The sequence below is a fragment of the Kribbella pratensis genome (genome assembly GCF_004366075.1).
Classification (GTDB): Bacteria; Actinomycetota; Actinomycetes; order Propionibacteriales; family Kribbellaceae; genus Kribbella; species Kribbella pratensis.
In genome coordinates, this window is the sequence record NZ_SODU01000003.1 from 1,127,540 (window position 1) to 1,353,090 (window position 225,551).

221 protein-coding genes, 4 tRNA genes and 1 pseudogene (2 of these 226 running past the window's edge) are annotated in these 225,551 nt (G+C 68.4%); 73 read left to right on the top strand and 153 right to left on the bottom strand.

Annotation, left to right across the window (positions count from 1 at the left end; translation table 11 throughout):
* From EV137_RS29670 to EV137_RS29730, 13 genes are all read right to left on the bottom strand, one after another.
* Positions 1-141, bottom strand: partial view of an MCE family protein gene (locus EV137_RS29670; protein ID WP_133789423.1) — the beginning only. The gene continues 873 nt to the left of window position 1, outside the view; 141 of the gene's 1,014 nt are visible here — the first part of the coding sequence; the start codon lies at positions 139-141; its stop codon lies beyond the left edge, outside the window.
* On the bottom strand, positions 138-1,169 hold the full coding sequence (locus tag EV137_RS29675) for an MCE family protein (protein ID WP_134131565.1): 1,032 nt from the start codon (positions 1,167-1,169) through the stop codon (positions 138-140). Before EV137_RS29675 ends, EV137_RS29670 begins: the two co-directional genes overlap by 4 nt.
* The gene (locus EV137_RS29680) at positions 1,166-2,494 is read right to left on the bottom strand and encodes an MCE family protein (RefSeq protein ID WP_238175627.1); all 1,329 of its coding nucleotides are present in this window, start codon (positions 2,492-2,494) and stop codon (positions 1,166-1,168) included. The genes EV137_RS29675 and EV137_RS29680 overlap by 4 nt, the downstream gene beginning before the upstream one ends.
* On the bottom strand, positions 2,491-3,321 hold the full coding sequence (locus tag EV137_RS29685) for an MlaE family ABC transporter permease (RefSeq protein ID WP_134008508.1): 831 nt from the start codon (positions 3,319-3,321) through the stop codon (positions 2,491-2,493). Before EV137_RS29685 ends, EV137_RS29680 begins: the two co-directional genes overlap by 4 nt.
* 1 nt (position 3,322) lies before the next feature.
* On the bottom strand, positions 3,323-4,096 hold the full coding sequence (locus tag EV137_RS29690; protein ID WP_130384661.1) for an MlaE family ABC transporter permease: 774 nt from the start codon (positions 4,094-4,096) through the stop codon (positions 3,323-3,325).
* Positions 4,097-4,211: 115 nt separating this feature from the next.
* Positions 4,212-5,159 carry an ABC transporter ATP-binding protein gene (locus EV137_RS29695; protein WP_133789426.1) on the bottom strand — a complete coding sequence of 316 codons (948 nt, stop codon included), beginning with the start codon at positions 5,157-5,159 and terminating at the stop codon, positions 4,212-4,214.
* A 223-nt stretch (positions 5,160-5,382) separates the two neighbouring features.
* Positions 5,383-5,769, bottom strand: a complete 387-nt coding sequence (gene rplL / locus EV137_RS29700; RefSeq protein ID WP_133789427.1) for a 50S ribosomal protein L7/L12 — start codon at positions 5,767-5,769, stop codon at positions 5,383-5,385.
* Between the two features lie 64 nt (positions 5,770-5,833).
* Entirely contained in the window at positions 5,834-6,454 is a 621-nt protein-coding gene (rplJ, locus tag EV137_RS29705; RefSeq protein ID WP_134008501.1) for a 50S ribosomal protein L10, read from the bottom strand.
* A gap of 231 nt (positions 6,455-6,685) precedes the next feature.
* A complete protein-coding gene (locus tag EV137_RS29710) occupies positions 6,686-7,870 on the bottom strand; it encodes an MFS transporter (protein WP_134131566.1) in 1,185 nt (394 codons plus the stop codon).
* On the bottom strand, positions 7,870-8,679 hold the full coding sequence (locus EV137_RS29715) for an IclR family transcriptional regulator (RefSeq protein WP_134131567.1): 810 nt from the start codon (positions 8,677-8,679) through the stop codon (positions 7,870-7,872). The genes EV137_RS29710 and EV137_RS29715 overlap by 1 nt, the downstream gene beginning before the upstream one ends.
* A gap of 147 nt (positions 8,680-8,826) precedes the next feature.
* Positions 8,827-9,231: a RidA family protein gene (locus tag EV137_RS29720; RefSeq protein ID WP_134008487.1), complete on the bottom strand. Its 405-nt coding sequence runs from the start codon at positions 9,229-9,231 to the stop codon at positions 8,827-8,829.
* 15 nt (positions 9,232-9,246) lie between these two features.
* Positions 9,247-9,981 carry an IclR family transcriptional regulator gene (locus EV137_RS29725; protein ID WP_134008484.1) on the bottom strand — a complete coding sequence of 245 codons (735 nt, stop codon included), beginning with the start codon at positions 9,979-9,981 and terminating at the stop codon, positions 9,247-9,249.
* Entirely contained in the window at positions 9,978-10,952 is a 975-nt protein-coding gene (locus tag EV137_RS29730; RefSeq protein WP_134131568.1) for a sugar kinase, read from the bottom strand. The genes EV137_RS29725 and EV137_RS29730 overlap by 4 nt, the downstream gene beginning before the upstream one ends.
* Positions 10,953-11,096: 144 nt before the next feature.
* Between EV137_RS29730 and EV137_RS29735 the strand changes: the two genes are divergently transcribed.
* The 4 genes from EV137_RS29735 to EV137_RS29750 all read left to right on the top strand — a co-directional run bounded on the left by EV137_RS29735 (position 11,097) and on the right by EV137_RS29750 (position 15,263).
* Positions 11,097-12,401: a type III PLP-dependent enzyme domain-containing protein gene (locus tag EV137_RS29735; protein WP_134131569.1), complete on the top strand. Its 1,305-nt coding sequence runs from the start codon at positions 11,097-11,099 to the stop codon at positions 12,399-12,401.
* Position 12,402: 1 nt separating this feature from the next.
* Complete coding sequence (locus tag EV137_RS29740; protein ID WP_134131570.1) at positions 12,403-14,007, top strand: N-acyl-D-amino-acid deacylase family protein; 1,605 nt, start codon at positions 12,403-12,405, stop codon at positions 14,005-14,007.
* Positions 14,004-14,636 (top strand): bifunctional 4-hydroxy-2-oxoglutarate aldolase/2-dehydro-3-deoxy-phosphogluconate aldolase, encoded by a 633-nt coding sequence (locus tag EV137_RS29745; protein WP_134131571.1) that lies wholly within the window; start codon positions 14,004-14,006, stop codon positions 14,634-14,636. Before EV137_RS29740 ends, EV137_RS29745 begins: the two co-directional genes overlap by 4 nt.
* Before the next feature lie 63 nt (positions 14,637-14,699).
* The gene (locus EV137_RS29750; protein ID WP_134131572.1) at positions 14,700-15,263 is read left to right on the top strand and encodes an RNA-binding protein; all 564 of its coding nucleotides are present in this window, start codon (positions 14,700-14,702) and stop codon (positions 15,261-15,263) included.
* Here the strand turns inward: EV137_RS29750 and EV137_RS29755 are convergent.
* From EV137_RS29755 to EV137_RS29765, 3 genes are read right to left on the bottom strand one after another with little or no spacing between them, the layout of a single operon-like run.
* Complete coding sequence (locus tag EV137_RS29755; RefSeq protein WP_134131573.1) at positions 15,250-15,942, bottom strand: DUF4097 family beta strand repeat-containing protein; 693 nt, start codon at positions 15,940-15,942, stop codon at positions 15,250-15,252. The two genes, EV137_RS29750 and EV137_RS29755, sit on opposite strands and share 14 nt — an antisense overlap.
* A complete protein-coding gene (locus EV137_RS29760) occupies positions 15,942-16,586 on the bottom strand; it encodes a response regulator transcription factor (RefSeq protein ID WP_134131574.1) in 645 nt (214 codons plus the stop codon). Before EV137_RS29760 ends, EV137_RS29755 begins: the two co-directional genes overlap by 1 nt.
* Before the next feature lie 58 nt (positions 16,587-16,644).
* Entirely contained in the window at positions 16,645-17,922 is a 1,278-nt protein-coding gene (locus tag EV137_RS29765; RefSeq protein WP_134131575.1) for a sensor histidine kinase, read from the bottom strand.
* Between the two features lie 166 nt (positions 17,923-18,088).
* Here EV137_RS29765 and EV137_RS29770 point away from each other — a divergent pair, with 166 nt between their 5' ends.
* The gene (locus EV137_RS29770; RefSeq protein WP_134131576.1) at positions 18,089-18,643 is read left to right on the top strand and encodes a hypothetical protein; all 555 of its coding nucleotides are present in this window, start codon (positions 18,089-18,091) and stop codon (positions 18,641-18,643) included.
* Here the strand turns inward: EV137_RS29770 and srmL are convergent.
* Positions 18,598-19,716, bottom strand: a complete 1,119-nt coding sequence (srmL, locus tag EV137_RS29775) for a PheS-related mystery ligase SrmL (protein WP_134131577.1) — start codon at positions 19,714-19,716, stop codon at positions 18,598-18,600. The two genes, EV137_RS29770 and srmL, sit on opposite strands and share 46 nt — an antisense overlap.
* A 226-nt stretch (positions 19,717-19,942) precedes the next feature.
* On the opposite strand from srmL, the gene EV137_RS29780 reads away from it, so the two are divergent.
* A complete protein-coding gene (locus EV137_RS29780) occupies positions 19,943-20,974 on the top strand; it encodes an alpha-hydroxy acid oxidase (RefSeq protein WP_134131578.1) in 1,032 nt (343 codons plus the stop codon).
* A gap of 20 nt (positions 20,975-20,994) precedes the next feature.
* Positions 20,995-21,828, top strand: coding sequence for a methionyl-tRNA formyltransferase (locus EV137_RS29785; RefSeq protein ID WP_134131579.1), 834 nt, complete (start codon positions 20,995-20,997; stop codon positions 21,826-21,828).
* Between the two features lie 439 nt (positions 21,829-22,267).
* Here the strand turns inward: EV137_RS29785 and rplA are convergent, their stop codons facing one another.
* From rplA to EV137_RS29810, 5 genes are all read right to left on the bottom strand, one after another.
* Positions 22,268-22,990: a 50S ribosomal protein L1 gene (gene rplA / locus EV137_RS29790; RefSeq protein ID WP_134008448.1), complete on the bottom strand. Its 723-nt coding sequence runs from the start codon at positions 22,988-22,990 to the stop codon at positions 22,268-22,270.
* Positions 22,991-23,064: 74 nt separating this feature from the next.
* Positions 23,065-23,496, bottom strand: coding sequence for a 50S ribosomal protein L11 (rplK, locus tag EV137_RS29795; RefSeq protein ID WP_132319511.1), 432 nt, complete (start codon positions 23,494-23,496; stop codon positions 23,065-23,067).
* Positions 23,497-23,508: 12 nt separating this feature from the next.
* Entirely contained in the window at positions 23,509-24,411 is a 903-nt protein-coding gene (gene nusG, locus EV137_RS41575; protein WP_375372045.1) for a transcription termination/antitermination protein NusG, read from the bottom strand.
* 355 nt (positions 24,412-24,766) lie between these two features.
* Complete coding sequence (secE, locus tag EV137_RS29805; RefSeq protein WP_134008442.1) at positions 24,767-25,009, bottom strand: preprotein translocase subunit SecE; 243 nt, start codon at positions 25,007-25,009, stop codon at positions 24,767-24,769.
* Positions 25,010-25,064: 55 nt separating this feature from the next.
* Positions 25,065-25,137, bottom strand: a tRNA-Trp gene (locus tag EV137_RS29810).
* 290 nt (positions 25,138-25,427) lie between these two features.
* On the opposite strand from EV137_RS29810, the gene EV137_RS29815 reads away from it, so the two are divergent.
* From EV137_RS29815 to EV137_RS29830, 4 genes are all read left to right on the top strand, one after another.
* On the top strand, positions 25,428-26,621 hold the full coding sequence (locus tag EV137_RS29815) for a pyridoxal phosphate-dependent aminotransferase (protein ID WP_134131580.1): 1,194 nt from the start codon (positions 25,428-25,430) through the stop codon (positions 26,619-26,621).
* Positions 26,622-26,658: 37 nt separating this feature from the next.
* Positions 26,659-27,693 carry an adenosine deaminase gene (locus EV137_RS29820; protein WP_134131581.1) on the top strand — a complete coding sequence of 345 codons (1,035 nt, stop codon included), beginning with the start codon at positions 26,659-26,661 and terminating at the stop codon, positions 27,691-27,693.
* Positions 27,660-28,259: a histidine phosphatase family protein gene (locus EV137_RS29825; RefSeq protein WP_134131582.1), complete on the top strand. Its 600-nt coding sequence runs from the start codon at positions 27,660-27,662 to the stop codon at positions 28,257-28,259. Before EV137_RS29820 ends, EV137_RS29825 begins: the two co-directional genes overlap by 34 nt.
* Before the next feature lie 63 nt (positions 28,260-28,322).
* Complete coding sequence (locus EV137_RS29830; RefSeq protein WP_134131583.1) at positions 28,323-29,693, top strand: TrpB-like pyridoxal phosphate-dependent enzyme; 1,371 nt, start codon at positions 28,323-28,325, stop codon at positions 29,691-29,693.
* A 3-nt stretch (positions 29,694-29,696) separates the two neighbouring features.
* Here EV137_RS29830 and EV137_RS29835 read toward each other — a convergent pair whose 3' ends face one another.
* Positions 29,697-30,200 carry a hypothetical protein gene (locus EV137_RS29835; protein WP_134008427.1) on the bottom strand — a complete coding sequence of 168 codons (504 nt, stop codon included), beginning with the start codon at positions 30,198-30,200 and terminating at the stop codon, positions 29,697-29,699.
* 439 nt (positions 30,201-30,639) lie between these two features.
* Between EV137_RS29835 and EV137_RS29840 the strand changes: the two genes are divergently transcribed.
* The 3 genes from EV137_RS29840 to EV137_RS29850 are packed head-to-tail and all read left to right on the top strand — an operon-like array spanning position 30,640 to position 33,265.
* On the top strand, positions 30,640-31,986 hold the full coding sequence (locus EV137_RS29840; protein ID WP_134131584.1) for an NsdA family TPR-like regulatory protein: 1,347 nt from the start codon (positions 30,640-30,642) through the stop codon (positions 31,984-31,986).
* A complete protein-coding gene (locus tag EV137_RS29845; RefSeq protein ID WP_134008421.1) occupies positions 31,983-32,621 on the top strand; it encodes a 2'-5' RNA ligase family protein in 639 nt (212 codons plus the stop codon). Before EV137_RS29840 ends, EV137_RS29845 begins: the two co-directional genes overlap by 4 nt.
* Positions 32,618-33,265, top strand: coding sequence for a MarR family transcriptional regulator (locus tag EV137_RS29850; protein WP_134131585.1), 648 nt, complete (start codon positions 32,618-32,620; stop codon positions 33,263-33,265). The genes EV137_RS29845 and EV137_RS29850 overlap by 4 nt, the downstream gene beginning before the upstream one ends.
* Here the strand turns inward: EV137_RS29850 and EV137_RS29855 are convergent.
* From EV137_RS29855 to EV137_RS29900, 10 genes are all read right to left on the bottom strand, one after another.
* Positions 33,259-35,481 carry an FAD-dependent oxidoreductase gene (locus EV137_RS29855; protein WP_134131586.1) on the bottom strand — a complete coding sequence of 741 codons (2,223 nt, stop codon included), beginning with the start codon at positions 35,479-35,481 and terminating at the stop codon, positions 33,259-33,261. The two genes, EV137_RS29850 and EV137_RS29855, sit on opposite strands and share 7 nt — an antisense overlap.
* Positions 35,482-35,492: 11 nt before the next feature.
* Positions 35,493-36,368, bottom strand: a complete 876-nt coding sequence (locus EV137_RS29860; RefSeq protein ID WP_238175628.1) for a MurR/RpiR family transcriptional regulator — start codon at positions 36,366-36,368, stop codon at positions 35,493-35,495.
* 22 nt (positions 36,369-36,390) lie between these two features.
* Positions 36,391-37,767 (bottom strand): hypothetical protein, encoded by a 1,377-nt coding sequence (locus EV137_RS29865; RefSeq protein WP_166680043.1) that lies wholly within the window; start codon positions 37,765-37,767, stop codon positions 36,391-36,393.
* Positions 37,767-38,591 (bottom strand): carbohydrate ABC transporter permease, encoded by an 825-nt coding sequence (locus EV137_RS29870; RefSeq protein WP_133789456.1) that lies wholly within the window; start codon positions 38,589-38,591, stop codon positions 37,767-37,769. Before EV137_RS29870 ends, EV137_RS29865 begins: the two co-directional genes overlap by 1 nt.
* Positions 38,584-39,402 (bottom strand): carbohydrate ABC transporter permease, encoded by an 819-nt coding sequence (locus EV137_RS29875; protein WP_238175629.1) that lies wholly within the window; start codon positions 39,400-39,402, stop codon positions 38,584-38,586. Before EV137_RS29875 ends, EV137_RS29870 begins: the two co-directional genes overlap by 8 nt.
* A gap of 114 nt (positions 39,403-39,516) precedes the next feature.
* Positions 39,517-40,776, bottom strand: a complete 1,260-nt coding sequence (locus EV137_RS29880; RefSeq protein WP_238175630.1) for an ABC transporter substrate-binding protein — start codon at positions 40,774-40,776, stop codon at positions 39,517-39,519.
* 214 nt (positions 40,777-40,990) lie between these two features.
* Entirely contained in the window at positions 40,991-41,842 is an 852-nt protein-coding gene (locus EV137_RS29885; RefSeq protein WP_134131590.1) for a type IV toxin-antitoxin system AbiEi family antitoxin domain-containing protein, read from the bottom strand.
* Positions 41,843-41,984: 142 nt separating this feature from the next.
* Positions 41,985-43,010, bottom strand: a complete 1,026-nt coding sequence (locus EV137_RS29890) for a UDP-N-acetylmuramate dehydrogenase (protein WP_134131591.1) — start codon at positions 43,008-43,010, stop codon at positions 41,985-41,987.
* Entirely contained in the window at positions 43,007-43,408 is a 402-nt protein-coding gene (locus tag EV137_RS29895; protein WP_134131592.1) for a MaoC family dehydratase, read from the bottom strand. The genes EV137_RS29890 and EV137_RS29895 overlap by 4 nt, the downstream gene beginning before the upstream one ends.
* Positions 43,405-43,827 carry an FAS1-like dehydratase domain-containing protein gene (locus EV137_RS29900; protein ID WP_134131593.1) on the bottom strand — a complete coding sequence of 141 codons (423 nt, stop codon included), beginning with the start codon at positions 43,825-43,827 and terminating at the stop codon, positions 43,405-43,407. The genes EV137_RS29895 and EV137_RS29900 overlap by 4 nt, the downstream gene beginning before the upstream one ends.
* A 72-nt stretch (positions 43,828-43,899) precedes the next feature.
* Here EV137_RS29900 and EV137_RS29905 point away from each other — a divergent pair, with 72 nt between their 5' ends.
* Entirely contained in the window at positions 43,900-44,598 is a 699-nt protein-coding gene (locus EV137_RS29905) for a hypothetical protein (protein ID WP_238175631.1), read from the top strand.
* Between the two features lie 106 nt (positions 44,599-44,704).
* On the opposite strand, the gene rpmG is transcribed toward EV137_RS29905, so the two are convergent.
* The 4 genes from rpmG to EV137_RS29925 form a co-directional block, all read right to left on the bottom strand.
* The gene (rpmG, locus tag EV137_RS29910; protein WP_130384703.1) at positions 44,705-44,872 is read right to left on the bottom strand and encodes a 50S ribosomal protein L33; all 168 of its coding nucleotides are present in this window, start codon (positions 44,870-44,872) and stop codon (positions 44,705-44,707) included.
* A gap of 66 nt (positions 44,873-44,938) precedes the next feature.
* Positions 44,939-45,012, bottom strand: a tRNA-Met gene (locus EV137_RS29915).
* 44 nt (positions 45,013-45,056) lie between these two features.
* Positions 45,057-45,129 (bottom strand) — tRNA-Thr (locus EV137_RS29920).
* A gap of 123 nt (positions 45,130-45,252) precedes the next feature.
* Positions 45,253-46,194, bottom strand: a complete 942-nt coding sequence (locus EV137_RS29925) for an NAD-dependent epimerase/dehydratase family protein (RefSeq protein ID WP_134131594.1) — start codon at positions 46,192-46,194, stop codon at positions 45,253-45,255.
* 121 nt (positions 46,195-46,315) lie between these two features.
* Here EV137_RS29925 and EV137_RS29930 point away from each other — a divergent pair, with 121 nt between their 5' ends.
* Positions 46,316-46,948: a DUF899 family protein gene (locus EV137_RS29930; protein ID WP_134008387.1), complete on the top strand. Its 633-nt coding sequence runs from the start codon at positions 46,316-46,318 to the stop codon at positions 46,946-46,948.
* 7 nt (positions 46,949-46,955) lie between these two features.
* Here the strand turns inward: EV137_RS29930 and EV137_RS29935 are convergent, their stop codons facing one another.
* The 12 genes from EV137_RS29935 to EV137_RS42080 form a co-directional block, all read right to left on the bottom strand.
* Positions 46,956-47,999 (bottom strand): LLM class flavin-dependent oxidoreductase, encoded by a 1,044-nt coding sequence (locus EV137_RS29935; protein WP_134131595.1) that lies wholly within the window; start codon positions 47,997-47,999, stop codon positions 46,956-46,958.
* A 7-nt stretch (positions 48,000-48,006) separates the two neighbouring features.
* A complete protein-coding gene (locus EV137_RS29940; RefSeq protein WP_134131596.1) occupies positions 48,007-48,783 on the bottom strand; it encodes a DUF1684 domain-containing protein in 777 nt (258 codons plus the stop codon).
* Positions 48,780-49,880, bottom strand: a complete 1,101-nt coding sequence (locus EV137_RS29945) for an LLM class flavin-dependent oxidoreductase (RefSeq protein WP_134131597.1) — start codon at positions 49,878-49,880, stop codon at positions 48,780-48,782. The genes EV137_RS29940 and EV137_RS29945 overlap by 4 nt, the downstream gene beginning before the upstream one ends.
* A complete protein-coding gene (locus tag EV137_RS29950) occupies positions 49,870-51,807 on the bottom strand; it encodes an FAD/NAD(P)-binding protein (protein WP_134131598.1) in 1,938 nt (645 codons plus the stop codon). Before EV137_RS29950 ends, EV137_RS29945 begins: the two co-directional genes overlap by 11 nt.
* Positions 51,804-53,120, bottom strand: coding sequence for an NtaA/DmoA family FMN-dependent monooxygenase (locus EV137_RS29955; RefSeq protein ID WP_134131599.1), 1,317 nt, complete (start codon positions 53,118-53,120; stop codon positions 51,804-51,806). The genes EV137_RS29950 and EV137_RS29955 overlap by 4 nt, the downstream gene beginning before the upstream one ends.
* Entirely contained in the window at positions 53,117-54,196 is a 1,080-nt protein-coding gene (locus tag EV137_RS29960) for an LLM class flavin-dependent oxidoreductase (RefSeq protein ID WP_134131600.1), read from the bottom strand. The genes EV137_RS29955 and EV137_RS29960 overlap by 4 nt, the downstream gene beginning before the upstream one ends.
* A complete protein-coding gene (ssuE, locus tag EV137_RS41870; protein WP_134131601.1) occupies positions 54,193-55,248 on the bottom strand; it encodes an NADPH-dependent FMN reductase in 1,056 nt (351 codons plus the stop codon). The genes EV137_RS29960 and ssuE overlap by 4 nt, the downstream gene beginning before the upstream one ends.
* A 9-nt stretch (positions 55,249-55,257) precedes the next feature.
* On the bottom strand, positions 55,258-56,211 hold the full coding sequence (locus EV137_RS29970) for an ABC transporter substrate-binding protein (RefSeq protein WP_134008366.1): 954 nt from the start codon (positions 56,209-56,211) through the stop codon (positions 55,258-55,260).
* 9 nt (positions 56,212-56,220) lie between these two features.
* Positions 56,221-57,153, bottom strand: coding sequence for an ABC transporter substrate-binding protein (locus EV137_RS29975; protein ID WP_134008363.1), 933 nt, complete (start codon positions 57,151-57,153; stop codon positions 56,221-56,223).
* A complete protein-coding gene (locus tag EV137_RS29980; protein WP_134008360.1) occupies positions 57,153-57,905 on the bottom strand; it encodes an amino acid ABC transporter ATP-binding protein in 753 nt (250 codons plus the stop codon). The genes EV137_RS29975 and EV137_RS29980 overlap by 1 nt, the downstream gene beginning before the upstream one ends.
* Positions 57,902-58,795 carry an amino acid ABC transporter permease gene (locus EV137_RS29985; RefSeq protein ID WP_131335244.1) on the bottom strand — a complete coding sequence of 298 codons (894 nt, stop codon included), beginning with the start codon at positions 58,793-58,795 and terminating at the stop codon, positions 57,902-57,904. Before EV137_RS29985 ends, EV137_RS29980 begins: the two co-directional genes overlap by 4 nt.
* A gap of 113 nt (positions 58,796-58,908) precedes the next feature.
* Positions 58,909-58,983, bottom strand: a complete 75-nt coding sequence (locus EV137_RS42080) for a putative leader peptide (protein WP_355483003.1) — start codon at positions 58,981-58,983, stop codon at positions 58,909-58,911.
* A gap of 406 nt (positions 58,984-59,389) precedes the next feature.
* Here EV137_RS42080 and EV137_RS29990 point away from each other — a divergent pair, with 406 nt between their 5' ends.
* On the top strand, positions 59,390-60,241 hold the full coding sequence (locus tag EV137_RS29990; RefSeq protein WP_134131977.1) for a M23 family metallopeptidase: 852 nt from the start codon (positions 59,390-59,392) through the stop codon (positions 60,239-60,241).
* Positions 60,242-60,246: 5 nt separating this feature from the next.
* Here EV137_RS29990 and EV137_RS29995 read toward each other — a convergent pair whose 3' ends face one another.
* Positions 60,247-60,756, bottom strand: coding sequence for a GNAT family N-acetyltransferase (locus tag EV137_RS29995; protein ID WP_134008354.1), 510 nt, complete (start codon positions 60,754-60,756; stop codon positions 60,247-60,249).
* A 121-nt stretch (positions 60,757-60,877) separates the two neighbouring features.
* Between EV137_RS29995 and EV137_RS30000 the strand changes: the two genes are divergently transcribed.
* The gene (locus EV137_RS30000; protein WP_134131602.1) at positions 60,878-61,534 is read left to right on the top strand and encodes a M15 family metallopeptidase; all 657 of its coding nucleotides are present in this window, start codon (positions 60,878-60,880) and stop codon (positions 61,532-61,534) included.
* On the opposite strand, the gene EV137_RS30005 is transcribed toward EV137_RS30000, so the two are convergent.
* Complete coding sequence (locus EV137_RS30005) at positions 61,531-62,052, bottom strand: arsinothricin resistance N-acetyltransferase ArsN1 family B (protein ID WP_134008348.1); 522 nt, start codon at positions 62,050-62,052, stop codon at positions 61,531-61,533. The genes EV137_RS30000 and EV137_RS30005 overlap by 4 nt on opposite strands.
* A 42-nt stretch (positions 62,053-62,094) precedes the next feature.
* Between EV137_RS30005 and EV137_RS30010 the strand changes: the two genes are divergently transcribed.
* Positions 62,095-62,655 (top strand): helix-turn-helix domain-containing protein, encoded by a 561-nt coding sequence (locus EV137_RS30010; protein ID WP_166680044.1) that lies wholly within the window; start codon positions 62,095-62,097, stop codon positions 62,653-62,655.
* On the opposite strand, the gene EV137_RS30015 is transcribed toward EV137_RS30010, so the two are convergent.
* Together EV137_RS30015 and EV137_RS30020 are read right to left on the bottom strand one after the other, a co-directional pair.
* Positions 62,622-64,133 carry an FAD-dependent monooxygenase gene (locus EV137_RS30015; RefSeq protein WP_134131603.1) on the bottom strand — a complete coding sequence of 504 codons (1,512 nt, stop codon included), beginning with the start codon at positions 64,131-64,133 and terminating at the stop codon, positions 62,622-62,624. The genes EV137_RS30010 and EV137_RS30015 overlap by 34 nt on opposite strands.
* A gap of 64 nt (positions 64,134-64,197) precedes the next feature.
* Positions 64,198-64,806, bottom strand: a complete 609-nt coding sequence (locus EV137_RS30020) for an acyl-CoA-like ligand-binding transcription factor (RefSeq protein WP_134008326.1) — start codon at positions 64,804-64,806, stop codon at positions 64,198-64,200.
* Positions 64,807-65,025: 219 nt separating this feature from the next.
* On the opposite strand from EV137_RS30020, the gene EV137_RS30025 reads away from it, so the two are divergent.
* The gene (locus EV137_RS30025) at positions 65,026-66,234 is read left to right on the top strand and encodes a TerC/Alx family metal homeostasis membrane protein (protein ID WP_134131604.1); all 1,209 of its coding nucleotides are present in this window, start codon (positions 65,026-65,028) and stop codon (positions 66,232-66,234) included.
* Positions 66,235-66,342: 108 nt separating this feature from the next.
* Here the strand turns inward: EV137_RS30025 and EV137_RS30030 are convergent, their stop codons facing one another.
* Genes EV137_RS30030 through EV137_RS30045 form a run of 4 tightly spaced genes read right to left on the bottom strand, consistent with a single transcriptional unit; the run spans position 66,343 to position 71,292 of the window.
* Positions 66,343-67,173, bottom strand: a complete 831-nt coding sequence (locus EV137_RS30030) for a carbohydrate ABC transporter permease (RefSeq protein WP_134131605.1) — start codon at positions 67,171-67,173, stop codon at positions 66,343-66,345.
* A gap of 2 nt (positions 67,174-67,175) precedes the next feature.
* Positions 67,176-68,126: a carbohydrate ABC transporter permease gene (locus EV137_RS30035; RefSeq protein WP_134008317.1), complete on the bottom strand. Its 951-nt coding sequence runs from the start codon at positions 68,124-68,126 to the stop codon at positions 67,176-67,178.
* A complete protein-coding gene (locus EV137_RS30040; protein WP_202871195.1) occupies positions 68,123-69,487 on the bottom strand; it encodes an extracellular solute-binding protein in 1,365 nt (454 codons plus the stop codon). The genes EV137_RS30035 and EV137_RS30040 overlap by 4 nt, the downstream gene beginning before the upstream one ends.
* On the bottom strand, positions 69,436-71,292 hold the full coding sequence (locus tag EV137_RS30045; protein ID WP_134131606.1) for a glycoside hydrolase family 127 protein: 1,857 nt from the start codon (positions 71,290-71,292) through the stop codon (positions 69,436-69,438). The genes EV137_RS30040 and EV137_RS30045 overlap by 52 nt, the downstream gene beginning before the upstream one ends.
* Before the next feature lie 157 nt (positions 71,293-71,449).
* Between EV137_RS30045 and EV137_RS30050 the strand changes: the two genes are divergently transcribed.
* Positions 71,450-72,448: a LacI family DNA-binding transcriptional regulator gene (locus EV137_RS30050; protein WP_134131607.1), complete on the top strand. Its 999-nt coding sequence runs from the start codon at positions 71,450-71,452 to the stop codon at positions 72,446-72,448.
* Between the two features lie 84 nt (positions 72,449-72,532).
* Positions 72,533-73,750, top strand: coding sequence for a hypothetical protein (locus EV137_RS30055; RefSeq protein WP_134131608.1), 1,218 nt, complete (start codon positions 72,533-72,535; stop codon positions 73,748-73,750).
* Here the strand turns inward: EV137_RS30055 and EV137_RS30060 are convergent.
* From EV137_RS30060 to EV137_RS30110, 11 genes are all read right to left on the bottom strand, one after another.
* A complete protein-coding gene (locus tag EV137_RS30060; RefSeq protein ID WP_134131609.1) occupies positions 73,713-74,693 on the bottom strand; it encodes an acetylxylan esterase in 981 nt (326 codons plus the stop codon). The genes EV137_RS30055 and EV137_RS30060 overlap by 38 nt on opposite strands.
* Positions 74,694-74,719: 26 nt before the next feature.
* Positions 74,720-77,029, bottom strand: a complete 2,310-nt coding sequence (locus EV137_RS30065; RefSeq protein ID WP_134131610.1) for a polysaccharide lyase 8 family protein — start codon at positions 77,027-77,029, stop codon at positions 74,720-74,722.
* Between the two features lie 10 nt (positions 77,030-77,039).
* Complete coding sequence (locus EV137_RS30070) at positions 77,040-77,876, bottom strand: GDSL-type esterase/lipase family protein (protein WP_202871196.1); 837 nt, start codon at positions 77,874-77,876, stop codon at positions 77,040-77,042.
* A gap of 449 nt (positions 77,877-78,325) precedes the next feature.
* On the bottom strand, positions 78,326-79,378 hold the full coding sequence (locus EV137_RS30075) for a DUF1565 domain-containing protein (RefSeq protein WP_134131612.1): 1,053 nt from the start codon (positions 79,376-79,378) through the stop codon (positions 78,326-78,328).
* 47 nt (positions 79,379-79,425) lie between these two features.
* A complete protein-coding gene (locus EV137_RS30080; protein ID WP_202871197.1) occupies positions 79,426-79,917 on the bottom strand; it encodes a hypothetical protein in 492 nt (163 codons plus the stop codon).
* Positions 79,918-80,075: 158 nt separating this feature from the next.
* Entirely contained in the window at positions 80,076-82,055 is a 1,980-nt protein-coding gene (locus EV137_RS30085) for a heparinase II/III family protein (RefSeq protein ID WP_134131614.1), read from the bottom strand.
* The gene (locus EV137_RS30090) at positions 82,055-83,815 is read right to left on the bottom strand and encodes a heparinase II/III domain-containing protein (RefSeq protein ID WP_134131615.1); all 1,761 of its coding nucleotides are present in this window, start codon (positions 83,813-83,815) and stop codon (positions 82,055-82,057) included. Before EV137_RS30090 ends, EV137_RS30085 begins: the two co-directional genes overlap by 1 nt.
* Positions 83,803-84,567, bottom strand: coding sequence for an SDR family NAD(P)-dependent oxidoreductase (locus EV137_RS30095; protein ID WP_134131616.1), 765 nt, complete (start codon positions 84,565-84,567; stop codon positions 83,803-83,805). The genes EV137_RS30090 and EV137_RS30095 overlap by 13 nt, the downstream gene beginning before the upstream one ends.
* 35 nt (positions 84,568-84,602) lie before the next feature.
* Positions 84,603-85,484, bottom strand: coding sequence for a carbohydrate ABC transporter permease (locus EV137_RS30100; protein WP_238175632.1), 882 nt, complete (start codon positions 85,482-85,484; stop codon positions 84,603-84,605).
* The gene (locus EV137_RS30105; RefSeq protein WP_202871198.1) at positions 85,471-86,424 is read right to left on the bottom strand and encodes a carbohydrate ABC transporter permease; all 954 of its coding nucleotides are present in this window, start codon (positions 86,422-86,424) and stop codon (positions 85,471-85,473) included. The genes EV137_RS30100 and EV137_RS30105 overlap by 14 nt, the downstream gene beginning before the upstream one ends.
* A complete protein-coding gene (locus tag EV137_RS30110; RefSeq protein ID WP_134131617.1) occupies positions 86,421-87,707 on the bottom strand; it encodes an extracellular solute-binding protein in 1,287 nt (428 codons plus the stop codon). Before EV137_RS30110 ends, EV137_RS30105 begins: the two co-directional genes overlap by 4 nt.
* Before the next feature lie 249 nt (positions 87,708-87,956).
* Between EV137_RS30110 and EV137_RS30115 the strand changes: the two genes are divergently transcribed.
* Both EV137_RS30115 and EV137_RS30120 read left to right on the top strand, forming a co-directional pair.
* Positions 87,957-88,997, top strand: a complete 1,041-nt coding sequence (locus EV137_RS30115) for a LacI family DNA-binding transcriptional regulator (RefSeq protein ID WP_134131979.1) — start codon at positions 87,957-87,959, stop codon at positions 88,995-88,997.
* 124 nt (positions 88,998-89,121) lie between these two features.
* Entirely contained in the window at positions 89,122-89,928 is an 807-nt protein-coding gene (locus EV137_RS30120; RefSeq protein WP_134131618.1) for a TrmH family RNA methyltransferase, read from the top strand.
* Between the two features lie 208 nt (positions 89,929-90,136).
* Here the strand turns inward: EV137_RS30120 and EV137_RS30125 are convergent, their stop codons facing one another.
* Positions 90,137-90,931 (bottom strand): methyltransferase domain-containing protein, encoded by a 795-nt coding sequence (locus EV137_RS30125; protein ID WP_134131619.1) that lies wholly within the window; start codon positions 90,929-90,931, stop codon positions 90,137-90,139.
* 169 nt (positions 90,932-91,100) lie between these two features.
* On the opposite strand from EV137_RS30125, the gene EV137_RS30130 reads away from it, so the two are divergent.
* Both EV137_RS30130 and EV137_RS30135 read left to right on the top strand, forming a co-directional pair.
* On the top strand, positions 91,101-91,397 hold the full coding sequence (locus EV137_RS30130) for a putative quinol monooxygenase (RefSeq protein ID WP_134131620.1): 297 nt from the start codon (positions 91,101-91,103) through the stop codon (positions 91,395-91,397).
* Positions 91,394-92,134 carry an isocitrate lyase/PEP mutase family protein gene (locus EV137_RS30135; protein ID WP_134131621.1) on the top strand — a complete coding sequence of 247 codons (741 nt, stop codon included), beginning with the start codon at positions 91,394-91,396 and terminating at the stop codon, positions 92,132-92,134. The genes EV137_RS30130 and EV137_RS30135 overlap by 4 nt, the downstream gene beginning before the upstream one ends.
* Positions 92,135-92,138: 4 nt before the next feature.
* Here EV137_RS30135 and EV137_RS30140 read toward each other — a convergent pair whose 3' ends face one another.
* Entirely contained in the window at positions 92,139-93,401 is a 1,263-nt protein-coding gene (locus tag EV137_RS30140) for an AlkA N-terminal domain-containing protein (RefSeq protein WP_134131622.1), read from the bottom strand.
* A gap of 82 nt (positions 93,402-93,483) precedes the next feature.
* Between EV137_RS30140 and EV137_RS30145 the strand changes: the two genes are divergently transcribed.
* On the top strand, positions 93,484-94,023 hold the full coding sequence (locus EV137_RS30145; RefSeq protein ID WP_238175633.1) for a P-loop nucleotide/nucleoside kinase family protein: 540 nt from the start codon (positions 93,484-93,486) through the stop codon (positions 94,021-94,023).
* Between the two features lie 108 nt (positions 94,024-94,131).
* Positions 94,132-94,815 (top strand): RraA family protein, encoded by a 684-nt coding sequence (locus EV137_RS30150; RefSeq protein WP_134131623.1) that lies wholly within the window; start codon positions 94,132-94,134, stop codon positions 94,813-94,815.
* Positions 94,816-94,941: 126 nt separating this feature from the next.
* Here the strand turns inward: EV137_RS30150 and EV137_RS30155 are convergent, their stop codons facing one another.
* Positions 94,942-95,826, bottom strand: a complete 885-nt coding sequence (locus EV137_RS30155) for an LLM class flavin-dependent oxidoreductase (RefSeq protein WP_134131624.1) — start codon at positions 95,824-95,826, stop codon at positions 94,942-94,944.
* 92 nt (positions 95,827-95,918) lie between these two features.
* Here EV137_RS30155 and EV137_RS30160 point away from each other — a divergent pair, with 92 nt between their 5' ends.
* Both EV137_RS30160 and EV137_RS30165 read left to right on the top strand, forming a co-directional pair.
* Positions 95,919-96,344 carry a MarR family winged helix-turn-helix transcriptional regulator gene (locus EV137_RS30160; RefSeq protein ID WP_134131625.1) on the top strand — a complete coding sequence of 142 codons (426 nt, stop codon included), beginning with the start codon at positions 95,919-95,921 and terminating at the stop codon, positions 96,342-96,344.
* Complete coding sequence (locus EV137_RS30165; protein WP_134131626.1) at positions 96,341-97,027, top strand: alpha/beta fold hydrolase; 687 nt, start codon at positions 96,341-96,343, stop codon at positions 97,025-97,027. Before EV137_RS30160 ends, EV137_RS30165 begins: the two co-directional genes overlap by 4 nt.
* A 7-nt stretch (positions 97,028-97,034) precedes the next feature.
* Here EV137_RS30165 and EV137_RS30170 read toward each other — a convergent pair whose 3' ends face one another.
* From EV137_RS30170 to EV137_RS30190, 5 genes are all read right to left on the bottom strand, one after another.
* On the bottom strand, positions 97,035-97,553 hold the full coding sequence (locus EV137_RS30170; protein WP_134131627.1) for a YciI family protein: 519 nt from the start codon (positions 97,551-97,553) through the stop codon (positions 97,035-97,037).
* An 81-nt stretch (positions 97,554-97,634) separates the two neighbouring features.
* Entirely contained in the window at positions 97,635-98,726 is a 1,092-nt protein-coding gene (locus EV137_RS30175; RefSeq protein WP_134131628.1) for a hypothetical protein, read from the bottom strand.
* Positions 98,727-98,791: 65 nt separating this feature from the next.
* A complete protein-coding gene (locus EV137_RS30180) occupies positions 98,792-100,984 on the bottom strand; it encodes an outer membrane protein assembly factor BamB family protein (protein ID WP_134131629.1) in 2,193 nt (730 codons plus the stop codon).
* A gap of 53 nt (positions 100,985-101,037) precedes the next feature.
* Positions 101,038-101,664: a potassium channel family protein gene (locus EV137_RS30185; RefSeq protein WP_202876347.1), complete on the bottom strand. Its 627-nt coding sequence runs from the start codon at positions 101,662-101,664 to the stop codon at positions 101,038-101,040.
* Between the two features lie 634 nt (positions 101,665-102,298).
* Positions 102,299-102,381, bottom strand: a tRNA-Tyr gene (locus EV137_RS30190).
* Between the two features lie 82 nt (positions 102,382-102,463).
* Between EV137_RS30190 and EV137_RS30195 the strand changes: the two genes are divergently transcribed.
* Positions 102,464-102,955, top strand: a complete 492-nt coding sequence (locus EV137_RS30195; protein ID WP_134008190.1) for a YajQ family cyclic di-GMP-binding protein — start codon at positions 102,464-102,466, stop codon at positions 102,953-102,955.
* Here the strand turns inward: EV137_RS30195 and EV137_RS30200 are convergent.
* Positions 102,942-103,400, bottom strand: coding sequence for a DUF6882 domain-containing protein (locus EV137_RS30200; RefSeq protein ID WP_134131631.1), 459 nt, complete (start codon positions 103,398-103,400; stop codon positions 102,942-102,944). The two genes, EV137_RS30195 and EV137_RS30200, sit on opposite strands and share 14 nt — an antisense overlap.
* A gap of 81 nt (positions 103,401-103,481) precedes the next feature.
* Here EV137_RS30200 and EV137_RS30205 point away from each other — a divergent pair, with 81 nt between their 5' ends.
* Positions 103,482-104,417: a phosphotransferase enzyme family protein gene (locus EV137_RS30205; RefSeq protein WP_166680045.1), complete on the top strand. Its 936-nt coding sequence runs from the start codon at positions 103,482-103,484 to the stop codon at positions 104,415-104,417.
* A gap of 24 nt (positions 104,418-104,441) precedes the next feature.
* Here the strand turns inward: EV137_RS30205 and EV137_RS30210 are convergent, their stop codons facing one another.
* Entirely contained in the window at positions 104,442-105,176 is a 735-nt protein-coding gene (locus EV137_RS30210; protein ID WP_134008182.1) for a hypothetical protein, read from the bottom strand.
* Between the two features lie 150 nt (positions 105,177-105,326).
* A complete protein-coding gene (locus EV137_RS30215) occupies positions 105,327-106,082 on the bottom strand; it encodes an AraC family transcriptional regulator (RefSeq protein WP_134131633.1) in 756 nt (251 codons plus the stop codon).
* Between the two features lie 101 nt (positions 106,083-106,183).
* Between EV137_RS30215 and EV137_RS30220 the strand changes: the two genes are divergently transcribed.
* Positions 106,184-107,050: a phytanoyl-CoA dioxygenase family protein gene (locus tag EV137_RS30220; protein ID WP_202871200.1), complete on the top strand. Its 867-nt coding sequence runs from the start codon at positions 106,184-106,186 to the stop codon at positions 107,048-107,050.
* The gene (locus tag EV137_RS30225; RefSeq protein ID WP_134008176.1) at positions 107,047-107,343 is read left to right on the top strand and encodes a hypothetical protein; all 297 of its coding nucleotides are present in this window, start codon (positions 107,047-107,049) and stop codon (positions 107,341-107,343) included. Before EV137_RS30220 ends, EV137_RS30225 begins: the two co-directional genes overlap by 4 nt.
* 3 nt (positions 107,344-107,346) lie before the next feature.
* On the opposite strand, the gene EV137_RS30230 is transcribed toward EV137_RS30225, so the two are convergent.
* Both EV137_RS30230 and EV137_RS30235 read right to left on the bottom strand, forming a co-directional pair.
* Positions 107,347-108,360, bottom strand: coding sequence for a lactonase family protein (locus EV137_RS30230; RefSeq protein WP_134131634.1), 1,014 nt, complete (start codon positions 108,358-108,360; stop codon positions 107,347-107,349).
* A 27-nt stretch (positions 108,361-108,387) separates the two neighbouring features.
* The gene (locus EV137_RS30235) at positions 108,388-108,891 is read right to left on the bottom strand and encodes a GNAT family N-acetyltransferase (RefSeq protein WP_166680046.1); all 504 of its coding nucleotides are present in this window, start codon (positions 108,889-108,891) and stop codon (positions 108,388-108,390) included.
* Between the two features lie 19 nt (positions 108,892-108,910).
* Between EV137_RS30235 and EV137_RS30240 the strand changes: the two genes are divergently transcribed.
* On the top strand, positions 108,911-109,762 hold the full coding sequence (locus EV137_RS30240) for an arylamine N-acetyltransferase family protein (RefSeq protein ID WP_166680047.1): 852 nt from the start codon (positions 108,911-108,913) through the stop codon (positions 109,760-109,762).
* Here the strand turns inward: EV137_RS30240 and EV137_RS30245 are convergent.
* The 15 genes and pseudogenes from EV137_RS30245 to EV137_RS30315 form a co-directional block, all read right to left on the bottom strand.
* Positions 109,749-110,198, bottom strand: a complete 450-nt coding sequence (locus EV137_RS30245; protein ID WP_134131637.1) for a hypothetical protein — start codon at positions 110,196-110,198, stop codon at positions 109,749-109,751. The genes EV137_RS30240 and EV137_RS30245 overlap by 14 nt on opposite strands.
* A 54-nt stretch (positions 110,199-110,252) precedes the next feature.
* Positions 110,253-111,704, bottom strand: a complete 1,452-nt coding sequence (locus EV137_RS30250; protein ID WP_134131638.1) for an NADH-quinone oxidoreductase subunit N — start codon at positions 111,702-111,704, stop codon at positions 110,253-110,255.
* Positions 111,701-113,203 carry a complex I subunit 4 family protein gene (locus EV137_RS30255; RefSeq protein ID WP_134008158.1) on the bottom strand — a complete coding sequence of 501 codons (1,503 nt, stop codon included), beginning with the start codon at positions 113,201-113,203 and terminating at the stop codon, positions 111,701-111,703. Before EV137_RS30255 ends, EV137_RS30250 begins: the two co-directional genes overlap by 4 nt.
* On the bottom strand, positions 113,200-114,963 hold the full coding sequence (locus EV137_RS30260) for an NADH-quinone oxidoreductase subunit 5 family protein (protein ID WP_134131639.1): 1,764 nt from the start codon (positions 114,961-114,963) through the stop codon (positions 113,200-113,202). Before EV137_RS30260 ends, EV137_RS30255 begins: the two co-directional genes overlap by 4 nt.
* Complete coding sequence (nuoK, locus tag EV137_RS30265; protein ID WP_130384764.1) at positions 114,960-115,268, bottom strand: NADH-quinone oxidoreductase subunit NuoK; 309 nt, start codon at positions 115,266-115,268, stop codon at positions 114,960-114,962. Before nuoK (EV137_RS30265) ends, EV137_RS30260 begins: the two co-directional genes overlap by 4 nt.
* A 2-nt stretch (positions 115,269-115,270) precedes the next feature.
* The gene (locus EV137_RS30270) at positions 115,271-115,765 is read right to left on the bottom strand and encodes an NADH-quinone oxidoreductase subunit J family protein (protein WP_134008152.1); all 495 of its coding nucleotides are present in this window, start codon (positions 115,763-115,765) and stop codon (positions 115,271-115,273) included.
* A 158-nt stretch (positions 115,766-115,923) separates the two neighbouring features.
* Positions 115,924-116,139: pseudogene (locus EV137_RS41590) on the bottom strand (4Fe-4S binding protein); the annotation flags it as partial.
* A gap of 181 nt (positions 116,140-116,320) precedes the next feature.
* Positions 116,321-117,073 (bottom strand): methylenetetrahydrofolate reductase, encoded by a 753-nt coding sequence (locus tag EV137_RS30280; RefSeq protein WP_238175635.1) that lies wholly within the window; start codon positions 117,071-117,073, stop codon positions 116,321-116,323.
* 38 nt (positions 117,074-117,111) lie between these two features.
* Positions 117,112-118,308, bottom strand: a complete 1,197-nt coding sequence (locus tag EV137_RS30285) for an RNA polymerase sigma factor (protein ID WP_134131642.1) — start codon at positions 118,306-118,308, stop codon at positions 117,112-117,114.
* Positions 118,305-118,646, bottom strand: coding sequence for a YciI family protein (locus EV137_RS30290; protein ID WP_134131643.1), 342 nt, complete (start codon positions 118,644-118,646; stop codon positions 118,305-118,307). The genes EV137_RS30285 and EV137_RS30290 overlap by 4 nt, the downstream gene beginning before the upstream one ends.
* 34 nt (positions 118,647-118,680) lie before the next feature.
* Positions 118,681-119,637, bottom strand: coding sequence for a prenyltransferase/squalene oxidase repeat-containing protein (locus EV137_RS30295; protein ID WP_134131644.1), 957 nt, complete (start codon positions 119,635-119,637; stop codon positions 118,681-118,683).
* Positions 119,634-124,283, bottom strand: coding sequence for an excinuclease ABC subunit UvrA (locus EV137_RS30300; protein ID WP_134131645.1), 4,650 nt, complete (start codon positions 124,281-124,283; stop codon positions 119,634-119,636). Before EV137_RS30300 ends, EV137_RS30295 begins: the two co-directional genes overlap by 4 nt.
* Positions 124,284-124,298: 15 nt before the next feature.
* The gene (locus EV137_RS30305) at positions 124,299-125,375 is read right to left on the bottom strand and encodes a phosphotransferase enzyme family protein (protein ID WP_166680048.1); all 1,077 of its coding nucleotides are present in this window, start codon (positions 125,373-125,375) and stop codon (positions 124,299-124,301) included.
* Between the two features lie 209 nt (positions 125,376-125,584).
* Entirely contained in the window at positions 125,585-126,793 is a 1,209-nt protein-coding gene (locus tag EV137_RS30310) for a sensor histidine kinase (RefSeq protein WP_238175637.1), read from the bottom strand.
* Complete coding sequence (locus tag EV137_RS30315; protein WP_130384769.1) at positions 126,790-127,446, bottom strand: response regulator transcription factor; 657 nt, start codon at positions 127,444-127,446, stop codon at positions 126,790-126,792. The genes EV137_RS30310 and EV137_RS30315 overlap by 4 nt, the downstream gene beginning before the upstream one ends.
* A 106-nt stretch (positions 127,447-127,552) precedes the next feature.
* Between EV137_RS30315 and EV137_RS30320 the strand changes: the two genes are divergently transcribed.
* Genes EV137_RS30320 through EV137_RS30335 form a run of 4 tightly spaced genes read left to right on the top strand, consistent with a single transcriptional unit; the run spans position 127,553 to position 131,077 of the window.
* On the top strand, positions 127,553-128,062 hold the full coding sequence (locus EV137_RS30320) for a hypothetical protein (protein WP_134008131.1): 510 nt from the start codon (positions 127,553-127,555) through the stop codon (positions 128,060-128,062).
* Entirely contained in the window at positions 128,062-129,114 is a 1,053-nt protein-coding gene (locus EV137_RS30325) for a peptidoglycan-binding protein (RefSeq protein WP_134131647.1), read from the top strand. The genes EV137_RS30320 and EV137_RS30325 overlap by 1 nt, the downstream gene beginning before the upstream one ends.
* Positions 129,111-129,776, top strand: coding sequence for an ABC transporter ATP-binding protein (locus EV137_RS30330; protein WP_134131648.1), 666 nt, complete (start codon positions 129,111-129,113; stop codon positions 129,774-129,776). The genes EV137_RS30325 and EV137_RS30330 overlap by 4 nt, the downstream gene beginning before the upstream one ends.
* Positions 129,773-131,077, top strand: coding sequence for an ABC transporter permease (locus tag EV137_RS30335; protein ID WP_255517854.1), 1,305 nt, complete (start codon positions 129,773-129,775; stop codon positions 131,075-131,077). The genes EV137_RS30330 and EV137_RS30335 overlap by 4 nt, the downstream gene beginning before the upstream one ends.
* Here the strand turns inward: EV137_RS30335 and EV137_RS30340 are convergent.
* A complete protein-coding gene (locus EV137_RS30340; RefSeq protein WP_238175638.1) occupies positions 131,074-132,021 on the bottom strand; it encodes a complex I subunit 1/NuoH family protein in 948 nt (315 codons plus the stop codon). The two genes, EV137_RS30335 and EV137_RS30340, sit on opposite strands and share 4 nt — an antisense overlap.
* 62 nt (positions 132,022-132,083) lie before the next feature.
* On the opposite strand from EV137_RS30340, the gene EV137_RS30345 reads away from it, so the two are divergent.
* Positions 132,084-133,268, top strand: a complete 1,185-nt coding sequence (locus EV137_RS30345) for an NAD(P)H-binding protein (protein WP_134131650.1) — start codon at positions 132,084-132,086, stop codon at positions 133,266-133,268.
* 31 nt (positions 133,269-133,299) lie between these two features.
* Positions 133,300-133,440, top strand: a complete 141-nt coding sequence (locus EV137_RS40795) for a hypothetical protein (protein WP_166680049.1) — start codon at positions 133,300-133,302, stop codon at positions 133,438-133,440.
* On the opposite strand, the gene EV137_RS30350 is transcribed toward EV137_RS40795, so the two are convergent.
* The 3 genes from EV137_RS30350 to EV137_RS30360 are packed head-to-tail and all read right to left on the bottom strand — an operon-like array spanning position 133,435 to position 135,661.
* Entirely contained in the window at positions 133,435-134,361 is a 927-nt protein-coding gene (locus EV137_RS30350; protein ID WP_238175640.1) for a GNAT family N-acetyltransferase, read from the bottom strand. The genes EV137_RS40795 and EV137_RS30350 overlap by 6 nt on opposite strands.
* Entirely contained in the window at positions 134,358-135,128 is a 771-nt protein-coding gene (locus EV137_RS30355) for an NADH-quinone oxidoreductase subunit C (RefSeq protein ID WP_134131651.1), read from the bottom strand. The genes EV137_RS30350 and EV137_RS30355 overlap by 4 nt, the downstream gene beginning before the upstream one ends.
* Positions 135,125-135,661: an NADH-quinone oxidoreductase subunit B gene (locus EV137_RS30360; protein WP_133789680.1), complete on the bottom strand. Its 537-nt coding sequence runs from the start codon at positions 135,659-135,661 to the stop codon at positions 135,125-135,127. Before EV137_RS30360 ends, EV137_RS30355 begins: the two co-directional genes overlap by 4 nt.
* Positions 135,662-135,791: 130 nt before the next feature.
* Here EV137_RS30360 and EV137_RS30365 point away from each other — a divergent pair, with 130 nt between their 5' ends.
* From EV137_RS30365 to EV137_RS41875, 7 genes are all read left to right on the top strand, one after another.
* Entirely contained in the window at positions 135,792-137,243 is a 1,452-nt protein-coding gene (locus tag EV137_RS30365; RefSeq protein WP_202871201.1) for a purine-cytosine permease family protein, read from the top strand.
* Entirely contained in the window at positions 137,243-137,758 is a 516-nt protein-coding gene (locus EV137_RS30370) for a cysteine hydrolase family protein (protein ID WP_134131652.1), read from the top strand. Before EV137_RS30365 ends, EV137_RS30370 begins: the two co-directional genes overlap by 1 nt.
* The gene (locus EV137_RS30375; protein ID WP_134008117.1) at positions 137,758-138,465 is read left to right on the top strand and encodes a GntR family transcriptional regulator; all 708 of its coding nucleotides are present in this window, start codon (positions 137,758-137,760) and stop codon (positions 138,463-138,465) included. Before EV137_RS30370 ends, EV137_RS30375 begins: the two co-directional genes overlap by 1 nt.
* Before the next feature lie 472 nt (positions 138,466-138,937).
* Positions 138,938-139,096, top strand: a complete 159-nt coding sequence (locus EV137_RS40800) for a hypothetical protein (RefSeq protein WP_166680050.1) — start codon at positions 138,938-138,940, stop codon at positions 139,094-139,096.
* A 215-nt stretch (positions 139,097-139,311) separates the two neighbouring features.
* The gene (locus EV137_RS41800) at positions 139,312-139,440 is read left to right on the top strand and encodes a hypothetical protein (RefSeq protein ID WP_255512288.1); all 129 of its coding nucleotides are present in this window, start codon (positions 139,312-139,314) and stop codon (positions 139,438-139,440) included.
* A gap of 13 nt (positions 139,441-139,453) precedes the next feature.
* Positions 139,454-139,618, top strand: coding sequence for a hypothetical protein (locus EV137_RS40805; RefSeq protein WP_166680051.1), 165 nt, complete (start codon positions 139,454-139,456; stop codon positions 139,616-139,618).
* A 104-nt stretch (positions 139,619-139,722) separates the two neighbouring features.
* Positions 139,723-142,662 carry a helix-turn-helix transcriptional regulator gene (locus EV137_RS41875; RefSeq protein ID WP_305000164.1) on the top strand — a complete coding sequence of 980 codons (2,940 nt, stop codon included), beginning with the start codon at positions 139,723-139,725 and terminating at the stop codon, positions 142,660-142,662.
* 4 nt (positions 142,663-142,666) lie between these two features.
* Here the strand turns inward: EV137_RS41875 and EV137_RS30385 are convergent, their stop codons facing one another.
* The 5 genes from EV137_RS30385 to EV137_RS30405 form a co-directional block, all read right to left on the bottom strand.
* Positions 142,667-142,894 (bottom strand): hypothetical protein, encoded by a 228-nt coding sequence (locus EV137_RS30385; protein WP_134008115.1) that lies wholly within the window; start codon positions 142,892-142,894, stop codon positions 142,667-142,669.
* Positions 142,895-143,076: 182 nt separating this feature from the next.
* Positions 143,077-144,426 carry a serine hydrolase domain-containing protein gene (locus tag EV137_RS30390; protein WP_134131653.1) on the bottom strand — a complete coding sequence of 450 codons (1,350 nt, stop codon included), beginning with the start codon at positions 144,424-144,426 and terminating at the stop codon, positions 143,077-143,079.
* 4 nt (positions 144,427-144,430) lie between these two features.
* Positions 144,431-145,447, bottom strand: coding sequence for a dipeptidase (locus EV137_RS30395; protein ID WP_134131654.1), 1,017 nt, complete (start codon positions 145,445-145,447; stop codon positions 144,431-144,433).
* A gap of 37 nt (positions 145,448-145,484) precedes the next feature.
* Positions 145,485-145,841, bottom strand: coding sequence for an NADH-quinone oxidoreductase subunit A (locus EV137_RS30400; RefSeq protein WP_131286606.1), 357 nt, complete (start codon positions 145,839-145,841; stop codon positions 145,485-145,487).
* Between the two features lie 10 nt (positions 145,842-145,851).
* Positions 145,852-146,625 (bottom strand): hypothetical protein, encoded by a 774-nt coding sequence (locus EV137_RS30405; protein ID WP_134131655.1) that lies wholly within the window; start codon positions 146,623-146,625, stop codon positions 145,852-145,854.
* Between the two features lie 268 nt (positions 146,626-146,893).
* On the opposite strand from EV137_RS30405, the gene EV137_RS30410 reads away from it, so the two are divergent.
* The 4 genes from EV137_RS30410 (at position 146,894) to EV137_RS30425 (ending at position 151,405) form a co-directional block, all read left to right on the top strand.
* Positions 146,894-148,870 carry a 2-oxoacid:acceptor oxidoreductase subunit alpha gene (locus tag EV137_RS30410; protein WP_238175641.1) on the top strand — a complete coding sequence of 659 codons (1,977 nt, stop codon included), beginning with the start codon at positions 146,894-146,896 and terminating at the stop codon, positions 148,868-148,870.
* On the top strand, positions 148,867-149,946 hold the full coding sequence (locus EV137_RS30415) for a 2-oxoacid:ferredoxin oxidoreductase subunit beta (protein ID WP_133789562.1): 1,080 nt from the start codon (positions 148,867-148,869) through the stop codon (positions 149,944-149,946). Before EV137_RS30410 ends, EV137_RS30415 begins: the two co-directional genes overlap by 4 nt.
* A gap of 20 nt (positions 149,947-149,966) precedes the next feature.
* Positions 149,967-150,938: a GlxA family transcriptional regulator gene (locus EV137_RS30420; protein ID WP_134131656.1), complete on the top strand. Its 972-nt coding sequence runs from the start codon at positions 149,967-149,969 to the stop codon at positions 150,936-150,938.
* Between the two features lie 89 nt (positions 150,939-151,027).
* Positions 151,028-151,405 (top strand): DUF805 domain-containing protein, encoded by a 378-nt coding sequence (locus EV137_RS30425; protein ID WP_134008103.1) that lies wholly within the window; start codon positions 151,028-151,030, stop codon positions 151,403-151,405.
* Between the two features lie 21 nt (positions 151,406-151,426).
* On the opposite strand, the gene EV137_RS30430 is transcribed toward EV137_RS30425, so the two are convergent.
* The 3 genes from EV137_RS30430 to EV137_RS30435 all read right to left on the bottom strand — a co-directional run bounded on the left by EV137_RS30430 (position 151,427) and on the right by EV137_RS30435 (position 153,639).
* Positions 151,427-152,104, bottom strand: coding sequence for an HAD family hydrolase (locus EV137_RS30430; RefSeq protein WP_238175642.1), 678 nt, complete (start codon positions 152,102-152,104; stop codon positions 151,427-151,429).
* The gene (locus EV137_RS40810) at positions 152,071-152,223 is read right to left on the bottom strand and encodes a hypothetical protein (RefSeq protein WP_166680052.1); all 153 of its coding nucleotides are present in this window, start codon (positions 152,221-152,223) and stop codon (positions 152,071-152,073) included. The genes EV137_RS30430 and EV137_RS40810 overlap by 34 nt, the downstream gene beginning before the upstream one ends.
* A 264-nt stretch (positions 152,224-152,487) precedes the next feature.
* A complete protein-coding gene (locus EV137_RS30435) occupies positions 152,488-153,639 on the bottom strand; it encodes an alpha-hydroxy-acid oxidizing protein (RefSeq protein ID WP_134131658.1) in 1,152 nt (383 codons plus the stop codon).
* Between the two features lie 68 nt (positions 153,640-153,707).
* On the opposite strand from EV137_RS30435, the gene EV137_RS30440 reads away from it, so the two are divergent.
* Positions 153,708-154,898, top strand: coding sequence for an MFS transporter (locus EV137_RS30440; protein WP_238175643.1), 1,191 nt, complete (start codon positions 153,708-153,710; stop codon positions 154,896-154,898).
* Positions 154,899-154,933: 35 nt separating this feature from the next.
* Complete coding sequence (locus EV137_RS30445) at positions 154,934-156,181, top strand: DUF445 domain-containing protein (protein ID WP_134131660.1); 1,248 nt, start codon at positions 154,934-154,936, stop codon at positions 156,179-156,181.
* Between the two features lie 103 nt (positions 156,182-156,284).
* Here EV137_RS30445 and EV137_RS30450 read toward each other — a convergent pair whose 3' ends face one another.
* Positions 156,285-157,031, bottom strand: a complete 747-nt coding sequence (locus EV137_RS30450) for a D-Ala-D-Ala carboxypeptidase family metallohydrolase (RefSeq protein WP_134008093.1) — start codon at positions 157,029-157,031, stop codon at positions 156,285-156,287.
* 153 nt (positions 157,032-157,184) lie between these two features.
* Between EV137_RS30450 and EV137_RS30455 the strand changes: the two genes are divergently transcribed.
* Complete coding sequence (locus EV137_RS30455; RefSeq protein WP_311136387.1) at positions 157,185-157,721, top strand: SigE family RNA polymerase sigma factor; 537 nt, start codon at positions 157,185-157,187, stop codon at positions 157,719-157,721.
* Entirely contained in the window at positions 157,721-159,145 is a 1,425-nt protein-coding gene (locus EV137_RS30460; protein WP_134131661.1) for a hypothetical protein, read from the top strand. The genes EV137_RS30455 and EV137_RS30460 overlap by 1 nt, the downstream gene beginning before the upstream one ends.
* A gap of 15 nt (positions 159,146-159,160) precedes the next feature.
* Here the strand turns inward: EV137_RS30460 and EV137_RS30465 are convergent, their stop codons facing one another.
* Complete coding sequence (locus EV137_RS30465) at positions 159,161-159,913, bottom strand: sugar phosphate isomerase/epimerase family protein (protein ID WP_134131662.1); 753 nt, start codon at positions 159,911-159,913, stop codon at positions 159,161-159,163.
* A gap of 63 nt (positions 159,914-159,976) precedes the next feature.
* Complete coding sequence (locus EV137_RS30470; protein ID WP_134131663.1) at positions 159,977-160,552, bottom strand: hypothetical protein; 576 nt, start codon at positions 160,550-160,552, stop codon at positions 159,977-159,979.
* Positions 160,553-160,671: 119 nt separating this feature from the next.
* Between EV137_RS30470 and rarD the strand changes: the two genes are divergently transcribed.
* The 3 genes from rarD (at position 160,672) to qcrB (ending at position 165,247) form a co-directional block, all read left to right on the top strand.
* The gene (gene rarD, locus EV137_RS30475) at positions 160,672-161,589 is read left to right on the top strand and encodes an EamA family transporter RarD (RefSeq protein WP_134008085.1); all 918 of its coding nucleotides are present in this window, start codon (positions 160,672-160,674) and stop codon (positions 161,587-161,589) included.
* Positions 161,590-161,642: 53 nt separating this feature from the next.
* Positions 161,643-163,697 (top strand): PhoX family protein, encoded by a 2,055-nt coding sequence (locus tag EV137_RS30480; protein ID WP_134131664.1) that lies wholly within the window; start codon positions 161,643-161,645, stop codon positions 163,695-163,697.
* A 242-nt stretch (positions 163,698-163,939) separates the two neighbouring features.
* Positions 163,940-165,247: a cytochrome bc1 complex cytochrome b subunit gene (gene qcrB, locus EV137_RS30485; protein ID WP_134131665.1), complete on the top strand. Its 1,308-nt coding sequence runs from the start codon at positions 163,940-163,942 to the stop codon at positions 165,245-165,247.
* On the opposite strand, the gene EV137_RS30490 is transcribed toward qcrB, so the two are convergent.
* The 22 genes from EV137_RS30490 to EV137_RS30590 form a co-directional block, all read right to left on the bottom strand.
* Positions 165,234-166,355, bottom strand: coding sequence for an XdhC family protein (locus tag EV137_RS30490; RefSeq protein ID WP_134131666.1), 1,122 nt, complete (start codon positions 166,353-166,355; stop codon positions 165,234-165,236). The genes qcrB and EV137_RS30490 overlap by 14 nt on opposite strands.
* Entirely contained in the window at positions 166,348-166,830 is a 483-nt protein-coding gene (locus EV137_RS30495; RefSeq protein ID WP_134008077.1) for a (2Fe-2S)-binding protein, read from the bottom strand. Before EV137_RS30495 ends, EV137_RS30490 begins: the two co-directional genes overlap by 8 nt.
* Positions 166,831-166,837: 7 nt before the next feature.
* Complete coding sequence (locus tag EV137_RS41605) at positions 166,838-167,044, bottom strand: hypothetical protein (protein WP_238175644.1); 207 nt, start codon at positions 167,042-167,044, stop codon at positions 166,838-166,840.
* A gap of 2 nt (positions 167,045-167,046) precedes the next feature.
* Complete coding sequence (locus tag EV137_RS30500; RefSeq protein WP_238175645.1) at positions 167,047-169,167, bottom strand: molybdopterin cofactor-binding domain-containing protein; 2,121 nt, start codon at positions 169,165-169,167, stop codon at positions 167,047-167,049.
* 148 nt (positions 169,168-169,315) lie between these two features.
* Entirely contained in the window at positions 169,316-170,524 is a 1,209-nt protein-coding gene (locus EV137_RS30505) for a PucR family transcriptional regulator (RefSeq protein WP_134131667.1), read from the bottom strand.
* Positions 170,525-170,571: 47 nt separating this feature from the next.
* The gene (locus tag EV137_RS30510; protein WP_134008070.1) at positions 170,572-171,594 is read right to left on the bottom strand and encodes a polyprenyl synthetase family protein; all 1,023 of its coding nucleotides are present in this window, start codon (positions 171,592-171,594) and stop codon (positions 170,572-170,574) included.
* A complete protein-coding gene (gene nuoN, locus EV137_RS30515; protein ID WP_134131988.1) occupies positions 171,591-173,171 on the bottom strand; it encodes an NADH-quinone oxidoreductase subunit NuoN in 1,581 nt (526 codons plus the stop codon). Before nuoN ends, EV137_RS30510 begins: the two co-directional genes overlap by 4 nt.
* A 5-nt stretch (positions 173,172-173,176) precedes the next feature.
* A complete protein-coding gene (locus EV137_RS30520; protein ID WP_134131668.1) occupies positions 173,177-174,700 on the bottom strand; it encodes an NADH-quinone oxidoreductase subunit M in 1,524 nt (507 codons plus the stop codon).
* A complete protein-coding gene (gene nuoL, locus EV137_RS30525) occupies positions 174,697-176,565 on the bottom strand; it encodes an NADH-quinone oxidoreductase subunit L (protein WP_134008066.1) in 1,869 nt (622 codons plus the stop codon). The genes EV137_RS30520 and nuoL overlap by 4 nt, the downstream gene beginning before the upstream one ends.
* Positions 176,566-176,576: 11 nt before the next feature.
* The gene (gene nuoK, locus EV137_RS30530; RefSeq protein ID WP_130384807.1) at positions 176,577-176,876 is read right to left on the bottom strand and encodes an NADH-quinone oxidoreductase subunit NuoK; all 300 of its coding nucleotides are present in this window, start codon (positions 176,874-176,876) and stop codon (positions 176,577-176,579) included.
* Positions 176,873-177,712, bottom strand: coding sequence for an NADH-quinone oxidoreductase subunit J (locus EV137_RS30535; protein ID WP_134131669.1), 840 nt, complete (start codon positions 177,710-177,712; stop codon positions 176,873-176,875). The genes nuoK (EV137_RS30530) and EV137_RS30535 overlap by 4 nt, the downstream gene beginning before the upstream one ends.
* A complete protein-coding gene (gene nuoI / locus EV137_RS30540) occupies positions 177,709-178,257 on the bottom strand; it encodes an NADH-quinone oxidoreductase subunit NuoI (protein WP_134008062.1) in 549 nt (182 codons plus the stop codon). Before nuoI ends, EV137_RS30535 begins: the two co-directional genes overlap by 4 nt.
* Positions 178,250-179,557: an NADH-quinone oxidoreductase subunit NuoH gene (gene nuoH, locus EV137_RS30545; protein WP_134008060.1), complete on the bottom strand. Its 1,308-nt coding sequence runs from the start codon at positions 179,555-179,557 to the stop codon at positions 178,250-178,252. Before nuoH ends, nuoI begins: the two co-directional genes overlap by 8 nt.
* Entirely contained in the window at positions 179,554-181,983 is a 2,430-nt protein-coding gene (locus EV137_RS30550) for an NADH-quinone oxidoreductase subunit G (RefSeq protein WP_134131670.1), read from the bottom strand. Before EV137_RS30550 ends, nuoH begins: the two co-directional genes overlap by 4 nt.
* Positions 181,980-183,290, bottom strand: a complete 1,311-nt coding sequence (gene nuoF, locus EV137_RS30555) for an NADH-quinone oxidoreductase subunit NuoF (protein WP_134131671.1) — start codon at positions 183,288-183,290, stop codon at positions 181,980-181,982. Before nuoF ends, EV137_RS30550 begins: the two co-directional genes overlap by 4 nt.
* Positions 183,291-183,292: 2 nt before the next feature.
* Entirely contained in the window at positions 183,293-184,021 is a 729-nt protein-coding gene (gene nuoE, locus EV137_RS30560; RefSeq protein WP_238175647.1) for an NADH-quinone oxidoreductase subunit NuoE, read from the bottom strand.
* Positions 184,022-185,359, bottom strand: a complete 1,338-nt coding sequence (locus EV137_RS30565) for an NADH-quinone oxidoreductase subunit D (protein ID WP_134008054.1) — start codon at positions 185,357-185,359, stop codon at positions 184,022-184,024. It lies immediately after the preceding gene.
* Positions 185,359-186,066, bottom strand: a complete 708-nt coding sequence (locus tag EV137_RS30570; protein ID WP_134008052.1) for an NADH-quinone oxidoreductase subunit C — start codon at positions 186,064-186,066, stop codon at positions 185,359-185,361. The genes EV137_RS30565 and EV137_RS30570 overlap by 1 nt, the downstream gene beginning before the upstream one ends.
* Before the next feature lie 73 nt (positions 186,067-186,139).
* Positions 186,140-186,694, bottom strand: coding sequence for a NuoB/complex I 20 kDa subunit family protein (locus EV137_RS30575; RefSeq protein ID WP_131286677.1), 555 nt, complete (start codon positions 186,692-186,694; stop codon positions 186,140-186,142).
* A gap of 1 nt (position 186,695) precedes the next feature.
* The gene (locus EV137_RS30580; RefSeq protein ID WP_133789593.1) at positions 186,696-187,055 is read right to left on the bottom strand and encodes an NADH-quinone oxidoreductase subunit A; all 360 of its coding nucleotides are present in this window, start codon (positions 187,053-187,055) and stop codon (positions 186,696-186,698) included.
* Positions 187,056-187,141: 86 nt separating this feature from the next.
* Positions 187,142-188,455 carry a geranylgeranyl reductase family protein gene (locus EV137_RS30585; RefSeq protein WP_134009108.1) on the bottom strand — a complete coding sequence of 438 codons (1,314 nt, stop codon included), beginning with the start codon at positions 188,453-188,455 and terminating at the stop codon, positions 187,142-187,144.
* Positions 188,456-188,608: 153 nt separating this feature from the next.
* Entirely contained in the window at positions 188,609-189,307 is a 699-nt protein-coding gene (locus EV137_RS30590; RefSeq protein ID WP_134008050.1) for a demethylmenaquinone methyltransferase, read from the bottom strand.
* A gap of 59 nt (positions 189,308-189,366) precedes the next feature.
* Between EV137_RS30590 and EV137_RS30595 the strand changes: the two genes are divergently transcribed.
* Positions 189,367-190,647 (top strand): isochorismate synthase, encoded by a 1,281-nt coding sequence (locus EV137_RS30595; RefSeq protein WP_134131672.1) that lies wholly within the window; start codon positions 189,367-189,369, stop codon positions 190,645-190,647.
* A 2-nt stretch (positions 190,648-190,649) separates the two neighbouring features.
* A complete protein-coding gene (locus EV137_RS30600) occupies positions 190,650-191,264 on the top strand; it encodes an MBL fold metallo-hydrolase (RefSeq protein WP_134131673.1) in 615 nt (204 codons plus the stop codon).
* Here the strand turns inward: EV137_RS30600 and EV137_RS30605 are convergent.
* The gene (locus EV137_RS30605) at positions 191,257-192,078 is read right to left on the bottom strand and encodes a GNAT family N-acetyltransferase (protein ID WP_134131674.1); all 822 of its coding nucleotides are present in this window, start codon (positions 192,076-192,078) and stop codon (positions 191,257-191,259) included. The genes EV137_RS30600 and EV137_RS30605 overlap by 8 nt on opposite strands.
* Before the next feature lie 56 nt (positions 192,079-192,134).
* On the opposite strand from EV137_RS30605, the gene EV137_RS30610 reads away from it, so the two are divergent.
* From EV137_RS30610 to mptB, 4 genes are all read left to right on the top strand, one after another.
* On the top strand, positions 192,135-192,764 hold the full coding sequence (locus EV137_RS30610) for a PadR family transcriptional regulator (protein ID WP_134131675.1): 630 nt from the start codon (positions 192,135-192,137) through the stop codon (positions 192,762-192,764).
* 160 nt (positions 192,765-192,924) lie between these two features.
* Entirely contained in the window at positions 192,925-193,914 is a 990-nt protein-coding gene (locus EV137_RS30615) for an ABC transporter ATP-binding protein (protein ID WP_134008041.1), read from the top strand.
* Entirely contained in the window at positions 193,911-194,675 is a 765-nt protein-coding gene (locus EV137_RS30620) for an ABC transporter permease (protein ID WP_134008039.1), read from the top strand. Before EV137_RS30615 ends, EV137_RS30620 begins: the two co-directional genes overlap by 4 nt.
* A 40-nt stretch (positions 194,676-194,715) precedes the next feature.
* Positions 194,716-196,119, top strand: coding sequence for a polyprenol phosphomannose-dependent alpha 1,6 mannosyltransferase MptB (gene mptB, locus EV137_RS30625; RefSeq protein WP_134131676.1), 1,404 nt, complete (start codon positions 194,716-194,718; stop codon positions 196,117-196,119).
* 5 nt (positions 196,120-196,124) lie between these two features.
* Here mptB and menD read toward each other — a convergent pair whose 3' ends face one another.
* Genes menD through menE form a run of 3 tightly spaced genes read right to left on the bottom strand, consistent with a single transcriptional unit; the run spans position 196,125 to position 199,776 of the window.
* On the bottom strand, positions 196,125-197,765 hold the full coding sequence (gene menD / locus EV137_RS30630) for a 2-succinyl-5-enolpyruvyl-6-hydroxy-3-cyclohexene-1-carboxylic-acid synthase (RefSeq protein ID WP_134008035.1): 1,641 nt from the start codon (positions 197,763-197,765) through the stop codon (positions 196,125-196,127).
* Complete coding sequence (locus EV137_RS30635) at positions 197,762-198,688, bottom strand: o-succinylbenzoate synthase (RefSeq protein ID WP_238175650.1); 927 nt, start codon at positions 198,686-198,688, stop codon at positions 197,762-197,764. The genes menD and EV137_RS30635 overlap by 4 nt, the downstream gene beginning before the upstream one ends.
* Positions 198,685-199,776, bottom strand: a complete 1,092-nt coding sequence (gene menE, locus EV137_RS30640; RefSeq protein WP_134131678.1) for an o-succinylbenzoate--CoA ligase — start codon at positions 199,774-199,776, stop codon at positions 198,685-198,687. The genes EV137_RS30635 and menE overlap by 4 nt, the downstream gene beginning before the upstream one ends.
* Positions 199,777-199,838: 62 nt before the next feature.
* Between menE and EV137_RS30645 the strand changes: the two genes are divergently transcribed.
* The gene (locus EV137_RS30645) at positions 199,839-200,711 is read left to right on the top strand and encodes a 1,4-dihydroxy-2-naphthoate polyprenyltransferase (protein ID WP_134131679.1); all 873 of its coding nucleotides are present in this window, start codon (positions 199,839-199,841) and stop codon (positions 200,709-200,711) included.
* 27 nt (positions 200,712-200,738) lie between these two features.
* Here EV137_RS30645 and EV137_RS30650 read toward each other — a convergent pair whose 3' ends face one another.
* The 3 genes from EV137_RS30650 to EV137_RS30660 are packed head-to-tail and all read right to left on the bottom strand — an operon-like array spanning position 200,739 to position 202,047.
* Positions 200,739-201,167 carry a DUF3237 domain-containing protein gene (locus EV137_RS30650; RefSeq protein ID WP_134131680.1) on the bottom strand — a complete coding sequence of 143 codons (429 nt, stop codon included), beginning with the start codon at positions 201,165-201,167 and terminating at the stop codon, positions 200,739-200,741.
* A gap of 42 nt (positions 201,168-201,209) precedes the next feature.
* Positions 201,210-201,389, bottom strand: coding sequence for a hypothetical protein (locus tag EV137_RS30655; RefSeq protein ID WP_134131681.1), 180 nt, complete (start codon positions 201,387-201,389; stop codon positions 201,210-201,212).
* A 52-nt stretch (positions 201,390-201,441) separates the two neighbouring features.
* Positions 201,442-202,047 carry a TetR/AcrR family transcriptional regulator gene (locus EV137_RS30660; protein WP_134008023.1) on the bottom strand — a complete coding sequence of 202 codons (606 nt, stop codon included), beginning with the start codon at positions 202,045-202,047 and terminating at the stop codon, positions 201,442-201,444.
* 111 nt (positions 202,048-202,158) lie between these two features.
* Here EV137_RS30660 and EV137_RS30665 point away from each other — a divergent pair, with 111 nt between their 5' ends.
* Positions 202,159-203,133, top strand: coding sequence for an NADPH:quinone oxidoreductase family protein (locus tag EV137_RS30665; protein WP_134131682.1), 975 nt, complete (start codon positions 202,159-202,161; stop codon positions 203,131-203,133).
* 80 nt (positions 203,134-203,213) lie between these two features.
* Here the strand turns inward: EV137_RS30665 and cds1 are convergent, their stop codons facing one another.
* Positions 203,214-204,332, bottom strand: coding sequence for an L-cysteine desulfhydrase Cds1 (cds1, locus tag EV137_RS30670; RefSeq protein ID WP_134131683.1), 1,119 nt, complete (start codon positions 204,330-204,332; stop codon positions 203,214-203,216).
* 82 nt (positions 204,333-204,414) lie between these two features.
* Between cds1 and EV137_RS30675 the strand changes: the two genes are divergently transcribed.
* The 4 genes from EV137_RS30675 to EV137_RS30690 are packed head-to-tail and all read left to right on the top strand — an operon-like array spanning position 204,415 to position 206,624.
* Complete coding sequence (locus tag EV137_RS30675) at positions 204,415-204,780, top strand: hypothetical protein (protein WP_134131684.1); 366 nt, start codon at positions 204,415-204,417, stop codon at positions 204,778-204,780.
* Complete coding sequence (locus EV137_RS30680; protein ID WP_134131685.1) at positions 204,777-205,088, top strand: hypothetical protein; 312 nt, start codon at positions 204,777-204,779, stop codon at positions 205,086-205,088. The genes EV137_RS30675 and EV137_RS30680 overlap by 4 nt, the downstream gene beginning before the upstream one ends.
* Before the next feature lie 34 nt (positions 205,089-205,122).
* Positions 205,123-206,142: a M48 family metallopeptidase gene (locus EV137_RS30685; protein WP_134008013.1), complete on the top strand. Its 1,020-nt coding sequence runs from the start codon at positions 205,123-205,125 to the stop codon at positions 206,140-206,142.
* Complete coding sequence (locus EV137_RS30690; RefSeq protein WP_134008011.1) at positions 206,142-206,624, top strand: GNAT family N-acetyltransferase; 483 nt, start codon at positions 206,142-206,144, stop codon at positions 206,622-206,624. Before EV137_RS30685 ends, EV137_RS30690 begins: the two co-directional genes overlap by 1 nt.
* Before the next feature lie 60 nt (positions 206,625-206,684).
* Here EV137_RS30690 and EV137_RS30695 read toward each other — a convergent pair whose 3' ends face one another.
* The 9 genes from EV137_RS30695 to hemL all read right to left on the bottom strand — a co-directional run bounded on the left by EV137_RS30695 (position 206,685) and on the right by hemL (position 215,230).
* Positions 206,685-208,244 carry an MFS transporter gene (locus tag EV137_RS30695; protein ID WP_134008010.1) on the bottom strand — a complete coding sequence of 520 codons (1,560 nt, stop codon included), beginning with the start codon at positions 208,242-208,244 and terminating at the stop codon, positions 206,685-206,687.
* Positions 208,245-208,304: 60 nt separating this feature from the next.
* Complete coding sequence (locus EV137_RS30700; RefSeq protein WP_238175651.1) at positions 208,305-208,907, bottom strand: TetR-like C-terminal domain-containing protein; 603 nt, start codon at positions 208,905-208,907, stop codon at positions 208,305-208,307.
* A gap of 173 nt (positions 208,908-209,080) precedes the next feature.
* The gene (locus EV137_RS30705) at positions 209,081-209,332 is read right to left on the bottom strand and encodes a DUF4229 domain-containing protein (RefSeq protein WP_133789614.1); all 252 of its coding nucleotides are present in this window, start codon (positions 209,330-209,332) and stop codon (positions 209,081-209,083) included.
* 1 nt (position 209,333) lies between these two features.
* Complete coding sequence (gene ccsB, locus EV137_RS30710; RefSeq protein ID WP_134131686.1) at positions 209,334-210,344, bottom strand: c-type cytochrome biogenesis protein CcsB; 1,011 nt, start codon at positions 210,342-210,344, stop codon at positions 209,334-209,336.
* Complete coding sequence (gene resB / locus EV137_RS30715; RefSeq protein WP_134131687.1) at positions 210,341-211,927, bottom strand: cytochrome c biogenesis protein ResB; 1,587 nt, start codon at positions 211,925-211,927, stop codon at positions 210,341-210,343. The genes ccsB and resB overlap by 4 nt, the downstream gene beginning before the upstream one ends.
* Positions 211,927-212,670: a cytochrome c biogenesis CcdA family protein gene (locus EV137_RS30720; RefSeq protein ID WP_133789617.1), complete on the bottom strand. Its 744-nt coding sequence runs from the start codon at positions 212,668-212,670 to the stop codon at positions 211,927-211,929. Before EV137_RS30720 ends, resB begins: the two co-directional genes overlap by 1 nt.
* A gap of 4 nt (positions 212,671-212,674) precedes the next feature.
* The gene (locus EV137_RS30725) at positions 212,675-213,235 is read right to left on the bottom strand and encodes a TlpA family protein disulfide reductase (RefSeq protein WP_134131688.1); all 561 of its coding nucleotides are present in this window, start codon (positions 213,233-213,235) and stop codon (positions 212,675-212,677) included.
* Positions 213,235-213,858, bottom strand: a complete 624-nt coding sequence (locus EV137_RS30730) for a histidine phosphatase family protein (RefSeq protein ID WP_238175711.1) — start codon at positions 213,856-213,858, stop codon at positions 213,235-213,237. The genes EV137_RS30725 and EV137_RS30730 overlap by 1 nt, the downstream gene beginning before the upstream one ends.
* A 37-nt stretch (positions 213,859-213,895) precedes the next feature.
* Positions 213,896-215,230 carry a glutamate-1-semialdehyde 2,1-aminomutase gene (gene hemL / locus EV137_RS30735; protein ID WP_134131689.1) on the bottom strand — a complete coding sequence of 445 codons (1,335 nt, stop codon included), beginning with the start codon at positions 215,228-215,230 and terminating at the stop codon, positions 213,896-213,898.
* Positions 215,231-215,486: 256 nt separating this feature from the next.
* Between hemL and EV137_RS30740 the strand changes: the two genes are divergently transcribed.
* Positions 215,487-216,857: a lytic transglycosylase domain-containing protein gene (locus tag EV137_RS30740; protein ID WP_134131690.1), complete on the top strand. Its 1,371-nt coding sequence runs from the start codon at positions 215,487-215,489 to the stop codon at positions 216,855-216,857.
* A 103-nt stretch (positions 216,858-216,960) separates the two neighbouring features.
* Here EV137_RS30740 and EV137_RS30745 read toward each other — a convergent pair whose 3' ends face one another.
* The 3 genes from EV137_RS30745 to EV137_RS30755 all read right to left on the bottom strand — a co-directional run bounded on the left by EV137_RS30745 (position 216,961) and on the right by EV137_RS30755 (position 223,740).
* The gene (locus tag EV137_RS30745) at positions 216,961-220,626 is read right to left on the bottom strand and encodes a S8 family peptidase (RefSeq protein ID WP_134131691.1); all 3,666 of its coding nucleotides are present in this window, start codon (positions 220,624-220,626) and stop codon (positions 216,961-216,963) included.
* Positions 220,627-220,850: 224 nt separating this feature from the next.
* The gene (locus tag EV137_RS30750) at positions 220,851-221,813 is read right to left on the bottom strand and encodes an LLM class F420-dependent oxidoreductase (protein ID WP_134131692.1); all 963 of its coding nucleotides are present in this window, start codon (positions 221,811-221,813) and stop codon (positions 220,851-220,853) included.
* A gap of 82 nt (positions 221,814-221,895) precedes the next feature.
* Positions 221,896-223,740 (bottom strand): S8/S53 family peptidase, encoded by a 1,845-nt coding sequence (locus EV137_RS30755; protein ID WP_166680053.1) that lies wholly within the window; start codon positions 223,738-223,740, stop codon positions 221,896-221,898.
* Between the two features lie 531 nt (positions 223,741-224,271).
* On the opposite strand from EV137_RS30755, the gene EV137_RS30760 reads away from it, so the two are divergent.
* On the top strand, positions 224,272-225,551 hold the beginning of the coding sequence (locus EV137_RS30760; protein ID WP_238175652.1) for a glycoside hydrolase family 3 N-terminal domain-containing protein. It continues 1,840 nt past the right edge of the window; 1,280 of the gene's 3,120 nt are visible here — the first part of the coding sequence; its start codon is at positions 224,272-224,274; its stop codon lies off the right edge, out of view.

Here is a 225,551-nt window from a genome sequence, read left to right on the forward strand (position 1 = left end):
GGAGAACTGCGCGGAGTACTTCGTCCCGCCGCCGATCAGCGGCAGGTCCTGCGCCTTGAACGCGGCCAGCATGATCAGCCCGATCACGGTCAGGCCGACCACACCGATGGTGACCTGGTTCTGTTCCCGGAAAGGCTTCACTTCTTACACCTCGCCGAATTGAGGTCGTAGGCGACCGGGATGCGGGTTCCGGTGGGCAGGGTGACGTTGCCGTCGAAGTTGCACAGGTAGAAGTTGAACCAGGAGCCGTACGACGCGGTGCGGGTCATCGTGTTCAGCTTCTCCGGCATGAACTGCAGGGTCTTCACCCAGATCGACTGGGTGTCGTCCAGCGTCGTGGCGACGGCGCGCAGCTTGTCCAGGTCGGCCTTGATCGGCACCCGGGTCTGCTGCAGCAGGCCGGCGGTCTTGGTGTTCAGCGAGTTGATCGAGGTCAGCGAGCTGAGGATCGGGTTGATGTCCTGGCTCAGGCCGGTGATGAACTGCTGCAGGTTGACCAGCAGCTGGGAGAAGTTCGCCTGCCGCTGGGAGACGATCTGCAGCGTCGAGGTCAGGTTCGTGATCAGGTCGCCGATCACCTGGTCGGCGTCGGCCAGCGTGGTGGTCAGCGACGCGGTCTTGGCCAGCAGCGACTCGATCGTGCCGCCCTCACCCTGCAGCACCTTGATCACCTCGAACGCGAACTGGTTCACGTCCGCCGGGGTGAGCGCGGTGAACAGCGGCTTGAAGCCGTTGAACAGCACCGACAGGTCGAGCGCCGGCGTCGTGCGTTCCTTCGGGATGACGCCGTTCTTCTTCAGCCGGTCGCCGCCGCCGATGCCGTCGGTGAGCGCGACGTACCGGTTGCCGACCAGGTTGCGGTAGCGCAGCGTCGCATGCGTCGAGGTGTCGATCACCTGGTCGGAGTCGACGCTGAACGTCACCATCGCCAACGTGTTCTGGTACAGGGCGATCTTGTCGACCTGCCCGACCTTCACCCCGGCGATCCGGACGTCGTCGCCCTGGTTCAGCCCGACTGCGTCGGTGAAGACCGCGCGGTACTTGGTCGTCGGGTTGAAGCTGATGTTCCCGATCGTCACCGCCAGGAGCGCGGTCGCGACGGTCGTGACCACCACGAAGATCCCGAGCCGCACGGTGTCGAACGTGGTCTTCCGGTCGAAGAAGCTCATTTGAGGTTCACCTGCCCTCCCCTGAGGAGGGGGCCGACCATCAGGGTGGTCAGGTCCGGTACGTCGTTCGCGGCGACGCCCATCTCCGGGCCGACGACCGAGTCGATCACCTTCTGCTCGGCCGGCGATCCGACGCCCTGGGTGTCCATCGCGAACCCGGGCATCGCGCGGTTCAGTTTGAGGTCGAGCGGGAAGCGCTGGTTCTTGTTGTGGTCGCCGATCACGCCGTCGTCACCGGTGACGTAGGGCGCCGGGTTCTCCTGGTTGTACGGGCCGGGCTTCTCGCCGGGGACGCTGTAGTTCTTCCCCACGCAGGTCGGGCCGCGGTGGTCCTTGTACACCGGCTTCTCGTTCGGCTCGTAGGGCGTCGGCTGGTTGGTGATCAGCTCGAGGTTGATGTTCAGCCGGCCGTCGCGGAACGTGTCGTTCAGGATCGGGGCGGTCTCGGTCATCACCTGGAGGAAGCACGGCACCTCGGGCGAGTACTTCTCGAGCAGGTCCAGCACCGGGCGGCTGACCTGGCCGAGCCGGATCACCCGGTCCTCGTTGGCCTTCAGGAACGTGTCTCCGGTCGTTGACAGGTTCTGCACGTCCACGAAGAACTGCTGCAGCTGCTTCTGCTTCTCCACGACCGTGTTGCCCGTGATCGTCAGGTTCCGTAGCGCGCGGACCAGGTCCGGCGTCGCGTCGCCGTAGATGTCCGAGACCTGGGTCAGCTTGGCGAGCGCGTCCATCAGCTTCGGGACGTGCGGATTCAGCTTCTTCAGGTACCCGTCGAGCTGCGTGAGGGTGCCGGCGATCTCGGCGCCGCGGCCCTCGAGCGCGGTCGCGAGGGTGTTCAGCGTGGCGTTCAGGTCGGCCGGGTCGACCGCCTGGAGCAGCGGCAGCGCATCGTTGAGCACCTTCTCGATCTCGATGCCGACCGCGGTCTTGTCCCGGCTGATCACGTCACCGGCCTTGATGGGCCGTCCCTCCGGTCCCTGCGGCGGGACCAGCGCGACGTACTTCTCGCCGAACAGGGTCTTCGGCAGGATCCGGGCGCTGACCGCGCTCGAGATCTCGGCGACCTGGTCCGGCTTGAGCGCCAGATTGACGGTCGCCTCGTCGCCGTCGGTGGAGACCCCGCGGACCTCGCCGACGATGATGCCGCGCAGCTTCACGTCCGCGTGCTCGTTGAGCTGCAGGCCGATGTGGCTGGTCTTGAGCTCGACGTTCACGGTCTTGGTGAAGACCTTGGCGTAGAACGCGTAGGTCAGCCACAGCAGGAACACCAGTACGCCGATGAACGCGACGCCCAGCACCTTGTGCGAGATGAGTCTGGTCATCCGGCCAACCTCACCGTGGTCGTCGTACCCCAGATGGCCATCGACAGCAGCAGGTCGACGACGTTGATCACGACGATGGACGTCCGTACGGCGCGACCGACAGCGACGCCCACACCGGCCGGACCGCCACTCGCGTGGTAGCCGTGGTAGCAGTGCACCAGGATCACCAGGACCGAGAACACCAGCACCTTGCCGAACGACCAGAGCACGTCTCCGGGTGGCAGGAACAGGTGGAAGTAGTGGTCGTACGTGCCCGTACTCTGTCCGTAGAACGTGGTGACGGTGAGTCTGGTCGCGAAGTACGACGAGAGCAGGCCGACGACGTACAGCGGGATCACCGCGATCAGGCCGGCGATGATCCGGGTGGTGACCAGGAACGGCAGCGACGGGATCGCCATCACCTCGAGGGCGTCGATCTCCTCGCTGATCCGCATCGCGCCGAGCTGCGCGGTGAAACCGCAGCCGACGGTCGCGGCGAGCGCGATCCCGGCGATCAGCGGGCCGATCTCGCGGGTGTTGATGTACGCCGACACGAAGCCGGCGAAGGCCGACGTACCGATCTGGTTCAGCGCCGAGTAGCCCTGCAGGCCCACCTCGGTGCCGGTGAAGAACGCCAGGAACGTGATCACGCCGACGGTGCCGCCGATCACGGCCAGCGCGCCGGAGCCGAGCGTGACCTCGGCGAGCAGCCGGAGGATCTCCTTGCGGTACCGCGTGACGGACTTGCCGGACCAGGCGAGCGCCTTGATGTAGAAGGCGAGCTGCTCACCGAGGTGGTCGAGCGAGTTCAGGGGCTTCTTGACCAGCACGTCCATGAGGGCCGACATCTCAGGCCCCCTTCGGCGGAACGAGCTGGAAGTAGATCGCGGTCATCGAGAAGTTCGCGACGAACAGCAGCATGAACGTGATGACGACCGACTGGTTCACCGCGTCGCCGACGCCCTTCGGGCCGCCGCCCGCGTTACAGCCCTTGTACGACGCGACGACCGCGGCGATGAACCCGAAGACCAGTGCCTTCGCCTGCCCCTGCCACAGGTCTGGCAGGTGAGCGAGCGCGGTGAAGCTCGCGATGTAGCTACCTGGGGTGCCGTCCTGGAGGACGACGTTGAAGACGTAACCGCCCATCACGCCGACCACGCTGACGAACCCGTTCAGGAAGAACGCGACCAGCATCGTCGCCAGCACCCGCGGTACGACGAGACGCTGGATCGGGTCGATGCCCAGCACCATCATCGCGTCCAGCTCTTCGCGGATCTTCCGCGAGCCGAGGTCCGCGCAGATCGCCGAGCCGCCGGCCCCGGCGATCAGCAGCGCGGTCGCGATCGGCGAAGCCTCCCGTACGACGGCCAGCACCGCGGCGGAACCGGTGAAGGCCTGCGCGCCGAACTGCTTGATCAGGCCGCCGACCTGCAGCGCGATCACCGCGCCGAACGGGATCGCGACCAGCGCGGTCGGGATGATCGTCACACTCGCCACGAACCAGGCCTGCTGAAGGAACTCCTTCACCTGGAACGGCCGCCGGAACGTCGCCCGTCCGGTGTCGAGAGCAAAAGCGAACAGCGACCCGGCTTGCTTCAGCGGGGCGGTCGCAGAAACGGTCACGGGGCCTCCCGCCCTGGACTGAGGAGCGGAGGGAGCGAAGCGACCGGAGCGACGAGGGAAGGGCGGGAGGCAAAGCCCCGTGACCCGCCGCGCGGCAGCGCGGCATTCAGCACTGTCACCTGGCCCCCACTGTCGAGGTGGCGAACGAGCCAGGTGGTGGGGTGACGCCGTGTTCGCGGCACCAGGCGCCGGGCTCGCGCTGGGTCGGCCGGAGCATGCCGCTGCTGGGCAGCTGCTGGATCGGGATCGGCGGCAGCGGCGGCAGCTCCTGGCCGGCCTCGGCGGCCAGCTCGTCGGCGTCCTTCTCCTCGGACATGCCGATCGGACCGACCATCTGCGCGTTCAGGAACTGGCGGACCACCGGTTCCTCACTGGACAGCAGCATCTCCCGCGGCCCGAACATGGCCAGGTGCCGGTGGTAGAGCATGCCGATGTTGTCCGGCACGGTGCGCGCGGTGTTGACGTCGTGGGTGACGATCAGGAACGTCGGGCTGAACGCCTCGTTCAGGTCGATCATCACCTGGTTCAGGAACGACGTACGGACCGGGTCCAGGCCGGAGTCGGGCTCGTCGACCAGGAGGATCTGCGGGTCCAGCACCAGCGCGCGGGCCAGGCCGGCTCTTTTGCGCATACCGCCGGAGATCTCACCGGGCAGCTTCTTCTCCGCGCCCACCAGGCCGACCATCTCCATCTTCTCCATCACGATGGAGCGGATGTCGGACTCGGACTTCTTGGTGTGCTCGCGGAGCGGGAACGCGACGTTGTCGTACAGGTTCATCGAGCCGAACATCGCGCCGTCCTGGAACAGCACGCCGAACAGCCGCCGTACCTCGTACAGCTCGCGCTCGCTGCAGGTGGCGATGTCGGTGCCCTCGATGTACACGTGGCCCCGGTCGGGCTTGAGCAGGCCGATCAGCGTCTTCAGGAACACGGACTTGCCGGTACCGGACGGGCCGAGCATCACGCAGATCTCACCGGCGGGCAGCGTCAGGGACACGTCGCCCCAGATGAGCTGGCTGCCGAACGATTTGGTGAGACCTTCGACGCGGACTTCTACGCCCACCGGCCCTCCTCACGGGAATGTCTGCTGGTCCCCGACCGACGACGTTCTGCCGTCCCAACGACGGGGCAGTGGCCTAGGTTACGCACGAGTACGGTTTTGCGTAACCCCTGAAAGTCAAGCGGATGAGATCCTAGCGATCCGACATGCCAGAAGGGCGGCCCCCTTGCGGGGACCGCCCTTCTCTACACATTCGTTACGTCCCGTCAGCGGAACGTAACGGAGGTCACTTGAGCGTGACGGTGGCGCCGGCGCCCTCGAGGGCCTCCTTGGCCTTCTCCGCGGCAGCCTTGTCGACCTTCTCCAGGATGGCCTTGGGGGCCGACTCGACGAGGTCCTTGGCCTCCTTCAGGCCGAGGCTCGTGAGACCGCGCACCTCCTTGATGACCTGGATCTTCTTGTCGCCGGCCGACTCGAGGACGACGTCGAACTCGTCCTGCTCCGCGGCCTCTTCGGCAGCGGCAGCCGGGGCGCCCGGAGCAGCGGCAACGGCAACCGGGGCGGCGGCGGTGACGCCGAACTCCTCCTCGAAAGCCTTAACGAACTCCGACAGCTCCAGCAGGGTCAGTTCCTTGAACTGGCCGAGGAGCTCTTCGGTGCTGAGCTTCGCCATGGTGGCGGTCCTTCCTGACAAATGGTGCTTGGTGATCACTGATGGGGTGTTGCGGTGAGATGCCTCAGCTGTCAGCTGCGGCGGTCTCCTCGGTGCTCGCCTCGGCAGGTGCCTCGACCGTGTCCTGGACGGTGTCCTGGACGTCCGCCACTGCGTCCTGCGCAGGGGCCTCGGCCGGCAACTTGTCCTGCAGCGCCGCGAACAGGCGCGCGGCCTGCGACAGCGGAGCAGCGAACAGCGACACCGCTTGCTGCGGGGCCGCCTTCATCGCACCTGCGAGCTTCGCGAGGAGGACCTCACGCGACTCCAGGTCAGCGAGCTTGTTGATCTCGTCAGAGCCGAGTGCCTTACCGTCCAGCACTCCACCCTTGATGACGAGCAGGGGGTTCGCCTTGGCGAAGTCACGCAGACCCTTGGCCGCAACCACCGGGTCGCCCTTGATGAAGGCGATTGCCGAGGGGCCTTCGAGCAGCGAGTCGAACGAGTCGACTCCCGCATCCTTGGCCGCGATCTTGGTCAGCGTGTTCTTCACCACGGCGTAGTTCACGTCGTCACCGAGCGAAACTCGCAATTGCTTGAGCTGCGCAACGGTGAGACCGCGGTACTCGGTCAGCACGGCGCCGTTGGAGCTACGGAACTCGTCCGTCAGCTCCGCGACAGCGGCTGCCTTGTCCGGCCTCGCCATGGGGGTCTCCTTCTTTCGGCTTCCTTGCCTGAGACCCCTGACATTGGCAGTACCCATCAAAAGAAAAGCGCCCCTGCGCAGGCGCAAGGGCGTGAACGTACTGATGTCACTATCCAAGTCACCTGCGCGGGCCGCCCACCTGAGTGGGACCTTCAGCTACCTAGGGCAGCAACCAGCGGTCTTCGGCTCCTTAACAGTATCAACGTCTAGCTTGGCGACCAAATCGGTTGTTCAAGCAGGCTGTTCTGCTCTCGGATGCGGTGGGATCCAGCGGTGCATCGCCGTCGCGGCGGCCCACCCTGTCCCCGCCATGATCATGATCGCCGGCGCCAGTCCGAGGGTCGCGGTCGCGCCCGCGAGCAGCAGGGGTCCGGCGCCGTTGCCGGTGTCCGCGAAGAGGCGGAAGGCGCCGAGGAACTGGGCTCGTCCGACCGGCGGTGAGGCGTCCGCGCCGAGGGTCATGATGACTCCGGCGCCCAGGCCGTTCCCGATCCCCATCAGCAGCGCGATCGCGGTCAGTGTCGCCGTGGTGTGCGTCAACGGGAGCAGCAGATGCGCCAGCCCCAGCACAATCATCGACGGTACGGCGACCCACTTGCGACCGAGGCGGTCCATCACCGAACCGGCCGGATAGAACAGCAACATGTCCACCGCACCGGACAGTCCGAAGATGATGCTGGTGGTCTGCGGATCCAGTCCGATGTGCAGCGCCCACAGCGGGATCACCACCTGCCGCGAGGCTCGCACCGCCCCGACGAGCAACGCTCCGACACCGAGAGTCCGCAGTACGGGGAAGTGGTCGCGGATGACACCCCAGGTCGACTGTGCCGCGATCGGCCCCCTCCCGCGCCGGTTGGCGACGTCCGGCAGGCTCACCAGGACCGCGCAGGCAAGTACGGCGGCCACCAGGTGCACCCAGTACGCGCCGTCCGTACCGAGGAACTTCATGGCGCCCGCACCGAGGAACGGACCGATGAACGAGCCGATGCGTTGTACGCCGCCGAGTGTGGATAGCGCGCGGGCCCGTAGCTCGATCGGTACGGCTTCACTCAGGTAGGCCTGTCGGGCGAGGCCCCAGACCGCACCTGCCAGTCCGGTGCAGCCGATGGCGATGGCCAGACCCCAGACCGTTGGGACCACCAGACAGGCTGCCAGTGCAAGCGCTACGAGGACGGTGGCGGACAGCATCGCGCTGCGCTCGCCAATGCGGTTTGTGAGGGCACCAGCTGGGATGTCACCGATCACCTGGCCCAGGCCGGCTGCACCAACGACCAGACCGGCTACAGCGACCGAAGCGCCCAGATGCGTGGCCGACAGCGCTACGACGGGTGCGATCGCACCTTGGCCGATTCCGTACAGCAGAGCGGGCAGATAGACCGCAGGTGCGATTTTCCAGAGGCTCCGGGCCTGTGACATCACCGGCCGCCGGCCAGCGCCGTACTGCGGTCCCGGGCGACCGGGGTGGCCCCCAGCAACTCCGACACCGACCAGGCACCTTCGGCGACCCTCATCCCGAACTCCTCCATCCGCTCGACCGGCATCCGCATCTCGGGGCCGGAGACACTCAGACAACCGGCGACCTCGCCGGAGTAGCCGAACACCGGCGCCGCAACGCTGCAGATCCCGGGCGTCCGCTCGGTCCGGGACATCGCATACCCGCGCCGGCGGATCGCCGCGAACTGCTCGGCGAGCACCTCCGGGTCGGTGATGGTCGCGGGCTGCACCCGTTCGAGCGGGCCTTTCAGGACCTCCTGCTGCCGCTCGAACGGCAAGAAAGCCAGCAGCGCCTTCCCCGGCGCACCTAGTGGCAGCGCGACCGGCAGGCCGAACTCCGTGTAGGTACGGCGCAACTGGTGATGGCTCTCGACCTGGTCGAGGACGACGCGCTGCCCCGACGGGAGCAACTCGTGCACGGCCGCGGTCTCCCCTGTGTCATCGCGGAGTGCACGCAGCACCGGCAGGGCAGCGTCGCGCAAGCCGGCCGGAATCCCGCCGCTGTGCGCCAGTTGCACGACCAGCGGGCCGATCGCATACCGCCGGTGGGCGGTCTGCCGGACGAGCCCGTTCTCCTGCATGGCGAGCAGCAGCCGGTGCACAGTGCTCGTGGACAGGCCGGTCGCCCGCGCCAGGTCACTGATGCCGAGGTCCGGCGTCCGCGCGTCGAAGCACCGGAGGATCGCCACAGCGCGGTCGATCGACTGCACCGAACCCCGCGCTTCCTGCATGGTGAAACCATATCCCGCGATACGGGAAAGCTGTCGAGGCAGTGTCCAGCCGATGAGCATCCCTGCTGGTGGGACCGCGGCCCGGACCAGCAGGCCGTCAACGACGAGCCACTGATCCGGGTGCCGGCTTCAGAACCAGCCCAGGAATTAGCTCAGGACAGCCAGCGCGTCGATCTCGACGAGCATGTCCGGCAGCGGCAGGCCGGTGAAGACGGTGGTCCGCGACGGCAGGACGCCGCTCGGCGTACGGGTCGACACGAACTCGGCGTACGCCTCGTTCATCGCGGCGAAGTCCTCGCGCTGGGTGAGGTAGACGCGCAGCATCACCACGTCGTCGATGCTCCCGCCGCCGGCCTTGAGGATCGCCTCGATGTTCTGCAGGACCCGCGTGGTCTGGCCCTTCACGTCACCCTTGAACACGAAGTCGCCGCTGGCCGGGTCGACCGAGCCCTGGCCGGACACCTGCAGGATGTTGCCCTTGCGGACGCCCTGCGAGAACACCGGCATCGGCGGCGGCGCGTCGGTGGTGGAGACTGCGGTCTTGTCGGACATCAGGTCTGACACCTCTCAGTTGTAGTCGGCACTGATCGCATTCGCGGTGGCGAGCAACTCAGGCAGCAGCTCGAGCACCTGGTCATAGTTCAGCAGTACGTCGGGCACCGACAACGACACGGCCCCGACAACGCGGCCGGTGCTGTCACTCAACGGCGCACCGATGCAGTTGATGAACGACTCGTGCTCTGCCTTGTCCTGAGCCCAGCCACGCTCTTTGGTCAGCTGCAGTTCGTCCCGCAACCGGTCCGCGTCAGTAATGGTGTTCGGCGTGTACACCTTGTAGTCCAGCGTGGCGAGCACCGCCTCCCGCTGCCGCTTCGGCTGCGCAGCCAGCAGCACCTTGCCAACCGCTGTGCAGTGCAGAGCCGCCGGTACGCCGACCTGCGAGTACATGCGCACCGAGCGCACACTGTCGAGCTTGTCGACGTAGATCACCTCACCGTTCTCCCAGGCCGCCAGGTGAACCGTCTGGCCGGTCTTCTGGTTCAGCTCACGCAGATGCGGTGCAGCAACCTGCCGTACGACGTGTTGCTCGCGCGCCACGTCCGCGAGCGCGAACAGCCGCGAACCCAGGCGGTAGCGATGCGCCGAGTCACGCCGTACGAACCGCTCTGCCTCCATGGTGCGCAGGAGACGCAGCACTGTCGTCTTGTGCACACCCAGCTCGGTCGCGAGCTGGTCAAGCGACCGCTCCCCCTCGCCGAGGCTCTTGAGGATCTGCAACGCCCTGCCGAGGCTTTGACTCATGCCGCACCGATCTTCGTAGCCGCCCACTCCTCGTCTGATGCTTTGAGGAGTCGCTCGCGCACCTCTCGCGCTGGCGGCGGTGCATGGTCTTCTGGAGCCGTCAGAACTGCAGCAGCGTTCAGATGCCCCAGCCGCAGCCGCTGCGTCATCGGCAGGTCCTGCAGCGTCGCGGCCAGGAAGCCTGCGGCAAACGCATCACCAGCACCGACTGTCTCCACTACGTCCACGGTGAGCGCTGGAACCTCAGTACGACCACCTGGCTCCAGCACCATCGCTCGGTGCGCGTCGTCCTTCACAACCAGGACAGGTGTTCCGAGTCGCTCGTAGAGCTCGTCCGGGTCCCCAGTGCCTGCAAAGACCTCTGCCTCATCAGCACCGATCAGCACGATGTCGGCCGCCTTCAGCAACCGCCACAACGGCTCGGGGTCCCTGTCGCGCCACAGCGCCGGCCGCCAGTTCAGGTCGACGCTGAGCAGGAATTCACGCGGTTCGGTCGCCAGCCGCTCCAGCATCGCCGCGCTGGTCGTGGAGATCGCTGCAGTGATGCCGGTCGTGTGAACGAGCTTGGCCCGCTTGAGTCGCCCGCTGACCTCTGGCCGGTCCAGGAACTCGGGGTTCATAGCCGCTGCCGCCGAACCGGTCCGGTAGTAGTGCATCCGGGAGCGCCCGTCCTCCGACTCCTTCACGTAGAGCGCGGTCGGCCGGACCGGGTCCAGCTCGACGCCCCCGACGTCGACACCCCGCGCCTGCAGATCCCGCAGTACGTGCTGGCCGAAGCCGTCGTCCCCGAGCCGCGAGATCCACCCCGTCGGTACGCCGAGCGCCGCCAGCCCACCGGCCACGTTGCACTCCGCCCCGCCGACCGACCGCCGGAACGTCTCCATGTCCTTGAGAGGTCCCGGCCCGCCCGCCAGCATGATCATCGCCTCACCCAGGCAGATCGCGTCCGTCTCAGGGAGCGGTTCGGGCATCGGCACTCCTTGGCGGCGGGGTGATGGGATAGGCGTGCGTCGGACAGGCGTGCGTTGACGCGACTTCGGGCGCGATGCTACAACCGACGAGTCAGAATGCGCAATGAGCGTTGCGTATTCTGCAATCCCAACCCAGGGGGTCACATGCCTGCTTACGATGCCGACACCGTCGCCGCGCTCGCCGATCAGCAGGTGAGCTGGCAGGACAAGGCCCTGCCGCCCGCCTTCTGGGGCCGTACCGTCGCGGAGGTGCTGGCCGACAAGCCCCGGCTTTCCCAGCTCCCCACTCCGCTGATGACGCTGTCGGCCCCGGGCCTGCGACACAACGTCGACACCCTCGCCACCTGGTGCACCCGGCACGGCGTGGAGCTCGCACCGCACGGCAAGACCACGATGGCGCCCGCCCTCTGGGCGATGCAGCTGGATGCCGGCGCCTGGGCGATCACGCTGGCCAACGGGTTCCAGCTCGGTGTCGCTCGGGCGTACGGCGTACAGCGCGTGCTGATCGCGAACGCGGTGATCTCACCCCTCCAGCTGCGCTGGATCGCCGACGAACTCGCGGCCGACCCGGCGTTCGAGGTGATGGTGTGGGCCGACTCGGTCCGTACCGTCGAGCAGATGGAGGCCGCGCGCTCGGCGTACGTCGGCGCGGACGCGCGACCGCTCGACGTGATGGTCGAGGTCGGCGGCATCGGCGGCCGTACTGGCGCCCGGGATCTCGAGACCGCGCTGGCCGTGGGCAACGCGATCGCCGACGCGTCGACCCTGCGCCTCGTCGGCGTGGCCGGGTACGAGGGCGCGATCGGGCACGGCGTCGACGAGGCCAACCTCGAGGAGGTCCGCGCGTACCTGCGGGACCTGGCGGCCGTTCATCACCGGCTGCGGTCTTTGTACGACGAGGACGTCGTACCGGTGGTCAGCGCGGGCGGGAGCCAGTACTTCGAGCAGGTCGCGAAGGTGCTCGCCTCCGAGGCAGGCGAAGGCGCCCGGGTGGTACTGCGCTCCGGCGCGTACATCACCCACGACGACGGCCTCTACCGTCGGGTGTCGCCGCTCGGCGAGCATCCGCGGACGGACGGCGAGCAGCTCGTGCCGGCAATGCACGGGTGGATGCGGATCACGTCGCAGCCCGAGCCGGGACTGGCGATCTTCGACGGCGGACGCCGCGACTTCCCGTTCGACCAGGACTATCCCGAGCCGCAGCTGATCCGGCCGCGGTCGGACGGGTCGCCGATCCTGCCGGCCACCGGGATGAAGGTGACGAACCTCAACGACCAGCACGGCTACCTGCAGTTCGGCGACGACCAGGACGTGGTGATCGGCGACGAGCTGCGGGTCGGCCTGTCACACCCCTGCACGGCCTTCGACAAATGGGGCCTGATCCCGGTCGTCGACGACCCGGACGCCGCAGATCCCGTGATCGTCGACCTGATCCGAACGTTCTTCTGACATGAGAGATGTCTTGATCACCGGGGCGCTGGTCGTCGACGGGTCCGGGGCGCCGGGGTACCACGCGGACGTCGCGGTCGACGCCGGGCGGATTGTGGCTATCGGCAACGACCTCCCGGCCGCGCGCCGGACGATCGACGCGGACGGGCTGGTGCTGTCGCCCGGTTTCATCGACATGCACTCGCACTCGGACCTGCAGATCCTGGTCAACCCTGACCACACCGCCAAGGTCAGCCAGGGCGTCACGCTCGAGGTCCTAGGTCAGGACGGCCTGTCCTTCGCCCCGATCGACGATCCGACGCGGGCCGTCGTACGCCGCCAGATCGCCGGCTGGAACGGGGAACCGGACGACTTCGACTTCTCGTGGTCGACGGTCGCCGGGTACCTCGACCGCCTCGACCAGGGGATCGCCTGCAACGCGGCGTACCTGGTCCCGCAGGGCACGCTCCGCCTGATGGTTGTTGGCACCTCCAACCGTCCCGCGACCGTTGACGAGCTCGCGCGGATGAAGCAACTGCTCGCCGACGGACTGCGCGACGGCGCGGTCGGGATGAGCAGCGGACTCACCTACACGCCCGGCATGTTCGCCGGCACCGACGAGCTGGTCGAGCTGTGCGAGGTCGTCGCGTCGTACGGCGGCTACTATGCCCCGCATCAGCGCTCGTACGGCAAGGGGGCCCTCGAGGCGTACGCCGAGATGGTCGACGTGGCCCGCCGCTCCGGGTGTGCGCTGCACCTGACCCACGCGGTGATGAACTTCGCCCCGAACGCCGGCCGAGGCTCCGAGCTGGTCGAGATGATCGACAAGGCGCTCGCGTCTGGGGTCGACGTCACCACCGACACCTATCCGTACCTGCCGGGCGCCACCACCCTGGCGGCGATCCTGCCGAGCTGGACGGCCGAGGGCGGACCGGACGCGCTGCTCGCCCGGCTCCGCGATCCGTCCGCGCGGGAGCGCATCACCTACGAACTGGAGCAGGTCGGGTCCGACGGCTGCCACGGCTGCGTGGTGGAGTGGGACACGATCGAGATCGGCGGCGTGCGCAACCCGGCCCTGTCCGACGCGGTCGGCAACACCGTCGCAGCCCTTGCGGCCCGTACCGGCAAGCCGGCCTCGGAGGTCTTCTTCGAGATCCTGCTCGCCGACGACCTCGCGACCTCGATCCTGCAGCACGTCGGCCACGAGGAGAACGTGCGCGCCATCATGCGGCACCCGTCGCACACGGGCGGCTCGGACGGCATCCTGGTCGGCGGCAAACCGCACCCGCGGTCGTGGGGCACGTTCCCGCGGTACCTCGCCCGCTACGTCCGCGAGCTCGGCGTACTCGACCTCGCCGACTGCATCCACCACCTCACCGGCCGCCCCGCCCGTCGTCTCCGGCTCCCGGACCGCGGGCTGATCCGCGAGGGGTACGCCGCCGACCTCGTCATCTTCGACCCCGCCACGGTCCAGGACACCGCTACGTTCCCCGAACCTCGCCGGCAAGCCACAGGCATCCCGTACGTCTTCGTCAACGGCATCCCAGTCATCGACGACTCGCAGCGAACGCCCACACGCCCCGGCCGCGCCATTCGCCGTACCTCAGCTGAAAGGAATTTGTCGTGAACACCCTGGAGCTGCTCCGAGCCGATCGGGTTCTGACTGTCGTCCGCGCCCCGGAGATCTCGGACGCCCGCGACCTCTGCGCCGCGTTGGTTGCCGGCGGCATCCACGTCGTCGAGCTCACCTACACCACCCCGGATCTCCCCCGGCACTTGGAACGCGCGGCCTCCACCGCGGCCGAGACCGGCGCGGTCGTCGGCGCCGGCACCGTTCAGACCGGCGACCAGGCCACCCAGGCGATCAACGCCGGCGCCCAGTTCCTCGTCACCCCCGGCCAAGGCCCCGAGGCGGCTGCGATCGCCGAGGCCGCGCGGATGGCCGGGATCCCCGTCGTACTCGGCGCCTTCACCCCGTCCGAGGTGATGACCGCGATCGCCCTCGGCTCGGCCGCGGTGAAGATCTTCCCCGCCCACCAACTGGGCCCGAAGTACTTCAAGGACCTCAACGGCCCGTTCCCCGGCGTACCGCTGATCCCGTCCGGCGGCGTCAACGCCACCAACGCTCACGACTTCCTGGCCGCCGGCGCCCTGGCCGTCAGCGCCGGCACCGATGTCGTCTCCCCCGCCGACGTAGCGTCCGCCAATTGGCCCGCCATCACCACCAAGGCCAAGACGTTCTGCGCAGCGCTGTAGCTGCTTGTGGCATCAGTCTGCCACCTTCGTACAGCGAGCCGTGGGTCTGCCTAGGCTGAACAGATGCCCGATACAGCACCACCTGAGGACGCCGCGTCGACAGACGCCCCGCGTACACGTCACCGCGCCCGTCTCGTCGTCGCCGGTAGCGTCGCGCTGGTGCTGCTACTGACCGCAGGCATCAGTACGTGGTTCCTGGTGATCAGGCCGCGTCAGCTGGTCGAGGTTCACGACGACACCGGGCGCATCTCGGTCCGGGTGCCGCGAGCGTGGACCAAGGAGGTCGAGGGTCGGGCTCCGAAGCAATGGGCCGCTTACCTGTACCTCGGCACATGGGAAGACTCGCCTCTCAAGGTGGCCGTGTACAACGGGCCAGGCACCGTCGACGCCGGAGAACAGTGCGGCAAAGCCGCAGAGCCTCTGGACGGCAACACACCGGCCGCTCGGACCCGGATCTGGGCATACCCCGACTGTCCGGAGGGCCAGGTGAGCATGCTCATGCAGAAGACCTTCGAGAGCGGGGCCACCGGGATCGTGCAGGTCCGCGCCGACGACGAGCGAACCGCCCAACAGGTCCTCGACTCTGTCCAGGTCGACTGGGTCGGCGGACGGCCTACTGGACGGTGATGCTGCCGTAGCTGGTCCGTAGGTAGAGGCGATTCGAGGAACTGGAGTCGTTCGGTACGTCGACCTGGGTGGACCCTTGGGCCGCGAGCGCATCGATCGCGTACGTCGCCGTACGCGGAAGCTGCACCATCAGAGAACCGTCGCTGGCCGTGGCGTTGACCTGATCCGGCGCGCTGTCGAAGAGCATGTCGATCGAGCCGTGCACCGCGTCCACCGAAACCCGCGGGCTCCGCACGCGGGTCAGGGTGACCGAAGCATCGGTCGCTTCCACCGTCAATGGCGAAGCAACGCCGGTCGCAGTCATCGACGTACCGTCGGCCTTCGCGTGGACGGCGGCCGCACTTGGCACCTCCACGGTCAGCTCGACCTCGCAGTGCACGTCGGGACAGGTCGTCTCGACGTCCAGCACTCCGCCCACCGTCGACACTCTTACGGCGGGCTTCGCGACGGCATACGTCCCGTCGACCGTCACGTGCACCTGTCCGTCGGCGCTCGCCAGCAACTGCATCGCGACAGCCGACACCACCTTCACCCCTTGCGGTCCGGGCTTGAACGAGGCCGAGTATTCGTAGGGCAGCTTGCCCCGGATCAACGACACGGTCACCGCCCCGGCCGTGATCACCAGCACCAGCACCGGCACCAGACCGATGATCAGCATCCTCCGCTGCGCGGTCGTCATCACGTGTCCAGGTACTTGAGCACGGCGAGCACCCGTCGGTGCTCGCCGTCGGTCGGGGACAACCGGAGCTTCAGGAAGATGTTGCTGATGTGCTTCTCCACGGCGCCTTCACCGACGACGAGTGCCTGGGCGATCCCGGCGTTCGACTTTCCTTCCGCCATGGCCCGGAGAACGTCCTGTTCCCGCGGGCTCAGCACCGCGAGCGGATCCTCCTTCCGCGATCGCACCAGAAGTTGCGAGATCACCTCCGGATCCAGCGCAGCGCCACCGCCCGCGACCCGGCGCAGCCCCTCGATGAACTGATCCACATCCGCCACGCGGTCCTTGAGCAGGTACCCGACACCGCCCGGGTTCCCACCGATCAGTTCACTCGCGTAGCGCTCCTCGACGTACTGCGACAGCACCAGTACGCCGACCTCGGCGTACTGGTCGCGGATCACCAACGCCGCCCGCAGTCCCTCATCGGTGAACGTCGGCGGCATCCGTACGTCGACCACACAGACGTCCGGCCGATGCGCCTCGACCGCCTTCAGCAGCGCGTCCCCGTCCCCGACTGCCGCGACCACCGCGCAGTCCTGCTCCTCCAGCAATCGCACGATGCCCTCACGCAGCAGCACCGAGTCCTCGGCGATCACCACCCGCATCCGCTCAGTCTCCTCAACCGCCGCTCTTTCGGGCACCGTGTTTTCAGGCACCGTGTTTTCAACCACAGGGCACCTCCGCGATCAGCGTGGTCCCGCCACCCGGTGGACTGTCCACCGTGAGCCATCCGTCAACGCCCGCCACCCGATCGGTCAGCCCGCGCAGCCCGGTGCCCTTGGACGGATCGGCGCCACCTTGCCCGTCGTCCCGCACCTCGACCCGCAGTACGTCGCCCCTCCGCACCACCGATACCTTCACGTGCGCCGCCTCTGCATGTTTGGCTACGTTGGTCAGCGCCTCCGTCACGACGAAGTACGCGATCGACTCGATCGTCAGCGACGGCCGGGAATGTATGGCGAGCCTCAGGTGGACCGGCACCGGTGATCGGACCGCCACCGCCGACAGTGCCGCGTCCAGACCGCGATCGGTCAGCACCGGCGGGTGCAGTCCTCGAGTCAGGTCGCGGAGCTCGGCGATCGCCTGCATCGCCTCCGAATGCGCCTCCTCGATCAACGCGCGCACCGCGGGCTCCTTGCTTCCCAGGCGATTCTTGGCACGGCCGAGCGTCATCGCCAGTGACACGAGCCGCTGCTGGGCGCCGTCGTGCAGGTCGCGCTCCATCCGCCGCCGCTCGGCCTCAACGGAGTCGACGACCTGCTGCCGGCTCGTCACCAGCTGCGTGACGCGCTCTGCCAGGGCACCGCTCTCGGACCGGCCGAGCAACCGCCGCGCGAGCTCAGCGTCCAGCGCCGACGCCAGCCGCATCAGCCATGGCGACACCACAAGCAGGAACACGGCCGCGACGATCGCCACCATCGAAGCGGTCTTGACCGAGTCGATCACGAACGGCCCGAGCTGCGCCTGCGCGGCGGCGAACCGGTCGTAGTACAGCGGCAATGCGATCAGCACCGGGGGCACCGACCACGCAGCCGCGATGAGCCCCAGCCAAACGATTGCCAGCGGCAACAGCAGCAGGTAGTACAGGAACTGATGCCACATCCCGCGGTCGGTCACCGCGAGGCGCGCGTCGGCGACCCGTGATCCGCCCGGCGGCGGTGGGATCAACGGCGGGATGACCTGCCCGCGAGTGATCCGTGCCCGCGCTCGTTCCCATCCGGCCACCCGGTACACGAACCGGTTCGCGCCGGCGCTCAGCGGAATCCCGACGTACCCGACGGGCCAAGCCAGCAAGGCGACCAGAACCGCGGCCAGCACCACCAGTCCGGAGGTGAGCACCACGATGGCGTCGCCCAGGATGTGGATGGTTGCCAACCACAAGTACGGCGAGCGCCAGAGTCGCCAGGGCGTCCGGGGAACCGGATTCGCAGCAACCGTCATCCGGACCACCTCCCCGTGTCAGCGCCTGCTTGCCGTCACAACTTACGTCGTCGGCCCAGGCGGGCGGCATGAGGACAACCCACGGACCCGGCCGGGGGTTATCCCTACCCCTGTTCGTGGGCTGGCCGGACTGTGCTGAGTGCCCGCCGCCGGAATCCTCGAAGGCATGACGACGACAGCGATCAACGGCGATCTCAGCCGGGCAATCGACGGGAAACTCGGTGACGCGATCGACGACCGCGTGGCGGACGCGCTCGACGACTACATCGCCGAGGGGCGCCTGGACGGCAGGATCCGCGCCCGCCGCTCACCCGGAGGACTGGCCGCGCTGGTCGCCGCCGGGGTCGCGGCAGTGCTGCTTCCTTGGTGCCTGATTCTCGCGGCCACGCTGCCGAGCACCTATCAGGCGGGCCACTGGAAGCTCACCTGGATCGGCCTCGACTGCGGCACCGCGATCGCCGCCGGTCTCACGGCGTACCTGCTGCACACACGCAACAGATACGCCGCTCTGACCGCGATGGCCGCCGGGACGCTACTCACGGCCGACGCCTGGTTCGACGTGAGTACGGCGGCGGCCGGGTTCGACCGCACCCTCTCGGTGACCGAGGCGCTCCTGCTGGAGCTGCCGCTCGCGGTCTGCGCCTTCGTGGTCGCCGCCCGCGAGCTCCGACGGGTCTATCCGATGAGCTCGAGCACAGGACCCTCATGCAGCGCGCGGTAGACCTTGTCGCGCAAGGCATTCGCCTCCGCGTCGGTGAGCGTGCGGTCCACCGGCCGCAGGACCAGCCTGACCAGGAGGTTCCGTTGACCGGGAGTCATCTGGAGACGCTCACGGGCCTTCGTCGGCAAGTCGTCGTACGACGTTTCGCCCAGCACCTCCAGCGACTCCGCGGCATCGGCGTCCGGGCCGAGCGCGGCACGCACCTTGTCACCGAGAACCTCCGCCGACACGTCCGCCGACTCGTCGACAACGACGGACAGGTCACGACGGACCGGCGGCATCGACGAGACCGCCTTGTACGGCGCGAGATCCAGCATCTGACCCGCCACCCGCGGATCCGTCGAGCGGAGCAGGCGGATGTCACGGATCCCCTTGCGGAGCATCATCAGCCGATCCAGGCCGGGGCCCATCGCGAGACCGGTCCAGCTGTCGTCGAGGCCGGCCATGCGAAGCACGTGCGGCGCTGCGACCCCGCATTCACCGATCTCGATCCACTGATCGTCCAGCAGAACATCGATCTGCCGGCCGTGGATCGTGTACGGGTGGACGGCCGGCACGGTGCGATAGGTCTGGCCGGGCAGGACGGTGTCGACCAGACGGGCGATCATGTCCTCCAGCTCCGGTTCGCCGAGCGTCACGTTGCGGCTGACCCGCCACAGATCGAGCTGATGCGGCGTACCGGTGTGCTGCCAGTCGACCGAGTCCCGGCGGTAACAGATGCCCGCGCAGATCATCAGCACATCGGACGACTCCGAACCGGCGAGCTCACGGAGCGCGGGCGGAATCATCGCCGACGTGTGACTTCGCAGCACCTCGGTCTCGGACACGTAGCGCGTGTAGCGCGCCTCCCGGGTCACCGCGTCGGCGGCGTACCCGAGGTTGTCGTAATTGTCGGCCATCGGTACGACGGGATGGTCGCGACGGGTCCAGATCTCGGTGTACGGCCAGGCGGCGCCGAGCGCCGTACGGATCGAATCCACGACGAGCTGGACGGCGTGCGGGCCCTGGGCCGGGTCGGTGAGATCGCGCAGCGCGAGGGCAGAGTGCAGTTCTTCAACAGTGAGGACAGGCATGAGTTTCTCTCCAGGATGACGGTCTCGACGGGGGTCCACCCCGGTCGGCCGCGGTCACCTCAGGAGAGAGCGCAGCAGCAGCTCACCCCGTCGGCACCGTCGTGCCGGCCGGGGCGCAGAAATCGCTGCCCGTACTGCGTCATGTCGTCCACTGTACCGTCCGGCCACCACCCTGCGCCGCGAAATTCGGTCCGCTGCGGAACCACCGGGTGCGACGATGGGCCGCATGCGATGGATCGACACCCTGGAAGACGCGGCCGCCGAGAAGCTGCCGGAGGCCGTGCATCGCTACTTCCGGCAGGGCTCGGCCGGTGGGGTCAGCGTCGCCGAGGCGACCTCGGCGTGGTCGGCGTACCGGTTCCGTCCGCACGTGCTGAACGACGTGTCCACCGTCGACCTGAGTACGACGGTGCTCGGCACCCCCGTCGACGCGCCCATCCTGGTCGCCCCGTCGACGATGCAGCGGATGGCCGACCCGGATGGCGAGCTCGCGATGGCGCGCGGCGTCGGGGCGGCGAAGTCGGTCGTCGGTGTCTCCAGCAACGCCGGTACGTCGTTCGCCGACCTCGGGGCGACCGGCGTTCCGTGGTGGCTGCAGATCTACATCGTGCGGAACCGCGAGATCACCGTCCAAATGCTCGACGCCGCCGTCGAGGCCGGGGCGCGGGCGGTCGTGCTGACCGTCGACACACCCGTGGTCGGCCGGAAGGAAGACGATGGCGAGACGGTCTGGGACGTGGCGCAACCCGGACAGTTCCTGGCCAACCTGCCCGTCGGCGAGTGGACCGACGACGACCTCGCGAAGGCCGACGACCTGACTCCCGACGTGATCGGCTGGCTCGCCGAACGCAGCGGCCTGCCCGTGGTGGTGAAGGGCGTCCTCCGCGGCGACGACGCCAAGCGCTGCGCGGACGCGGGCGCCGCCGGCATCATCGTCTCGAACCACGGCGGCCGTCAGCTCGACGGCTCGATCGCTACGGCGCAGGCGCTGCCCGAGGTTGCCGAAGCCGTCGCGGGAAGCAACCTCGAGGTGTACGTCGACGGCGGCATCCGCCGTGGCGAGCATGTCCTCGCGGCCCTGGCCCTCGGCGCCAGGGCTGTGTTCGTCGGCCGTCCCGCGCTGTGGGCCCTGACCGTCGGCTCGTCCGACGGCGTCACCCGGCTGCTGACCGACCTCGGCACCGAACTCGACCACACCCTGCGGCTGGTCGGCGTCTCCACGCCGTCGTCGCTGACACCGGACCTCGTCGCGCACTGACCACCTGGGGAAACAGGAGCTTGCGGATCGTCGGCCTGAACGCGTTCCTGCCGGGATTCCGGCTCGTGCACGAGTTCGCCGAACGGAACGGACACGAACTGGTGCTGGTCGCGACGCTGCCGGAAACCAGCAGGTACGGCGCCTCCGACCCGATGGTCGCGGGTCTGCCGGACGACCTGAACGTGCTGATCACCCGCAAACTCCGGACCGTCGCCGCGCCGGTGATCGCCGCGCTCCGGCCGGACGTGATCATCTCGGCCGCGTTCCCCCGCCTGATCCCGGACGAGATCCTCGAAATCCCGGCGTACGGCGCTGTCAACTGCCACCCGTCACCGCTGCCGGCCGGACGCGGGCCGACACCGCAGCGGCTGATCTACGAAGGTGACGAGCGGGTCGGAGCGACCGTGCACCGGACAGCGGCGGAGTTCGACACCGGCGCGATCCTCGCCCAGCGGATCGTGCCACTGCCCGAGGACCTGAACGGCTCCGGGCTGATGCAGTGCTGGCGGACGCTGCTGAGCGAATGCCTGGACGAGGCGGTTCCCAAACTCGTCGCCGGCGATCCCGGTCAACCGCAGGACCCGGCGTACGCCTCCGACGCGCCGCTCTTCACCGAGGACGAACGACTCCTCGACCTCACCGAACCGTCCCGCGTGATCCGCCGCAAGGCCGCCGCCCTCAACGTCACCGCACCCACCGCCCAGGTCGAACTGGACGGCACCACCCACCTCATCACCCGAACCGACCCGGCCACCCACCACAGCACCGCCGCCCCAGGCACCATCCTCGAAAAACACCCCAACGGCTGGACCATCCAAACCGCAGACCACCCCCTCCGCCTGACCCACGCCTGACCCACGCCTGATCCGACGCACCCCCTCGACCGACAGACCGCGGTCACCCCGTGGTCCTCGAGTCGTGGACCACGGCGACCAAACGCACATCCACGGATCAGTCACTAGGAGCGGTTAGCCCCTCGCGTGCAGGGGTCTCCCCTCGCGTATCAGTAGAGAACCCACAACGCGAGGGGATAACCCGTCGTCAACTCGACGGGCGGTAGCTCACGAGCCGGGGAGTGGGCACAGACGCGTGACTGGAGATAGGTGCTGGTGACCGGGGACAGGCAATAGCAGGTGCCGACTCACCATTACCTGTTGCACGACTCCGGATCGGACTCATCACCATCCGTACGTCGGACAGGACAGCCGAATGACCCGTCTCGGGCGACAGAGACAGCAAGCCCCCGGGACCAGTTCAGGTCCCGGGGGCTTTCTGTTGATGAGGTGTAGAGGATCAGGCCTCGACCGCGTCCTCGGTGAGGTTGCGGCTCAGGTTGGGGTCAACCTGGACGCCCGGCCCCATCGTGGTCGAGAAGACCGTCTTCTTGATGTAGCGGCCCTTCGAGCTGGCCGGCTTCAACCGGAGGATCTCCTCGAGCGCGGCGCTGTAGTTCTCCACCAGCTGGGCCTCGTCGAACGACGCCTTGCCGATGATGAAGTGCAGGTTCGCGTGCCGGTCGACCCGGAACTCGATCTTGCCGCCCTTGATGTCGTTCACGGCCTTGACCACGTCCGGGGTCACCGTGCCGGTCTTCGGGTTCGGCATCAGACCACGCGGGCCGAGAACCCGGCCGAGGCGGCCGACCTTGCCCATCAGGTCAGGGGTGGCGACGACCGCGTCGAAGTCGAGCCAGCCGTCGGTCACCTTCTTGATCAGGTCGTCGTCGCCCACGAAGTCGGCGCCGGCGGCCTTCGCGGCCTCGGCCTTCTCACCGGTGGCGAAGACGAGGACCCGTGCCGTCTTGCCGGTACCGTGCGGAAGGTTGACGGTGCCACGCACCATCTGGTCGGCCTTGCGAGGGTCGACCCCGAGACGCATCGCGACGTCCACGGTGGAGTTGAACTTCTTGCTGCCGGCCGCTTCCTTGGCGAGCTTGATCGCCTCGAGCGGCGTGTACAGGTGATCGAAGTCGATCTTCTCTGCGGCGGCGCGGTAAGCCTTGCTGCGCTGTGCCATGACTGGTTCCTCTCTGGGGTGTGGTCTCCGGGCGGCGCTTCGCCCTGCCACTACTACGTGTGAAGTGGTACTGCTCAGCCGTCGACGGTGACGCCCATGGAGCGCGCCGTACCCTCGATGATCTTCATCGCCGCGTCGATGTCGCGGGCGTTCAGATCCGGCATCTTGGTGGTGGCGATCTCGCGGACCTGGTCCTTGGTGATCTTGCCGACCTTGTCGCGCTGCGGGACGGCCGAGCCCTTCTGCAGACCGGCGGCCTTCTTGATCATCTCCGGCGCCGGCGGCGTCTTGGTGATGAAGGTGAAGGAACGGTCCTCGTAGATGGTGATCTCGACCGGCACCACGTTGCCACGCATGGATTCCGTCTGGGCGTTGTACGCCTTGCAGAACTCCATGATGTTGACGCCGTGCGGACCGAGCGCGGTACCGACCGGCGGGGCCGGCGTCGCTGCACCGGCCTGGAGCTGCACCTTGACCAGGGCAGCGATCTTCTTCTTGGGAGGCATTCTGTCGGGTCCTTAGACTTTCTGGATCTGGTTGAAGCTGAGTTCCACCGGGGTCTCCCGGCCGAAGATCTCCACCAGGGCCTTGATCCGCTGGGCCTCGGCATTGATCTCCGTGACTGTGGCGTGCAGGGTCGCGAACGGCCCGTCGACCACCATGACCGAGTCGCCCACACCGAAGTCGGCGACCTCGACCTTCTTCTTCGCCGCGGTCTTGGCGGGTGCGGCGCCGGCTTCGGCTGCCGCCGCCTCGGCTGCCGCCACGACAGCCGGAGCGAGCATCTTCTCGACCTCTTCGAGGCTGAGCGGGACCGGCTTCTGGCTGTTCCCGACGAAGCCGGTCACCGACGGCGTGTGCCGCACGGTCGACCAGGACTCGTCGGTCAGGTCCATCCGGACCAGCACGTAGCCGGGGAGGACGGTGCGCTTCACCATCCGGCGCTGACCGTTCTTGATCTCGGCGACCTCTTCGGTCGGCACGATGATCTCGAAGATGTAGTCCTCCATGTTCAGGGAGTTGATCCGGTTCTCTAGGTTGCCCTTGACCCGGTTCTCCATCCCTGAGTACGTGTGTACGACGTACCAGTCGCCGATCTGCGAACGCAGCCGGCTGCGCAGCTCCTCAAGCGGGTCGCCCGGCTCTTCAGGCTCCGCCTCCTCGGCCTCCGCGTCGTCCTCGTCGTCGTCCGTCGCGGCGGCGGCCGCAGCCGGCGCGTCCACGTCGGCGTCGTCGGACTCGTCGTCACCGGACTCGTCGTCACCGCTGGAGAAGACCACCTCGTCAGCCGCGGCAGGCACCTCGGCGGTGGTCGGCCGAGCGGTCTCGGCGGTCTCGTCGGCCAACTCCTCGGCGGCGTCCTCGACGTCGTCCTCGGTCACGAACTCGGCGGCCTCGGAATCGTCGGCCGCCGGGACCACTACCACCGGCTCGTCGTCGGACGTGTCGGTGTCCGCCCGCGGCGTCTCCGCCTCGTCGTCGGCGGAGTACTCGTCGTCGTCCACATCGTCCTCGTCCTCGCCGGCGTCGTCGTCGTCGAGGCCCGCGAACGGGTCGTCGTCGTCATCGTCGTCAGCGAACAGATCGTCATCGGTGGCGGTCTCGTCGAAGTCGAGATCGAGGTCGGCGTCGGATACGTCGAACTCGTCCTCGTGGTCGAGGACCTCGTCGTCGCGCTCGGACACGTCGTACTCCGTCATCTGTGGATCGGGGTCTTGTTCTGCTTCGGGTCGGGTCAGGAGCCCGGGACCTACGGTCGGATCGTGGTGGGCAGCCTCAGCCGAAGATCTTGAACATCGCCCAGCCGAAGGCGAGGTCGAGGACCGAGACGATCGCGATGACGAACACCACGAAGGTCAGAACGACCACGAAGTAGGTGGAGAGCTGCTTGCGGGTCGGCCAGACGACCTTGCGGAGCTCGGCGACCACCTCGCGGTAGAAGCGCAGCAGGCCGCGGCGCTGCTTCCCTTCCGCAGGCTTGCCGGCGCCGGACGGTGCCGGGGTGCGCGTCTCCGTCACGACCTACCTCTTTCGCTAGCGGCGGCCTGACCGGCCCTGCGCCGGTCAGGATTTGCAGGGCACGAGGGACTTGAACCCCCAACCTTCGGTTTTGGAGACCGATGCTCTGCCAGTTGAGCTAGTGCCCTCTGCAATCCATCCGGACGCCGCGTCGGACCTGATCTCGGGCATGCCGGATCAGGGCCACCAACGCCCGGACCTAGAGAAGTGTACGGGGTTCGAGCCACCTGGTCGAACTCAGCCTCTCGGCAACAGTTCGGCCTGGCCCTGCCCGCACGACCCCTGGTTGGGCGCCGCACCGCGGACAGAACCATACAGCCTCCAGTAGGTCTGAACGGACGGTGCCCCCGGCGCGTTCCCCGCCCACCCCGTGAAACCCGGGAGCACCGCCGTACGGCGTGGTGCCAGGATGGGCCGCATGGGTTCCAGGATCTCGGCGCGGATCGGCGCCATCAGTGAATCGGCGACGCTGGCGGTCGACGCCAAGGCGAAAGCACTCAAGGCAGCCGGGCGCCCGGTGATCGGGTTCGGCGCCGGCGAGCCGGACTTCCCGACGCCGGACTACATCGTCGAGGCGGCGGTCGCGGCCGCGCGGGATCCGAGGAATCACCGGTACAGCCCCGCGGGTGGCCTGCCGGAGCTCAAGCAGGCGATCGCGGACAAGACCAAGCGGGACTCGGGGTACGAGATCGAGGCCTCCCAGGTCCTGGTCACGAACGGCGGCAAGCACGCGGTCTACAACGCGTTCGCGACGCTGCTCGACCCGGGTGACGAGGTGCTGCTGCCGGCGCCCTACTGGACGACGTACCCGGAGACGATCCGGCTGGCCGGCGGTGTACCGGTCGAGGTGCTCGCCGCCGAGTCGCAGAACTACTGCGTCACCGTCGAGCAGTTGGAGGCGGCCCGGACCTCGAAGACCAAGGCTCTCCTGTTCTGTTCACCGTCGAACCCGACCGGTGCGGTCGACAGCCCGGAGGCGATCGAGGCGATCGGTCGCTGGGCGCTCGAGCACGACCTGTGGGTCATCACGGACGAGATCTACGAGCACCTGACGTACGGCGACGTACGGGCGACCTCGATCCCGGTCGCCGTACCGGAGCTGGCCGACAAGACCGTCGTACTGAACGGTGTCGCCAAGACGTACGCGATGACCGGCTGGCGGGTCGGCTGGATGATCGGGCCGAAAGACGTCATCAAGGCCGCGACGAACCTGCAGTCGCACCAGACCTCGAACGTCTGCAACATCGCCCAGCGGGCCGCACTCGCCGCGGTGTCCGGCGACCTGAGCGCGGTCGACGAGATGAAGGTCGCGTTCGACCGGCGCCGCCGCACCATGGTCCGGATGCTCAACGAGATCCCCGGCATCGAGTGCCCCGAGCCGACCGGCGCGTTCTACGCGTACCCGTCGGTCAAGGGCGTGTTCGGCAAACAGATCAACGGACGTACGGCGACCACGTCCGCCGAGCTGGCCGATCTGATTCTGGACGAGGTCGAGGTGGCGGTCGTGCCGGGTGAGGCGTTCGGGGCGCCCGGGTACCTGCGGCTGTCGTACGCGCTGGGAGACGACGACCTGGCCGAGGGCCTCGGCCGGATTGCCAAATTGCTGAGCTGATTTCGCGGGGCGGGTAGGGGATCGGTAACCTTCGGTAATGACGCAGCGGGATCTGCGGGTGCTGCCGAAAACACACCTGCATCTGCACTTCTCCGGGTCGATGCGGCACCTCACGCTGGTCGAGCTGGCGGACAAGCACGGCGTGCGGCTGCCGGACGCGCTGCGGACCGATTGGCCGCCGGAGCTGTCGGCGGCGGACGAGCGTGGCTGGTTCCGGTTCCAGCGGCTGTACGACATCGCCCGCTCGGTGCTGCGGACGGAGGACGACGTACGGCGTCTGGTCCGTGAGGCGGCCGAGGACGACCGGGCGGACGGCTCGCGCTGGCTGGAGATCCAGGTGGACCCGTCCGGGTACGCGAGCCGCTTCCACGGCATCACCGAGTTCACCGACCTGGTGCTGGACGCAGCCCGCGACGCGTCGGCGTCGACGGGGATCGCCGTCCAGGTCATCATCGCGGCCAACCGGACCCGGCATCCGCTCGACGCCCGCACGCTGGCACGGCTGGCCTCGCAGTACGTCGGACGTGGCGTGGTCGGGTTCGGCCTGTCGAACGACGAACGACGCGGTACGACGTCCGAGTTCGAACCGGCCTTCCGGATCGCCCGCCACGCCGGGCTGCTCGCGGCGCCGCACGGTGGCGAGCTGTGTGGTCCGGCGACTGTTCGGACCTGTCTGGACGAGCTGGGCGCGGGCCGCATCGGCCACGGTGTCCGCTCCGTCGAGGACCCTGACCTCCTGAAGCGCGTCGTCGACGCGCAGATCGCGTTGGAGGTCTGCCCCGCGTCCAACGTCTCGCTCGGCGTCTACCGGCGTGCTGAGGACGTCCCGCTCCGCAAGCTCTACGAGGCAGGTGCCCGGATCGCGCTCGGCGCGGACGATCCGCTGCTCTTCGGCTCCCGCCTGGCCGAACAGTACGAAACCGCCCGCATCGTCCACGGCTTCACCGACCCCGAACTGGCCGACCTCGCCCGCAGCTCGGTCGTCGCCTCCACCGCCCCACCCGAGGTCCAGAAAACCCTCCTCACCGAAATCGACGAATGGCTGGGAACCCCCGCCACAGTCCCGGCCTGACCTACCTGGCCCGCCACGGCCAAACCGAGTGGAACGTCGCCGGCCGCCGGCAAGGGCGTCTCGACTCGCCACTCACTCCGCTCGGCCTCGAACAGGCCCACCGGAACGCCCAGTTGCTGGCCGGCGAAGGTATCGACGCGATCTTCGCCAGCCCCCTCGATCGAGCACGGCGTACGGCCTCGATCATCGCTTCTGAGCTCGGTCTGACCGTCGAAGTTGTCGACGACCTGGCCGAGATCGACCACGGGTTGTGGTCGGGTCTGGAGTCGGGACAGATCGACGCGCGGTGGCCGGGGCAGCGGGATGCGCGGGAGCGGGAGAAGTACACCTATCGGTTTCCGGAGGGTGAGAGCTACGCGGACGGCGAGGTGCGCGCCGGACGGGTGCTGGAGGAGGTCGGACGGAGCGGCGTACGGCGGCCTTTGTTGGTGTCGCACGAGATGATCGGGCGGATGCTGCTGCGACGGCTCGGCGTACCGGATGCGCTCGGTACACGGCAGCCGTCCGATGTCGTCTACCGTGTGCGCGCCGGTGGGGTGCTGGAGGGGTTGTCGAGTTCCGGATAACTGCTGGTTGCGTTCCGGTTCAGGTCATTGTCCGGGGGGCGGCTCGGGCCTAACTTTGCGTGCATGACGCCGACGAAGATCCTGCTGCCAGAGGAAGAGCTGCCGACCCGTTGGTACAACGTGCTGCACGACCTGCCGACGCCTCCGCCGCCGGTGCTGCATCCGGGTACAGGGCAACCGATCGGGCCGGACGATCTCACGCCACTGTTCCCGATGGACCTGATCCTGCAGGAGGTCTCACAGGAGCAGTACGTCGACATTCCGGGTGAGGTGCTCGATGTCTACCGGCTGTGGCGGCCCAGTCCGTTGTATCGCGCGCACCGGCTGGAGAAGGCGCTCGATACGCCGGCCCGGATCTATTACAAGTACGAAGGCGTCTCGCCGGCGGGATCACACAAGCCGAACACGGCGGTCCCCCAGGCGTACTACAACGCGAAGTCCGGCGTCCGGAAGCTCACGACCGAGACTGGGGCCGGCCAGTGGGGTACGGCGCTCGCGTTCGCCTGCGCGCAGTACGGCTTGGAGTGCGAGGTCTGGCAGGTGCGGGCGTCGTACGACCAGAAGCCGTACCGGCGGACGATGATGCAGGTGTTCGGGGCGACCGTGCACCCGAGTCCGTCCGACCTGACCGAGGCCGGGCGGAAGATCCTCGCCGGTGACCCCGACTCCACCGGCTCGCTCGGGATCGCGATCAGCGAGGCGGTCGAGGCCGCCGTGCAGGATCCCGAGGTGCACTACGCGCTCGGCTCGGTGCTCAACCACGTGCTGATGCACCAGACCATCATCGGCGAAGAGGCGCTGATGCAGCTCGCGATGGTGGGCGAGACCCCCGACCTGATCGTCGGCTGCACCGGCGGCGGATCGAACTTCGGCGGCCTGGCGTTCCCGTTCCTGCGGGAGAAATGGGCCGGCCGGATGTCCCCGATCGTGCGCGCGGTCGAGCCGGCCGCGTGCCCGTCACTCACCCAGGGCACGTATGCGTACGACTTCGGCGACACCATCGGGATGACGCCATTGATGAAGATGCACACGCTGGGCCACGACTTCATCCCCGATCCGATCCACGCGGGCGGCCTGCGGTACCACGGCATGAGCCCGCTGATCAGCCATCTCTACGAGACCGGCGAGATCGAGGCGGTCGCCAAACCACAGTCCGAGTGCTTCGCCGCCGGGGTGCAGTTCGCGCGGACCGAAGGCATCGTCCCCGCGCCCGAGCCCACCCATGCGCTCGCGGCCGCCGTCGAGGAAGCCCAACGCTGCAAGGAGTCCGGCGAGGAGAAGGTCATCCTCACCGCCCTCTGCGGCCACGGTCACCTCGACCTCGCCGCGTACGACGCCTACCTGTCCAACGCCATCATCGACCGCACCTGGGAGGACTCCGAGATCCAGTCAGCAGTCGCCGAAGCACTGACCCATCTGCCGGCGATGGGCTGACCCTCAGCGGCCGCCGCGCTTCCACCACGGCTTGGGCCGCTTCGCCACCGCGGTGAGCCATTCCTCCGGGATGGCCCACCCGCGGGAGGTCAGCGCGTCGAAGTACTGCACCTTCAGGCTGTCCGGCAGCCAGTACGTCGCCTTGTGGCGGCCGGACGCCTCGAAGTACGTCGTACGTTGGCGACGGCTCCACACTGTCGCCTGACTCGAACTGTAGGCGAGGCGTACGTAATCCCAGCGCGCCTGTTCGTCGTCCATGTCGAAGGCGCGCTCGACGGCGCGCGCCTTGCCCTGTGGCTCCTGCTCGATCTCGTCGATCAGCTTCTGCACGACAAGGCGATCGTCGGTGAGCTCCGTCGGTAGCTGTAGTCCCACCGGATCCAGCACCACCGCACCCAACCGCGGCCGCGCCACCTCCAGGAACACCTCGAGCAGCGCGAGCCCTTCCTCCGCCCGCCCGAACCGCTCCAGCTCGGCATGCAACGTCGTCACGGCTTCCTCGGGCATCCCACAACTTTAGAGGTCTCGCGAGTAGGTGGCGCCGTCGCGAGCGTCGTCCAGCGGAGTGCTGGGCAAGGCGGAGGAGGGAGGCAGGACGGAGTCCTGTCGACCGACGACAACGCCGCCCAGTGCCCGCGGGGCGGCGCGTAGCAGGCGCCACCTACTCGCGAGACCTCTTAGAGGGCCACCTACTCGCGGGACCTCTTAGAGGTCCATCGTCGAGGGGCTGCCCCTATCTGCCCCGGGATGCCCCACCTTCCTCACGCTCAGCAACCGTCAACGCGCGCCGAAATCACCGTCGATTCGTCGCCGCGGACCATCCACGGCGGTCGAGAACCCCTTTTTCCACAGGGATTCGGGGCAGATCGGGGCAGCCTGGGGCAGATCGTCCACAGGACCCGATTTCGCCGTCGCAGAGGGTGTTCGGCGTCTTACAGTTACCGCCATGTCAGGGCCGAACGAGTTTCTCCGCGAGGCGCGGGAACGCACCCCCTCACGGCGCGCGCCGGGTGAACACATGTCCCGGAGCGAGCTGGCCGACACCATCTGCGCGTGGCTCTGGGACACGACCGAGATCAAGTACGAGCTCGACGGCCACTACATCGCCAAGCTGGAACGCGGCGCGGTCCGCTGGCCCGGCGCGGCGTACCGCTCCGGCCTGCGCCACGTGCTCGGCGTTGCCTCCGACAACGACCTCGGCTTCTTCCCGCCCTCCGGCGTCTCCCTGACCGAGCCGGAGCTGGCACCGCCGGCGTCGATGGCCGGCCACGACGACGACCTGGTCAACGCGGGCGATGAGTCGATCGCATTGCTGTCGTTCGCCGAGGAGTCGAACGTCGGCGAGCTCACCGTCGAACAGTTGCAGGCCGACATCGAGCGGATCGCGCAGTCCTACCTGCGGACGCCGATCCGGCCGCTGTTCGCGAAGAACCGCGCGATCCGCGACCGCGCCTTCGGGCTGCTGGCCGGCAACCAGTCGCCGCGCCAGTCCCGTGACCTGTACGCGGCCGCCGGCTGGGCGATCACGCTGCTCGCCTGGATGTCGGTCGATCTCGGCCGGCCGGATATCGCCGAGGGTCATACCCGGACGGCGTGGGCCTGCGCCGAGGCCGCGGATCACGACGTACTGCGGGGCTGGATCCGCGCCACCCAGCACACCGCCGCGTTCTGGCAGGAGGACTTCGCCCGCGCGGCGGCGTACGCCGAGGACGGCCTGCGGTACAACGCCGGCACGGCCAGACTCTTCCTCGCCAGCGCCGCCTCCGTCGACCACGCCCGCGCCGGACGCACGGACAAGGCCCGTGACCTCCTCGACGTCGCCCGAACCCTCGCCGTCCGCCCCGCCGATTCGGAACCAGGCGGCGTCCTGCTCTGTACGCCGGAACGCGCCGAAGGACTGTGGGCGGACACGCACCTGGCGTTCGGCGACGCCCAGCGCACCGCGGATCACGCCGACCACAGCATCGCCCTGTTCGAGGCCGTCCCGTACGCACTCCGGAACGCCGGCTCCGAACGGATGGCCCGCCTCCAGCAGGCCAAGGCGCGGCTGCTCCTCGGACACCTCGACGGTGCGATCGAGGCGGTGGACCCGGTGCTGGAGCTCCAGCCGGAGTACCGCGTGCGCCCGCTGATCCAGCGCGTCGCGGAGGTCGCCGCCCTGACAGCGCCGTACGCGCGCAGCCCGAAGGGCCGGATGCTGCGGGACCGGATCGCCGAGTTCACCCAGCAGCCAGGACTGCCGACGCGCCTGACCACCCCGAACCGACGACGCGTGATCGAGGAGCACACATGATCAAGGAAGTCCGCGATCACTGGTACTGGCGCCCGAACTGGCGGCCCGGGCGATCGTTCTACACATGGCACGTCGTCTTCCCGAACGACGCCGTGCTGACCGACGTGCACGCGGCGTACCGGCGGCTGGTCGATTCGCTGCCCGGGATTACGCCGGTACCGGTCCAATGGCTGCACCTCACGTTGCAGGGCATCGGGTTCGCCGACAAGGTTCCGCAGTCGGACCTCGACCCGATCATCGACGCGGCGCAGCGCCGACTCGAGTACTTCCGGCCGTTCGAGATCAAGCTCGGCCCCGCGGTCGTCGACGCCGAGAGCCTGCAGCTCCCGGTCTCCCCCGTCGACCGCCTGCGCCGTCTGCGGGCACAGCTCCGTGCCGCGATCACCGACGTCTGGGGCAGTGACTCCGTGCCCGCACTGCCCGAGCTCGACCCACACGTCTCACTCGGCTACTGGAACCAGCCTGCCCCTGCCGAGCCGCTCCGCCAACGCGTCAACGCTCTGGCCGGGGGCGTCGCCAGAACCGAGATCAGCCGCGTGAGCCTCATCAACCTCAACCGCGATCACCACCAGTACGAGTGGACCACCTACGCAACCCTCCAGCTCGGAGCCCGGCCGAGCGGAGCGAACCCATGAGCGCAACCACAACCAGCCCATTGGCCGGTGACGCCGCCTCACTGATCATCCGCGCGCTCCTGGACTTCCGCAGCCTCTGGACCACCCATGACCTCGTGACGACCACCGGCGTTCCCGCACAGACCATCCGGCGGGTGGTCAACCGGCTCGAGCGCGAAGAACTCGTAGAGCGTCAGGCGCCCGGAGTCATCGCCGTACCGAGCTGGCTCACTCTGCTCCGCCGCTGGAACGAGGAGGTCCGCTTCAGCCGCGACGTCCGTGTGACGTACTGGCGCAGCAAGCACGGCGCCCAGCCGCTCCTGGACCGCGTCGCAGCCACACCAGTTCGTCACGCGGTCAGCGGCGCGCATGCGGCACGGGTGTGGGTGCCAGAGACACCGGCCGGCCCGACCGTGATCTACACCCCCGATGCGCGAGCTGCGGCCACGGTGTGGGAGCTCGTGCCGGCCAGGGGCAGGGCCATCATCCTGGCCGAGCCTTCCGGGGATGTGGTGTACACCCGCTCCCGGAAGACCGACAGCGGCATCCGGCTCGCCGCACCCGCACAAGTCCTCGCAGACCTACTGACGGGTGCAGCGTCGGCCGGTGCGGCTGAGCCTCTGACGCACTGGATGCTGGAGCACGAACTCGAGTGGCGTTACTGAGCCGACGAGTAGGCGCGGATGGAGACGACATGCGCTCGTGGGGCGCCGTTGGTGCGTCGGGTCGTGAGGCGGAGCTGGGTAACTCGGGTGGGGGTCTCCAAACGGTGGTGCTGTGTGCGATGGTGGTTGTCGGTGACCTTGGCGACCTGCTGCCACGGGCCGTCGCCGTTGCGGACCTCCACGTTGTAGTCCGCCACGAGCGTGGGGAGCGACTCGAACGGCGTGCGGTGATGGTGGAGGTTGATGAGGTCCTCTTGGACGTCCGCGTCCAGGACGACGACGATCTCGGACAGGTCGACCGGCTCGGGCCAGGCGAGTTCGAGCCAGGGCTCGGAGTCCCAGGCGAGATCTTCCGACGACCAGAGGTTCGGGCCGCCGTACGGGCGGGAGTAGCCGCCGATCACCTTCTCGGGTGCGTACGCCGCGGTCTCGCCGAGGCGGATGCAGAGGCCGCCGCGGGGCAGGATGTGTTTCCAGGCACGGAACTGCTCCGTCCACTGCTCGTCGGGCGCCGGATCGTGATGGGCGAAGTGAACCGTGCCGGGGAGTCCCGTCGCAGCAGTGTGTACGGAGATGTCCGGTGTGCTGCGCAGTATGACGAACGCGTTGGACGGAGCGGACGGACGCCAGGCCAACGGGACGTGGATCCAGCGCTTCTCGCCGGGCGGCACCTTGACGGTGCAGGAGTCGACGAGCTTGGCCGGGAGGTAGTTCTGCGCCTTGACCGGGTCGTGGAGCTCGACGGTCAGGGAGCCTCCCGTCGAGTCGACGAGTAACTCGAAACCGTCGAGCGCGGGGTCGATCGGGATGACCATTCCGAGGTCTGTGGTCAGCGGCAGCGTTCCGGACGAGACCTCGAGGGCCGGTCGGGTCAGGGTGGAGGACGCGGTGACGGTCGCCGACAATGCAGCGTTTTCCGGATCGTCGTCGATGACGCCCAGAACCGACGAGTCGGCGCGGGTCAGCGCGTGCTTCATCAGGCCGAACCGGTCGTGCGCCAGCTCGCGTGGCGTCAACCCGTTGCGCAGGGCAACAGCTGCGCCGATGCCGGCTGCTTCACCCAGCAACGCACAGGTCGCCATCACCCGCGTCGTACCGAATGCGACATGGCTCGCACTGATGTTCCGTCCCGCCATCCACAGATTCCGGACGTTCCGTGAGTACAGGGAACGCAGCGGAATGTGGTAGTTGCCGGCCGGATGCCAGTGCTTCGATCCGCGTTCGACCGCGTACACGCCACCGGGCGGGTGCAGGTCGATCGACCAGCCGCCGAAGGCCACGCGGTCGTCGAACTCCGTCTGGTCGAGCACGTCGTGCTGAGTCAGCACGTGGTCGCCGAGGAACCGCCGGTACTCACGTTTTCCGGGTACCGACCCGATCCACTCCAGGGTCAGGTTGTCCGCGTCGAACTGCCCCGAGTTCTTGATGTAGTCCCAGATCCCGTACACCACGGCCTGCAGTTCGTCGCGGATCGCCTCGTTGTCGTCGACGACGTCCAGCTCACCGCCCCACTCGATCCACCAGAACGCGCACCCGTTCATATCGGTCCGGATCACGCGACGTTCCGGAATCGCGGTTTCCGTGACGTCCCGGGCGAACGACGGCGGCACGAACCGCACCGGTTCCCCGGCGTCCTTGCTGTAGAAGAGGATCGTGCTGCCGAGCGTGTTCGAGTCCGGTACGTCGGGAGCCCACGACTCGTCGTACTCCGAACGCGGCTCCCGCCCGGTCCGGTACTCCGCTCCCGCGAGGACGCCGACCAGGCCGTCGCCCGAGCAGTCCACGAACGCCGGGCTGACGAACCGGATCTCCTTCTCGGACCCCATCTGCCACCCGGTCACCGACCGGATCTCGCCGTCCGCGGCCTCCACGGTCCGGACGTCGGTGTTCAGGTACAGCGTTATCCGCGGCTCGGCGCGGACCGCCTCCAGCAGCACGAGATCCCAGTAGTACGGGTTTCCGAGCGGATTCCGGAACTGGTTCTCGACGAGCAGCTCACCCATGATGCCGGTCTCGCGGGCGAAGCTCTGGACGCCGTGTGCGGTCGCCCCGCACACCCACACCCGCACCTCGCTGGACGAGTTGCCGCCGAGCACCGGCCGGTTCTGCACCAGCGCCACGGTGCTCCCCTGCCGCGCGGCGCCGATCGCCGCGCAGATCCCGGCGAGCCCGCCGCCGACGACGGTCAGATCGGACTGGACCTCGAGCTGCTGCATGCACAAGCCTTTCAGGTATCTCGCTGTACGACGGGCTGCCCCGGCCCGTTCGGATGATGTGCGGTCAGGTGATCGGGCACCCGCTGCGCGACCAGGACGAACAGCAGGCCGGCCGTCAGTACGTCGCTCGCGCGGCCGGCGAAGAACTCGGTCCAGTTCGCGCCGTTCGGCGTACCGGTGTCGAGGGTGACGTCGGCGATCCGGCCGATCGGCGCGTCCGGCATCCCGGTGATCGCGACCGTGAGCGCGCCCTCCTCGCGGGCGCGCTTGATGAAGTCGAGCGTGGTCGCATCGGTGCCGGACCGCGTCACCGTCAGCGCGACATCGCCCTCGCCGAGTAAGCCGGCGCCGATCTGCGACGACTGCGGACCGTCGAAGAACCAAACCGGGATCCCGATCCGCAGCAGCCGGATGTACAGCTCGCGGGCCGGGATCGCGTCGCCCCACTCGCCGTAGATGTGGGTCCGCCGGGCGCCGGCGATCGCGTCCGCGACCCGGGTGGCCGCGGTCAGATCGATCGCGGCCAACGCGTTCCGCAGCGCGTTCGCCTGCGTCGACGCGAGCACGTTCAGCACCTGCTCGGGCGGATCCGCCGGGCCGATCGCCATACCGATGTCGCTCGCCCACCCGGCCTCCAGACCGCGGCCGACCTCCATCGCCAGCGCGGCCCGCAGCGCGGGGTACCCGGCGTACCCGAGATGGGTCGACAGCCGGGTGACCGTCGCGGCCGAGGTCTGCGCGGCCCCGGCCAGCTTCGTGATCGAACCGCGCGCGACCTCGTCCGGGTTCGCCAGGATGTGTTCGGCGACCCGCTGCATCGCACCGTTCAGCTCGGGCAGGGCCCGCTTGACGAGCTGCAACGGACTCGGACTGCCGGCTCGTTCCATCGAGGAATCCATTCCGTGATCATCACGTATAGACGAACTGGGCACTCGCGACGCCGTCGGCATCACTCACCACCCGTACCCAGTGCGCACTGAACCCGGGCGGGAAAACGGGTGACCGGATCTGCCCCGGCTCGACCGTCAACGTCTCCACCGCGCCGAACCGGCCGTGCCCGTGGAAGTCGATCTCGACCGTGATCGCCAGCGGGGTGTCGGAGAAGTTCTCCAGGTGCAGACACTTTCCGTCGAAGCCCGTCATCAGGTACGGATCGGACGGAACGCCGGCGGAAACCGTTGTCTCCCACCACGGCCCACCCCACCCGGCCGGCTTTCCGAAACTCCACAGGTCGTCGGTCTTCCCGAACCACAGCCCGGACTGCGGCTCGGCCGTCGTCGGGTTGAGCCCGTGGCTCGGTGAAGCGTTGTCCGCACCCGCCACGAGCATCCCGCGCCACGAGCAGAAGTCGCCCAGGACCCACAGGTGCGTCGAGATCGGACGGACACCCCAGATCCGGCCGCCGTACGCCCACGGCGACACCTCGTAGAACATCCCGTGGTGGTCCATCAGCAGCCGCTCGTGCTCGACCTCGCGGATCCGCGGCCACTCGGTCTGCCACTTGTGGTCGAAGCAGTGCGACGCCTTCGGCAGCCGGTACCGGGTCCACTGCTGGTCGGCCTCGGTGAACACCTCGAGGATCGCCGACGCCCGGTCCCACCCGGTCGCGAAGATCGTCCCGCCGAACTCGTGCCGTCCGCCGATCGCGGTGAACGGATCGTCCCGCAGGATCTTCCACGACGTGCCGTCGTACTCGGCCAGCCGGCCGCGTGACCGCTCGCCGGCCCACTCCGGCTCGGCGTACTCGTTGGAGCACACCACGAGCCGGCCGAAACTCGTGTAGCAGTCCTTGTAGTGGACCTTCATCTCGCCGTCGGTCCCGAGCTCGTCGTTGAGATCGAAGAGCTGCGTGCACTCGTACGTCGTGATGTCGAGCTCGAACAGCTCGCCCTCCATCGCGAGCACGTACACGTGCGTGTCCGGTTTCGTCAGGTGCCGCGACGTACCGCAGACCCGCAACGGCTGCAGCTCCGGGATCGTCACGATCTTGTGGTCGGCGGAAATCACGTGCGGCCCGAGGACCAGCTTCGACGTCGGAAAATGCACGAAACGGTTGGTGTACGTTCCGTCCACGCCGAGAGTTTCCGGAACGATTTCCATCGACAGGTCGGCGTCGACCCGGCGCAGGCTGACGCCCGCACCGGACCGCGCCTTGTGGGAGTTGTAGTTCTGGACGTAGAGCTTCCCGTTCCACGGCATCAGCGAACCGATACCGAGCTCGCTGCGCGGCGGCCCGAAGTCGCCGATCTGCGCGAGATGCGGAAAGACACCTGAAACGTTCTGCATCATTTGATCCCTGTATGAGTCATGGCGGCGATGAAGCGGCGTTGCAGGACGACGAACACGATCAGCACCGGCACGATCGAGATCACCGAGGCGGCCATCGTCAGGCCGGGCGCGATCTGGCCCTGTTCGTCGACGAAGTTCGTCAGGCTGAGCGGCAGCGTGTACCGGTCCGGGTTGCTGATCAGCACCAGCGGCGTCTCGTAGTCGTTCCAGGACCAGACGAACGCGAGGATGCCGAGCGCGCTCATCACCGGCGTTGCCAACGGCAAGTAGATCCGGGTGAACACCCGCCACTCGTTGGCGCCGTCCATCCGCGCGGCCTCGGCGAACTCCGCCGGCTGGCTGACGAAGAACTGGCGCATCAGGAATGTTCCGAGCACGGTGAACATCCCCGGCAGGATCAGCGCCCAGAGCGTGTCGTACAGCCCGAGTTTCTGGAAGTAGATGAACCGCGGAACGAGCAGCAGTTGGGCCGGAATGATCGCCGTCGCCAGGTACAGCAGGAACAGCTTGTCCCGGCCCTTGAACGACATCCGGGCGAACGCGTAGCCGGCCATCGTCGCCGTGATCAGCTCTCCCGCGACCCGCAGCAGCGCCACGAACACCGAGCGGCCGAACGCCGGAAGGACCGAGGTCGCCCCGCTCAGGACTGTGCTGAAGTTGTCCCACTGGAACGGGTCCGGGATCCACTGCATCGGGATCTTGTAGGCGTCCACGTCCGGCTTCAGCGCGGTCGAGATCATCCACGCGAACGGTGCCAGGAAAGCGATGGCGAGGATCCACAGCGGCACGCCCCAGATCCATTTGCTGTACTTGTTAGTCATTGAGGGCCCTCCCTCGCTGCGCCCGCCAGGTGAGCAGGGTCAGGACGAGTACGCCGACGAACGTCACCAGGCCGATCGCCGACGCGTAACCGAACCGGTAGAACTGGAAACCGGTCTGGTACATGTAGTACGAGATCGTGGTGGTCGCGTCGCCCGGACCACCCGCGGTGATCAAGGCGATCAGGCCGAAGCCCTGCGACGCCCCGATGATCAGCGTGACCAGCAGGAAGATCGTTGTCGGCAGCAACGACGGCCAGGTGATCACACGGAACTTCGACCACGCGGAAGCACCGTCGATGTCGGCCGCTTCGTACAACTGCCGCGGCGCGTCCTGCAGCGCGGACAGGTAGATCAGCGAGCAGTACCCGACGCCGCCCCAGACCGCCATCACGATCAGTGCCGGCAGCGCCCAGTGCGAGGACGCGAACCACCCCGGCTGGAGCCCGAACGCGTCGAGGACCTGGTTCACCAGACCGGCCTTCGGGTTCATCAGCATCAACCAGGTCATGCCGATCGCGACCACGTTGACGATGTACGGCAGGAAGAAGATCGCCCGGAGCACGGCGCGGCCTGGGAGCGGACGGTTGAGCGCGATCCCGAGCGCGAGTCCGAGGACGACGGTGAGCGGGACCGACACCACGACGTACACGAGTGTCAGGCCGATCGCGTGCCAGAACCCGGGGTCCCGGGCGATCGCGACGAAGTTGTCGATGCCGTTGAAGGTGATGCCACCGAGGCCGGACACCAGGTTCCAGTCCGTGAAGGCGAGCACGACGACGCTGATCAGGGGAATCAACGTGAACGCGATCACGCCGAGCAGGTTCGGGGCGATGAACAGGAACCCGATCCAGCCGGACGGACGGATCCCGGAGCCCTGCTCGGTCCGGGCCTCGGTGCCGGCCGCGACGACCGTGGCGGCTGGCCATCAGGGCCTCCTCTCGTTACGGGCGATCGCGGCGTCGGCGAGCCGCCGTACCTCACGGATCGCGACGCCGGGGTCCTTCTCGCCGAGGCAGCAGAGGTCGCGCTGCTGCTTCACCGCCAGGGAAATCTCCGGAAATCCGGTCAGCCGGGTGTCGGTCGCGAGCTTCGGATCGGACGCCAGGACGACGCGCCGGAACGAGTCGAGGTCGAAGTACTTCTCCGGCTCTTTTCCGAGCATTCCGGAAACGATCTGCTCGTCGGTGACGTTGCCGAGCGCCGGCATCTTGCCGCCCTTGAGCATCGGCGTCGCGCCCTCGGTCAGCCAGAACTTCACGAACGCCCAGGCCGCCTCGAACTTCGGCGACTTCGGGTTGACCATGATGAAGTTGCTGAACGATCCGCCGTTCCAGTTCTGGCCGTCGACGGTCGGCGACGGCGCGAACGCGACCTTGAAGTCGTGCGGGTACTTCTTCGCGTCGTACAGGTAGCGCAGGTTGAACGGTGCGGTCGACCAGAGGTGGAACTCCTCGCCGAGGAACGAGTTCTGCTGGTACGCGTCAAGATGCCGGGACAGCACCTCGGTCCACGGGAACGCCGTACCTTCCGCGATCATCTCGCGGCCGAGGCGGAAGCCCTGCTCGAAGTGCGGATCGCCGAAGTTCGAGCGGTTTCCGTCGTACCAGTAGTTCGGCCCGAGGGCGATCCGGGCGACGTCGGGCAGCGTGTACGTGCCGACCGTCTTGTCCGTCGTCAGCTTCTTCGCCGTCGCGCGGAACTCGTCGATCGTCCACGACTGCGGGAGCTCGACCTTGGCCTGCTGCCGGAGCTTCTCGTTGAACAGCACGAAGAACGGCTCCCGCGCGGTGGCGAGCGCCTTGACCTTGCCGTTGTCGATGTACGACCGCGGCTGCTCGGTGTCGAGGAACACCTGCAGGTCCGGGTCCGCCTTCACGCGATCGGTCAGGTCCGCCGCCAGTCCGGACCCGGCCCGCAACGCCATCGCACCCTGCGAGTACGTGAAGTACACGTCGATGTCGACGCCGCCCTGGAGGGCGGTGTCGAGCTTGAGGTTGCCGCGGTCGTCGTTCACGAACCGCGTGTAGTTCACCTTGTACTGCGGAAACTTCTCCTGGAACGCCTTCACCACATCAGCCGGCCCGGATGCCGCCGGCACCCCGCCCCACACCTGCAGAGCCCCCGACCGCCCACCGTCACCACCGGAACACCCCGGCACCACAGCAGCCGCCAGCCCTGCCCCCACCCCGGCCAACACCTCCCGCCGAGAAAATCCTTTACGCCTCACAACCCACCTCCCACCAGATTGCGCAAAAGATTAGCGACCCCAGCCCCTCCTGCCTACCCCCAACGCAAATCTTTTTCAGAACCGCTAACGACAGGAGGTAGTAGCTCCTGCCCGCCACCGACGCCCGCTCTCCAGCGCAGCTCGGCCAGCTCCACAGGCGTACCTCCTGTCGTTAGCGCCCCACGAGCGCGGCGCGAACGGTCTCAATCACCCAGACCGGATCCCCGATCACCTGCTGATAGGTGAACCGCAGCACCAACCAGCCGGCGGCAACCAGGTCGTCGTACCGCCGGCAATCCGCAGCGAACGCACCAGGCGACCCGTGGAACTCGTAGCCCTCAGCCTCCAGCGCGATCCGCGCGGCCCGATGCCCGAGATCGACCCGAACCCGGATACCGCCTGCGTACACAACGACCTGCGGCTCGAAGTCCTCGATCCCAGCGCCGATCAGCAGGCTCCGCAACATCGACTCCAGGAAACTCTCGGACCGCGTGATGGCTGTGGCGGCGACCCGAACCGCGTTCGGACGACCCGGTCCACGCATCGCCTCGGCCGCAGCTTCCAACTCTTCCTTCGCCAGCCTGCCAGTGGCCAACGCCGCGTCAGCTACCGCGAGAGCCTCGCCGAACGGCAGGAGTCGTGAACAATCGAGGACCGTTCGCAGCAGGCCCGTCAGCCGAGCATCTCGCTCCTCGTGCGAGACCGCTGCCCAGTGCAGCTCAGCCGGGCGGCCCGGCCGCGGCCTGCGGTGAGCAGGAACCGTGACGTGCGGCTTCTCCGGTCGTACGAGCAGCGGCAGTCCCCAAGCCGTTGCGGCGCTTGTATAGGAAACGACACCGTCGTACGCGATCGCAGCAAGTCGGTCCGCTCCGAGACTCGGCAGACCGTAGACCCCGCGTGCAAGCCGCTCGACCTCGCCTCGCTGCATCGCCGCTTTCAAGGCCCCAGGCGAGACCAGGCCGACCAGCTGCGCGGCTGTCGCACAGCCGCCGAGCCGGGCCAGGATCTCGGCGACAACGGTCACCCATCGATACTGCGGGATTCGCGGCGACTGGCGCGGAAGTTGTCCACAGGCCCGCTAACGACAGGAGGTAGTCGCCTCGGTGACGACCCGGCACGCTCAGCCGATCGGTGCGGATCGGCTCGACGGGCAGTACGTCCTGTCGTTAGAGGGTGCAGTTCACCAGTACAGGCTCGTTGACCAGGGTGATGTTGAAGGATTGCTGTACTTGGGTGCGGACGTGGCTGGCCAGGGTCAGGAGTTCCTTGGCGGTGGCTTGGCCTCGGTTGGTGAGGGCCAGGGTGTGTTTGGTGGAGACGGCGGCGTTGCCGATGGTGAAGCCCTTGGAGACGCCGGCCTGTTCGATGAGCCAGGCGGCGCTGGTCTTGACACGGCCGTCAGGCTGCGGCCACTGGGGAGCGCCGGCCGGGACCTCGGCGGGGGTGTCGAGGATGGGGTTGGTGAAGAAGGAGCCTGCGCTCCAGGTGTCGTGGTCGGCGGGATCGAGGACCATGCCTTTGCTGCGGCGCAGGCCGAGGACGGCGTCCCGGACCTCGGTCATCGGCGCGCGCGAACCCGGCTCGACGTCGAGCACCCGGGCAAGTTCGGCGTACCCGACCGGCGCGGACAGATCGCCCAGCGGCAACTGGAAGGTGACCTCGAGTACGACGTACCGCGACGGGTCGGCCTTGAACCGCGAATTGCGGTAACTGAACCCGCAGTCCCCCGCGAAGATCGTCTCGACCTTGCCGACGACGCGGTCCCACACGCGCACGGATGCGACTGTCTCCGCGACCTCGTGACCGTACGCCCCGACGTTCTGCACCGGCGTCGACCCGGCGAGCCCGGGGATGCCGGACATCGACTCGAGCCCGCTCCACTCCTCCGCGATCGCGCGCTGTACGACGTCGTCCCAGTCCTCCCCGGCCGCGATGTGCACCATCGCCCCGGAGCACATGTCCGCGTCGACGCGGATGCCGGACGTCGCGATCTTCACCACGGTCCCGCGGAACCCGTCGTCCCCGATCACCACATTGCTGCCGCCCGAGAGCAGCAGCACCGGCTCCCCGGCCGCGTCGGCGTCCCGGACCGCGGTGATCAGGTCGTCCTCGGTACTGACCTCGACGAACTTGTCGGCCAACCCACCGATCCGCAGTGTGGTGTAGTCGGCCAGCGACACATGCGTACTCACCGGACCCGCACGACCGCCCTGGCCCGGCCGAGCACTTTCTCCTCGCCGGCTACCGCCGTGATGTCGATCTCCGCCAGTCCGTCCGCGACCTTGTCGACCTTGGCGGAAAACGTCACACTTGCGCCCTTGTCGTCATCCGGTACGACGACCGGCTTGGTGAACCGTACGCCGTACTCCACCAGGTCGGCCGGATCGTCGAGCCAGTCCGTGACGACGCGTGCCGCGGACGCCATCGTGAGCATCCCGTGCGCGATCACGCCGGGCAGGCCGAGGGCCACGGCCATCCGGTCGTTCCAGTGGATCGGGTTGAAGTCCCCGCTGGCCCCGGCGTACCGGACCAGGTCCTCGCGCCGCAGCGTGACGGTCAACGGCGGCAGCTCGGTCCCTACCTCGATCATGCGTCCGCCCGGTTGTGCGAGAGGGTCGACGTCGCGGTGGCGATCGGTTCGCCGTCGACGGTGGTCAGGGTGGTCTCGTACATGATCACCTCGACGGGACCGGCCTTGCGCACGGTGGTGATGGTGGCGGTCGCGGCGATCTCGTCGCCGGCCTTGATCGGGCGGGTGTAGCTGAACTTCTGCGCGCCGTGCACGATCCGATCCAGGCGCAGGCCGAGCTCCTCGTCGTTCAGCAGCTCCTCGAGTGCGCGGCTGCCGACCATGAACGCGAACGTCGGCGGCGCGATCGCGTCGTCGCCCCGGTACGCCGGGTTACGGTCGCCGATCGCGTCGGCGAACTCCCGGATCTTCTCCCGGCCGACCTGGTAGGACTCGGCGGCCGCGTAACTCCGGCCGACCATCGTGGCGTCGATCGTCATATCCGCTAACCCTACTGGCAGACTGTGACGCGGGTTTCCGCCGCCCACCGATTGTGACGGAGAAGGTTGAACGTGACGGCAGTGGCGGCGCTGGCGAAGTACGCGCCTCGGTACCGGCTGGAGATCGGCGAGCCGGAGGGCTCCGAGTGGCTGCGGGTGGACCGGATCCTGGAGCCTGGCAGTCCCGAGCTGACCGAGTTGCTCAAGCGGGACGACGAGGCCAGTTGCCACCGTACGGCGCACGCGAACGCGCTCAGCATGATGTCGTTCTACGCCGGCCGCGCGCCCGCGACCGCACTCCTGCTCTGGGCGCTGGAGGGCCGCGTCCTCGACATCCGCCCCCAGAACCTGTGGGTCCGACCGCACGACGGGCACGGCATCGCCTCAGTCGCCGTACGCTCTGCCGGCTTCCTCCCCGGTGGGATGGAGACGCTGTACGACGTGGTGCTGCGCCAGCACCTGCTGCCACTCGCCGAAGGAGCTGCACCACCGGACACGGGCCGGGCTGCGGCAGGTGTACGGCGGGGTTGCGGCGGGCGTCGCGATGGGATTCTGTGCCGCAACGCGCGAGGACGTCACGGTGGACCCGACGTACCTGCTCGAGCGTTGGCAAACGTTCATCGCGAAGGCACCGGGCGGGCTCGCGCGGCTCGGCGAGGTGGAGGTAGCGGCCGGGAAGCTCGTCTATCTGCGGAACACGTGCTGTCTGTATTACACGAGCGAGGTCGGCAACGGCAGGCTCTGCGGGTCCTGCTGTCTCACTCCCCGTGACGAGCGTCTCACGGCGTACGAGGGCGGCCGCCCGATTCTGACTGTCTGAGGGAACGGCAAAGGGCCGCTTCGGTAGTCCGAAGCGGCCCTTGCGAAGAACCTGAGGTCAGCGGGTCTCGCGGTGGTCCGTGTGGTCGTTGCACCGGTGGCAGTACTTCTTCAGCTCAAGACGATCCGGGTCGTTACGCCGGTTCTTCTTGGTGATGTAGTTCCGCTCCTTGCAGACCGTGCACGCCAGGGTGATCTTCGGGCGAATGTCGGTTGACTTGGCCACTGCTGCCTCTTCTGTCAGGAGTGCGCAACTGAGGTGATCGCACTCTCGAGATACTGCCTTGCCAGGTAGCGGGGGCGGGAGTCGAACCCGCGACACCACGATTATGAGCCGTGTGCTCTAACCACCTGAGCTACCCCGCCGGGTGAGTTCGTCATCCCACCCGGAGGTGGGATGCCGTTCTCAGAGCCCCTTTACGGAATCGAACCGTAGACCTTCTCCTTACCATGGAGACGCTCTGCCGACTGAGCTAAAGGGGCGGGCCGAGGAGAGAGATTACACGGTCTGCCGCCCCGATGTGAAATCGAGCCGACCGCACCTTGCAGGCCCCTCAGTCCGTCCCGGAAAGCATACCGGGTCCGGCAGAGTGCTCTTGACCATTTTCAGTCCAGTACGGCGTCGTCCTCGGAGAAGTCGTCCGCAGCGTCCGCCGGCGGATGCGCGAGATGCCACCGAACCGACGCGCGGAGCGTCTCGGCCGGATCCACCGGAGTCCAGCCGAGCACCGTACGCGCCTTCCACGGGTCCATCAGCAGGTGCTGGTCGATCGCGCCTGTGAGCGACAGATCCGACGGCAGCAGGTCGTCCCGCACCCGCACGAGCTCCGTGTCCTCGGCCCCCGCCGCCGCCAGGATCTGTTCGGCGAACAGCCGGTACGGCGCGGTCGCCGGCTCCACCACGTTGAAGGCACCGGGGAAGTCACCACCCAGCGCCAAGGACACTGCGGCTGCGACGTCACCGACGTACACACGGCTGAAGAGGAACTGCCCGGAACCGACCGGGATCCGGCGCCTCCCGGCCCGGACTCGCCGCAGGACGAACTCGAAGCGCCGCTGATAGTCGTGCTCGCCGTACACGGCCCCGAGCCGCAGCACGGTCGCGCCCCGCGGGAGATACCGCTCCTCCACCTCCAGGTTCTCGTACTCCGGCCCGTCGACGAAACGGCGGTCCCGCAGCGGTGATTCCTCGGTCAGCGGCAGCGCGTCCGTCGTACGGTCCGAGTGCAGACCGTCGTACGCGCGGTAGACGTCGCAGCTGGAGATGGCGACGAGCTTCACGGACGGTCCGACCGCGCCGAGGGCCGCGTCGGCGGCCGCCGCGTTCATGCCCGAGATGTCGACGAGCGCCTCGGGATCGAACGGTTTCAGCGCGGCAGCCAACGCCGCACCGTCGTGACGGTCGACGTGCGCGTGCTCGACCGGCACCAGATCGTCGGGCTCATGGTCGCCGCGATGCACCACCAGCAGCGTGTGCGCCTCCGCAGCCAGCCGCTCGACGACGGCCCGGCCGATGAACCGGGTCCCACCCAAGATCGCGATCCGCATGAGCACAGTCCTACCGGTGCGGGCGCCCGGGTCCTAGATTCGTCTGCGCCCGGCAGAAAGCGGATGTCGAGAACCGCCGCACGGCTTCGTCCCGCTGGCAGAACCTACGAGAGGAGCACAGATGTCCGAGACAGCGATGCCGCCGGTGGTGCCGGCCGAGGAATGGGCTGCGGCCCGCGCCGAGCTGCTGGTCGCCGAGAAGGAGGCTACGCGCGCCCTGGACCGGATCGCGGCCCAGCGGCGACGGCTGCCGATGGTGCGGTTCGGCGAGTACACATTCACGGCTGCCGACGGGCCGGTCACGCTGCGGGAGCTCTTCGGTGAGCACCGCCAGCTCGCGCTGTACCAGTTCATGAACGTCGGTCCGGACGCGTTCTGCGGCGGCTGCACGTACTTCACCAAGAACGTCGCCAACCTCGCCGGCCTGGCGCGGAACGACATCGCGTGGGCGACCGTTTCCGACATGCCGATCGAGCAGATGGCCGGGTACTGGAAGGAGATGGGCTGGGAGCACATCCCGTTCGCGTCCTCGGCAGGTACGACGTTTTCCGCCGACTGCGGCGTCGGCGGCGGCTTCCTGCTGAGCATGTTCCTGCGCGACGGCGACAACGTTTTCCGCACCTACACGACCGGCCAGCGCGGCGTCGACCGGCTGCTCTTCAGCACCAACGTTTCCGACCTCGCCGTGTACGGCCGCCAGGAGGAGTGGGAGGACTCCCCGGCAGGCTGGCCGCAAGCTCCGACGTACGGCTAGAGGTGCCCTAGGCCCAGACGCGGCTCGGGTACGACGTTCGCAGTACCGGCATGACCTCTGTGACGAAGGTCTCGACGGACTCCCGGTTGTCCTCCTCCGGGAGTCCCGGGACCTCCAGGGAAATGCCGGAAAGCTCGTGCCCGAACGCGTCCTGGTATCGGCCGAACTTGTCGATCACCTGTTCCGGTGACCCGACCAGCACCGATCCGCCGTCGAGGAACTCCTCGAGCGTCCGGAACGGCAGCTGGTTGTGCCGGGCGCCGGGCGAATCCATGAACGCGTCGAAGATCGGCCGGTACCCCTCGACCGCTTCCTGCGACGTTTTCTTCACGTACAGCCCGTTGAACCCGGCGCCCACCACGGCCGCCGCCGGGTCCCGTCCGTACGCCTCCCAACGCTCCCGGTAGTGCCGGATCAGCCCGGCGTACTTCTCCAGCGGATGGAAGCCGTTCGCCGAGAACAAGGGGTCACCCCAGCGCGCCGCCAGCTCGGTGGACTCCGTCGACGACGCCGACCCGTGCCACAGCGGGATGCCGTCCGGTCGGTACGGCCGCGGCTGCGTGGTCGCGTCCGTCAGCGCCGGGCGGTAGCGCCCCGACCAGGAAACTCCGGTTTCCCGGAGCAGCCGCCGGAGCAGCTCGTACTTCTCCCGGTTGCGGTCCCACTGCCCGTCCAGCTCGTACCCGAACAGCGCGTTCTGTTCCGGGTCGTTTCCCTTCCCGATGATGATGTCGAGCCGTCCACCCGACAGCTGGTCGAGCGTCGCGTAGTCCTCCGCCACCCGCACCGGGTCCAGTAGCGACAGCACCGTCACCGTGGTCAGCAGCCGGATCCGCGAGGTCACCGCCGCGATGTAGGACAGCACGACCGGCGGCGACGACGAGATGAACCGTTGCGCGTGCCGCTCCCCGACGCCGTACGCGTCGAAGCCCAGCTCCTCCGCCCACTGCGCCTGCTGTACGACGCGCCGGAACCGCTCGGACGGCGTGAGCTGCACGCCGCTGATCGGGTCCGGCGAGTTGTCGATCAATGTGTAGGTACAGAACTTCACCCCAAGGTCACCGCACCTTCTTCTCGCCCGCGGTCACCGGCAGACCGAGGCGATTGCCGGGCACCGGCGCCGGGCAGGTCCCGTACGCCGTGAACGCGAACGGCAGGTTGACGGTTCGGTTGAAGTCGATCCGCACCGACCCGTCCCGCTCGACCGGCCCGGTCGTCACCGTCCGCCAGGGCGCCGTCTCCTCACCGTTCGTCTTGTCGTGGAACGAGAGGTTGAGCCGGCTGTCACTCGCAGCGGTCGCGACAAGCTCGTACGCCGTGCTGCCCAACGCCACATGCACCGTGCCGACCGCGGTGATGTGCTGACGCAGGTCGTCGCGCGCCGTCGACACCTCCACCCGCTGCGCCTTCGCGTACGGGCTGAAGTACCCGGTGACCGCCCAGGCGTCGTCGATCGGGTACGTCGGAACGCCCTTGAAGCCCTTCCGCGTCGCCGCGTCTGGATCCCGTTGCCGCACGGCGTACCGGCCGCCGCGGAGAACGAGTTCCGCCAGACGGTTTCCGTGCAACAACCAGCTGAGAGAGCCGGCTTCCGGAACGCTGGCGGAAACCGTTCCATGTACTGGCTCTCCGCCAGCCGTCAGTTCGCCGGAGGCCGTTACGTGAGCCTGCTCGTCCGCCCACCACTTTCCGGCCAGACCGTCGATCGCAGTGGGCGTGGCCGACAGCCAGTTGAACGCGACGACGGAGAGCCAACCGTAGTCGGTGTCCAGGTCGCGCTCCCGCGCCGCATGCCAGGTCTGCCAGTCCTGCTCGAGATCGGAAACAACAGTCATGACGCTTTCCTTTGTTCGCGGTGGGCTACCTCGGAGCGGACCAGCGGGATCACGTACCGGCCGAAGTCGATCGCGTCGTCGTAGATGTCGTAACCGCGCGCGGAGAAGATCCGGATCCCGAGGTCGTAGTAGTCGAGCAGCGCCGCAGCGACGGTCTCCGGCGTTCCGACCAGTGCCGTGGAGTTTCCGCCGCCACCGGTCAGGCCGGTCGGCGCCGTCCAGAGCGCACGGTCGTGACGCTCGCCGGCCGCGACCGCCTTCAGCAACCGCTGCGATCCGGCGTTTTCCGGCGTCTTCGACCGCAGCCGGGTGCTGGCCAGGACCCGGCCGGCCTGCACGTCCTTGATCCGGCCGAGAATGCGTTCCGCCTTCTCCCAGGCGAGTTCCTCGGTCGGTGCCAGGATCGGCCGGAACGCGATCTGGATCGTCGGCCGGTCCGTCCGCCCTGCGCGCGCCGCCGCGGCGTCGATGGTCTCGAGCTGCTCCCGGGTTCCGGCCAACGGTTCGCCCCAGAGCGCGAAGATGTCCGCTTCGGCCGCGCCGACCGCGTACGCCGCCGCGGACGAGCCACCGAACGAGATCCGCGGCCGCGGCTGCTGCACCGGTTTGATGTCGGCGAGGAACTGCTCGAACCGGTAATGCTTTCCGTCGAAGTCGAACCGGGTGTCAGACGTCCACGCCTGCTTGAGGATCTGGATGAACTCGGCGGTTCGCCCGTACCGGTCGTCCTTGGCCAGGAAGTCACCCTCGGCGGCCTGGTCCGCGGTCGACCCGCCGGTGATCACGTGCACCTCGAACCGGCCGCCGCTGAGGTGGTCCAGAGTCGCAAACGTTTTCGCGGTCAGCGTCGGGTAGGCGACATTCGGCCGGTGGGCGACGACCAGGTTGATCCGCTCCGTACGGCCGGCGACGTACGCCGCAACCTGGGCCGGGTCGGGTGAGCCCGAGTGGTAGGCGAACAGGATGCGGTCCCACCCGTTGTCCTCGTGGGCACGGGCGAGTTTGCTGGTGTAGTCCAGGTCCAGCGGGCCGCCGATTCGGGGCGTCACCTCGCTGGCCGGGTTGGTTCCGGCGATGCCGAGGAACTCAACTGGCATGGCGTTCTTCCTTCCGTACGGTAGGTGCGAGCAGCGTGAGCAGGTCCCTTGCGACGGCGTCGTTCTGCCGGAAGCCGGGACCGTTGAAATGCGGCCGGGAGAAACCCGACGAGCCGGCCGATCCGGAAACGGACGGCCCGAGCAGAAACAGCGTTTCCTGGATGGACCCGTCGGAACGGATCGCGCGGCACCGCGAGTCCGCCTTCAGCTGACCGCCGCCGAGACTGGTTCCGTCGGCCGCGAACAGTTCGTCCGCCGCCAGCGCTCCCGAGTCCAGCAGACCGCGCAGCAACGGATCGGCGGTCGCGAGTACGTCGGGACGCGGCAACCGGGCCTCGACGAAGGCGCGCGCCCGGATCTCACCCGCCACAGCAGGGCTCGTGGCAACGAACTGATCGTTGTCGATGGCAACCTCGAGATCCGGTCCGGCGAACCGGACGATGCCGGCCCGGTGGAGCGCGAGCAGTTCCTCGAGCCGCCGTGGCGGCGGTCCACTCGCCACGAACGAGAAGAACCCGTGCCACTCGCTCTCCACCCGCCGCACCCGGTCCTCGTCGGACAACTGCCCGTCGGTGATCGCCCGCGACAACACGCTGTAGATACTCAGCAGCGCGTTGAAGACCGCCAGATCCGCCGAGTACGCCGGATCCGCCCGCCGGAGCAGATCGTTCTCGATGAGTTCGGTGAGGAACCGTTCGAACCCGTCCCGATCCTCGAAGAACCGCCCGGCCAACGGCCGGTCCACCTCGTGCCGGACGAACCAGTCGGCAGGGTCCGGAACACCGGCACGAACGGCGGCTTCGAACTCCGCATCCGCCACCGCCCCGGATCCCGCATCGCGCCCCGGGACGGCGTTGAGGCTCGCGCCGGGCAACCAGGCGTCGAGCGTTTCGGCGAACCGCTTCCACGGCCACCTGGTCCTTTCGGGATGCGCTGTGAACAGCTGCTGGTAATGCGCGTAGGCCAGTTCTTTCTCGATCAACGGCGCCACGTCGCGGTCGAAGTCGAGAACGCCTTCGCCAAGCGCCTTCTTCGTCAGGTAGCGCGTCGGGACCGGCCTCGTTCCCGGGACGGTGTAGCCGAGCTTCGAGTGGTACGGGACGCCGCGGCGCGAACCGACGTACAGGATCGGTTCGTCGCCGGACGGGTGGTAGCTGAGCAGGCCGTCGGACTCGTCGTACCAGCCGCCGCGGCCCTCGGTGAGCAGCACCATCAGGTCGACGAAGGCCTGCCCGAATCCGCGGACGATGACCGGTGCCTGCGGCCACAGCCCGTCCAGGTCGACATCGGCGGTGTACCCCGGCGGGATGTAGGTGAGTCCGGCGTCGGCGGCCTGTGCGGCCCATGCGGATTCCGATGCCGTGGGCAACCGGTCCAGGTAGCCGAGCGCGAGAACCACCGCGTCGGCCGCGATCTCCCGTCCGGACCCGAGGATCACCCGCTGGTCCGCAGTGAGCTCGACGGCTCGCTCCCGATGGGTGACGACGGTCGCGGGGAGATCGCGGACGACGCGCTCCCACACCCACGCCAGGTACTCCGCCTGCACCAGACGCGGTGGGAAGGCAAGAGGGCCGGGAGGTTCGAGCCCGGCCTTCTCGAGGATCACCGCGCCCTCGCCGGCGACCCAGGTGGCGAGGTCCGGCCCCGGCACGATCGGGCCCTCGCAGTCGACCGACTCGTCGGTGAAGATAGTGACGTCGGACGTCATCGAGTTCATCCACAGCAGCCGCGACTGATCGCGCCGCCAGATCCGCCCGCCTCCGGCCGGAAACGGATCCACCACGTGAATCTCGACGCGGCGGCCACCGAGCAACTCGTCGGCACTGGCCGCGAACCGCTCCAGCAACCCGACCGTCCGCGGGCCACCACCCACGAACACCACAGTCGCCGGCGCCTCCTTCCACGGATGCAGATCGGACACGGTCATAGCTGCAGTCCTAGGTGGTCGCGGAGGGTTGTGCCGGTGTATTCCGGGCGGAAGACGCCGCGTTCGCGGAGCAGGGGGACGACTCGGTCGACGAAGTCGTCGAGGCCGGACGGGGTGAGGTGCGGAACGAGTACGAAACCGTCGGCGGCGTTTTCCTGGACGTGCCGGTTGACGGCTTCCGCGACCGAGGTGGGTGAACCGACGAACGTCTGCCGGTTCTGCTGGTTGATGACGGTCTGCCGCAGCGACCAGCCGTGCGCCTCCGCCTGCGCCCGCCACTCGGAAACGATCGGAAACGGATCGTTGTACCCGACCCGCCCCTGCGTCACCGACGACCCGACGACCGGGTCCTCGGCCGGCAGCGGACCGTCCGGGTCGTAGGCCGAGAGATCGCGGCCCCAGAGCAGTTCGGCCAACACCAACGCGGTCGGACCGGAAACCTGCTGCTCCCGGATGTACGCCGCTTTCTCGATCGCGTCGGCGTCCGTGTCCGCGACCACGACCGTCACCGCGGGCATGATCTTCAGCGACTCGTCGGTCCGCCCGTACTTCGCCAGCCGCGCCTTCACGTCCTTGTAGAAGGTCTGCCCGCCCTCGAACGTCCCGTGCCGGCTGAAGATCACGTCCGCGCTCGACGCCGCGAACTCGCGCCCCTCGTCGCTGTCACCGGCCTGGATGATCACCGGCCGGCCCTGCGGCGACGGCGGCAGACCGAACCGCCCGCGGATGGTGAAGTGCGCGCCGTCGTCCGCGAAGGCCCCAGCGCCTTCGCGGGCGAACGCACCCGCCGCCTGGTCCAGGACGAGGTCGTCCCCGTTCCAGGAGTCCCAGAGTTTCCGCACGATCCGGAGCGATTCCTGCGCGCGGACGTACCGGTCGCCCTTGTCGAGGTACCCGCCGCGGCGGAAGTTCTCGCCGGTGAACGCGTCCCACGACGTCACGACGTTCCAGGCCGCGCGGCCGTTGGAGACGTGGTCGAGGGTCGAGAGTCGTTTCGCCAGTTCGTACGGCTCGTTGAAGGTCGAGTTGACGGTCGCGGCCAGGCCGAGGTGTGTCGTGACCGCCGCCAGCGCGCTGAGCACGGTCAGCGACTCGGGCCGCCCGACGACATCCAGGTCGTGGATCCTTCCCTTCACCTCACGCAGCCGCAGCCCCTCGGCCAGGAAGAAGAAGTCGAAGGTCCCACGTTCCGCAGTTTCCGCAAGTTGCCGGAACGATCCGAAATCGATCTGCGACCCGGACGCGGGGTCCGACCAGACGGTCGTGTTGTTCACGCCCGGAAAGTGCGCGGCAAGATGGATCTGCTTGGTCATCGCACACTCCTCGCGTACCTGTTCACCGGCCGCCGCAACCCGAGCCGCCCGCGCAAACTCCCGCCCCGCTGTCCGGACCCGGCCAGGCCGCGTTCCCGCAGCACCGGCAGCAACTGCTCCGCGATCAACGGCACATCGAGCTCGAGCGACGCGGGCCGAAGCTGTACGCCGTCAACGCCCACCGCCGCCCATTCCTCTATCGACGAGGCGAGCCGCTCGACACCGTCGACGTGCGGCCGAACCTCGGCAGACACGAGAACCAGCGGGCCGACCACCTGGTCCGACGTCAAAGTCACACTCGGACCGGCGAGCGTCACACTGCGACGAGCGTTTTCCCGCAGCTCCAGCACCTGATCCGACAGGACGCCGGAATCCGGCAGGAAGACGAGTTCCGCATCAGCGGCCGCCTCCAGCGCCTCCGGCGTACTGACCCGGATCGCGGTGATCGGGTGTCCCTGTGGCGGCCGCGGGACGATCGACGGGCCTTTGACACTGAACGTCGGCGACTCGAAGTCGACGTAGTGCAGCTTCTCCCGGTCGACGAATCGCCCGGTGGCAGCGTCGCGGATGATCGCGTCGTCCTCCCACGAGTCCCACAGGCGACGCCCGGCGTCGACGACGTACCGCGCCTCCCTCCACGTCTCGGCAGCCGGCGCCGGCTCGCGCCGCCCGATCACCGCGGCCGCCTCGGCCGACGTCGAGACCTCAGCGATCCAGCCGGCCCGACCACCCGAGATGTGGTCAAGCGTCGCGACCGAGGCCTGCACATGGAACGGCTCCGTGTGAGTGACGGTGATCGTCGGCAGCAACCCGATCCGTTGTGTCACCGGCGCGACCCGCGCGGCCAGCCCGAGCGCATCCAGCCGGACACTCACCCGATCGGGTACGTCGTCCGGCGCCTCGAGCGCATCCACGAACGTCGCGAGGTCGACCCCCGCCGCCTCCGCCCGCTGCGCTGCCCGTACGGCGAGCTCACCGGTCAGAATCGCCCGCGGATCGACCTCCGGACCACGCCACGCCCCGGGATCCCCACCCGCGCCATCGATCTCGATCGCCGTGATGAACCCGTGGCTCATGACGCCACCTTCAATGCCACAGGGAGGTCCTTGCTGAACGGCAGCGGACCGATCGACTCGGGATCGGCCTCGGTGTCGAACTGCGGCTCGAATCCGACCGACAGATACAACCCGGCCGCCTCCGGCTGCCGCGGCCCCGTCGTCAGATACAGCCGCCGGTACCCGAGATCGAGCGCCGCCGACTCCAGCTCCGCGAGCACACGACGACCCAAGCCCTGCCGGCGATGCAGGTGCGACGTCCACATCCGCTTCACCTCGGCGGTCTCGTCGTCGTACCGACGGATCGCGCCCCCGGCAACCGTCTGCCCGCCGTACCGCAGCAGCACGAACGCGCCGCCGCGCTCGACGTGAAAGTCCGACGGCGGTACTTCGGTCAGCTGCGTGTTCTCGTTCGTACGCCCGTACCGCGTGCTGTACTCGACGACCAGATCCGCCAGCAACGGCGCCGCCTCGGGATCCTCCGGCCGCGCCCGGATCGCCTCCACCGCGGCGATCTGCACCGGCGTACTCTCCACCGGCTGCTCGCCCTCGACGGTCGCGAGGAACGCCTCCGTCACCTGATACAGCGGCACCGATGCCACCGGATCGAGCAGCAGCCCGCCGCCGTCGTACAGCTGGACGTGCGACGACAGTACGAACCACCCCTGCCCGATCGCACCCGCGCCGAGGCTGGTGAGCACCGGTCGGAGCGCGTAGTCGATCACCAGCACATGCGCCGGCGTACCGCCCGTTGCCAACGGCAACACCGTCTTGCCCTTCAACGCGTACTGCGGCAGCAGATCCAGGAACACCTTCAGCAAACCGGAGTACGCCGCCTTGTAGACCGGGGTCGTGACCACGACCGCATCCGCGTTCTCGAGCACCGAAGCCGCTGCGGAAATCGCTGGATCGTCGGCCTGACCGCGCAACAACGGCTCGGCCGGAAGATCGCGCAAGACGATCGGCGTGACGGTGTGGCCGTGGCTGATCAGGCGCTTGGTGACATAGTCGAGAACCGCGTCGGTCCGCGACGGGACCGATGGGCTGCTGGAGATCGTTGCAATGGTCGCCATTGAGTTCTCCTATTTCTTCGGCAGACCGGGCGGGTTGATCAAGGACTTCGGGACGGCCTCGGCCTGCAGGCCCCACTTGGCCAGCACCTTCGCGTAACTGCCGTCCGCGATCGCCGCGTTCAGCGCGTCCGCGAGCGGCTTGACGAGCCCGTTGTCCTTCTTCGTCGTGATTCCGACCAGACCCTGCACGGGATAACTGGACGAGACGGTGCCGACGATCTCGGTCTTGTGCTGGGTCGCGACGTGGTACGACGCGTTCGGGTTCGGGCCGAGGTACAGGTCGATCCGGCCGGACTGCAGCGCGAGGTAGGTGTCCGCGGCCTGCTGGTAGTACTTGAGGTTCGCGGGTTTCCGGCCGGCCGCGACGTTCTGCTTGTTCCAGTCGACCAGGATCGCTTCCTGAAGCGTTCCGGAACCGACCGCGACGTTCTTTCCGGAGATGTCCGCCGGGCCGGTGATCTTCAGCCCCGAGCCGACCTTCGCCTCGAACGCGTGCAGCCCGAGCCGGTACGTCGCGAAGTCGTACTTCTCCTTGCGCAGTTCGGAAACTCCGATGTTCGAGATTCCGACCTGGTATTTCCCGGAGTCCAGCCCGAGGAACAGGTTCTCCCAGCTCGTCGTGTCGATCTGGGCCTGCAGCCCGAGGACGCTCGCGACCAGGTGGGCGACGTCGATCTCGACCCCGATCGGGGTCTTGTTGTCGTCGGCCGTGAACCCGAGCGGCGGCAGTCCGCCACCGGCCGAGCCGTTCCCGACCACCAGTTTCCCGGACTCCCGCACCGAGGCCGGCAACTCGGCCGCGATGCTGTCCACCTTCGCCGAGGTGATGTGCTGCTGGTTCGCCGAGGTGTCGAACGAAACCACCGAGGGATCACTGCTCTTGGCGGACTCCGCCTGCGGATCGGCACACGCGGCCGCCGCCAGCAGAACTACCCCGAGCACCAAGCTCCAACGTTTTCTCATCTGTTGTCCTCAGCTCGTCAGGGGAAGGCCGGGCGGGTTGATCTCGGACTTGGCGACCGCCTCGGTCGACACGTTCCAGCGGTCCAGGACCTTCGCGTAGCTGCCGTCCGCGATCACGCCGTCGATCGCCGTCTGGTAGGCCTTCACCAGGCCGCTGTCCTTCTTGGTGGTGGCCGCGATCAGGCCCTGCAGCGTCGGCCCGGCGCCGGAAAATTTGCCGATCGTCTCTGTCTCGCCGGACGTCTTCACGTGGTAGGCGATCGACGGGTTCGGCCCGAGGTATCCGTCGATCCGGCCGGAGCTCAGCGCCAGATACGTGTCGGTGTTCTTCTGGAAATACTTGATCGTTGCCGCCGGCAACCCGGCTTTGACGTTCGCCTCGTTCCAGTCGACCAGGATCTTCTCCTGGTTCGTCCCCGAGCCGACCGCAATCGTTTTCCCGGCGATGTCCTTCGCACCGGTGACTCGCCAGGTCCCGCCCTTCTTCGCCTCGAACGCGATGTCGTCCTTGCGGTACGTCGCGAAGTCGTACTTCTGCTTGCGCTTCTCCGTCACGGTGATGTTCGAGAAGCCCACGTCGTACTTGGCCGAGTCGAGGCCGACGAAGAGGTTCTCCCAGCTGGTCACCTCGATCTTCGGCTGCAGCCCGAGCGCCTGGGCGACCAGGTAGGCGATGTCCACCTCCAGCCCGATCGGCGTCTTGTTGTCGTCGGCGTAGAAGCCGAGCGGCACGCTGCCGCTGCCGAAGCCGGCGCCGACGACCAACGTGCCGCGGTCGCGGACCTTGGCCGGCAGTAACGCGGCAGCGGCGTCGTTGCGAGTGGTGGTCACCCGGTTCTGCTCGGCGGAGGTGTTGACCCCGGTATCCGAGGCAGCTGTGGCATCAGCGCCACAGCCGGCCAGCGTGAGCAGCGCAAGGGAGAGGACAAGAAGTCGTTTCATCACAGCACCTTCGAGATGAACGCACGGGTGCGCTCGTGGACGGGGTTGTCGAGCACTTCGCGCGGTGGACCCGATTCGACGATCCGGCCGCCATCGATGAAGACCACCGTGTCCGCGATCTCCCGGGCGAAGCCGATCTCGTGGGTGACGACGACCATCGTGGAGCCATCGCGCGCGAGCTCCTTGATCACGTCGAGGACCTCGCCGACGAGCTCCGGGTCCAGCGCGCTGGTCGGCTCGTCGAACAGCAGGACCTTCGGTTTCAGCGCCAGCGCGCGAGCGATCGCGACACGTTGCTGCTGACCGCCCGACAGCTGCCGCGGGTAGGCGTCGGCCTTCTCACCGACGCCGACGCGCTCCAGCAGCTCGCGCGCGAACGGCTCGACCTCGCTGCGCTTGCGGCGCTGCGCGGACACCGGCGCCTCGACGACGTTCTGCAGCGCAGTGAGATGCCCGAAAAGGTTGAAGTTCTGGAACACGAACCCGACCTGCGACCGCTGCCGCAGGATGTCGCGCTCCCGCAGCTCGTGCAGCTTGTCGCCGCGGCGTCGGTACCCGATCAGCTCGCCGTCGATCCGGATCAGCCCGCGATCCACCTTCTCCAGATGGTTGATCGACCGCAGCAGCGTCGACTTCCCCGATCCGGACGGGCCGAGGATCACGGTGACGGCGCCGGCCTGGACCTCAAGGTCGATCCCCTTCAGTACTTCGAGGTCGCCGAAGTTCTTGTGCACACCCTTCACGTCGATCATCGCGTCGTACCTCGCGCGAAGCGGCGTTCCACGTAGTACTGCACGATCGACAGCAGTGTGGTCAGGACGATGTACCAGACCGTGGCGACCATCAGCAGCGGTACGACGCGGCTGTTCCGGCCGTAGATCACCTGCACCTGGTAGAAGAGCTCCGGGATCGCCATCACCGAGACGATCGAGGTGCCCTTGAACAGGCTGATCACCTCGTTCGCGCCGTTCGGCAGGATCGAGCGCATCGCCTGCGGCAGCACGATCCGGAAGAACTGCCGCCGTTTCGGAATCCCCAGTGCGGCGGCGGCTTCGGTCTGGCCGGCGTCGACGGAAATGATTCCACCCCGGATGATTTCCGCGGCGTACGCCGCCTGATGCAGAGCCAGCCCCAGTACGGCGGCGCCGAGCGGACCGAACAGGTTGTTCGTACTGAAGTGCACGAACTCCGGGCCGAACGGGATGCCCAGGCTGAGCTCCTGGTAGAGGTAGGCGATGTTGAACCAGAACAGCAGCTGCACGATCAACGGGATCGAGCGGAACGCCCAGATGTAGCCCCAGGCAACTACTTGCAGGAACGGGCTGCCGGACAGCCGCATCGACGCGAGGACGGCGCCGAGCACGAACCCGAGCACCGTGCCGTACACCGTCAGCTGCACGGTCACCCAGAGCGCCGAGAAGACGGTCCTGGTGGCGAAGAACTGGAAGAACGTCGGCCAGTCCCAGCCCGGATTCGTGGCCAGTCCGTGCACGAACATCGCGAGCAGGACGAGGACGACCCCGACGCCGACCCAGCGCCACGGATGTCGCCGGGCGACGACGGTCAGATCGGCTTCGAGCGGTACTGCGGTCGCCGGCGGTCCGGTCGTACCGGACGCAGACGTGACTGAAGTGGTGGACACGATGACACTCCCTGGCGGTGGGCAGGCTTCGCGGGCCCTGCGACGGCGGAGGGCGGCAGCGGGCAGCAGGCGTCCTGAACCGGACGCCTTGACAGGACGTGAGGAGACTCAGGTCAGCGCAGACAGAGGGCGCTGGAGACCCGGAGGAGATCGATGTGGAGGCGGTAGTACGGCGGCTTGCGCGTCATTCCCGTCTCCTCTCGTCGGTCGTGTCATTTCAGTATGGGACGCGGTTGAAAGATTAGTAAGTCGATCGACAAAGCTCTCAATATATGGACGGCTTATACCGGTCCAGAGGGCCTGCTCGACGCCGATCGCCAGGTGATTCGCGTCACAGGCGCGGCGACTTTCTTGCCCAGCCGGTTCACGCCTGAGCATGCACCGGACGGCAGGATGCCCTCACCGAGCGTGTTCGATTTTGTTGAGCGCTCCGCAATCCGTGTTTGAGGCGCCGTGACCTCCTCGTTATGGTCATTCAGTCGCCGTACCCCTCAACGGCGAATACCCCTCCCTGGAAGGCTTCTCGTGCCCACTCACCAAGACGCGCCGCAAACAGAGCGGCAGGCGTCCAGCCGCCCGGCTGCTCCGCGCCGGGTGGCAAAGCACCGCTCCTCCCGCCGCAACGCGACCCGCCGTACCCAGCTGATCGGCCTGACCGCCGCCTTGGCCGCCGCGGCCGGGACCACGACCGTCGGGCTCAGCTCGTCCGCGACCGGTCCGGCCACCGCATCCGGAAGCACCGGCCTGAGCCCCTCACAGGCCGACGCTCTGACTGCCGCCCGGGTCGACCGGCGCGACCTCGGGTCCCGGGACGCGTCCCGGATCGACCTGTCGCTCGCGTCGACCCGGAAGGCGGCGGCCGAGACCGCCGCGAAGCAGCGGGCCGCACGCCTGGCCGCGCACGCGGCACTGACGCAGCGCCGGGCGCTTGCGCTGGCAGCCGCGAAGGCAGCCGCCGCGAAGAAGGCCGAGGCGAACGCCAAGGCCCTCGCCGCCGCGAAGAAGGAAGCCCTCGCCAAGGCAGCGGCGATCAAGGCGGCCGCGACCCCGAAGATCGTGCTGCCGACCACCGGCTACCACCTGACCGCCCGCTTCAACCAGGCCGGCGGCCGCTGGGCCCACAACCACACCGGTCTCGACTTCGCGGCCCCGATGGGTACGCCGGTCCGCTCGGTGATGGCCGGTGAGGTCATCCAGGCCGACTTCGAAGGCGCGTACGGCCGTCAGGTGAAAGTGCGGCACGCCGACGGCACCGTCACGTCGTACAGCCACATGTCCGAGTTCGACGTCTCCGTCGGCGACTCGGTCGAGGCAGGCACGATGGTCGGCCGCATCGGCATGACCGGCAACACCACCGGCCCCCACGTCCACTTCGAGGTCCTCCCCCACGGCGGCGACCCCATCGACCCCGAACCCTGGCTCCGCGACCACGGCCTCACCCCGTAAGACCCCTACAAGGTCTTGGCCATGTCGAGGGCGGCTATGTAGGTGCCCTCGATGAGGAATTCGTTGGGGTGGGTGCCTTCCAGGACGTAGCCGTGGCGTTCGTACAGGCGGCGGGCGGCGGTGTTGGTGCTGTGGACGTGCAGGCTGATCTTGCGCGCGCCGCGGCGGCGCCCCTCGGCGGTGGCGGCGTCCAGGAGGGCGGACGCGACGCCCAGGCGGCGCGCCTCGTGGGCGACCGCGAGGCCGTTGATCGACAGTACGCCGGAACCCTCGGGGAACGGGTACTTGTCCTGCAGGCGCAAGTACCCGACCACGGCGCCCTCGTGCTCCGCGACCAGATGCGCCTCCGGCCCGCTCCGGCTGAAGAACGTGTCCTGCAGCGTGTCCTGGTAGGACGGGAATCCCGACGACGCGTCCCACGCACTCCGCTCGATCGCGAGCAGCGCCGTGTCGTCCTCCTCGACGGCACGTCGTACCGTCACCTGCTGGTCGCCTGATCGGCGGTCGTCACTCACCGCACCATCCTCGCCCGCCGGGTGGGCCAACTGCCTGCGGGGTCAGGTTCCGGGACCGATATCGAAAACATATCGGAAATCGCAGACGCTGCCGCAACATCGCCTTGGATGAACTGTCGGCATGCTGACCAATCACCTGAGGCGCGATCGTCGGCTCGCCGGATCCGGCCGTCTGGCGATCGTTGCCGCCGTCATCAGTCTCGCGCTGACCTCGTGTACAGCGGTTTCCGCGCAGGACGATTCGTCACCGTCGAGTACCGGGTCGAACACGGGGTCGAGCACGGGGTCGAGCACCGGGTCGACCTCCGGCCGGCCGTCGAAGTCCGGCTCGACCAAGAGCGGACCGCCCGGCGCGGCGGACGGCGTCCTGCCCGACCACACCTCGGCGTACGACACCAGCCTGCCCGGGGTCACCAAGCTCGATCCCGCCCTCCGTGAGGCCGTCCAGGAGGCCGAGACCGCGATGAAGGCGGACGGCATCAGGATGCAGGTCACGACGGGCTGGCGCAGCAAGAAGTACCAGGAAGAGCTGATGGAGAAGGCGATCCGCAAGTACGGCAGCAAGAAGAAGGCCAAGGAGTACGTCGCCGACCCGGACGAATCGCACCACGTCACCGGCCACGCCGTCGACATCGGCCCCACCGACGCCGACTACTGGCTGATCCGCCACGGCAACCGCTACGGCCTCTGCCAAACCCTCTCCAACGAGATCTGGCACTTCGAGCTGGTCACCACTCCGGGCGGGACCTGCCCACCCATGACCGACCCGAAGGGCTAGCGGGGTTCTTCGGGGGGATCGGGGAGTTTGGCGAGGGGGCGCTGGGACCAGGCGACGTCATGCCAGGCGTCGAGTTTCCAGCCGATTTCGCGATAGGTGCCGATCGGGTCGAAGCCGAGGGACTTGTGCAGGGCCTCGCTGGCCGGGTTGGGCAGCGTGACACCGGCGACGGCGGTGCGGAAACCGCGTTCTGACAGGCGCTCGAACAGGGCGTTGTAGAGCGTTCGGCCGGCGCCGGTGCGGTGGTGGCTGGGGGCAACATAAACGCTGACCTCACAGGACCAGCGGTACGCCGGGCGCGGCTTCATCGGGCCGCCGTACGCATATCCGACGACCTGGCCGTCGTCTTCGAGAACCAGCCACGCGTGGGTGGACTGGGCCTTGGCAATCCGCTCGGCCATCTCCTCGACCGTCGGCGGATCGAGCTCGAACGTGATCGACGTACCGGTGACGTAGGGCGCGTAGATCGCCGCGCAGGCCTCGGCGTCGGCAGCCGAGGCGTCTCTGACCTGAACCATGACACGATAGTAGCCACAACTGCCGCTATAGTGGCAAGCGTGATGGATGAACTGTCTCGGTCCTTGGCCGCGACCGTGCAGCAGGCGCGGGTCGCGCAGGACCTGTCCGTGAACGCGCTCGCCGAGCGGTCGGGGGTTTCGCGCGCGATGATCGGGAAGATCGAGCGGGGCGAGGCGCAGCCCACCGCCGTACTGCTGGGGAAGCTGTCCGGTGCGCTCGGCATGACATTGTCCGAGCTCGTCGCCCGCGCGGAGAACACCGGTGAGCTGCTCCGTCGAGCACACGACCAGCCGGTCTGGACCGACCCGGTCACCGGGTACCGCCGACGCGCGGTGTCCCCGGTGACCGATGGGCCATTGGAACTGGTGGAGGTGGAACTGCCTCCCGGGGCGTCGGTCTCGTACCCGGCCGACGCCTACATCTTCAAGTACCAGCAGTTGTGGATCCTCGACGGACGGCTGCGCTTTCACGAAGGATCACAGGTTCACGAACTACATGCCGGCGACTGCCTGCAACTCGGCCCACCTCTGCCGACGACCTTCCACAATCCGGGTACGGCGGTGTGCCGTTACCTGGTCGCGCTGGTCAAGGGGCGCGGCTGAAACCACTGCGCCACCGCGTCACGCAGCCCTTCACGTTCCGCGACGCCGTCCTGCTCGGCGGCCCAGGCGACGTAGCCGTCCGGCCTGATCAGCACGGCGATCGGAGCCTCGCCCCGACCGGTGACCACCTCGATCGGATCCGCCACGAGGTCGGCGAACGAGGCATCGGGGGTGAGGTCGACGAGGAGCGGGCGAGCCGACCTCATCAGCTCGGCCAGCCGCTTGGAGCCGATCGTCAGATCGGGCGCCCAGCGGCCGACGAGGGGGTGCGAACCCTCGTGGTACTTGATGTCCGCGCCGGAAATCAGTTCCGCAACTCGCTGCACGTTTCGCGGATCGGTCAGAAACTCGCCGAACAGTTTCCGCAACGCCGTCACCTGCTCACCTGGTGCGATCAGCGCGGACTGTGCCTGCGTGTGCATCACGACCCGCTCCCCCACCGGCCGACGCTCGGACTCGTACGTGTCGAGCAGCCCCGGCGGCGCCCAGCCCTGCACCTCCGCCGCCAGTTTCCACCCGAGGTTGACCGCATCCTGCAACCCGAGGTTCAGCCCCGGACCGCCGATCGCGGAGTGCACGTGCGCGGCGTCGCCGACCAGTAACACCCGTCCGGAACGGAAACTCGACGCCAGCCGGCTGTTCCCGCCGACCACGCGCCGGAGCTGCCGAACACCCTCACCCGTTGGCTCGACCAACGGCAGGTGAACGCCGAGCACCCGATCGGCGCTCTCCTGCAACTCCTGGAAAGTCACCTCACCCTCCGGCGGCGTGTCCCACTCTCCCGTGCTGATCGCGGGCAGCCGATTCGGAAACGGCGCCCAGACGAACAGGCCACGTTCAGTCCGCTGGTGCAGGAACGGCGGCACTACGCCGTACCCAGGGACCTTCAGCAGCCCGTTCTCGATGTACTCGGGCGGCACCGCAGCGCTTCCGGTCCGGGACACCATCGAGTCGTTGGTGACGCCAGGAAAGTCGATTCCGGCGAATTTCCGTGTCGGGCTGTGGCCGCCGTCGGCGCCGACCAGATAGCCGGCCCGCAGTTCGTACTCGCCATCCGGTCCGGATAGCGACACGGTGACGCCGTCCGCGTCCTGTGTGAACCCGGTCAGCTCGTGACCACGCCGGATCTCGACGCCGAGTTCCAGGGCTCGCTCCTGCAGAACCTCCTCGATGCGCACCTGAGGAACCTGCAGCAGATAGACCGGGTTCTCCTCGAGTACGTCGAGCGGCAACGGCATCGCGCCGAACACGAATCCAGGAGCCGGCTGCGGCGGACCCGGCGTACCGCTCAAGCGCTCGTAGAGTCCGCGCCGGTCGAGCATTCTGATGACCTGGCCGACCAGGCCGTTGGCACGCGGTACCGTGCTGCGTTCCGGGAGTTTCTCCAGCACGATCGGCCGGACTCCGGCCAGCATGAGTTCACTGGCGAGCATGAGGCCGTTCGGTCCGGCTCCGGCGATGACAACTTCTGCGTCCATAATTCCCCTCCACTTGGGCGTGACTGACCGCCCCGGCGACTCACCGGGGTCTGTTCTAGGGCTGCTATTCGGGGACGGGCAGGCCGGCTTCGACCTGGTCGAGCGCCGACGACAGCAGGTCGGCGATCGAGCGCGGCGGATCGGCCCGCAGCCACTCCGCCATCACGACCGCGCGGGTCGCGCCGATCACCTCGGCGACGAGTCGCGGGTACATCCCCGAGGTCCCGGTCCGGTCGGCGACCGCGGCCGCCAGTTCTTCACCGACGCGGGCGTACGCGCGCGCGATCGCGCCCTGCAGAGCCGGCTCGTTCATCATCAAGCGGATGCCGGTGAGCCACTGCTCGTCCGGCGGCCGCCGTCCGCCGTGGCCTTCCTCGCCGAGGGCGAAGTGCTTCTCGATCGCTGCCCGGATCGCGACCCACAACGGCTCGTCGGCCGGCCGCGCCCGGAGCTCCTCGGCGATCCGCAGGCTGCGGTCCACCTCGCGCGCGGCGATCGCGTCGGCCTTGCTGTCGAAGTAGTTGCGGAACGTCCGCAGCGAGACACCGGCCTCGGCGGCGATGTCCTCGATCCGTACGTTGCCGTACCCGCGCTCGACGGCGAGCCGGACCGCCGCCCAGCTCAACGCGATCCGCGTCTCCTGCTTCTTCCGCTCCCGCAACCCTCCGGCCATGCCTCGACCGTAACAGAACTTGCCCAAAGAGCAAAGATGCCTTTTAGGCAATTTCCTCCGACTTGCTGAGACCACGAGCAGGCCATGGTTGGGTAACCCCATGACGGTGCTGATGCCACGCCTCCGGCGCGGCGGGTCATGGGGCCGTAACTCCCGTCCTTCCCTCGTCGCTCCGGTCGCTTCGCTCCCTCCACTCCTCAGTCCAGGACGGGAGGCCCCATGACCGTGTCCCCGCTGGTCTGGGTGTTGACGCTGCTGGCGATCGTCGGCCTGCTGCTGTTCGACTACTTCTTCCATGTGCGATCGGCGCACGTCCCGACCCTGCGCGAGGCCGCCGTCTGGTCCGCGCTGTACGTCGGGATCGCGGTGCTGTTCGGACTCGGCACGCTCGTCCTCGGCGGCGGCGACATGGGCTCGGAGTACTTCGCCGGGTACATCACGGAGAAAGCGCTGTCGGTCGACAACCTCTTCGTGTTCCTGATCATCATGACCGGCTTCCGGGTGCCCCGGGAGAACCAGCAGAAGGTCCTGCTGGTCGGGATCGTGGTCAGCCTGATCGCCCGGGCCGGGTTCATCTTCATCGGCTCGGCATTGCTGCACACGTTTTCCTGGGTGTTCTACCTGTTCGGCATCGCGCTCCTGCTGACCGCCGGAAACATGCTCAAGCCGGAAACCGAGGAGTCGCACCAGGCGCAGAACCTGGTCGTCCGGCTGAGCCGCCGGCTGTTCCGGACGAGCGAGGAGTACGACGGGGACCGGCTGACGACCACCGTCGACGGGCGCCGGATGCTGACGCCGATGCTGCTGGTGATGGTCGCGATCGGCGCCACCGACCTGATGTTCGCGCTCGACTCGATCCCGGCGATCTTCGGCCTGACCCAGAACGTGTACGTCGTGTTCACCGCGACCGCCTTCAGCCTGCTCGGGCTGCGGCAACTGTTCTTCCTGCTCGACGGGCTCCTGGACCGGCTGATCTACCTGTCCTTCGGGCTCGCTGCGATCCTCGCGTTCATCGGCGCCAAGCTGATCCTGCATGCGCTGCACGAGAACAACCTGCCGTTCGTGAACGGCGGCGACCACGTCGAGGTGGCCGAGATCAGCACCGGTCTCTCGCTGGTCGTGATCCTGGTCGTGCTGGTGATCACGATCCTCGCGTCCCTGTTCAGCACCCGCGGGCGAACGCAGACCGCGATGGCCCACATCCGCCGGGACGCGACGGCGTACCTCGATCCGGAGTACACCGACGACCCGGCGGAGCGGGAGCGGGTGTTCCAGCGGTTGCTGCGGGCCCGCGACCACATCACCGAGCTAGGCCCGAAGGCCAAGCAGCAGGTGTGGAACGAGGACGACCTGATGGCACTGTGCCGCGAGGTCGGCGAGGCGCACGCCGCCGCCCACGCCGACCACGAGATCCGGCCCAGCCTCTGATCCGTCCCAGCCTCTGATCCGGCCCAGCCTCTGATCCGGCCCAGCCTCTGATCCGGCCCAGCCTCTGATCCGGCCCAGCCTCTGATCCGGCCCAGCCTTTGATCCGGTCTAGCCTTTGACGGCTCCCGACGCGAGACCGCTCACGTAGAACCGCTGCAGGCCCACGTACAGCACTACGCACGGGATCATCGCGATCACCGATCCCGCGACCAGCGAGCCGAAGTTGATCTCGCCGTACGCGCCGGCCTGGACGTTCACGAGCGCGACCGGCAGCGTGTAGAGCTCGTCCTTGGTCAGGAAGGTGAGCGCGCCGAGGAACTCCGTCCAGGCCGCCAGGAACGCATAGAGCGCGACGGTCGCGGCGCCCGGTGTGATCAGCGGACGCAGGACGGAACCGAGCATCCGGAACGTTCCGCATCCGTCGACCTGCGCCGAGTCCTCCAGCTCCACCGGCACCGAGGCGAACGAGTTCCGCATCACGAACACCCCGAACGGCAGGTTGACCGTCGTGTAGAACAGCACCAGCCCGAGCAGGCTGTCCGTCAGCCGCAGGACGTTCATCTCCAGGTACAGCGGCGTCAGGATCGCCTGGAACGGGATCATCATCGACACCACCACCAGCGCGAACAGCACCGGACCGCTGCGGAACCGGAAACGCGCGAACCCGTACCCGGCGAACGTGGCGAGCAACGCCGTCAGTATCGCGGTGCTGATCGCGACGATCAGACTGTTCCCGACCGCCCGGATCAGGTTTCCGGGTCCCTCGATCAACGTCCGGAAGTTGTCCCAGGTCAGGTCGAAGAACGTTTTCCCGTCCGGGGCCGCGACCATCACGTCGTTCGGCTGCACCGACCGGAAGAGGGCCCACAGCAACGGTACGGCGAAGACCAGGAACGCGCCGCCACCGCCGATCACGTAAAACGTGTTCTTGAGTCGCATCGTCACTCCTTCTCCCGGAGCAGGCGGAACTGGGCCGCGGTGACGAGACCGATCACGATCACCAGCACGATCGACAGCGCGGTCGCGGCGCCGAGCTGCAGCTGGACGAACGCCCGGTTGTAGATGTACTGGACCACCGTCGTGGTGTCGGTGCCCGGACCGCCGCGGGTGAGGATGTAGAACTGCGAGAACGCGAGCAGCGAGCCGATCACCGAGATGATCACCGCCATCGCGATCGTCCGCCGCAGGATCGGGATCGTGATCTCCCACTCCTGTTTCCACCAGCCCGCCCCGTCCAGCTCGGCCGACTCGTAGAAGTCACGTGGGATCGCCTGCATGCCGGCCATCAGCAGCATCATCGTCAGCCCACTGACCGCCCAGATCACCAGCACGCAGATCAGCCCGGTGGCGAGCGGCCCGTCCACCAGCCAGGCGGTCGTACCGTCGGTGATACCGAGTTCGCGGAGCACGATGTTGATCACGCCGCTGTCCGGCTGTGCCTCCAGGACGGTGACGAAGCTGAGCGTGGACAGTCCGACGACGAACGGCAAGAAGAAGACCGTCCGCAGCACCGTGGAGCCACGGCGTTTCCGGCGTACCAGGACCGCGAGCGCGTAGCCGAGCACCAGGATCGGCCCGGTCACGATGACCGTGTACAGCAGGGTGTACAGGACGGATTTGGCGAACGCCGCGTCGGAGACGATCGCGGTGTAGTTCTTCAGCCCGCTGAACTTCACCGTGCCGATCAACGGCCAGTTGGTCAGCGAGATCACCAGCGCGAACCCGAGCGGGATCAAGACGAAGACCCCGACGAACAGTACGGCGGGACTCACGAGGAGCAGCCCGGTCCGCGATGGATGCGTCAGCGAGCCGTGACCGGCGCGCCGCCGCGCCGCAGCTGCCTTGCGCAGTTCCGGATCCAGCCGGCGAGCACCTCGCACTCTGGTACTCATGCCTGCCCCTGTTTCAGGATGCGGTCGTAGTTCTGCTGTGCTTCCTTCATGGCGGCCTCCAGCTCGCCGTCGAACACGGCGCGGCGGAACATCTGCAGCCACGGCCCGTCCGGCTGGTTGTAGAGGAGGTTGTAGGAAAGCGTTGTCGGCGCGTACCCCTCCTGGATTCGCTCCAGCGGCAGCGTCGCCAACGGATACTTCTTCGCGAACTCCTCAGTTCGCGCATCGGACCGCACCGGCGTGTACCCGCCGGCCGGCAGATCGATCTGTTGCGGCAGATCCAGCGCGAACCGGACGAACTCCCACGCGCCCGACGCATTGCGCGCGCCGCGTGGGATACACATGTTGTCGCCGCCGTCGAAGAACGCCGCACCGCCGTCGGGCCCGGACAGCAACCGCGGCGCCACCTTCTGGTGGAACGCCTCGTCGGACGCGGACACGACCACGCTGTAGTTGGACGGGAAGATGCCGATCTTGCCGGCCCGGAAATCGCTCCCCCACCGGGACGCGTCGTCGGAGAAGTTCGCCCGTGGGACCAGGCCGTCCACCCACAACTGCCGGTGCAGCTCGAGCATCTGCCGGACGACGTCGTTTCCGATGATGTGCCCGGACTGGCTGCCGATCGTGCCTTGGATCAGGTCCGTGTCCGCAGCCCACACCATCGGCTGGACGACGAAGCCGAGCGCTCCCGGACTGTTCGCCGGGAAACTCCACGCGTAGATGTCGTCGCCGAGTTTCCGGAATTTCCGCGCTGCATCGAGCAGGTTTCCGAACGACTTCACCGCCTCGTCGGGATCGACGCCGGCCCGGTCACACAGCTCGGTGTTGAACCAGAACATCGAGTTGTCCGCGAGGTACGGAACGCCGTACACCCGCTCGTCCTTGGTCGCCAGCCGGAGATGGCCCGGGCTGAGTTTGTCCCGGAAGTCCAGAGCGGCGAGCGGTTCGGTCAGGTCGGTGAACGCGTCGCGGTAGATGAACAGCATCGAGTTGATGTCGTCGATGTCGACCAGGTCCGGCACCGTCCGGCCGCGGATCGCGGTCGCCAGCTTGGTCACGTACTGGGCGTCCAGGACCGGTGTCAGCTCGACGGTGAGCCGGTTCTGGGACGCATTGAACTTCTTCACCAGGTCGGTCAGACCGCTCTGCGTCGCCGCCCGGCACCACACCTGCACGGTGCCGGTGGCGTCCTGCCCGAAACCCGCCGCCTGGACGTCGGGTTCGGGCAGGACCGAGCTACAGCCCGGGAGCAGACCTGCCGTGGTCGCCGCGGCGCCAACGCCGAGGAATTTCCGCCGGGTGAGCATCGTCAGGCCCTGGGCAGCCAGACCCGCATGGCACCGATCTCCCGGTTCGCCCACGCGTAGTACGGGATTGCCGTCACCTCGACCTCGTCACCGGTCGAGTCGCCCGCATCGCCGGTGAACGGCCAGCCCTCGCGGTGACCGGTGCCGGTACGTCCTCGTGCCGACAGGACTGTGACCCCGCCCAGCAGTTCCGAGCTCTGCGCGACAGGGGCCTCAGGCAACAGATGGAGGTCGTCGACGTTCGCGGTGTTGTCCGCCTGCTCGACGGCGTACACCAGCGGTCCCCGTTCGATGGCGACACACCCCCGCACCGCGTCGATCCGCGGATCCGCACCGACCAGACGCGGTGTGAGCGGCAACTGCAGGTCGATGTCGGCGGCCTCGACCCTCGCGTAACCACCTGCCTCGACTGGCTGCCCGTTGACCGTGGCACCATCCGCCCATCCCGGAATGCGCAGCTCCACCGCCACCGGTGTCGCGCTGGTGATGCGGACCGAGCCGTCCCACGGGTAGTTCGTGTCGACAGTCAGCTCGACATCGCCGGACTTGATGACGCCGGCGGCGTACTGATGGATCTGGATGGCGTCGTCGGTGGTCGTCGCGAGGTAGCCGTCGAGGCTGGACAGGGTGCGCATGATGTTCGGCGGACAGCACGCGCAGTCGAACCAGCCGCGCCGTCCGTGCGCCGGACTCCGACCGGTGTCCGGGTACGCCGCCCCGCGCAGCTGCAACGGGTTGACGTAGAAGTACTCGGTCCCGGCCAGCGAGACGCCGGCAAGGAAACCGTTGTACAGCATCCGCTCGATCGCATCGCCGTACGACGCCTCACCGGTCGCGAGCAGCATCCGCCAGGCCCACTGGATTCCGCCGATCGCGGCACACGTTTCCGCGTACGCACGATCCGGCGGCAGCTCGTACTCGTCGCCGAACGCCTCGCCCTCCCAGCGCGCGCCCAGCCCGCCGGTGACGTACGTCTTCGTGGACCACATGTGCTCGAACTGCCGCTGCAGGGAATCCAGCAGCTCGGAGTCGCCGGTCTCCAGCGCGACGTCGGCCGCACCGGCGGCGAGGTAGACCGCGCGAACCGAGTGCCCCTCGACCGTCGTCGCCTCGCGGACCGGGACCCGGTCGGAGAAGTACGCCGGCGCGTGTCCGTGCCGCTCGATGATCCCGTGCCCACGCGCCTCCACGAACCATTTCGCCAGGTCCAGGTACACCGTCGTACCGGTTTCTCGATAAAGCTCGACGAGCGCCATCTCGATGACCGGGTGGCCGTCGATGTCGACCGTCTTGCCGTCGCCGAACGTCGCGACCAGATGGTCGGCCAGCTTGGTCGCGACGTCGAGCAGGGCCCGGTCGCCGGTACAGCGGACCTGGGCGACCGCGGCCTGGATCAGGTGTCCGGCGCAGTAGTGCTCATGGCTCCAGACGAGTTGCTGGTAGCGGCCCTCGTCGCCGTACCGGAGCTGGACGACCGAGTCGAGGTACCCGTCGTCGCGTTGAGCGGCGGCGACGACCGCCGTCAAGTCGCGGATGCGCTGCAGCAGGTCGTCGTCGGGGTTGCGCCCGTACTCCCAGGCCGCGGCCTCGAGCCACTTGTAGACGTCGGAGTCGGCGAACACCGGGCCGATCGCCTCGCCCTCGCCGATACCGGCCGCGAGGCGGAGGTTCTGCAGGTTTCCGGCCTTCTCGAGCTGGTCCTGGCCGCTCGGAATGGCGTCCGCGCCGTTGCGGGCCTGCCGCGGCGCCCAGAAGCCGCCGGTGATCGTGACCTGGCCGAGGCCGAGGGGGTGCCGGCGGCCCTTCGTGGTGGCCGCCGGGCTGCGGGAAGTAGTGACAGTTTCCGGGGAAGCGCTCATCTGCCGTGACTCCTGAGTTAGGAAAATCCGGAACACGTTTTCCTGGACGAAGGTAGAGAGCCTGCGGCGCCAGGTCAACCCCTGCCTGTGGATAAACTCCGAGCCGGTGGCGATTCGTGGGGTACTGTGCCGGAAACCTCAGGAAAGGAGTTGCCGCATGGCGTCACGGAGCATCCGCACGCCCGGGATCAAGGACGTGGCCGCGCTGGCCGGCGTCTCGGCGAGCACGGCGTCGAAGGCGCTGAACGACACCGGGCAGCTCCGCGCGGCGACCCGCGAGCGCGTCCGGCAGGCTGCCGAACAGCTCGGTTTCACCCCGGACAGCCGCGGCCGCGCGCTGGCGTCCGGGCGCAGTTTCACGGTCGGTCTGATCACCACGGACAGCTCCGGCCGGTTCAGCATCCCGATCATGCTCGGCGCCGAGGACGCGCTCAGTGCGGGCGAGATGGCACTGGTCCTCTGCGACACCCGCGACGACCCGCTCCGCGAGCAGCACTACCTGAGGTCGCTGGTGTCGCGCCGGGTGGACGGCATCATCGTGACCGGCCGGCGGACCGAGGCGCGGGAGCCGATCGACGTGCCGATCCCGGTCGTCTACGCCTTCAGCCCGTCGACCGATCCGGACGACACGTCGGTGATCGTCGACGACCACGGCGGCGCCGCGTCGGCCGCGCGGCACCTGCTGTCCCTCGGCCGCGAGCAGATCGCGCACGTCACCGGGCCGGAGTCACACCTCAGCGCACAGATCCGGGCCGCGGCGACCATGGGGGCCGCGCGGGAGGCGTTCGTCGGCCAGCCGCTGTACGGCGAGTGGAGCGAGCGCTGGGGCCGGCACGCGGTCGACGTACTGCTCCGGGCGCAGCCGACGGTGGACGCGATCACCTGCGGCAGTGACCAGATCGCCCGCGGCGTCTGCGATCGCCTGCGCGAGCTCGGCCGCTCGGTCCCCGACGACATCGCGGTCACCGGGTACGACAACTGGTCCGTGATGGCGCTGGCCAGCCGCCCACCACTCACGACCGTCGACATGGAGCTCGAGGAACTCGGCCGCCGGACGGCCAACCTGCTCCTCGACGTCATCGCCGGTTCGCCCCGCCGCGGCCAGCTGATTCTCCCCACCCGCCTGATCACCCGCGAGTCGACACTCGGCACCTGAGCGGGTCGCGCGGTGGCCGTCCAGTCTTCGGATGGTCACCCGTACGACCGCCGTTGGTTGCCGAAAACCCTCTAGATTGATGCAGTGCTGCGCAAGCTGGTGATCGGCGTGGCGGTCATTGCCACCTTGATGGCGGGGCTGGGGACCGCGCGTCTGGTCCTTCCGTGGACCGATCCCGCCCGTGGCGTGGTGAAACAGCTGGCGTTCCTGCGGGCCGAGCTCGAAGGCGGCGCGGATGTGGCCGCGCAGAAACAGTTTCCGGAGGGCTATTTCTTTCTGAACGTGCTGTACGGACTGACCTGGGTCCAGGTCGGCATCGACGATCCCGAGCGATCCGCGGACGCGACCGCGGAGGTGCGGTGGGCGCTCGAGCGGATCGCCTCCACGGACGGAACCGCTCCGTTCGACGAGTCGCTGCAACCGCAGTACGGCGTTTTCTACGCGGGCTGGACGAACTGGCTGCGCGGCGGGCTGATCGCGCTCGGGCATTCGGATGCCGCCGACCGCGACAGGTTCACCAGCGAATCGGTGGAGATCGCCACCGCTTTCCGGACCGCGGAAACCCCGTTCCTGGCGGCGTACCCGGGGCAGGCCTGGCCGGTCGACTCGGTCGTCGCGATCGCCTCGCTGCGCCTGTACGACGCTTTGGTCGCACCGCGCTTCGAGCAGATCGCGCAGAACTGGGTGACCACGGCGACGACGAAACTGGATCCGGCGACCAGGCTGCTCCCGCACCAGGCCGTTCCGCAGGTTTCCGGCGCGCGCGGTTCGTCGCAGGCGATGATCCAGCGGTTTCTGATCGACGTCGATCCGGCGTTCGCGCGAACGCAGTACGAGATCTTCAAGGACAAGTTCGTCACCGGGCTCGGCGTTCGCGAGTACCCGAAGGGCACGACCGGCCAGGGCGATGTCGATTCCGGGCCGTTGGTGTTCGGGAGGAGTTTGTCCGCGACCGTCGTCGCGATGGGCGCGGCGCGGGTGCACCACGATCCGCTCGCGGATCGGCTGGCGCGCGAGGGTGAGCTGGTCGGCCTGCCGTTCAGCGGCTTGAAGACGAAGCGATACCTGTTCGGCGCGATGCCGATCGGGGATGCGTTCCTGGCCTGGTCGACGTCGGCCCGGCCCCTGGTCTCCACCGAAGAGGCCGCCGGTGGCCAGGGAAGTCGCGGCCAGCCGGAGCTCGACGGCGGGTCCGGCTGGTGGCGGCTTCCCTGGCTGGTGCTGCTCTGGCTACCAGCGTTGATCCTCTGGGGCGCGCTCCGCCTCAGGCATCGCGGCCGAAGGCGGAAGCGAGCGCACTGAGCTTGCGCGGCAGGTCGTACTCCGCGCCGCCTTCGTGCCCGTTGTAGGTGAACACCTCGATCTCCGCGGGACCGGCGTACCGATGGTAGGCCGCGAACACCGTCGACGGTGGGCAGATGTTGTCCATCAGCGCGACCGAGAACCACGCCGGGCAGGTCGCCCGGGCGGCGAAGTTCACCGCGTCGAAGTAGGACAGCGTGCCGATCGCGGTCTCGGTCTCGAACCGGTGACCCTTGAGCCAGCGTGCGATCTCGGCGTACGGGCCGTTGTCGGTGATCTGTGACGCGCGCCGGTAGTGCGACAGGAACGGTACGTCGGCGATGGCGGCGGACAGGTCGGCGCGCAGACCCGCGACTGCGATCGCCAGCCCACCGCCCTGGCTGCCACCGACCACGGCGACCCGATCGCTGTCGACGTCCGGGCTGCTCTTCGCGGCGTCGACCGCACGGACCGCGTCGGTGATCAGCCGGCGGTAGTAGTGCTTGGCCGGATCCTCGATTCCCCGGGTCAGGAAACCAGGTGCCGACGATCCGTGTCCTTCCGGCGCGATGTCCGGAGTTTCCGAAACGGTTTTTCCGCCACCGCCCTGGCCGCGGTTGTCCATGATCAGGTGCGCGTACCCGGCCGCGCTCCAGGTCAGCCACTCGTACGGGATTCCGCGGCCACCGTTGTAGCCGATGTACTGCACAACCGCGGGCAGCGGTCCGGTGCGATGGCGCGGCAGGAGCAGCCACGCCTTCACCGGCTGACCACCCCACCCGCTGAACGTGACGTCCTGGACCTCGACGGTCGCAAGACGTGCGTCGTACGGCGTGAACCGGGTATCGATCGGGCGGCCGGCCGCGTCATCGAGCGTCTGCTTCCAGAACGCGTCGAAGTCCGCGGGCTCCTCCGGCTCCGGCCGGTACTCACGCAACCGGTCCAGGGGCATGTCGACCAGCATCAGTTTTCCTTTCGGTAGCGGTCGTCTCAGTGGAAGCAGACCGTGGCGGCGTTGCCGTGGCGGTCGGTCGTGTCGACGACGATGCGCCAGCCGCGGCCACGGCGGGTGACCGTGACGCCGGCATCGGCCTTCGTCAGCAACAGGTCGGGCTTGTCCAGGTCGACGGTGACCGAGGTGCGGGTCTGCGTCGGATCCGAGATCGCGACCGTTCCGCCGGCGACCACGATCGAGGCCGGGCCGTCCGCGGTGAGTTCGGCGACGGTGCCGGCAGTCCAGAAGTTGGCTGCCAGGACGTCGCGCAGCCGGACCGCGTGCGCCGTACTGTCTGCCTGTAGTTTCTGGACCGGGAGCTTGCCGGCGAACGACTTCGTCTCCGCGAGGGTTGCGGTCGGCAGCTGCACGTAGAAGTAGCCCTCTCCGACCGGCGCCGTACCGTGCGCGAACCACACCGTTTGGTAGGGCCGGGTCACCGGGGTGTCCGTTCCGTACTTGAGGTTGATCTCCCGCCAGGTCGCGGTCCGGTTCTCGCGCAGCGTCTGCACCGGAGTGCGATCGGGGAACACGTAGCCGCCGGTTCCCTCGAGATGACACCAGCCCGGCGCGGCGGTGAAGGTCTCGGTGCCGGTGCGCAGTTTGCGGTTCTCGACGACCGTCTCGACCGTGCCGTCGCCGGTGATGTCCGACCCCAGGCACACCATCACGTCGTCGATCAGGAACCAGCTCTTCAACGCCCGCAGGTTCGTCCCGTACCCACGCAGATCCATGCCGTAGGCACCGATCGTCCGCCGTGGAACCGCTGCACCCCCGACCCAGTCGGCTTCGCTGGTACTGCGGAAACCGTAGGAGTCGGCCAGCCGCCGGGTGTCGATCGTTGTCCCCGGCAACCGGTACGGATCGACTGTCGGCCAGTAGTCGCCCGAGTAGTGACCGAGGTCGTCGTCGTACAGCAGCACCATCCCGTCCGACAGGTGCCAGCCGTGCAGGTTCTCGGTCTGGATCGACTCGTAGTTGTAGATCCGCGACGAGTACGCGCTCAGTCCGATCGTGAACGACGGACGGTGGTGCGCGACCTTGTCCATCCGGGGGTACTGCTTGTGCACGACGAGCGGACCGCGGGCCGTTGCCGACGACGAGAGGACGTTCCGGGCCGCCACCAGCGAGGCCGGATCGGTCACCGTCAGGAAATCCCGGAAAGTATCTTCGGTGATCCACTGCTTGACCAGCGCGGTCAGTTGCGCGGCCCGTTCCGCCGGGGCGGCCGGGATCAGCCGCAGCGTGCCCTCGATGATCGTCTGCGTCGGCGCGTGGTTCTGCTTGCTGGGACGGGCGATCTCACGGCCGCAGACCGAACCCATCAGGTCACCGCGCACCATCAGCGGATCGAAGGCGTCGTTGATCCAGCCGTAGATGTTCTCGAGCTCCGGATCGGTGACGGTCCACTCGGTCCCGCCGAGCAGGTAGAGCAGAGAGGAAAGCGTTCCGAGCAGTTCCTTGCCGTAGCCGCCGTTGTACGGATGCTTGTAGTGCTGCAGGAACGATCCGTCGCTGTAGAACCCCTCGCCGGTTCCGTCGATCCGGCCGGGCGCATCGTTGAAGGCGAGCACGCTGTTCGCGCCACTGCCCTCGACGTCACTGATCGCGTCGCGGACGCGGACGAGCGCCGCGGCGTCGCCGTCGAGGACAGCGCGGACTGCCACCACGGTGGCGATCCAGACCCGGTTGGCGCCGGTCGCGATCTGGCGGTCGGCGCGCCACAGGTTCGGGTCAGGCGTGTAGTAGTTGATGGCCTGCGTGTACGTCGTACGCACGTCCGCCGGAATCACGTCGTACAGCAGGACCAGCGTGTCCGCGAAGGCGGAGGCGCCGCCGATCTCCCAGTCGTAGTCGTTGTCGTACCGCGGCAGTGTGGGGCTGTAGCGGTTCGCGTGCATCCATTCGAGGGCGCCGCGGATATCGTCGGCAACGGAGACGTTTCCTTGGTAGGCCGATCCGTTCGTGGCCCAGGCGACCGCGATCTGCTTGATCCGGCGGAAGTTCGAGGCGACGTGGTTGGAAAGCGTTGTACTCGCGAGATCCGGCCAGAGGGTGGTGCGGTTCGCCGAGCGGTCGAGGGTGGCGAGCGCGGACTGGGCCAGGCGGTCGACGCGGGCGATCGCGACGGCGAGATCCGGGTCGGCGGGGTCGACGGTCGGGCCGCCGGTGAGCAGCGTCTGCCAGCGGAGGCGGAGCTCGTCGGTGGACGTGGCAGCCCAGGTAGGTGTCGGGAGGGCGAGGAGTGCGGCCCCGCCGATCATTCCGCCGAGAACACTCCGGCGGCGGAGGGTGAGGTCAGGCATGTGGGTCCTCTCAAAGAGCTAGGGCGATCGCCCTTGCGCCGGCTGAGTTGGGGTGTAGGCCGTCACCGCTGTTGAACTCGGGGCGGAGCCGGGCGGGATCCGCTGGGTCGCGGAGCGCGGCGTCGACGTCGAAGAGTCGGTCGAAGAGGCGTCCTTGCCGGAGTACGGCGTCGACGTGGTTACGGACCTGGTCGAGTGCGTCGGTATAGCGGATCCAGCCCTTGAACGGGCCGATGGTCGCGCCGATCACCTCGAGGTCGTGGTCGTGCGCGCGGCGTACCAACTGCTCGTAGGCCTGGAGGATCCGGGCCGGGTCGGTCTGGCTGGGCGGTTGCTGGATGTCGTTGATGCCCAGGAACATCACCAGCGTCGCGACGTTCGGCAGGCCGAGTACGTCGCGATCGAACCGGGACTGACCGCCGGGTCCGAAGCGGGCGTCGTCGAGCAGAACACGGTTTCCGCTGATCCCGAGGTTGGCGATCGCGGGGCGCCGGCGGAAGCGCGCGGCGTACTGGTCGGGCCAGCGGAGGTTGGCATTGTCCGGTGTGCCGACGCCCTCGGTGATCGAGTCGCCGAGGACCGCGACCACCTGACGTCCGGCCGCCGGTACATCGACGCCAGTGAGCAGGAACACCGAGTTCGTGGCGCGATCCCCGATGGAGCCGGTCGCATGCACGTTCCGGTGGAAGCTCAGCGGACCGGTCGGACCGGGCAGGTACATGCTCACCACCAGATCCCCGCCATCCGGCAGGACCAGAGCGACCGGATCGCTCACCACGGTCGCCCCTGCGGCCAGCACTACGTCCTTCTCGCCGCCGAACAACACCGGCTCGGCATTAGCCGTCACCGGCCCCACGACGACAGGCCCAGAACCAAACGGATTCGCAAACCGCAACCGAACCGCAGGACCGGCGCCGGCCACACCACCAACCGCCGGAACACCCTCGCCCGCCTGAGACGTGGTGCCGGCGGAGAGCCGGAGTTTGTATCGGAGGGTGGTATCGGTGAAGCCGCTCGTTGCATCGGCGTCCGCGGCGGTGGGAGCGGTCTGCGCAGTCGCCCAACTCGCAGCCCACCGGCGTTCGCGCGAGTTCGTGGGCGCCGGGGTGCCGGCGATGGCTGCAGCGGCCGACGTTGCGCCTACCGCAGTGCCAAGGATCCCGACCGCCCCGCCGCCGAGGACTCTGCGACGCGACACACCGCCGTCTGCGCTGCCTGCGCCTGGGCGGCGCGCAACACCGCCCACGGAGGGACGCCCATCCGATGGGTCGCCCGTTCGGTCGGTGGGCCTACTCATCAGCAGGCCGCCGTGGGGGTGAAGTTGGCGGCGTAGGTGCCGACGGAATCTCCGCCGGTGTTTCCTGACATGGTGTTTCCGCAGACCTGCCCCTGCGGCGTCCGCATGAACTTCACGCCGCCCGACGCGTTGTTCGTGATCGTGTTTCCGTAGACGTGGTTGTCGACGCCATCGGTTTCCGTGTCGCCGCCGAGGCGGACGCCGGCGCCGGTGTTGTCGTGGATCGTGTTGTAGCGGAACGTGTTTCCGTTGCCGCGGGCGTCCAGTCCGCCCGAGCTCGAGTCCTTCTGCTGACTGCAGTCGTTGTGCTCGATCACGTTCGCGGTGGAGTTCTCCTTCACGTCGACACATTCGTTGCCGTACGTCGCGATTGTGTTGTCATGGATGTGGTTGTTCCGGCTGCGATCGGCCTGGGCGTCCGGTGCGCCGTTCTGACCCTGCTGCTCCGGCGCGGTGCCGAGGTAGATCCCCTCGCCGTTCTTCCCGCCGTCGTTGAACTTGAAGTCGTACACCCCGCACGGGCCGACGGTGTTGTCGTGGACGTCGGCGTTCGTGATCAGGTACCGCAGCCGCAGGCACTCGCCGCCCGCGTTCTTCAACCGCATGTTCCGGATCGTCAGCGTGCCCACGCCGTCACCAGGCGACGTGCTCATCACGTACACGAGCTTGTCCCGGTACCCGTCCTTGCTGGACGACGACCCGAACAGCCCGTCGATCGTGAACCCGTCCAGCGTGACGCTGTCGTGCTGGATCTGGAAGATGCGCGAGTTTCCGGCGCCTTTCACGACCGCGGTCGACGGGCCGGTGATCGTGACGCCGGACCTGATCGTCACCGCGTCCTGGAGATAGGTGCCGGAGGCAAGATGTACGGTCGCTCCGCGGGGCGCGGTATCAAGCGCTTTCTGGATGGTCGCGAACGGCGTACCGGTCGACGTACCGGAGTTCGCGTCGCTGCCGGTGGTGGCGACGTAGTAGTCGGTCGCCGCGTGCGCGGGGACCGCGGGCAGCGCCAGCGCGGCGCCGAGAAGCAGGATCGGGACAGCTCGGGACATGGTGGTCCTCCTGGTTGGGCGGTTTGCTGCCTATGAGTGCTGTCTGGCTAGGAGTGGTCGGCGACGAGCAGGCCGACCAGAACCGGAACTGTGGTGCCGAGGAGCAGGGGACCTGCTGGTACGACGAGCGAGAAGACAGGCGCGGCGACGGCGGCACCGAGGAGTGCGGTGCCGCGCGGTACGGAGGTGAAGGCGAGCCGGAACGCCGTACGGCGCCAGTCGGCGGATGATCCGGATGGGTCGCGGCCCGCGGCGACGGCGAGCGCGAGGTGGTAGGTGACCGCGGCGGCGATCAGACCGACGTGGATCATGAACAGCGTCAGGACGAGCGGCCCCGATCGGCCGGACAGGAACGATAGGTTGCTGGCGGCAATCACTGCGGCGATCGTCATCAGGACGGAGTGCGGGAGCAGCGGACGCCAGTACTTGCGCCAGCCGACGAACACGCCGGTGAAACACCGCGCGTCACCGTCGGTCCGCCACCGGTTGAGCGCGAACCCAACCGCAGCCAACGCCGGCAACCACGTCACGATCCCCAAACACAACACCGTGAACGCCGCCCCCGCCGCCGCCGGATTGGCAACCCACCCCAACCACTCCAACGCCCGCCGACCGACCCCACCCCCTCCCCGCCGACCCACACCCGCGGCGGCTCCCTGGGCTGTGGTGCGGGGTGGGTGCTGGGCGGCGGGGCGGGTCATAGGGTGACCGTCCTGTCTGCGGTGCGGATGATGGCGCGGACCGCCACGCCATCACGATCGGCGTGCCGCAGGTGGCCGCCCGCTCCGACGGCCGCATCGGCGGCAATTGTGATGGCCTGGGCGTCCAGTGCTCCCTCGTCGTCGGCGAGCAGGACGGTCTCGTCGTCGAAGGCGATGCCGAAGCCGTGGCTGAGGTCGAGCCGGCGAGCGGTCGGCGGGGTCGGGTGGAGGGCGGACGTTGGCTCGATCGTGGTGAGGAGAGTGGCGGTCGTCGACTGACGGGCGGTGGCGCGGAGCGTGTGCATCGTGCGGGTCAGGCGAAGGCTGGGAGTGCTGGACGTCGGGTTGGCCTCGACGTCCGTCACCGCAGACTCGACGGTCAGCGGCGTGTGGAATCGGACCCACGCCTGCGCGGACCCGGATCGCAGCGCGATCTCGTCGGCGTACTCGATCGGCCAGTCGGCGTGCAGCAGGAGAGTCCAGTCACGCGGGGAGTCGGCCGCACAGCGATCCAGCAGTACGAGCCGTCCCGCCGGGGTGAAGACCAGCGTCCGATCGAGCCGCGTGATGCCCAGTTCGGGCGGGTACATCGCAGCGATCTGCGCGGTGGCATGCGCCATCCCGTCGACCGCGTATACGTCGACCATCCGCGCCTGACGTTCGTACGGGATCCCCTTGTAGACGTGATACCTGTCCTCGTCGGCGTACCCGAGGCCGTCGACCAGGATCAGGTTGTGGTCGCCCGCCCGCTTGCGGTTGCTGTATCCCTCGTCCACGGCCAGGAACGCGCCCCGCGACGTCAGCACGAACGATCCCGAGTCGGGATGATGATGCCCGGCGCTCAACGTGTCCCATCCGCGCTCGCGGTCCAGCCGGTGGGACATCTCCCAGGCTTGGTGACCGCCGCCCGGCGCCGCCTTGAACGACACCATCGTTGCCTCGTCGTCCCATCCGGTCCGCGCCGTGACGAGGCCGAGGTCCGGAAAGTACGCGGAAAGCGGCGCGGTCTTCGCGGGATCGACCGGCGGCAGCGAGTCGTCGTACCAGAGCAGCTCGAGGTACGCCTCCGGCATGACGCCCGGCTTCACGCCGCTCGCGTACGCCTCCCGCCAGAAGAAGCGTTCGGACACGAGATCCGCCAGCCACTGCGCCTCACCGATCCGGTACGCGGACGCCAGTTTCCGGTACAGCGCAACACTGTGTCCGCTCCGCCGGTCGTGACAGTCGCCGTGATCGATGTTTTCCTCGAACCCGGGCGCGCACTGCTGCAACCGGTAGGAAAACGTGTTCGCCAGGAACCGGCAGCGCTCCCACCAGTCGAGTCCTTCCTGGTCCTGCAGCAGATCGAGGTACGTCGCCAGCCACGGAACGCCGTACCGCCAGTAGACGACGCCCTCCATGTCCGACCCGTCCGCCGGCAGCAACTCGATGACTGTCTCGAAGTTCCGCCGGGCGCGTTCGGTCCACTCGGTGCGACCCAGCGCGTACCCGGCAGCAGCGAGCCCGGTGTAACAGATCCAGTTGTGGTTCTGCCAGTACGACGAACTCCACCACGAGCCCTCGGACTCGACGGCGAACTCGTACAACCGCGAACCCTGCAACTCCAGTTTGGCGCGCAACTCGTCGGCCAACTCGAAGTCGTCGCCGAGCCAGGTGGAGGCGAGGGACAAGCCATGGAGCAACCACCCCGCGTCGAGATCGTGGTCCGGCAGGTGCGCCTTGCCCCAATGGGGGAAACCGATTGCGGCCGAGATCCAGCGGGCTGCCTCAGACCGGTAGCCCTCGTTGCCGGTCAGCCGGTAGGCGAGCGCGAGGTTCGCGGCGGCCGGGCCGAAGTAGGTGATGCTCGCGGACGGGTGCTCGGTCGGCGGGGTCTGCGTTCGGTACCAGTCGCACTGCTCCCGCAACCGCCGCCACTGCGCGGCATACCGCCCGTCGAGCCCGTCACGCACCTCCGCGATCCGATCGTCGAACATCACAGCCCTCCGATCGGATGCTCATGCCCGTCGACGGCGAGCACGTCCCCGAGCAGCCGCACGTCCACAGGCTCGGTCGAGTAGACAGAGCAGTACGTCGCGTCCGCACCGACCACCGTCCAGTCGACCCACGTCCGCACCCGCTGCGGATCATCAGCCGGCCCAGGCCCCGGCCGAACCACCGGCACAGCGCCACCCAGTACGACGTCGCCCGCCGCAGCGTCAACGGGAACACCGCCGACGTGGTATCCGTACAGCGTCTCGTCGCCGACCCAAGTTGTCCGGATCGCGTCCGGTCCAACCTCCACGGTCAGCTCGACATCGGGCCGGAACTGCAGGACGATCTCGCGCTCGCGATCCGCTGTCACCCGGACGACATCCACCAGGTAGTTGTCTCCAGCAATCAACTTCCGCATCGCACGTACACCGTCGTACCAACCGTCGATCGTGGCCGTCACCGAGTCCTCGACGTGCGTCAACTCGCCCGTTGCCTCGGCGGGTTCGAGGTTGTCGATGCGGATCGTCGGATGCGCGGCGACGGACTTGTAGTGGGCGCGCCATTGGGCATGCCCGTACGGGACCTGACCGGGATCGGGTTGCCACGGCGTAGTCGCGCCGTACAGGTAGAGCGCGAGCTTGTCGTGGTGCCCGTGAGAGCCACCGTGCGGCCCGTGGTCGAGGATCGCGTGAATCCCGGGCACGCGAATCACCAGATAGGACGAGCTCAGGTGTGTGCCCTGGAACGAGGTTGGCTCCGCGGCGCGAGGCGGGCCGCCGAACCATCCGGTGAGCTTGTCCTCCAGGCCGTCGTACTCCGAGCCGACCTCTGCCAGAGCCCGAGCAGCGACGGCGTCCAGAGCATGAGCTGTTGTGAACTGACGGGCCAGCGCGACGATCTCCAGCCACTCAAGTGCCAGCGGGACCCGCAGATATGGGCCGTCGTGGAGTGCCGGGAGAATGCCTCCATCGGTGGCGATCGAGGCGAGGGCCGTGATCATCTTCTCCAGGCGGTCGGGCACCAGCGACGGGTCGAAGCCACGCAGGCTCAGCAGATAAGCGCGCAGTACGAAGCCGTGGTAGTACGTGCTGGCCTCCCACTCCCAGCCGTCCGCGCCGGTCGCCACATCCAAGTGCGCGAACTGCCCATGCTCGCCGGTCAGCCACTGCTTCTCCCCGGACCACACCTCACCGCGAACGGCCGCGGCCGCCTGGCTTGCCGTCGTACCGAGCGCGTTGAACCACGCCGTGTAGTTGGACGAGAATTTGTCCTGGGCAACCATCGCCTCACGCGCCCGGTGCGCCCCTGCAACCATGTCATCGAGCATCGGCAACGTCTCACGCAGTTCGGCCCGCCCAGCCAGGTTCAGGATCGAGTGTGCGATCGGCACACCCCACACCGCATCGGTGAGCGCTTGATGAAAGAGCCGCCCGCGCTGCATCCACCCTTGCGCCTGCTCGTGCTCCCCCGCCTTCGTGAGGTCCGAATACAACCGCGCGTACGACGCGAGCAGCTCAGCCCCACCGCCGTCGTACGAGAGCAAGCGGATCCGCCGCGCCCAGAAGTGATGTGCCAGCACGGTCCACGCGCCGCGCACCGCGGGCGTGTCGACCCGGCAACCGTAGGAACACGGCACCCCACCGGCCGGAAAGTTTCCGGAATCGAATCCGACGTGCGCCAACTCGAGGCCATGGGCCGGGCACACGTACTCGTGCCACCAGCCACCGCGTTCCGTCGGCGGATTTCCGTTCAGCGCGGCCACGTGCCACCGTCGATGTCGATGGTGATCCCGGTCAGGTACCCGGACGCCGGCAACGCCAGGAACCGTACCGCGTTCGCCACGTCCTCGACCTGCCCGGCGCGGCCGATCGGCGTGCCCGCGACCATGTTCGCCTGCGCCGCCTCGGTGGAAAACGTTTGATGGAACGCCGTCTCGGCGATGTACCCCGGCGCGACCGCGTTGACCGTGATCCCCTGCGGCCCGAGCTCCTTCGCCAGGCCCTTGGTGAACCCGCGGATCCCGGCCTTCGCCGCCGCATAGATGACCGACCCGGGACCGCCGCCGTTGTGCGCGGCGAGCGAGGCCATCGTGATGATCCGCGGGTTCGCCGACTGCGCGAGGTGCGGAATCGCGGCCCGGGTGGTCCGGAACGTCGCGCCCAGGTTCACGTCCACGACCTGCTGGAAGTGCTCGTCGGTCATGTCCTCCACCTTGACCCGCCCGATCAGGTGACCGGCGTTGCAGACCAGGACGTCGAGACCGCCGAGGAAACCGGCCGTTTCGTCGAGCAGCCGGTCGACGTCCGCCGTGCTCGTCACGTCGGCGCCGACCGCGATCGCTTTCCGGCCGAGCTCCTCGATGTCGGAAACGGTCTGCGCGGCCGCATCGGCGGACTTTCCGTAATGCACCACCACGTCCGCGCCGGCCGCCGCCAGGCCGAGCGCGATCCCGCGGCCGATGCCGTGCCCGGCACCGGTCACCAGCGCGCGCGTCCCCTGCAGTTCCCCGGTCATAGAAAACAGTCCTTTCAGTCAGTATCAGCTGAGTGTCATTTGATGCCCGCGGTCGCGAAACCTTGGACGAAGTAGCGCTGCCCGATCAGGAACAGCACCACCATCGGCACAGTGGCCAGCGTGGTCCCGGCCATCAGGAACGCCCACTGGGTGTCGTTCTCGGTGCGGAAAACGGAAAGTCCGACCTGGATCACTCGCAGACTGTCGCTCTTGGTCACCAGCAGCGGCCAGAGGAAGTTGTTCCACGACCCCTCGAACGTGAGCAGCGCGACCGTGATGAACGCCGGCTTCACCAGCGGCGTCATGATCCGCGCGTAGATGCCCAGCTCACCGAGTCCGTCCAGCCGGGCCGCCTCCTCCAGTTCCACCGGCAGGTCCAGGTAGAACTGCCGGAACAGGAACACCGAGAACGGGCTGACCGCGCCCGGGATGATCAGCGCCCACCAGGTGTCCAGCCACCCGGTGCCGCCCTGCCCGGTGATGTCGTTCCCGCCGAACAGCGGCATGAACCGCACGATCAGGAACTCCGGCAGGATCTTCGTGTACGTCGGGATCATCAGCGCCCCGACGAACGCGAGGAAGATCAGCGAACTGCCCCGGAACCGCAGCCGCGCCAGCGCGTACCCCGCCATCGAGGCGATCAGCACGTTCAGCACGGTGTGGCTCGCGGCGATCACGAAGCTGTTCCGCGCGTACGTCGCGAACGGCGCGGCGTGCAACGCGTCCACATAGTTGCCGAAGGCCCACTTCGTCGGGAACAACCGCGGTGGGACCGCGGCGATGTCGCCGGGGCTCTTCACCGAGGTGAGCAGCATCCAGACGAACGGCACGATCATCACCACAGAGATCGCGGTCAGGGTCAGGTAGAGGACGATCCGGCCGGTCCGGGCCCGGCCGGAGGTCTCAACGGGTGGCACGGTCACCTCCGGTGATCCGCCGGTTCAGCAACGTCAGGAACAGCAGCAGTGCGAACAACACCAGGCTCTGCGCGCACGCGTATCCCATCCGGAACTCCCGGAAAGCGGATTTGTAGATTTCGTAGGTCATCATCGTCGTGCTGTTGGCCGGCCCGCCGTCGGTCAGGATGTACACCTGGTCGAACGACTGGAACGCGCCGATCACCGACGTGACGAAGACGAAGAACGTCGCCGGCCGGAGCAACGGCAGGGTCAGGCTGAAGAACTGCCGGAACTTCGACGCGCCGTCCACCGACGCCGCCTCGTAGAGATCGGTCGGCAGACTTTGCAGCGCAGCCAAGTAGATCAGCATCTTCAGGCCGATCCCCTGCCAGATCCCGACCACGATCACCGCCGGCATCGCCCAGTCCGTCGACGACAGCCACGCCGGGCCGTCGAGGCCGAGAAACGACAGGACAGCGTTGGCCAGACCGCTCCGCGGGTCGTAGATCCACAGCCACACCAGGGCCACCGCGATCGTCGCGGTCACCTGCGGAATGAAGATCGCAGTCCGGAAGATCGCCCGTCCGGCCAGCCGCGTGTTCAGCATCAGCGCGATCAGCAGCGCGATGCCCATCGCCACCGGAACCGTGAAGAACGTGTAGATGCTGGTGTTCAGTACGGCGCGCCGGAAAACGTTGTCGGAAAGCAGATCACGGAAATTTTCCAGGCCGATGAAACGCGGCGGCGTGAGCACGTCGTACGACGTGAAACTCAGCACGACCGCGGCGACCAGCGGGATGCCGATCCAGATCAGGGCGTGCAGCACGGCCGGCGCGACCATCAGCAGACCGGCCCGGCGGCGGGCACGCTGCAGCCCCCGGCCCCGGGGCGGAGCAGCGGAGGGCCCGGATGCGGTCGCGCGCACCCGGTCCCGCGTCGGCGCCATCGTTCCGCTCACAGTCGCGAAATCGCTTCCTTGCTCAGGTTCGCGAGCTCGTCGATCGCTTCCTTGGCGGTCCGCTTGCCGACCACAGCGGTCTCGAGGGTGGTCTTGATCTTCTCCCGGATCTCCATCCAGGCCGCCGTACCGCCCTCGGACCGGGCCTTGCTCATGTTGTCCAGGGCAAGCTTCACGAAACCGTTTTCCTTGACGTAGTCCGAGGTCCGCAGGTCCTGGACACCGGGCACGGAACCGCGTTGTTCCGCGGTCGGCAGGATGGATTCCGGCGTACCCATGAACTCCACCAGCGCCTGGGCCGCGGCGGCGTGCTTGGACGAGGCCGAGCGGGCCACCATGGTGCCGCCCTGCAGCATCGCGGGCACCTTGTTGGCCAGGATGAACGCCCCGACCTTGTCCTCCTTGAGCAGCTCCGGGTTCTGTTTCTTGAGCTGCACCCAGAGCGAGTTGTTCGACATCATCATCGCGGAGCGACCCTGCTGCAGGGTGGTCGGCTGACCGGCGGCCGACTTGAACGAGTAGTCGGCGGACTTGTCCTTGATGACGTCGAGGAACAGCTGCAACGCCTCGACGCCACGGTCGTCGTTGAACTTGACCTGCTGCCCGCTCTCGTCGAACAGGTTGCCGTCGTTGGCGAACAGGAACGTCTCCCAGCACTGCCGGAGATCGATCGAGAACGGGTCGAAGCCCACCCGGCTGAGCTTGCCGGAGCTGTCGCTACGGGCCAGTTCCTTGGACATCTCCCGCAGTTCGGCCCAGTCCTTCGGCGGTGCCTTGATCCCGGCCTCGGCGAACAGGTCCTTGCGGTAGGTGACGATGCGGGTGTCGAGGACCATCGGCAACGCGTACAGCTTGCCGTCGTACCGGGACGGCTCGAGGACGCGGTCCTCGTACTCGTACCGCTTGGCCAGGTCGTCGGGCAGCGGCGCGAGCACCTTCTTGTGCGCGAACGGCGGGATCCAGCCGACGCCGAGCATCACCACGTCCGGCATCAGGCCCCCGGCCAGGCTGGTGGTGATCTTCTCGTTCAGGGCGGCGTACGTCGTGTAGTCGACCTTGACCGTGACGTTCGGGTTCTTCTGCTTGAACGCCGGCAGCAGCTTGCCCTCCAGCAGGTCCTTGCCGGTGCTGCCCTCGAACAGCGGGGTGAGCAGGCTGATCTCGCCTTCGACGGGTCCGTCGGCGGTCGCCTGGCTGTTGCCGGACGACGCGGAGCACCCGGTGGCGGCGGCGACCGCGCCGAGCCCGAGGGCCGTCAGGACTGATCTGCGGGTGTACTCCATGGCGCGCCTTTCGTGGTGCTGCGGAAGGGAGTGGTGCAACGATCTACCAGCCGGAGCGGCGCAGTTATGCGAGGCTGGTGCAACGATGCACCGCATGCTAGGAACGGATTTCATGGCACGTCAAGAGGTCGGCGCCATCAACTTCACGCTGGACTTTCGACGCCACCTGATGCATCGTTGCACTGCGACACGGCAGCACCGACGGGGTGACAGAATGCGCGGGTGGGCGGTGAATTGAGAACTGGCGAGGTGACGATCCAGCAGGTCGCGACCGAGGCCGGCGTCTCGCCGAGCACGGTGTCGAACCTGCTCAACGGGCGCAACCACCGGATGCTGCCGGAGACCCGGCAGCGGATCGAGCGCGCCATCGACAAGCTCGGCTACCGGCCGAACCGGGCCGCCCGGCAACTGCGCACCGGCCGGAACACCACGATCGGGCTCGTCGTCCCCTCGGTGGGCAACCCGTTCTGGGGCGCGCTTGCGCGGCACCTGGAGTCCGCGGCGCTGGCCGAGGGGTACCACGTGCTGCTCTGCAACTCCGAGCGCGATCCCCGGCGCGAGCGCGATTACGTCGACGAGTTGTGGGCCGACGGCGTCCACGGCGTCGTACTGTGCTCGTCGCTGCCGTCGCTCGACCATGTGATGCCGCTGGTCGAGCGCGGGCTGCAACTGGTCGCCTTCGACCGTACGTCGCAGGCCGGCGACCCCGCGTCGCTCGTCAGCATCAGCGTCGACAACGCGATCGGCAGTCAGCTCGCCACCCAGCACCTCACGGATCTCGGGCATCGTCGGCTGGCGTTCGTGTCCGGCGCGTTGGCGAGCGTCAACCGCAAGGAGCGGTACCGCGGGTTCACGGCCGGTCTCGAACAGGCGGGCATTGATCCGGCGACTTCGGTCCGGGCGCCGGTCAAGGGCGATGCGGACGACTTCGGCGATGTCGAGGCGTCCGAGTTGGGTCGCGCGGCCGCGGCGGAGCTGCTCGCGCTGGAGGAGCCGCCGACCGGGATCGTCGCGATCAACGACATGTGCGCGCTCGGGGTCTGCCGCGGGCTGCGGGACGGCGGTCTCGAGGTGGGCAAGGACGTGTCGGTGGTCGGGTTCGACGACATCGTGCTCGCGGATCTGTACGCGCCGACGCTCACCACGGTGCGGCAGCCGATGAAGGAGATGGCGGCGGCCGCGTTCACCCAACTCCGATCCCGCCTGGACGACTCCGGACCGACCCAGGGCCAGTCCCTGCTGTTCCGCCCCGAACTCATCGTCCGCGAATCAACCGCACCACCGACCTGACACTCCGCCCCGGAACCCCGGGCGCGAGGTCCCGGGGTGAGGTGCCGGCTCTGCCGCCGCGGCCTGCGGCCCCGAGGCGCGGCAGCCGGGTGTCGCGGGCGCGTCGTCGTCGTAGGGTGGGGCGGTGCAACGGATCTCCTCGCGGAACGCTCGGTTCCAGGTGTGGCAGGCGTCGCTGACCAATCGCACCAAACGGCAGCGGTCCGGCGAGTTCCTGGTGCAGGGCGTGCGCCCGATTTCGGTTGCCGTGGACAACGGTTGGCCGGTGCGCACCGTCATCACCGACGCATCCCGCCCCTTGTCCCGCTGGGCTTCCGACCTGCTGCAGCGGCTGCCGGACGTCGAGCGGGTCGCGATGGTGCCGGAGCTGCTGGCCGAGCTCGGCGAGAAGGAGGAGCCCGAGCTGATCGCCGTACTGGAGCTGCCTGCGGACGATCTCGATCGGATCCCGGTCGGACCGGAGTTCCTGGGCGTCGTCTTCGACCGGCCGACCGGGCCGGGGAACATCGGGTCGATCATCCGCTCCGCCGACGCGTTCGGCGCCGACGGGGTGATCGTGACCGGGCATGCCGCCGACGTCTACGACCCGAAGGCAGTCCGCGCGACGACGGGATCGCTGTTCGCGGTTCCCGCCGTACGCGCGCCCTCTCATCGCGAAGTCCTCGATTGGGTACGCCGGTCCACGCAGCCGGTCGTCGTGGTCGGCACCGACGAGCACGGGTCGACCGACGTCTACGACTTCGACTTCACCCAGCCTGTCCTGCTGCTGATCGGCAACGAGACCGCAGGCCTGAGTACGGCGTGGAAGGAAGCCGCCGACCACCTGGTCCGGATCCCGATCACCGGATCGGCCAGCTCCCTCAACGCCGCCAACGCCGCAACCGCGGTCCTCTACGAAATCTCCCGCCAGCGCTCACACTCTCCCCACTGACCACATCCCCCACCGCCCGTAACCGTCGTCCACATTTGCTGGGTCAACCAGCGAATTTGATGGGTCAGCCAGCGAAATGCGGGGTTCCACACCCTGAGTTTCGGTCACGAAGCCCCAGTTTGGCTGGCCAACCCAGCAAATTGCCTGGTCAACCCAGCAAATGGCGCCGGGCTGGTCGAGCGACGGTCGGCGAGGAGATGGGGTGTGCTCACGCGGTGCAGAGTAGTTCGCCGTGGAGGATGGAGATGCAGGCGTCGGGGGTGTCGGCCCAGGTCCGCCACGCCTGGGAGATCGCCTCGAGTTGCTGCTCCGGTACGCCGGATGCGCGCGCCTGATCCGCCAGAGCCGACTCGAGGATGCGGTCCGCCCACATGCCGCCCCAGAAGGCACGATCTTCCGGGTTGGCGAACGCCCAGGTCGACGTGGTCGCTTCCGCCTGCTCGAAGCCGGCCGCGAGCGCCCACGACAGCAGGCGCCGGCCCGCGTCCGGTTCACCCCTGTTCGCGCGCGCCATCCGCTGGTAGAGCGCCATCCATTCGTCCAGTTCGGGAAGCTCCGGGTACCAGACGAAGCCGTGATAGTCCGAGTCGCGGACCGCGACAATGCCACCGGGCTTGCACACGCGCCGCATCTCCCGCAGCGCCTGCACGGGATCCGCGACGTGCTGCAGAACCTGATGCGCGTGCACGACGTCGTACGTGTCGTCCGGCAGATCCAGTGCGTGAACGTCGCCGACGACGAACTGCACGTCGAGCTCCCGGTTTTCGAACGCCGCCTTGGTGATGTCGAGTGCGGCGGCGTTCGCCTCCAGCGCGGTCGTCCGGCCCGGTTCGACCAGGCGAGCCAGGTCAGCGGTGATCGTGCCGGGACCGGCGCCGACATCGAGCAACGACATCCCGGGCCGCAGGTGCGGAAGCAGGTATCCGGCCGAGTTCTCGGCGGTCCGCCAGCTGTGCGACCGCAGGACTGACTCGTGATGGCCGTGCGTGTACACGTTGTTCATCCCAGGCTCCTTTGCCTTGCTCGATGGTCCTCACGCTAGCCCAGGATCTTACTGAATGAGACATATCATCTTGCAATACGAGACGACGTACGTGACCGAATATGGCCAGACCGGGCCTGTGTCCGCGGGTGAACCTTGAGGGACTCGAACAGAACCCAGGAGGATTCCGATGCTGGCAAAGGTGTTTCCGATCAAGCTGAAGGACGGCAACCAGGCCGCTGCCGAGGCGATCGTGCAGGAGTTCGCGCCGAAGGGACCGGGTGCCGAGGAGGGCACGTTGTCCTTCCGTGTGTACCGCGACCCGTCGAACCCGGACTACCTGTTGTTCGTCGAGCATTTCGCGGACCAGGCGGCGTACGACGCGCACACCGGGTCGGCGGCGTACAAGGAATTGATCGCCGGCCGGTTCGCCGACCTGATCGTCGAGTTCGTCGAGGTCGATCACCACCTGCTGGTCAGCCTGTGAACGACCTGGCGCGACGGCTGCGCGAACTGCACGGACAGCCGCCACTCGTCCTGCCGAACGCGTGGGACGCCGGCTCAGCGCGGGCGATCGAGGCCGCGGGGGCGACGGCGATCGCGACGACGAGCGCGGGTGTCGCCTGGGCCGCCGGTGTGGACGACGCCGGCGGACTGAACCAGGAATCCGCGATCGCTGCACTACGCGCGATCTGCGCGGCAGTTTCCGTCCCGGTCACGGCCGACATCGAGGCCGGGTACGGCGATGTCGCGGGGACGGTGACCGCTGTCGTCCAGGCGGGTGCGGTCGGCATCAACCTCGAGGACAGCACGGCCCGGGTCCTCGACGATCCGTTGGTGCAGGCCGAGCGGATCAAGACGGCACGCGCTGCAGCTGTTGCCGCTGGCATCGATCTGGTGATCAACGCGCGGACCGACACGCACTTGTTCGGTGACCGGACCGGCACGATCGAACGCGCGAAGATCTACGCCGACGCGGGCGCGGACGTGCTGTTCGTCCCTGGCGTGGTCGACCTTCCGACGATCGCCGAACTCGTGCTGGAGTCGCCGCTGCCGCTCAACGTGATGGTCGGCCCAGGTGCGCCGACGGTCGCTGAGCTCGCGGAGGTCGGCGTGGCGCGGATCAGCGTCGGGCCGGCGATCACGAGCGCGGCGTACGCGCTGGCTCAATCGGCCGCCAAGGAACTGCTGACCAGCGGCACCTACGCGGGATTGACCAGTTGAGTGCCTACGAGGCGTCGACCAGTTGATAGACGGCGGCGAGCGAGCGCCACGGGCGCAGGTGCTCGGCCTCGCCGCCGAACGGCCAGGCGTCGCGAGCTCCGAGGCGCAAGGCGATTTCCTGCGCGGCGCGCGGGCTCGTGACGGTCTCAAGCGATCGGAGCTCCACGCCTGCCTGAAGTGTAATGTTGCCGTCAGCAACTTCGCGCGCGAGTGGGCCGATCAGCTCCGCTCCGGTCAACGCCTCCGGTCCCGGGAACGCGTGCGTCAATCCGTGCCCGAGCCCGGGGACCGGCACGCCGTACACCTCGACGAGTTTCCGCAGCGCCTCGGTCGCGTCGTCCGGAGCGAGCCGGTCCCGGACGACTGCCTGGACCGCAACCTCGAACGGACCCCACGCGCCAGGAACACGTATTCCGGGACGCGCGGCAACGAGCGGCCCGAGGTCGGCGTCCGCGGCCAGATGCTCCCTGGCGCGGATCGGCTCATGATCGAGCCCGACGAGCTGGGTGGCCCGGTCGACGACATGGATGACGCCCTCCCAGAACGGGAGATGCGCGCGCAGAATCAGGTGATCGTCCCCACCCGCGCCGATCTCCAGCAGGCCGGGCTCACCGTCCAGCGAGATCGTCCGCCGATAGACGCCGTCCTCGACCGACTCGACGCCGGGGACCGCGTGCGCCTCGAGGTACGTGCTCATCGCTTCCCAGTCGTACGGCGGGGTGAACGGCAACCGCAGCACCAGACCACCATCCGCAGCGAGACGATCGCCGCGGCGCCGGCGATCGCGCAGCGCACGCGGTGACGCGCGGAAAATCTCGCGCATCGCCCGGTTGAACTGGCGCAGGCTGCCGAAACCGGACGCGAACGCGATTTCCGCGACGCCGAGATCGGTGTCGTCCAGCAGACGTCGCGCGAAGTGCGCCCGCCGGGAGCGGGCGAACTGATCCGGCGTGACGCCCAGGTGCTCGTGGAACATCCGCCGCAGGTGCCGCGCCGACACCCCGAGTCGCGCACCCAAGGCCTCCTCACCCGACTCGTCGAGCAGGCCCGCGATGATCAGTTGCACCGCACGGCAGACCAGCTCGGGCGCCTCGTCGGCCACAGTCCCGGCGATCCGGTACGGCCGGCAGCGCAGGCAAGCGCGATACCCGGCGGCCTCCGCGGCGGCGGGCAACTCGAACGTGCTCACGTTTTCCGCGAGCGGCTTGGCCCCGCACCCGGGCCGGCAGTAGATCCCCGTCGTACGGACCGCGGAATAGGTGGTCACGAGAACACGCTAGGCGGGGCCACCGACAGTTCTGACACGCGTTTTACACCGAGCGCCCACCGTGACGGCTAAGGTACGGCGGGTGCAGTCGAAACCGATGCTGGTCGTGGTGAGTGGTCCGCCCGGGACCGGGAAGACGACGCTGGCGCACCGGATCGCGGCCGCGATCGGCTGCCCGGCGATCTGCCGGGACGAGATCAAGGAAGGCATGGCGCATGCGACCCCGGGCTTCGTGCCAGGCCCCGGCGACCCACTGACGATGCGGACGCTGTCGACGTTCTTCGACGTACTCGGCCTGCTGATCGGCCGCGGTACGACGGTGGTCGCGGAAGCGGCGTTCCAGGACCGGCTGTGGAACCCGGGCCTGACCCCGCTCCTCGGCCGCGCCGACGTCCGGATCGTGCACTGCACGGTCCCGGCCGAGGTTGCGCTCGAGCGGATCACCGCCCGGACCAGCTCGGACCCACGCCGTTCTGCTCACGAGGATGCGCAGATCAGCCCGGATGCCCGGCTCCGCACCCACAACTCCTTCCAGCCCGTCGATCTGCCGGTTCCTTCCATCACCATCGATACGACTGCCGAGCCATCGATCGAGGAAGTGCTGGCGTTCTTGTCGCGCTAACGACAGGAGGTAGTCGCGCCAGAGCGGCCGAGTTCGGGGCGCGCACGCGAGGAGTCGACGGGCGTGGTGGACTACCTCCTGTCGTTAGCGGTTCGCGGAGGGGGCCACATGCTTGAGCGGTTTGCCGGGTTGACCACTGCACATGTTGCGGATGCTTGTGTCAGGGCCGGGGTTCCGGTGCGGACGGTGTCGTTGACAGCCGTCGCCGGCGGTCGAGTCGCGGGGCGGGTGTTGCCGGCGCAGCATGTCGGCAGTGTCGACGTTTTCCTGGAGGCGTTCGAGTCCGCCGCCGAGGGCGACGTACTCGTCGTGGACAACGGTGGCCGGCGGGACGAGGCCTGCGTCGGCGACCTGGCCGCGCTGGAGGCTGCTGCCGCCGGTGTCGCCGGGATCGTGATCTGGGGTCTGCACCGGGACACGGTCGACATCGCCGCGATCGGGTTGCCGGTCTTCAGCCTCGGTGCATTGCCGACCGGGCCGTTGCGGCTCGACCCGCAGCCGGCCGATGCGTTGTCCAGAGCAACGATCGGCGAGTGGACGGTGACCCGGGACGACGTCGTACTCGCGGACGAGGACGGGGCGGTCTTCCTGCCGGCGGATCGCCTGGAGGAACTGTTCGACCTGGCGGAGTCGATCCGGGACACCGAGCACCGGCAGGCGGACGAGATCCGGGCCGGGCGGTCGTTGCGTGAGCAGGTGAGCTTCAAGCAGTACCTCGAGCGCCGGGCCGCCGATCCGTCGCTGACCTTCCGCCAGCATCTGCGCGAGGTGCGGGCAGCGATCGAGGAATGACCACGTGTCAGCTGGGTGAGGTCGCCGCCGAGCGGACCTGAGCCACTCACCAAGCCGGCGCCGCGGGTCAGCTGCGCGCTGAGCCGACCTACCCGTGACGCGTTTGGCGAGTGGCGCACGTCCGCCTCAACTGATCGCCGCTCGAATGGCGGGCACGACCTCCTGGGACCAGCGGGAGAGTTGGACTTCGAACGGGTCGGAGCCGCGTGGGAAGAGCGTGAAGCCGGCGGCGTCGTGGTTGAGGATCGCGTCGGTGAGTTCCTCGACCCATTGCTTTGCCGAGCCGCCGACCCAGCGGCCTTCCTCGTCGCGGGTACGGCGCAGCGGGGTCGCGGTGATCGCACCGGGAAAGTTGTAGATCGTCGCGACGTCCGACGGTTTCCGGCCGACCGAGAGTGCCGCTTCGTCGATGATCGGGCGGGACCAACGGAAACGGTCGCTGAGCCAGTCGGCGGCGTGACCGGGGATCCAGCCGTCGGCGTTCCGGCCGGTCGCGGCCAGCGATTTCGGGCCGTTCGAGCCGGTCCAGATCAGCGGCGCGGGTACGGCGGCGGGGCGGAGGGCACCGATCGGGTAGTGCTTGGTCGGCGCCGGGGTACCGCCGTCGGACATCGAGTGGACGAGCTGCATCGCCTCCTCGAACGCCTCGACCGCCTCGGCCGGACGCAGTTCCGGCACGCCCATCATCGTGATGCGGTCCCAGGCCCCGCCGGCGCCGAGCCCGAGGACGAAGCGGCCGTCGGACAGTGCCGACAACGAGGTCGCCGTACGGGCGAGGACCGGTGCGGGCCGCAGCGGCAGGTTGGTCACGTTGACGAACGCCGACAGTCGCTCCGTTCGCCCCAGGATGAAGGCGATCGCGGCGTAGCCGTCGAGCATGTCCGGGACGTACGGGTGATCGGCGAGGCTGACGTGATCGAGACCGTCCCGATCGGCCTGCTGCGCGAGCCGGACGATCCCGGCCGCTTCCCGCACCGCGTCCGGCGATCCATATCCGAACCGCACGTTCATATCGACTCCTCAGATAGTTCGTTGTTCTAACTAGTTGTAGCACGAAATGTTAGCAGTGCAAACTATTAGGCCAACGGACTATCATTGGGGACATGGTGACGACGACGGCTGCCCGGGACACCGATCTCGCGAGCGCGCTGGTGCAGACGATGCACCGGTTGCAGGACCTCCACGCCGAGACCAGCCGCCCGCTCGGCCTGACCCCGCAGCAGGCACATCTCCTGTGCGTGCTGCTCAGCGGTCCCCTCGGCATGACCGAACTCAGCCGCATCCTGAGCATCGAACGCTCCAGCCTCACCAGCATGGTCGACCGCCTGGAACGCCGTACCTTGGTCGCCCGCACCCCCAACCCCACAGACCGCCGCGCCAGCCAGATCGAGCTGACCCCTGACGGCCTGGCCCTCGCGCACGAGGCCCACGACGCGGTGGTCAACCGCATCAACGCGATGACTGCCGACCTCCCCCGCGCCACGCGCGCGACCATCACCACAGCACTGCAGTCGATCCTGACCCGATGAGCTACCAGTACGTCGCTGTGGCCGGCGCCCGCATCGCCTACCGGGCAAGCGGTTCCGGGCCCGCGCTCGTACTGATGAAGAACAACCGCCGCCCGCTGGACTACCCGGTCGCATCCGTGCTCTCCCAGCGATTTCGGGTCCTGCAGATCCATCCCGTCGGGTTCGGCGCCGGCGACCGGCCCGCGGAATACGATTTCGGCAGCATCGGTCGGCAGGTGCTCGCCGTACTCGATCACGAACGCATCGATCGGTTCGCCGTCTGGGGATTCTCACAGCCGGCTTGTATGTCGGCGATCGTCGCCCGGTCGACGGATCGGGCGGCCGCACTGGTGATGGGCGGCGTACCGCCGATCGGTTTTCCGACCGACGCCACGATGCGCCGGATGGAGCGGGAGCCGCGGCTGCCCAAGGCTGCGCTGGAGTTCTGGCGGAGCTATCGCTCGTACGACTGGCACCACGAGCTCAGGTGCTATGCGGGGACCAAGGTGGCGTACATCGGCACCGCTGACCCGGCGATCCGGCGGCTCCGGAAACTCCGGCCGGTGCTGGAAGGTATCGGCTTCCGCTATCTGGAGTTCGATGGGTTGAGCCATACCGCGTGCGGGCTCGGCGACGAGTCAGCCGATGGTCTGCGCGTTGCGCAGACAGTGGCGGATCGGCTGCTCGGCCACGGCGCAGAGTGAAGTCGCGCTAGCGCCTGCCGCCGAACTCCCACGGGTGTACTTCGGCGCTGTCGGCCTGGATGAGGTTTGCGGCGGCCTCTGGGTTCGGCGCTTCCAGCAAGGCGGCCCGTCCTACGTGGCTGTTGTTGGTCAGGAGGTCGCCGTACATGATCAGATGGTCCGACGTGAGCGGGCGTGCGGCGTCCTTGGTGAGGACGAGGTAGCGGTTGTAGCCCTCGACGGCAGTCGCGAAGTCCCACATCGTGCGGCCCGGGTTGTGGTTGTGAAAACGCTGGATTTCCACGGTCTCGAAGGCGCCGGCGCGGTAGTACGGCTCGTCATACGCGAACCTGCCGGCCGCCTCGTCGTCCGGCAGTACGACGATGTGCAGGCTGCCCGTCGTTCGCTCGCGGTCGTCGGTCAGCGTCGGGCCACGGGCGATCAGACGGTCGGCGTACTCGTCCATGAACGCCCAGTGTTCTTCCTTCAGCGCGACCTTGATCTCGAATCCATCCGGCTTGTCACGCCCGTAGACGAAGTACTCCATGCTCAGCTCCTCCGGACCCGTGAAAACCGTAGACAGTAGTGCGTACGGCGGGTCGCCGTACGCACTACGCGTGGCGCGGGGTCAGGCTGTGGCGGCCAGGTGGATGCGCAGGATCGTGTCGTAGTCGACGACCTCGACGCCGGCCGCGGGGGTCACGGTTCCCTGGGAGGGGACGATCACCAGTTGGCGCAGGTCGCTGACGTCGACGTCGTACTTCGACTTCACCTGGGAACGGTTCTCCGCGTTGCCGAGGTACTCCGCGTACTGCGCAAGCTCGGTCGCGCTGTCCTGCACCGAGGTACGGAAAACGCGGCGGCGCTTCTTTCCGTTGACCGTGTCGACGACCGGGAGCTCGAGCCGGCCGACGACGTGGCTGCCGTCCGCGCGCTCGAGGATGAAGTCCGGGTGCAGATCGCCGAGCGCCGGCTGCCGGATCAGCTTGGTCGCGTCGAACGCCGACAGCAGGATGCTCTCGTGCTTGTCCAGGAACTCGTCGACGGTCGAATCCTGCAGACCGTGCGCGAGATAGGTGCTCTCGAACGCGTCCGCCTTCAGCACGGCCGGGTCGACCGGCAGGCTGACCGTGCCGATCGGGTCGAGGTGCGGGCTGGCGTTGGAGTAGTTCCGGAGGAAATCGAGGTACTTGTCGGCCGGCTCGGAGCGGTGGATCGCGAGCGCGAAGAACACCCAGTGCGCGCGGAGCGAGTCGCCCGCGGTGTGCACGAGCAGCGCGCGGTCGAAGGTCGAGTAGTTTCCCGGCCCGAACCGCAACAGCTCGTCCGCCGGGCCGACGACCTCGTTTCCGAGCATGTTCCCGGTGCCCGGAAAACGTTTTTCGAGGGCGCTCTTGCCGGCCTCGGTCGTGATGGTCGCGTCCTTGAACCAGTTCTGTCCCTTGAGGTTCGCAACCACGGTGCGGCCGTCGCCGATCCCGAAGTACTCCTCGACCGTGGCGGCCTTCTGCCGCCGGACTTCGAGCGTCCGGTACTCACGGCTCAGCCCGACGAGCTCGAGGATGTTCCAGTCCGGCGTCTCGGTCAGCACCATCATCCGCGGCAACAGCATCGGCCCGGGCAGCTCGGTCCGGTGACTCACCGGGAGATGCCCGGCGGCCTCCTTCAGGTGCTCCCCCCAGAACTGGCTGTTCACCTTCACGAACTCGGTGGGTTTCATCGTTCTCCTCGCTCAGACACTCGGACTCAACCTTCAACTCCCGCCCGAGCTGACCCTATTCCCCACTATCTCAGCGCGATCAGGCTGTCCCTGCCGCTGACCAGGATCAGCTCGCCGGCGGCAACGACACCGGCCCGGCAGTTGACCTCCGGATCCAGCGGGACGTACTCGACAGGTGCGCCCGCGACGACCTTCGCGATTCGGCAAGCGTTTTCGTTACCCATCAGGAACACCCGTCCGCTGGGCGTCACGGCGTACCGGATGCCCGACGGAATGCTCGGCTGCGCAGTAGAGACGACCTGACCGTTCGCGGCGTCGACGAACCGTACGACGGTCTGCGTGGTGCGCTCCGCGGCACCCAGGCAGCTGAGCAGTACGACGCGGTTGGTAGCCGGCTCGATCTGGACCGGGCAGGACCAGTCCTGCGGAATCTCGGACTGCCAGCGCACTTCCCCGGAATGCGGGTCGAGGGCAGTCAGCTGCCTCGGATGCTGGACGCTGCCCTCGATGCCGACGACCAGGCCGCCGACCGTCGTCAGGTCGCTGAGCGAGCCGTCGCGCATCCAGCGTTTTCCGCCGCGCTTCAGGTCCAGGCCGACGAGTTGGTCGGGGAGGTTGCCGCAGCTGTGCCCCAGGTGGACTACCACCATGTCGGTGGTGGCCTCGGCGCTGATGCTGGTGCAGCGGCCGGGTTCGTACGTCCAGCGGTTGGAGCCGTCGAGCTTCGTCCCGTACAGCTTGTCGGAGCCTTTGCTGACCGACTTTCCGGTGATGAGCGGGTCGTTGTCGTCGATGTCGTAGTCGCGGGTGCGTTCGTGCCAGCCCGCCGTACGTTTTCCGGTGTCGGCGTCGAGGACGAGGTACCCGAAGTCGTCGTACCGGACGAGCAGCTTCTGACCGCCGTCCACGACAAACAGGTCGGGTTTGTCGTTCGTGTTCGCGCGGAGGTAGCGCCAGCGGGATTTGCCGGTCGCGGGGTCGAGCATCTCGACAGTGCCGCGTCCCCGCGCGACCGCGATGCCGTGCGCGGTCGCGACGGTCTCACCGAAGTCGAGCCGGCCGGTGTTCGTCCACATCCGGTCGCTGCCGTACACGACAGATGCCGCGTCGACGTTCGCCGGAGGATGGTCGCCCTCGACGTGCTCGTTCGCGCTGAACATGTAGGCGCGCTGGAGCGGGTCGATGACGTAGAGGGTCACGAGGACCACTGCCACGACGGCCGCGAACGCGGCGAGCATCTGGCCGCGATTCCTCGTGACGCCGGGCGGGAACCTGGTCGCGGCGAAGGCGGCCGCGCTGGCCAGGATCAATAGGACGGACACAGTCACCAGGAGCGGAACACGTTGTCCGACCCCTGAGGCTCCGGTGGTCGGCGGGACGGTGAGCAGGACGATCGCCAGGCAGACGAGCCCGATCGCTGCGGGTACGGCGGTGAGAATGCGGGCCTTGCGGTCGGCACGACGTACCGCCCACCAGAGGCCGGCGACCGCTGCCGCCGCGAGGACCGCCATGACGATCGCTTGCCGCTTCGGATCGCTCTTGAACGCGGGGATCCGCCACGGCTGCCCGATCGCCGCGGCACCCGCCACGAAGGCCAGGAACGCGGTCAACACAGCCAGCACCGACAGCCCGGTCCGCTGCCAACCGCGCCATACGGGCGGAGTCAGTTGGTCCAGCAGCTCAAGCTCGGCAGTGAGATTGGCCCGGGCCGCTTCGTCGTACCGCTCGTGAGCGAGCTGCGTCCGATAGATCCGCTCGGACGCCAGCATGGTCTGGAGCTGTTCCCGGCGTGCCTTCGCGTCGAAACGGGTGTCACGGCGTACTTCGGACGCATACGTCGAGTACTGCGAATCCGCGAGTACGGCGTCGACCGCATCAAGCAGCACGTCCGCGTTGGCACCGTCGCCTTGAGTGGGGTCGCCGCCGGTGAGCCGGACCAGTCGGGCAACCTCAGCAGTCCGCACGGGAGTCACGCCGTACGTCGGCAGCAGCTCCTCCGCCAACTGCGCCGACGCCTCAGCATCCTCCCGCGCCGTATTCGTCTTGGCATGCTCCGCCCGGTGGAACCAGGCCGCCAACCGCACCGCGACCGGATCCGTACACAACTGCTCCAACGACTCCAGCGCAGTCAGCACATCGGCGAGATACCGCTCCCGATAGGCAACCCGCCCCTTCTCCGAGTACCGCCCCACCAACTCATCCGCCAGCGCCCCCGCACCAGGAACCACGTCATCCCACAATCCCCGCAATCCAGCCACCCGCCGATACTGACAGATCCCTGGTCCGGCCCGTTGTCAGGAAATGCAGGCGATCAAGCAGTCGGGCCGATCCCCGAACCCGGCTCCTGCTGCGCCAACTCACTCGGCGTACGGCGCAATTCAACGCGCAACGCCCGAACCTCCTCCACGAGAGCGGATACCTGCACTCTCAGATCCGCCTCCTCACGTTCCTGCCGTGAGACGTGCTCGACGAACCAAGAAGCCAGCGCAGCAGTCACCACACCAAGCAGCGCGATCCCGCCGAGCATCAGCCCGACACCCGCAACGCGGCCCGCACCCGTGATCGGATAGCGATCCCCGTACCCCACCGTGGTGATGGTCGTCACAGCCCACCACGCGGCATCGCCGAAGTTCTTGATACTCGCCGACGGCTCAGAACGCTCCGCATCCAGGACCGCAACCGCCGCGGTGAACCCCAAGAGGCCGACACCACCGACCACATAAACCATCGCGCGACCACGCAACGAGGTCGCCGCCCGCCGGTTCAGCCGGCCCAACGCAGTCACAACCCGCAACGCCCGCAACGGCCGAAGGAGCGGCAACGCCAGCACCAACAGATCAACAACATGCTCCCGAAGGAACCGCATCCGCCGCCGGGCAAGCCCCAACCGCAGCAGAAAGTCGCCGGCAAACACCGCCCAGATCACAACCGTCGCCACAGAGCAGGCTCGCCGCAGCGACCCCGCCATCCCAGGCTCAAGAACCGGCCAAGAGTAGGCCCCCAAGAACAAGACGGCGATCCCCGTCAACGGCCACTCAACAACCCTCTGATACCCCTCCGCGAACGCGTCCCGCCGCATAACTCCCCCTCACAACCACCGCTCCCCAAGCACAGTGTGTTACGAAAGTCGCACCTCTCCTACACACCGCCCCCACCCCGCGAGCCACGCGCTTAAGCCGACCTCGCGGCCAAGCCTCCCCCCGGCCAGCCCCCCGCGGAGCTTCCCGCCCAAGCCAACCCCTGCACCCGAGCTCCCTGTCCAGGCCAGCCACCGCGCCCAAGCCTCCCGCCCGACCCACCCCCCGCACCCGAGCCGGCCCACCCAACCCAGCCACCGCACCCGAGCCGCCCCGCCAAACCCAGCCACCGCACCCGAGCCGGCCCGCCAAACCCAGCCACCGCACTCGAGCTTCCCGCCCAGGCCAGCCACCGGAGCCGAGCGAAGCGAAGGCGCAAAGGGGGTGCGGGTGGCGGAGCCCCCGCCGGCGGCAAGCGGAGCGCAGCCGCACAACACGACGAAGGCGAGGCGGTCAGCGCAAGAATTGCGCGACACACCTCGCCCATCGCTTTCGTGGCGGGTGCAGGGTTCGAACCTGCGTAGGCATACGCCGACAGATTTACAGTCTGCTCCCTTTGGCCGCTCGGGCAACCCGCCAGGGTGCTGCCGGTTCGTGAACCGGCGTGGGAGACGATACAACAGGTAGTGGCCCTGACAGCAAATCGGAAAGGAAGTGCCCATGGCTTCGGAGTCCTCCTTCGACATCGTGAACAAGGTGGACCGTCAGGAGGTGGACAACGCCGTGAACCAGGCGGCGAAGGAGATCAGCCAGCGGTTCGACTTCAAGAACGTGGATGCCGGGATCAAGTGGTCCGGTGAGTCGATCGACCTGCAGGCGAGCACCGAGGAGCGGGTGAACGCCGTTCTCGACGTGTTCAAGGACAAGCTGGTCAAGCGGCAGATCTCGCTGAAGGGTCTGCAGGCGGACGAGCCGAAGCTGTCCGGGAAGATCTACAAGATCAACGCCACGATCGACGCCGGTATCACCCAGGAGAACGCGAAGAAGCTGTCGAAGCTGATCCGCGACGAGGGCCCGAAGGGTGTCAAGGCCCAGATCCAGGGTGAGGAGCTGCGTGTCTCCAGCAAGAGCCGTGACGACCTGCAGGCGGTTCAGGCGCTGATCAAGGGCCAGGACCTCGACTTCGCGGTGCAGTTCGTCAACTACCGCTGAGGTCGTGGAGCAGGAAGTGCAGCTGGATGTCGCCGGCCTGGTCGGTCCACAGGCCGGCGGCGTCCAGTACGGCGGCTGACACCACCCTGGCCTCCCGTACGAGCGCCGGATGATGGTCGAACGACTCCCACGGCAGGACCGGGAACCCGTGGAGTTCGCCGTACTGGCGCACCGCATCCATGTCTCCGACCGCGCTGCGCGGTAGGGAGTCGTTGGCCCACGACCAGAGCCAGCTCGACTCGGCCAGGCTCACCGTGCCGATCAGGGTGAGCCGCGCCCTGCAGAACTCGGCGCCCGCCCGCGACCAGGTGATCGCGGCCTGTTCGAGGTCCCAGGAGTACTGCGCGTCCTCGCCGAGTCTCCCGATCAGGCGCTCCTGACGCTCGGCGGCACGGTGATGGGCCGCCTGTACGACGGCCTCCCAGTCAGCATGATCGTGTTCCATCCGAGCGATCGTTCCAGCCCACGAGGGCAACGGCGGGTAATCGGTTCGCGGGTGGGGTAGTTGCCGGGCATGCTGGCGGGTGTGGGCGAGACGTTGATGCGGAAGTGGTTGCTGGAGGACTTCGGGCTCGAAGTGGTGGAACTCACACCGGTCATGCACGGCGCGGACATCGCCGCTCAGGTGTGGCGGGCGACCACGGCGACCACGGCGTACGCCGTGAAGTGGAGCGGCGCGGGTACCAACACGGGCCATCAGGTCGCGGCGTACCTCGCCGACAGCGGGCTGCCCGGCGTACCGGAGTTGATCCGGACGTCCGAGGGCGGACTGTGGAGTGTGCACGCGAAGAAGCGGTTGACGATCACGCCGTGGATCGACGGTCCCCGGGCGGCAGAGTCGGGGCTGACGGACGAGCAGTGGTCGGAGTACGGCGTACTGCTGCGTCGGGTGCACGACGCGGAGCTACCGCCTCGGCTGCGGGACGCGTTGCCGAAGCACAGTCACATCGATGCGCGTACGCCGGCGCTCGCGGAGGACGTCCGTACGCGACTCGAGACCCCTGAGTGCGAGGTCGAGGAGGAGTTGGCGGCGGTGTGGAAGCAGTACGACGACGTCATCACGGACCTGCTCACCAACCGCCCGCCCGCGCCGCACGGCCCGCGGGTCGTCTGCCACGGCGACCCGCATCTCGGCAACGTCCTGGTCGATGACGGGCTGCACCTGATCGACTGGGACGACGTCATCTACGCACCGCGTGAGCAGGATCTGATGTTCATGCTCGGCGGCATGGGCGACGTGGGCCCGACGACGTCCGCGCAGCAGGATGCGTTCCTGGCCGGCTACGGTCCGCACACGCTCGACCAGGACGCGGTCCACTACTACCGCCACGTCCGCGCGTACGAGGACGTCGTCGGCTGGTCCCATCAGGCCATCACCGGCCCGGACGAGCCGTACGCCCTCCAAGTGGTCGAAGGCATCCTGGCCGAGGGCCTCGCGGCCCTGGCAGTTCAGTCCAGTTGAAGCCGGCCTGGAGGGCCGGGGCATTCAGGCGTGGCGGAGCCAGATGTTGGGTTCGATGTAGGTGCCGGTGTTGGCTTCGCGGTCGATCTGCAAGGTGGTCAGGCCGTCGGGGATGGTGTAGGTGCCGGTGGAGGGGAAGGGCATGTTGGTCCACTTCTCCCAGTCCTCGACGGTGCCGGTCATGGTTTGGGAGGCGGGGGCGGGCGCGAGGAGGGTGGCGCCCAGGCGGACGTGGGTGCGCAGCCACGGGTCGAGAGGCAAGCCGTCGGGACGGGTCCAGGTCATGAAGGTCTCGATCGGCGTCAGCGGATAGCGCGACTTGAGGGTCGGGCGGACCGGGGCGATCACCTGACCGAGGCCACGGGCGACCGCGCGGTCGCGGACGGCGGTGATGACACGGCCGGCATGGCCCTGGCCCTGTTCGTCGGAGCGTACGGCGGCCGCCATCAGCACGAATGTGTTCGGTACGACGTTTTCCTCGTACGAGTTCACCGACCGCGCCAGCGAATCGGTGAACCCGCCAGGAAGATCCGCCACCGTGCCGTCCCAGGCGATCGGTACGCCCCAGCAGCCCGCGATCAGCCGCCTGTCCTCGGCGACGAGGTAGAACTCCCAGTCGGGGAAGTACTCCACCCGCCGCTCGCGGTACGGCGTCACGCCTTCGTCGTGGAAGATGAACTCCGGCCACTCCTCACGGAAGCGTTCGCCCGCTTCCGCATCCAGTTCGGGCGCGTCGGCGACCGGGATCAGTTCATACATGGCCGGAACGCTAATCCTGCGGCCGCGCCCCGGCCAGCGCATTACGACAGGTCCGGATGCGGATTCGTCGTCAGGTCGACGTACTCGTCGTGGACCATACGGTTCTCGTCGTCGAACTCCCTGATCACTCCCGGCGAAGGCTTCCGGTATTCAGGCCGCGCGGACCGCGCGGGGGGAGGCGCCCAACTCTCGGTGGCAGGTCTTGTTGAAGGCTTGAAGGTCGGGGATGCCCACTGAGGCGGCGATGGCGGGGATGGAGAGGGTGGAGGAGACGAGGAGATGGCGGGCTCGGGTCATGCGGCGGCGGCGGATGTACGCGATGACGGTGGAGCCCGTGTCGGACTGGAAGAGGCGGGTCAGGTGGTTGTGGGAGACGCCGGCGACGCGGGCCAGGCCGGGGACGGTGAGCGGCTGGGCGAGGTTGGCTTCGATGTGTGCGATCGCGGTGGCGACGGCCGGGTGACGGGTTTCGGTGGTAACGGGCGTGAGATCCGCGATCCGCCAGAGCGCGCTCCAGACATCCGCGGCGGTGCGGGCCGAACCGGAAGGAGACGACTCGATCGCGGAGCGCAGCAGAGCGGACAGCAGCGGTGCGGCCTCACCGGCGTCCTGTACGACGGGGACGTACGACGGATCGCCCGCGACGACCGGCCGGAAATGCGCGTAAAGGTGCTCGGAACGTCCGCGGTAGTCGAACTGCACCTGGGTCCCGGCCGGCGTCAGCGAGACGTAGCCGGGCGCCACGGAATACGTCGTACCGAGCAGCGTCAGCTCGGCCGAGTAGTTGAAGAGATGCAGCTGCCAGAGGTCCGGCAACCGGAACCTGTCCCGCAGGCCGCGGACGCCGTGGACGCCCGCGCCGGCGTTCACCACCTCCGGCGGTTGCGCGAGATGCAACTCGATCATGGTGAGAAATTACCAGTAGTGGTGAACACAACCCACGCGAGCGCACGGCCTCTTTGCCTAGCCTGGTGGAGTAGCAACCACTACCCACCATGGGAGTCTCCATGCCCCATCCGCATCGCAAGCACCTGCTCTCCTCGGTACAGATGGCACATTTCGTGGCCACCGGCGCGCTCCGGATGGACGCCGTCGTACCGGACGACATGAACCGGCAGGCGATCGAGGTCCTGAAAGCCGGCATTCCGGGCGTTCCGTACGGCACCCCGCTGTCGGAGGCGTTCGTGGACAGCGAGTTCGTCGAGCGGCTGGTGCAGCTGCCCGAGGTGGCCGGCGCGATCCACAGCCTGGTCGGCCCGGAGCCGACCGTCGACCACCACGCGGTCCACATCCGCAAGGCCCACGAGGGCGAGGCGCAGAACCTGCACGGTGACGCGATCATCGACGTCCGCACGGACGCCTTCGACGTACAGCTCATGTACTACCCGCAGGACGTGACGCTCGAGATGGGCGGCACGCTCAGCGTTCCCGGCAGCCACCTGCGCCGGACCAACGAGTCCGACACCGGCCGCTACCAGAACCTGCGCGGTCAGACCCGCCTGGTCTGCCCGGCCGGCACCGTCCAGTTCCTGCACCACGGCATCTGGCACGGCGGCCGCAAGAACGACAGCGACCTCGACCGCTACATGTTCAAGATCCGGTTCAACCCGACCGTCCGCCAGGTGCGGCTCTGGAACACCGACGACCTGTACGACGAGCAGGTCGCGGCCGAACTCGAGCAGAACTTCCCCTGGTACGAGAACGCCACCGGCCGGCTGGAGAAGTACAACCGGATCAAGCTGTGGCAGGCGATCACCGGTGACGACACCTACGACCCGAACTACTGGGTCACCCGCGTCTCGAACCGCCCGCAGCGCGTGGTGACCGACCGCGCCAACAACCCGCACGCCTCCGCGAAAAAGGAGATGGCATGACCTCCACCGCCGAGACCCCGCTGCAGACCGGCCTTCGTCAGCAGGTGCTGGTGCTCTACCTGGCCTCCTCCGCGCTGGACGCGCGCGTGGTCGGCTGGTCGACGTATGACGGCACGGGCGAGACGCACCCCACGACGGGTGACAGTGACGTACCGCCGTACGAGACCGGGCTGGACGCGCTCAAGGACGGGTGGCGCCTCTTCCAGGCGTCCCAGCTGAACCCGCCGTACCCGGGTCACGAGTACGACGTGTCCTTCCTCAAGCACGAGTTCTTCTTCGAGAAGCTCGTCTAGGTCCTACACAGGCACGACGCACACCGGCTTCGGCCAGACGGCCGGCTCGCCCACCTGGGTGAGCCGGCCGTCGGCGATGGTGAACGTGGCGATCTGGTCGGAGCGCTCGTTCGCGGCGTACAGCGTTTTCCCGTCGTTGCCGAAGGCAAGGTGCCGCGGCCAGTCCCCGCCGGAGGAGATGGTCTGCACCAGTTCGACCGACTGCCCGTCGGCGGCGGTCTCGAACACCGCGATGGTGTTGTCGCCCCGGTTCGACCCGTACAGGAACTGGCCATCGGCGGAGATCAGCAGCTCGGCCGGGAAGTTCTCGCCCGGCGAGTCGGCCGGCCGGGTCGAGGCGGTCTGCACGACCTGCAGCTTCCCGTCGGAGTAGCTGCAGACGGTCAGCGTCGAGTCGAGCTCGTTGATCACGTACGCCGCGTCCGCGGTCGGGTGGAACACCATGTGCCGCGGGCCGGCGCCGGGGTGGACACGCAACTGGTCGACCTCGTGCAGCACGCCGTCCTCGCCCAGCGTCGACGAGTAGACCGTGTCGGAACCGAGGTCGATGTCGAACACATACGCACCGGCTGGGTCGAACGCGATCTGGTGCGCGTGCGGTCCCTCCTGGCGCTCGGCGTTCGGTCCGGTCCCGGAGCGCTGGACGAAGTACACGCGCTCGCCGAGCGAGCCGTCCTCGTTCCGAGGGTGGACGGCAACGGAGCCCGACGTGTAGTTCGCCGACAGCACGAACCGGCCCGACGGGTCGATGTCCAGGTGGCACGGGTGCACGCCACCGGTCGGCTGCTGGTTGAGCAGCTCGAGCCCGCCGTCCGGCTGGATCGCGAACGCCGCGACCCGGCCGTTGTCCTCCTCGTCGCATGCGTAGAGGAACCGCCCGTCCGCGGAAATGACCAGGAACGACGGGTCGGCGACGGTCGCGACCGTTTCGATCCCGTCCAGCGGACCGAACGCGATCCCGTCCCCGCCGCCGGCCTGACTGGTATAGCTCCCGACATAGATCCGCTCAGAAGTCATGCCCCATACCCTGCCAGGTCGTGGGACCTAGGGCACGCCCCTGTCCAGACCGTAGAGTGCGGAGCCCCAGCCGAGGTCGGGGACGAGGAGCTGCCATCCCAACCGTCGGTACAGGCGGGGTGCCGGACGGTCGTCGGCGTACGTCGTGAGCAACGCGCGCGGGTTCGGCAGGTCGCGCATCAGCTCCTGCATCAGCTCGGTCCCGATGCCCTGCCGCCGGGCCTCCGGGAGTACGGCGAGCTCGACGACCTCGAAGTGCCCGCCGATCCACTCCGCCGTGAGCTCCGGGCCGATCGCCTCGGCGACCCGGTCGGACCACCACTGTCCACGTTTTCCGGTGAATCCGTATGCGAACCCGACAACGTTTTCCTTCCACGCCGCGACCAGCTTGAAGTCGTCGCGATCCGCGTGCGTGGGGAGCTGGTCGGTCGCGAAGTGCTCGGCATCTCCATCATCGAACGAGGCGGCGAACACGTGCCCGAGCTCGTCGGCGATGGCAAGAGCGGCAACTCGGTCGAGGACGCTGATCACCTCGCTTAGCCTAAGGCGCATGGACACCAAGGCGCTGCTGCAGCGAATCGGAATCGACCGGTACGACGGCCCGCCGCGGCTGGAGGCGCTGTCGCAGTTGCACGCCGCGTACGTGGACCAGGTGCCGTACGAGACGGTGCAGTACCAACTCACGCCGGGCGGTCCGCTCGAGCCGGAGGACGTGGCGAAGCGGATCATCGCGCGGGAGACCGGCGGCTACTGCTTCCAGCTGAACGGCACGTTCGCGCTACTGCTGACCGAGCTCGGGTACCGCGTCCAGATGCACCGTGGCGGCGTACAGACCGCCAACCGCCCCGGCGATATCGACGGCAGCCACATGGTGCTGACTGTCAGCGGGCTGGTCGAGGACCCCGAGCGCCAGTGGCTCGTCGACGCCGGCCTCGGCGACGGGCTGCGTTACCCGATGCCGCTGGAGACCGGCGAGGTGGAGCAGTACCCGTTCACGTTGCGGCTCCGCCCTTCCGAGAAGACCGACGGCTGGCGGCTCGACCACGATCCGCGTGCGAACTTGATCGGAATGGACTTCGAGTCGGCCCCGGTCACCCTCGACGCGTTCGCGGCCCAGCATGCAGCGCTTTCCGCCGACCCCGCGTCCTCGTTCGTACGGTTGGCATCCGCCTTCCGCCGTACGCCGGAATCCGTCGTCGTACTGCGTTCCGTCGGTCTGAGCGAAACCTTTTCCGACCGCGTCGACAGCACGCTGCTCGAGAACCCCACGGACTACTTCGCGGCACTCGCAGACGTTTTCCGGCTGCCGCTCCCGCACTACTCCGCCGCCGACCGCGAGATCCTGTGGCGCCGCGTCTGGGCCCAGTACGAGGACTTCCAGGCGCGGGCTACTTCGTCGTAAAGCTCACGATGACGGCGTCGCCTTCGGCGTATGTCAGGGTGGCGATGTGAAGTGGTCCGCCCTGGTCGCTCCAACTGACTGCGGCGAGACCGCCGGCCACGCCTCCGGCACTGCCGCCGCCACTGCGGCTGACGTCGCTGCCGCTCCTGCTCAACGAGATGTAGCCCTTCGAGTCGGTCAGCTTGAGCGTCCCGTCCGCCACCGTCGCCGTGAACTTAGCCCCCTTGAGGTTGATGACGGCCTTCTTGCGAATCATCACCTCACAGACGCCGTCGACACAGGCCTGGTAGTTCTGCCCGTCCTCGGCCGCTGGCACCGCTGCGCTGGTCGGCGTACCGGCGGGCGTACCCGACGGCGGTGTCTCGCTCTTGCCGGACCCGCCGCAGGCGACCAGCGCGAACATCAGAACCAGCCCGGCGATTCCTCGTGTGATCACCCGCCAGAGGCTATCGAGCGAAGCGACGGTCGACCCGGCTGTGACCGGAACCTGTCAGGTCGCGAGCGCGAACATGATGCTCGGCAGGACCGAGAGTACGGCGGCTACCGCGGTGCAGAGGGAGATCATCGTGACGGCTGGAGTTTCGATGTCCACCGAGAAGGGGGCGTCGGCGGGGAGGCGGAAGAGTTCCGCGATCCAGCGGAGGTAGACGGCGAGGCCGATCATGACGTTGAGGGCCATGACGATCGCGAGCCAGCCGAGGTGGCCGTCGATGACGGCCTGGAACGCGGCGAACTTGGTGAACAGGCCCGCGAGACCCGGCGGGAGACCGGCCAGCACGACGAGGAAGAAGATGAGTGACGCAGCCAGACCGGGCTCGGAACGGACCATGCCGCGGTAGTCGGTCAGCAGACCAGCGGGGCGATGACGCTGGACGACGGCGACCGCCCCGAAGGCGCCGAGCGTGACCACGACGTACGCCGCGAGGTACCCGACGACGGCCTGCGCGTTGTCCACGGCCAACGGCGCCAGCAGGAAGCCGACCTGGCCGATCGAGGACCAGGCCAGCAGCCGGACCGCCTCGACCTGACGCAGCGCCGCCAGGTTGCCGACCGTCATCGTGACCGCTGCCAGGATCGCGATCACCGTCCGCAGTTGCGAGCCGTCCGGCGCGATCCCGGACGTCACCAGCACGAGCAGCCCGGCCACGCCGGCCGACTTCGACACGACCGCGAGGAAGGTGGTCACCTCGATGGGCGCGCCGACGTACGTGTCCGGCAACCACGCGTGGAACGGCACCGCCGCGATCTTGAACCCGAAGCCGACGATCACGAACAGCCCGGCCGCGAACGCGACCCGTGCGAGGTCCGGATCCAGCCCGTTCAGCCGGTTCGCGATCGTGGACAGGTACAGCGACCCGGTCACGCCGTACAGGTAGGAAATCCCGAACAGCATCACGGCCGTGGACAGCACCGACACCAGGAACGCCTTCATCGCGCCCTCGGAGCCACGCCGGTCCCGCCGCAGCGCGACCATCGCGAAGCTCGGCAGCGACACCACCTCGAGCGCGATCACGAGTGTCGCCAAATCCCGCGCACCCGCCAGCACCGTCGCACCGGTCAACGCGCTCAGCAGCAGGAAGTGGTACTCCCCGATCGGCACGTCCGCTGCCAGCAAGCGGTACGCCGACAGTCCGACGACGCCGAGTCCACCGATCAGCAGCACTGCCCACAACCCGGCCGTCAACGGTTCGAAGACCAGGCTGCACTGCGCGGGCCCCTCGACCGCGGGCCGGCAGAACGCGGGCATGAAGTCGTCCCGACGCGCCCACACGAACACGAGCCCGAACAGGATGACCACGCTGGTCAGTAGCGTGACCACGGTGTGCCGGAGCTCGGCCGAGGCACTCTTCCAGAAGCTGTCGACCAGAAGTACGGCGACCGCACCGAGCGCCAGCACCAGCGGTACGGCGATCGCCTGCCAATCAGTCCAGGTGAGAGTCACAGGGCCACCCATTGCTGCAGGAGGAGGCCGGGCCAGAGGCCGAGCAGCACGGTCAGCGTGATCAGCGGGGCCCAGGTGACCAGCTCGATGCGGCTGAGGTCGACCGCGAACGCGGCCGGCGGGTTCTCGGCCGGATCGCCCTGGCACAGGTTGCGGACCAGGCGCAGGAAATACGCGGCAGTGAGCACCGTTCCGAGTCCGGCGATCACCATGAACACGAGGAAGGTTGTCCGCGGCAACCACGGCGCCGGGTTGTACGCACCGAGCAGGACCAGCATCTCCCCCCAGAACCCGGCCAGCCCCGGCAGACCGAGCGACGCGAGACACGCGAACGTCAGCAGCGCGGCGATCCGTGGCAACCGTGCGTACAGCGCCCGCCCGATCGTCCGCAGGTCGCTCGTGTCGTGGCGATCCTTGATCGCACCGGCCAGGAAGAACAGCAGCCCGGTGATCAGCCCGTGCGCGATGTTCGCGAACAACGCGCCGCGCAGACCGGCCGGCGACAGCGTCGAGATCCCGAGTCCGATGAATCCCATGTGCCCGACGCTCGAGTATGCGATCAGCCGCTTGACGTCGGTCTGCGCCAGGCAGGCCAGTGAACCCGCGACGATCGCGACCGTCGAGAACGCCCCGAGGTACGGCGCGATGGTCGCCGTCGCGTCCGGCAGCACCGGCACGAGGATCCGGATCATGCCGTACGTCCCCAGCTTCAGCAGTACGCCGGCCAGCAGCACCGAGCCGACCGTCGGCGCCTTCGCGTGCGCGTCCGGCAGCCAGATGTGCAGCGGCCAGAGCGGCACCTTCACCGCCAGCCCGATCGCGATCAGCAGCGCCGCGACCAACGGGATCCCGTGCCCGCCGGCGACCGGCGAGCTGGTCAGCTCGACGATGTCCAATGTCCCCGCCACCCGCTGCACGAGCAGGAAACCGAGCAGCATCAGCGCGGAACCGAACACGGTCATCAGTACGAAAGTGTTCGCGGCGCGTTTCCGTCCGGCCGCGTCGTGGTGGTCGCCCCAGATGTCGATGACCAGCCACATCGGGATCAGCACGATCTCGAAGCAGACGAAGAACAGCACCAGGTCCAGCGCGGAAAACGTTCCGATCACGCCGGTCTCGATCACCAGCAGCAGCGCGATCAGGGAACGGGTCCGGCCGATCCGTGGCGTGATCTTCAGCGAGTACAGGCAGCACAGGAAGGTCAGCAGCGCGGTGAGCACGATCAACGGCACCGAGATCGAGTCGACCCCGAGGTGGAACCGGACCCCGAGCGACGGGATCCACGCGACGTCGATCTGGGTTTCCGGCAGATCCTGCGGCCCGTACGCGAACCAACCGCCGTTCTGCGGCCAGAGCAGCACCGACCCGATCAGCACCAGCCCGGAAATCACCGATCCGTACGCCGCCGCCAACCGGTCCCCGATCGCCGCCGGGATCGACCACAGCGCACCCGCAGCCAGGAGCGGCAGCACGAGGATCGCCAGCAGGACAGCGTTCACGAGCCGATCACCCCCGCCAGCACGGCCAGCGCAACGACGCCGATGACAGCCGCGGTGAGATAGGTCTGTACGTTCCCGGTCTGCAGCCGCCGGAACCCTTGTGACGCCAGCGTCCCCGTCCGGCCGACCGCCCGGACATAGGCCCCGATGACATCGCGATCCCCCGCGACGGTCAGCTTCGCCAGCCACCGCACGGGTACGACGACCAGACCGTGGTACGCCGGATCGGCGCCGAACTCACGCTCCAGCAGGAGCGGCCGCGGATCCGCCCCACGCCGCCACAGCGAGTACGCCGGGAGTGCGCCGAGGAGCACGAGCGCGGTCGAGATCAGCCCGATCATCCAGTTGAGATGCACGCCGTCGGCGTACCCGAGCGCGATCGCGGCGACCGCGAGGAGAACGAGCGGCGCCAGCATCACCCAGGGCGCATCGCGCAGCTTGGAGCTGTCGGGCTCGTCGAGATCGGCCGCCGCGTCGCCGTCCTCGAACGCGCCGATGCCGCCGGCGAGCGCCGGCGTACGGAAGAAGGTCCACAGCCACAAGCGCAGGCAGTAGAACGTAGTCAACGCGGCCGTCAGGCAGACCGAGACCAGGACGAGCCAGCCGAGGCCCGACCCGTCGCGCGCCTTCTCCCAGGCCGCTTCGATCACCGTGTCCTTGGAGAAGAACCCGGCGAACCCCGGAACGCCGGCCAGCGCCGCGAGACCGACCGTCATCGTCAGGAACGTGACCTGCAGCGCTTTCCGCAACTTTCCGCGGCGCGTGTACCGGCGCAGGACGACGAGGGCCGCGCTGCCGACCTGGTGCAGGAGCACGCCGGCGCAGAGGAACAGCAGGCCCTTGAACGCGGCATGCGTGGCCAGGTGGAAGAGCGCCGCGTGCCGGCCGTCCGCCGTACCGAGGGACAACGCCGAGAACATGATCGCCAGCTGGCTCACCGTCGACCAGGCCAGGACCCGCTTCACCTCGACCGCCGCGGATGCGCAGAGGGCGGCGAACAGCATCGTCACGCAGGCGACGATCGCCAGCACCGTCAGCGTCGTCCCCGAGGCGGAGAACACGGTGTAGAGACGGGCGATCAGGAACACGCCGGCGGCAACCATCGTGGCCGCGTGGATCAGGGCGCTGACCGGGCTCGGGCCCGGCATCGCGTCCGGGAGCCAGGTCTGCAGCGGGACCTGTGCCGATTTCCCGACCACACCGACCAGGAGCAGCAGCGTCCCGGTCGTGAGCACCCCGGGGGAAATCCGCGCCGGATCGATTTCGGAAATCCGGAAAGTGTGCGCACCGAGGCCGAGCACGAAGATTCCGAACAGGAATCCGACGTCGGCGAACCGCGTCATCAGGAACGCCTTCACCGCGCCCGAGCGGGCGTCCCGGCGTTCCCAGTAGTGGCCGATCAGCAGGTACGAGCAGGCGCCCATCACTTCCCAGCCGATGAGCAGGAAGAACAGGCTGTCCGAGATCACCACGGTCACCATCGCCGCGGTGAACAGGGTGACGAGCGCGTGGTACGACGCCGCGCGCTGATGCAGGTACCCGAGTGAGTAGACCTGGACGCAGGTCGCGATCACGCCGACGACCGCGAGCAGCAGGACGGTCAGGTCGTCGGTGCGGACCGCGAAGCCGATGGTGAGGTCGCCGACCTGGGAGTTCATGAACGCGTACTGGTCCGGAGTGGCGCCGTACAGGAGCGCGGCGAACAGGAGGATCAGCAGCGAGAAGCCGACGCCGGCCACCCGCCAGACGGTGGCGATCACGACGCCTCCTCCAGGTCGCGGGCCGCATCGGCGTCGACGTGGCCGTGACCGCGGAACAGCAGCAGAACGATCGCGAGGCCGAGTCCGATCTCCGCGGCGGCCAGCGTGATGACGAAGATCGCGAGCGTCTGCCCGGTGGCTTCGTCCACCCGCCACGCGTCGAAGGCGACCAGGTTCAGGTTCACGGCGTTCAGCATCAGCTCGAACGACATCAGCATCGTGATCACGTTCCGGCGCGCGAGGACGCCGTACACGCCGATGCAGAACAGGACCACGGCCAGCAGCAGCGGGAGGACCAACGGCATCGTCAGTCCTCCTTCTTGCGTTGAGACAGGGCGATCGCGCCGATCAGTGCCGCCAGCAGCAGCACCGAGAGGACCTCGAACGGCAGCACCCAGTTCTTGAAGATCTGCGTACCCACGGTCTTCGCGGATCCGTCGGTCACCGGCTTGATCTTCTCGTTGCCGAAGGCAAACACAACACCGGCGCCGAGGATCAGCGCGAGCACCGCGGCGACACCGGCCGCGAACGGGCTGCGGCCGGTGGTGAGCTCCGGCAGCGGCTTCATCGGCGCCTTGGTCAGCATCAGCGCGAACAGCACAAGCACGACGATCGCGCCGACGTACACCAGGATCTGGACCAGCGCGACGAACTCCGCCTGCAACGCGCCGAAGCAGCCGGCGACCGCGCCGAGCGCGAGCACCAGCCAGAGCGCGGCGTGCACGATCCGGCGGGACACCACCACGACAACGGCGGCCACCACCGCCACCGCGCCCGCGACGGAGAACAGAGCAGTGGTCACGCTTCGTCCTCGGAGGCCTCGGACACCTCGGACGCCTCGGACGCAGCCGGACCGGGGTCGATGGGCTGTGGCGCCGGCACCGTCCACATCCAGTCGCGGAGCCGGTCCTTCTCGTGGGTCAGGTTCCGGATGTCGGTCTCGGCGTACTCGAACTCCGGCGACCAGAACAGCGCGTCGAACGGGCAGGCCTCGATGCAGATCCCGCAGTACATGCAGAGGCTGAAGTCGATCGCGAACCGGTCCAGCACGTTCCGGCTGCGCTCCCGGGCCTGCTCACCGACCGACGGCGCGGTCTCGGTGTGCGAGTCGATGTAGATGCACCAGCTCGGGCACTCGCGGGCGCACAGCATGCAGGAGGTGCAGTTCTCCTCCATCAGCGCGATCACGCCACGGCTGCGCGGCGGCAACTCCGGCTGGACGTCCGGGTACTGCTCGGTGACGGAACGACGGGCCAGGGTCCTCGCGGTGACCTTCAACCCCTCGACCAGGCCCTTGCCAGGCAGTCCCACGCTCCACCTCCCGTCTCTTAGCAGGACATTAGCCGATCCGCACGTCCTACAGCTCGCGTTCCAGGCGGGCCGCGACCTGGCGGTACCGGCTGACCGGTATCAGATGAACGCCCTCGAAGGCCCCGGAGTCACGGATCTTCAGGATCTGCTCGCAGGCGTGGTCCACCCCGGCGTCCCGGTCCCGCTCCACCGCCTCGAGGAGATCGGCCGGGATCTTGAGCTGGGGCAGCCCGGCGAGGTTGCGAGCCATCTGGGCAGAGGCGAGCACCATCACTCCGGCGTACACCGGGATGTCGAGCTGGACCGATTCGCGCCAGCGGAGCAGCTCGTCGAGGTCGTAGCTGACCTGGACGTACAGGAAGTCGGCCTCGGCCTTCCACTTCGGCACCGGCCGAAGACGGGTGGCGGCCCCGACCTTGAACGGGTCACAGCCCGGGTACGTCGTCTCGCGGGTCTGCTCGATCATCCGCCGTACCGTCAACTGGCTCGTGCGGGCACCCTCCGCCGGGTCGTCCCCGTGCACGAACAGAAAACGCTGTACGCCGTACGCCGCCGCAGTCAGCAGATCCCGCCGGAAACCGAGCAGATTCCGATCACGCGAGTTGAGGCAGGCGATCCCCTGCGCGCCCATCAGCTGCACTTCGTTGGCCACCGCAACACTGGAGACGGTCGCCCGCCCGATGTGGTTGTCCGGGATCAGGAACCCGTCGGCGATCGGACTCATCACCCCGATCTGATGCCGCACCTTCTTCAGATCCGGCCGGGTCGGCGGCTCCACCTCACAGATCAGCTCGAACACCCTCCGGACCCTACAGAAGGTCGGCAGACCGGGGCGGGCTATCTCATCCGCGTTCGGAGAAAGTTCTGCTCGGCCTGATTCGGGGTGCGCTCCAGGGCGGACTTGTAGGCGGCCTGGGCTTCGGGGATGCGGTCGAGCCGGGTCAGCAGGTCGGCTCGGATGGCGTGGAAGAGGTAGTAGGTGTCGAGCGACAGGGCGTCGACGAGGGCGAGGGCGGCGGCGGGGCCTTCGACTTCGGCTACGGCGACGGCTCGGTTGAGGGCAACGACCGGCGTGGGTTCCAGCGTGAGGAGGTGGTCGTAGAGCTGGAGGATCTGGCGCCAGTCGGTGGCGGTGGGGGTTGCAGCGTCAGCATGGACGGCGTTGATAGCGGCCTGGAGTTGATACGGGCCAGGCTGGTTGCGGCGCAGGCATCGGCGGACGAGCGCCTGGCCTTCCTGCAGCAATGCGCGGTCCCACAGGGCGCGGTTCTGGTCGCTGAGGCGGACGAGCGTGCCGTCGGGCGCGACACGGGCCGGGCGACGGGATTGCTGGAGGAGCATCAGCGCGAGCAGGCCGACGGCTTCAGGCTCATCCGGCATCAGCTCGACCAACAGCCGGCCCAGCCTGAGAGCCTCGGTGGCGAGTTCGTCGCGGACCAGCGTTTCGCCGGACGAGGCGGCGTACCCCTCGTTGAAAATCAGGTAGACGACGGCGAGTACGCCGCGGACGCGCTCGGGCAGATCGGCCTCGTACGGGACGCGGTACGGGATGCCTGCGGTGCGGATCTTGGCCTTGGCCCGGACCAGGCGTTGCGCCATCGTCGGCTCGGGCACCAGGAACGCGCGGGCGATCTCGGCCGTGGTGAGGCCGCCGAGCATTCGCAGGGTGAGCGCGACCCGGACGTTCAGCGCCAGCGCCGGATGGCAGCACGTGAAGATCAGCCGGAGACGGTCGTCCCGCACGACGCCCTCCTCCACTGGCTCGTCCTGGGCATGCAACAGCGCCGCCTCGGCCTGCTTGTCCGGCCGCGCCGATTCCCGGCGCAGGCGGTCGATCGCGCGGTTCCGCGCGGTCGTGATGATCCATCCGGCCGGGCTCGGCGGTACACCGTTTTCCGGCCATTTCTCGACCGCCGCGGCGAACGCGTCCTGGACGGCGTCCTCGGCGATCTCCAGGTCGCCGAAGACACGCGTCAGCACAGCGACCGCCCGCCCGTGCTCGGCCCGGAAAATCGCGGCGAGGTCAGGTGTCACGACTGCGAGGGCCTCACCTCGACGGGCAGGCCGAGGACCTTGGTGAGCCGGCGGGCCCAGTGCAGCGCGGCGTCGAGATCCTCGACGCGGATGACGATGAAGCCGCCGAGGTGTTCCTTGCCCTCGGTGAAGGGTCCGTCGGTGACGAGGATGTCGTCGCCGGACGCCTTCACGACGGTGGCGGTGTCCGGCGGGTGCATCCCGGCGTCGAACACCCAGACGCCGGCCGCCCGCAGCTCCGCGTTCAGGACCTCGAGGTCGCGCATGATCGGGTCCAGGATCTCGGGCTCGGGAGCCGGACCATCGGGCTGGTAGATGCTGAGCATGTACTGGTTCATCGTTGCCTCCTTCTCGCCCTCTACACGAACAGCCTCAGCCTGGATCGACAGGCAGCGACACCCTGTTTATTCGACGCAGGGTGGTTTCGAGGTCGAACGTCAGCCAGCGGGAGAGTTGGGGATGGGTGGGGTGTTGCCAGAGGCCGTAGGGGCCTCGGCGGGATTCGAGCCAGGTGACCAGCGCTTGCACCTGGCGGTCGTCGGTGGAGGCCCCGCAGCGGGAGGCGAGGTCGAGGACGAAGGCGGGATCGACGGTGACGTAGAACGTGAGCTGTCCCATCGCACGTTCGAGGCCGACGAGGCGGGAGACTTCCCAGCCAAGGCCCGACTCGTCGCGGGTCTCGCGGGCGAGGAGGTGGTCGACGCCGATGCGGGCGGCGTCGGATCGGCTGCGTTGCGGGTGCAGTGCGAGGCAGGCCACCGCACCAGTTGTCGCCGAACGGCAACCTTCGCCGCGGGTGAGTCGCCGGTACTCCTTCTCCGGCGGGCCAGGCCGTCCCGGACCGCCGAGATCGGCTTTGGGTCCGGAGGGCCAGGAGCCGTCGTGGAGTCGTTCGCGCAGAAGCCATTCGTAGGCGTGTTCAGCGCGAGGATCGGTGGCGAAACCGGCGGCGGCGATACCTCGCAACGGTACGACGGTCTGCATGGTGACGAACCGCGGGCCATCCGAGGGCTTGCCTGCGGTCCTGTCGTCGTCGGGCCGCAGCGACCACGAGCCGTCCGGCTGCTGCTGGGAGAAGATCGCATCGACGGCAGCGGCGAGCTCAGGGCCGCGGTAGCCGAGGTACGCGAGTTGGCAGAGCAGGTACCCGGCGTCTTGAGGCCGCTCAGCCGCCGCGAGCCGCCCGAGGAGTGATCGTACGGCGGGACTCGCTGCGATCTCGCCCTGCCAGGCCTTGACGTCGTCATCGTCATCGGTGGCGCCTTCGAGCTCGACAGCCGCGCGCCACCGCAGCGACGGCGACGGGTCTCCGAGCAGGAGCGTGTTCATGGCAACACCGCCCGCACGAATGGCGACGTTGCCGTGTCGGCTTCGGCCAGCTGTTCGGGTTCGCCCTCGAAGACGATCCTTCCGCCGTGAGGTCCACCGCCCGGACCGAGTTCGATCAGCCAGTCGCAGGTGGCGAGCACCATCGGGTCGTGCTCCACCACCAAGACGGTGTTGCCCGCGTCGACGATCGCGTCCAACGCGCGCAGGAGTACGACGACATCGGTGGCCTGCAGGCCGACCGTGGGCTCATCGAGTACGTAGAGGCTACCGACCTTGGACGGACGGGCGAGCTCCTTGGCGAGTTTGAGTCGCTGCGCCTCACCGCCGGAGAGACTCCAACCGGGTTGGCGGACGACGAGGTAGCCAAGGCCGAGCGCGAGGGCTGCGTCGCCCACGCGACGTACGGCGTCGATGTCGCCCCACTCGTCGACGAGCTCACCGATGGTCAACGCTTCGATGTCAGCGAGCGTTCGGTCCCGCTCGCGGAGGGCGACGATCTCGCGACGGTAGCCCGAACCGCCGCAGACTTCGCAGGTCTGGCTCACCGATGGCAGGAACGACATGCTCTGTTGCCACGTTCCTTTCCCGCCGCAGGCGTCGCAGCCGTAGCTGAGGTCCTTCATCGTGATGCCCTGCTCGCGGGCCGCCTCGCTCGCGGCGAACGACTTGCGGACCGCGGTGATGAGCCCGAGGAAGCTGCCGGGTGACGTGATCTCCGCGCGGCCCTGGTCGGCGACGATCGTCCGAGCGGGAGCACCCGAAATGACCTGGTGAACCCCAGGTTCGACGCGGACGATGCCACCGCCGGAGACGTTGGTCGCCGGTCGCACAAGCCCGGGCGCGATCGTGTCGACGACGAGCGAGGACTTCCCCGACCCGGACACACCACACACGCCGGCCCGCACGCCGAGCGGGATGCGTACGTCGAGGCCGCACAGGTTGTTCTCCCGCGCTCCCGTGACCTGCATCCACTCGGTCGGCACGCGGCGGTCGCGCTGCGGGATCGCGATCCGTCCCTCGCGCACCGCACGGGTGACCGACTCGGCGCTGTCGAGGTCGACGAGCCGGCCGCCCGCTCGGCCGGGACCGGGACCGATCTCGATGACGTCGTCGGCGGTACGAATGAGGGTCGCGTCATGTTCGACGGCTATGACGGTGTTGCCGGCGTCGCGCAGTTCGCGCAGGGTGCCGGCGAGCGCGTCCACCTCGGACGGATGCAGACCTCGGGACGGTTCGTCGAGCAGGACGGTCATGCCGACGAGGCCGCCACCGAGTACCGACGCCAGCTTGATCCGTTGCGCCTCCCCCGCGGACAGCGTCCAGGTCGTCCGGTTCATCGTGAGATAGCCGAGCCCGACACGGCCCAGGAATCCGAGCCGGTACGACGCAACGGTACGAGCGTGGGCCGCGTGCGGATCGTCCGGCTCGTCCATCGACGCCAGTACGTCGTACAACTCGGCAAACGTGGCCGAGAACAGGTCGTTGCGGTCGCGACCCGCGATGCGCATCGCCAGGTACGGAGCGCGCAGTCGCTTGCCGCCGCACTCCCGGCACGGAAACGCTCTGGTTTCCAGGCCGCCCAGGTCGAGCCTGGCCCAGTGGTTCAGCCCCACCCAGGACGAATCGCCGTACAGGATCCCGTGCCGGACTTCGTCGCTCAGCTCCGACCACGGCGTCGTACGCGGGTCGAACTGGTACCGCTCCGCGAATGTCCGCATCACGTCGTTGCTGCCGACCACCTCAGGACGGAACCACGCCAGACCTCCGCCAAAGCAGCGGGCCAGTGGAGCGTCGGGCTGTATGAGCGCGGCGAAGTCGAACTCCCGCTCGACGCCGATTCCCAGGCACTGCGGACAGACGGACGCGGGCGACCCCATCAGGTGACGCGGCTCGATCGGCACCGCGCTCGTCGCGCAGTCTCCGCAGACCCACGCTGCTTCCGGCGTCGGTGCGGACCGGCGAACCTGGTCACCACCGCATTCCAGGCACGACCGCACACCGGCGCGCGCCAGGACGAGGGAGACGAGGCGGTCGAGGTCGCTCGACCGGCCAACCGTCGTACGCGCGGCATCCCAGCGCCCGGGCCCACCCGGCGGGAAGGTCGTGCCGGACGCGTCGATGCTGATCGTCGGGCCCAGCCCGCTGAGCGAGTCGACCGGCGCCTCCGGCCCTTCGCGCACCGACTGTCGCTCGTACACCGACAGGCTCTCGAGCAACCGCCGGTCGGCCTCTGCCGCGAGTACGTCGCCGACCAACGACGACTTGCCTGAGCCCGAGACGCCGGTCACGACCGTGAATCGGCCCTTGGTGAACTGGACGTTGATCCCTTGCAGGTTGTGAGCCCGGGCGCCGCGCACCTGGATGACCTCACTCGAGCGCCGGTCGGCCCGCGGCTTGGCGCGGGGCGTCACCCTCGGCCGCTTCTCGGCGACGGCGGGGCCGCAGTGCTGCAGGCGTCCGCCGTCGGGGCCACCACCCGGGCCGAGTTCGATACGCCAGTCGGCGGCGGCGATCACGTCTGCCTGATGTTCGACGACGACCACTGTGCAGCCGTCGGCCGTCAGCTTGTCGAGCACTGTGAGGAGCCGGTCCAGGTCGCCGGGGTGAAGCCCGGTGGTGGGCTCGTCGAGCAGCACGAGATTGCCGGCCTTCGCCTTCGTCACCTCACGGGCCAGGCGGACTCGTTGCGCTTCACCACCGGACAGACTCGGCGACGGTTGTCCAAGCGTGACGTAGCCGAGCCCGACCTCCTGCAGGGTCCGAAGGATGCGTGTCACCGCTGGGTGCTCGGCGAACAACGCGCCGGCCTCGTCAACACTCAACTCCAGCACGTCAGCGATGGACCGGCCCTCCCACATCGCCTCGAGGATCTCGGGCCGGTACCGGCGGCCTTCGCAGACCTCGCACGGAACCCAGATCGGCGCCAGCTCCCTGAGGCTGATGGCGACCGCGCCCATCCCCTCGCACTCCGGGCACGCGCCTTCGCCGCGGTTGAACGTGAACTCCGACGCGGACCGCCCGGTCTGCTGCGCGAACACATCGCGGATCCGATCGAACACCTTCGTGTACGTCGCCGGATTCGACCGCGGGTTGTTGCCCAGCGGTTTCTGATCGACGGCGATCGCTCGCATCGCAGGCGCGTCGATGGCCGAACAACCGACCGGCGCGCCGGCCCGGATCGACGCCAGCAACACGTCGCGAGCGAGAGTGGTTTTGCCTGCTCCCGAAGGGCCTGAGAGGACGGTCAGCGCTCCGAGCGGGATCTCGCAGTCGACAGCGCGCAGGTTGCGCAGGCCGGCGCCGGTGATGCCGATCCGCCGATCACCGATCTTGCGGGCCGCGAGCCGGGCCCGGGTCGGGGCCGAGAAGCCGCGACCCGAGGCGGTGCCGGCCCGCCACAGTTCGGCGGGCGTTCCTTGGAAGACGAGTTCGCCACCGCCACGGCCGCCGGCCGGGCCGATCTCGACGACATCGTCCGCCAGCGCGATCGCCGTACGGTCGTGCTCCACCATCAGGACCGGGCCCGGCAACGCCGCCATTGCCTCGAGCAACGGTTTGAGGTCGGTGTGATGCAGCCCGATGGTGGGCTCGTCGAGGACGTGCAGCAGATCCTCGAGCCGGCCACCGAGGACGACCGCGAGTCGGATCCTTTGCGCCTCCCCCCGCGACAGCGTCGGCATCGGCCTGTCGAGGGTGAGATGGCCGAGGCCGAGCGTGACCAGCGGCCGCAGTCGCCGCAGCAGCTCGTCCCGAACGCGTGCTGCGCGCGGGCCGATCGCGAGGTCCTCGACGAACTCGAGGACCTCGCGCACCGAGCGGGCGAGCAACTCTGTCAGGGCGATCCCGGCGATGCGATGCGACGACGTGTCGATCGCGGCGTCGCGGAACGCCGACGGCTCCAGCGGCCGGACCCAGTCCGAGCAGCTCGGACAGATCGGTGCTCGGAGTACCGGCGTACCACCGAGACGAACCTCGTGTGAGCCCAACGCGTCGGCATGCTCGAGCATGCCGCGAACCTCCGCCGCAGATGCATCCGCCTGCAGGGTGGCGATCCGTACGACGACATCGTGCGGAACCGTCGGGTCGAGCCGAGGCACGCCGCTCTTCGCGGCCCACGGACGCCCGTCGATCGTGACTGCGGCGAACTGGCCCCGGAGGCCGGCGAGCAGTCGCGCGTGACTTCCGTTGAGGTGGCGCACGACCGCCACTTCCACCGGGAGGCGGCCCTTGGCGGCAAGCAGGTCCAGGGCGATGGCGAGCCGTTCTTCTCGCGAGACCGCGTGCACCGGTGCCTGGCACCGCGGACAGGTGACGTCCGCGAATCGCGCGTACAGAATGCGGAGGAACGGATGCAGGCCGACCGACGTCGCAACGGTCGAGGCGGGGTTGACGTTCAGTACGTTCTGAGCGATCGCGACCGCCGGACCCAAGCCATCGATGCTCTTCACCTGCGCGGCCGGCACGCGTGTCCCCGGACGTCCCAGTCCCAGCGACTCGACGAACCGGCGCCGCGCCTCGGTGTAGACCACGTCGAACGCGAGCGACGACTTCCCCGAGCCGGACACACCGACGACCGCGGTCAGGCCGGGTCCGAACGTGACATCGACGTCCCGCAGGTTGTGCTCCGCCGCACCTTGAACTCTCATTGCCTGTTTCCGGACCTATTTCCGGAACGCGGCTCTGGTCGCGGCCGCGGTGGAGCGGTAGTACTCCGGTGGCTCGATGAAGGCCCATTCGTCGAACGGCACGCCGTTGGTGACCGCGCGCCGGTAGCTGAAACAGACGAGGTAGAGGGTGCGGATGTACATGACCGCCTCGAGCCGATCGAGCTCCTCGTCGGTCGGCTCGACATGGCGGCGGTACGCGGTGACGGCGGCTTCGATGCGCTCTTCGTTGGTGAGTCGCGTCGGAGACCAGTCCCCGGTCCCCCAGATCAGGTAGGCGAAATCGGCGAGGCGCGGTCCGCGTCCGGACGCCTTCCAGTTGATTGCCACCGGCCCTCGATCGCCGATCACCGCATGATCGGGGGCGTGCAGGAGGTTGCCGTGCAGCAGGCCGTCGGGAAGGCCGTGACCGTCGTCGGCCGAACGCACCTGGTCCCGGAGGCGTTCGAAGCGCTCGCGATCGGCCGCGGCGACCTTCGTGTCGACCGCGTCGAGAAACGCGAGGCCCGCCAGCAGGTCCTGCCGCGGCGCACCTTCACGGCTCGGGTCCTCACCGCTCGCCCCACCGGCGCGGCTGACCGAGTCGTCGAGAGGTAGCGCGTGCAGCCGTCCGAGCAGATCACCCATGATGGCGAACTTCTCGGCACCATCGGGAAGGTGATCACCTTCGACGAATCGGGTCACGAGGACCGTGCTTCCGTCGAAATCGGACACCGCGTCGGCGACCGCGAGACGCTCCGCCGGAAAGTCGTGCCGCTCGAGGAATCGCAGGATCGCGGCATCGCCCTCGACGCTGGTCCGCCGACGAGCGGGAGGGAACGCCCGCGCGATCCACGGGTCGCCGTCGTTCCGGTCGATGCGGAACACGTAGGTCTTGTGCACACTGACCTTCGTCGCCGCGACCGCATCGATGCCGTAGCGGTTGCGAAGGTGGGCGAGCAGCCGACCGGCCACGGGCTCGTGGTCCATGCGGGAGCCGAGCCCTTCGAGGTCGGTCAGCGCCTCGGTATAGCGCTGCCCCGTCGCCGCGGCATGACGCCGTACGACCTTCTTGAAGTTGCTGTCCCTGGTCATGACAAGCCTCCTCCGACACCCTCGTCCCCAGCGACGCGGTGTTGAGAGATGGCCTGCAGACATCGACGACCGAGAGGGCAGATCCCCTTCGCCACTGGAACCCCGGCTGGGCGGACGTTCCACAGCTCGGCGACCGGTCGACGCCGTTCCGCCAATCTCCCCGACCGGCGTCATCCTTGTCAAGCAGGGTCAAGCAGGGTCAAGCAGGGTCAAGCAGGGTCAAGCGGGAGGGCGACGGTGACCTGGAGGCCGCCGCCTTCCCGGGGGACGGCGGTGACGGTGCCGCCGTGCGCTTCGGTGACCGAGCGGACGATGGACAGGCCCAGACCGGCGCCTTTGGTGCTGACCAGGCGTTCGGCGCCCAGGCGGTAGAAGGGTTTGAAGAGGGATTCGACTTCGTACGGCGGGATCTCCGGGCCGGTGTTCGTGACCACGATCTGCACGCAATCGTCGGCTGTCCTGCTGAGCACCCGGACCCACCGCTCCCCCGAGGGCTGGTTGTGGCGGATACCGTTCTCGACCAGGTTGTGGACCAGTCGTTCCAGCAACAACGCGTCGCCGCGTGTGGGCGCCTCGCCGGGGCTGCGGATCAGCTCGACGCCGGCCGCGGCGGCTTCTGTGGTGAGTTGGGCGGTGACGTGGTTGACGACGTCGGCGAGGTTTACCGGGTAGACAGTCGACAGGTGTCTCTCGGAGTCCGCGAGGATCAGCAGCCCGTCGATGAGTTGCTCGTGGCGGGCGTTGATCGTCAGGAGGCTCTCGCCCAGTTCCTTGACGTCCGTGGACGCCGTACGTCGATGCATTGCCACTTCGACCAGCGCGCGGCCGAGGGTCAACGGCGTACGGAGTTCGTGGGAGGCGTTGGCGACGAAGCGGCGTTGGCCGTCGAACGAATGGTCCAGGCGCTCGACCATCGTGTCGAAGGCGTCGGCCAGGTTCTTCACCTCGTCGTCGGGGCCCTTCAACGCGATCCGCTCGTGCAGCGCGGACGGCGTCAAAGCGATCCGCCGCGCCGTGTCGGTGACGCGATGCAAGGGCGCCAGCACCCGCCCCGCCACCAACCACCCGAATCCCGCCGCCAGCCCACCCACCAGGACCAGCGCGATACTCCCTTGCGTCAGCAGCGACTTGATCGCGGCTTGCCTCACCTGCTCGCGCTGCTCGTTCATCACCCGTTCCGCGTCGGAGCCCGTCAGCAGAGCACCGTCCTTGTTCAGCACGTAGGCCTGATCAGGTCGCGGCGGCCTACTGGCAGTGCCCGACGGACTCAGGTACGTCCCCTTCACGATCACCTGGTACTTCTGACCCAGGTTCGCGGTGAACAGGGCGTACGTCACCCCGAGCAGGACCACGCCGGCGACCATGAACAGGCCGCCGTACAGCAGCGTCAGCCGCCCCCGTAACGTCAGCCGCCTCACGGGATGCGGTAGCCGACGCCGGTGACGGTCTCGACCAGGCCCGGCTCGCCCAGTTTCCGGCGCAGCTTCAGGATCGTCAGCCGGACCGCTCCGGTGAACGGGTCCACGTGCTCGTCCCATGCCTTCTCCAGCAGTTGTTCGGCCGACACGGTCGCGCCGTCGGCTCGCAGCAGCTCCACGAGTACGGCGAATTCCTTCTTCGACAACGGCACGTACCGGCCGTCCCGGAAAACTTCGTGCCGCGCCGGGTCGAGGGTGACCCCGGCGCGTCGCAGTACGGGCGGATCGGCCGGGCGGCTCCGCCGGCCCAGCGCCAGTACTCGCGCGGCCAGCTCGGCGAACGCGAACGGCTTGGTCAAGTAGTCGTCCGCGCCCAGTCCGAGCCCCTCGACACGGTCGGTCACGGCGGCCGCCGCGGTCAGCATCAGCACCCGCGTGGCAGATCCGGAAGCCACCAGCTGACGGCACACCTCGTCCCCGTGGACGACCGGAATGTCGCGGTCCAGCACGAGTACGTCGTACGCGTTCACCGACAGCCGTTCCAGCGCCGCGCCGCCGTCACCGGCCACGTCGACGGCATGTGAGTCGTCGCGCAGCCATTCCGCGATCGCTGCCGCCAGCAACGGCTCGTCCTCGACCACCAGTACCCGCACGCACCCCATGATCCCCGACATCGGTGTTTCCGCCGTGTTTCCGCACTCGGAAACGGTCCGGAAACGGCCGACCGAGAAAGGTTTGGCGGAAACGAGAGGAGCACCGATGCGCAACACCATTCTGGCCGTTTCCGTTCTGGTCGCCGGCCTGATCCTGACCGGCTGCGGGGCCGACGAGCCCGATGCCCAGGTCGCCTCCGGGGGCGGAGGGCAGCAGTCCACGGCGCCGAGCAGTGCGCCGGCCAGCCTCAGCCGGGACGAGATGGCGGTCAAGTTCACCCAGTGCCTGCGGGAGAACGGCCTGAACGTCCCGGACCCGGAACCGGGCAAGGGCCCGATGCTGAAGTTCGACAAGGGCTCCGGAGTCACGCAGGAGCTGGTCGAGAAGGCCATGCAGGCGTGCCAGCAGTACAACCCGCAGGCTCAGGGCAGCGCCAACCCGCAGCAGGCGGAAAACGGCAGAAAGTACGCCGAGTGCATGCGGAAAAACGGGGTCGAGAAGTTTCCGGACCCGAAGCCGGACCAGCGCGGCATCATGATCGGGCCGGGCGTGGCGGACGATCCCGACTTCAAGAAGGCGCAGGACGCCTGCCAGAGCATCCTGGCGGGACGCTGATGCGTAAGGCACTCACAGCTGTGGCCGTCCTGGCGGCCGGGGGCGCCGCAAGCGCGTTCCTGGTCAGCCGGGGCGACACCAGCCAGGCAACGAACCCGGCCGCGCAGGCCGTGCCGATCAACACGACCAAGGTCACGCAGCAGACCTTGAAGGACACCGAGACCCAGGACGGCACACTCGGATTCGGTACGTCGTCCTCCGCGGTCAACCGGGTCGCCGGCACGGTCACCGCCGTACCGGACAGCGGGCAGGAGCTGCGCCGCGGAAGCACCGTGTACAGCATCGACAACACGCCGACGACCTTGCTGTACGGCGCGCTCCCGGCGTACCGCAGGCTCGCGATCGGGACCGAGGGCACCGATGTCCTACAGCTCGAGCAGAACCTGAAGGCGATGGGCTACACCGGGTTCACCGTGGACGACGAGTACACCGACGCGACCGCCGATGCGGTCGAGGAGTGGCAGGAGGACCTCGGCCTGGACGAGACGGGCGTCGTCGAGCTCGGCAGCGTCCTGTTCGCGCCGGGTCATCTGCGGGTCGACAGCGTGCAGGCCGAGGAAGGTTCACCGCTCGGCCCGAACCAGCCGGTGCTGACCTACACCGGCACCACCCGCGCCGTCACCGTCCAGCTCGACGCGGCGGACCAGCGGCTGGCGACGCTCAACGCCGCGGTCACCGTCGCACTCCCGGACGGAAAGTCGGTGCCCGGAAAGATCCAGAAAGTTTCCACGGTGATCATCCCGGCGGAAAGCCCGGACAAGGATCCGGAAACCAAGGTCGAGGTGATCGTTGCCATCGCCGACCAGAAGGCGGTGGCTGCCTGGTCGTCCGCGGCCGTCGACGTCACGTTCACGGCCTCGGAACGCAAGAACGTGCTGACCGTTCCGGTCGCGGCTCTGGTCGCGCTCCGGGAGGGCGGCTTCGGAGTCGAGGTCACGGACGGTACGACGTCGCGGTACGTGCCGGTGAAGACCGGGCTGTTCGCGAGCGGCCAGGTCGAGATCATCGGCACCGGCATCACGGCCGGCACCACGGTGGGGATCCCCAAGTGATCGAGCTGAGCGAGGTGACCAAGGTGTACCCGGGCGGGGTGAACGCGCTCGGAGGTGTGAGTCTGCGGATCGATCCCGGCGAACTGGTCGCGATCGTCGGCCCGTCGGGCTCCGGCAAGTCGACGATGCTGAACGTCCTCGGCACCCTCGACCGCCCGACCTCCGGAACGGTCCGGATCGACCGGTACGACGTGGCGCGGCTGTCCGACGCGGGGCTGTCGGCGTTGCGCGCGACGCGGATCGGGTTCGTGTTCCAGCAGTTCCATCTCGCGGCCGGCGTCCGGGCGGTCGACAACGTCGCCGACGGGCTGCTCTACTCCGGTCTCCGCCTGTCGGTACGCCGGAAGCGCGCGGCGGCTGCCCTGGAACGGGTCGGTCTCGCGCACCGCCTCGATCACGAGCCGCACGAGCTGTCCGGCGGCGAGCGGCAACGCGTAGCTGTCGCGCGGGCAGTCGCCGGCGAACCCGCCGTACTGCTGGCCGACGAGCCGACCGGGGCACTGGATTCCGCGTCGGGCGCAGGCGTGATGCAACTACTACGAGACCTGCACTCCGCCGGAACGACGGTCGTGGTGATCACGCACGACCGCGACATCGCAGCCTCCCTCCCCCGCCAGATCCGGATGCGCGACGGCATCATCATCGAGGAGGTGCACGCATGACCAGCGAACCGGGACAAACCCAAGGCGGCCCGCGCGGTGAGCCGATGTCGGCACCGGGCGCGGGCGGCGGACGCGATGAGCCGGCGCCGGGTCGGGGGCGGCGGAGCGGCGAACTCAAACCCGCGTCTTTGAAGCTCCGGGATGTCGTACGCGTGGGTGCGGTCGGGTTGCGGACTCGGCCGATGCGGGCGTTCCTGTCCGCGCTGGGGATCGCGATCGGGATCGCCGCGATGGTCGCGGTGGTCGGCATCTCGTCGTCCTCGCGAGCCGAGCTCGACGGACAACTCGATGCCCTGGGCACCAACCTGCTGACGGTCACCCCCGGCACCCGCCTGACCGGCGAACAGGCCCAACTGCCGCTCGCCGCCGAATCCATGGTCCGCCGGATCCCACCGGTGCGTGCCGAGTCCGCGATCGGCAAGGTCGACGACGCATCGGTCTACCGGACCAACAAGATCCCGGACGTGCAGACCAACGGCATCATCGCGTATGCCGCCCGTACCAACCTGCTCGACACCATCGGCGCAACCATCCGCAGCGGAAAGTGGATCGACGCCGCGACCGGCAGCTATCCGGCGACCGTCCTCGGCGCGAGCGCAGCCGAGCGGCTGGGGATCACCAAGGCAGGCCCGGACACGCAGGTGCTGATCGGCAACCAGTGGTTCACCGTCCTCGGCATCCTCGAACCCGCCGCGCTCGCACCCGAGCTGGACAGCGCCGCGCTGATGGGCTGGCCCGCGGCGAGCGATCTGTCCTTCGACGGGCACCCGACCACGATCTACACCCGCTCGGACGACACCCAGGTGCCGGCGGTCCGATCGGTGCTCGGCGCAACGGCCAATCCGGAAGCGCCGAACGAGGTCGAGGTGTCGCGGCCGTCCGACGCGCTCGCCGCGAAGCAGGCAGCCGGCCAAGCGTTCACCGGGCTCCTACTCGGCCTGGGCGCGGTCGCGCTGCTGGTGGGCGGCGTCGGGGTCGCGAACATCATGGTGATCTCGGTCCTCGAACGTCGCGCCGAGATCGGACTGCGCCGATCGCTCGGAGCGACCCGCGGCCAGATCCGCACCCAGTTCCTGACCGAGTCGCTGCTGCTGTCCGCGCTCGGCGGGGTCGGCGGGGCATTACTCGGATCCGCGGTCACCGCGGCCTATGCGTCGTACCAGAACTGGTTGACCGTCATCCCGGTCTGGGCACTGGCCGGCGGCGTCGCGGCGACCCTGGTGATCGGTGGACTCGCCGGTCTGTACCCGGCCGTCCGGGCGTCTCGGCTTTCACCAACGGAGGCCCTGGCTACTCCTTAGAAGACGACGACGCCGATGCCGGTGAGCGCGAGCTGGATCAGCGCCACCGGCACCAGGCCCTGCCACGCCAGCTTCTGCAACTGGTCGGCGCGCATCCGCGGGAACGAGACCCGTACCCAGATCACCACGACCGAGACGAAGGCGACCTTCAACAGCGTCCAGATCCAGCCGATCGACTCCGGCCCGGGACCGCTCCAGCCGCCGAGGAACAGGACCGTGGTGAGGCCCGCGAGTACGACGATCCCGGCGTACTCGGCGAGCAGGAACATCGCGAACCGGAGCCCGGTGTACTCGGTGTACGGGCCGAAGATCACCTCGGAGTCCGCGACCGGCATGTCGAACGGCGGCCGCTGCAGCTCGGCCAGGCCGGCGATGAAGAACACGACCAGACCGGGCAGCTGCCAGAGCAACCACCACGGGTTCCACGCGTGCGCGATGCCGGTCAGGCTGAGCGACCCGGCCGCGACCGCGACACTCGCCGCGGACAGCACGAAGGGCAGCTCGTAGCTCATCAGCTGCGCCGCGACCCGGAGCCCGCCGAGCAGGCTGTACTTGTTCCCGCTGCCCCAGCCGGCCATCAGCGACCCGAGGACACCGATGCTCATCACCGCGATCACGAAGAACAGGCCCGAGTCCAGGTCGGCGCCGACGACACCCGGCGCCAGCGGGATCGCGGCCAGCGCGGCCATGTACGGCAGGATCGCGACGATCGGGGCCCACTCGAACACCCGCTTGTCGGCGGCGGCCGGGACCACGCTCTCCTTCTGGACGAACTTCACCCCGTCCGCGACCAGCTGCGCCCAGCCGTGGAACCCGCCGGCGTACATCGGGCCGAGCCGCGACTGCATGTGCGCCATCACCTTGTGCTCGGCCTGACCGACCAGCAAGGGCGCCACCAGGAAGGCGACCAGAACGCCCACCACCCGCACCACGAACTCCAGCATGCCCGCCAGCCTAGTGGCTTCTGCTTGACCTCAACCAACGTTGAGGTCACAGGCTGGCTCCCATGACCACGATTGTTGTTACCGGAGCCACTGGCCGCGTCGGCCGCCATGTCGTCGACGGGCTGCGCGCCGCGGGCGTGACCGTTCGCGCCCTCGTCCGTACGCCGGACCTCGCCGGCTTCCCGCCGGACGTCGAACTGATCAAGGGCGATCTCTACGATCCCGCCGCCGTACGCCGGGCTGCGGCGGACGTCGACGCCGCGTTCCTGCTGTGGCCGTCGTTCAGCGCCGACGGAGCCGCCGACGTAGTGGCCGAACTGCCGCGGCGGGTCGTCTACCTGTCCTCGTTGAGCGCACCGTCCGGCGGGGTGTGGGCCGACGTGGAAGAGCTCCTTCGGGACAAGGATTGGACGTTCGTGCGACCGGGTGGATTCGCGGTCAACGCGCAGACCTGGGCTGAGCAGTTCCGCAGCGGTGATGTCGTCCGAGTCGCATCGCCCGAGGCCGGCCGGTCGTTGATCCACGAACGGGACATCGCCGCGGTCGCCGTACTCGCGCTCCTGAACGACCAGCACATCGGCCAGACCTACGACCTCACCGGACCCGAGGTGCTGACGCAGGCCGAGCAGATCCGGACCATCGCGCGGGCGATCGGCAAACAGATGCGGGTCGAGGCGCTGACCGACGCGGAGGCGCGGCAGGCGATGCTCGACCTCGGCGCCGACCCGATCCTCGCCGAGAGCTCGGTCGCCTACTGGGCCTCGCTCGTCGACAACCCCGAGCCGGTCACCACCACCGTCACCGAACTCACCGGCCGCCCCGCGCTCACGTTCGCCGAGTGGGCGGACGAGCACGCCGACGAGTTCCGCGTCCTGTCCGCGGCCGAGGTCGCCCGGCGGTACGTCGATGCGCTGTCGACCGGCCGTCTCGACCAGGCACTCGCGCTCTTGGCACCCGAGGTCGTACGCGTCGCACCGCTCGAGACCGGTGGCGAGGAGATCGAGGTCAAAGGCGCCGACGCCATCCTCGAGAACGCCCGCCGCCTGAACGCCGACATCGAGTACCTCGGCGTTCACATCGTCGGCCCACTACTCCTCGACGATCACTTCGCCGTCCGCTTCACCTTCGACCAACTGAACGTCCGAACCGGCACCCGCTCCCAAACCACCAAACTCTCCCTCTACACAGTCCGAGCCGCCCAAATAACCCGAGAAGAGGTCTTCTACTACACGCCACCGCACGTTTGAAATCATCAAACTTCGCCTAGGAGGTGATGCCATGAGTGATGATCTGCACCAAGAGCCCAACCAGGAGACCGAGCGCTCGGAGGTTGCGGTGACCCTTGCCGATCTCCAGCGGCTCTCGGAGCTCGCTCGCGACCTGGAGGACCCTGAGGTGATGGACCAGGCTTGGTCATGACAGCGGTAGTTGGAGCCAGCCGCCGATGTCTTGGCGGCCGGATTTGAGGGCGGCGGTTCGGGCGCCGTGGTTGGCTTCGTGGATGGTGCCGATCAGGATGCGGGTCGGGTCGGGGAGGGACTGGGCCAGGAGAGCGCTGAGGTGGGGGCCGTAGCCGTGGCCTCGGTGTTGTGGAGCCAGGACCAGTTCGCGGACGACGTACGCGGGGAGGCCTAGTGCGTCGTCGGGCTTGATGATGGCGGCGGCGTACCCGGCCCACTCGTCGTTCACCGTGACGTCGAACAGCAGGCCTTCGTCCGCTGCCTCCTGGAGGTCCTCGCGATCCTGGATGGTTGCTTCCTCGCGGTGGTGCGGGTGGTCGGCATCGACCGCGGCGTACGCGCGGCGGGCCTCGTCGTAGTGGTCGACGGTCTTCGCCGGCCGGAGCGCCAGGCCGGGTGGTACGTCGCGCGCGCGGAGCTCACGGATCGGCGCGGCGAGGAAGCGGCGGTCGGGGACGGTACCGGGAATGCCCGCGTCGGCGCTCCACAGGCGGACGTAGAGCGGGTGGTGGATGCCGTAGTGCTCTTGGGCGGCTGCGGCCAGGGCGGGCAGGTCGGATGGTTTCGGCGACCGGCTCATCGGGGTCGCGTCGACGAACGGCCTTGTGGGGTTCAGGTTTTCGAAGCGCATGCCGAGCATCGCGTGCAGGTCGTTGCCTACGGCAATCCAGCGGTTGAGCATCGCCTCGGGCGGCGTTCCCGGCGCCAGGCGTTCGGTGCGCTGGGTGGCGATCTCGAGGTCCTCGGCCAGCAGGATGTCCAGCGCGGCATGCTCCTCGGCGAGCGTCGCCAGGCGTTGCGCGTCGTCCACCCAGGTCCGGGTGATCGGATGCTGCCGCTCGAGCGTGTACCGCGCCAGCTCTTCCGCAGACGGAATCACGACGGCACATCACCCGTCGGCGGATCAGCGGGCGGGTCGGCCGGTGGTGCGGTGGGCGGGGCGTCGGCCGCCGGTGGTGCGGTTGGGGTGGATTGGCGGCGGGCGCGGCGTTCTCCGCCTGCACCTGCTCGGCGGGGGCGAGCGGGGGTGGCGGCGGCTTCGGCCGGGGCCAGGGGGTCGGGGTCGGGTGATCCGGGCGGGCGGGGGCCCCAGGTTTCTGGGTCGGGGACGCCGGGTGGGAGTGTGCGGCGGCGGCTCGGGGCGCCCGACGGCGCGTGGTCCGACTCGCCCGGTTCCTTCGCGCCGGGCCACGGCTTCGCGACCCGTGACGCGAGCACGAACTCCTTCCGCAGCGGGTGCCCCTCGAACTCGTCCGGCAGCAGCAGCGTCGTCAGGTTCGGATGCCCCTCGAAGGCGATCCCGAACATCTCGTACGTCTCCCGCTCGTGCCAGTTCGCCCCGGCGTACAACTCCGACAGCGTCGCCAGTACGGCGTTGCCGCGCGGCACCAACGTCCGCACGAGCACGTGGTCGACATGCGAGCCGCCCCAGAAGTCCGCGAGATGCGACACCACCCGGAAGCCGTCCTTGAGCTCGTCGGACGCGCTCAGGAAATCGAAGAACGTGAGACCGACCGCGTCCCGCAGTACCTCGTGCGCCGCGACCCACGACTCCGGCGGTACGTCGAGCGCGATCGGCCCGAAGCTGTCCGCCGACGTCGCGGCGATCCCGGCACCCGTCAGCGCCTCGAGCGCGTCGGTGCTCAAGGCTGCACCAGCCCCCGGGTGAGAGCGGCCGCGGACGGCTCGTCGTACCGGCTCGCCAGGGGCTCCCCGGCGATCTTCTCCTGCAGCTTGAGGATGCCCTGCAGCAACGCCTCCGGCCGCGGCGGGCAACCCGGCACATAAACGTCGACCGGGATGATCTGGTCGACGCCCTTCGTCACGCAGTACGAGTCCCAGTACGGGCCGCCGGAGTTCGAGCAGGAGCCGAACGAGATCACGTACTTCGGCTCCGGCATCTGGTCGTACAGCCGCTTGATCGCCGGCGCCATCTTGTCGGTCACGGTGCCCGACACCACCATCAGGTCGGCCTGTCGCGGTCCGGGCGCGAACGGGATCACGCCGAGCCGGATGAAGTCGTGCCGGCCCATCGACGCCGCGATGAACTCGATCGCGCAGCACGCGAGCCCGAAGTTGAACACCCAGAGCGAGTACTTCCGGCCCCAGTTCAGCAGGTACCGGACCGGCTCCGGCGCGAGCCTCGCCAACGCACCCACCGCCGGCCGCACGGTCGGCATCCCCAGCTCGATCTCACCCACAGACCTCACCCTAGTCCGGTGACCGGCGACCAGGGGCATCTGTTGACCATGACGTGGCGCGGGCCTACCGTGATTGAACAGGACTGAACAGGTTCTTCGAGGAGCCGATATGACCGACCAGGTCGAGGTGCAGCAGACCCGCGCGCTCGCGGTGGAGAGCAACGGGCTGAACGTGATCGCGGACGCGGAGCGGAAGGGCCGCCCGAACCAGCTGTTCTGGCCGTGGTTCGGCGCCAACGTGTCCGTGCTCGGGCTGAGCTACGGCGCGTTCGCGCTCGGGTTCGGGATCTCGTTCTGGCAGGCGGTGATCGCCGGGCTGCTCGGGGTGGTGTTCTCGTTCCTGCTCTGCGGGCTGATCGCCCTCGCCGGAAAACGTGGTTCGGCGCCGACCATGGTGCTCAGCCGGGCCGCGTTCGGTGTCCGCGGAAACAAGATTCCGTCACTGGTTTCCTGGCTGCTGACCGTCGGCTGGGAGACCGTGCTGACGATCCTGGCGACGCTGGCGACCGCGACCGTGTTCGAGCGGCTCGGCTGGGGCGGCGGCACGCTGACCAAGGTGATCGCGCTGCTCGTGGTCGGTCTGCTGACAGTCGCCTGCGGAGTACTCGGGTTCGACCTGATCATGCGGGCGCAGACAGTCATCACGATCGTCACCGGCGTACTCACGGTCGTCTACATCGTCCTGGTCGCCGATCAGATCCACTGGAGCACCGTCTCTGCGCTGCCGAGCGGGTCCGCGCAGGCGGTGATCGGCGCACTGGTCTTCCTGATGACAGGCTTCGGGCTCGGCTGGGTGAACGCGGCCGCCGACTACTCGCGGTACCTCCCGCGCCGGGCGTCGAGCGGCGGCGTGGTCGGCTGGACCACGTTCGGCGGTTCGCTGGCTCCCGTCGTACTGCTGGTGTTCGGTCTGCTGCTGGCGGGTTCGTCGGAGGATCTGTCGAAAGCGATCGGCGCGGACCCGATCGGGGCGCTCGCCGAGGCGTTGCCGACGTGGTTCCTGGTGCCGTTCGTGATCGTGGCGGTGCTCGGGCTGGTGGGCGGCGCCGTACTGGACATCTACTCGTCCGGGCTCGCGTTGCTCTCGCTCGGGTTGCCGGTGAAGCGGTACGTCGCGGCGTTCATCGACGGTGTGGTGATGATCGCGGGGACCGTGTACGTGGTGTTCTACGGCGGCGAGTTCCTCGGGCAGTTCCAAGGGTTCCTGATCACGCTCGGCGTACCGATCGCGGCGTGGTGCGGGATCATGCTCGCCGACATCGCGTCCCGGCGGCGCGACTACGCGGAGGACGACCTCTACCGGCCTACGGGACGGTACGGCGACGTGCGGTGGCTGCCGGTGGTGACGATGGTCGTTGCCACCGGCATCGGGTGGGGTCTCGTCACGAACGCGCTGGCGTCGTGGCTGACGTGGCAGGGGTACCTGCTCGGGGCGTTCGGTCTCGGCGGCAAGGAAGGCACGTGGGCCTACGCGAACCTCGGCGTACTGGTCGCACTGGTGCTCGGTTTCGTCGTGCAGTGGTTCGGCGGGCGGTCCGCCGTACGGCGTCAGGAGGCCTGATGGTGCTGGCCCTCATCGACCTGCAGCGGATCTTCGCGGACCCGGCGTCCGGGTGGGCGGCACCGGATTTCCAGCGGGTCGTCGAGCCGACTCGCGAGCTGATCAAGCTGTTCGCGCCGGACGTGGTGTTCACGCGGTTCGTCGCGCCGGAGCAGCCTGACGGTGCGTGGGTCGGCTACTACGAGCAGTTTCCGTTCGCGTTGCAGCCGCCGGACTCGCAGGACTATCAGCTGGTCGACGAGTTCAAGGGTGCTTCAACTCTCGACAAGACCACGTTCGGTGCCTGGGGCCCCGAACTGGCGGCGCGGGCCGACGGGCGGCTGGTGCTGGCCGGGGTGTCGACCGATTGCTGCGTGATCAGTACGGCGCTTGCCGCGGTGGACGCCGGCGTACAGGTCCAGGTCGTCGAGGAGGCGTGCGCCGGGTCGACCGCGGAGAACCACGGCAAGGCGATCGACGTGATGCGGCTGTACGCCCCGATGCTGGAGATCGTGAGCGTGGAGCAGTTGCGGTGATGCGCCGGATCTCCCTGAAACACGAGCGGATCGCGCGGGTGCTCGCGCGGGAGATCAAGTCCGGTGTCGTACGGCGGGGCACGCAACTGCCCGGTGAGGTGGAGCTGGCGAAACGGTTCTCGGTCAGCCGGAACACCGTCCGCGCCGCGCTCGCCGTACTCGCCGAGGACAAGCTGATCGCGACGCACACCGGCAAGGGGTCGTACGTGCTGTTCGACGGGCGGCCGCTGGACGGGCGGCTCGGGTGGACGCACGCGTTGTCCGAGCAAGGCGTGGAGACCCGGATGCGGACGGTCCGGATCGAACTGGAGGAGGATCCCGCGCTCGCTGATCGGCTCGGGCTGACGTCGCCTGAGGTGGTCGTCATCGAACGCGTCCGGCAGCTCACGGACGGTACGGCGATCTCGCTCGAGCGCAGCCGGGTTCCGGCGATCGAGTCGCTGCGGGACCTGCCCGAACGCGGGCTGGACAACGGGTCGATCAGCGTCACGCTGAACCGCGCCGGCCTGTACCTCGACCACTGCGAGCAACGTCTTCGAGGCCGTCCCCTCACCCCCGTCGAGGCCGGCCACCTGGCCCGCCCGGACGGCACCTGGTTCCTGCACACCACCCGAACCAGCTGGACCGCCACCGACACCTTCGCCGAACACGCCGACGAACTCCTCGACCCCACCCACTACGAACTGAGCCTGACCTACCGCAGCTAAACGACACCGCCTAGCGGCGGCGACAGTCCTCTTGCGCCTTCGGCGGACGGTCCCGTGGTCCCGCGCAGAGGCCCCACCGCCGAGCTGCTGCACCCCTCCGCGCATGCTCCCACCGAGTCGTGGCGATCGGCTGACACCGCAATCCTCGAGTCGTGGATCAAGGTCGGCGACACCAGCCATTTCCCACGACTCGGCGAACCAGCCGCCGCGCGGCGGTGGCGGAGGTGGGCGGGGCGGGAGGTGGGCTGCGGGCAAAGTGCGTCGGCAGGTCGACAGGAGGTGTTGGGGATGGAGGGGGCTGCGGTCGTGGTGCTGAGCGGGGCGGGTGGCCGGGTGGGGTGAGACGTCCTGTCGAGGTGCTGATTCGGTCCACCTAAGGAGGTTGTTGCCTCGGGCATAGGGAGTTGTGCTGATGTGGGGGGCTGCCTCAGACGAGCACTGTCTACTCATCGACAGGAGCTCGGAGGACATCATGTTCGTTTACTCGACTGACGCGGTGCGGGCGGAGATCAAGTACCGGCAGGACCGGATCCGGCGGGACTACCAGCGTCCGCTGTGGTTCCTGCCCAAGCGTGCGCCGCAGCCGCCCCAGCCCTGCGCGCCCGAACTTCGGGCCCGTCCCGCGATGTGACCGCACGATCACCGCCCCAGCCCCCTCCCCCAAGGCGCGGCCGGCTCTTCGGAGCCGGCCGCGCCACCGTCTTTTCGGCCCCCTAGGACCCCCTCAGAGCACCTAGGTACCGCCCACCCGCGGGGATAGGGAGGACTTCCGATGTGCCGGTCCTCCTCAGACGAGCAGATTTACACCTGTCGGCAAGCAGCCGGCACAGACAACCGGAGGAACACATGTTCACCAACGCATCGGTCAAGGCAGAGGTCGACTACCGCAGGGAGCGCCTCAGCCGTGACTTCCGGCAGACCCGGAACACCCGGAGCCGCCGGACCATCAGCCACCTGTTCGGCCGGAAAGCCTGAAGGGAGGGAAACCATGATGATCAACATGCCACTGACCCCGGAAGCCATGAAGGCGGAATCGGCCTACCGGCTGGAGCGCGCCAAGCGTGACTTCCGGGTCGCGAACCGCCGCAAGCGCACGGAGCGGGCCGCACAGTCCGAGCCACGCCACGCCCTTCGACCCCGCCCGGCCGCATGACCGCCGAAACCGCCGTCCCCGATCGAGAACTCACGATCAGGGACGGCGTTTCTGCGCCTGGGAGAAAGGCCGGGAGCAGCCGGCGGACGGGATACCGTCGATTTGTGTCGGCACCAGGGGCGAAGATGGACGACGTGCCCTGGAACTCGACACCTCTCGTCGGCCGCTCATCCGAGATGGCCAGTCTGCTCAGCGCCGTGGACGACGCCAGGACGCGTCGGGCCGGCGCCGTGCTGCTGTCCGGTGACGCCGGCGTCGGCAAGACCCGGTTACTGGACGAGGTGGCGACCGGCGCGCACGAGCGCGGGTTCGGCGTCCTGGTCGGGCACTGCACCGACTTCGGCGACGCCGGCCTGCCGTACCAGCCGTTCTCGGAGATCTTCGGCCGGCTGGCCGGCGACCGCCCCGACCTCGTCGAGGGCGTGCTGACCAACTTCCCGGCGATCGGCCGGCTGCTCCCGGCGCACCGCCTGCTGAGCGCGCAGCCGGTGCCGCAGGAGGGCCAGCTCGACCGGGCTGCCCTGTTCGACGCCGTCCTCGGCGCGTTCACCGCGCTGGCCACCAGCGAGCCGCAACTGGTGATCATCGAGGACGCCCACTGGGCCGACGACTCGACCCGGGACCTGATCGGTTTCCTGATCACCCGGCTGACCTCGCAGCGCCTGGCCCTCGTGGTGTCGTACCGCAGCGACGACCTGCACCGCCGGCACCCGCTGCGCCGCCCGATCGCCGAGTGGTCCCGCAACCCCCGGGTACGTCGCGTGAATCTGCTCCCCCACGACGCAGACGAGGCCCGCACCCTCCTGCACCTGCTGCTCACCGACCCGCTGTCCCCGGCCGAGGAGCGCCGCATCCTCGAGCGGGCCGGCGGCAACGCGTTCTTCACCGAGGAGCTCGCCGCCGCGGCCTCGATGGGTGACGGCGACGCCGTGCCGCCCGACCTCGCCGACCTGCTGCTGGTCCGCCTCGACCCGCTGTCCGACGAGGCCCGCCAGGTCGCTCGCGTGATCGCGGTCGCCGGCCGCCGCGTTCCGCACAACCTGCTCACTGCGGTCGCCAAGCTGCCGGATCGTGAGCTCGACGACGCCCTGCGCGAGCTGATCGACGCCCACATCATCGACGTACCGACCAGCGATCGGTACTACTTCCGCCACGCTCTCCTGGCCGAGGCCGTGTACGACGATCTGCTGCCGGGCGAGCGCGTTCGCCAGCATGCGGCGTACGTGCAGGAGCTGCAGAGCCAGACCGTTGCCGGCACCGCGGCCGAGCTGGCCGGGCACGCCACCCGGTCCCATGACCTGGCCACCGCGTTCGAGGCTCGGGTCCGGGCCGGTCAGGAGGCGCTCTCGGTCGCCGCGCCGCAGGAGGCGCTGAAGCACTACGAGATGGCCCTCGAGCTGTTCCCGAACGCAGCGCCGACGAGCAAGGTCGACAAGACCTGGCTGATCGTCGACACGGCGATGGCGGCCACCCTGTCCTCCCAGCACCTGCGTGCCGTCAAGCTGCTCCGGAAGGCGCTGGCCGACCTGCCGCCCGACGCGCCGAAGCTGCAGCGGGCGGAGCTCCTGCTGCCGCTGGCGGACATCGCGCTGGTCATCGACCAGGACAAGGAGGCGAGCGAAGCGATCTCGCAGGCGCTCAAGCTGGTCCAGGACGAGCCGGCCAGCGTGTTCAAGGCGCAGGTCGCGTCGCTCTACGCCCGCGTGTCCGACGCGCTCGGCCGGCCGATGGAGGCGGAGCGCTGGGCGCACAAGGCGCTCGAGATCGCCCGCGAGGCCGGTCAGGAGTCCGCGGCCAGCGACGCCGGGATCACGCTGGCCCAGCTGCGTCGCCGGGCCGGCGATCCGGAGACCGCCGCGAAGCAGCTCGAGGAGGCCGCCGTACGGGCGCAGCTCACCGGCGATTCGGCCGCCGAGGTGCGCAGCCGTTTCCTGCTCGGGTCGACGCACTACGAGCAGGGCGACCTGCTGAACGCGAAGGCCGCGCTGTCGTTCGCGATGAAACGGGCCGCGGAACTCGGGCGGCAATGGGCGGCGTACGGGTTCGACGCACGCCGGATGCTGGCGCTGACCCAGTTCATGCTCGGCGAGTGGGACGAGGCGGCGGCGACCGCCCGGACGGACGCGATGACGCCGGCGGCGGCCGCGGCGGCGTTGCGGGCGGTGGAGTTCTCGGTCCGCAGCGGACGGGGCGACACCGCGGTCGCGGAGGAGTACGAGCTGTCCCGGAAGTGGTGGGACCTCGACGTGATGCTGCCGATCATCGGGCTGCAGCCGGCCGTGGAGGCATACCTGCGGCTCGACAAGCCGGCTGAGGCCGAGAAGCTGATCGTCGACGTCCACACGCTGCTCACCGACGTGTTCCAGACGGAGTGGCATCTCGCCCGGATCCGGTTCTCCGCGCTCGGCCTGCAGGTGTTGTGCCACCGGGCAGCCGGCGAACCGTCCGCTGCCGCCGACCTGGTCGCCCGCGGCGCCGAGCTCCTCGCGACCGGACAGGCGACCGCGGAGAAAGGGCTGCCGCCGGGCCGGTTGATGGGTGTCGAAGGGCTCGCCTGGCTGGCGCGGGTGGAGTCGGAGTGGGACCGGCTGCGCTGGCTGACCGGGATCGACGCGCCGACGCCGGAGGAACATGTCGCCTCCTGGACGCGGACCACGGACGCCTTCGGGTACGGGTACGTCTTCGAGCAGGCGTGGTCGCGGGTCCGGTTGTCGGCCGCGCTACGCGCCGCGGGGCGGGTCGCCGAGGCGAACGAGCAGACGGCGCTGGCGGCCGAGGTCGGACGGGAGTTGAACGCGCGGCCGCTCCTGGAGGAGGCGGGCGGAGTCGACACCGGTGGCGCCAGTGCGCTGACGTCTCGGGAGACCGAAGTACTGCGCTTGCTGGCGGAGGGACGGACCAACCGGCAGTTGGCGCGCGAGCTGTACATCAGCGAGAAGACCGTCAGCGTGCATGTGTCGAACATCCTCGCGAAGCTCGGCGTCCGCTCCCGCACGGAGGCAGCCGCGGTAGCCCGACGCGACGGACTGCTCGACGGAGATTAGGCCGCTAGCCGTGCTTGCGGTGCCGGTCGCCGGATTCGGTGTCGAGATGCCGGGCCCGGGCGCGGGCCAGGTCGTCACGCGCAGGCATCGGTTCGGCGGGCGGCGTAGCCGTGGGGCGGTCGAGCTCGGTGATGTCGTCGAAGACCTTGCGGGCGTGCCGCATCCGCGCTGCGGCCAGCAGCACGATCCCGGCCGCAGTGAGGGCAATCAATACCCACAGTTGCCACGCCATAGCCTCACCGCCACGTATTCGCCCCGTGTCCCCGAGTAATCACCATAGTCCTGATATCGGCGCTTGGCGACCAGTTGTAAGCATTCCGTCATTCCGGCGCTGAAAAGCTCACGTTTTGTTGCCCATTGCAAACACATACGGTGATCGGGCAACAACCCCGGAGCGGCGAAGTGTAGCTACTCTCAGTGACTACGCGGTGTGAGTCGGCCACCGCGGAACAGGTACGTCGCGCGGCCGTCGACCGCCTCGCGGAAGGCGAGCACCTCGTGCGTCCCGTGCTCCGGCTCGGCCGCGATCAACCGGGTGTCGTCGAGGGCGACGAACCTGGTCCGGTGCGGCTCCGGGTACAGCAGCCGCGCCTCGTCGCTGACCGCCTCGTCGAGCACCCAGAACTCCCCGTCCTGGACGCTGATCGTGGCCTGCGCCAGTACGCCGGTGTACCGACCGGCGACCAGCTCCGGCGCGATGTCGACCGGCTCTGTCGGCGGCACCGGCCGGGCCGGCAGCTCGACCCCGGCGGTCTCGCGGAGGATGTGGCCGACCAGTTCGTCGTACAAGGGTCCGGTGCTGCCGCCGTTGGTGAGGAGCACGACCGCGACGCCCTTCTCCGGCACCAGCCGGAAGAACGCCGACTGGCCGACGGTCCCGCCGTCGTGGCCGTACAGCGGCCCGCCCTCGACGTCGAAGATCATCCAGCCGACTCCCCAGCGCTCCGCGAACCCACCGGTCGCCGGTACGTCGACCTGCGGCTCCCACAACCCTTCGATCGTGGCCCGGTCGAACAGCGTCGCGTCCAGATAGGACCGACCGAACGTGAGCAGGTCCCGAGCGCTCATCGCCAGCAACGACCCGGCCGGGGCCATCGCATGCACCAGACTCCACACCGGCGCGGTCTGCAACGGAGCACCCGGCTTCGGCGCCACATGCCCGAGCGCCGCGCGGTACAGGAGAGCCTCGTCCGCGATCGTCGCGACGTGCTCCAGCCCCAGCGGTACGGCGATGCGCTCCCGGATCAGCTGGTGGAACGGCTTCCCGAACAGGACCTCGGCGATCCGCCCGAGAACGACGAATCCGGAGTTGTTGTACGAGAACCCGGCGCCCGGTGGCACCTCCTGCGCCAGCCCGGGCAACACGTCCCGGACGAACAACTCGACCGCGTCGTCACCACGCGAGGTCGGGGTGAAGGCGTCGCCGGAGAACCCGCTGGTGTGGGTGAGCAGCTGCCGCGGTGTGATCACCGCGGCGGCCTCCTCGTCGGCGAGCTTGAACTCGGGCAGGTAGTCCCGCACCGGCCGGTCGAGATCGACCTTGCCGTCGGCGACCAGCTGCAGGATCAGCGTGGTCGTCCAGAGCTTCGTGATCGACCCGATCTGGAACACCGAGTCGACCGTCGCCTCGACCCCCGTGTCGAGGTTGAGGATGCCCGCGGCCGCCGTACTCACCTCGCCGTCGGCCAGGACGGCGACCGAGGCGGCCGGTACGCCGTGCTTCGTGATCAGGTCCGCGAGGTTGCCGTCCAGCCAGCTCTGCACGTCGTCACTCCTTCGATGAGAGAACCCGGACCAGGTTCTGCCCGAGGACCTTCCGGATGGTTGCTTCGGGCAGTCCCCGGGCCAGCAGTGCGTCGGTGACCAGGGGCATCCCGGCCGGGCCTTCGAGGCCGGGGACGTACAGCTCGGCGTCCAGGCCCTGGATGACCACCGGCCGGTCGCAGGCCGGGATCTTCTCGCTGAAGACCTCCGCGACGAAGTCACTGCCGAGCCCGACGTGGTCCTCGCCGGCGACGTCGAGGATGTGCAGGACGTGGTCGGCCAGGTGGTCGACGGTCGGCTTCTCCGCGGTGGTCAGGAAGCCGGCGAAGAAGTTCACGCAGATCACGCCGCCGGTCGCGGCGATCGCACGGAGCTGGTCATCGGTCAGGTTGCGGTGGTGCTCACGCAGGGCGAACGCGCTGGAGTGCGAGGCGACGACGGGCCTGGTGGCGAGTTCGAGGATGTGTTCGGTGCCCGCACGGCCGACGTGCGAGACGTCGATCAGTACGCCGAGCTCCTCGAGGAGCCGTACCGCCTCGACGCCGGCGTGCGTCAGCCGGCTGCCGGTCGCGTCCTCACCGGATCCGTCACCGAGGGCGCTGCGCCCGAAGTGCGTGAACGAGACCATCCGGACGCCGAGTCGCTGGAGGGTCTGCAGGAGCTCGAGGTCGGTGTCGATCTGCGGGCAGCCTTCGAGCGCCAGCACCAGCGCGATCTTGCCCGCCGCGGTCGCGGCCTCGATGTCGCCGGGCGCCGTACACAGCGCGACCTCGTCGGCGTTCGCGTCGGCGACCCGGTGCGCGGCCTCGATCATCCGGAGCGTCTCGCGCAGCGCCCCTTCGGGCAGGAACTCCGAATCGATGAACACCGGCAGGACCTGCACGTCGATGCCGCCGTCCCGCAACTGCGGGATCCACCGCTCCCGGAAGTACGTGGACCAGACCTCCTTCGGCCGCCGCGCCACCACCATCAGCAGGTCGTTGTGTGCATCCGCCACCACCGCGTCGCGGTGCAGGTCCATCCGTTCCCCCTCGAAGTCAGTGGTCAGGTCCAGCCCCTCAGGTCCAGCGCAGGACGCCCTTGCGGTACGCGTACAGCAGGCCGACGGCGACGAAGGCCAGGAAGACGAACATCTCGATCAGGGTCGCGACGCCGAGGGTCGCGAAGATCGTCGCCCACGGGAACAGGTAGATCGCGTCCACGGCGAAGATCACGTAGAGATACGCGAACAGGTAGTACCGGATGTGGACCTGGGCCCAGCCCTCGCCGACCGGGTCGACGCCCGACTCGTAGGTCTTGAGCTTGCCCTCGGTCGGATACGTGACCGTCAGTGCCTTGTTCAGCGCGAACGCGCCGAGCAGCCCGACGAGGCCGAGCGCGACCACCGCGGCGATGACGCCATAGCTGTCCGACACGGGCAGCAGTCTAATTGGTGCAGAGCAGCAGGGAGTCGATCGAGACGTACGGGCCGTAGCCGGAGCGGACGTCGGCGACCTGGAGGCGTAAGCGGGTGACGCCGGTGATGTCGTAGTTCAGCCAGGTCTCGGTCTCCTGCTGCATCCGGACCGAAGTCAGCGCCTGCGTCCCGTTGTGCAGCGACACCCGGGCCAGCCCGTCGGTGAGGTTGCCGAGCCAGTTCCGCGAGTACCGGCAGCCGGTCGAGTCGACGTCACCCCAGACGTACCCGCCCTGGTTCGCCAGCAGGTCCGCCTCGGATCGCCGCGGCCCCTCCTTCGGCGGTACGACGGTGAACTGCGGCTGACCCGCCCCGCCCGCGGCCAGCAGCCCCTTCTTGAACATCCCCCGCCACACGTAGTGCTTGAAGCTGATCATCGGCGAGATCGCCGCGGCGTACGGCGCCTGCGGGCCGACCGCGATCCGGTACGTCCGGATCGACCCGGGCTGCACGGTGGTGATCGTCACGCTGCTGCCCGACGAGTAGCCGTGCGCAACTTCCTGCCAGCGCTTCAGCGACGGGATCCATTGGTGCAACGGGATCCTGGTGCCCGCGGCAGGGGCCGGCGAGAGCGTTCCGACGACCGTGATCACGCCCTTGGTCGCGTCCGTCGTACGGATGCTGTAGATCTTCGCGGTCCGCACCGAAGCCGACCCAGACGCCGCCCCAGATGCCGCCACCGACGACGGCGCAGCGGACCCCAGCATCAGCAACGTCAGCAGTCCGATCAGCACACGGCGCATGCGGCACTCCCTGAATTCACAGCTGGATGACGCCACCCTGCCGGTTCTCACTCCGGATCGCAAGCGAGCGCTTGCACACGGTGACACGCGCCGGTTTCGCCACTACCTGACCCGATCACCTTTTAACACCGCGTCCCAGGCTGTGGACCACCGGGGCTTCCGCATGATTCCGTTCTAAGGGCGAACTAATATTGGGGTTATCGCCCTGGACGGGGGGATCGACCTGTCGCTCACACGGTGGCAAGCCGACCCAAGCTTCCACTTGGAGATGAACAGAACAGTGACCATCGAGGTCAAGCAGCTCGACCGCGTGGTGATCCGCTTCGCCGGCGACTCCGGCGACGGGATGCAACTCACGGGGGACAGGTTCACAGCGGAAACGGCATCGTTCGGCAACGACCTGTCGACGTTGCCCAACTTCCCAGCGGAGATCCGGGCACCAGCCGGAACCCTGCCGGGAGTGTCGTCGTTCCAGCTCCACTTCGCCGACCACGACATCCTCACGCCGGGTGATGCGCCCGACGTGCTGATCGCCATGAACCCGGCGGCGCTGAAGGCGAACCTCAAGGACGTGCCGCGGGGCGCGACCCTGATCGTCGACACCGCGGACTTCACCGCGCGCAACCTCAAGCGGATCGGGTACGACGAAAACCCACTGGAGACCGGCGAGCTCGACGGCTACCACGTCGTACCGCTGAACCTGACCGGCATGACGGTCGAGTCGGTCAAGGAGTTCGGCCTGTCCCGCAAGGACGCGTCCCGGGCGAAGAACATGTACGCGCTCGGCCTGGTGTCCTGGCTGTTCCAGCGGCCGGTCGAGTCGACCATTACCTTCCTGCAGACCAAGTTCGCGTCCAAGCCGGACATCCGGGACGCGAACATCGCGGCCTTCCGCGCGGGCTACAACTTCGGTGAGACCGCCGAGGAGTTCTCGGTCCGGTACGAGGTGAAGCCGGCCCACATGGCCACCGGCACCTACCGGAACATCTCCGGCAACCTGGCGCTGGCGTACGGCCTGGTGGCGGGCGCCCAGCGGGCCGGGTTGCCGCTGGTCCTCGGTGCGTACCCGATCACCCCGGCCTCCGACGTCCTGCACGAGCTGTCCAAGCTCAAGCGGTTCAACGTCACCACGATCCAGGCCGAGGACGAGATCGCCGGTGTCGGCGCCGCCCTGGGCGCGTCGTTCGGCGGCGCGCTCGGCGTGACCACGTCGTCCGGTCCCGGGATCAGCCTGAAGTCCGAGACGATCGGCCTCGGCGTGATGCTCGAGCTGCCGCTGGTCGTCTGTGACATCCAGCGCGCCGGCCCGTCGACCGGTATGCCGACGAAGACCGAGCAGGCCGACCTGCTGCAGGTGATGTTCGGCCGCAACGGCGAGGCGCCGCTACCGGTGCTCGCCGCCCAGTCCCCCGCGGACTGCTTCGCGATCGCGGTCGAGGCGGCCCGGATCGCGATCACCTACCGCACGCCGGTGATCGTGCTGTCCGACGGCTACCTGGCGAACGGTTCCGAGCCGTGGCGGATCCCGGTCATCGACGAACTGCCGACGATCGACCCGGACTTCACCGTCGAGCCGAACGCGACCGACGACAAGGGCGCTCCGAAGTACCTCCCCTACCTGCGCGACCCGGAGACCCTCGCCCGAGCCTGGGCGATTCCCGGTACGGCGGGCCTGGACCACCGCATCGGCGGTCTCGAGAAGGAGGACAAGACCGGGAACATCTCCTACGACCCGGCCAACCACGACCTGATGATCCGCACCCGTCAGGCGAAGGTGGACGGGATTGCCGTCCCGCCGGTGCAGGTCGACGACCCGGACGGTGCGGCGAAGGTCCTGGTGCTCGGGTGGGGTTCGACGTACGGCCCGATCGGCGCCGCTGTCCGCCGGGTCCGCAAGGTCGGCGGCAAGATCGCACAAGCCCATCTGCGGCACCTGAACCCGTTCCCGTCCAACCTCGGCGACGTGCTGAAGTCGTACGACAAGGTCCTCGTGCCGGAGATGAACCTCGGCCAACTGGCGATGCTGCTGCGCGCCAAGTACCTGGTCGACGTCGTCTCGTACGCGCAGGTCCGCGGTATGCCGCTCGGCGCCGCGGAGCTGGCCGAAGTGATCGGCAACCTGGTCGAGGAGACCGAGGGCATCGACGACGACGCCCGCCACCTGGGGGCGGCCGCGGCCGCCGTCAAGCACGGCGAGGCACTGGCCGACCAGAACGGTCATCTCAAGACGGAGGGTGCACGATGAGCGCCGTAGAGCTCGGTATGCCGAGCCTGCCGAACGGACTGCAAGGCGTCCCGGCCGCGACCGAGCCGCAGAACCGCAAGGAGTACGTGTCGGACCAGGAGGTCCGCTGGTGCCCCGGCTGCGGCGACTACGCCGTACTCGCGGCCTTCCAGGGCTTCCTGCCCGAGCTCGGGATCAAGCGCGAGAACGTGGCGATGGTGTCCGGGATCGGCTGCTCGTCCCGTTTCCCGTACTACCTGTCGACGTACGGCATGCACTCGATCCACGGCCGCGCGCCGGCGATCGCGACCGGGCTCGCGACCGCCCGGCCGGACCTGAGCGTGTGGGTGGTGACCGGTGACGGCGACGCGCTGTCGATCGGCGGCAACCACCTGATCCACACACTGCGGCGGAACGTGAACATGAAGATCCTGCTGTTCAACAACCGGATCTACGGCCTCACCAAGGGCCAGTACTCGCCGACGTCGGAGCCGGGCAAGGTGACGAAGTCGACGCCGATGGGATCGGTGGACAACCCGTTCAACCCGGTCTCGCTGGCGCTCGGCGCGGAGGCGACGTTCGTGGCGCGCACCGTCGACTCCGACCGCAAGCACCTCACCTCGGTCCTGCGGGCCGCGGCCGAGCACCGCGGTACGGCGTTCGTGGAGATCTACCAGAACTGCCCGATCTTCAACGACAACGCGTTCGAGGCGTTCAAGGACCCGGAGACCCGGGACGACGCGATCATCCCGCTGGTGCACGGCGAGCCGATCCGGTTCGGCACCGACGGGCATCTCGGCGTGGTGCGCGACGGCTTCGCGTCGCTGGCCGTGCGCGAGGTCGCCGACCTGCCCGGCGGCGAGTCGGACCTGGTCGTCCACGACGCCCACACCGACGACCCGGCGTACGCGTTCGCCCTGTCCCGGCTGACCGACGGCGGTGTCCTGCACCAGGCCCCGATCGGCGTCTTCCGGTCCGTCGAGCGCCCGGCGTACGACGACCTGGTCCGTCAGCAGATCACCACCGCCCAGGAAACCCAGGGCACCGGCGACCTGCAGGCCCTGGTCACCGGCGCGGACACCTGGACGGTCAACTGACGCCTGTCTACCGTGACGGGATGGTCGAACGTCTGGTCCTGCTGGTCGGATATGACGGCGCCGAACTGCTCGACATCGCGTGTGTGACGTCGTGTCTCGACATCGCGAACCGCATCGGCGCGGCGCCGCCGTACCGCGTGGTGCTGGCCACCCCGGGCCGGCGCACCGTCCGGTGTGACTCGGGCTTGCGGGTCGAGGCCGACGAGGCGCTCGAGCACTTCAACGAGCCCATGGACACGCTGGTCGTTTCCGGCGGCCTCGGCCACGAACGTGCCGCGGCCGATCCCGTGCTGGTCGGCCACGTACGACGGCTGGCCGCGCTGGCCCGGCGGGTGTCGTCGGCCTGCACCGGCGCGACCGTGCTCGCGCAGGCCGGCTTGCTGACCGGCCGACGGGTCACGACCCATTGGATGTACGCCGACACGCTCGCCGCGCGCTACCCCGACGTCCAGGTCGACGCGGATCCGATCTACATCCGGGACGGCGAGATCGCGACGTCCGGCGGTGTGACGAGCGCGCTGGATCTCACCCTCTCGTTCATCGAGGAGGATCACGGCGAAACGCTGGCCCGGGGTGTGGCGATGGGTACGGTGGCCTATCTCCAGCGCCCGGGCGGGCAATCGCAGATGAGCATGTTCGTATCGACCCGGGTGAGCGGTGATCTGCTGGTACGGCGGATTCGCGACCACGTCGTCAGCCACCTGGACAGCGATCTGACCACTCCCGCACTCGCACGGTTCGCGGGCGTCAGCGAACGTCACCTCGGACGGCTCTTCCTGACCCACGTCGAGCGCACGCCGGCGCAGTACGTCAGAGACGTCCGGACCGAGGCCGCGGCCCAATTGGCCTTGTCCACCGACCTTCCTCTCGGTGCCGTCGCGCGGCAGTGCGGGTTCGGCTCCACCGAGTCACTGCGTCAGGCGTTCCTCGACCGGTACGGCGTACCGCCGTCGAAGTACCGCGCGTCGAAGTACCGCCGGACGCCGGCCTGACACCAGGATTCCGGCAGGGTGCCGCAGAGATCCGGACGCGGTTGCCGAGCACCGGGTCCACCGCAGGCGGAGTTCCGCACGATCGGGCCATGACGTGGTTCATCACTGCACTCAGGAAGTACGCCGTGTTCAACGGCCGCGCCCGGCGCAAGGAGTACTGGTACTTCGTCCTCGTCACGGTGATCATCGGTGCGGGCCTCCTGCGGCTGCTCGACGTCGTCCTCGGACTGACCTACGGCAGGCGTGGCACCTTCGGCATTCTGCAGACGCTCTGGTGGCTCGGCACCTTGCTGCCGACGATCGCAGTGTCGGTACGCCGTCTGCACGACACGAACCGCACCGGCTGGTGGTGGTTGATCCACTTCGTACCGGTGGTCGGGACGATCGTCTACCTCGTCTTCGCCGTCCAGCCCGGCACCGCCGCCTCGAACCGATACGGTGCGGATCCGAAGGGCGGTCTGTCGTGAGTGACGCCGAGGAGCGCAATCTCAGCGCAGCAGATCGAGCAGGCTCATACCGGCGGGCCGGTCGAGATGGAGCGCGGTCAGGCCGGCCGCTCGTGCGGCCACCACGTCCAGCTCGAGGTTGTCGCCGATCATCAGCGCATCGGACGGCTCGACGCCCAGCGCTTCGCAGACCCGCTGATAGGCCCGCGGATCGGGCTTGCTGAAACCGAGCGATTCCGAGGTGCAGACGACGTCGATCAAATCCGCCAGCCCGATCTTCTGCAGCTTCGCGTTCTGCTGCCGGGTGCTGCCGTTGGTGAGCACGCCGATCCGCCATCCGTTGCCCCGAGCAACTTCCAGCGCCGGCCGCGCGTCCGGGTAGGCGATCCAGTTGTTCGTGTACTGCGTGAGATACCCCGTGAACACCTCGTCCAGCTCGGCCTCGCTCGCCGGCACCGGCAGACCGAGCACCGGAAGGAACGCCCGCAACCGCCCGCGCCGCTGCCCCTGATGCGTGAGCTCCCCCGCCAGGAACCGATTGAACTGATCCTCTTCGATCACGAACCACTCAGCGATCAACTCATCCGTCGGCACAATCCCAAGCCCCGCCACCCAACTCCGAAGCCCCGCCACCGCACAGCCCGTGTGATCGAACAACGTGTTGTCGAGGTCGAAGATGATCGCCTTCACAGACCAGCGCCCTTGTTGCTTGGCTCCCATGGATCGGCCAGGTTCTGGTCGATCAACTCGCGGTCGGAGTTCCAACCCTCATCAGTACGCCGACGCAAAACGTCGGCGATCTCGTCGCACCTGTTGGCGTCGTGGTCCTTCTCAGCCACCCGTCCTCCTCCGTCCGCCCAAGTCCGCGAGCCTGAGCCGGACTGTGAACAGGAGGCGGAGAGTCTGTGGACAGGCTATTACGGCTCTTGTGTTGGACGTGAACTCAAGGGGTGGTCCGGGCTGCGGATTTGTGCAGGTCGACAGTACGTATACGTCCACTGTCGGGCGATTCGGTCTGCCACCCGCTGCGCAGTGGCGGGTAGTAGACATATACGTACTGTCGACCTGCAGCCTTGGAGTGCGGTCGGCAGCCCCAAGTTGAGTTACGCACGGACTACCGAGTCGCGGTTTAGTTCTCGGTGGTTGGCGTGGCCGGAGAGGGCGAGGGTTAGGTCCAGTTCGGCGAGGAAGCAGCGGAGGACGTGTTCTACGCCGGCTTGGCCGGCCAGGGCCAGGCCGTAGAGCAACGGGCGGCCCAGGAGGATCGCCTTCGCGCCGAGGGCGAGTGCTTTGGCCGCGTCCGCGCCGGTGCGGACGCCGGAGTCGAAGAGGATCGTGAGCTGTTCGCCGACCGCGTCCGCGATCGCCGGGAGTGCGTCCAGCGAGGCGATCGCGCCGTCGACCTGGCGGCCGCCGTGGTTCGAGACGACGAGGCCGTCCACGCCGTGCTCGGCCGCAAGCTTGGCGTCCTCGACGTGGGTGATGCCCTTGAGGACGATCGGGCCGTCCCAGTTGTCGCGCAGGAACGACAGGTCGTCCCAGGACAGGCCGACGTTCGGGAACATCTGCGCCCAGTGCATCACCGCCGCACCGGGGTCCTCCTCGATCGGCTTGGCCAGCTTGGCCCGGAACGCCGGGTCGCTGAAGTAGTTCGCCAGCCCCTCCCCCTTCAGGAACGGCAGGAACCCGCGATCCAGGTCGGCCGGCCGCCAGCCGATCGTCCCGGTGTCCAGGGTGACGACGAGTACGGCGTACCCCGCGGCCTTCGCGCGCTGCAAGAAGCTCAGGCAGACGTCGCGGTCGGTCGGGTAGTACAGCTGGAACCACTTGCTGGTCGCCTCGATCTGCTCGATCGCGTGGCTGGCCTGGGTCGAGTGCGTGTAGGTCAGGCCGAGGGTGTTCGCGGCGCCTGCGGTCGCCAGCTCACCGTCCGGGTGCGCGAGGGTCTGTACGCCGATCGGCGCGACCAGGACCGGCGCCGGCATCGCCGTACCGAGGACCGTGCAGGACAGATCACGTTCGGTGCTGCCGCGCAGCATCCGCGGCACCAGGCGCCAGCGCTCGAACGCCGCCTGGTTGGCCCGCGCGGTCGCGCCGCTGCCCGCGCTCGGCACGATGTACCCCATCGCCTCGGCCGGCAGCTTCCCGGCCGCCTGCGACTCCAGCCGCGCCAGGTCGGTCGTGATCTCCGGCGTCACCCCCTGCAGCATCCCCTGCAGGTAGATCTGCAACTGGAAGTCCCCGAAGTTGGCCATGCGGGATGCTCCCACGACCGCACCGGTCGCCACCATGGGATCTGCGACAATCAGGCGTGACAAGTTCAGTGACTCCTGACACAACCGCACGGCATGTGAACCTCGCGTTGTTCGCATTGGCGACGGGTGGGTTCGCGATCGGGACCACCGAGTTCGTCACGATGGGGCTGCTGCCGCAGATCGCGGACGGCGTGCACATCTCGATCCCCACGGCCGGCCACGTGATCTCGGCGTACGCGCTGGGCGTCGTGGTCGGCGCTCCGGTGATCGCGGCGCTCGGCGCGCGGACCGGGCGCAAACGGCTGCTGCTCGGGCTGACGGCGGTCTTCGTGGTCGGCAACGTCCTGTCGGCGGTTGCCTCGAGCTACGAGTTCTTGCTGGCCGCGCGGTTCCTGTCCGGCCTGCCACACGGTGCGTTCTTCGGGATCGGCGCAGTGGTCGGCGCGTCGCTGGTGCCGCCGAGCCGGCGCGCCCGCGCGGTGTCGATGACGATGGTCGGTCTCCCGATCGCGAACATCATCGGCGTCCCGGTGACGACGCTGCTAGGCCAGCAACTCGGGTGGCAGGTGCCGTTCCTCGCGGTCGGCGTACTGGGTCTGCTGACGCTGGTCGCGGTCTGGTTCTGGGTGCCGCCGCAGCCGGTCGGGAGCGGCGTCAACGTGCGCAGCGAGCTCAGCGCGCTGGCCCGGCCGCAGGTGTGGATGGCGCTGCTGGTCGGGATGGTCGGGTTCGGCGGGATGTTCGCGACGTACTCGTACATCACCCCGACGATGACGGAACTGGCCGGTTTCTCCGAGTCCGCCGTGACAATCGTCCTGGGCGTGTACGGCGTGGGCATGACCGCCGGCACCGTCCTCGGTGGACGCCTCGCCGACCGGTGGCTGATGGGCAGCGTGTACGGCGGACTGGTCGCGGTCGCCGTCGTACTGGGAACGTTCGGCTGGCTCGCGCAGACCCGGCCTGGCGCGCTGGTCGGTGTGTTCGCGATGGGCTGCTCCGCGAGCATCCTGGTGCCGGCACTGCAGACCCGCCTGATGGACGTCGCGCATGAAGGGCAGTCGCTGGCCGCGTCCCTGAACCACTCCACGCTCAACATCGCCAACGCACTCGGCGCCTGGCTCGGCGGCGTCGTACTGGCCGCCGGCTACGGCTACGAATGGCCCAGCCGCCTCGGCGCCGCCCTTGCCGTCGCCGGGCTGATCCTGGCCGCGATCTCCGGTCTCATGGAACGACGCGGGGCCACTCAGGTACTTGCCTGAGTGGTTCGTCACCGCCGACTTGGTTAGATCGGTGTATGGCGACCTTGACGTTGGGCGCGGCCGATCTGGTACGGCGGCGTGGACTGCGGCGGATGCGGTCGGTGGCGTTGGCGCTGCTGGTGCTGGCCGCGGTGATCTACCTGGTGACGCTGCACCGCAGCGGCGGCTGGGCGTATGTGAACGCGGCGGCCGAAGCGGCGATGGTGGGTGCGTTGGCGGACTGGTTCGCGGTGACGGCACTGTTCCGGCGACCGCTTGGGCTGCCGATCCCGCACACCGCGATCGTGCCGACCCGGAAGGACAGTCTCGCCGAGAGCCTGGAGCAGTTCGTCACCGAGAACTTCCTCTCCGAGGAGGTCGTCGGCGAGAAGATGCGGACCGCGGAGGTGAGCCGGCGGGCCGGTGAGTGGCTTGCCGCCGGCAACCACGCCGAGCGGATCGTGGCCGAAGGCGCGCGCACGGTCGGAGCGGCACTGCCGAAACTCGGCGACGACGACGTGACCGCGTTCGTGAGCGGGTCGTTGCTGCCGCGGTTCGTGAAGGAGCCGTTGAGCCCGATCGCCGGGCACTTCGTGGAGTCGGTGGTCGAGGACGGTGCCCACCACGCGCTGCTGGATCTCCTGCTGGTCGAAGCGCACGACTGGCTGGCCGACAACCGCGACCTGCTGGCGGATGTCGTCGGGCCGCGGGCGCCGCGGTGGTCACCGCAGTGGGTGGACCGGATGGTGATCGACCGGATCCACCGCGAGGCGCTGGCGTGGCTGGCCGACGTACGGGACAACCAGTCGCATCCGGCGCGGCGGGCGATCGACCGGCTGCTCGGGCAACTGGCGGACGACCTGCAGCACGACCCGGGCATGATGGCGCGGTTCGAGGCGTGGAAGGCGCGGATGCTGACACATCCGGACATGGGCTCGAGCCTGACCGCAGTCTGGGACGCGATGCGCACCGCCCTGATCGACTCGATCAACGACCCGCACAGCACGCTCCGGGCGCGCGGGATCCGGGCTCTGCAGGAGCTGGGGCTACGGCTCCAGGACGACGAGGCGCTGCGCGCGAAGGTCGACAGCCGCGCGGCCGAGGCCGTCGGGTACGTCGTCCGCACGTACGGCCAAGAGATCGTCTCGGTCATCTCCGACACCATCGAACGCTGGGACGGCCGCGAAGCTGCCGCCCGCATCGAACTCCACGTCGGCCGCGACCTCCAGTTCATCCGCATCAACGGCACTGTCGTCGGAGCCCTCGTCGGCCTCACCATCCACACCGTGAGCCAGCTGCTGTGAACCCGGCCGGCGGTGGAGCCGTTCGGATTGGTTGGGATCGGTTGGGTGCGGCGGTAGCGCTTGGGCTACCGCCGCTGACCGACTTCGGGGATCGTCCGCTGGACTAGATGCCGCAGTTCGGGGCGCTCCAGGAGTTGCTGGTGCGGATGTCTACGTGGGTGTGGTCGTTGTGGTCCGGGTAGCCGGGGCCGAAGATGCCGCCGAAGCCGTGGTAGCGAGCTTGCTTGGCGAGAGTGCAGAGCGAGGGACTGCCGACCAGGTCCGCGGACCGGCCGTAGAGGTGCTGGCTGTTGCTGGCGCCGCCGACCTGGCTGTTGCAGGAGTAGCTGCGGAAACCGCTGGTGATGTTGAGCGGCTGGTCACCGAGCGCGTGCCGCATCGCCTCCAGGTGCCACATCGTCTCGAGCGCGTTTGCCTTGGTCGCCGCCTCGGACAGCGGACCGCCGTCGTACCCCGATCCGCCACAGCCGTCGTCGAGCTCGGCGTACGTGAAGTGGATCGGCGTGCAGTCGTCGTCCTGCAGCGCATAGATCTTGCTGAACGTGGCCGAACCGGCGACTCCGTCCTGCGTCAGCCCGTAGGCCGCCTGGAATCGCTGCACCGCGGCCTTCGTAGCCGGGCCGAACTCGCCGTCGATCGCCAGGTGCGCGCCGTATCCGGGATAGCCGGAGACCCGGATCTGCAACTGCCGCACGTCCGCGCCGGACATGCCTTCGCTGAGCTGGCGGCCCCACGTGTAGCAGCCGTCCGCGTGAGCGACGGTCGTGGCCACGACTTGTGAGGCGGTGAGGGTCGCCACGAACAGCAGGAGTACGGCGAACAGCCGCGGCAACGGTCGAGTGATGGACATCGGACACCTCCGGGGCGGTGAAGGAATCTGTCCCGGAACAGCATTCCGTCATTTTCCGCCTCTTGGCCAGCGCTCGCGGGAAATTTCCGACACGCAGCCGACTTTCCGACACGGCAGGCAACTTTCCGCAACGGCCAGCCGGTCCAGCAGGATGTGAGCATCGACGACGGAGTCTTGGCGACGGGGGTGACCGCGGTGCACGACGGCACGAACACGTTCGACACGTTCGTCGCCGCGCGCTCGCGGGCCCTGCTGCGGACCGCCTACCTGCTGACCCGCGACCACGCGCTGGCCGAGGACCTGGTCCAGACCGCGCTGGCGAAGGCGTGGTTCCACTGGTCCCAGATCCGCGAGGACAACCCGGAGCCGTACGTCCGGCGAACCCTCGTCACGACGTACTCCTCATGGTGGCGCCGCCGCTGGAACGGCGAGATCCCGACCGAGGAACTGCCCGAGGCCCCGACCGCGGACGGTGAGGACGGACTCGACCTCTGGGACGCCATCGGCCGCCTCCCTCGCCGGCAACGCGCGGTCGTCGTACTGCGCTTCTACGAAGACCTCAGCGAGGCCGAGACCGCCCGGCTGATGGGCAGCTCTGTCGGCACCGTCAAGAGCCAGACCGCCAAGGCTCTCGCCAAGCTCCGCCTCGACCCTTCCCTTGCCACCCCAGCAGATCTGGAGACCCCGTGATGAACCTCCAGGACCTGCGCGACGAGCTCACCACTCGCGCCACCGCCGCCGACCAGCACGCGGGCGACCTGTTGCCCGGTGTGCGGCAGAAGATCCGCCGCACCAAGCAGCGCCGCACCTTCGCCGCACTCGGCGTGGTCGCCGTACTCGCGGCCGTCGCGGCCACCCTCGTCCCCACCATGCGCCCGACGCCACCGGCCGACAACCCACCCGAGGATTACACCCGGGACGGCCTCACGGTCCCCGGAACGGTCGGCAACGACAAGTTGCTCAAGGCGTGGATCGGCGACCGCGGCCAGAGCAGTCTGACGTTCGCGTGGATCCCGACCACCGACTCGATCACCGTCCACGCCAACTGCGAGGCCGCTGCCGGCATGTCCGCGATCCGCTTCCGCATCAACGGCTGGTACCTCGGCGACGCGAGCTGCGACAGCGGCCCGGACTCGTGGGCGATCGACAGCGGCGTCACACTTGCGCCTGACTCGGCCTTTTGGCTGGGCTCCCCGGTCGGCAGGCCGGCCCAGGTCTCCGCCGAGCTGATCGATCTCGAGTCCGGCAAGCCGGCCGGCGAGAGCGGCCGGATCTGGTTCGGCATCTACTCCACCTCGCCCAACCCGCCGAGCAGCAACGGCGCACCGGCACGGTACGCGCCGGTCGACGCGGGCGCGTACCAAAAGGACGGCGTGGTCTACCGGAGGACGATCGGTGGCGATACCTTGGCCGCCGCGAAGGTCGCCGATCCGGGACGCCTCGAGGTGCGGTTCAGCTTCACCTCAACGGGGGCCAAGCTGTCGCTGCGCCCGTTCTGTACGGCGAACGCGGGGTCAGCCGGCGACCGCAACCCGCCGTACACCGTGGAGATGCGTATCGGCCCCAGGCAGCCGTTCACGGCGACCTGCGACGCGAGCTCGACCGACGCCGGGAAAGGCGGCGGCTTCACGATCGCCTCGCCGGCACCGGCTGGGGAACGCGTCGATGTGGTCGCGAAGGTCCTGCCGACCAGCCCGAACCTGGTCGGGATGCCGCCGGACGTCCGGCTGGGTCTGGGCATCTACTTCCAGGGACCGCAGCGGGTCATCGACGGGATGGAACTCCCGGAACAGACGGAGGTGGCGGGCTATCGGTACCGGCTCGCGCAGGTGAAGACCGCTCCTGGCCCGGACCGGCGTCTCGTAGCGGACACCCCGGCGGATCAGCCGTACGTCGTCGCCTATGGAGGCTCGATGCTCGGCACCGGCGAGTTCCGGGCCAGTCTCACGGTTGGCAAGACCGAGACCGGCCTCGGCGTCGCGCCGGACGGCGGCGGCATGGGCATCGGCTGGGACGCACACGGCGCGGCCCCGTCCGAGCGCGCCACCCTGACGATCGCCGAGGGCAAACCCACCAAGGGAACCCTGATCCTGGCGATCTACCTACCGGACTAGAACTGGGCCGGCTTGCTAGACCCAGCTGTGGAGGTCGGCGGCGTCCTTGGTGAACTGCTCGGGTGAGTCGTCCGCGACGAACTCCAGCAGCGCGTTGATCTCGCGCGGCTCGGCGGCGAGGCGGTCGAGGACCGGCCGCCACAACGACTCCCGGGCCGCGAGCGGCAACCGGTTGTTCGACGGCCACCACGAGAACACGTGCACCGTGCTCAGCCACGGCATCAGCGCCTCGAGCTGCTGCAGGCACTCCGCGTCGTCGAGATCGACCGGCGGCTGCCAGTACGTCGTCAGGTTCGGCGCACCGACGTCCAGCAGCAGCGTGATCGTCGAGTCGACCTCGTCGGTGAGCGTGTTGCGATGGAACTCCATCGCGATCTCGATCCCCGCGCCGGCGGCCATGTCGGCGAGCTCGCCGAGTCCGCGGGTCACGGCCATCCGGTCGCCGACGCCAGCGTCCGCCGTACCGACGTTGCCTGCCCAGACCCGGATCCGGCGCGCGCCGAGCGCCTCGGCGGTGGCGACCGCTGAGCGCATCTCCTCGCGATCCACGCTGCCCGCCCGCAGATAGGAGCCGTACGCCGCGACTTGCAGGCCGTGTACCTCGGTCAGGTTCCGGACCCGCTTGGCGTTGACCAGGTTGCCGAGCGGGACGTGCACGTCACCGCCCCATTCGATCGCCGCGAGCCCGGACTTCGCCGCCACCTCCACCACCTGGTCGACCGGCAACTGACGAAACGTCACCGAGACCAGACCGGTCCTCACACTCACGTGCGCCTCCTGGTGTCCACCCCTCCATCCAACCGCATCACACCAGCGGTCTCACATCACGCGTCAGCCGATGGACGGTCCACGCCTGTACACACCGACCTCTTTCTCTCTGGTAACTGCCACTCCGGCCTTGACGGCGACGACCGGAGCGGCCACCGCACCGGCACCGGCGGCAGTACCGGCGGCGGCACCCGCGGCGGCAGCAGGCGCCTGGGACGGTCCACCGGGCGCCTTCCTGACCGCCGCCTCCGCAGCGAACACCACCGCGTGCGCGATGTAGTCCTCGGCACCCCCGGTCCGCTGCGCGTCCATGGCGTGGGTCCGATCGTCAGCGGCCAGCAGCTCCGCCGCCAGCTTTCGCGCCGCCACTGTTTCCGGCCGCGTCTGGTCCTGCTCGACGTGCGGCCGATCATTGCTGTTCAGATAGGCGCTGAACGGCTCCGCTTCAGGACTGTCCTTGTCGCCGACGGTCGCCGCAACCACATCGCGGTGAGCCCCCATCGCCTCCGCTGCGATCGCCTGCCGCACCCGCTGCCCGGCCAGCACGCGATCCTCCGCGGTGAGACTGGCCGAAGCGAGCGCCGTCCGTGTGACGTCGTCGGTCAACTCGTCGATGAGCTTGCCGCGGGCCTGCGCCATCCGATTCCTCCTGTGGTCCGTGAAGTGCGCACAGAGTATCCACGCGGGAGGCCGCGCCCGTCTCACGTCATGAGCAAAGTGCTTGGATGCGGCTGTCGGTCAGGCATAGTCTGAACACCGTGCCAGAACAGCGAAAAGGATTCACCTACGGGTTCGCCGCGTATCTGATCTGGGGCCTGTTCCCGCTGTACTGGAAGCTGCTCGACCAGTCCGGGGCTCTCGAACTGCTGGCCCACCGCGTGCTCTGGTCGCTGGTCACGATCGTGATCCTGGTCGCCGTACTGCGGAAGTTCGCGGCCGTGAAGGCCCTACTGGCGGAACCGCGACGGCGGTGGCCGTTGATCGCGGCTGCGTTCCTGATCTCGGCGAACTGGGGCACCTACATCTGGGGCGTCGGCAACGGGCATGTCGTGGAGACCTCGCTCGGGTACTTCATCACGCCGCTGTTCACGGTCCTGCTCGGCGTCTTCGTCCTCAAGGAACGGCTCCGGCCGGTGCAGTGGACCGCGCTGGGGATCGCGTTCGTGGCCGTCGCCGGGCTGACCGTCGAGAACGGGCGGCCGCCGTGGGTGGCGATCATCCTGACGTTCTCGTTCGGGTTCTACGGGCTGGCGAAGAAGCAGGCCGGCGCCGGCGCGATCGAGGGGATGGCGATCGAGTCCGGCACGGTCCTACCGTTCGCGGTCGCGGGGATCGTCGCCCTCGGGCTGCACGGCGACGCGACGGTCACCCACCACGGGACGGCGTACCTCGTGCTCGTGCTGCTGACCGGGCCGATCACCGCCGTACCGCTGCTGCTCTTCGGCGCCGCGGCGACCCGGGTCTCGATGACGACACTCGGGCTGCTGAACTACATCGCGCCGATCATGCAGTTCATCTGCGGCCTGGTGATCTTCCACGAGCAGATGACGCCGATGCGCTGGGTCGGCTTCGGCCTGGTGTGGGTCGCGCTGGCGCTGTTCACCTTCGACAGCATGCACACGCGCCGCCGCAACCTCGCCCTCGAACGGACCGCGGTCACTGCGTCCGCAGTGTAAGTGTTCACCTGACCTTCACTTGCTCACCGCTTGCCCTCCTTAGGGTCCGGCAGGTGACCAAGTTTCTGCCCTTGATCAGTCAGATCGGCACCCGCCACGGGTCCCGCTCCCTGCGCACCTGCGAGTACAAGTGCGCGAACCAGTGCGACCACCCCGAGCCGAACACGTCCGGCAACGAGCACATCCAGACCGTGATGCGCTCCGCCTTCAGCCGCCGCAAGGTGCTCGCGATCGGCGCGGCCGGCGTCGGCGCCGCCGGCGTCGCCACGCTCGCGGTGAACGCGCCCGCGATCGCCGACCAAACCAGCCGCGGATCCGGCAGCGACGCCTTCCCCGGTTTCGGCCGGCGCGGTGAGCTGACGCACAGCGTCGTACCGCCGAACCGTCAGGACGACATCGTCGTACCGCACGGGTACGACCAGGCCGTGGTCATCGGCTGGGGCGACCCGGTGCTGCCGGGTGCGCCGAAGTTCGACCCGTACAAGCAGTCCGCCGAGGCGCAGGCGCGGCAGTTCGGGTACAACAACGACTACACGATGATCGTGCCGCTGCGCGACGACCGTAAGGCGTTGCTGGTCTGCAACCACGAGTACACCGATGAGAACCTGATGTTCCCGACCGGCAAGTACTCGACCGCCGAGATCGCGAAGATCGGGATGGCTGCGCACGGCATGGCCGTCGTCCAGCTCGAGCGCGTTGGCAGCAAGGGTCAGTGGCGCCGCGACAAGCAGCTGTCCCGCTACAACCGCCGGATCACCGCGTCCACCAGGTTCGAGGTGACCGGGCCGGCGGCCGCGGACGCCCGTGTCGGGAAGGTTGCCTACGGCACCTTCGGGAACTGCTCCGGCGGCGTCACGCCGTGGGGCACGATCCTGTCCGGCGAGGAGAACTTCAACGGGTACTACGACGTGAGCGGCACGGTTCCCGCCGAGCATGTGGATTCCTACAAGCGGTACGGCGTACCGACGACCGTCACCAAGTCCGCGCGGCAGTGGAGCGTCGTCGACCCGCGCTTCGACCTGACCAAGACGCCGACCGAGGTCTACCGGTCCGGCTGGGTGGTCGAGGTCGACCCGTACGACCCGCGGTCGACGCCGAAGAAGCGGACCATGCTCGGTCGCCTCAAGCACGAGGGCGCGACCGTCACGATCACCGCCGACGGGCGGATCGCGGTGTACACCGGCGACGACGAGAAGGGCGAATACCTCTACAAGTTCGTCTCGGCCGGGAAGTACGACCCGAAGAACCGCAAGAACAACTTCGCCCTGCTCGACGAGGGCACGCTGTACGTCGCCAAGTTCACCGGCGACGGCACCGCGGACGGCGTGTACGACGGGATCGGCCAGTGGATCCCGCTGACGTCGGACAAGAAGTCGTACGTCGAGGGCATGTCCGTGCAGGAGGTGCTGATCAACACCCGGGTCGCCGGCGACAAGGTCGGCGCCACCCGGATGGACCGCCCCGAGGACGTGGAGCGGAACCCGGTCAACGGCCGGATCTACGCGGCGCTGACGAACAACGACAAGCGCGGCGGCAGCTTCCCGGTCGACGAGGCGAACCCGCTCGCCGTCTCGCACGTGCGGGAGACGCTGGGCGGACCGCTGGTCGAGAAGGCCGGCAACCGCAACGGATACATCCTCGAGATCACGGAGGAGGGCGACGACGCGGCCAGGACCGGCTTCTTCTGGACCCTGTTCCTGGTGTGCGGCGACCCGGCCGCGCAGGAGACGTACTTCGGCGGCTTCGACAAGTCGAAGGTCAGCCCGATCTCCTGCCCGGACAACGTCGCCTTCGACGGCTCCGGCAACCTGTGGATCTCCACCGACGGCAACGTGCTCGGCTCGAACGACGGCATCTTCACCGTCCCGGTCGCCGGCCCGAACCGCGGGCAGGTCAAGCAGTTCCTCTCCGTACCGTTCGCCGCCGAGGCGTGCGGGCCGCTCGTCTCCGACGACGACAAGACCGCGTTCGTCGCCGTACAGCATCCGGGCGAGACCGACACCGCGACCTTCGAGAACCCCAGCTCGACCTGGCCGCACACCGACAAGTTCCCCCGCCCCGCGATCGCCTGCGTCTGGCGCCACGACGGCGCCCGCGTCGGCAGCTGACCCTCCCGAGGCCCGGCGCTCAGCCGCCGGGCCTCCCCATCTGGCAGAACCGCTGACCTTCAGCGAACGACCGGACCTGGGGAGGATTTCATGCCGATTCGAGCACAAAACCCTCCCCAGATCCGCCGTGCTGCGGCATTCGCCGATCCCGTGGCACCTTCTCCGCGCGGCGTGATGTGCGACACGGGACGTCACAATCTCGGCGGTTGCGGGGTCGTATGGGTGACCGAGGGAGGTCGAGCATGCAGCGTCCTACGAGCAACCTGCGAGCGAGAGTATTTCCCAACCACTGGTCGTTGTTGTTCGGCCAGATCGCCTTCTACAGCTTCGTCGTGATCCTGCTCAGCGGCGTGGTCCTGATGCTGGACTACGAGCCGTCGGCAGAACACGTCGTGTACGACGGGCCGTACGGTCCGCTGCGCGGAACGGAGATGTCGCGGGCGCTGGACTCGACCCTGGCGATCACCTTCGAGACCCGCGGCGGGTTGCTGATCCGCCAGCTCCATCACTGGGCCACGCTGATCATGGTGGCGGCGATCCTCCTGCACCTGCTGCAACTCTTCTTCACCGGCGGCTTCCGGCGGCCACGACGCCTGAACTGGCTGGTGGTTTTCGGCCTGCTGGTCATCACGCTGGGCGCAGCCCTCACCGGCACCTCGCTTCCGGACGACATGGCGTCGGGGACGAGCCTCGCCGTACTCGACGGCGTCCTGCAGGCCACGCCGTTCGTGGGCTCCTCCCTGTCGTCGCTGCTGTTCGGCGGCGAGTTCCCCGGCGACGTGATCTCGCGGTTCTACCCGCTGCACATCGCCGTACTGCCCGCCGCGCTCGTCGTACTCTTCCTTGCGCTCAGGCGGAAAACCGACCAGACCGTCGGAGGCCGCGCGGCGACCATCGCCGTGATCAAGCGCGCCGGCCTGTTCTGCTTCGTCGTCGGGGTCTCACTGGTCATGGCCGCGACGGCGACCATCAACCCGGTGTGGCTGTACGGCCCGGCCGATCCGGCGGACACCTCGGCCGGTGTCGGACCGGCCTGGTACCTCGCCTTCCTGGACGGCTCGCTCCGGCTCGCACCAGGCTGGGAAGTCGTCTGGTGGGAAAGGACGATCAGCTTCGCCGTCCTGTTGCCGGTCGCGATCTGCACGCTGTTCCTCGCGCTCGTCGCGGTCTACCCGTTCATCGAGGAACGGCTGACGGGCGACCGGGAGGAACACCATCTGCTCGAGCGGCCGCGTGCCAATCCGATCCGGACCGGCATCGGTGTCGCGGGCATCGTCTTCTACGGCGTCCTGTGGGCGGCCGCCGGCGCCGACACGATCGCCGTACAGTTCCATCTCTCGTTCAACACGCTGCTGCGGGTGTTCCAGATCCTCCTGATCCTCGGCCCGCCTGCGGCGCTACACATCACCCGCCGCATCTGCCTGGGCCTGCAGCAACAAGACACCGAGATCGCGACGCACGGTATCGAGACCGGCCGGATCGTCCGGCGTCCCGACGGCGGGTACGTCGAGGACCACCGCCCGCCGACCCGTCAGCTCATGCCGAGGTGACGAGCTCGTTGGTGCCACCGTGGATCCGCCCGCTGGTCGTCGACAGCGGGCGGGCACTCGCCGCGCTACGGGTCGCGATGATCTCGGCCGCGATCGAGATCGCCGTCTCCTCGGGCGTCCGGGCGCCGAGGTCCAGCCCGATCGGCGAGGTCAGCCGGGCCAGCTCGTCCTCGGTCACGCCGGCGGATCGCAAGCGGGCCAGTCGATCTGCGTGGGTGCGTCGCGAGCCCATCGCGCCGATGTAGCCGGCGTCCGTCCGCAAGGCCAGTTCCAGCAGCGGTACGTCGAACTTCGGATCGTGGGTCAGCACGCACAACGCCGTACGGCGATCGACCTGGTCGAGTGCACCGGCCAGGAAGCGGTGCGGCCAGTCGACCACGACCTCGTCCGCCTCGGGGAACCGTGCCCGGGTGGCGAACACGCCACGGGCGTCGCACACCGTCACGTGATAGCCGAGGAACTTGCCGACCCGTGCCACGGCGGCCGCGAAGTCGATCGCCCCGAACACGAACATCCGCGGCGGCGGGGTGAACGCCTGCACGAACACCGACACCTCGGTACGCCGGCATTCCCCGTGCGCGCCGTACTGCTTGATCGCGGTGGAACCGTTGCCGAGCATCGCCACCGCGTCCTCGACCACCGCCGCGTCCAGCCCCGGATCACCCAGGCTGCCGCTGACCCCGTCGAGCTCGACGACGAGCCGCCGCCCCAGGTCCTCCCCCGCCGTGACCACGGTCGCGACGGCGATCGGCCGGCCGGACTCGATCGCAGCGGCCACCGTCTCGAACTCCGCGAACGATGCCCGATCGATTGGCTCCACCAACACCTCGATCACGCCACCGCACGTCAGGCCGATCGCGAACACGTCGTCGTCGGACACGCCGTACCGGCGGACCGTCGGTGCGCCCGTCCGGATGACCTCCTGCGCCACGGCGTACACGTCGGCCTCGACGCACCCACCGGACACACTGCCCACCGCCACACCGTCGCCGGACACCGCCATCGCCGCGCCAGGCCGGCGAGGAGCCGAGCGGAACGTGTCGATCACCGTAGCGAGTGCGAACCGCTCTCCGTACCAAGGGCGGAGGTGCGCGAGGACGTCACGCACCCATGTCCTCCGCGCCCGCCTTGACCGCTTCGCGGATCCGCGAGTACGTACCGCAGCGGCAGATGTTGCGCAGCTCGTCGAGGTCCGCGTCGGTGATGTCGCGGCCCTCCGCCCGGGCCTGCTTGACCTTGGCGACGGCCGCCATGATCTGGCCGGGCTGGCAGTACCCGCACTGCGCGACGTCGTACTTCAGCCAGGCCTCCTGCATCGGGTGCAGGTCCTTCCCGACCGTCGCCGGCAGCCCTTCGATGGTGGTGACCTCGTCGGCCGGCTCGATGTCCTTCACCTGCACCGAGCACGGATTGAACGCCTTGCCGTTGATGTGCGAGGTGCACGACTTGCACACCTCCAGCGCGCACCCGTACTTCGGGCCGGTGACGCCGAGCAGGTCCCGGAGAACCCACAGCAGCCGGACGTTGTCCTCGGCCTCGACGCTGATCTGCTTGCCGTTGAGCTTGAAAGTGTGCGTAGGCATGGATTCCTCAGAACGTGTGGTCGAGGCCGTCGGTCGGCGACTGCGGGGTGGACGGCTGCACCGGCAGCGGCTCGAAGCTGAGCTTGCCGTGGTTGATCGGGAAGTACGTCGGCATCGTCCCGGTCGCCCGCGCATAGGCACACGCGATCGCGGCGAACGCCGGCGCCACCGCCAGCTCACCGGCACCGCTCGGGCTCTCGCTCGTGTTCGGCATGATCACCACCTGCACGTCCAGCGGCGAGTTCCACTGCCGGGTGTAGAAGTAGTTGTCCCAGCTGCCTTCCAGCGGGATGCCGTCTTGATGTGCAGGCTGGACGTCAGCGCCAGCGCGATCGCGTCCTGCAGACCGCCGAACATCTGCGCCTCCAGACCACGCGGGTTGATGCAGAACCCGGGATCGACGACGATCACCGCCTTGGTCACCCGCGGACCGGTCACGCCTTCGCCCTCGACCGGCCGGTTCACCGTCTCCGGCCGGCAGTCGATCTCGACCAGCGTCGCGACGGCCGCCCGGTACTCCGAGTGCACACCGACACCCTGCGCCGTACCCTTCGGCATCGCCTTGCCCCATTCGCCGACCTCGGCCGCCTTGTTCAAGACCGCGAGCAAGCGCTGGTCCTTGAGGAAGTTGCGGCGGAACCGGACCGGGTCCTGGCCCATCTTCGCGGCGAGCTGGTCGACCACCAGCTCCTCCGCGCAGACCACGTTCGGCGAGTAGATGTTGCGCATGCTGCCGGTGTTGAACTTCAGAGGGATCTCGTTGAGCAGCTGCGTCGTGACACCGAAGTTGTACGGCGACGACTGGGTGAGCGCGAAGATCGTCTCGGCGAACGACAGGTTGCCGCCGACCGGGATATCCGCGGCGAACGCGGTGATCATCTCGCCGAGGCCGTGACCGAAGTCGGTTTCCACACTGGTATGGCGCTGCTCGTAGGTCAGCACGTTGCCGGCCAGGTAGTTCACCCGGACGCGGGACGTGCTCATCGGGTGCGTCCGACCCTGGCGGAAGTTGTCGGTGCGGGACCAGGACAGCTTGACCGGCTTGCCCATCTTCTGCGAGATCTCCGCCGCCTCGGCCGCCACGTCGTGGAACAGATGCCGGCCGAACGAGCCACCGCCCTGGATGACGTGCACCTTGACCGCGTCGATCGGCAGGCCGAGCTGCTTGGCGATGTCCTCCTGGGCGACGATCGGCACCTTCAGGCAGGACCAGATCTCGGCGCTGTCCGGGCGGACGTCCGCGATCGCGCAGTCCGGCTCGAGCGGACTGTTGCTGGCGAACGCGAACACGAACTCGGCGTCGATCGTCTTCGTCAGCAACGGCAGCGCCGGAGCGGCCATCGGCAACTGGGCCGCACGCAGCTTCGCCAGCACGGTGGCGTCGGACTCGCCGTCCACCGTGCCCGGGCCCCAGGTCGCGTCGACCTTCTGGATCGCGTCGATGCACTGGCCGAACGTCTCGCCCCTGATCGCGACACCGTGGGTGATGCCAACGACATCGGTGATCCCGGGCATCGCCCGCAGCGCCGCGAGGTTGTTGATCGACCGCAGCGTCCCGTTGATCGTCGGCGGCCGTGCCACCATCGTCGGCTTGGCACCCGGGACGTTCAGGTCCATCGCGAACTGCTTGCGCCCGGTGACGATGTCGTGGGCGTCGACGCGGTTCCGCGGCTTTCCGAGGACACTGAACTCGGACGGTGACTTGAGCTCGGCGGACACCGTGATCGTCTTCGCGGTCGCGGCGAGCTCGGCCAGCGAGCCGTACGTCGCCGTACGGCCGCTCGGACCGCTCAACACACCCTTGCGCGTGGTCACCTGGCCGGCCTCGACGCCCCAGTGCGTCGCGGCCGTCTCCACCAGGCGCTGCCGGGCGATCGCGGCGGCCGTCCGCACCGGGACGTACATGCTGCGCATCGAGTTCGAGCCGCCGGTCAGCTGGTTCATCAGCAGCTCCGGCCGTGCGTCGGCGAGCGCGATCTCGACCTTGTTCATCGGGAGATCAAGCTCTTCGGCGACCATCATCGCGAACGCGGTCGTGATGCCTTGACCGACCTCGGCCCGCGGTACGGCGAAGTACGCGGTGCCGTCGGACTTCAGCTGGACCGTGATGAGCCCCGATGTCGGTGCCGCGGCGAGGTTCTGCAGGTCGCCGAGGTCGAAGACGTCCGCCGGCTGCGGCACCGAGGGAACCGCCGCATCGGCCGCGCGCGGGTCGGACTCGTTGGTCAGCCAGCTCACGCCGACCGCGAGAGTGGGCGCGGCAATCAGGTATCCGAGAACCTTGCGCCGGCCCAGCAGACCGCGTCTGTCGGCCGGTCGGTCGCTTGGTCGATCCAACGAACGACGATGTTCGGCCATGAAGGTTCCTCCGTGCTCGAGCAATGCTGGGAACGCAGTCTGGCACCGTCATCGGCGCGGCGGCATGGCCACGATGCCCACGTTTTGCGCGGTCTCACTGTGCACAACGCACAGCCCGGCACTTCGGTCACGCAGAGGGCGGCGGGAACAGTCTGAAAGCACGCAACGCAAGGCCGAGCTCCAAGTGGAAGCCTTCGTCGCTGAGGTTACGGCCGGTGATCTGATGGACCCGGTGCAGGCGGTTGATGACCGTATTGCGGTGACAGTGCGCTAGATCGGCGGTACGACGTACGGAACCCGCCGCGAGCACCCACTTGTCCAAGGTGTCGAGCAACAGTTCGCGTTCGGGCGCGGGTACTGTCATCAGCGGCAACAGCCAGTGCTGCACGAGCTGCTCGGCCAGCTCCGGTGCACTGAGCAACAACGCCTCGGGAAGCCGTTCGGTCAGCGCCGCTACGTCGATCTGACCGGCCGGAAGCGTATGCCGGGCCAGCATCGCCTGCCGGTACGCGACATTCACCTCGGCCAGACCGGAGACAACGCCGGACAGACCGGCCGGTGCGTGGACGACGTCACGCAGCGTGCGGAGCACCGTGACCGGGGATTCCGTGCCCACAGCAAGCAAACCGACCACGGTCTGTGGACGGACCTGCCAAGCGGAAGCGATCCGGAGGCCCGCAAAGCGCCGTACCAACAAGGATGTCGTGCACTCGTCGTCGATCAGGTTGTCGATGGCCACCACCGCGTAGCCGCCGTTCACGGGCACGTCGAGGACGGTGGCCGCCTCCTGGATGAAGGCCCGATCCTTCCCCGGGCCGTGCAGCAGGCCTTCCCAGAGGGTCGATCTACGGCGCTCGTCCGCGCGGACGAGTTGCCGTTCGGCGGCGTGATAAGCGGCCGCGACCTGCGACGACGTTCGGTCGACGACCTCCCAGACCTTGCTCGCGACATCCAGCAACGCCTCGGAGTCGACCACGCCCTGCACACGGGCCTCGTCGATCAACGCCTCCCACACCAGCCGCCCGCCGAGCCGGAACGACTTCAGGACGTCGTCCAGCGGCATCCGCTGCTCCGCCCGCCGCCGCCCGGTCGCCTGCGCCGCGTCGAAGTGATCGTCGTTGTCGGCAATCATCCGCACGACGCGAGCAACGTTGTCATGACACGACCGCCACAGATCCTGCTGCGGGACCGCACCCATCTCGCGATACGCCGGGTTCTGCTCGTAGATCGTCTCGACCAACGCATCGGTCAACGCCGGCAGATGCAGCAACACACTCTCGGCCAACGCCTCGACCGTCAGCCCCACCACCGGCAACGCAACATCCCGCTCACCCATAGTCGGCACAGCATCGCACACAGTCGCCGTACCGGACAGACCTCGCGTCAGACCGAGCGGGTGGCTACCAGGTCGCAGAGGGTGTCGAGGGCTTGTCGGCCGGGGCCTTCGGGGAGGGTGGTGAGGAGTTTGCGGGCGTCGGCTGCGCGGCGGCGTACGTCGTCTTCGGCCTGGCGGAAGGCGGCGTGGGAGCGGAGCAGGTCCAGGGTTTCCGAGAGGCGCTCGTCGTCGGAGAGGTCGGAGTCCAGGAGGTCCAGGAGACGGGCGTCCGTGGGATCGCTGGGGTCCGCCTGGGCGCGGAAGATCAGGACCGGAAGGGTCGGCACGCCCTCGCGGAGGTCGGTGCCGGGAGTCTTGCCGGACTGGCCGGACTCGGACGCGATGTCGAGCAGGTCGTCGGCGAGCTGGAAGGCCACGCCGATCTCCTCGCCGAACGCCCGCAGCGACTCCTGGATCTCCTCGGACGCACCGGCGTACCGGGCGCCGAAGAGGGCGGACGTCGCGATCAGTGAGCCGGTCTTGTCGGCGACCACCGACAGGTAGTGCTTGAGCGGATCCTGGCCTTCGCCGACGCCCATCGTCTCGCGGATCTGACCCTCGACCAGCCGGCCGAAGGTGCGGGCCTGGATCCGGACCGCTTCCGGGCCGAGATCCGCGACCAGGTCCGACGCCCGGGCGAACAGCCAGTCACCGGACAGAATCGCGACCGAGTTGTCCCACCGCGCGTTCGCCGTCGACGAGCCCCGCCGCAGCGCGGCCTCGTCCATCACGTCGTCGTGGTGCAGCGTCGCGACGTGGGTGAGCTCGACGACGACCGCCGCCTTCACCACCTCGTCGGACGCGACGTCAGCGCCGAACTCGGCCCCGAGCAGCACCAGCAACGGCCGGAACCGTTTGCCACCGGCAACCATCACGTGCTGGGCGGCCGCGGTGACGAACGGCGCCTCGGACTGGGTCGCGTCGAGCAGCGCCTGCTCCACACGCTCCAGCCCAGCACGAACCCGGGACTCGAGCGCCGCATCGGCGAACTCGAATCCCAGGCTCTCGGCCGGCAGCGGGGTCGGACTCAACGGATGAACTCACCAGCTCGGGCCGCCAGGTCGAGCACCGGTCCGGGAACCAGACCGAGAACCACCGTGGCGGCAAGACCCAGGGCGACCGCCGACGTGGTCTGCCAGCCCGGCAGCGCCACGTCCGGCGCGTCGGCCGGCAGGTCGGAGAAGAACATCAGCACGATCACGCGGACGTAGAAGAACGCGGCGACCAGGCTGGACAGGACAGCGACGACGACCAAAGGCCAGGCGCCACCGGTCCACGCCGCGCTGAAGACCGCCCACTTGCCGGTGAAGCCAGCGGTCAGCGGGATACCGGCGAAGGACAGCAGGAAGAACGCGAAGATACCGGCCAGCAGCGGCGACTTCTTGCCCAGGCCCGCCCAGCGGGACAGGTGCGTCGCCTCGCCGCCCGCGTCGCGCACCAGCGTGACGACCGCGAACGCGCCGATGGTCGGGAAGCCGTACGAGACCAGGTAGAACAGCACCGCCTGCGTCGAGGTGATGCCGGTGTGGACGCCGCTCCCGGCCTGCGCGAGGCCGACGAACGCGGTCAGCAGGAAGCCCGCGTGCGCGATCGACGAGTACGCCAGCATCCGCTTCACGTCGGTCTGGGTGATCGCGACGATCGAACCGACGACCATGGTGAGGATCGCGATGATCCACATCATCGGCGCCCAGTCCCAGCGCGAGCCGCCGAGCGCGACGTAGAAGACCCGCATCAGGCCGACGAACGCGGCGATCTTGGTGCAGGCCGCCATGAACCCCGTGACCGGCGTCGGCGCGCCCTGGTACACGTCCGGTGTCCAGGAGTGGAACGGTACGCCGCCGACCTTGAACAGCAGGCCGACACCCAGCAGGCCGGTGCCGGCGAGCAGGATGGTGTCGCTGCCGGTGTCCGAGCTGAGCGCGTCCGCGATCCCGCCGAGCGACATCGTGCCGGCGTACCCGTAGAGCAGCGCGATCCCGAACAGCAGGAACGCCGACGAGAACGCACCGAGCAGGAAGTACTTCATCGCGGCTTCCTGCGAGATCAGCCGGCGACGGCGCGCCAGACCGCACAGCAGGTACAGCGGCAGCGAGAAGACCTCGAGCGCCACGAACAGCACGAGCAGGTCGTTCGACGCCGCGAACAGCATCATGCCGCCGACCGCGAACAGCGTCAGCGGGAAGATCTCGGTGTGCTCGACGCGCGCCGCCGTACCCTCGCGCTCGGCATCGGAGCCCGGTACGGCGGCCGCTTGGCCGGCGAACGCGGACAGGCCGCCGTCGATCGAGCGCTCCGCGAACAGCAGCACGCTGATCAGGGACAGTGCCAGCAGGATCAGCCAGGTGAACAGCGCCGGACCGTCGACCGAGATCGCACCCTGAGCGGCGAGCAGTTCCTTCTTGTCGTTCATCAGGATGCCGGTCAGCACACCGGACACGACCACGGCGACCACCGTGATCGCCAGCTGCACCAGGTGCCGCAACGGCCGCGGCAGGAACGCCTCGACCAGGACGCCGACGCACGCCGCGCCGAACACGACGAGCAGCGGAGCCAGCTCGTTGTACTCGATCTTGGGCGCCGTGAAGTCCGCCACCGGCAGCAACATCGCGCTCACTTCTGTCCCTCCGTCACGGGGATCTGCGGTGCCTTGTCGGTCACGCCGACCCGCTGCATGGTCTCGTCGACCGCGGGCTTGATGATGTCCACGATCGGCTTCGGGAAGATCCCGAGGCCGATGATCAGGACCACGAGCGGCGCGATCGCGAGGATCTCACGCCCGGTCAGGTCCTTGAGCTTCTCGATCCCGTCGCGGACCGGACCGGTCATCGTGCGCTGGTACATCAGCAGGATGTACAGCGCGGCCAGCACGATACCGAGGACGGCGATCACCGCGATCACCTTGTGCCGGCTGAACGTCCCGGCCAGCACCATGAACTCGGAGATGAACGGCGACAGACCGGGCAGCGCCAGGCTGGACAGGCCCGCGAACAAGAACGTGCCGGCCAGCACCGGGGCGACCTTCTCCACCCCGCCGTAGTCGGCGATCCGCGCGGAGCCGCGCCGGGAGATCAGGTACCCGGCGACCAGGAACAGCGCCGCGGTGGAGAGACCGTGGTTGAACATGTACAGCGTCGACCCGGTCAGGCCCTGCGACGTCAGCGCGAAGATGCCCATCACGATGAAGCCGAAGTGCGAGATCGACGTGTACGCGATCAGGCGCTTGATGTCGGTCTGGCCGATCGCCAGGAGCGCGCCGTACAGCACCGAGATCAGCGCCAGCACCAGCACCACCGGGGTGGCCCACTCGGACGCGTTCGGGAACAGGCCCAGACAGAACCGGATCATCCCGAAGGTGCCGATCTTGTCCAGGATGCCGACCAGCAGCACCGACGTACCCGGCGTCGCCTCACCGGCCGCGTCCGGCAGCCAGGTGTGGAACGGCACCATCGGCGCCTTCACCGCGAAGGCGAAGAAGAAGCCGAGGAACAGCCAGCGTTCGGTGTTCTGGCTGATGTCGAGCTTCATCAGGTCGCTCAGCAGGTACGACGGCTCACCGGCCTTGGCCGAGACGACGTACAGGCCGACGACCGACGCCAGCATCAGCAGACCGCCGAGCAGCGAGTAGAGCAGGAACTTCACCGCGGCGTACGAACGCTGCGGGCCGCCGAAGCCGCCGATCAGGAAGTACATCGGGATCAGCGTGGCCTCGAACAGCACGTAGAAGAGGAACACGTCGGTGGCGGAGAACACGCCGATCGACAGCGCCTCGAGGCCCAGGATCCAGGCGAAGAAGGACTTCTCCGACCAGCGGCCGTGCTGTGCGTCGTTCCAGGACGCGATCATCACGATCGGCGTCAGCAGCGCGGTCAGGACCACCAGCACGATGCCGACACCGTCGAGACCGAGCGCGTAGTGCGCGCCGAAGGCCTTGATCCAGGTGTGCGTCTCGGCGTAGTCCTCGCCGCCGTTGCGGTGGTAGCCGATCGCGACGATCGCGGTCAGCACCAGCGTCACGAGCGAGAACCCGAGCGCGACCTGCTTGGCCGTCAGCGCTTTCGCCGTCGGCACCAGCATCGTCGCGATGGCCCCGACGAACGGCAGGAGCAGTAACAGGGTCAGCCAACCGATGTTCACGACAACCTCACCGCGAGGAGGGCGACGACCACGAATGCGGCGCCGAAGACCATGCTGAGTGCGTACGAACGGACGAAGCCCGTCTGGAACCGGCGGAGCCGGCCGGACAGACCGCCGAAGAGTGCGGCCAGGCCGTTGACCAGACCGTCGACGCCCCGGTTGTCGAGCCAGACCAGCGTCCGGGTCAGGTACTGCCCGGGCCGCATCAGGACCGCCTCGTTCAGCGCGTCGCCGTACAGGTCCCGGCGGGCGAAGACCGTGACCGGCGAGCCGGCGGGCGCCTCCCGCGGGATGTCCCGGCGGTACTTGAGCACCGCGATGACGATGCCGACGGCAACCACCGCGAGGGTGATCAGCGTCATCACCAGGGCACTCACCGGCGGGTGCTCCTCCTCGTGACCGACGATCGGCTCCAGCCAGTCGACGATCCAGTGCCCCGCGAAGTACAGCGCGCCGCCGCCCAGCGACAGGGCCGCCAGGATGATCAGCGGCCAGGTCATCACGGCCGGCGACTCGTGCGGGTGCACGTCCTCGGCCCAGCGCTTCTTGCCGAAGAACGTCATCAGCATCACCCGCGTCATGTAGAACGCGGTGATACCGGCGCCGAGCAGCGCGCACAGACCGATCACCGTGTTGTCCGCGAACGCGGCCTCGATGATCTTGTCCTTGCTGAAGAAGCCGGCGAACGGCGGGATGCCGAGGATCGCCAGGTAGCCGAAGGCGAAGGTCGCGAAGGTGACCTTCATCGACGTCCGCAGGGCGCCGTAGTGGCGCATGTTCACGTCGTCGTTCATGCCGTGCATGACCGAGCCGGCGCCGAGGAACATGTTCGCCTTGAAGAAGCCGTGCGTGAGCAGGTGGAAGATCGCGAACACGTACCCGGCCGGGCCGAGGCCCGCGGCGAGCATCATGTAGCCGATCTGGCTCATCGTCGAACCGGCCAGCGCCTTCTTGATGTCGTCCTTGGCGCAACCGATGATCGCACCGGCGAGCGCGGTGACCGTACCGACGATCACCACCGCGGTGGACGCGGCGTCGGTGACCTCGTAGATCGCGTGCGACCGGACCACCAGGTAGACGCCGGCCGTGACCATGGTCGCCGCGTGGATCAGCGCCGACACCGGGGTCGGGCCCTCCATCGCGTCCAGCAGCCAGGACTGCAGCGGCACCTGCGCGGACTTACCGCAGGCAGCCAGCAGCAGCATCAGGCCGAGCAGCGTGGCCCAGGTCTTCGAGACGTGCTCGGCGCCGGCGTTCACGGTCGTGAAAGCGGACGAGCCGAACAGCGCCCACATGCTCATCACCGCGAGCGAGAGGCCGATGTCACCGACCCGGTTCACCACGAACGCCTTCTTCGCGGCGACCGCGGCCGAGTTCTTGTGCTGCCAGAAACCGATCAGCAGGTACGACGCCAGACCGACGCCCTCCCAGCCGACGAAGACCAGCAGGTAGTCGGCCGCGAGCACCAGCAGCAGCATCGAGGCGATGAACAGGTTCAGGTAGCCGAAGAACCGCCGCCGGCGGGGGTCGTGCTCCATGTAGCCGATCGAGTAGATGTGGATCAGCGAACCCACACCGGTGATCAGCAGCACGAACAGGATCGACAGCGGGTCGATCAGCAGCGTGAAGTCGACCTTGATCTGGCCGACCGAGAACCACTCGAACAGCCGGACCGTCTCGGACCGCTCCTCGCTCGCCCGGCCCCGCATCTGGAAGAACAGCACGACGCCGAAGGCGAAGGAGATCACCGGCGCCAGCGTGCCCAGCAGGTGACCCCACGCGTTGGTGGCCTTGCCACCGAGCAGCAGGATCGCCGCGGACAAAGCCGGTACCGCGACCAGCAGCCACGTCAGCTCATGACTCATCGGTTGCTACCTCAGTACTTGAGCAGGTTGGCGTCGTCGACCGAGGCCGAGCGACGGGTGCGGAAGATGGCCATGATGATCGCCAGCCCGATCACGACCTCGGCCGCGGCCACCACCATCACGAAGAAGGCGGCGATCTGGCCGTCGAGGTTGCCGTGCTGGCGGGCGAAGCTCACGAACGCGAGGTTGGTCGCGTTCAGCATCAGCTCGACGCACATGAAGACGACGATCGCGTTCCGGCGTACCAGCACGCCGAGAGCGCCGATGCTGAACAGGATCGCCGCGAGCACGATGTACGGCTCGGTTGTCACCGCTTCTCTCCTCCTTCGGCAAACCCGGTCGTGTCGGTGCTCTCCGCCTCGGGCGGGTACAGCTCACCCGCGTCGAGCTTGCGGACCTCTTCGATGTCCGCGCGCTCCTCGGCTTCGGGGAACACGGTGCCACGTGCCTGGAGCACCCGCGAAACCGAGGTCGGTGCGATCGACCCGTCCGGCAGCAGGGCCGGGGTGTCGACGGCGTTGTGCCGGGCCAGGACACCGGGCGTCGGCAGCGGTCCGGGGTGGATGCCCTGTTCGGCGTACTTGCGGATCCGCTCCTCGGCGTGGTCGCGCTGCGTCTTCTTCTTGGTCAGCCGCTCGCGATGGGCCAGCATCATGGCGCCCATCGCCGCGGTGATCAGCAGCGCCGACGTGACCTCGAAGGCGAACACGTACTTACCGAACAGCAACTGCGCGAGGCCCTTGACGTTCCCGTCCGGCTGCGCGTCGCCCAGTCCGGTCGGGTGCCCGTAGATCGCGTTCCCGACCGCGGAGATCAGCAGCACGCCGAAACCGAGGAACGCGATCCCGGCGAGCAGCCGCTGACCGCGGATCGTCTCGACCAGCGAGTCGGACGCGTCGACGCCGACCAGCATCAGCACGAACAGGAACAGCATCAGGATCGCGCCGGTGTAGACGATGATCTGTACGGCGAACAGGAACGGCGCGTCCTGCGCGGCGTACTGCACCGCGAGGCAGATCATCACGGTCGCCAGCAGCAGCGCCGAGTGCACCGCCTTACGGACCAGCACCATCCCGATCGCGGCCAGGATCATGACCGGGGCGAGCAGCCAGAACGCCACCTGCCCCCCGGTGACCAACCCGATCATTTGGCGTCACTCCCGTCGGCGTGCGAGGCCGCGCCGGTCAGACCGAGGTAGTAGTCCTTCTCGGTCTTGCCGAGCTGCATCTCGTGCGGCGGCTCCTGCATCCCCGGAAGCAGCGGCGCCAGCAGGTCCTTCTTCTCGTAGATGAGGGACGCGCGACTGGAGTCGGCCAGCTCGTACTCGTTGGTCATGGTGAGCGCCCGGGTCGGGCAGGCCTCGATGCACAGACCGCAGAGGATGCAGCGCAGGTAGTTGATCTGGTACACCCGGCCGTACCGCTCGCCGGGCGAGAACCGGTCGCCCTCGGAGTTGTCCGCGCCCTCGACGTAGATCGCGTCCGCGGGGCAGGCCCACGCGCACAGCTCGCAGCCGACGCACTTCTCCAGCCCGTCCGGCCAGCGGTTCAGCTGGTGCCGGCCGTGGAACCGCGGTGCGGTCGGCTTCTTCGTGAACGGGTATTCCTCGGTGAACACCTTCCGGAACATCGTCCGGAAGGTGACCCCGAACCCGGCTACCGGGTCCCAGAGGGACTCTTTGACACTAGCCACGGCTGCCTGCCTTCGATTTCGGCTCGGTCTGCTGACTGGGGAGCGGTGGTGGCACCGGGAATCCGCCGGCGAAGGCGTCGAACTCCTTGCCGTCGGCCACCTCAGCCGGCTCTTCCTTCGGCTTCTGCGGGACGAACATGCTGATCACCGCGATCAGCAGCACGATCGCGGCCGCGACCAGCAGCGTCGTACGGCTGAAGTTGGTCTCGCGGCCGACCGCGCGGACGGTGGCGACCAGCAGGATCCAGGCCAGCGAGATCGGGATCAGGACCTTCCAGCCGAACTTCATGAACTGGTCGTAGCGCAGTCGCGGCAGCGTCCCGCGCAGCCAGATGTAGAAGAAGATGAAGCCCATCAGCTTGCCCATGAACCACAGCACCGGCCAGAAGCCGGAGTTCGCGCCGTCCCAGATCGAGATCGGCCACGGCGCCCGCCAGCCGCCCAGGAACAGCGTGGTGGCCAGCGCGGACACGGTCGCCATGTTGATGTACTCGGCCAGGAAGAACATCGCGTACTTGATCGAGGAGTACTCGGTCAGGAAGCCCGCGACCAGCTCGCCCTCGGCCTCGGGAAGGTCGAACGGCGCCCGGTTCGTCTCGCCGACCATCGAGATCACGTAGATCACGAACGACGGGAAGAGCAGGAACGCGTACCACCCGGGCAGCGGGATGTCGGCCCCGAACCAGTGCACGGTCTGGTGCGACTGCGCCGCCACGATCTCCGAGGTGGACAGCGAGCCCGCGAACAGGAACACCGTCACCAGCGCCAGTCCCATCGCGACCTCGTACGAGATCATCTGCGCGCTGGACCGCAGACCGCCGAGCAGCGAGTACGTCGAGTTCGACGACCAGCCGCCGAGCACGATGCCGTAGATGCCGATCGATGCGATCGCCATCACGTACAGCACCGAGACCGGCAGGTCGGTGAGCTGCAGCCGGGTGTAGGTGTCGGTGAACGGGATCTTCACCGTCGGGCCGAACGGGATCACCGCGAAGGTGAGGAAGGCCGGTACGGCGACGATCGCCGGCGCCAGCACGAAGACCAGCCGGTCGACGCCCTTCGGCATCAGGTCTTCCTTGAGCATCAGCTTCACACCGTCGGCCAGCGACTGCAGCAGACCCTGCGGGCCGTGCACGTTCGGGCCGATCCGCTGCTGCATCCGCGCCACCACCCGGCGTTCCCACCAGATGTTGAACAGCGTCAGCACCACCAGGAACACGAAGATGAACAGCACCTTGATGAGGATCACCCACCAGGGGTCGTGACCGACCCCCGCGTCAGGCACCGCGAGCGAGATCATGCGTTTCCTCCGGCGATCGTCACGATCGAGCCATGGTCTGCGTGCAACGACCGGCGGACGTGGGAGTCGGCCGAGTTGGTCGGCAGCCAGACCACGTTGTCGGTCATCGGGGTGATGACGACCGGCAGCCGGATGCTCCCGGCGTCGGTGCTCACCACCAGCTCGTCCCCGTCGGCGACGCCGATCCGGCGCGCGGTGGTGAGCGAGACCCGGGCGACCGGCGTCCGCGCGGTCGCGGTCAGGTGCGGCTCACCGTCGCAGGCGCGGCTGTCGTCGATCAGCATCCGCCAGGTCGCCAGCCGGGTGGAGTCGAACGCACCGAGGGCCGGACCGGCCTGGTACGTCGGCTCCTGGGCCCGGTCGCCGTCCCAGCGGCCGAGCTCGTCGTACTCGCGCTTGGCGCCGTCGGTCGTGCTGAAGCCGAGCGGGTTGCCCATCTCCTGCGCCAGCGCGGCCAGCGCGCGGACGTCCGGCATCGCGGCCGGCACCTTGAGCACGACCGGGAACGGCCGCTCGCGGCCCTCCCAGTTCACGAAGGTGCCGGACTTCTCCACCGGCGGTACGACGGGGAAGACCACGTCGGCGTACTCGGTCACCTGCGAGTTGCGAACCTCGAAGCTGACCACGAACGGCACCGCCTCCAGCGCGGCGAGCGCCGCGGCCGGGTCGGGCAGGTCGTCGATCTCGACACCCGCGACGACCAGCGCCTGCAGCGAACCTGCGTTGGCGATGATCTCGGTGAGGTCCTTGCCGGGCTCACCCGGCAGGTTGTCGACGCCCCAGGCGGCCTGCAGGTCGACCCGCGCCTGCGGGTCGCTGACCAGCCGGCCACCGGGCAGCAGGCCCGGAAGGCAACCAGCCTCGAGCGCGGCCCGGTCACCCGCACGCCGCGGGATCCAGGCCAGGTCGGCACCGGTGTCTAGCGCCAGCCGGAGCGCGTTCGAGTAGCCACCCGGTACGGCCGCCAGCCGCTCGCCGACGACGATGATCGAGTCCGGACCGAGTGCGGCCCGGGCAGCTGCCCCGGCCTCACCGGCGTTACCGAGATCCGCGAGTACGGCGGCCTCGGTGCCCGGCGAAGCCTGGACGACGACGCCGTTGAGCTTCTCCACACCGCGGGACGCGTACGCCGCGATCGTGAACACCTTGGTGCCGTGCTTCTTCACGCCCTTGCGCACCCGCAGGAACACCGACGGCGCCTCTTCCTCGGGCTCGAACCCGACGAACAGCACGGTGCCGGCCTTCTCCAGGTCGGAGAACGTCGTACCCAGGCCGGTGCCGGCCACCGCGGCGGCGAGGAAGTCCGCCTCCTCCGCGGAGTGCGGGCGGGCCCGGAAGTCGATGTCGTTGCTGCCCAGCGCGACCCGGGCGAACTTCGAGTACGCGTAGGCGTCCTCGACCGTCAGCCGGCCACCGGTCAGCACCGCCGCGTTGCCACGCGCCGCCGTCAGCTTCTCGGCCGCGAAGGTCAGCGCCTCCGGCCAGGACGCCGGCCGCAGCTCGCCGTCCTCGCGGATCAGCGGGTGGGTCAGCCGGTCACCGGTGCTCGCGTACTGGAACGCGAACCGGTCCTTGTCGGAGATCCACTCCTCGTTGACCTGCGGGTCGTCGCCGGCCAGCCGGCGCATCACCTTGCCGCGCCGGTAGTCGACCCGGATCGCCGCACCGGACGAGTCGTGCTCGGCCACCGACGGCACCGACACCAGGTCGAACGGCCGCGAGCGGAAGCGGTACGCCGCACTCGTCAGCGCACCGACCGGGCAGATCTGGATCGTGTTGCCGGAGAAGTAGCTCTCGAAGGGCTCCTTCTCGTAGATGCCGACCTGCTGCAGCGCGCCGCGCTCGATCAGCGCGATGAACGGGTCACCGGCGATCTGCTCGGAGAAGCGGGTGCAGCGCGCGCAGAGGATGCAGCGCTCACGGTCCAGCAGCACCTCGGCCGAGATGTTGATCGGCTTCGGGTAGGTCCGCTTGATCTCGGTGAACCGGCTCTCGCCGGCGCCGTTGCTCATCGCCTGGTTCTGCAGCGGGCACTCGCCGCCCTTGTCGCAGACCGGGCAGTCGAGCGGGTGGTTGATCAGCAGGAATTCCATCTGCCCGTGCTGAGCCTTGTCCGCCACCGGCGAGCTCACCTGGGTGCGGACCACCATGCCGTCGGCAACGACGATCGTGCAGGAAGCCTGCGGCTTCGGCATCCCGCGGCCGTTCCCGGCATCGGTGATCTCGACCAGGCACTGCCGGCAGGCGCCGACCGGGTCGAGCAGCGGGTGGTCGCAGAACCGCGGGATCTGGATCCCGATCTGCTCCGCGGCCCGGATCAGCAGGGTGTTCTTCGGAACCTTCACCTCGATGTCGTCGATGGTGACCGTCACCAGGTCGGTGCGCTCCACCTCCGACCCGGCCGGCGGGTTCGCTTGGATCGTCATGCGCTAGCTCCAGCAGTCGCGAAGACAGTGCTTGCCATCGGGTCGAACGGGCAGCCGCCGTTCTCGAAGTGCGCCAGGTACTCGTCCTTGAAGTGCGCGATCGAGCTGGTGATCGGTGCGGTCGCACCGTCGCCGAGCGCGCAGAACGACCGGCCGAGGATGTTCTCGGACAGGTCGAGCAGGACGTCCAGGTCCTCGTCGGACCCCTGGCCCTTCTCCAGCCGCTCGAGAATCTGCACCAGCCACCACGTGCCCTCGCGGCACGGCGTGCACTTGCCGCAGGACTCGTGCTTGTAGAACTCGGTCCAGCGCAGTACGGCGCGCACGACGCACACCGAGTCGTCGAAGATCTGCAGCGCCTTGGTACCGAGCATCGAACCGACCGCGCCGACGCCCTCGTAGTCCAGCGGTACGTCGAGGTGCTCGGACGTCAGCAGCGGCGTCGACGAGCCGCCCGGCGTCCAGAACTTCAGCTCGTGGCCCTCGCGGACCCCGCCGGCCAGGTCGAGCAGCTCCCGCAGCGTGATGCCCAGCGGGGCCTCGTACTGACCCGGGCGGGTGACGTGCCCGGACAGCGAGTACAGCGTCATGCCCTTGGACTTCTCGGTGCCCATCGAGGAGAACCAGTCCGGACCGTTCTTGATGATGGCGGGAACGGAAGCGATCGACTCGACGTTGTTGATGACAGTAGGGCAGCCGTACAGACCGGCCACGGCCGGGAAGGGAGGACGCAGCCGAGGTTGACCGCGACGTCCTTCCAGCGAGTCGAGCAGCGCCGTCTCCTCGCCGCAGATGTAGGCGCCGGCACCGGCGTGCACGACCACGTCGAGGTCGTAGCCGCTGCCGAGGATGTTCGTGCCGATGAAGCCCGCGTCCTTGGCCTCCTGGACCGCCTGCTGCAGCCGGCGGATCACGTGCAGGACCTCACCACGGACGTAGATGAACGCGACCGACGCGCGGATCGCGTAGGACGCGATGACGACGCCCTCGACCAGCGTGTGCGGCGTGGCCATCATCAGCGGGATGTCCTTGCAGGTGCCCGGCTCCGACTCGTCGGCGTTCACCACGAGGTACTTCGGGTTCGGGTTGTCCTGCGGGATGAACTGCCACTTCATGCCGGTCGGGAAGCCCGCGCCGCCACGGCCGCGCAGCCCGGAGTCCTTGACCGTGGCAACGACATCGGCCGGCTGCATCGCGAGCGCCTTGCGCAGCGCGTCGTACCCGCCGGACCGCTGGTACGACGACAGCTGCCAGGACCTGATCTGGTCCCAGTTGTCGGACAGCACCGGAGTCAACGTGTCAGCCATGGTCAGTCCTCCTTCTGGGTGTCGGCGTTGGAGGAGCCACCGGGCGCGGTCCAGCCGCGCTCGCGGGCCAGACGGAGGCCGGCCAGCGTGGCCTTGCCGCCGGTCGGGCCCTCGTCGGCACGGCCGTCGGGGTACCCGGCCAGCACCCGCTCGGCCTCGCGCCAGGTGCAGACCGTCGCACCGCGCGGCGACTTCACCTCGGTGCCGTCCCGCAGGTCGTCGACCAGCTGGGTGGCCGACTCCGGCGTCATGTCGTCGAAGAACTCCCAGTTGACCATCATCACCGGCGCGTAGTCGCAGGCGGCGTTGCACTCGAGGTGCTCGAGGGTGATCTTGCCGTCCTCGGTGGTCTCGTCGTTGCCGACGTCCAGGTGCTGCTTCAGCCGGTCGAAGATCAGGTCGCCGCCCATCACCGCGCACAGCGTGTTGGTACAGACACCGACGTGGTAGTCGCCGACCGGGCGGCGCTTGTACATCGTGTAGAAGGTGGCCACCGCCGACACCTCGGCGCCGGTCAGCCCGAGCACGTCGGCGCAGGCCTCGATGCCCTCCGGGGTGACCCGGCCCTCGACCGACTGCACCAGGTGCAGCATCGGCAGCAGCGCGGACCGGGCGACCGGGTACCGCGCCGCGATCTCGCGCATCTCCGCGATCGTGGCGTCGGTGATCATCGAGTCGCCGGTGCTGTACGGCACCGTCTTGTCGGTAGCAGTCGTGTGGTTCTCGGCCATTTAGCGGTCCACTCCACCCATCACCGGGTCAAGGCTGGCGACGGCGACGATCACGTCGGCGACCTGGCCGCCCTCGCACATGATCGGCATCGCCTGCAGGTTTGCGAAGGACGGGTCACGGAAGTGCACCCGGTACGGCTTGGTGCCGCCGTCGGAGACGACGTGGCAGCCCATCTCGCCGCGCGGTGACTCGAGCGCGACGTACGCCTGGCCGGCCGGCACCCGGAAGCCCTCGGTGACCAGCTTGAAGTGATGGATCAGCGCTTCCATCGACTCGCCCATGATGTGCTTGATGTGGTCGAGCGAGTTGCCCATCCCGTCGGCGCCGACGGCCAGCTGGGCCGGCCAGCCGATCTTCTTGTCGGCGACCATCACGGGCTGGCCGTCCATCTTCTCCAGCCGGTCGGCGCACTGCTCGACGATCTTCAGTGACTCGTGCATCTCCTGCAGCCGCACGCGGAACCGTCCGTACGCGTCCGAGGAGTCCCAGGTCGGTACGTCGAAGTCGTACGTCTCGTACCCGCAGTACGGCTGGCTCTTGCGCAGGTCCAGCGCGTAGCCGGTGGAGCGCACCGTCGGGCCGGAGATGCCGAGCGCCATGCAGCCGGCCAGGTCCAGGTAGCCGACGTTCTGCAGCCGCGCCTTGAAGATCGGGTTGGCGTTGCAGAGCTCGGCGTACTCCTTGAGGTGCTTGTTCATCCACGTGATGTACTCGCGGATCTTGTCCAGTGCACCCGCCGGGAGGTCCTGCGCGACACCGCCCGGCCGGATGAACGCGTGGTTCATCCGCAGCCCGGTGATCAGCTCGAACAGGTCCAGGGTCTTCTCACGCTCGCGGAAACCGATCGTCATCACGGTCAGCGCGCCGATCTCCATACCGCCGGTGGCGATGCAGACCAGGTGGCTGCTGATCCGGTTGAGCTCCATCAGGAGCACCCGCATCACGTTCGCCTTGTCCGGGATCTGGTCCTCGATCCCGAGCAGCCGCTCGACCGCGAGGCAGTACGCCGCCTCGTTGTAGAACGGCGACAGGTAGTCCATCCGGGTGCAGAACGTGACGCCCTGCGTCCAGGAGCGGAACTCCATGTTCTTCTCGATACCGGTGTGCAGGTAGCCGATGCCGCAGCGGGCCTCGGTCACGTTCTCACCGTCGAGCTCGAGGATCAGCCGGAGCACGCCGTGCGTGGACGGGTGCTGCGGGCCCATGTTGACGACGACGCGCTCTTCGGGCTCCTCGCCGAGGCCGGACACGACCGAGTCCCAGTCCTGGCCGGTGACGGTGAAGACCTTGCCCTCGGTGGTGTCCCGGGTCGTCGCGTACGGATCTGTTGCGGTCATTAGTTGTACGACCTCCGCGTGTCGGGCGGTGGGATGACAGCGCCCTTGTACTCGACGTCGATTCCGCCGAGCGGGTAGTCCTTGCGCTGCGGGTGCCCCGGCCAGTCGTCGGGCATCTGGATCCGGGTCAGGGCCGGGTGCCCGTCGAAGACGATGCCGAAGAAGTCCCAGGTCTCCCGCTCGTGCCAGTCGTTGGCCGGGTAGACCGAGACGATCGACGGGATGTGCGGGTCACTGTCGGGCGCCGACACCTCCAGCCGGATCCGGCGGTTGTGGGTGATCGACAGGAAGTGGTAGACGGCGTGCAGTTCGCTGCCGGTCTCGTTCGGGTAGTGCACGCCGCTGACACCGGAGCAGAACTCGAACCGCAGCGCCTCGTCGTCACGCAGGTGCTTGCACACCTCGACCAGGTTCTCGCGCTTGATGTGCAGGGTCAGCTCACCGCGGTCGACGACGACCTTCTCGATCGCACCGTCGGCGACCAGGCCTTCCAGCCGGTCCACGGCACCGTCGAACCAGGAGCCGTACGGTTTCGGCGTACTGCCCGGCAGCGCGACCTGGCGGCGCAGGCCACCGAAGCCGGAGGTGTCACCGGTACCGCGGACACCGAACATGCCCTCGCGCTGGTCGATCACCTCGGCCTGCGGCGTCTGCGCGTCACTGGCCGCAGAGGTCGCCGGCAGGTTCTCGGGTTGCGTGTCGCTCATCGGACACCTCGCTGCGCTCGGTCGCCGCTGCGCGACGAGGTCGCTGTGTTGTTTGTTCCCTCGCTGCGCTCGGTCATCGCAGCAGACCCTTCATCTCGATCGTCGGGGCGGCGGTCAGGGCCGCGGCCTCCTGCTCGGTCTGCAGCGCCTTCTTGTGCGCGCCGAGCTTCATGTGCTGGATCTGGTCGTGGATCTTCAGGAACGCGTCCAGCAGCATCTCCGGCCGCGGCGGGCAGCCGGGCAGGTACATGTCGACCGGTACGACGTGATCCACGCCCTGCACGATCGCGTAGTTGTTGAACATGCCGCCCGACGACGCGCACACGCCCATCGCCAGCACCCACTTCGGGCCGGGCATCTGGTCGTAGATCTGGCGCAGTACCGGAGCCATCTTCTGGCTCACCCGGCCGGCCACGATCATCAGGTCGGCCTGTCGCGGCGAGGCCCGGAAGACCTCCATGCCGAACCGCGCGGCGTCGTACCGCGGGGCGCCGGTGGTCATCATCTCGATAGCGCAGCAGGCCAGCCCGAAGGTTGCCGGCCACAACGAGGCCTTGCGCATGTAGCCGAGCAGTCCTTCGACGGTGCTCAGCAGGACGCCGGCCGGAAGCTGTTCCTCAAGACCCATGTCAGTCCCATTCCAGTCCGCCGCGGCGCCACACGTAGGCGTACGCGACGAAGACGGTGACGATGAAGATGACCATCTCGACCAGCCCGAACAGCGCCATCTGGTCGAAGGCCACCGCCCAGGGGTAGAGGAAGATGATCTCGATGTCGAAAACGATGAACAGCATCGCGGTGATGTAGTACTTCACCGGGAAGCGCCCACCACCGACCGGCTGCGGAGTGGGCTCGATGCCGCACTCGTAGGAGTCCAGCCGGGCCCGGTTGTAGCGCTTCGGGCCGACCAGGGCGCTAATGGTGATGCTGCCTGCGACGAAGAGCGCCGCGAGCACACCGAGAGCGAGAATCGGTGTATAGGGGTGCATCGCTGCGTGCTCCCTCCTTCAGCCGGTGGTCTGTGTGTTTCTCTGGATATCAGTACGCGTGTGGCTCAACTCACCCGCCCCGCCGGTCAGGCGGCGGGGGCGAGCTTCGTGAGGCCGTTGATGATCTTGTCCATCACGTCCCCGTCGCGCGGGTCGGTGAGGTTGGCGAGCAACTTCAAGGTGAACTTCATCAAGGTGGTGCGCGGCAGACCGTACTTCGTGCAGAGCCGCATCACCTCCGGATTTCCGATCAGCTTCACGAAGATCCGGCCGAGCGTGTAGTAACCGCCGTACTCCTGCTTCAGCGCCTTCGGGTACGCCGACAGCGCGCGTTCCCGCTGGTTCGGCTGCCGGTGCAGCGCCTGGGCGGCGACCTCGGCGGCGAACGCCCCGGACTCCATCGCGTACGGGATGCCCTCGCCGTTGAACGGGTTGACCATGCCGCCGGCGTCGCCGAGCAGCATCAGGCCGCGGGTGTAGTGCGGCTGCCGGTTGAAGCCCATCGGCAGCGCGGCGCCCCGGATCGGGATGGTCTGGAACTCGTCGCGGAACTGCCACTCCTCGGGCGTGACCTTGAGCCACTGCTTCAGCAGGTCGGCGTAGTCGACCTTGCCGAAGGCCTCCGAGGTGTTCAGGATGCCGAGGCCGACGTTGACGGTGCCGTCGCCCATCCCGAAGATCCAGCCGTAGCCGGGAAGCAGCACGCGGCCACCGGGCTGCTTCGGGTCGTCGGCCCACAGCTCCAGCCAGGACTCGAGGTAGTCGTCGTTGGTCCGCGGGCTGGTGAAGTACGTCCGTACGGCGACACCCATCGGGCGGTCGTCGCGCTTGTGCAGGCCCATCGCGATGCTCAGCCGGGACGAGTTGCCGTCGGCCGCCATCACCAGTGGCGCCCGGTACTCGACGTCGGCGCCGGCCCGGCGGCCGTTGTCGTCGACCGGCTTCGCGGTGACCCCGACGATGTCACCCTTGGCGTCCAGGATCGGGCCGGTCACGTTGGTCCGCTCCCGCAGCCGCGCCCCGGCCTTCTCGGCCTGCCGGGCGAGCATCTCGTCGAAGTCCATCCGGTTCCGGGTCAGGCCGTAGTTCGGGTGGCTGGCCAGGTCCGGCCAGTCGAGCTGCAGGACGTGCCCGGCGCCCTGGATGCGGAGTCCGTAGTTCCGGATCCAGCCGGCCTCTTCGGAGATGTCGATGCCCATGTTGATGAGCTGCTTGGTGCCGCGCGGGGTGAGCCCGTCGCCGCACACCTTCTCCCGCGGGAACGCGGTCTTCTCCAGCAGCAGGACGTCCAGCCCGGCGTTCGCCAGGTGGTACGCCGCCGCCGATCCGGCGGGTCCGGCACCGACGACGATCACATCGGCGGTCTCCGCCTGCTGCCCGCTCGGCACGCTCTGGCTCATCTCTCCGGCCTGGATGTTCTTGGGGGCGTGTGCGCTCGTGAACGACTTCACGAGCCCTCTTCACTCGACAGTCTAGGACTGCCTGACTCGGACACGAAACTCGCCCCAACCCCCTTGCAGGCAAGCCAATTACGCTTAATTTCCGTTGCGTAATTAACTGGCCTTCACGGCCCGGTGGATGGCGACCAGGCCGCCGGTCAGGTTGCGCCACTGGACGCGGGTCCACCCGGCGCCCTCGATCGCCCGGGCCAGCGGCTCCTGCGGCAGCCAGGCGCGCGTCGACTCCGCCAGGTACTCGTACGCCTCGGGGTTGGTCGACACCACCTTCGCCACCGCCGGCACCGCCCGCATCATGTACTCCAGGTAGACGACCCGGAACGGCTTCCACGTCGGATGCGACTGCTCGAGTACGACGAGCCGTCCGCCGGGGCGGGTCACCCGCAGCATCTCCTGCAGCGCGGCCCCGACGTCGTTCACGTTCCGCAGCGCCCAGGAGATCGTCACCACGTCGAACGTCTCGTCGGCGAACGGCAGCCGCAAGGCGTCGCCCGCGACCAGGTCCAGTTCAGGGTGCCGGCGCTTGCCGACCCGGAGCATGCCGACCGAGAAGTCGCAGGACACCACCTCGGCGCCGGCCTCGCGCAGGTTGATGCTGGACGCGCCGGTCCCGGCCGCCAGGTCGAGGATCTTCATCCCCTTCCGCGGCGCGATCGCGGCCAGCGTCGCGGGCCGCCAGTACAGCTTCTCCAGCCCCATCGTCGCGACCGCGTTGGTCCGGTCGTACCCCTCGGCCACGTTGTCGAACATGGCCGCCACATCGTGTGGTTGTTTGGTCAGGTCTGCGCGGGTCACTTGTCTAGTTGATCACGCGAGGGGGAGTCCGCCGGACAGGAGGCATACGCTTGCATCTCGTGAGTGCATCTCCAGGGAGCCGTGCGGCCCTCGCGACCCGAGGCCCCGCACCGCAGTTGGTGGTTCGCAGTCAGTCGGTGGACGGGGTCTCGGCGCAACTGCTGGATCATCTGCCCGCCGAAGGCGGACTCGCGTGGGTACGGCGGGGCGACGGGCACGTCGGCTGGGGCGTGGCCGCCCGACTGGACGTTGCCGGTGGCAACCGCTTCCAGGAGGCCATGACCTGGTGGCAGGAGCTGACGTCGGCCGCGGTGATCCGCGACGAGGTCGGCGTACCGGGCTCCGGGCTGGTCTGCTTCGGCTCCTTCGGCTTCACCGATCAGGACCCGGGTGAGCTGGTGGTCCCCGACGTGATCGTCGGCCGCCGCGGCGACACCACCTGGGTGACCACGATCTCGCCGGCCAGCTCGCTGGGCGCCCCGCCCGAGCTGGTAGTCCACGAGCCGTCGCCGGTGTACGACGTGGCGTTCGCGGACGGCGCCCGGACCGGGACGGACTGGTCGGCCATCGTCGCCGACGCGGTCCGCCGGATCACCGCCGGCGAGCTCGAGAAGGTGGTGCTGGCCCGCGACCTGATCGCGATCGCCGAGCAGCCGATCGATCTGCGCTGGCCGCTGCACCGGCTCGCGACGGCGTACCCGAACTGCTGGACGTTCTCCGTCGACGGCCTGATCGGCGCCACCCCGGAGCTGCTGGTACGCCGGGAGAAGGGCCTGATCACGTCCCGCGTGCTGGCCGGGACCATCCGCCGTACCGGCGACGACGCGCACGACCTGGCGTTGGCCGCGTCGCTGGCCCGGTCGTCGAAGGATCTCGAGGAGCACGAGTTCGCGGTCCGCTCGGTCGCCGAGGCGCTGGAGCCGCACTGTACGTCGATGAACGTGCCGGAGACCCCGTTCGTCCTGCATCTGCCGAACGTGATGCACCTGGCGACCGATGTCGCCGGCGTCGCGAACAACGGGGCGTCCGCGCTCGGCCTCGCCGCCGCCTTGCACCCGTCCGCGGCCGTCTGCGGTACGCCGACACCGGTCGCGCGGGACCTGATCGGTGAGATCGAGGGCATGCGGCGCGGCCGGTTCAGCGGACCGGTCGGGTGGATGGACGCGGTCGGCGACGGCGAGTGGTGCATCGCGCTGCGCTGCGGCCAGGCCGACCCGGAGGAGCCACGCCGGATGCGGCTGTTCGCCGGCGCCGGCATCGTGGCGGGCTCCGACCCGGACGCCGAACTTGCCGAGACGAACGCCAAGCTGGTGCCGATGAGAGACGCATTGGGAGACTGACTGTGAAGCTGACGAAGTTCGCGCACGCCTGTGTTCGCTTGGAGAAGGACGGGAAGGTCCTGCTGATCGACCCGGGCACGTTCGCCGAGGACGCGGCCTTCGAGAAGGCGGATGCGGTGCTGATCACGCACGAGCACCCCGACCACGTCGACGTCGAACGGCTGCGCGGGCTGCAGGTGCCGGTCTTCACCACCGCCGGTGTCGCGGCCGAGCTGAACGACGAGCGGGTCACGGTCGTCTCGGACGGTCAGTCGTTCGACGCGGCCGGTTTCGCGGTCCGTGCCTACGGCAAGGATCACGCGGTGATCCTGCCCGAGCTCGGCGTACCGTGCGAGAACATCGGCTACCTGGTCGACGACGCGGTCTACCACCCGGGCGACTCGTTCACCCAGCCGGACCGCGAGGTGCACACCAACCTGGTGCCGATCTCCGGCCCGTGGTTCTCGGTGGCGCCGGCGGTCGAGTACGCGCGCTCGGTCAAGGCCGAGCAGACGGTCGGCATCCACAACGCCCTGCTGAGCGACATCGGCCTCGGCATGATGCAACGCTGGATCGGTGAGGCCGGCGGCCGTCCGTACCACGGCCTGACCCCCGGTCAATCCCTCGAGATCAGCTGAACTCTGCCTCGACGAAGTCGGCCACCGGGCGGTATCCCGCCTGGTGGTAGATCTTGTTGGAGGTCGGGTTCGACAGGTCGGTGAACAGGCAGGCCTGGTTGCCGTTGGCAAGAATCATTGCCGTCACGTGACTGGTCAACGCGCCGGCGTAGCCGTGCCGCCGCCGCTCCGGGGGTGTGTAGACCGGACCGACCCGGCAGACGCCGAAGACCGGCTGGTGGAAGCCGACCATGCTGACCGGTTCGCCGTCGGCCTCCCAGATCAGCATGCTCTCGTGCTCCAGGTGCCGTTCGGCCCACTCACGGTGTCCGATGGTCAGTTCTTCGGCGAACCCGTCCTTGCCCCACGCGGCGACCAGGTCGACCTCGTCCGCCGCCATCAACCGCGCCTCGCCGGCGTCGGCTTCGAGCGGCGTGAGCTCGATCAGCTTGTGCAACCGAGTGCCACGCACAACCGTCGCCCGCCCACCGCGGTGCGCACCCCACCGTTCGCCGAACCTCGTCACGACAGGTCGATCCCCCGCGACGCCGGGGACCCGCGGCAGTACGTCGGCGAGCGCGTCGGCGACCGGCTCCGCGAGATCTTCGCGCAGCGCGCCGAGATACACGTACCGCCCCGGCGTACGCATCGCGACGCCGACCACGTCCGGGTCGTGGACGGAGACGTAGTACGACGGCTCGGTCTCCCTCATCCGGCCGGTCGCCCGCTCGTGGACGACCGTCATGACCAGGTTGTTCAGCACCGGATCCCGTTGCAGAAAAGGAAACACGGTCTGCTCGAAGGCCTGTGGATCGCTGGTCACACGAACATCCATGTCCGGGAGCGTACGCCCGCAGCACCGGACCGGTCGCCCGGATTTACACTGCGGGCATGTCCACCACGCGGTTGTTGCTGCTCGGCGTCGTGCGGATCTTCCAGCCGGCGTACGGGTACCAACTGCGGCGTGAGTTGCTGACGTGGAACGTGGAGGCGTGGGCGAACATCAACCCCGGCTCGATCTACACAGGGCTGCGCACGCTCGCGAAGCACGGGTACCTCCAGGAACTCGAGCAGGACGGTGCCCATCGCCCCGGGCGTACGTCGTACAAGCTGACCGCGGACGGCGAGACGGAGTACTTCTCGCTGCTGCGCGGCATGCTGTGGACCGTCGACGGGTTCCACCCCGACAAGATGCAGGCCACGCTCAGCTTCCTGTGGTCGCTGCGCCGCGACGAGGTGATCGCCGCCCTCGAGGCCCGGATCGCGCAACTGGAGGCCTGGCTCAAGTCCGAACCGTTCGCCGAACGCCAGATCCAGGAAGACCCCGGTACGCCGAACCACGTCGTCGAGATGTTCCGCATCACGAAGGCACGCGACGCCGGCGAGCTCCAGTGGACCCGCGACTTCCTGGACCGGATCCGCAACGGCGCGTACGCCTTCGCCGGCGAACCGGCCGACTGGGAGCCCTACCCCGGCATGGTCACCCACTGGGGCGAAATCCCCGACGCCCCCACCTCCTAACCCCCACCCCCGCCCGGCGCTCCCCCGCTCCCGCGCCCAACTTTGAGAAGCCACCAACCATTTTCGCGGCCCCGAAACGGTCGGTGGCTTCTCAAAGTTGGGGTTGGTGGGGCGGTAGTCAAGATTGACTAGTCAATGTTGATTAGTCAGACTGGGCCGCATGATGATCGAAGCTCGCGGGCTGGTGCGGACGTTCAAGACGAAGCGAGGACCTGTACAGGCGGTACAGGGGGTTGACCTCGAGGTGGCCGACGGGGAGATCGTCGGTTTTCTGGGGCCGAACGGGGCCGGTAAGACCACGACGATGCGGATGCTGGCGACGCTGATCCAGCCGACGGCGGGGACCGCGACGGTCGCCGGATGTGACCTCGCGAAGGACCCGGTGGGCGTCCGCCGCCGCATCGGGTACGTCCCGCAGAGCGGATCCACCTTGCCCGAGGCGATCGCCGGTGACGAGGTCGTCGATCACGCCCGGCTGTACGGCGTACCGAAGGCGAAGGCGATCGCGGAGGGACAGCGCCTGTTCGAGGAGCTCGACCTCCCCGGCCTCTGGCGCCGCCAGTGCAAGACGCTCTCCGGCGGGCAGCGCCGGCGCCTCGACATCGTGATGGGCCTGATCCACGACCCGAAGCTGATCTTCCTGGACGAGCCGACCACCGGCCTCGACCCGCAGGCGCGCGCCAACCTCTGGGAGCACATCCGCGGCCTCCGCGACCGCGGCGCGACGATCTTCCTGACCACGCACTACCTGGACGAGGCGGACGCGCTCTGCGACCGGATCCTGGTCATCGACCACGGCAAGATCGTCGCCTCGGGTACGCCGGAGAACCTGAAGCAGCAGGTCTCCGGGGACGCCGTCCGGCTGACGATCGCGGACACCGCGCAGGCGCCGGCGGTGATGAAGATCGTCCGCGAGCTCGAGGGAGCGGTCGAGGTCGGGACCGAGGACGACGTGGTCGGGTTCCGGATCCCCCGCGGCGGGTCGGTGCTGCCCACCCTGCTCCGCTCGATCGATGCCCAAGGCATCGAGTTGCACGGCGTCGAGGTCCATCGGCCGACGCTCGACGACGTGTTCCTGACCATGACCGGCCGCTCCCTCCGCGACGAGGACGCCAACCCCACCGAAGAGAAGAAGGAGGCCGCGGCGTGAACGTCCTCCGTGAGACCTGGATCGTTTTCCATCGTCAGATGCGGCTGTCGCTGCGGAACCCGATGTGGTCGATCCTGATGCTGAGCCAGCCGCTGATGTACCTGTTCCTGTTCGGCCCGCTGCTCAAGCCGATCACCGCGCAGATCAGCCAGGGCGCCACCACGAACGCCTACCAGGTCTTCATTCCCGGCCTGATCGTGCAGCTCGGCATGTTCGGCGCGATGTTCGTGGGCTTCGGCCTGATCGCGGAGTACCGGGCCGGCGTGATCGAGGCCGACCGCGTCACCCCGGCCTCCCGGATCGCGCTGATGGCAGGGCGAGTACTGCGGGACGTCGTCGTGCTCGTGGTCCAGTCGATCCTCCTGCTGCTCGCAGCACTGCCGTTGGGTCTGCGTGCCCCGTGGGCCGGTGTACTGCTCTCGCTGGTGATCGTCGCGCTCCTCGGCGCCACGTTCGCCTCGCTGTCGTACTCCGTCGCGCTCATCACCAAGAGCGAGGACGCACTGGCCCCGCTGCTGAACGGCATCGCCATGCCGCTCCTGCTGCTGTCCGGCATCCTCCTGCCGATGCAGATCGGTCCGACGTGGCTGCAGCGGCTGTCCGACATCAGCCCACTGAAGCACGTGGTGAACGGCGTACGCGCCCTGTTCCGCGGCGACATCAGCAGCTCGTCGTCGCTCTGGGGCCTGTTCTGGGTGGTCCTGCTGACCGTCATCGGACTGGCTGTCGGAGCAAGAACGTTCCGCAAGGAATCCGCTTGATGTTCATCGTGTCGTCGTATGGCCGGGCTACCGTCCGGCCATGCGTTCGCCGGTGGTCTGTGGGGTCGTCGGCGCTGTTGTAGTCGCTGCGGCGAGTCTGGTGACGTCAGTGGTACCGGCGTCGTCCTGGGTCGCTCCGATCCCGCTACGGCACTCCCTGCTTGGCCGGATGGTCGGGCTGACGTTCATGGTCGCTGGGCTCGGGCTGATGGCCTGGGCCTGGCTGACCGTGGGCAGGCGCGTCATAGCCCGCGAACGCCTCCCACTGCTCCGTATGGCGGGGTGCTGGAGCGCACCGCTCCTGCTGGCCCCGCCACTGTTCAGCCGCGACGCCTGGAGCTACGCGGCTCAGGGCGCACTCGTCGCCGAGGGCTACAACCCGTACGACGTGGGTCCCGGCGCACTGTCCGGCCACATCATCGAGGCCGTCGACCCGATGTGGATGCAGACACCTGCACCGTACGGGCCCCTGCCACTCGCGTACGGCGGTCTGGTCGCCCACCTCACCATGGACCCGTACGTGCTGATGCTGGCGCACCGCCTCCTCGCCGTACTGGGCATAGTCCTCATCGCCTGGGCAGTGCCGCGCTTGGCGATCGCATGTCGCGTCGACCCGGCTTTCGCCACCTGGCTGGTCGTGCTGAATCCCATGCTGATCACCCACGGCATCGGCGCGGCCCACAACGACGTACTGATGCTCGGGCTGGCCAGCAGCGCGTTCGCACTGGCACTGACTGGTCGCTGGGGTACGGCGGCAGTCGTGGCCGGTGTGGCTGCCGCAGTGAAGCTCCCGGGCGGACTGGTGGTGATCGCGATCGCCGCAGTGATGAGCCCACTGGCCGGACGGCTGCATCGGTTCGCCAGCCTGGTGATTGCGGGCGCTGCGTCTGTACTGACCCTCGTCACCATCGGTGCACTGACCGGTGTGGGCTCCGGGTGGCTCGGTGCGCTCGACGTACCCGGGCTGGTCCGTTCACCCTTTTCCATCGCCAACCTGATCGGTATGGCGGCGTCCGGCGTACTGGGCTGGCTCGGAGAGGACACTGCGGCCGCACAAGCGCTACAGATTGTCCGCCTGGTCGGCATGGTCGCCGCACTCGCTCTGATCGCGTGGCTCAGCCTCCGGTCGTCGATCCACTACGCGGCAAGGGCTGTCGGCGTCGCACTACTCGCGGTCGTCGTACTCGGACCGAGCGCGCACGACTGGTACTTCCTCTGGTGCCTGCCGTTCCTGGCCGTCGCACGCCCCGGACGGCGGCTGACTACGATCATGACCGCGGTCAGCCTGATCTTCACGATCGCCGCTCCGCTCAACTCGTCTCTGCGCGGCGCGACGATCCCGATCCTCACGACGACCGCACTGGTGATCGCGATGGCAGTGCCGTTGCTCAGCCACTTGCGGACGCTGCAGCCGGCGCGGAAGGTCCCCGCTACAGCTGCTTGAGCGCCTTACAGCTGCTTGAGCGCCGCGACCATCGCCGCGCCGAGCGGCCGGTGGTCGTCCCGGGAGATCCGCACCTCGACCACGTCCAGGCCGGCGACCGCGGGCGTCAGCGCGGCCCGCAACTCGTCGACGGTCTGCACCAGCGTGTACGCCGTACCGCTGGCCGCGCACAGTGCGCCGATGTCCACGTTGTGCGGCGTACCGAAGACGCGCTCGAAGTGCGTCGCGTGCGTAGGATCGCCCTGCTCGAGCGTGGAGAAGATCCCGCCGCCGTTGTCGTTCACGACCACGATCCGCAGGTCGGGGCGCGCCTCGTCCGGCCCGATGACGAGCCCGTTGCTGTCGTGCAGGAAGGCGAGATCGCCGATCAGCGCGTGCGTCGGGCCGGCGTTCGCGAGAGCGGCGCCGATCGCGGTCGAGATCGTGCCGTCGATACCGGCCAGGCCGCGGTTCGCGATCGTGCGGATCGGGACGATCGGGGCGAGGTCGAGGTCGCGGATCGGGTTCGACGAGGCGACGACGAGCATGCCGTCCGCGCCGACGGCCTCGCCGACGAGGGCAGCGACGCGTGGCCCGCTCAAGCCGTCCGCGAGGACCTTGTCGAGCTCCGGGCGGGCGAGCTGGTCGGCGTGCTGCCATCTGGCGAGCCAGTCGGTCTGGTCGGCACCGGTGACCTCGAGCGCGGTGACGACGGAGGCGGCACGCCGGGCCGGGTCAGGCCACAGTCCGATCGGCGAGATCACGACAACCTCGACGTCGGGCCGGGCCAGCAGCTTCGAGATCGGGCGGGACAGCGTCGGATGCCCGAACACCAGCACCCGCTCGATCTCGCCCGCCAACGTGTTTGCCTGCAGCAACAACCGGTACGCCGAGATGACCGACGGACCGGTCCGTGCCCGGCTCGACGGCTCCGCGAACAACGGCCACTGCCCGGCCTCCGCCGCCAACCGCGCGGACTGCGACGCACCGTCGCCGGCGACGACCACCGTCTTCGGTCCGGGCGACACAGCGGCTGGACGGCCCGCTGCTGCGTGAATCGAGGTCCACGGGCCGGTGCTGCGTCCGCTCAGCGGCTCAGGCCACTCTGGTCCCTCTGTCGGGATCAGCGGCTCCGAGAACGGACAGTTGAGCTGCACCGGACCCGGGTCGGCGGTGCGGGCACCTACTGCCGTAGCCACGGCTCTGGCCACCTGCGAGCGCCAGTACGCGACCTGGCCGATCTCACGGACCGGCGTACCCATTTCGTGGAACAGGCGGACCGCAGAGCCGAACACCTTGATCTGGTCGGTGGTCTGGTTCGCACCGCTGCCTCTCAGGGCAGGTGGCCGGTCTGCGCTCAGCACGATCAGCGGGAGCCCGCTGTGCGATGCCTCGAGCACAGCCGGGTGCAGGTTCGCTACCGCAGTACCTGAGGTAGTCACCACGGGTACTGGTAGGCCGCTCCCCCGCATCAGGCCGATGGCCAGGAATCCCGCCGTACGCTCGTCAATGCGCACATGCAGTCGGAGCCGCCCGTCACGGTCGGCGGCCGCAAGTGCCAGGGCCAGTGGGGCGCTGCGGGAGCCCGGCGACACCACGGCCTCACGTACACCGCAGCGGATCAGTTCGTCGACCACTACAGTCGCAAAAGCCGTGGACGGGTTCATCCGGCGCTCCTTACTCGGGACAGGCGTTCTTCCCACACCTTTGTCCGGTCCGCGTCCGCACGCGCGGCTTCCAGCAGCAGGGGATCCGGTACGACGCTTCGGACCGGCAGGAACCCGTTGGTCGGCAGCAGCGGCTCGGCGACCACCTCTTGGGTGAACATCGAGACCGTGGCGAGACCGCAGGCGTAGGGCAGCTCCGGAAGCGCAGCGGCGAGCGCGACGCCGGCAGCGATGCCTACCGAGGTCTCTAGTGCAGACGACACCACTACGGGCAGTCCGATCTGCTCAGCGATCTCCAGACACGCGCGGACGCCTCCGATCGGCTGCACCTTCAGCACGGCGATGTCCGCGGCGTCGAGTTTCTTGACCCGCAGCGGGTCCTCGGCCCGGCGGATCGACTCGTCAGCCGCAACAGGTACGTCGGTACGTCGCCGTACGTCGGCCAGCTCCTCCACGGTCGCGCACGGCTGCTCGACGTACTCCAGGTCGAACCGCTGTAACTGCTTCAGGTTCTGCACGGCCTGGTCCACTGACCACAGCCCGTTGGCGTCGATGCGCACCTGTCCGCCGCCGATCGCGTCCCGCACCGCCTCGACACGCTCCAGGTCGTCGGCGAGCGTCTGACCCGGCTCGGCTACCTTCACCTTCGCCGTACTGCAGCCGGACGCTCTGACGATCTCCGCAGCTCTCTCGGGTCCAACGGCCGGCACTGTGCAGTTGACGGGCACGCGGTCGCGGACCGGTGCCGGCCAGCCCTCCTCGGCCGCCTCCCGGGCCGCACGCAGCCAGGACACACAGGTGGCGTCGTCGTAGTCCAGGAACGGGCTCCACTCCGCCCAGCCCGCGGGGCCTTCGTACAGCATTCCCTCGCGCACTGTGATGCCACGGAACTTGTTCTTGAGGCCGATCGAGTACGTGATCACCGCACGCCCTCCAGCAACCGCTGCCGGTCCACCTTGCCCGAGGCAAGCATCGGCAACGCCTGCAGCTGTACGACGTCTCGCGGGGCCCATGTCCGCGGCAAGGTTTGACTGACCCAGTCCCTGAGCTCGTCGCGCGTCGGGTCACCTACTACGAACGCCACCACCCGCGTCCCCCACTCAGCGTCCGGAACTCCAAGTACTACAGCGTCCGCGAGCTTCGGATGCTCGAGCAGCCGCGCCTGCACGGTCGTCAGCGTGACATTCACTCCGCCGGAGATCACCACGTCGTCCACGCGACCGATCACGCGCAGCCGCCCGTCCACGAGCTCACCGCGATCCTGCGTACGGAACCACCCGTCCTGCAGTACTTCGGCGGTGAGGTCCGGCCGCAGCCTGTACCCATCGAACAGCGTGCTCCCCTTGATGAGGATGCGTCCGTCGTCCAGGTCGATCGACGTACCGTCCAGCGGCACCCCGGCGTAAACACACCCGCTGCCGGTCTCGGTCATCCCGTACGCCGGGATCGCATTGACGCCGGCCTCCGCTGCCTTGGCCTTCAACGGCTCAGGTGTGGACGCGCCGCCGATGATGATCGCGTCGAACGACCGCAGCGCATCCAGATCCGTCTCGAGATAACGGGCCAGCTGCGTCGGCACCATCGCGGTGTACCGGCGTACACCGGTCAACTGACGCGCCGCCGCGGTGAAGTTGTCGTCGAGCAGCACAGGCGTCGTACCGGCGACCAGCGAGCGCGTGAGGATCTGCAGGCCGCCGACGAAGTACGGCTTCATCGGGAGCAGCCACTGCCCCGGACCGCCGAGTCGGTCGTGCGTGGCGGTCGCCGACGCGATCAGCGCCTCCCGTGACAGCAGCACACCCTTCGGCTCACCGGAGGACCCGGAGGTGGTCAGGACCACCGCACAGCCGTCCTCGAGCGGCTCATCCGGCTTGGCCGCATCGTGTACCCGTGCGGCCGCGGCCGGGTCGCTCGGCACCGGTGCGAACGGCGTACCGCTGCCGTCCAGCACCCCGGCGAGCGCCGCCAACACCCCGTCCGGCGTCCCCGGAACCAGTCGCAACCTAGACATGACACACCGAGCGTACGGCCCGCCTCCGGACGGCCGGCTCCCGGCTGACACAATCGATGGTCATGGCCACCCCTGCCCAGTGGATCGAAGGCGCCCGCCCGCGAACCCTGCCCGCCGCGATCTCCCCCGTTCTGGTCGGAACCGGCGCGGCCGCGTACCTGGACGGCTTCGTCTGGTGGAAGGCGCTGCTCGCCCTGGGCGTTGCGCTGGCCCTGCAGATCGGCGTCAACTACGCCAACGACTACAGCGACGGCATCCGCGGCACCGACGAGAACCGGGTCGGCCCACTCCGCCTGGTCGGCTCGAAGGTCGCCACTCCACGGGCCGTCAAGACCGCGGCCTTCACCTGCCTCGGCATCGGCGCTGCGCTGGGCATCGTGCTGTGCGCAACGACCACGTGGTGGCTGCTCGTCGCCGGGGCCGCGTCGTTGCTCGGTGCTTGGTTCTACACGGGCGGCAAGAAGCCTTACGGCTACCGAGCGCTCGGTGAAGTCAGCGTGTTCCTCTTCTTCGGCCTGGTCGCCGTCCTCGGTACGACGTACGCCCAAGCGGAAAGGCTGCACTGGTCGGCCGTCGCCGGCGCTGTCTCGGTCGGCGCGATCGCCTGCGCTCTCCTGGTCGCCAACAACCTCCGCGACATCCCGACCGACTCGGTCACCGGAAAGCGCACGCTGGCTGTGGTGTTGGGCGCGGCCCTCTCCCGCCGCTTCTACGCCGCCCTGATCGCCGTGGCCTTCGTCCTCGCGGCGATCTCGGTCATCGCCACCCCGTGGACCCTCCTGGCCTTCATCGCCCTCCCCCTGGCCGTGAAGTCCACCCGCATCATCCTCAGCGACGCAGTAGGCCCCGCCCTCATCCCCGTCCTGAAGCTCACCGGCCTCACCGAACTCCTCTACGCCATCGGCCTCGGACTGGGACTCGCCCTAGGCAGCTAGGTCCTCCCCAAGCGCCGGATCCCGCAGTCAGGCATCGCTGGGAACCTGCGGGCGGAAGTCAACCTCGCAGGTGTAGTACCGCATCGACAGGGCCGCGCGCTCGACGTCGACGGCTCCCTCGCCGATGGCGAGGGCATGGTTGAGCCACCGGTGGGGTTCGTGATCCGTCACAAAGGTCAGAACATGCAGGCCCGAGCCGTCGGCGAGGTTCGACAGGCCTGTGAGGCGGAACAGCACGAAGCCGCCGTCGCCGACGTCAACCGTTCCGCGGGCGTCGGGATGGGCGTACCCGTCCTGGATTCTGGGGTTGTTCGACCATCGAGCCGTACCGCTCAGCCGACCGATGAAAGCCGCGGTCCCCTGCCCGTACAGCAAACCGTCGCCTGCCTCCGAGGGCTCGACCGACTGCAGTAGGTCGTAGCGCCACTCGACGTCACAGAGATGGTCGAGCCTCATGGTCCGCCTCCCAGCCAGGTTCCTGACGGCGGTCCCCCTCGGTCAGCTGATGCCTGCGATGAGCTGTTCGATGGCGTCGGCGAGTGCGCCGACCGGTTGTTCGCCGTCCAACTCCAGAGTCGCACCTCGTCGCAGCAATGGCTCGACCGCTCGGACGTAGTTCGCGATCTCGGCCTGTTGCTCCGCGGTTCGGCCGTACGGGTTGCCGGTACGCCGGCTCAAGCGCTCGATGAGAACGTGCCGGTGCCGGACATGCCGGTGAGCAGGACGCGGGTCATGGGGCGAGGGTTTGCCAGGCGGCCATGGCGCAGGTGATGACGGTTTCGAGTTCGGCTCGGGTGGCGCCGTCGCGGGCTTGGATCGAGAGGCCTTGGACGACGGTGGCGTAGTACCTGGCCATCGCGTCCAGGCCGACCGGTGGCGCGAGCAGATCGCCGTCGGTCACGCCGCGGGACAGGCGGTCCTTGATCTCGGCGTACTGACCTTGGCGGCCGGCAGCCAGGAACTCTCGTACTGCGTGATTTTCCGTAGCTCCCGTGGGGGCGGCCAGGATCAGCATGCAGTAGTGCGGGTGCTCGGGATGGGTGATCTGGTCGGCGGTTGCCTGCAACATCGCGTGGATCGCCTCCCGAGCCGTCGGTCCTTCGCGGAGCGCGCGGCGGGGCGGTTCGCCGGCTGTTGCGCCGTACAGGCCCATGACCTGCCGGAACAGGCTTTCCTTGCTGCCGAAGCAGGCGTAGATGCTGGCGGACTTGATCCCCATGGCCTGGGCCAGGTCGTTCAGCGAGGTGCCTTCGTAGCCGCGTTCCCAGAAGACGTCGAGGGCCTGGCGCAGGGCGACGTCCGGGTCGAACGTCCGCGGTCTGCCACGAGTGGCCATGTGGGTCCCTCCGAAAGAATTCTTGGTCGATCGATCAAGTTTATCTTGACCCCTGGATCCGGCGGTGCCACCATTTGTTGATCATTCGACCAATAAATAGGAGCGACCGCGATGCGTGCGTTGCAGCAGACGTCCTTGAACGGGCCGGCGGACCTCCGGCTGGTCACCGATGCACCGATTCCGGTCACCGGCCCGGGCGAGGTGCTGATCCGGGTCGTTGCCGCCGGCCTCAACTTCGTCGACATCTCGCAGGCTCGCGGAACCTTCGCGGGCGGCCCGCAACCGCCGTACGTGGCCGGCATCGAAGCCGCCGGTGAAGTGACGGCTGTCGGCGAAGGAGTGGAGCTGGAACTCGGCACTCACGTGGTCGGTGTCAGCATCCGGGGCGGGGCGTTCGCGGAATACCTGGTGCTCCCGGCGGTCGCGGCCCTCCCGGTGCCGGCTGGCTGGGACGACGAGCAGGCGCTGGGTCTGGTTGTGAGCTGGCCGACTGCCTTGGCCGCGCTCCGGCTCGGCGGGCTGGGCGCCGGACAGACCGTACTGATCCACGCCGCAGCCGGCGGGACCGGGCAGGCCGCGGTGAAGATGGCGAAGCACTACGGCGCGACGGTGATCGCGACCGCCTCACCTGAGAAGCACGAGGTGGTGCGCGGGCTGGGCGCCGACCATGTCCTGAGCTCCCGCAGTGCCGATCTCGCCGCCGAAGTACTACGGCTGACCGATGGCGTCGGCGTCGACCTGACGCTCGAGTCGGTCGGCGGCCCGACTCTCGACGCGAGCCTGTCCGCCACAAAACGCGTCACCGGCCGAGTAGTCGTCTTCGGCCTACCCGCCGGCGAGGCCGCACTCAGCAACTGGGACCTCGTCTACAAACACCAGGTCCAGCTCATCGGCCTGAACATCGGCATCCTGATCCAGACCACGCCACAGCTGTACGGCGAGATCATGGGCGAACTGTTCCGCCTCCTCGCGACCGGAGTACTCGGCCCCGCCGAGCCCACGACGTACGAGCTCGCCGACGGCCCGAAAGTACTCACAGAACTCGAATCCCGAGCCACTATCGGCAAACTCGCACTACTGCTGTGAAATGCTCCGGCTCCGCGCTGGCGACCACGAGGGGTTAACCGTTGCCGCGTCCGCTGTGCAGCTGGTCAGGACGCGGGCGGTTAGGCGGGTTCGGTCCAGTGGCCGGTGGTGGCGAAGGTTTCGAGGGTGGTGGTGTAGGGGGTGATGTCGATGCCGCTGGTGCGGAGCCAGGCGTCGTCGTAGTAGGTGTTGCCGTAGCGTTCGCCGCTGTCGCACAGCAGGGTGACGATGCTGCCGCGGGCCCCCGTACGGCGCATTTCGGCGGCCAGGCGTAGTGAGCCCCAGAGATTGGTGCCGGTGGAGCCGCCGACGAGGCGGCCGGTGACGCGGGAGCAGAAGCGCATCGCGGCGATCGAGGCGGCGTCGGGGACCGAGATCATCCGGTCGACGACGCCGAGCACGAAGGACGGCTCGACGCGTGGGCGGCCGATGCCTTCGATGCGGGACGGGCGACCGGTGGAGAACTCGTGGTCGCCGGCTTCGAAGGCCGGGAAGAACGCCGAGTTCTCCGGGTCCACCACGGCGACCGACGTGTCGTACCGCTGGTAGCGGACATAGCGCCCGATGGTGGCCGACGTACCGCCGGTCCCGGCGCCGACGACGACCCAGGTCGGGATCGGGTGCTGTTCCAGCGAGAGCTGACCGAAGATCGACTCGGCGATGTTGTTGTTGCCGCGCCAGTCCGTCGCGCGTTCGGCGTACGTGAACTGGTCCATGTAGTGGCCGCCGGTCTCGTCGGCCAGGCGCTTGGCCTCGCCGTAGATCTGGCCGGAGCGCTCGACGAAGTGGCAGCGGCCGCCGTAGAACTCGATCAGCTCGATCTTCTCCGGGCTGGTCGACGCCGGCATCACCGCGATGAACGGCAGCCCGAGCAGGCGGGCGAAGTACGCCTCGCTGACCGCGGTGGAGCCGCTGGACGCCTCGATGACCGTGGTGCCCTCGTGGATCCAGCCGTTGCACAGGGCGTACAGGAACAGGGACCGGGCGAGCCGGTGCTTGAGCGAGCCGGTGGGGTGCACGGACTCGTCCTTGAGGTACAGGTCCACACCCGAACCCTCCGGCATCGGGAACACATGCAGATGCGTGTCCGCGCTCCGGTTCGCGTCGGCGTCCACGATACGGATCGCCTCGGACACCCAGGCGCGCGCCTTCTCGTCCCGGCGATCGACCTCACGGCACACCCCGTCAACCTCACTCATGCGGGCCAGGCTAGGACGTACGGCGCGATTTGAGTATTCCTACGCTCCGCAACCACCCGTCCCGGCGGCGAGGATCAGTCTCATGAACGTCATTCCTGACTGGTACGCCGCGCTGGCCGTCGCCGCTCTCGTGGGGACTGGTGCCCTCATGACGAGCGGTCCGCTCGCGGTGGTCGGCTGGCTGCGCGCCGAACGCCATCGGTTCTGGAACGGCGTGTGGCACCTCACCTGGAGCATCGCGCTGTCGGCCGCAATCATGGCCGTCTGCCTCTTGCTACACCTCGGATGGCTCATGACGGTCCTGGACTGCGCAGTGCTCTGGTCGCTGGCCTGGTTCCTCCTCCCCCGCGAGCGCCGGGCACGCATCCTGCATCACCCGAACATCGGGCAGCCGCCGTACCCACAGCAACAGCTGCACGCGCAGCAGTACGCCGGGTGGCCTCGATGATCCCGCTCGGCGCCATCCACTTCTCCCCCGCCGAGGTCGCGCTGATCCTCGCGATCCTCGCCTTCGGGTCGATCGCACTGGCGCTGCCGGCCACCCTCACGCTCGCCTGGGTCGGCTACCGCCGCGGCACGACACGACCGGCCGCGAACGCCCTCTGGTACTGGTTCGGCGGTACGGCGCTCTCCGTCGCAACGACCGCACTGGCGGCGGGACAGGGCCTCGGCTGGTTCGCCGTACCGATCGGATGGATTCCCACGTTGTTGCTGGCCGCCGTGCTCAACCCCCGCTGGACCCCGAACGCGAGCTAGGTTGGGAACCCATGACGAACGGGTTGGGGGAACGATGACCGAGAACAGTGATCGGCCGACGCGGCAGCGGGTGACGTTGACCGATATCAGCTCGCGGGCCTGGGAACACCCCGCGGACCGTGGTGCGCTGGTGGCGCTGCGGCAGCTGAAGGGGTTCGACTACGTCCTGCGGAAGATGTCGGGCCTGATCAACGAGCGCGCGTTCCGCCTGCAGTACCTCGGCTCGGCGATCCGGGTCGACGAGCGGCAGTTCCCGACCGTGAACCGGCTGTTCACCGAGGCGGGCTCGACCCTCGACGTCCGCCAGCTCCCCGAGCTGTACGTCACCAACAGCCCGATCTGGAACGCGGTCACGATCGGCATGGACAAGCCGTTCATCGTGGTGAACAGCGCCCTGCTGCAGGGCCTGGACGAGGAGGAGCTGCGGTTCGTCCTCGGTCACGAGCTCGGCCACGCGCAGAGCGGGCACGCCCTCTACCAGTCGCTCTTGCTCTGGCTGATGCGCCTCACCGGCGCCATCGGCTGGATGCCGATCGGCGCGCTCGGGCTGCGCGCGATCATCGCCGCACTGCACGAGTGGTCCCGCAAGGCGGAGCTGTCCGGTGACCGGGCCGGCCTGCTCGCGGTCCAGGACCCGGCGGTCGCGCTGCGCGTCCAGATGAAGCTCGCCAGCGGCGGTCAGCTGAACGAACTCGACACCACCGCGTTCCTTGCGCAAGGAACGGAGTACGAGAGCGCCGGCGACCTGCGCGACAGCGTGCTGAAGCTGCTGCTGCTCGAGGCGCAGTCGCACCCACTGGCCGTGATCCGCGCGCACGAGCTGCGGCGCTGGGTCGACGAGGGCGAGTACACGACGATCGTCTCCGGTGATTACCCGAAGCGTCAGGACGACGGCGACGCGTCGATCTCGCAGGAGGCGAAGAACGCCGCCAAGTCGTACTCCGACGCGTTCAACCGCTCGCAGGACCCGCTGGCCAAGTTCCTCCGCGACCTCGGCGACGGCCTCGGCGGCGTCCGCGACTGGGTCTCCTCGAAGTTCCCGCCGAGGACCTGATGGTCGAGCTGAACACCGTTGGTCCGGATGACTGGAAAGCCTGGCGGGAGCTTCGGCTGGCCGCACTGGAGGAAGCGCCGTTCGCGTTCGGGTCGCAGCTCGCGGACTGGGTCGACGCTCCGGAGGAACGCTGGCGGGAACGGCTGTCCGTACCCGGCGCCTATCAGGTGATCGCCTCGATCGACGGTACGCCGGTAGGTATGGCCGGCGGCTTCCGTGGCGAGGAACCGCAGACGGCCGAGCTCGTCTCGATGTGGGTTGCGCCCGCCGGCCGCGGCAAGGGCGTCGGCAACGCGCTGATGACCGCGATCGAGGACTGGGCCCGCGGCATCGGCGCCGGCACGCTGCAGCTGTCAGTTGTCCCGGGCAACGACCCGGCGCACAACCTGTACCTGCGCCACGGGTACGTCGACACCGACGAGCCCGGCGACCTGATGCCGGACGGCGTACGTCGCGAACTCGTGATGCGCAAACAGCTGTAGCCAAGACGAAGGGCCCGCTTCCCCCCTCCCGGGAAGCGGGCCCTTCGAGTACTGCGGCGATCAGCCCATGTGGACGGGCTGGCCGTCGTTGGCCAGGTCCTTGTGCTTGATCGACAGGCCGACCAGCGTGATCAGGGCCGCACCCAGCGCCAGGAACGCCGACCAGATGAACGCCCGGGTGAACCCGTGCGTCGTGGCGAGCGCCGTGAACTGCCCCTGCAGCTGCTTGATCTGCTCCGGCGACTGCCCGGACTCGGCCGCCTTCTGCAGGCCCGGGGCCAGCTCGGCGAACTTGTCCTTGATCGCGTTGGTGGAGATCGTGCCGAGCAACGCCAGGCCGACCGCGCCACCGATCTGCTGCACCGTGTTCAGTACGGCGGAACCGACGCCGGAGTCCTCGTTCGCGACCCCGCTGACCGCGGTCAGCGTGAGCGGGACGAAGATCAGGCCCATACCGAACGAGAGCACCAGGATGTACGGCAGCAGGTGGGTCAGGTACGTCGAGTCGATCTCGAGCCGGCTGAACCCGAACATACCGGCCGCCACGAACACCCCACCGGCACCCGAGATCCACCGCGGGTCGACCCGGGCCACGAGCGCCGACGCGACTTGCGCGGCGACCACGATGCCGAAGCTGAACGGCAGGAACGACAGGCCGGTCTTGATCGCGCTGTAGCCCATGATGCTCTGCACGAAGATGCCCAGGAAGTAGAACATCGAGAACATCGCCGCACCGACGATGAGCATCACGAAGAAGCTCACGCCGCGGGTCCGGTTCGCGAGGATCCGGAACGGCATCAGCGCGTGCCGCGAGCGGGCCTCGATCGCGAGGAAGGTCCCGATCAGCGCCAGGCCGCCGAGGATGAAGATCAGCGTCCAGGTGTCGCCCCAGCCGTCGGTGGCGGCGTGGGTCAGACCGTAGACCAGCGAGGTCAGACCGACGGTGCCGGTGATCGCACCCGGGAGGTCGAACTTGCCGGTCTGCCGGGCCGACTCGCCCAGGAACCGGAACGCCAGCACCGCCACGATCAGGCCGATCGGCGTGTTGATGAAGAAGGTCCAGCGCCAGGACGCCTCGGTCAGCGCGCCACCCAGGATCAGACCGACAGCCGCGCCGGCGCCGGACATCGCGGCGTACACGGCCATCGCGCGGTTGCGCTCCTTGCCGGCCGGGAACGTCGTGGTGATGAGTGCCAGTGCGTTCGGCGAGGCCGCGGCGGCCGCGATGCCCTGCAGGATCCGGCTGGCCAGCAGCACGCCTTCACTCTGGGCGATACCGCCGACGAACGACGCCAGGCCGAACAGCACGACGCCGACGATGAACACCTTACGGCGGCCGAGGATGTCCCCGATCCGGCCGCCGAGCAGCAGCAGGCCGCCGAACGCCAGCGCGTAGGCGTTGACCACCCACGGCAGCGAGGCGTCGGTGAACCCGAGCGCGTCCTTGATGTGCGGCAGCGCGATGTTCACGATGGTGCCGTCCAGCACCACCATCAACTGCGCCATGCAGATCAGCGCGAGCGCGATACCGAGGTTGCGGTGGCCGTGCGCGCCGGCCACGGTCTCAGCGTCGACCGGCCGCCGCTGGGGCGGATCGGCGTCGATGACTTCTTCGGACATGGAATATTTCCCCTCTTGGGCAGACTTGCCTGGTTGAATCGCGGACCGGCCCCTCACCGGTCAGCTCACCTGCGACCCCCGCGCCGCAGGCAGGATCACGTTGTCGATGACTCGGAGGATCAGTTCGTCGGTCGGCTCGATGCCGAGGACATAGGCGTGGTGGACGATGACGGCGGGCAGCGTCGTCGAGAGCAGCTCGATGTCGACGTCGGCACCGATCTCACCCCGCTCGACAGCCCGTTCGAACACCTTGCGGGTCAGTTCCAGCCGCGGCGCCAGGAACCGCTCACGAAACGCCTTCTGCAGGTCGGCGTCACGATGCAGGGCGGTGATCAGGCCGGCGATCACCGACATCGGCATCTCGTCGGTGAAGCCACCGTCACCGCACGCCATCGAGATCATGTCGCCGCGGAGGCTGCCGGTGTCGACGTCCTCCGGCATCGGACAGCCCTTCGCCCGGCTGATCGCGTCCACGACCAGCTCGGCCTTGGTGGACCAGCGCCGGTAGAGCGTGGCCTTGCTGGCCTTCGCCGCCGTCGCCACCGCGTCCATGGTCAGCCGGTCGTAGCCGAGCTCGGCCACGACCGCCACGGTCGCGTCGAGGATCTCGTCCTCACGCCCACCCTCGACCCGCGGCCGCTGCCGCACGCCTGCTGCCTCCACGATCATCACCCTGAGTAGCTAAAACACCACGGATAGAACGAAACGGTTCCGTTTCATCCATCACGATACGACTCATGTGAAGGAGTGCACAAACGATTTTGCCGGGAATTCGCTGATGGCATAGATCACTCTCCGTACCAGTCGACTACTGGTACGGCGGGATCAGACAGGACTTACTCGTCGTCCTCGGCGGAGCGGGCCTGTTCGAGTCGGGTGGAGATCTTGGCGGCGCGGGTCTCGATCTTGCCGGCCAGGCGGTCGCGGGCGGCGCGGAGGACGAAGATCGACAGGATCGACGAGACGATCAGGGCCAGCAGGGCGATCGGCCAGATCGACAGCCAGGTGCGCAGCGCGATCCAGAGCACCGCCAGGCAGACGGCGAACAGGGCCGCCCGCAGGCCGGTGTAGATCCCGAACTCCTTCATGTCAGACCCCGGCGTAGGAGTGCAGGCCGGAGACCAGCAGGTTCACCCCGACGAAGTTGAAGATGAAGACGAACCAGCCGACGATCGCGATCTTCGCGGCTCCGCTGCCCCGCCAGCCGGCGGTCGCGCGGGCGTGCAGGTAGGCGGCGTACACCACCCAGGTCACCAGCGACCAGACCTCCTTGGGGTCCCAGCCCCAGTACCGGCCCCAGGCATGCTCGGCCCAGATCGGCCCGGCCACCAGCACCCCGAACGTCCACAGCGGGAACGCGAACGCCAGCACCTTGTACGCCGTACCGTCCATCGCCTCCGCGCTCGGAAGCCGGCGCAGCGATGCCGCCATCGTGCCGCCGGCCAACACACGGCGTTCGGCGCGGGCCTTGACCAGGTACAGCACCGAGACCAGGCCGCCGACGGTGAACGCACCACCGGAGATCGCGGCCGCGGACACGTGGATCACCAGCCAGTACGAGTGCAGCGCCGGAACCAGCGGACCGGCCGGCGTGTAGAGCGCCAGCGCGGCCAGACCGAGGACGGCGGCGACCACGAACGTCACGCCGAGCCCGAGGTACTGCAGCTTGTAGCGCTGCACGAAGATCAGGTACACGATCGCCACCGCGAGCGACGCCGTGATGGAGAACTCGTACATGTTCCCCCACGGCACGCGCCCGGCCGCGAGTCCACGCGTCACCACACCGCCCAGGTGCAGCACGAAGGCCAACCAGGTCAGCAGCAACCCGATCCGGCTGGCCGCATCAAGCCGCTCACTCGACGCCGGCTCCTCAACAGCAGGAACATCAACAGCAGGAACATCAGGTACGTCGGTGGGGTCCCCGGAGACCGCTGCGCCGTCGGAGGCGACCAGCACCTCCTCCTTGACCGCGGCGGACTTCGCGACCGCGGCACGACCGAGGGCCCACTCCATCGCATGGGAAACCATCGCGAGGGCGTAGATCACCGTGGCCGTCGGAATCAGCAAGTTGGAGACTTGCGCGTAGGCCTCCGGGCTCATGGCTGCTCCTGGGTGCTCGAGCTGGCGGGTTTCAAAGCTGTGGTGATGGCCTGGATCTCGTCACCGAGGCCGCGCTCGGGGCCGCGGTCCAGACCGGCGACCTCGACAACGGTACGCCCGTCCTCTTCGCGGACCCGCACCCAGGTACGGCGCGGATGCACGAACAGCGAACCCATCAGGCCGAGGATCGCCAGCGAGATGCCCGCCAGCGCAAGGCCCGTGCCCGGAGTATGGCTGATCTGCAGCTTCACCCAACGGCTGTAGCCGTCGAACGTGATCGACCCGGCCTTGTCCGGCAACTGGGCGCTCTGCCCCGGCGCGAGCTGGAGCCGCCACTTGTCGCCGTTCTGCTGGAACTGCGTCAGCTTCGACTTGTCCAGCTGGTACACCGACTCCGGCTTCCCGGTCTCCGGCCGCGGCCGGCCGTAGTACCCGGTCATCACCAACTCCGGGTTCAGATCATCGGGAAACACCGACACAGGTCCGTTCGGACCGATGTACGCGGTCGGCAGGAAGAAGCCTTCGAACCCGAGCGTCTCCGGTCGCGCATCCGGCGCCTTGATCACCCCGAACGACGAGAAGTTGCTGTCCTGCGGCAGGAACGGCGCCGGGCCGGAAAACGCGACATTTCCCTGCCCGTCCTTCACGGTGACCCGGGGTGCGTATCCGTGGCCGAGCAGGTAGACGCTGCTCCCGTCCAGCTTCAGCGGGTGGTTGACCTCGAGCAGGTACGACTTCTCCGGCGCATCCGGCGTCTGCTGGTAATCCAGCTGCGCCTTGAACTCCCGCGCCGCGCCCTTCTGCGGACCGTCCTCCTGGAACTTCGCCTCGAAGTCCTTCACGGTCAGCGAGAACGGCGGCAGGTCGTCGTCACCGCTGAACGCGCGTCCCGGCGTGAAGTCGTCGTACTGCGCGACCGAGTTGGAGAAACCGTTGCCCACGACAACCAGCACGGTGCCGCGGTAGCCGAACAGCGAACCCCAGGCGACCCCGACCAGCGCCAGGATCAGCGAGAAGTGAAAGAGCAGGTTGCCGGCCTCGCGCAGGTATCCACGCTCCGCGCCGACAGCTCCGTCGTACGACTGCACCCGGAAGCGGCGTTTCCGGAGCTCGCGGGTCGCGACCTCGATGACGTCGCCGGCCTCGGCGAGCTCGAAGCGCTGGTACCCGGGCAGCCGGTTCAGGTTCCGCGGCGGCTTCGGCGGCCTGGCCCGCAACCCCTTCACGTACACGGACAACCGCGGTACGACGCAGCCGATCAGCGAGATGAACAGCAACAGGTAGATCGCCGAGAACCACGCGGACTTGTAGACGTCGAACAGCCCGAGCTTGTCGTAGAGCGGCCCGAGGGTCTTGTGCGCGGCGAGGAAGTCCGAGACCTTGATCGGGTCGATCGGCGTCTGCGGGACGAGCGATCCCGGCACCGCGCCGAGCGCCAGCAGGAACAGCAGCACCAGCGCGGTCTTCATCGACGTCAGCTGCCGCCAGGTCCAGCGCAGCCAGCCGACCAGGCCGAGCGCGGGCGGTCCGGACGGTTCCTCCGGGCCCGACGCCGCGGCGATCCGATCCTTGATTTCAGTCATCAGACCGCCGATCCGAAGTTGGCGACCCACTGCCGCAGGTCCGCGGTCATCGCATCCCACACTCCCGTCAGCAGCAGCAGTCCCACCGCGATCATCAGTACGCCGCCGATCCTGATCACCAGCAGCTGATGCTTGCGGACCCACGCCACCGCGGACAGCATCCGCCGGAACGCCAGCGCCGCCACGATGAACGGAATCCCCAGCCCGAGGCTGAACACCAGCGCCAGCGTCGCCCCGCGCCCGGTGCTGCCCTCGGTGGTGGCCAGCGTCATCACGGTCCCGAGCGTCGGCCCGATACACGGCGTCCACCCGAATCCGAACAGTACGCCGAGCAGCGGCGCCGCCGCGATCCCGACCGCCGGGACCCGGTGCACCCGCAGATCCTTCTGCAGGAACCCGAACCCGCCGAGAAAGACGAGACCCAGTACGACGGTCAGGCCGCCGAGGACCCTCGTGATCGTCGTCTGGTGGTCGATCAGCAGGTCGCCCGCCTTGCCGAACACCACGCCGGTGAGGATGAACACCGCCGAGAACCCGGCGACGAACAACGCCGTACCGGCCAGCATCCGGCCGCGCTTGTCCGAGCCGAGCTCGGCCGCGGACAGGCCGGTGACGTAGGACAGGTAGCCGGGCAGCAGTGGTACCACGCACGGCGAGAAGAACGAGATCGCACCGGCCAGCACCGCGATCGGCAGTGCGACCAGCATCGAACCCGTCATCGAGTCGGCGAACCACTGTCCCATCAGCTCAACCGGCGTCCTTGACCATTCCGAGCAGCGTCTGCTTCGTGACTTCGCCGACGACGCGTCCCGCGACCTTGCCGTCCTTGTCGATCACCAGCGTGGTCGGGATGGCCTTCGGGGAGATCTGGCCGCGGAACCGCAGCAGCGCCTTGCCGTTCGGGTCGTAGATGCTCGGGAACGGGACGCCGAACTCCTGCACGAACTTCTTCGCCGGCGCCGGGTCGAGGTCGCGCGTGTTCAGTCCGATGAACTGCACTCCGGACCCGAGTTCCTTCGACGCCGCGACCAGCTCGGGCGCTTCCTTGCGGCACGGCGGGCACCACGAACCCCACACGTTCAGTACGACGACCTTGCCGGTCTGCTCGGACAGCGTCCAGGTCTTACCGTCGAGCGTCTTCCCGGTGAGCTCCGGCGCCGCCTTCCGATCGCCGGCCGCGAACGTCGACACGTTGCCGTTGCCGCTGACGAACCCCGACTGACCCTGGCGGTTCTGCGCCGCCTGCTGGCCGGAGCTGCACCCCGCGACGAGGAGCACTCCGGCAACCAGCAACGCCGTACGACGCATCACGCCCCTCCGACGAACTTCTTCGGGTTCTTGACCGGCAACAGATCCTTCGCGGGTTCCGAGTAGCCGACCGAGACGATCTGCTCGCCGTGGAAGGTGAACGAGGTCAGGCTGGCCAGGCTGCACTGGCGCCTGCGCGGGTCGTGGAACATCCGGCGGCCCTCGATCGCGGACCGGACGATCCAGATCGGCAGCTGGTGCGACACGATCAGGGCCTCGTGCCCGGCGGCCTTCTGCCGGGCGGTCTCGATCGCGTCCCGCATCCGGCGGACGAGCTGCTGGTACGGCTCACCCCAGGACGGTTTCCACGGGTTCCGCAGCAGCCACCAGGCGCTCGGGTTCTTCAGTGCGCCGTCGCCGACGCCGAACTTCTTGCCCTCGAACAGGTTCGCCGCCTCGATCACCCGCTCGTCGATGTCCGGCGTGAGGCCGAACACCTTGGCGATCGGCTCCATCGTCTCCTGGGCCCGCTCCAGCGGCGAGCTGACCAGGTGCACGATGTCGCGGCCCTTGACGTGCTCGGCCACCCGGTCGGCCATCGCGCGGCCGAGCTCGGACAGGTGGAAGTCGGGGATCCGGCCGTAGAGCACGCCGGTCGGGTTGTGCACCTCGCCGTGACGCATCAGGTGCACGACCGTCGTTTCGGTCACCGCTGTCCCTTCAGTTCTGTACTTGCGTCGCCACCGTGGCCGCCGCGCGGGCTGCCGGAGCCAGAGCAGCCTCGAGCTCGGCCAGCGCGTCGTCGTCGATCGCCGCGCTGACGAACCAGGCCTCGAACGCGCTCGGTGGCAGGTAGACACCGGCGTCCAGCATGGCATGGAAGAACGCCTTGAACCGGGGCAGCACCTGGGCGTTGGCTCCGGCGAAGTCCCGGATCTCGGCAGGTCCCTCCGAGGACTCCACGAAGAAGACGCTGAAGAGGTTCCCGGCCGCCGAGATGACGTGCGGCACACCTTCCTTGTCCAGCGCGGTCGACACCAGGCGCTGGATGGTGAGCGAGGTCTCGTCGAGCTTGGCGTAGACCTCGTCGGTGGCCAGCCGCAGCGTGGTCAGGCCGGCGGTCGTGGCGATCGGGTTCCCGGACAGCGTCCCGGCCTGGTAGACCGAGCCCTCCGGCGCGAGGTGCGACATGACATCGGCGCGGCCGCCGAACGCCGCGGCCGGGAAGCCGCCGCCCATCACCTTGCCGAAGGTCATCAGGTCCGGCCGGACGCCGTCGACGCCGTACCAGCCCGAGCGGGTGATCCGGAAGCCGGTCATGACCTCGTCGGAAATGAAAAGTGCACCGTTTTCCGTGCAGGTCCGGGCGAGGAACGCGTTGAAGTCGTCCCGCGGCGGAACGACGCCCATGTTGCCGGGCGACGCCTCGGTGATCACGGCCGCGATCTGGTCGCCGTACTGCGCGAACGCGGCGGCGACCGCGGCCTGGTCGTTGTACGGCAGCACGATCGTGTCCGCGGTGGTGGCCTCGGTGACTCCCGGCGTACCGGGGATGCCCAGCGTGAGGACGCCGGAACCGGCCTGGGCCAGCAGTGCGTCCACATGGCCGTGGTAGCACCCGGCGAACTTCACGATCTTGGCGCGCCCGGTGAACCCGCGGGCGAGCCGGAGCGCGGACATCGTCGCCTCGGTCCCGGACGACACCAGCCGGACCTTGTCCACCGGTGTCCGCGCGACGATCTCCTCGCCGAGCAGGACCTCGGTCTCGGTCGGCGTCCCGTACGACGTACCGCGGCCGACGGCAGCCTGGACGGCGGCGATCACCTCGGGATGGGCGTGGCCGAGCAGCAGCGGGCCCCAGGAACTGACCAGGTCGAGATAGCGGTTGCCGTCGACGTCGGTCATGTGACATCCGTCACCGGAAGCCATGAAACGCGGTACGCCGCCGACGGCGCGGAAGGCGCGGACCGGAGAGTTGACCCCACCCGGGGTCACCGTGGAGGCTCGGGCGAAGAGTTCGGCGGAATGTTCAGTGTGTGCGGGCACGACGGCCATTCTCCCTCGCCGGTCCGGCACCCTGATCGGCAGGGGAGGGCGAATTTCAGGTCCTGATCCCGCCAAGGGGTTCACAGGCGCTTTGTTACGCGCCAGTATGGATACCCGGTGACCGCACGTACACGGTCTGCGTTCGACGCGTAACCCACGCAACGGGGCGGACGTTAGACCTATTACGACGGCAACCGACACAGGCACAAAGACTGTCCGCTGCGTGGGGCCGGACCGGTCGATGAGTCACGGAGGGGAATCATCGATGGCGAAGGGCAAGCGCCGCGCCACGGGTAGCGGCTGGCGTCAGGTGGCGCCGCTGATCCCGCTGGCGCTGTTCGCGAGCGCGTTCACCGTCAGTGCCACGGACGACCCCGCGATCGCTACGGCGTCGCTGGAGAACGGACTGTCCGGAGGCAACCCGGTCGTCGTACCGAAGCAGCCGATCGCCTTCCCGGCCAATGTGCCGGTGCCGGGCGTCGTCGGCCACGGAGTCGATCCTGGCGAGCAACCGACCCAGGTGGTGTCCGGACTGTCCCGCAACGGCATCCCGAACGCCGCCCTCAAGGCGTACTCCCGAGCCCAGCAGGTGCTGGCCCAGGCAGACCCGACGTGCCACTTGCCGTGGACGCTGGTGGCAGCGATCGGCCGGGTCGAGTCCAACCACGGCCGCTTCGGCGGCAATTCGCTGAACTCGCTGGGCGTCGCGGTGCCGGGCATTTTCGGCCCGCGGCTGGACGGTTCATCCGGGACGGCCCGGATCTCCGACTCGGACGCGGGTTCGTTCGACGGTGACGGCGCGTTCGACCGCGCGGTCGGCCCGATGCAGTTCATCCCCGGCACGTGGCGAGCCATGGGAGTGGACGGCGACGGCGACGGCGTGCGGAATCCGCAGGACATCGACGACGCGGCGATGTCGACCGGGGTCTACCTCTGCTCGGGCAAGACCGACCTGTCCAAGGCCAGTGATCTGAACGCCGCGGTTCTGCGCTACAACCACTCGCAGCAGTACGTCGACCTGGTGGTCAGCATCGCGAAGGCGTACGCCGGCGGCAGCTGGATCGCGGTCGGCAACGGCACCGCGGGTGACGACGTGGACGAAGCCGGCGACCAGATCGACGACCCGACCATCGACGCCCCGTCGGACAAGGACCTGCCGGAGGCGATCGACATCCCGACGCCCACCGCGACGGCGACGCCGACTCCGATCCTGACCGACGAGCGGGACGGCAACCGGCCGACGGACCGGCCGACCGCGACACCGACGGCGACTCCGAGCAGCCGGCCGACGGCGACACCGACGACGGTCAGGCCCACCACCTCGAAGCCGACCACGGCCAAGCCGACGGTTCCGGCCACGACCACGCCGAAGCCGGGTCTCACCAGCCTGACGACGGCCGTCGGGGTCATCGTCGGCACGGCCGGCAGCACGCTGGCCGAGCTGCAGAAGGCCACGACGTACTGCCAGTCCGAGATGGCGAAGGTGACGATCACCAAGCCGACCCAGACCCAGCTGCAGAAGTGCGTGACCGCCTACCAGACCGGTGGCGCCAAGGCGGTCGACCAGGTCATCCGCGGCCTGCTGTCGGCCCTCGGGCTGCTGGGCATCCTCGGTGGAGGCATCCTCGGGAGCTGATCCCCACTGGACCGGCGCGCCAGCCCCCACCCCTCCCTTGGCGCGCCCCTGGCGACGCCACGAAGCAATCCCCCCGGCTTCGTGGCGTCGCTCTTTTTAACGTTCAGGCGGCCCAGGCGCGGTCGATCGTCTGGGTGATGCTGTTGCCGATCAGGTCCGTCGCGGTCACCCGGATACTCGGGTACGCACCGGCCGGTACCTGGGCGCGGAGCGTGCCGATCCCGCGGAGCGACAGCTTCGTCCAGGTCTTCCCGTCGTACGAGATCTCGGCCGTGGTCCGGAAGATCCCGCCGCCGCGCACACCCGGCTGGTAGCGCGGAGTGAGCTCGAGCCAGCCGTTGGTGTGCTTGTAGTCGACCTGAACGAGCGGCAGCACTGCCCGGCTCTTGGACGGCACCGAGAGGAAGTGCCACCGGGTCTGCGTCGACGTCGAGGTCTTCGCCCAGCTGTTCGGGCCGCGCCGCTGGTCCAGCGTGAGGTCGTACCAGGCGGCGCGTTCCGGGACGGTGAACTGTGCGACCGACCAGTTCTTGCTGCCCAGTTCGACGCCGTTGCTGGTCAGCTTCATGCTCGTCACGTCGCCGCGGTCGGCCCAGCCGAACGTGGTCCGGTCGCCGCTGACGTACTGCGGAATCGCGATCCGCAGCGCGTCCTCGAACCGCGCCGGCGGCCAGCCCTGCGCCTCGTCACCCGGCGCATCGGACAGTCCCGGTACGGCGGGACGCGTGATCGACTCCCACCAACCGCGCGTGACCTGCTCGCCCGGCCGGTAGGACCGCGCGATCGTGGCCTCGAAGCCGGTCTCGTTCCACTCCCCCGCGGACGTCTTCTCGTCCCAGGTGACGCCCTTCTGGTCGGTGACGAGGTAGTCGGTCCGCTTCACCGCACCGGCCACCAGACGTGACGCCGACAACCCGGTCGAGATACCCGGAAGGTGCGCGATCCGCTGGTCCCGGTGCAGCCAGAACGCATCGTTGCGCTGGAAGTCCGTCGTCACCACGGCCGGGCGCATCTTCGCGACGTCGTACGTCAGTCCGCCCTTCACGACCGACGGGCCGAGCGCGACGTCGTACCGGTAGGTGCTGTCGAGCAGACCGTTCAGCTGCACGGACTGCGGGCCCTTCGCCAGCTCGGCGAGCAGTTGCTTGCCCTGCTCGGATCGCAGCAGGTAGAGCGGGACGCCCTGATCGCTACTGGTCGACCAGAAGCCGGGCGCTTCGTTGTAGAGGAACACCACCTTGGCGCCGGCGGCCTTCGCAGCCTTGACCTGTGCGGTCGTCTTGCTGAAGCCGCCCCATCGGATCAGTACGGCGGTGTCCTTGGCGCCGGTCAGCTCGGCCGCGGTACCGTCGCCGCCGTTGTACAGCGGGAGTTTCGCGTTCCCGACGTACACGGTCCGGGACGACCCCTCGGCCGGCGTGGCCAGCCGGACGCCGTTGATGTCGACGGTCAGCTTCGGCTGCGCGAGGTCCCAGCGCTGCACGACCTGGAAGGTGCCATTGGCAACCTTTCCGAAGTCCTGGACGTAGACGCCGTCGGCGACCCGGCCGTTGTACGCCCAGCCGGAGACCGCGTCCCGGTCCCCGACCTTGCGGTGCCAGGCGATCCCGATGCTCTGCGCGTCGGCCGGTCGCGGCGTCTTGATCGTCACCTTGTGCGCGGTCCGGGCGTCGAACGTGAACGTCCGGTCGCTGCCGATCCACTCGTCCGGATCGCCGAGCAGCGTGATCGAGTTCGCCCAGTTCGCCTCGTCGCCGCCGACGGCGTACGCCATCACGCTGTAGCGGCCGGTCGGTACGTCGACGGTGCGGCTGCCGGTCTCGTCGAACGCGATCGCGCTGACGTCACCGGTGTCCTGGTTCCACAGCTGCACGCCGCTCGCACCGGCCTTGGTGGTGGCGGGCTGTCCGTCGCGGCCGATCGCCTTCACGGTCACCTGGTTCAGCCGCCCACCGGCCGCGAACCCGAGGCCGGTCCGGTACGACGTGGCGCCGGCGCGGGCCGTCAGCACACCGGCGTACTTGGCGGGCTGGGTCTTGGCGAGGTCGAGGGTGACCGTCGCGGACCCGGTACCACCGGCGGGGATGGTCAGCCGGGCCGGGCTCACCGTCAGCCCGGCCTCCACCCCCGCCGGAGACTGTGCGTCGACCGAGAGCGTGAGCGTCACCGATCGCCTCGAGTTGTTGCGGTAGGCAACCGTACGCGTGACCGGCGCGGGGGCGGCCGGGCCGGTCCAGGACAGGTCACCGAAGAACAGGTTGGCGGCGTCCGGGAGGACCGACGGGTCGAGCGCGTTCGGGATGTCGATCCGGCCGAGGCCCTGCTGGTCGGTGCGGGCGCCGGCGGAGGGGACAGCCGTCGAGGCCAGTGCGGCCTTGAGCTGCGGCCCGGTCCAGTCGGGGTGCCGTTGTGCGAGGATCGCGGCCGCACCGGCGACGTGCGGCGTCGCCATCGACGTACCGCTCATGGCTGTGTAGTACTGGCCGAGGACGTGGCCCTGCTCGGTGCCGGCGGCGCGCGCGGCGGCGATCTCCACGCCGGGGGCGGTCACCTCGGGCTTCAGGGCGCCGTCGCCGACGCGCGGACCGCGGCTGGAGAAGTTCGCGAGGCTGTTGTCCCGGTCGACCGCGCCGACGGTCAGCGCCTCGGACGCGGCACCCGGCGATCCCACGGTCTCCTCGGCGCCGGAGTTGCCCGCCGCGATCACGAACAACGCGCCGCTCGACTTCGACAACCGGTCGACGGCCTCGCTCATCGGATCGGTACCGTCGGACGGCCAGCCGCCGAGGCTCATGCTGACGACCTTCGCGCCCTGCTGGACGGCCCACTCCATGCCGGCGATCGCCTCGGAGTCGTAACCGCCGCCGCTGTTGTCGAGCACCTTGCCGATCAGCAGTTCCGAGCCCGGCGCCACACCCTTCCGCTTGCCGGCGGACGCCGTACCGAGACCGGCGACGATGGACGCGGTGTGCGTGCCGTGGCCGTGTAGATCCTGGACCGCCTGGTCGGGCACGAAGCTCTCCGCCGCGACGACCTGCTTGGCGAGATCGGGGTGGCCGGCGTCGTACCCGGTGTCGAGGACGGCGACCTTCACGCCGTGGCCGTCGTACCCCTGCTTCCAGGCGGTCGGGGCGCCGATCTGCTTCGTGGACTGGTCGAGGGTTGCGTGGGTGCGGCCGTCGAGCCAGACCTTGGTGACCTGGCTGGACTTGAACGTGGTCGGGCCGCTGATGCCGTCCCAGAACGTCTTCGCGTCGGCCTTCTGCACGGTCACCGCGGTGCTTCCGACGCTGGCGAGGGTACGGCGGTACGTCGAGGCCGCCGGCGTACTAGGTGCGCTGCGAAGGGTGGCGGGCGCGGTGAGGAGGAGCGGAAGGCTAGCCCTGCTAGCGTCGTCGTACCCCTGCGCCGCGAGCTCGGTCAGGTTGAAGAGGCGCTTGTCGAGGCGGCCCGCGGAGAGCAGCGGGTAGGCGTCGGCCGGGACCAGGGTGAGGTCTCCGTCGAAGGTGCCGAAGTAGTACGGCTCGTCGTCGAGCAGGCGGGCCGAGACCTGGCCGTTGGAGCTGGTGGTCAGCTCGGCGACGTCGCCGGTGACCAGCGTGATCCGCTTGCTACTCGCGCCAGGCGTCGGGTTGGTCGTCGAATTGGTCGCCGTGGGGCCGGCCGGTACATCGGGCGGGCCGGCATTCGCCGTGGTGGTCGTCAGCAGCAGGGAACCGGCGACCACCGCGGCGAGCAGGCCGGCCGCGGACCGGGACATTCGAGACATCACAGGGGGAAACCTCCCGACGCCCCGACCCACGCGAGGCCGTCATCGGGAGCCTGTCAGTTGCCATCAGCCCCAGTCCACCACTCCCCCTGACCTACACCCGCCATGACCGATACCAGCCACCCATCGCGCGAACCCTCCACCTCAGTGGATATCCACTCAGCCGGAGGGTTGCCCACCCGTATTTCGAGTGGGCAACCCGCCAGCTCGATGGGCAACCCGCGTCAGGCGAAGCGCTTGGTGATGTTCTCGACCCGCTCGAGGAGGTCGAGGTCGTAGGCGACGCCGGGGACGTAGAAGATCACGTAGTCGGCGCCGGCCTCGAGGACCGCCTCGACCTTGTCGGCGATCTCGTCCTCGGTGGCGATGATGTTGTCCCGGTCGAACTTCTCCCGGTTCATCGGGCCGAGGGCCTTCTCGGTCGCCTTCTGCGGGTCGTCGCCCTTGTCGATCGGGAACACGTTGAAGTTCGTCGACTTGATGATGTCGTCGTAGTTCCGGCCGAGCTTCTCGCAGTGGCCGCGGAGGATGTCGGCCTTCTCCTTGAACAGCTCCGGGTTGCCGCCGCCGATGTTCGCGGCGTCGGCGTACTGCGCGACCAGCTTCAGCGTGACCTTCGGCCCGCCGCCGCCGATCCAGAAGCTCGGGTGCGGCTTGCGGACGCCCTTCGGCTCGTTGATCGGGGCGTCGATCGAGTAGTACTTGCCGTTGTAGACCGGCTTGTCCTCGGTCCACATCTTGTAGATGATCTCGGTCGCCTCACGGAACGCCGCCATCCGCTGCGGTACGTCGGTCCACTCGTAGCCGTACGCCTTCCACTCGTGCTCGTACCAGCCCGCGCCGATCCCGGCGTACAGGCGGCCGTGGCTGGCGACGTCGACGGTGGACGCGATCTTCGCGTACAGCGACGGGTTGCGGTACCCGTTGCAGCCCACCATCTGGCCGATGTTGACCCGCTTGGTGTCGCGGGCCAGCGCGGCCGTCGCGCTCCAGCACTCGAAGGTGGTGTTGTCACTCGGCTCCGGCACCGTGTGGAAGTGGTCGAACAGCCAGATCGAGTCCCACGACTGCTCGTCGGCCCGCTTGGCGACGTCGGTCATCGCCTCCCACTGCTCGATCGGATCGGCGATGCCGGCCAGGTCCATCTTCCAGCCCTGCGGTACGAAGACCCCGAAACGTGTAGTCATGCTGCCATCCTTTCCGGGGATGGCAGCATCGGTCCATCAATCCGAGTACTGAATTTGCACTCAATCGGACCACTACAGCTTCTTAATTCGCGCTCAGGACTCCCGCTCCGGTGCTGGGCTCGCTGCGATCCACGGCTCGGCCGGAGAGGATCGTGTTCAGGATGAGCGGCGAGACCCGGCCGCCGAACTCCTGCCGGGTGAGGGCCGCTACACCGGCAGCGGTCGGCGCGGAGGCCGACGTACCGAAGAAGCGGCAACCGCCCTGCGTCGTGGTCGGGCAGGTTCCGGAACCGAAGCCGCCGACGCCGCTGACCGACTCGCCGTCGGCCGCGAGCCAGTTCGGCGCCGGGAAGTTCAGCGCACCTGCCCCGGGGATCCCGCGGCACGGACCGGGCTGACCGCCGGGGCAGCGGGTCGTGGTGACGAGCTGCGTCGGGCCTGCGGCGCTGAACGGCTCCAGCGGGGAGGTCTTCGGGTCGGTGGACACGCTCGAGTTCACGGCGCCCGCGCTGGTGGCGAAGACGGTGTAGTTCGAGTCGGGGTTCATCGAGCCGGCCCGCTCCGGCGGGTCGATCGTCTGGACGCCGGACGCCAGCGCCCGCCAGCGCAGATCCAGGATCGGAGCCTTCCGCGCGGTCGAGGTGCCTTCGACGTCGACGACGAGCTTCACGGGCTGCGCCGTCTTCGTCGTGTTGAAGTACTCGAACTGCTCGATGGTGTCGCCCACACCGTTCGCCTGGACGGCGGTGCTGGACGCGAGGCACTTCGTCCCGGTGCTGTCCATCAGGTACAGGTTGAGGTCGGTGAATCCGCCCTGGCCCGCGGTCGGGTAGATCGCCCGCGGCTCACTCCACTGCAGCGTCGGCAGGATCCCCGCGCCGGGCAGCAGATTGAGGTCGTACGACGTGTCGCTGCCGCGCAACTGCACCACGTTGTCGGGGTCCTTCTTACAGCCGGTGTACGGCCCGGTCGCGCCGTCCGCACCCTTGCCCGTTCCGGTCGCGGTCACCCGCGGAGCGTGCCGGTTGCCGAGGTTGCCGGCCGAGGAGCTGACCCAGATGCCGTGCTTGGCGAGCGCCTCGGCCGTTGCGGCGCCGAGGCCCTGCTGGAACGCGGGCTCGTCGTCGAGCGCGATGTCCTCGGCGATCATCGTGACGCCGGACTTCGCAAGGAGGTGGAACGCCTCGAAGTAGTCGGCATTGGTGTCGAGCGTGCTCGCGAACGCCAGCTTCGCGTCCGGCGCGAGGTCGTGGATGATCTCCATCATCGCGGTGCCCTCGTCGTTACCGTACGGCGCCGACTGCAGCACCTGGGTGTCGGCCGGCAACTCACCCGCGGCGATCGCGTCCGCGACGTGGTCGGCGTCACCGGAGATCACGCCGATCTTCTGGCCGCGACCGGTCAAGCCCTTGGCCTGTGCCTTGTCCGCCTGGTGCAACTGGACGCCCTCGGCGGTGATCGGGCCGACATCGACGGCGGGCCGCAGGGACGGGCGCAGCGCCGTCACCCAGTCGAGTGCCGCGACGGCGTCCAGCTTGTCGTACGGGACCGTGGCGGAGACCAGGCCGGTGCTGGGGAGCTCGGCGCCGGCGACCGCCGGGAAGTCGGCGGAGTTCTTGAGGACTGATGCGCCGAGTGCGGTCAGGTCGGCCTGCTGTTGCGCGGTGACCGGCGCGGCGGCGTACACCTGGACGCCCAGACGGCTGCCTTCGACGCCCAGTGAGCGGGCCTGCACGTTCGATTGCTTCTTCGCGGCGAGCGTCGCGGCGTCCCGCAGCATCGACGGGACCTTAACCGCGGCCCGGCCGTGTGCGGCCGGTGCTGCCGCGGGGTCCAGTGGCGCCGCCGCGGTCGCCGGGGAGCCCACGGCAACCACAGCCATCGGAACGACCAGCATCACGCTGCCCAGCACATATCGGAGCTTCATAGGTGTCCCTTCCCGTCCAGCACGGTCGCGACCCACAGTCATCTACCCACCAACCGACTGTCCAGTCCTTGCGTCTACCGATCCGAGCACGGTCGATCCCGGGCTGACCTGTCAGACGCGGTAGCCGAGGTCCTCTTCCTCGATGTCCCGGTCGATCCAGCGCAGGTACCCGGGCCACAACCGAGCTGCCGTCGTGGACGGCGCACAATTCGAGGAGCTGCGCAGGCAGGGTGGACCCGACGACGGCGGACCATCGCTCGAGGTCCGCTTGCGTTGCCGGCGGGCGGAGGGTGGAGTCGACGCCTGGTACCGGCGCTCAGGCTCTCTTCGATGGCTGTCCACTGCGTGGCGATGCTCACCAGCGGATCCCAAGCCCGTGAGAGCGCTCTAGTTCCGGAACCGGTGAGGTCTTGACCCGGGTTCGGGGAGGGCTGAGAGTCGGGGCCGAGCGCCCGTGCTCGATATCCCTGTGAGGAGTCGCCCATGCTCTGGTGGTCTGGTTCTCGAGTGGTGGATCGCCGGAGAGGGCGGGTGGCGCTCGTCGCGGCGGCTGCTCTGCTGGGCGGGCTGCTGGTGGCGACGCCGGCGGCGGCCGACGATCCGGCTCCGGTGACGTTGGCGGCGTTCGAGGGTGCGGAGCCGTTCGCGGCGCCGCCGAACGCCGGGATCTTCACCTGGGGCAGCGACGCCGACGACCCGCCGACGCTCGAGCTGCAGACCCGGGCGGACGCTCCGGCCGGCGAGAAGGTGCTGCACGGGACGTACGACATCAGCGGCTGGGGCGGATTCAGTCACGACGTCACGTACGACGTGAACCCCGGCGACTGGTCGCCGTACAAGGGGATCCGGTTCTGGTGGTACGGGCAGAACACCGCCCCGCTTCCGCCCGGCTCCGGGAAGCGGATCTTTTTCGAGATCAAGGACGGCGGCGCGAACGCCGAGGCGTCCGAGCTGTGGAACACCAGCTTCACCGACGACTGGCAGGGCTGGCACCTGGTCGAGATCCCGTTCGGCGAGCTCGTGTACCGCGGTGACTACCAGCCCGTCGGCGGGATCGACCACATCCTGAACCTGACCCAGATGTGGGGCTACGCGTTCACGATGCCGGCCGGTGCGCCGGGTGAGTTCGCGATCGACCAGGTCGAGGTCTACGGCAAGGCCGATCCGGCGCTGAAGAACAGTGTCGTGACCGACGCCGACGTGTACCCGGTCAAGGAGGGCGGAACCGCACAGGTGAAGGTCTCGGTCGCGACCACCGGCGGTACGCCGCTCGAGGAGCCGGTCACGGTCGACTACAAGACCGGAACCGGAACAGCCGGCGCCGACGACTACACGCCGGTTTCCGGAACGATCATGTTCCCGGCCGGAACAGTTTCCGGAACGTCGCAGAACGTTTCCGTGACCACCCGGAAAGACGGTTCCGCGGAGGTTGCGGAAACCGTTCCCCTCGAGCTCGCCGTCACCGGCGCCAAGGCCCCGCAGACCCAGCCCGTCGTGGTGATCGACGCCCACGACCTGCCGTACCTGAACCGGAAACTCCCGATCGGAAAACGCGTTACCGATCTGCTCACCCGGATGACGACGGCGGAAAAGGTCGGACAGATGACCCAGGCCGAGCGGAACGCGCTCCGGTCCCGCTCGGACATCGCGTCGTACGCGCTCGGCTCGCTGCTGTCCGGCGGCGGCTCCGTCCCGACCCCGAACACCCCGGCCGCCTGGGCCGCGATGATCGACACCTTCCAGCTCAACGCGCAGGCGACCCGGCTGCAGATCCCGTTGATCTACGGCGTCGACGCGGTGCACGGGCACAA

What these genes read in the sequence shown, in the direction of transcription:
- EV137_RS30580 (WP_133789593.1), bottom strand. Translation starts at nt 187,055, where the DNA reads ATGCACCCCTATACACCGATTCTCGCTCTCGGTGTGCTCGCGGCGCTC.
- EV137_RS30665 (WP_134131682.1), top strand. Translation starts at nt 202,159, where the DNA reads ATGCGTGCGTTGCAGCAGACGTCCTTGAACGGGCCGGCGGACCTCCGG.
- nuoH (WP_134008060.1), bottom strand. Translation starts at nt 179,557, where the DNA reads ATGATCTCGCTCGCGGTGCCTGACGCGGGGGTCGGTCACGACCCCTGG.
- EV137_RS30230 (WP_134131634.1), bottom strand. Translation starts at nt 108,360, where the DNA reads ATGACTTCTGAGCGGATCTATGTCGGGAGCTATACCAGTCAGGCCGGC.
- EV137_RS30340 (WP_238175638.1), bottom strand. Translation starts at nt 132,021, where the DNA reads ATGCTGGAGTTCGTGGTGCGGGTGGTGGGCGTTCTGGTCGCCTTCCTG.
- EV137_RS30095 (WP_134131616.1), bottom strand. Translation starts at nt 84,567, where the DNA reads ATGACCGGGGAACTGCAGGGGACGCGCGCGCTGGTGACCGGTGCCGGG.
- EV137_RS30615 (WP_134008041.1), top strand. Translation starts at nt 192,925, where the DNA reads ATGATGATCGAAGCTCGCGGGCTGGTGCGGACGTTCAAGACGAAGCGA.
- mptB (WP_134131676.1), top strand. Translation starts at nt 194,716, where the DNA reads ATGCGTTCGCCGGTGGTCTGTGGGGTCGTCGGCGCTGTTGTAGTCGCT.
- EV137_RS30370 (WP_134131652.1), top strand. Translation starts at nt 137,243, where the DNA reads ATGGTGCTGGCCCTCATCGACCTGCAGCGGATCTTCGCGGACCCGGCG.
- EV137_RS30065 (WP_134131610.1), bottom strand. Translation starts at nt 77,029, where the DNA reads ATGCCTGACCTCACCCTCCGCCGCCGGAGTGTTCTCGGCGGAATGATC.
- EV137_RS29735 (WP_134131569.1), top strand. Translation starts at nt 11,097, where the DNA reads ATGCCTGCTTACGATGCCGACACCGTCGCCGCGCTCGCCGATCAGCAG.
- EV137_RS30035 (WP_134008317.1), bottom strand. Translation starts at nt 68,126, where the DNA reads ATGAGTACCAGAGTGCGAGGTGCTCGCCGGCTGGATCCGGAACTGCGC.
- EV137_RS30060 (WP_134131609.1), bottom strand. Translation starts at nt 74,693, where the DNA reads ATGCTGGTCGACATGCCCCTGGACCGGTTGCGTGAGTACCGGCCGGAG.
- EV137_RS29940 (WP_134131596.1), bottom strand. Translation starts at nt 48,783, where the DNA reads ATGACTGTTGTTTCCGATCTCGAGCAGGACTGGCAGACCTGGCATGCG.
- EV137_RS29845 (WP_134008421.1), top strand. Translation starts at nt 31,983, where the DNA reads ATGATCAAGGAAGTCCGCGATCACTGGTACTGGCGCCCGAACTGGCGG.
- EV137_RS29730 (WP_134131568.1), bottom strand. Translation starts at nt 10,952, where the DNA reads ATGCCCGAACCGCTCCCTGAGACGGACGCGATCTGCCTGGGTGAGGCG.
- EV137_RS30460 (WP_134131661.1), top strand. Translation starts at nt 157,721, where the DNA reads ATGAACCTCCAGGACCTGCGCGACGAGCTCACCACTCGCGCCACCGCC.
- EV137_RS30550 (WP_134131670.1), bottom strand. Translation starts at nt 181,983, where the DNA reads ATGACGATCCAAGCGAACCCGCCGGCCGGGTCGGAGGTGGAGCGCACC.
- EV137_RS30605 (WP_134131674.1), bottom strand. Translation starts at nt 192,078, where the DNA reads ATGGATGTTCGTGTGACCAGCGATCCACAGGCCTTCGAGCAGACCGTG.
- EV137_RS30495 (WP_134008077.1), bottom strand. Translation starts at nt 166,830, where the DNA reads ATGCCTACGCACACTTTCAAGCTCAACGGCAAGCAGATCAGCGTCGAG.
- EV137_RS29870 (WP_133789456.1), bottom strand. Translation starts at nt 38,591, where the DNA reads ATGACTAACAAGTACAGCAAATGGATCTGGGGCGTGCCGCTGTGGATC.
- EV137_RS30675 (WP_134131684.1), top strand. Translation starts at nt 204,415, where the DNA reads ATGAACGTCATTCCTGACTGGTACGCCGCGCTGGCCGTCGCCGCTCTC.
- EV137_RS30415 (WP_133789562.1), top strand. Translation starts at nt 148,867, where the DNA reads ATGAGCGCCGTAGAGCTCGGTATGCCGAGCCTGCCGAACGGACTGCAA.
- resB (WP_134131687.1), bottom strand. Translation starts at nt 211,927, where the DNA reads ATGACTGAAATCAAGGATCGGATCGCCGCGGCGTCGGGCCCGGAGGAA.
- EV137_RS40805 (WP_166680051.1), top strand. Translation starts at nt 139,454, where the DNA reads ATGATGATCAACATGCCACTGACCCCGGAAGCCATGAAGGCGGAATCG.
- EV137_RS30000 (WP_134131602.1), top strand. Translation starts at nt 60,878, where the DNA reads ATGCTGACCAATCACCTGAGGCGCGATCGTCGGCTCGCCGGATCCGGC.
- EV137_RS30320 (WP_134008131.1), top strand. Translation starts at nt 127,553, where the DNA reads ATGCGCAACACCATTCTGGCCGTTTCCGTTCTGGTCGCCGGCCTGATC.
- EV137_RS30300 (WP_134131645.1), bottom strand. Translation starts at nt 124,283, where the DNA reads ATGAGAGTTCAAGGTGCGGCGGAGCACAACCTGCGGGACGTCGATGTC.
- EV137_RS30470 (WP_134131663.1), bottom strand. Translation starts at nt 160,552, where the DNA reads ATGGCGCAGGCCCGCGGCAAGCTCATCGACGAGTTGACCGACGACGTC.
- hemL (WP_134131689.1), bottom strand. Translation starts at nt 215,230, where the DNA reads ATGGCCGTCGTGCCCGCACACACTGAACATTCCGCCGAACTCTTCGCC.
- EV137_RS30345 (WP_134131650.1), top strand. Translation starts at nt 132,084, where the DNA reads ATGACCACGATTGTTGTTACCGGAGCCACTGGCCGCGTCGGCCGCCAT.
- EV137_RS30010 (WP_166680044.1), top strand. Translation starts at nt 62,095, where the DNA reads ATGGATGAACTGTCTCGGTCCTTGGCCGCGACCGTGCAGCAGGCGCGG.
- EV137_RS29925 (WP_134131594.1), bottom strand. Translation starts at nt 46,194, where the DNA reads ATGCGGATCGCGATCTTGGGTGGGACCCGGTTCATCGGCCGGGCCGTC.
- EV137_RS40795 (WP_166680049.1), top strand. Translation starts at nt 133,300, where the DNA reads ATGAGTGATGATCTGCACCAAGAGCCCAACCAGGAGACCGAGCGCTCG.
- EV137_RS30005 (WP_134008348.1), bottom strand. Translation starts at nt 62,052, where the DNA reads ATGGTTCAGGTCAGAGACGCCTCGGCTGCCGACGCCGAGGCCTGCGCG.
- EV137_RS30430 (WP_238175642.1), bottom strand. Translation starts at nt 152,104, where the DNA reads ATGGGAGCCAAGCAACAAGGGCGCTGGTCTGTGAAGGCGATCATCTTC.
- EV137_RS30505 (WP_134131667.1), bottom strand. Translation starts at nt 170,524, where the DNA reads ATGGGTGAGCGGGATGTTGCGTTGCCGGTGGTGGGGCTGACGGTCGAG.
- ccsB (WP_134131686.1), bottom strand. Translation starts at nt 210,344, where the DNA reads ATGAGCCCGGAGGCCTACGCGCAAGTCTCCAACTTGCTGATTCCGACG.
- EV137_RS29945 (WP_134131597.1), bottom strand. Translation starts at nt 49,880, where the DNA reads ATGCCAGTTGAGTTCCTCGGCATCGCCGGAACCAACCCGGCCAGCGAG.
- EV137_RS29680 (WP_238175627.1), bottom strand. Translation starts at nt 2,494, where the DNA reads ATGACCAGACTCATCTCGCACAAGGTGCTGGGCGTCGCGTTCATCGGC.
- EV137_RS29825 (WP_134131582.1), top strand. Translation starts at nt 27,660, where the DNA reads ATGGCTGGGAACCCCCGCCACAGTCCCGGCCTGACCTACCTGGCCCGC.
- EV137_RS30050 (WP_134131607.1), top strand. Translation starts at nt 71,450, where the DNA reads ATGGCGTCACGGAGCATCCGCACGCCCGGGATCAAGGACGTGGCCGCG.
- EV137_RS30165 (WP_134131626.1), top strand. Translation starts at nt 96,341, where the DNA reads ATGAGCTACCAGTACGTCGCTGTGGCCGGCGCCCGCATCGCCTACCGG.
- EV137_RS30660 (WP_134008023.1), bottom strand. Translation starts at nt 202,047, where the DNA reads ATGGCCACTCGTGGCAGACCGCGGACGTTCGACCCGGACGTCGCCCTG.
- EV137_RS30680 (WP_134131685.1), top strand. Translation starts at nt 204,777, where the DNA reads ATGATCCCGCTCGGCGCCATCCACTTCTCCCCCGCCGAGGTCGCGCTG.
- EV137_RS30025 (WP_134131604.1), top strand. Translation starts at nt 65,026, where the DNA reads ATGACCGTGTCCCCGCTGGTCTGGGTGTTGACGCTGCTGGCGATCGTC.
- qcrB (WP_134131665.1), top strand. Translation starts at nt 163,940, where the DNA reads ATGCAGCGTCCTACGAGCAACCTGCGAGCGAGAGTATTTCCCAACCAC.
- EV137_RS30420 (WP_134131656.1), top strand. Translation starts at nt 149,967, where the DNA reads ATGGTCGAACGTCTGGTCCTGCTGGTCGGATATGACGGCGCCGAACTG.
- EV137_RS30535 (WP_134131669.1), bottom strand. Translation starts at nt 177,712, where the DNA reads ATGATCGGGTTGGTCACCGGGGGGCAGGTGGCGTTCTGGCTGCTCGCC.
- EV137_RS29715 (WP_134131567.1), bottom strand. Translation starts at nt 8,679, where the DNA reads ATGCAGGAAGCGCGGGGTTCGGTGCAGTCGATCGACCGCGCTGTGGCG.
- EV137_RS29850 (WP_134131585.1), top strand. Translation starts at nt 32,618, where the DNA reads ATGAGCGCAACCACAACCAGCCCATTGGCCGGTGACGCCGCCTCACTG.
- EV137_RS30445 (WP_134131660.1), top strand. Translation starts at nt 154,934, where the DNA reads ATGGCGACCTTGACGTTGGGCGCGGCCGATCTGGTACGGCGGCGTGGA.
- EV137_RS30200 (WP_134131631.1), bottom strand. Translation starts at nt 103,400, where the DNA reads ATGGAACACGATCATGCTGACTGGGAGGCCGTCGTACAGGCGGCCCAT.
- ssuE (WP_134131601.1), bottom strand. Translation starts at nt 55,248, where the DNA reads ATGGCGACCATTGCAACGATCTCCAGCAGCCCATCGGTCCCGTCGCGG.
- EV137_RS29900 (WP_134131593.1), bottom strand. Translation starts at nt 43,827, where the DNA reads ATGACGATCGACGCCACGATGGTCGGCCGGAGTTACGCGGCCGCCGAG.
- EV137_RS30450 (WP_134008093.1), bottom strand. Translation starts at nt 157,031, where the DNA reads ATGTCCATCACTCGACCGTTGCCGCGGCTGTTCGCCGTACTCCTGCTG.
- nuoF (WP_134131671.1), bottom strand. Translation starts at nt 183,290, where the DNA reads ATGGCTGACACGTTGACTCCGGTGCTGTCCGACAACTGGGACCAGATC.
- nuoK (WP_130384764.1), bottom strand. Translation starts at nt 115,268, where the DNA reads ATGCCGTTGGTCCTCCCGCTGCTGCTGGCCGTGGTCCTGTTCTGCATC.
- EV137_RS29835 (WP_134008427.1), bottom strand. Translation starts at nt 30,200, where the DNA reads ATGCCCGAGGAAGCCGTGACGACGTTGCATGCCGAGCTGGAGCGGTTC.
- EV137_RS29685 (WP_134008508.1), bottom strand. Translation starts at nt 3,321, where the DNA reads ATGTCGGCCCTCATGGACGTGCTGGTCAAGAAGCCCCTGAACTCGCTC.
- EV137_RS30110 (WP_134131617.1), bottom strand. Translation starts at nt 87,707, where the DNA reads ATGGAGTACACCCGCAGATCAGTCCTGACGGCCCTCGGGCTCGGCGCG.
- EV137_RS30290 (WP_134131643.1), bottom strand. Translation starts at nt 118,646, where the DNA reads ATGAACCAGTACATGCTCAGCATCTACCAGCCCGATGGTCCGGCTCCC.
- EV137_RS30015 (WP_134131603.1), bottom strand. Translation starts at nt 64,133, where the DNA reads ATGGACGCAGAAGTTGTCATCGCCGGAGCCGGACCGAACGGCCTCATG.
- EV137_RS40800 (WP_166680050.1), top strand. Translation starts at nt 138,938, where the DNA reads ATGTTCGTTTACTCGACTGACGCGGTGCGGGCGGAGATCAAGTACCGG.
- EV137_RS30755 (WP_166680053.1), bottom strand. Translation starts at nt 223,740, where the DNA reads ATGAAGCTCCGATATGTGCTGGGCAGCGTGATGCTGGTCGTTCCGATG.
- EV137_RS29960 (WP_134131600.1), bottom strand. Translation starts at nt 54,196, where the DNA reads ATGAGCCACGGGTTCATCACGGCGATCGAGATCGATGGCGCGGGTGGG.
- srmL (WP_134131577.1), bottom strand. Translation starts at nt 19,716, where the DNA reads ATGCCTGTCCTCACTGTTGAAGAACTGCACTCTGCCCTCGCGCTGCGC.
- EV137_RS30745 (WP_134131691.1), bottom strand. Translation starts at nt 220,626, where the DNA reads ATGTCTCGAATGTCCCGGTCCGCGGCCGGCCTGCTCGCCGCGGTGGTC.
- EV137_RS30125 (WP_134131619.1), bottom strand. Translation starts at nt 90,931, where the DNA reads ATGAACAACGTGTACACGCACGGCCATCACGAGTCAGTCCTGCGGTCG.
- EV137_RS30075 (WP_134131612.1), bottom strand. Translation starts at nt 79,378, where the DNA reads ATGTCCCGAGCTGTCCCGATCCTGCTTCTCGGCGCCGCGCTGGCGCTG.
- EV137_RS30210 (WP_134008182.1), bottom strand. Translation starts at nt 105,176, where the DNA reads ATGTATGAACTGATCCCGGTCGCCGACGCGCCCGAACTGGATGCGGAA.
- EV137_RS29860 (WP_238175628.1), bottom strand. Translation starts at nt 36,368, where the DNA reads ATGGAACGAGCCGGCAGTCCGAGTCCGTTGCAGCTCGTCAAGCGGGCC.
- EV137_RS30740 (WP_134131690.1), top strand. Translation starts at nt 215,487, where the DNA reads ATGGCGAAGGGCAAGCGCCGCGCCACGGGTAGCGGCTGGCGTCAGGTG.
- EV137_RS30220 (WP_202871200.1), top strand. Translation starts at nt 106,184, where the DNA reads ATGCCCCATCCGCATCGCAAGCACCTGCTCTCCTCGGTACAGATGGCA.
- menE (WP_134131678.1), bottom strand. Translation starts at nt 199,776, where the DNA reads ATGTCTAGGTTGCGACTGGTTCCGGGGACGCCGGACGGGGTGTTGGCG.
- EV137_RS30155 (WP_134131624.1), bottom strand. Translation starts at nt 95,826, where the DNA reads ATGAACGTGCGGTTCGGATATGGATCGCCGGACGCGGTGCGGGAAGCG.
- EV137_RS29865 (WP_166680043.1), bottom strand. Translation starts at nt 37,767, where the DNA reads ATGCAGAACGTTTCAGGTGTCTTTCCGCATCTCGCGCAGATCGGCGAC.
- rplL (WP_133789427.1), bottom strand. Translation starts at nt 5,769, where the DNA reads ATGGCGAAGCTCAGCACCGAAGAGCTCCTCGGCCAGTTCAAGGAACTG.
- EV137_RS30385 (WP_134008115.1), bottom strand. Translation starts at nt 142,894, where the DNA reads ATGGCGTGGCAACTGTGGGTATTGATTGCCCTCACTGCGGCCGGGATC.
- EV137_RS30570 (WP_134008052.1), bottom strand. Translation starts at nt 186,066, where the DNA reads ATGAGCGACACGCAACCCGAGAACCTGCCGGCGACCTCTGCGGCCAGT.
- EV137_RS30130 (WP_134131620.1), top strand. Translation starts at nt 91,101, where the DNA reads ATGCTGGCAAAGGTGTTTCCGATCAAGCTGAAGGACGGCAACCAGGCC.
- EV137_RS29895 (WP_134131592.1), bottom strand. Translation starts at nt 43,408, where the DNA reads ATGATCGAGGTAGGGACCGAGCTGCCGCCGTTGACCGTCACGCTGCGG.
- EV137_RS29930 (WP_134008387.1), top strand. Translation starts at nt 46,316, where the DNA reads ATGTCCGAGACAGCGATGCCGCCGGTGGTGCCGGCCGAGGAATGGGCT.
- EV137_RS30690 (WP_134008011.1), top strand. Translation starts at nt 206,142, where the DNA reads ATGGTCGAGCTGAACACCGTTGGTCCGGATGACTGGAAAGCCTGGCGG.
- cds1 (WP_134131683.1), bottom strand. Translation starts at nt 204,332, where the DNA reads ATGAGTGAGGTTGACGGGGTGTGCCGTGAGGTCGATCGCCGGGACGAG.
- EV137_RS30585 (WP_134009108.1), bottom strand. Translation starts at nt 188,455, where the DNA reads ATGAGCCAGAGCGTGCCGAGCGGGCAGCAGGCGGAGACCGCCGATGTG.
- EV137_RS30695 (WP_134008010.1), bottom strand. Translation starts at nt 208,244, where the DNA reads ATGTCCGAAGAAGTCATCGACGCCGATCCGCCCCAGCGGCGGCCGGTC.
- EV137_RS29770 (WP_134131576.1), top strand. Translation starts at nt 18,089, where the DNA reads ATGACGACGACAGCGATCAACGGCGATCTCAGCCGGGCAATCGACGGG.
- EV137_RS29815 (WP_134131580.1), top strand. Translation starts at nt 25,428, where the DNA reads ATGGGTTCCAGGATCTCGGCGCGGATCGGCGCCATCAGTGAATCGGCG.
- EV137_RS30020 (WP_134008326.1), bottom strand. Translation starts at nt 64,806, where the DNA reads ATGGCCGGAGGGTTGCGGGAGCGGAAGAAGCAGGAGACGCGGATCGCG.
- EV137_RS30175 (WP_134131628.1), bottom strand. Translation starts at nt 98,726, where the DNA reads ATGAAACCCACCGAGTTCGTGAAGGTGAACAGCCAGTTCTGGGGGGAG.
- EV137_RS29830 (WP_134131583.1), top strand. Translation starts at nt 28,323, where the DNA reads ATGACGCCGACGAAGATCCTGCTGCCAGAGGAAGAGCTGCCGACCCGT.
- EV137_RS30030 (WP_134131605.1), bottom strand. Translation starts at nt 67,173, where the DNA reads ATGCGACTCAAGAACACGTTTTACGTGATCGGCGGTGGCGGCGCGTTC.
- EV137_RS30650 (WP_134131680.1), bottom strand. Translation starts at nt 201,167, where the DNA reads ATGAGGCTCGACCATCTCTGTGACGTCGAGTGGCGCTACGACCTACTG.
- EV137_RS30435 (WP_134131658.1), bottom strand. Translation starts at nt 153,639, where the DNA reads ATGGCCAACTTCGGGGACTTCCAGTTGCAGATCTACCTGCAGGGGATG.
- EV137_RS30575 (WP_131286677.1), bottom strand. Translation starts at nt 186,694, where the DNA reads ATGGGTCTTGAGGAACAGCTTCCGGCCGGCGTCCTGCTGAGCACCGTC.
- EV137_RS30295 (WP_134131644.1), bottom strand. Translation starts at nt 119,637, where the DNA reads ATGAACACGCTCCTGCTCGGAGACCCGTCGCCGTCGCTGCGGTGGCGC.
- EV137_RS30685 (WP_134008013.1), top strand. Translation starts at nt 205,123, where the DNA reads ATGACCGAGAACAGTGATCGGCCGACGCGGCAGCGGGTGACGTTGACC.
- EV137_RS30045 (WP_134131606.1), bottom strand. Translation starts at nt 71,292, where the DNA reads ATGAGCGCTTCCCCGGAAACTGTCACTACTTCCCGCAGCCCGGCGGCC.
- rplK (WP_132319511.1), bottom strand. Translation starts at nt 23,496, where the DNA reads ATGCCTCCCAAGAAGAAGATCGCTGCCCTGGTCAAGGTGCAGCTCCAG.
- EV137_RS30405 (WP_134131655.1), bottom strand. Translation starts at nt 146,625, where the DNA reads ATGCGCCGTGTGCTGATCGGACTGCTGACGTTGCTGATGCTGGGGTCC.
- EV137_RS30215 (WP_134131633.1), bottom strand. Translation starts at nt 106,082, where the DNA reads ATGATCGAGTTGCATCTCGCGCAACCGCCGGAGGTGGTGAACGCCGGC.
- EV137_RS29675 (WP_134131565.1), bottom strand. Translation starts at nt 1,169, where the DNA reads ATGAGCTTCTTCGACCGGAAGACCACGTTCGACACCGTGCGGCTCGGG.
- EV137_RS29740 (WP_134131570.1), top strand. Translation starts at nt 12,403, where the DNA reads ATGAGAGATGTCTTGATCACCGGGGCGCTGGTCGTCGACGGGTCCGGG.
- EV137_RS30335 (WP_255517854.1), top strand. Translation starts at nt 129,773, where the DNA reads ATGACCAGCGAACCGGGACAAACCCAAGGCGGCCCGCGCGGTGAGCCG.
- EV137_RS30360 (WP_133789680.1), bottom strand. Translation starts at nt 135,661, where the DNA reads ATGCCGACCGTGCGGCCGGCGGTGGGTGCGTTGGCGAGGCTCGCGCCG.
- EV137_RS29710 (WP_134131566.1), bottom strand. Translation starts at nt 7,870, where the DNA reads ATGTCACAGGCCCGGAGCCTCTGGAAAATCGCACCTGCGGTCTATCTG.
- menD (WP_134008035.1), bottom strand. Translation starts at nt 197,765, where the DNA reads ATGAACCCGTCCACGGCTTTTGCGACTGTAGTGGTCGACGAACTGATC.
- EV137_RS29755 (WP_134131573.1), bottom strand. Translation starts at nt 15,942, where the DNA reads ATGACGACCGCGCAGCGGAGGATGCTGATCATCGGTCTGGTGCCGGTG.
- EV137_RS30610 (WP_134131675.1), top strand. Translation starts at nt 192,135, where the DNA reads ATGTCCACCACGCGGTTGTTGCTGCTCGGCGTCGTGCGGATCTTCCAG.
- EV137_RS29720 (WP_134008487.1), bottom strand. Translation starts at nt 9,231, where the DNA reads ATGTCCGACAAGACCGCAGTCTCCACCACCGACGCGCCGCCGCCGATG.
- EV137_RS30425 (WP_134008103.1), top strand. Translation starts at nt 151,028, where the DNA reads ATGACGTGGTTCATCACTGCACTCAGGAAGTACGCCGTGTTCAACGGC.
- EV137_RS30305 (WP_166680048.1), bottom strand. Translation starts at nt 125,375, where the DNA reads ATGACCAGGGACAGCAACTTCAAGAAGGTCGTACGGCGTCATGCCGCG.
- EV137_RS30720 (WP_133789617.1), bottom strand. Translation starts at nt 212,670, where the DNA reads ATGGGACAGTGGTTCGCCGACTCGATGACGGGTTCGATGCTGGTCGCA.
- EV137_RS30325 (WP_134131647.1), top strand. Translation starts at nt 128,062, where the DNA reads ATGCGTAAGGCACTCACAGCTGTGGCCGTCCTGGCGGCCGGGGGCGCC.
- nuoL (WP_134008066.1), bottom strand. Translation starts at nt 176,565, where the DNA reads ATGAGTCATGAGCTGACGTGGCTGCTGGTCGCGGTACCGGCTTTGTCC.
- EV137_RS30410 (WP_238175641.1), top strand. Translation starts at nt 146,894, where the DNA reads ATGAACAGAACAGTGACCATCGAGGTCAAGCAGCTCGACCGCGTGGTG.
- EV137_RS30725 (WP_134131688.1), bottom strand. Translation starts at nt 213,235, where the DNA reads ATGCGTCGTACGGCGTTGCTGGTTGCCGGAGTGCTCCTCGTCGCGGGG.
- nuoE (WP_238175647.1), bottom strand. Translation starts at nt 184,021, where the DNA reads ATGGCCGAGAACCACACGACTGCTACCGACAAGACGGTGCCGTACAGC.
- EV137_RS29780 (WP_134131578.1), top strand. Translation starts at nt 19,943, where the DNA reads ATGCGATGGATCGACACCCTGGAAGACGCGGCCGCCGAGAAGCTGCCG.
- EV137_RS29950 (WP_134131598.1), bottom strand. Translation starts at nt 51,807, where the DNA reads ATGACCGTGTCCGATCTGCATCCGTGGAAGGAGGCGCCGGCGACTGTG.
- EV137_RS30750 (WP_134131692.1), bottom strand. Translation starts at nt 221,813, where the DNA reads ATGACTACACGTTTCGGGGTCTTCGTACCGCAGGGCTGGAAGATGGAC.
- EV137_RS41605 (WP_238175644.1), bottom strand. Translation starts at nt 167,044, where the DNA reads ATGCCGAACACGAGCGAGAGCCCGAGCGGTGCCGGTGAGCTGGCGGTG.
- EV137_RS30085 (WP_134131614.1), bottom strand. Translation starts at nt 82,055, where the DNA reads ATGTTCGACGATCGGATCGCGGAGGTGCGTGACGGGCTCGACGGGCGG.
- EV137_RS30565 (WP_134008054.1), bottom strand. Translation starts at nt 185,359, where the DNA reads ATGACCGCAACAGATCCGTACGCGACGACCCGGGACACCACCGAGGGC.
- rplJ (WP_134008501.1), bottom strand. Translation starts at nt 6,454, where the DNA reads ATGGCGAGGCCGGACAAGGCAGCCGCTGTCGCGGAGCTGACGGACGAG.
- EV137_RS29820 (WP_134131581.1), top strand. Translation starts at nt 26,659, where the DNA reads ATGACGCAGCGGGATCTGCGGGTGCTGCCGAAAACACACCTGCATCTG.
- EV137_RS29955 (WP_134131599.1), bottom strand. Translation starts at nt 53,120, where the DNA reads ATGACCAAGCAGATCCATCTTGCCGCGCACTTTCCGGGCGTGAACAAC.
- EV137_RS29970 (WP_134008366.1), bottom strand. Translation starts at nt 56,211, where the DNA reads ATGAGAAAACGTTGGAGCTTGGTGCTCGGGGTAGTTCTGCTGGCGGCG.
- EV137_RS30150 (WP_134131623.1), top strand. Translation starts at nt 94,132, where the DNA reads ATGCTTGAGCGGTTTGCCGGGTTGACCACTGCACATGTTGCGGATGCT.
- EV137_RS30225 (WP_134008176.1), top strand. Translation starts at nt 107,047, where the DNA reads ATGACCTCCACCGCCGAGACCCCGCTGCAGACCGGCCTTCGTCAGCAG.
- EV137_RS30375 (WP_134008117.1), top strand. Translation starts at nt 137,758, where the DNA reads ATGCGCCGGATCTCCCTGAAACACGAGCGGATCGCGCGGGTGCTCGCG.
- EV137_RS30195 (WP_134008190.1), top strand. Translation starts at nt 102,464, where the DNA reads ATGGCTTCGGAGTCCTCCTTCGACATCGTGAACAAGGTGGACCGTCAG.
- EV137_RS29855 (WP_134131586.1), bottom strand. Translation starts at nt 35,481, where the DNA reads ATGCAGCAGCTCGAGGTCCAGTCCGATCTGACCGTCGTCGGCGGCGGG.
- EV137_RS30645 (WP_134131679.1), top strand. Translation starts at nt 199,839, where the DNA reads ATGGCCACCCCTGCCCAGTGGATCGAAGGCGCCCGCCCGCGAACCCTG.
- nuoN (WP_134131988.1), bottom strand. Translation starts at nt 173,171, where the DNA reads ATGTTGCTGCCGGTGGCGGACTTCACGGCGCCCAAGATCGAGTACAAC.
- EV137_RS29765 (WP_134131575.1), bottom strand. Translation starts at nt 17,922, where the DNA reads ATGACGGTTGCTGCGAATCCGGTTCCCCGGACGCCCTGGCGACTCTGG.
- EV137_RS41800 (WP_255512288.1), top strand. Translation starts at nt 139,312, where the DNA reads ATGTTCACCAACGCATCGGTCAAGGCAGAGGTCGACTACCGCAGGGAG.
- EV137_RS29975 (WP_134008363.1), bottom strand. Translation starts at nt 57,153, where the DNA reads ATGAAACGACTTCTTGTCCTCTCCCTTGCGCTGCTCACGCTGGCCGGC.
- EV137_RS30160 (WP_134131625.1), top strand. Translation starts at nt 95,919, where the DNA reads ATGGTGACGACGACGGCTGCCCGGGACACCGATCTCGCGAGCGCGCTG.
- EV137_RS29725 (WP_134008484.1), bottom strand. Translation starts at nt 9,981, where the DNA reads ATGAGTCAAAGCCTCGGCAGGGCGTTGCAGATCCTCAAGAGCCTCGGC.
- EV137_RS29840 (WP_134131584.1), top strand. Translation starts at nt 30,640, where the DNA reads ATGTCAGGGCCGAACGAGTTTCTCCGCGAGGCGCGGGAACGCACCCCC.
- EV137_RS30395 (WP_134131654.1), bottom strand. Translation starts at nt 145,447, where the DNA reads ATGGACCTGCACCGCGACGCGGTGGTGGCGGATGCACACAACGACCTG.
- EV137_RS30705 (WP_133789614.1), bottom strand. Translation starts at nt 209,332, where the DNA reads ATGAAGGAGTTCGGGATCTACACCGGCCTGCGGGCGGCCCTGTTCGCC.
- EV137_RS29750 (WP_134131572.1), top strand. Translation starts at nt 14,700, where the DNA reads ATGCCCGATACAGCACCACCTGAGGACGCCGCGTCGACAGACGCCCCG.
- EV137_RS29980 (WP_134008360.1), bottom strand. Translation starts at nt 57,905, where the DNA reads ATGATCGACGTGAAGGGTGTGCACAAGAACTTCGGCGACCTCGAAGTA.
- EV137_RS30730 (WP_238175711.1), bottom strand. Translation starts at nt 213,858, where the DNA reads ATGCGTCACGGCGAGGTGCACAACCCGACCGGCGTGCTCTACGGCCGG.
- EV137_RS30365 (WP_202871201.1), top strand. Translation starts at nt 135,792, where the DNA reads ATGACCGACCAGGTCGAGGTGCAGCAGACCCGCGCGCTCGCGGTGGAG.
- EV137_RS30240 (WP_166680047.1), top strand. Translation starts at nt 108,911, where the DNA reads ATGGACACCAAGGCGCTGCTGCAGCGAATCGGAATCGACCGGTACGAC.
- EV137_RS30170 (WP_134131627.1), bottom strand. Translation starts at nt 97,553, where the DNA reads ATGGAGTACTTCGTCTACGGGCGTGACAAGCCGGATGGATTCGAGATC.
- rplA (WP_134008448.1), bottom strand. Translation starts at nt 22,990, where the DNA reads ATGGCACAGCGCAGCAAGGCTTACCGCGCCGCCGCAGAGAAGATCGAC.
- EV137_RS29760 (WP_134131574.1), bottom strand. Translation starts at nt 16,586, where the DNA reads ATGCGGGTGGTGATCGCCGAGGACTCGGTGCTGCTGCGTGAGGGCATC.